We start from the raw sequence: 230,686 nt of genomic DNA, 5'->3' as shown, positions 1-230,686 counted from the left end.
AACGCCTTGTCGACGACGACGTCCTTGCTGCCGGTGCCCGACAGTCCGATCACGTCCCAGGTGCCGTCGACGATCTCGTAGTCCGGGCGGGGCAGCACGACGTGCAGCACCGTGATGGGCCCGGCCGGCCTGCCCTTGCCGTCCCCGAGGAGCGCGCCGAGGAAGTCCCAGCCGCAGTGGTCGCTGCCCGAGGAGAACGGCCACCGCCCGCTGAGGACGTAGCCCCCGTCCACCGGCTCGGCGATGCCGTTGGGCATGTAGGGCGAGGCGATCCAGGTGTCCGGGTCCTCGTCCCACACCTCGTGGGCGAGCCGCGGGTCCATCTGCGCCAGCTCCCACGGGTGGACCCCGACGACGCCGCACACCCAGCCGGCGGCCCCGTCGTGCCGGGCGACGGCCATCACCGCTTCGGCGAAGTCCCGGGGATGGGCGCCGAATCCACCGAACTCCTTGGGCTGCAGGAGCCGTATGACCCCCGCGGAACGGAGCAGTTCGACGGTCCGCTCGCTCAGTTTGCCGAGTGACTCGTTCTCGTCGGCGAGTGCTGCCAGTTCGGCGCCCAGCTCCTCGACACGACCGATCACTTCATGCGTCACGCCGCACACCTCCTGGTGGCTGATCCTTCGCGTGTGCCGCGCGTCGCCGGCGGCTGGACGGCCCCAGTGTCGGCGCCGGGAAGGGGCACCCGCTGCGCGCTTTCCGCTGACCGGGACTGAGCCGTGTCAGCGGATGACGCGGGGCCGCAGCGCGGCGGTGGAACGGCCCTTCAGGGCCGAGAACCACACTCCGGCCCCGTAGGCGAGGTCGTCGAGGCGGCGGGCGAGGCCGTAGCGGAGCGGGTCGAGAGGAGTGCCGTCGCGCCGGTACTCAAGAGCGATATCGGCCAGAGCGGCGACCGCGGCGGCCCTGCGCAGCCGGCGGGAGACCGTACAGCCGACGGCCGTCAGCGGCCACCAGTGGCGGGTCAGCAGCGCGGAGCTCTGCGCCAGGGTGCCGAGCGCGCCGTCGGCGGTGAGCCCCGCGGCCAGCCGGTACGGGTGCTGGGTGCCGTCGAGTCTGCGGGCGATGCGCAGGGTGACGACGCCGAGGACCGCCCCCGCGGCCGGCAGCGACCAGCGCCGCTGGACGAGCAGCGCGGCGGCGAACGCCGCGCTCCAGGGGGCGAACACGGCGGGTGCGATGTACGCGGGGTGGCGCCGGGCGAGCGGCTGCGCGCCGGTTCCGTACACGGCCTTGCGCAGGAGCCAGTCCCCCACGCGTACGCGATGTTCGTGGGCGGCCCGGACCGCGGGTTCGTACCGTACGCGGCGGCCGGCCGCGATCAGCCGCCAGCACAGGTCGACGTCCTCCCCGACCCGCAGCCGCTCGTCGAAGCCCTCCGCCAGCGCGTCGACCCGTGCCACGAGGCAGGCCGAGGACGCCCAGGAGACGGGGGTGCCGGGGCGGACCGGGGCCGGGTGGGCGCCGAGGTCCAGCGAGGACCGGGCGTTCTCGTACCGTTCGATCCAGGTCGTGGCGGGGGCCGGCAGGCCGGTGATGCGGGGCACGGCCAGGGCGACCAGGGGGTCGGCGAAGTGCCTCAGCAGGGTGGGCACGGTCTCGGGGTCCAGCACGATGTCGGAGTCGGCGAAGACCACGTACGGGGTCGTGACCAGACGGAGCCCGGCGTTGCGCGCGCCGGCCGGTCCGGTGTTGGCGGCCAGCGCGACGAGCCGGGCGCCGTGGCCGGCGGCGACCGCCGCCACGTCGGCCGGGCGCCGCGAGGCGTCGTCGACGACGATCACCGAGATGTCCGTGCCGATGCTCCGCAGCAGCCGGTCCAGTTGGCGTGGGCGGTCGCGGACCGGTACGACGACCGTGTACCGGGGGTCGGGCGGCTCCGGGAGCGAGTCGGCGACGGGATGGGCCATGCCGGTGTCGAGCAGGCGGTCCACGAGGAGCGCGCTCGCCGCGTCCCGCACGGTGAGCGTCCGGCCGGCGAGCAGCCGCCGGGCCCTCGGGGTCAGCCTCAGCAGCCGGGCCGGGAACCCGCCGAGGAGGGCCCGGCCGCCGTCGAGCACCCGGGTGTGCCGGTCGAGTTCGACCCGGAAGCCGACGGGGAGCGTCACCGGCGTCCGGCCTTCGGGGGTGCCGGGTCGGCGAGGCGGCCCCTGGCGTCGCAGGTCCACGCGGTGATCCGGCGGACCGTCGCGGACACCATCGCCTCCACGGCCCGGCGGCCCTCCTCGGCACGGGCCCCGGCGGGATCGCCCAGCACGCCGGAGGGCGAGACGGCACGGACACCGCGGGCGGTCAGCTCCGGCAGCAGCACGGCCAGGGGGCGGGTGTCACCGGCGACGGCGACGTCGAGCCGTACGCGTTCCGGGGCCAGGTGCAGCAGTACGGAGGTCTCCGCGCGGCCGGCGTGCGCGTCGCCGCCCGGCACCTCGCAGCCGGTCCAGGCGGCCTCGTGGCCCTCGGCCCGCAGCAGCGCGAGGGCCGTGTCGAGGGTGGCGGTGTTGCCGCCGTGGCCGTTGACGAAGACGACGCGGCCCGCCCACCGGGACAGCGAACGCACCAGTTCCACGAGGACCACGCGCAGCGCGTCGTGCCCGATCGAGACGGTCCCGGGGAAGTCCGCGTGTTCGCCGCTGGCGCCGTAGCCGAGCGGCGGCGCCACCAGCGGTGGGCCGTGCGGGCCCGGCGCGAGGGCGTCGGCCGTCCGCCGGGCGACGGCGTGGGCGACGACGGTGTCGGTGTCGAGGGGCAGATGCGGTCCGTGCTGCTCGGTGGACCCGACCGGAACCAGGACGAGCGCGCCGGGCGGCACGGCCGGCCAGGCGGTGTCGGCCAGGACTCGCGGCATGGCGTCCCCCGCCATGCTCAGCCGACCGGTGACTCGACGTCGGCCGGGACCGCGGGCGCCGTCGGCGGGCGTCCGCCGCCCAGGGTGAGCGGGAAGCCCGGAGGGATCACCAGGTCCTCGGGCCCCAGTTCGTGGACGGAGGAGTGTCCGAGGCCCAGCACGGCCGAGTCGAGCCCGCCGCGCAGGATGTCCAGCACGTTCTCGACACCGGCCTGTCCGTTCGCGGCGAGGCCCCAGAGACAGGCGCGGCCGATCAGGACGGCACGGGCGCCGAGGGCGAGTGCCTTCGCCACGTCGCCGCCGCGGCGGACGCCGCCGTCGAGGAGCACCTCGATCTCGTCCCCGACGGCTTCGGCGACGGAGGGGAGGACCCGGACGGTGGCGGGGGTGGTGTCCAGGTTGTTGCCGCCGTGGTTGGAGACGGACAGGGCCGTCACCCCGGCGTCCACGGCCCGCTTGGCGTCGTCGACCCGGGTCACGCCCTTGAGGAGCAGCGGTCCGCCCCACTCCTCAGCCAGCCACTTGACGTCCTCCCAGGTCGGGGGCGTGGTCCGCATCCACTCGCCGTAGGCGGCGAAGAAGCCGGGCGCCTCGCCGCCGGGAGCGCGCAGGTTGGGCACGGTGAGGTCGGGGAGCCGGCCGGACCTGGCGTACCGCCACAGCCATCCGGGCCGGGGCAGCACCTCGGGGGCGAACCGCAGCACGGTCCTGAGGTCGAGCTTCTCCGGGACGGCGGGGCTGTTCCAGTCGCGGCCGTGGGAGAAGGACCAGTCGAGGGTGACGACGAGCGCCTTCGCCCCGGCGGCCCTGGCCCGGTCCATGCGCTGTGTCATCGTCTCGCGCGTTCCGCTCCAGTAGAGCTGGAAGAAGAGGTCCGGCTGGGCGTCGGCGACCTCCTCGACGGGCTTGCTCGCGAACGAACTCAGCCCCATGATGACGCCCCGGCTCGCGGCGGCCCGGGCCACGGCCACCTCCCCGTCCGGGTGGACGGCCTGCACTCCGGTCGGCGAGATGAGCACGGGCAGCGCGGTGGGCACGCCCAGCACGGTCGTGGTCAGATCGCGTGCGGCGTGGTGGCCGACGACCCGCGGGGCGAAACCCAGTTCGGCGAAGGCCGCCGGATTGGCGTCGAGGGTACGGCCGCCCTCCGAGCCCGCGACGAGCGCGCCGTACACCGGCCTCGGCAGCCGCTTCCGGGCCCTGCGCTGTGCTTCGGCGACCGTCTCGAACCAGGGGTTCCTAGGCATGTGCCGCGTCCTTTCCGGTCGGCGCCACAGCCGTCCCGGCCAGCGGGTTCTCGTCGCAGAGAGCGACCGGTGGCCGGCGGGTGAGGACGAGCGCCACGGCCTTGCGGGAGTGGTCGCCGGACGGCCTGGGCACCGCGGTCGCGTCCCGGCGGGCCAGCAGCGCCTCACCGTGCCCCTGCACGCACTCGGGGTCGGGGCCGTCCAGCGCGAGCCCGGTGAAGAACTTCGCGGCCATGCAGCCGCCCTTGCAGGTGTCGTAGAAGGCGCAGGAGGCGCAGGCTCCGCCGTGCTGCGGGGTGCGCAGCCGCCGCAGCAGCTCGGAGCCGCGCCATACCTCCCGGAAGCCGCCCGGCCCGGTCACGTTCCCGGCGAGGAACTCCTCGTGGATGGCGAACGGGCAGGCGTACACGTCCCCGACCGGGTCGATCAGACAGACGACGCGTCCGGCGCCGCACAGGTTGAGACCGGGCAACGCCTCGCCGTACGCGGAGAGATGGAAGAACGAGTCGCCCGTCAGGACCTGCTCGCCGTGCGCCGACAGCCAGTCGTACAGCTCGCGTTGCTGCGCGGCCGTCGGATGCAGGTCGTCCCAGACGTCGGCGCCACGTCCGGAGGGCCGCAGCCGGGTCAGGCGCAGTCGGGCGCCGAAGCGGTCGGCCAGTGCCTTGAAGGCGTCCAGCTGCGGGATGTTGTGCCGGGTGCAGACCACGGAGATCTTGAAGTCGCGCATTCCGGCGGCCGCGAGGTTCTCCATCGCCCGCAGCGCCGTCGCGTGCGAACCGGCCCCGCGCACCGCGTCGTTGACGTCGGCGGTCGCGCCGTCGAGCGAGATCTGGACGTCCACGTAGTCGTTGCGGGCGAGCCGCTCGGCGGCCTGGGGAGTGATCCGGACGCCGTTGGTGGAGAACTTCACCCCCACGTGGTGTGCCGTGGCGTAGTCCAGGAGTTCCCAGAAGTCGGCGCGGACGGTGGGCTCGCCGCCGCCGATGTTGACGTAGAAGACCTGCATGGCCTCCAGTTCGTCGATGACGGCCTTGGCCTGCGCGGTGCTCAGCTCACGGGGGTCGCGCCGGCCGGAGCTGGACAGGCAGTGGGTGCAGGACAGGTTGCAGGCGTAGGTGAGTTCCCAGGTGAGGCAGATCGGTGCGTCGAGCCCGTGCTCGAACAGGTCGACCAGCCGGGGCGTGGTGGTCATGAGGTCCTTCCGACGACCATCGACGACCGGACGAGGGCGGCGAGGGCCCGGCCGTAGCGGGGCAGCTCGTCCTCTCCGAGGCCCGCCGCCCGGCAGGCGGCACGGGCCGTGGGCGCGTGGGCGAGGCCCTGGACGACGGCCAGGAGCCGGCGGTCCTTGAGGAACGAGAGTCTGCGGGTGCCGAAGTGGTAGAGCAGCGCGCCGAAGGGTTCGGGCCGCACCGAGACCTGCGGATGCAGGTCCCAGGCGCGGTCGAGGTCCATCCCGGGCATCCGGCGGCGCCTAGTAGACGCCGCACATGCCGTCGATGGAGATCTCCTCCAGGAGATCCTCGGCCTCGATCAGCGCCGGCGGGGCGACGGCCTCGCCGGACTCGGCCTCGCTGACGGCCTGGGTGGCGGCCTCGGTGACGGCCGTTTCGGACAGGGCGGTGCGGAGCTCGTCCATGCGACTCTCCCTGGGCGCCCGCGGCGCCCGGTGTCGGAACTGAAGGGTTCGCGCCGCAACCGCTGAGGTCCGCGCCGCCGGCTCGTCGAACGCGTCCGACGCTAGGTCACCGCGGCGCCCGGTACGCGGGCCGGTCCCGGCCACCGGGACGAGCCGCCGCGCGGGCCGGCCACCGCGATTTCAATCACTTGCCCATGAGAGGGACCGAGCACGGGCACAGCCGGGTACGCCGTCCGGACGTCATCGTGGTGGGCGCCGGCGGCAGCGGCGCCGCCCTCGCGGCACGGCTCGGCGAGGACCCCGGCCGCACCGTGCTGGTGCTGGAGCAGGGGCCGGTGCCGCGTCACCCGTCGGCGTTCGCACCCGGGTTGCTGGACGCGCGGCTCGTCCCCGGCGCACAGCCCGGACACCCGGCCGTCCAGCCGTACGCCGTGCACCTGACTCCGGCCCGTCCGTACACGGTCGTCCGGGGGCGCGGCCTCGGCGGCTCCACCACCGTCAACGGCGGGTACTTCGTCCGCGCCCGGCGGGACGACTTCGCCCGCTGGTCGGCCGTGGGGGGCGCGGCCTGGTCCTACGACCGGGTGCTGCCCCTGCTCCGCGCCCTGGAGACCGACCTCGACCACGGTGCCGGCCCGCTGCACGGCGGTCGCGGGCCGGTGCCCGTGCGCCGCACGGGGCTGAGCCACCCCGCCGCCGCCGCGTTCCGGGCGGCCGCACTCCGGCTGGGCTTTCCCGAGGAGCCCGACAAGAACGCCCAGGACCCGCCGGGATTCGGCCCGGTGCCGTCCAACACCGTCGACGGAGTGCGCGTCAACACCGGCATGAGTTACCTGCTGGACGCGTCCGACCGTCCCCGCCTCCGGGTGGAGGGCGACAGTACGGTCCTCAGGGTCCTGGTCACCCGCGGCCGCGCCACCGGCGTGGAGGTCGAGCGGCACGGCCTGCGCAGGGTGGTCCACGGCGGCGAAGTCGTGCTCTGCGCGGGTGCGTTCCGCTCCCCTCACCTGCTGCGGCTGTCGGGGATCGGGCCGCGTCGCGACCTGGAGGCCCTGGGTGTCCCCGTCGTCCGGGACGCTCCCGCCGTCGGGGCCCGCTTCGGCGACCATCCCCAGGTGGCCCTGGAGTGGACGCCGCGACGACCGCTGCCGACCCCCTCCGGCTCCTGGCTCGGCGGGGCCCTGCACCTGTCGTCGACGGACGGGGACCACCCGGGCGACCTGGAGATACTCCAGTCCCTCGTGCCCATGGCCGGGCTCATCGGCGGACGGGTGCCCGTTCCCGGTCCCGACGCGCCCCTCGCCTTCCTCGTCTCCGTCCAGACCCCGCGGCTCAGCGGCCGCATGCGGACGCTGTCCGCCGACCCCACGACACCTCCGCGCCTCGACTACGGCTATCTGTCGACGGCGCCGGACCGGCGGCGCATGCGCGAAGCGGTCCGTGCGACGGCGGAGCTGGCCGCCACGCCCGCCTTCGGCGAGGTCGGCGACGGGCTCGTGGAACCGGGGGCGCGGGTGCTGGACGACGACCGCCTGCTCGACCGGTGGATCCTTGGGCACCTCGGCACGTCCCAGCACACGTGCGGCACGGTTCCCCTGGGCCCGGCCGACGATCCCCGGGCGGCCGTCGACCCCTACGGGCGGGTGCACGGCGTCGACGGTCTGCGGGTCGCGGACACATCGATCCTGCCCACGCCCCCGCTGCGGGGCCCGGCGGCCACCGCCGTCCTCGTCGGCGAACTCGTCGCCGACGCCATGCGGCGCGGCCTGACGTGAGCCGGGCGGGGACCGCGCGGAACGTCGTCGCACGAAACGCCGTCGCACGGAACGCCGTCGCACAGCTCACCGGGGCCCTCGGACCGGGCCGATGAGCCCGACGCGCGGCGCCGACCCGACGTACGGCGACGAGGGACTGATGCTCCGTTCCGACGGACGGGTGGGGAACGCCGTCGTGCGGTGCCTGGTTCTCGACGACTGGCACGACGTGGACGCCGGCCGGGTCGAGGCCGAGGCCGCCCGGCTGGCCGACTCCCTGCCGCTGACCTTCGGCATCGCGACCCGGCAGCCGCCGGACCGGCTACGGCCGCTGCTGGAGGCGGCGACACTGACCCTGGCGGCGCCCCAGGTCGACGCCGGGGCACGGGAGTTGGTGACCGTGGACGATCCGCTGGTCTCGTTCCACGAACTCGCCCGTCTCGTCGGACATCGCCCGCGGGCGAGCCTGGCGCTGGGACAGTTGCTGCGGCAGACGCCACACCTCGGCACCCTGCAGGGCCTGGCGGCCGAGGCGACGGCCTACTCGATGCTGCTCGGCGGGACGGAGTTCGCCTCCTGGCTGGCCGGCCGCGGTGCACGCGGAGCCGCTCCGGACGAGGGCCCGCTGGTCCGCGTCCGGCGGGAGGACGACCGGCTGACCGTCCTGCTCGACCGGCCGCACCGGCGCAACGCGTTCAGCTTCCGGATGCGCGAGGAACTGTTCGAGGCCCTGGAACTCGCCCTTCTCGACGACACCGTCGAGCGGGTCGAGCTGGCCGGCGCCGGGCCGGTGTTCTCCAGCGGCGGCGACCTGTCGGAGTTCGGTACGGCCACGGACCTCGTCGCGGCCTGCCTGGTACGGCTGGACCGGGCGCCCTGGCGGCTGATCGACCGGATGCGGGACCGGGTGACGGTCCGGGTGCAGGGCGCGGCGGTGGGCGCGGGCGTGGAGCTGGCGGCCTTCGCCGGACGTCTGGTCTGCGCACCGGGGGCGTTCTTCCGGCTGCCCGAGGTCGCGATGGGGCTGGTGCCCGGGGCGGGCGGCACGGTGAGCGTGCCGCGGCGGATCGGCCGGTGGCGGGCGGCGTGGCTGATGCTGGGCGGCGCCCGACTCGACGCCGTCACCGCCCGGCGATGGGGGCTGGTCGACGAGATCGCCGGGTTCGACGAGGTCGGCGGGTTCGATGACGTCGGTGAGGTCGGCGGATCCGACGGGTTCGGCAGGTTCGACGAGGTCAGCGAGGACGAAGAGGTCGAAGGCGGCCGTCAGCGGTGCGAGCGAGCGATGAACGATGAGCCATGAGGTGCTCCCGTTCGGCGCCCTGCCGGGCCGGGCCCGCGTCGGCCTCCTGACCCCCGGCCCGGCGGGGCGCCCGGCCCGCACCGCCCTCGCGTCGGCGTGCCCCCGCGGCCCCGGGGGCACGGGGGCACGCCACCCGGCGTCACTCGTCCTGCACCGCCGCGCACAGGCCGCCGTCGACGACGATGTCGACGCCGCTGACGAAGCTCGCCTCGTCCGACAGCAGGAACGCGGCGACGGCGGCGACCTCGTCGTACCGGCCGGTGCGGCCCAGCGGCGTGCGCTCGATGAGCTGCCGTACCGACTCGTGCCGCGCCACCTCCAGCCGGGTCCCCGGGGTGTCGATGGCACCGGGCGACAGGGAGCACACCCGGGCGCCCACCGGTCCGAGCCGCACGGCCTCGGCGCGGGCGAACCGGTGCACACCGTAGGTGGCCCACGGGTACGCCCACGCGAGATCCTCGACTGCCGGGCCGATCGCCTCGCGGATCCGGTCGAGGAACCCCTCGTGGAGCGGATCGTCCAGGACGGCCGCGACCGCCGGGTCGGGGTCGATGTGCGCGATCAGCGGGGACACCGAGGCGCAGTACACGAACGCCGTACCGGCGGTGGCCAACGGGCGGAACGCCTCGGCGACCAGCGCGGTTCCGACGAAGTCGACCTCGAGGATCCGGCGCCACCCGGCCTCCTCCGGCTCGACCCCGTCGGCGTGCGCGACCGCCCGGAGCGTGCCGAGCTCCCCGACCCGACGGGCCAGCCGGGCGAGGGCCTCTGCGTCGGTGACATCCGCTTCGAACGGCTCGACGACGGCCCTCCCGCCCCGGCCGGACACGTCCTTCGCGACCGCGGCCGCGGCCGCCTCGTTCCGGTCGGCGAGCAACAGCACGTCCACCGTCTCGGCAAGACGCCTCGCGCACGCCTCTCCCGTCCCGCTGCCCGCGCCGGTGGCGATACCTACCGTGGTCATGCGTCACTCCTCACTGGGGACACCCGTCACAGGACGAGTGTCTCGCGGCCGACGGCTTCCGGAACCGCCCGGACCCGGTCGCGCCTCCGGGGAGCCGTGACCGGGGCACCCGGGTGCGTCCCTTTGACGTACCGTCTGGTCTAGCAAACCGAGCGATGCCCCGGAGCCCGCTTCCCCCGGATCTGCCGAAAAAGCCGTCCGACGTGGTCCCGGGGGTCGCCCTTGATCGACGTCGTCACGTCAAGCGGGGAGAGAAGCGATGCCACGACCGCCGGGCCATGGACCGGGTTTCGAGGTCAGACGCCAGAAGATCATCGACATCGCGGCGTCGCTGTTCGCCCAGCAGGGTTACGCGGCGACGTCCATCAACGACCTGGGCCGGGCGGTGGGCCTCGCCAAGGGAGCCCTGTACTACTACATCGGCTCCAAGGAGAACCTGCTCGTCGAGATCCAGGCGCGGGTCATGGGTCCGCTGCTCTCCCGCGCCCGCCAGATCGCGGACCTCGACACGGATCCCCTGCTGCGGCTGCGCCTGCTGTCCGAATCGCTGCTCACCATCATCTTCCGCAGGCTCGACCACATCTGGGTCTACGAGCACGACTACCGCAGTCTGAGCGGCGCCGAGCTGAAGACCCTGCTGGGCCAGCGTTCCGACTTCGAGCAGGTGATCTCGGGGCTGCTCGCGGAGGCCGTCGGACAGGGCACCTTCCGTGCGATGCCGCCGCGGCTGGCCACCCTGCAGTTCCTCAATCTGCACAATCACACGTATCAATGGGTGCGCACGGACGGGCAGTGGGACGCGGCGTTCCTGTCCCGCGAGTACTGCGCGACCCTGTTCCGCGGCTTCGGCGCGCCCGACCACGCCCTGCCGAAGCTCGAGAAGCAGGCCGAGGCGTTCAAGCGTGACCACCCGGAACTGCCGCTCGATCCCGAGGCCGGCTGGAATCCCCCGCCCACCACCGAACCCGGAGCCGAACCCGCCACCGAACCCGGAGCCTGAGCCGGATGACTTACGGGTGACGCACGGGCCCGGTACGCCGTCACCGCGCACCGGGCCCTCCGTCGGGTCGAATCCCGGACGCACACGTCCTTCCGCCCCGCACGTCCCGGCGGGCGAAGACGGCAGCCCGGGCCCGCAGCCGATGCCTGCCCGACGGTCCTGTTCAGTCGTCGAACTCGAAGCCCTTGGCCTCCGCCAGGGCGATCAGCTGCCTTACGCGGTCCCCGTCCGCTGCCACGGTGCTCATCCGGCCGGCCAGGTCTTCCAGGGCGCTCCGGTCCGTGCCGTAGGCACAGAACATGCTTCCCTCCGGGTCGTAGGAGAAGCGTCCTTCCAGCGCCGGCGCCTCGGTACTGACGAGCAGCTGAGCGATGCCCTCCCAGAAGTACCCGTTGGGTTCGTGACCGAGTTCCGCCACCACGTCGTCCACGTCCGTGGTGCCTGCGTCCAGCAGGAGCGAGTACTTGCCCGGGTTCGGCTCGATCAGCCGCAACGGATCCATGGGCGGAGCTTGTCAGCCGCTCACGCCGATCCGCAACCAGGGTCGGCGGGCCCGAGTGCGAGGGGCGCCTGGCCACCTGTCCGTCCGTCGGCGTTCAGGTGCGGCCGTCGGGTATCGGACCGCGCCACGGCCACGAGGGTCGCGGCGCTCGGCTGCGTACTCGGCGAAGAGCCACCGATGAGTTCCGCCGACCGGGCCGGTCTACCAGGACGTACGCCATCGAGACACCGACTGGAGACCCGCCATGACGAATCCCGCGCACCCCGGCCGCATGCTGTTCGTGAACATCCCCGTCACCGACCTCGACCGCAGCAAGGCGTTCTTCGCCGATCTCGGGTTCGGTTTCAACCCGAACTTCACCGACGAGACCGCCGCCTGCATGCTGGTCGGCGAGAACGCCTTCGTCATGCTGCTCAGCCGGGAGAAGTTCGCGCAGTTCGCGAAACTGCCGATGGCCGATCCCACCACGCACACGCTGGCGCTGTACTGCTTCAGCGTGTCGTCCCGTGACGAGGTCGATACGGTCAGCGCCGCCGCGCTCGCGGCGGGCGGCTCCGAGGCGGACGGCCCCGAGGACTACGGCTTCATGTACTCACGCAGCTTCTTCGACCTCGACGGCCACGGCTGGCAGGTCATGTGGATGGACCCGGTGGCGGCGGAGCAGGGCCCCGAGGCGTTCACGGCCGCCGCGCAGGACGCCGACGCCCCGGCCTGACGTACCGCCGCGCAAGGCATCTGGCGGGGTGGTGTGCCGTGGCCGGGACGAGCCTGTCACTGTCGGTCGCGGCACCGCCCTCCGAAGCCGACGTCTCGGCCTCGGCGGCCTGCGGATGTCGAGAACGCGTGACCGGCTTCGTCCCAGGGGCATCAGCGGCCACCACCGGCCACATGGGGAAGAAGGAGAAACCAGCATGGCGATTCAGCGGATGGACAACGTCGGCATCGTCGTCGAGGACATGGACGCCTCCATCGCGTTCTTCCTGGAACTCGGTATGGAGCTGGAGGGCAGGGCGGAGGTCAAGGGCCTCTTCGCCGACCGGTGCACCGGACTCGACGGCGTCCACTGTGACATCGCGATGGTCCGGACCCCGGACGGTCACAGCCGGCTCGAGCTGGCGAAGTACCGCAGCCCCGAGGCGATCAGTGCCGGGCCGCGCAACCGGCCGCACAACGTTCTGGGCACGCATCGCGTCATGTTCGCCGTCGACGACATCGAGGACACCGTTGCCCGCCTGCGCCCTCACGGCGCCGAACTTGTCGGCGAGATCGCCCGGTTCGAGGACAGCTACCTGCTCTGCTACCTCCGCGGCCCGGAGGGCATCATCGTCGGCCTGGCCGAGCAACTGCGCTGAAAGAAGATGTGGAGGTCAGGCCGGCCGAGGCGCTATGTTCACGGCGCGGTAGGTGTAGCCGTCCTGCTTGTAGCCAGGGGCTTCCCATCGGAGATCCACCCGTTGTCCCGGCGACAGCGTATGGAAGCCCCTCGTCTGGATGACGGAGTAGTGGCCCCAGCAACCGCCGGGTGTCTCGGGAGAGTCGAGTACCCCCCACCCTTCCTCGTCGTGCCACTCACGGACCGTCGCAGTCACCATGCAGCAACTATACGAGTGCCGACTGCCGACGAATCGGGCACCTCACCTTGGGAAGTAGAGGGCATCCGGGGCCTCCGGGGCTTCGCTGTTCCCGCGACAGCGCCAATCGACACGGCTCGTGATGGCGGGCGATTTCCGGCCGGCCGTCCGCGAGTGCGCGGGAGTGGCCGCCCACGCCGTCGCGGGCGTCGGCTCCTTCTCCGTCTACCCGAGTTCACCGAGACGGAGGGCATTCCTCATCTCGCTGAGCTTCGCGGTCGTGGCCGGGGTCCGCTCCCGCGCTTGTTCAGCGAGTCGGATGGCGTCGTCGATCTCGCTGAGCTTCACGGAGGACAGGACGGCCGCCCGCTCCATCAGGTCGTCCCGGGACACAGTGGTCAGCCACGTGCACGGGGTGAAGCCTGGACTCGGGAACGCGAGCCGCAGCACGCCTTCGAACGGCAGTCCTTCACCGGTGCCGACCGTCACTTCGATACCCAGACCGCTGATGTCGACGCCCGCCGGAGCGACGACCTGCATCACCCGGATCCCGGACGTGTCGTCTCCCGACAGCAGTACGACCAACCTCCGCTCGTCGAACTGGACCCACCAGACTTCGCCACGTTGCACAAGTCCTCCAGCGGCCGATGGGCACATGTACGCCTGGCCGCGTCCCCGCCGGCCTCGGCCACGTTACCGGCTGGGCACAGCCCTTCGCCGTCCTGGTGCGGGAAGTCAACCGTGTTCGTGTACATATCGGCGAGCCGATGCGGAGGGCTGCGCACCGGCAGGCAGAGGAGTCAGTCCGACGTGGCCTGGTCGGCCACGACCGCCGCAGCAGCCCGAGCACGGTCTCGGGCGTTCAATCGGATCAACAGGGTCGCAACGCCGAGAACGACGACGATGAGGATCCAAAAAGCTTTGTTTTCCGACAAATGCCGGTTCATCATCCAGCCCAAGGCCAAATCGATGAGGAACAGGCCGGCGCCAGTGGGCACGAAACTACGCTGGTTCTTCGCCGCCAACCCCCAGACGATCAGGATGACGGGAATCACCAGCAGTCCGATGGTCATGACGGTCGTGTTGGGCCATGGAACGACCGTGGACTCCTGGGGAACCGCGACGGCTACGGCGGCCAGAACCAGCCCCAGGACGATCCGGCCCCATCTGGGTATCTTCGGCCCATGCGGTTGGGGAGACTCCGAGGGCCGCGGAGCGGGTGGGGCCGCGGTGACGGCAACCGAAGTGAGGGGCAGGAGCCGGGGCGGCGTCTGGGGCGTGATGGGGGCCGGTGGTCTGCCAAGACGCCGGGCAACCTTGTTGACGGGGGTCATCGCCCCGTCCAGGGCGTAGACGAACAAAGCGATGTCGTTGGTGTCGGCGTATGCGACGGCGGTGGTGGCATAGCTGCTGCCGGTGAAGAAGAACAGCTGCTTGTGCATGTCGCGGCCCCGGGCGCCGAAGAGGTTCTGCAGTTCCGGGCGGCCGACGGCGGCAGCCTGATACTTGACCTGTCCCAGGGCGCGGCGCGAGCGTACGTCGATACCTCCGTCAGCGCCGCCTGGCTTCGCCTGGGCGTCGCTGAAGCCCCAGTGACGCATCCATGCCGCAGCGTTGTGCTCGGCGTCCTGCCAGGACTGGATCTGTCGCCTGGCCGGCGGGGCAGCTGATGTCACGAGACGGGGATTCTTACTGGTCACAGGCATGAAGTATCACAGGGCAACGACAGCCGGCCTCGGCGGGATGCCCAGTGACGGCGGCCGCCGGCTCGGCAGGTTCGATCCGTCCCTTGCCGCTGCAGGCGTGGAGGGTGGCGTGACGCAGGGCGGCCTCACGGCCCGTCGTCGAACTCGAAGGCGTCGGTCAGGAGTTGTTCGGTCCACAACGTCTTGCCGTGCTCCGTGTAGCGGCTTCCCCAGCGGTGGGAGAGCTGCGCGACGAGGAACAGTCCCCGTCCGCCCTCGTCCGTCAGCCGCGCCCTGCGCAGGCGTGGCTGCGTCTCATTGGTGTCGGACACCTCACACGTCAGCACCGTGTCCAGGACGAGTCGCAGCCGGAACGGCCCCTCCCCTCCGTAGCGGATGGCGTTGGTGACGAGCTCGCTGATGATCAGTTCGGTACTGAACGTCAGGTGGCCCAGGTTCCATCTCTCCAGGTGGCCGTCCGCGAACTTCCGTGCCTGGGCGACGACCGCGGGATCGGCGGGGAAGGCGAAGGAGGCGACCCTGTCCGAGGCCAGACGGCGGGTCCGGGCGACGAGGAAGGACACGTCCTCGTCCGGAGGGACGGGCAGGAGTTCCTCGACCACCCGGCGCGCTGCTTCCGCCGCCGTGTCCTGCTGCTCGACGGCCGTCCGCAGCGTCCCGGTGAACCGGTGCCGGCGCAGGCCGTCTTCGTCCCCGGCGAGGAGGGAGTCGGCAAGGAGGGAGTCGGTGAAGTGGGGGCCGGTGAAGAGGGGGCCGGTGAAGAGGGCGAGCAGGCTGCCCGGCGGCAGCTCGACGGTGACCGACTCGAACGGGTTTCCCCCTACGCCCAGTGCCGGTCCGGGCTTCAGCCCGAGGTCCCGCGCATCCCCGCCCGGCATGACGAGCCGCGGGACAGGGTGCCCGGCGCTGGCCATCTCACACCGGCCCTCGACGGCGTCGTACACGCAGTACAGGCAGGTGGCTCCGGTCGCCAGCGGGCCGGTGGGCACCACCGGCCGTACGAGTCGGACCGACGGTTCGTCGCCCTCCTCTCCCGTCTCCGCCCCCGCCCCCGCCTCGCCGAGCCGGACCGCCAGATCGTCCAGGTGGGTCAGCAGCTCGCTGGGTGGCAGCTCCAGATCTGCGAGCGTCTGCACAGCCGTCCGCAGACGGCCCATCGTCGCCGACGCCCCCAAGCCGTGTCCGGCGACCTGCCCCACGACCATCGCCACCCGGGCCGAGGACAACGGAATCACGTCGAACCAGGTTCCGCCCATGCCCGCCGTCGTGGCGGCAGGGACGTACCGCCCGGCCGTCTGCACCGCGCTGGTCTCGCTGACCGCCGACGGCAGCAGACTGCGCTGAAGGGCTTCGACGGTGCGCTGCTCGCGGGTGTAGCGGCGTGCGTTGTCCAGTCCCAACGCGGCGCGGGAGACGATCACCTGGGCGAATTCGGCGTCGGCCTGCCCGTACGGAGGCTGCCGACGGGTCCGCCACAGGGGCACGGCACCCAGGACATGTCCCCGTGCCGTCAACGGGACGACGATGAAGGACGACGCCGCGTCCGGCAACAACAACCGCGCACGGGCGGGGTCGTCGGCCAGCGTCTCCCGAAGCCGGCTCAGTTCCGAGTCGACGACGGGACGTCCGAGGTTCAGATCGTCGCTCTCGCTCTGCCGTAGCCGGAAGGCCGCGTCACGGGCGTACACCTCGGTCGGCCACTGCCCGTCGTGGGCCGAGACGGCGACGCGCCGCAGAGGGGCACCCGACCGGAAGTCGCTGGGCTCCTCTCCCAGCAGGACGGCCTCCATCAGATCGACGGCGACCAGGTCCGCGAACCCCTTGCTCACCAGGCAGTCCGCCAGTTCCTCCGCGATACGGCGCATGTCCAGATCGCCGCTGATGCGCTCCGCCACCGACTGGAGGAGAGCCATCCGCTGCCGGGCCGCGTACTGGTCGGTCACCTCGGTGAAGATCGCCGCCACGCCGATCGGGCGGGTGCCGACGTCCTCGAGCCGGAAGGCCGACAGTGACACCGCCCGTTCCAGCTCGGGCGCGTCACGACGCCGGGCCCGGTGCACCCAGTCCACCAGCGGTTCACCGGTGTCCGCCACGCGTCGCAGCTGCTCGTTCACCGCGGCGGCGTCCTCCGGCAGCACAGCCTCCTCGGTCCCCTTTCCCAGCGGGTCGACTGGCGTCCCCGAGGCCGACGGCGGGCCGAACAACTCGGGTGTGAGGTTCAGCCGCGTCATGGACAGATCAAGGTCATGGATCGCGACACCGACCTTCGTCTGTTGGAACAGTGCCCGTACCAGTGCGGTGTCCTCCTCGCGGCGCACCGCCACCAGGGCCGGGACGATCTCTACGAGACAGCCCCTTCCCTCCGTCCCCTGGGTACGGTGCGCCTCCCACCACACCCGCGTCGTCGCACCGTCCTGATGCCGCACGTCCGCCCAGCCGCTGCGGTCCTGCGGCGGGAGCGGGGCGGAAACCGGGTCCCAGCCGTCGAAGTCGATCGGCAGCTCACTCACATGCCCACCGCACACGTCCTCGGCCCGGCGGTCGGTCACCGTGCGCAGCTGTCCCTGGCACATCACCACGCGGCCGCCACCGTCCAGGAGCAGCACGACACGGCCCCCGGACACCTGCTCCACGTCAAACAGGTCGGTGCGCCCGCTCACCGGACCCTCCGTCCCTCCATCGGGTAGCCCTATGCGTCAACGATAGGCACGATGCGGTAAGGCCGCTGCTCAGCACGGCTCACGGCGGTCCGGAAGAGTGGAGTCCGGCGCCGCCGTGCGCGGCCTGGCGTGGTGGGGAGCGGTGTGGCGCGTGACTTTGCCGCATGGCTATGCCGCGTCCTCGGTGAAGGCCCCCTCACCCATCATCGCGGCGCCGAACCCGCCCAGGACCTCGTCCATGTTCAGTTCGGTGGCGCCGGCCGGGGCCGTGGGCTTCTGGCCCTCACTCATCCGCACCACCAGGCCCAGCTTCTTCACCTTCGGGTTCTCGGCCAGCTCGGCCAGGTCGACGGAGACCTGGGTCAGCTCGCCGTTCTTCAGCGTGAAGTCCGCCGTGACCTTGGCGTTCGGGGCGTCCTTGAGGTCCTCGTCCGTGGGCAGGTCCATGCCCGGCGGCAAGTTCTTCGCGAGCGGACGGATCTCACCGAGGAACTTCGTGATCAGCGTCTGGAACGGAGCGGTGGCGGTGATGTGCTCGGAACCGTCCTTGTCGTCGGCGGTCTTGAAATCGACCTCGCGGGCGATGGTCTCGCGCAGGGCGTCCAGCAGTTGCTTCTGCGCCTTGGCATCGAGGGTGGGCTCCGGCGCGGGCGTCGCCCCGGGCTCCGCGCCCATCTCCTCGGCGCTCTGCTCCATCTCCTTGGTGTCGACCTTCACCCACTCGCCGTCGAGCACCTTCTTGAGCCCGCTCGCCTCCGGGGGCAGGTCGTTCGTCGACGGCACGGGAAAACCCATCGCCTTGCCGAGGGCGTTCACGTCGGAGCGGATGTAGGTGTAGTCGCCGACGACCCGGTACTCGGTGAGGTCGCCGTCCTCGGTGCTGATCTTCAGCGCCATCCCGACGTAGTCCTTCTCCCCGGACTCCCCGATCGGCTTCTTCGACTGCACGGTGACACTGATCCTGGCGCCACTGAACAGGTCGGCCATCTCGTCGGGCAGCTCCTCGCCGGGCTCCGGATCCATCGAGGCGTCCAGCGCCTTCAGACTCCGGGCGTCCGTGTCGAAATCGAGCTCGAAGGAGATCGACTTCTCGCTCGCGAGCTTCTCGAAGGCCGCGTCGAGCTTCTTACCGGCGGTGAGCTGCTCCACGGTGCCGCAGGCGGCCGAACCCGCCAGGACGGCGCCGACAACTGCGGTGGCAGTCAAGGTCTTTCGTATGGCGGTGATGATGTTCTCCTCGTCAGTGCGATCACGACGTGATCACCGACGAAGACTCGCGACGTCGACAAATAGTTGTCCCCCACGCGAGCCTCGTGGCCCGGGCACGCGAGACCACGCGTTCGGCCTGCCCTGCGTGCACCGGTTCACGCTCCCGGTACGACACGGCGAGCACCGTCACCCCTCTCGTGCCCCTGGCCGAACGAACGCGGAGTCATCTGACGGATTCGGCCCGGGTATACGGCACGGCACGCTGCGAAGAACTCATCGCCGGGGCACGGACCCCGGCAACAACGCTTCAGGAGCGGACCATGTCAGCACCCCTGGTTCCTGTCGTCTTCATCCATGGCCTGTGGCTGCACGCGTCGTCGTGGCAGCCTTGGCAGGAACTGTTCTCCCAGAACGGCTTCGACCCCGTCGCACCCGGGTGGCCTGGCGAGGCGGAGACCGTGGCCGAGTCCAGAACCCGGCCCGAGGCGGTAGCCGGCTTCGGCATCGACGATGTCACCGACCACTACGCCGCCGTCGTGCGCGGCCTTGACCAGCAGCCTTTGCTGATCGGCCACTCCTTCGGCGGGCTGATCGCACAGAAGCTGCTCGGCCAGGGACTCGGCCGCGGTGCGGTCGCCATCGACCCGGCTCAGATCAAGGGCGTCAAGGCCCTGCCCTTCGCCCAACTGCGCTCCGGCTTCCCGGTGCTCGGCAACCCGGCCAACAGGCGCAGGGCCGTGTCGCTGACCGCCGGACAGTTCAGGTACGGCTTCGGCAACGCGTTGCCGCAGGCCGAATCCGACGCGCTGTTCGACCGGTACACGATCCCGTCGCCCGGGCGCCCGCTCTTCGAGGCCGCGTTCGCCAACTTCACGCGGAACTCACCTGCTGAAGTGGCCACGAGCCGGGCGGAGCGCGGTCCGCTGCTGCTGATCTCGGGACAGGCCGATCACACTGTCCCGGATGTGGTGACGCGCTCCACCCACAGGCTGTACCGGGGTTCGTCCGCCGTGACCGAGCTCGAGCAGTTCCCGGACCGCGGTCACTCCCTGACCGTCGATCACGGCTGGCGCGAAGTCGCCGACCACGTTCTCGACTGGTCGAAGCGGCACGGCATTCCCTCCTGATCGCCTTACTGGTGCCCCGACCTGATCGGCCGGCGGACAACCCGGTTCCCCCGGGCCCGCCGGCCTTCCGTCATGCGTGCCCCGGCGGAGGAGAATGAGGAGAATCGGCCCGAGGCACCCCCTCCCCGTCCCACGAACCACGTCCCACGTCCCACAAGCCCACGGCCCGCAGCCCGCAGCCCGCAGCCCGCAGCTGAACGCTGCCGCCCCTCACCTCGTCTACCGAGCAACGCTGCATCTGCGTACGGTGACCTCATCTGCGCACGGTGACCTGCGCCCGGTCACTGCGCCCGGTCACCGGTGAACGTCGCCTCGTCGGCCGTCCATCTTCTCGGCACAGATTGGTCATCCCCGAGTTCCTAAGCTCCTGCTGCTGCACACCGGCCGGGCTTCCACGCTCGGGCAGGAGTGTTCAGCCGACGGACCGAACTCCCCCGCGCCCCGCGGAATTCGTTGCCCGCGACACGCGTTCTCCGGAGGTGCCCCGATGGTGAAGTCCTCTGGAGGTGCCCCGACGGTGACGTCGCGGAGCGGCACGCTGTTCGGCCGCGAAATGGAGACCTCTCTTCTTCACCACCGGATCAGCGACCTCCGCGGCCACGGTGGAGCGGTTCTCGTACGCGGGGAACCAGGGATCGGGAAAACCGCCCTTCTCGACGACTCCGCGCGCCATGCGGCGGACAACGGATTGCGCGTTCTCACGACGGTCGGCGTGGAATCGGAGGCATTTCTTCCTTTCGCCGGCCTGCATCAGCTGATCTATCCGGTCCGCTCATTGATCGAGGATCTGCCCGAGGCTCAGCACACCGCTCTGGAAGCCGCTTTCGGCGTGCGGGACTCCGGAATTCCCGAGCCCTTGCCCGTGGCTCACGCCACCCTGAATCTGCTGGCCCGGGCCGCCGCGCACTCCCCCGTCGTACTGATCGTCGACGACGCCCACCGGCTCGACCCCGCCAGCTCGGAAGTCTTCGCCTTCCTCGCCGGGCGGCTGGAGTCCGAGCCGATCCTGCTGCTGGCGGCCCTGCCCGAGGGCGGCCCCTCGCACCTGGCCACGGTCGGCGTTCCCCGACTGACGCTCGGGCCCCTCTCTCCTGAGGCGTCCGCCGGCCTGGTCGACGCACGGACCCCGGACCTGAACCCGGCGATCCGCGGACGCCTCCTGCGGGAAGCCGCGGGCCATCCCCTCGCGTTGACGGAACTGGCCACCGACGCCACGGACCTGACGGGGACCGCCTGGCCCGAGGGCCCCTGGACGCCCATGTCCCGGCGCCTGCAGGACGCGTTCACCACCGGACTGCACGCCCTTCCCTCCGCGACTCGCCGTCTGCTGCTGATGGCCGCGTGCCACGACAGCTCCGCTCTCCCCGAGATCCTGCTCGCGGCATCGCTGGACGGTCCGGTCGAGGCGCGGGCGTCCGATCTGGAACCCGCGGTGTCCGCGCGCCTGGTGGAGGTGGTCGGGGACACCGTCCGTTTCCGTCACCCCCTGATGCGTTCGGCCGTCCGCCAGGGCACGCCGGCCGACCGGCGCGACGCGGCGCACGCCGCGCTGGCCCGCAGTCTTCCGGCGGGCTCCGATCGGCGGACCCGGCACGAGGCGGCCGCGGCGACCCGGCCCGACGAGCGCTTGGCGGTACGTCTCGACCAGGCCGCCGACCGGGTCCGGCGACGCGGTGGCCCCGCCGACTCCGTCAGGGCACTGAGCCAGGCGGCCCGGCTCAGCGGCGACAGCTCCCAGAGAGTCGAGAGACTTCTCCGGGCCGCGGCCCTGGCCGTGGACACCGGCCGGCACGATCTGGTCACCCGGCTGCTGGAGACAGCGGAGCCCTGGGCCACGGCGCCCCGGCAGCGGGCCCGTCTGCAGTGGATCAGGGGCAGCCTGGAGGACGGCATGCGCGACGCCGGCGAAGGGGCCGCCGCGCTGACGCGGCTGGCCAGGACCGTTCTGGTGGAGGGCGAGGCCGATCTCGCCGGCACCGTGCTGTGGAGCGCCGCACTGCGCTGCTTCTGGTCCGACCCGGGGGAGACGGCTCGACACGACATCGTCGCGCTCGCGAACCGGCTGCCGCTGCGCGACACCGATCCACGTCTGCTCGCGATCCTCGCCCACGCCCAGCCCGTCGCCTGCGGCCCGCGCGTGGTCGCCCGTCTCCGGCCCGCTTCGGCGCTGACGGGGGCGGATCCCCAGGCGAAACGTCTCATCGGCAGCGCGGCCCTCCTGGTCGGCGCCTTCGACGTGGCGGAGGAACTGTCCGCGGCCGCCGTCCCCGGCCTGCGGGCGCAGGGGCGCCTCGGTCTCCTCGCCCGGGCCCTGGGGGCGCAGGCCTGGAGCGGCGCCCACCTGGCGCGGCTCGCGTCGGCCGTTCCGGTCGCCGAGGAGGCGACGCGGCTGGCCCGGGAGACCGGCCAGACGTACCTCTACGGGCTCAACCTCGCGACGCAGGCTCGTACGGCCGCTCTGCAGGGGCGGCACGAACGGGCACTGGAACTCGCGGGAGAGGCGGAGCGCATCGCGCTGCCGGTCGCGGCGCGTCCCGTCCTCGCGACCGCTCAACTGGCCCGCGGACTGGCGGCGATGGGAGCGGGGCGCTTCGGTGAGGCCTTCGGGCACCTGCGGCGGATGCACGACCCGACCGACGCCGCCCACCAGACCGCGCTGCGCTGCTCCGCGCTGATCGAACTGACGGACGCCGCCGTCCACTGCGGGGAGGGCGACTCGGCCCGTGCCGTGATCGCCGGGATGGAACGGGCCGCGCCGCGGTCCTCGTCCCCGGCTCTGCACAGCGGCCTGTCCTACGCACGTGCCGTACTGGCCGACGACGCGGACGCCGAGGCGCGGTTCACGCAGGCGCTGGACGGCACGCTGTGCACCTGGCCCTTCGACCGGGCGCGCCTGCAGTTCGCCTTTGGACAGTGGCTGCGACGGCAGCGGCGGGTCATGGATTCCCGCGTACAGTTGCGCGCCGCCCGGGACACATTCGACGCTTTGGGAACCATTCCCTGGGCGGACCGTGCCCGCCAGGAACTCCTGGCCTCCGGCGACTCCGGAAGACGCCGCGAACCGGATGCGCGGGACCGTCTGACACCACAGGAACTGCAGATCGCGCACATGGCCGCCGAGGGACTGACCAACCGTGAAATCGGGCAGCGCCTCTTTCTGTCCCACCGCACGGTGAGCACTCATCTGCACCGGGTGTTCCCGAAGTTCGGCATCTCCTCGCGGTCCGAACTGGCCACCGTCTTTCCCCGGCAGGGCGAACCGGGTGGCGTGCGACTGCATGAATAGCGTCATCTGACGTACGCGACGGGCGACTTGCCAGGCATAGCGTTTCCCCATGGCGCACATAGGCTTCGGAGTACTGGGAGCATTGCAGGTATGGCGCGACGGCGCGGATCTGGCGGTGGGGCCACCGCAGCAGCGGACCCTCCTGGCGTTGCTGCTCGCTCGCGCCGGTGAGCCCACCGCGTTGCACGAGGTGGTGGACGTGCTGTGGAGCGAGTCTCCCCCGTCCAGTGCGGTCAATCTCGTACGACGGCACGTCGGCGAGCTGCGCAGGGTGCTCGAACCGGGCCTGCCCACGCTCGCGGCCGGACGGTGGCTGCTGGGCCAGGCGGGAACCTATCGGCTGGTCGTGCCGGACGACCGGCTGGATCTGGTGATGTTCCGGCGGCTGCGGGCGCGGGCCCGCGACCACTGCCGGCAGGGAGATCTGCGGCGGGGCGTCGAGGAGTACGTCCGCGGACTCCGGTTGTGGCGAGGTCCCGCGGCGACGGACATACCGGCCGCGGCCCGAAGTCACCCCGTCTTCGGTGCCCTCGACCGGGAACGGCTGGCGGCGGCCAAGGACGCGGCCGACGCGGCGTTGCGGGGAGGCTGCAGCGCCCTGGTGGTGGACGAGCTGCACCGCGTCGCCGACTACTACCCGCTCGACGAGTCGTTGCAGGCCAAACTGATGGCAGCCTTGACAGCCACCGGAAACCGCGCGGAGGCGCTGGCCGTCTACGACGACGTCCGCGACCGGCTGCGCGACGACCTGGGCATCGGTCCTGGGCCGCAGTTGCGCTCCGCTTTCCGGCATGCCGTGGCACCCTGCCCCGAGCCGAAAGCCGTGATCTCCATGGTGCGGGAAGCCGAGCCGGGCGGACGGCGGGTAGCGGGAGGCCTCCCCGTCCCGCCGTAGGATGACCGTCGACAAGGTCACCGGTTCGAGAATCGAGCGCAGTGCCATTCATCGGGCGCGATCCCCAGATCGCTACTGTCAGGGCCGTCGTGGACCGTCTGCGCGCGGGCCGCGGAGGGGCGCTCCTGATCGTGGGGGAACCGGGGATCGGCAAGACCGCTCTGCTCGAACAGGTGCTCACCGGCCTTCCTCGCGAGCACATCGGCGTGCTGACCACCGTCGCCACCGAACAGGGCGCCCATCTGCCCTTCGCCGGCCTGGGCCGGCTGCTCGCGCCGGTACGCTCCCACGTCACGGCGTTGCCGCCCTCCCAGCGCAGGGCGCTCGCCGCGTCCGTCGACGCCACGGCGGACGAGGACAGCACCGATCAGTTCCTGGTGGCGCTGGCGACCCTCAACCTCCTGGCAGAGGCGGCCGCCCGGCGTCCCCTGCTGCTCGTGGTCGAGGATCTGCACTGGCTGGACGCGGCGAGCGCCACCGTGCTGGCGTTCGTGGCGCGCCGGCTCGCCTCGGAGCCCATCGTGCTGCTCGCCGCTCTCCGCGAAGGTCTCGGCTCGCCGCTGGACGACGCGGGCCTCCCCACGGTGACGCTGCCCCCGTTGCAGGGGGCCGACGCCGCGCGGGTCGTCGATTCCCAGGCTCCGGATCTCCCTCCCGTACTGCGGGAACGCGTCCTCGCCGAGTCCGGAGGCAACCCCCTGGCCCTGACAGAACTGACGCACGCCGCGCAGCAGGCCCACGCGACGACCGCGGTGGGCACGGCGTGGCTGCCTCTCTCCACCCGACTGGAGAAAGCTTTCCGCTCAAGGATCACCGCACTCCCCCCGCGGACGAGGACACTTCTGGTCATCGCTGCCGCCAACGACGGCAGCGCCGTCACGGAGGTCCTCGACGCCGCCCGGCTGATCGGCGACACGGCTGCCCGCATCGATGACCTGGCCCCTGCCGTCGACGCCCGTCTGGTCGTCCTGTCCGGCGACGAACTGCGCTTTCGCCACCCGTTGATCCGTGCCGCCGTCCTCTCCGAGACGAGCGCACACCAGCACTACGCGGTGCGAGCTGCGTTGGCGAAGGCGCTGGACCAGCAGACCGAGCGTCAGATCTGGCATCTGGCGGCCTCGCACCCACCGCCGGACGACCATGTCGCCGTCGCTCTGGAGGCGGCGTCCCGGCGCATCGAGCGGCGGGGCGGCGTCATGTCGGCGGTCATCGCGCTGGAACACGCCGCCCGGCTGGACAGTCGTCCCGAACGCCGGGCCGAGCTGTTGCTGCGCGCCGCCGACATCGCCGTGGAGTCGGGGCGACGCGACGAGGTGGTCCGGCTGCTCGAGCAGGCGGCTGTCCACCCGATGTCCGCACAGCAGCAGGCTCGGGCCACCTGGACGTCCGTCCGTTTCCAGGACGGCGTGCACGACGACACGGACGCCTTCACCCTGGCCGCCCTGGCCGAGGAGGTGGCCTCCGACGGCAACGTCGAACTCGCGCTGCGCATCCTGTGGACGGCGGCCCTGCGCTGCTTCTGGGTGGAGGGCGGTGACGGCGCCTCGCGAGCCGTGGCCGACACGGCCGGGCGCCTGCCCCTCGACAACGAACCGCAGGTTCTGGCCATCCTGGCCTACACCTCGCCGGTGGCGCACGGGGCGCACGTCATCACCAGGCTGCGGCACTGGGCGGCCCGTCCCAGCGGCGACGCGCTCACCGACCGGCTCCTCGGCACGTCCGCCGTCCTGGTCGGGGCCTTCGAGCTGGCCGCCGGTTTCTCCGCCGCGTCCCTGTCCGGGCTGCGCGCCCAGGGGCGGCTGGGGCTGCTGGCCCGCGCACTCGCCGCCCGGGCGTGGAGTGCCGCGCTGCTGTGCGACCTGGCGGTGGCCATTCCCTCCGCCTCGGAAGCCGCCCGGCTGTGCCAGGAGACCAGCCAGCCCCTGATGTACGGGACGGCCCGTTCGACACAGGCCCTGATCGCCGCGCTGAAGGGGGAGCTGGACGAGGCGGAGGAACTGGCGCAGGAGTCGCTCCGTCTGGGCGCCGATCTGCAGGCCCGGCCGGTTCTCGCGACGGCCCGGATGGCTCTCGCCCAGGTGGCGGCGGCACGCGAGTCGTACGACGAAGCCATGTGGCACTTGCGGCAGTTGCACGATCCGGCCGCCGCCGCGTACCACCCGACCCTGCGGTGCTACGGACTGATCGACCTCGTCGATGTCGCCCACCGGGCACATCGCGCCGACGAGATCCGGGACATCGTCCGCCGCATGGAGGACATAGCAGCCACCACTCCCTCGACGGCCCTGCATGTGGGGGTGCGCTTCGCACGGGCCGTGCTGGCCCACGAGGACGAGGACGCCGAGCGCTGCTTCGAGGAGGCGCTCGGGGCCGACCTGACCCGCTGGCCCTTCGCCCGTGCCCGTACCCAGCTCGCCCATGGCGAGTGGCTGCGCCGCAGGCGCCTGGACACCCGGGCCCGCGATCCCCTGCGGGCCGCTCGCGACGCGTTCGACGCGCTGGGTGCCGTCGCCTTCGGCGAACGGGCCCGCCGGGAGCTGCGCGCCGCCGGCGAGTCGAGCTCGGAACGCGTGCCGAAGGTGCACGAGCTGCTCAGCCCCCAGGAGCTGCAGATCGCGCTGATGGCGGCGGAAGGCCTCACCAACCGGGAGATAGGCGAGAAGCTGTACCTGTCCCACCGGACCGTCAGCAATCACCTGCACCGCATCTTCCCGAAGCTGGGCGTCACCTCCCGCACGGCTCTCGGACGCCTCCTGCGGTCCGCGGGCTGAGCGCGGCGTGACGCGAAACGGCGAGCGCCCCGGCCCTCCGGCCGAGGGCAATGCCCCCCGGACCGGTGCGCCCGTCCCCGAGGTCCGCTTCGCCGTGCTCGGCACGGTGCGCATGTGGCGGGCCGGAAGCGAACTGCACGCCGGACCCCCGCAGCAGCAGGCCCTGCTCGCCGTCCTGCTGGCGAGCGCCGGCCAGGCGGTGTCGCTGCCCGAACTGATCAGGGTGTTGTGGAACGGCGCCGAACCGGCCAGCGCGACGAACGTCGTACGCCGCTACGTCGGCTCGCTGCGCAGAACGATCGAACCGGCTCTCCCCCGCATGGCGCCGGGGCGGTGGCTGCTACGGAGCGGTGGCGGCTACCGGGTCGACGTGCACCCGGACTCACTGGACCTGCTGCGCTTTCGCGCGCTGTACGCCCGGGCACATGAGGCCTGCGCCCAGGGGCGCGCGGAGGAGGCGGTGGGCCGGTACGTCGAGGCCCTCGCCCTGTGGAGGGGTCCTTCGGCGGCCGGCATCAGCGCCGAGGTACGCGGCCACCCGCTGTTCACCCATCTCGACAACGAGCGGCTGACGGTCGCCAAGGAGGCGGCCGACCTCGCGCTGCGCCACGGGGCCGCCGGGCCCCTCCTGGACGCCTTGCGGACGCTGGCCGACCATCACCCGCTCGACGAGCCCCTGCACGGCCGGCTGATGCTCGCGCTGTCCGCATGCGGACGCCAGGCCGAAGCGCTGGCCGTCTTCCACGGTCTGCGCGACCGCCTCGCCACGGAGCTCGGGCTCAAGCCCTCCACGAGCCTGAGCGAGGCGCACCACCGGGTGCTGGCCGGGGTCGTTCCCGCCCCTCCCGCGCAGAGCACGGACGAGCAGCGGTCCGACCGGGCGCCTCGGGAAACCCACCGGTCGCCGCTGCCCCGCCCGGCTCAACTGCCCGCGGCACCGGCGCACTTCGTCGGCAGGGAGGCGGAGATCGACGGTCTGCTGCGACAACTGGCATCCGGCGAAGGCAGCACGACCACCTCCCCCACGATGGTCATCAGTGCCATCGGTGGAATGGCGGGCGTCGGCAAGACCACACTCGCCATCCATCTCGCGTACCGGGTCGCCGACAGGTACCCGGACGGGCAGCTCTACGTCAACCTCCGCGGCTTCGATCTCAACGGATCGGCCATGACGCCCGCCGAGGCGGTCCGCGGCTTCCTGGAGAGCCTGGGCATCTCTCCTCAGCAGATCCCCGACGGGCTGGATGCCCAAGCCGCCCTGTACCGGAGTCTCCTGGCCACCCGGCGCATGCTGGTTCTGCTCGACAACGCACGCGACGCGGAACAGGTCCGGCCGCTCCTCCCCGGATCGGCCGGCTGCCTGGTGCTCATCACGAGCCGCAACCAGCTGAGCAGCCTCGTGGCAGCACACGGCGCGCACCCGCTGAAGCTCGACGTGATGTCGGCCCGGAGCGCCCGGGAGGCTCTGGTACGACGGCTCGGCGCGGACCGCGTCGACGCCGAGCCCGACGCCACGGAGACGATCATCGCCCTGTGCGGCCGTCTCCCGCTGGCCCTGTCCGTCATCACGGCGCGCGTCCTGATGAACCCTCACCTTCCGCTGAGCGCGACGGCCGGGCAGTTGGTGGAGGCGAAGGGAAGTCTCGACGCCTTCCAGGGAACGGACCTGTTCACCGACGTACGAGCCGTGTTCGGCTGGTCCTACCGCACGCTCTCGGACGACACGGCCCGCCTGTTCCGCATGCTCTCGCTGCACCCGGGAACGACGTTCGACACCCGGTCCGCCGCCGCGCTGAGCGGGCTCACCCCGCGCCGGACCCGACCACTGCTGGCCGAACTGGTGCGAGCGCACCTGGTGGGTGAGGAGCCGCAGGGCCGACACCGTCTGCACGACCTCCTGCGTGCCTACGGACGGGAGGCGGCCGACGCGCAGGACACCGGCGCGGACCGGGACGCGGCGCACGGCCGGCTGTTCCGGCACTATCTGGAGACCGCCCACGCGGCGCTGCGGCTGCTCGACCCGGCCCAGGTCTTTCCCACCCCAGCCGGGGCCGCGACGCCCACCGCGGCCGAACCCGCCGACGTCGCGGCCGCGGTGCGGTGGTTCCAGGAGGAACACCTCACCATGGCGGGACTCGTGCACCGGACCGCCCAGGACGACCGGCCGGCCGACGCGTGGCGGCTCGCCCGTCTCCTGGACCCCCTGTACGAGCGGGTGGGCCACTGGCACGAGTGGGCGGAACTCCAGCTCACCGCGCTGGTCGCCGCCCAGCAGGCAGGCGAGGCGGTCGGGGTGGCCCACGCGCACGCCGGACTGGGACGCGCGCACTCCATGCTGCGACGCTACGAGTCGGGCGAGGAACACCTTCGCCAGGCCCTCGTGTTGTTCGAGGCCCTCGGCGACGACATGGGACAGGCGCACTGCCTGCGGCTGCTCGGCTGGCTGATGACGCGTACGGATCGTGACCCCCTGGCGATCGAGTACACGCGCCATGCCCTCGACCTGTACCGCATCGCCGGACACCTGAGCGCGCAGGCCGACTCCCTCAACGCCCTGGCCTGGTACCAGGCGTCGCTGGGCAACCACGAGGCCGCCGTCACCAGCGCCGTGCGCTCCCTGCTGCTGTACCGCCGGATGCCCGACAGCGGGGGGTCGGGGCAGGCGAACACCTGGGACACACTGGCGTTCGCCCACCATCACCTGGGCGACTTCCGCCGGGCCGGCCGCTGCTACGAACGGGCGATCCGCCTGCTCCGGGCAGGCGGAGACCGTTACAACGAGGCGGGGAGCCTCAACCGGCTCGGTGACACGCTGGCCTCCGCCGGAGCCCACGAGGACGCGCGCGCCCGATGGCGTGAGGCGGTCGACATCCTGACTCCGCTGGATCCCGACTGGGCCGCCGAGATCCGGCGGAAGCGGGACCGGTTCCCGGTCGGCCCTTCGTACGACGAGGCGGCCGCGGACCGCCAGGGCTGACGCTCGCTCAGTTCCTGGCGAACGCCAGCAGGTCCGCGTTGAACGCCTTCTCGAACTCGCCCACCAGACCGTGCGGGGCGCCCGGGTAGATCTTGAGGGTCGCATCGGGCAGCAGCTCGACGGCCCGCTCGGCCGACAGGGACGGGGGAACGATCTGGTCGTCGCCGCCGTGGGCGACCAACGTCGGCACGGTGATCCTGGCCAGGTCCTGGTGGAAGTCGGTCTCCGAGAACTGCCTGACGCAGTCGTGGGCCGCCTTCAGACCGACCTGCATGCTCCACCGCCAGAAGGCGCGGCGAACCCCCTCCGACGCCTTGGCGCCGGGGCGGTTGAACCCGTAGAAGCTCTCGCTCAGGTCCCAGTAGAACTGGGAGCGATCGGCCTCCACTCCGGCCCGGATGCCGTCGAACACCTCGATCGGGAGCCCCTCGGGGTTGGCGTCCGTCCTGAGCATCAGGGGCGGAACGGCGCCGAGCAGGACCACCTTGGCCACCCGGCCGGTGCCGTGCCGGCCGAGGTAGCGGGCGACCTCGCCACCGCCGGTGGAGTGGCCCACCAGAATGACATCGCGCAGGTCGAGGGTCTCCAGGAGCTCGGCGAGGTCGTCGGCGTAGCGGTCCATGTGGTTGCCGCCCCAGGGCTGCCCGGAACGGCCGTGTCCGCGCCGGTCGTGGGCGATGCCCCGCAATCCGTTGTCCGCGACCAGACGCAGCTGTCCGTCCCAGGCGTCGGCGTTCAGCGGCCAGCCGTGACTGAAGACGACGGGCTGTCCGCTGCCCCAGTCCTTGTAGAAGATGTCGACGCGGTCCGATGTGGTGACGGTGGTGGGCATGGCCTGATTTCCCTTCGGGTGTCATCGAGGCGCTGCCGGGCGTGCCGGGACGGTGCGGTGCTCGACGAAGGCCGGCTCGACAGCTCGGCCAAGGTAGTCGGCGCCAGGTGACCAGAACGTGCGGACGAGGGGTCGGCCGGCCCGTCCCGCCTTCCGCCGTCACCGACGGCGTCCGTCAGCCGGTCAGGCGCTTCCGCACCGTCCGCGCGTCAGGGTGCGCCAACCGGTCGAGGATGCTCAGCGCCTGCCGCCAGGACGTATCGGCCTCGGCGGATCGCCCCGCCGCCTGCTGACTGTCGCCGATGTGCACCAGGGTGTCGGCTTCGAGGTAGGCGTCGTGCAGACGGCCGTAGAGCGCCAGCGCGTGGCGGTAGCAGTCGACGGCCCGATCGTGGTCGGCCAGATGGTGGTACGCGTAGCCGAGGCTGTCCCAGGCGGCGGCCTCACCGTTGAGGTCGTCGAGCCGCCGGTGGAGTTCGGTCGCCTTGCGGCACTCCACCAGGGCGTGGGAAGGGTCGCCGCGCAGGATGTGCGTCCACCCGACCTCGTTGTGCACCTGGGCGTGCCCGCTGCGGCCGTCCACGCCGAGGTACAGGGTGTGGGCGAGGTCGTAGTGGGTCAGCGCGTCCTCGTACCGGCCGCCCTTGTTCGCCTGGAAGGCCAGGTAGCGGTGGGTACGGGCCTGGCCGGCCCGATCACCTGCCGCCACGAACAGGTCCAGGGCGGTGGTCAGGTGTTCCAGCGCTCCGCCCGCTTCGCCGAGACGTCCGTGGACGAACCCCAGGGCGCGGTGGGCGTGGGCCCGGCCGGACAGGTCGCCGGAGCGTTCCGCGGCGTCGAGCGCCGCTGTCTGGAGGGCGAACTGCTCGTTCCAGCGGCCGTGCCGGTCGAGGTGCAGCTCCACCGTGGCGGCCAGCTGCCAGCATCGCGATGCCGCGTGCGGGTGCGGGGGCCGGGCGGCGACCGCGGCCAGGATGACGGACCGCTCCGTCTCCAGCCACCGTGCCGCTTGTTCGCGGCTGCCGAACTCGACACACACGGCTCCGGCGAGAGGCTCCGCCAGGGCCGGCCGTTCCCGCTGGAGAGCGAGCGCGGTGCCCGCGCGATGCGCGCTGTGCAGCAGGTGGTCGAGCAGCCGCAACCGGGCCCGGTCCTGCTCCTCCTCGGATTCGTGGATCCTGAGCAGCTCGCTCGCGTAGGCGCGCAGCAGGTCGTGGCAGAGGTACCGGCCGGCGAAGCGCTCGGTGAGCAGGTGGGCGCCGGTCAGTTCGGACAGCGCCCGCCGTGCCTCGGTCTGCGGCAGGCCCAGCAGACTCGAGGCCGCGTCGAGGGAGACGTCGGGCCCCGGATGCAGGGCCAGCCGCCGGAACAGCCGGGCGGCGAGCGGGGTGAGTGCCTGACAGGACCAGGAGAAGACCGTTTCGAGGTCGGTGGACGGATCACCGGCCGACAGACCGGCGAGGCGGTCGTCCTCGTGCCTCAGCTCCGCCGCGAGGACCGCGAGGTCGCCGTGCGGGTTCATGGCCGTGCGGGCACTCACGATCGCCAGGGCGAGGGGCAGGCCGGCGCACGCGCGGATGATGTCCTCGACCGCGTCGGGCTGCGCGGCGAGCCGTTCACGGCCCAGGCGTCGGGCCAGGAAGGCGTGCGAGTCGGTCGCGTCCAGCACGTCGAGCACGAGGGGATGCGCGCCTTGGGCCACCAGGCCGGACAGGAAGTTGCGGCTGGTGACGACGGCGAGGCAGCCGGCCGCGCCCGGCAGCAACGGACGCACCTGTTCGCTGTCCCTGGCGTTGTCCAGAACGACCAGGACGCGCTTGCCGACCAGCAGGCTCCGATAGAGCGAGGCCTGGGCGTCGGTGCTCACCGGCAGGTGTTCCGGGGCGATTCCGAGCGCGTCGAGGAACGTGCGCAGGACCTGGGCGGGGCCGACCGCCGCCGCGCCGGGGTCGAAGCCCCTCAGGTCCGCGTAGAGCTGGCCGTCGGGGTAGCGGGGTGCGATCTCGTGCGCCCAGTGGATGGCCAGGGTGGTCTTGCCCACTCCGGCCATGCCCCCGATGGCGCTGACGACGACGGACCGCCCCGGCAGTCCGTCCGCCGGCAGCAGGCCGCGCACCTGGTCCAGCTCCGTGTGTCTGCCGTTGAAGACTCCCGAATCCGGGGGGAGTTGAGCGGGCCTGGTGCGCTCGACGCCGTCGCTCGGTGCGGGCGGCGGCGGTGCGAGGGGGGCGGTCCGGACGTCCGGCTCCCCAGGGCTCGGCGCGTCCGCGTGCGGGCGCGCCACCTCCTTTCCGGCTCCCGCGAGTTCCGGGCCGGGATCGAGTCCGAGTTCCTCGCTCAGCCGCCCGATGACGTCCTGGTAGCTGCGGCGCGCTTCCCCTCCGTGCCCGGTGCGGACCAGGGCGGTGACGAGCCGGGCATGCAGCGCCTCGTCCAGCGGGTGGGCCAGGGCCGCCTGCCGCAGCGGCTGCAGCACGCGCTCCACATGGACGTCGCCCGCGCTCAGAGCGGCGTCGGCCGCTTCCTTGACGGTGTCGGGGTGTTCACGGTCGACCCGCTGGAACAGCGGGTGTGCGCGCGTCGACGCCGGCAACCCGCCGGCGACCGGCCCCCGCCACAGGCCGAGCGCCTCGATCAGCTGCCTGAGACCCTCGGCGTCGTCCCCTGCCCGCCGGCTCTGCCCGGCGCGTGCACGAAGTGCGCGGAACTGCAGGAGGTCGAGCTGAGCGACGTCGAGGTCCAGCCGGTATCCCCCGGACGCGCGTACCAGAACCGGCCCCAGCACCTTCCGCAGGGCGCCGACATGCCGGTACACGACGTTCATCGCGCTGTCCGGTGCGCTCTCCCCCCACAGGACCTCGACGATGTCGGACGGGAGGACGGGTTGACCGACCTGGGCCAGCAGCAGCGCCAGCAGGGCCTTCCGCCGGGGCGGCCCGAGTTCGAGTTCCACCCCGTCCCGCCGGGCCCTGAGCGGGCCGAGAACCGTTACGCGCACAAGTTCGAAGTCTACGAGGCCCCCGGGCGGACGTCGGGTGCGTGCGGTGACTCACCTTTCGGTCACGTTTCCCTCACCGTGCCCCGCCTACCGTTGCTCCGGCAGAGCTCGGGCGACGGGTCGAGCGGCAGTCGATCTGCGACCGGCTGTTCCTGATGCCCTCGGGCGGTGTTTCTGGAGGCACGATGCACTCGACGACGATCGACGACCCCCGACTGCTGCACGAACGCTTCCTGAGAGCGCGGCGCGCCGTCGGCGGAGCCGTCGCCGTCGTCAGCCACAACACCCTCCTGGTGAACGGTCCCGCGGCGGCGCTGACGCGCGCCGCCGACCGCTCACTGCTGTGGGAGTGGGCGCGCCGGGACGTGGCGTACCGGGTGGCCGACGGTCCGCAGCCGCCGCCCGTGGTGCTGGCGTCCGGGGCGCGGCCGCACCTCTGCGAGGGCATCCGGATCGGCCCGGCTCTGGTGGGAGCGGTCGTCCGGCTGGCAGTGCCCGATGCCGTCCGGCCGCCGCGTGCCGCGGGGCCGGACAGGGGGCGGCATGCCCAATGGGCCGAGCTGACCACGTCGCAGAGACGGGTGGCCGAGCACGTCGCCGGTGGTCTGACCAACCGGGAGACGGCGGTGCTGTTGTCCGTCTCCCCGCATACGGTGGACTACCACCTGCGGCATGTCTTCCGTAAGTTCCGGATCCGCTCACGTGTGGAGCTCGCGCGCCTCGTGGCAGAGGCGGCCTTCAGCCGGACTCCGCCGCCCGGGTGAGCCCCGTGGGGCCCGCTCACGGCGGGCCCTTCCGTGCCGGCCGCCGGTCACACCGTGCCGATCAGCCCGCCGTCGATGACGAAGTCGGAGCCGGTGACGTTCCCGGCCCGGTCGGAGGCGAGCAGCAGCACCAGGTCCGCCACCTCCTCGGGACGGGTGAAGCGACCGGTGGCGGAGCCCTTCGCGGCCTGTGCCACGACGTCGTCCGCGTCCAGCCCGCCCGCCTCTCCGACGCTCGCGGCCACCCCCGACTCGCCCAGCCACAGGTCCGTGGCCACCGGCCCCGGACTCACCGTGTTCACACGGATCCCGTACGGGCCCAGCTCCTTCGACAGCGACTTGCTGAAGCTGAGCAGCGCCGCCTTGGCCGCGCTGTAGTCGATCACGAGCGGATCGGGCAGCCTGGAGTTCACCGAGGCCACGGTGACGACCGAGCCGGAGCCTCGCTCCAGCAGGTACGGCAGCACCTCCCGGGTGGCGCGCACGGCCGACAGGAAGTTGATCTCCAGTGTGGTCGCCCAGTCCAGATCGGTGACGGACGAGAAGCCGGCCGTCCTCGGGCGCACCGCTCCGACGTTGTTCACCAGGATGTCGGGCGGGCCGAAGGCGCGTACGGCCCCCTCCACCAGCGCGGCAGATCCCGCGGGAGTCGCCAGGTCCCCCTCGATGACGTGCACGAGTCCCCGCTCGCTCAGTTCGGCCAGCGGGCCGGACGTGTGGCGGGCCCCTGCGGTGACGCGTACGCCTTCGGCCACCAGGGCCTGGGTGATGGCCAGTCCGATGCCCTTGCCGGCTCCGGTGACCACCGCGCTCCTGCCTCGCAGGTTCAGTTCCATCGTTGGCCTTCCTGGAAGGGCGAGCCCGGCCGCCGTCCGGCCGCCGGGCTCGCGGGGGTGTGCATCAAGAGGTACCGCGGGCGGCGCTGACAATCACGTCGGCGACGGCGCGCGGCCGGGACAGCGTGACGAGGTGGGAGCCGGTGACCTCGACGATGCGGCTGCCCGCACGCCGGGCCATGGACCTCTGCTGCGCCGGGGGCAGGATGTGGTCCTCGGTGCCCAGCACGTACCAGCTCGGCAGCTTCCTCCAGGCCGGCGCCCCCGACGCTTCGAGCAGCGCGGCGAGGGCTATGGGGCGCTGCGAAGCGGCGAGTTGCCTCGCCGTGGCGGGGGCGAGGTCGCCGGCGAAGAGCTCTCCGAACAGCGCCGGCTTGATGTAGAGGTCGACGACCTGCTCGCCCTGCTGTTCGTGCACCACCTGGTCGAACAGCGCGGTGGGGTCTGCGGCGCCGCCTTGCAGGCCGAGTACGGTCTCGCCCTGGTCGGGCACGAACGCGTCCACATAGACCAGAGCCCTGACGTCGGCGTCCGGGGCGACGGCGTTGGTCACCACGGCCCCTCCGTAGGAGTGCCCGACCAGCACCACCGGTCCGGTGACTCGCTGGGCGAGGAAACCGCGCAGATCCGCGGCGTCGTCGGCGAGGCCACGCAGGGCGTTGGGCGGCGCGTACACCGGGTAGCCCAGCCGCTGGAGCCGGCGGGTGACCTCCTGCCAGCTGGACGAGTCCGCCCATGCCCCGTGCACGAGCACGACGGCGGGCTTGGGAGTTCCGGGGTGCCCCGCCTGCGCTGCGGCGGGAACCGATGCGGTCGCCAGGGCGGCGGCCGCGGCACCGAGGCCCCCCACCACCTGTCGACGGGACGGCGTCCTACCTGGGTACGGCATGTGCGCTCTCCTTCTCTGTCCGACTCGGTGCGGTGGGTCGTCTAGTCGAGGAAGTCGAGAAGACGACGGGTCATTTCGGCGGTGTGCTCTTCGTAGATCCAGTGACCGGAGTCGGCGATGACCGCGCCGGTGACGTTGCGGGCGTACGTGCGTGCCTGGTCCCGGACCAGGTCGCCGAGGCTGCCGCTCGCCCCGATGGCCAGCACCGGCATGCGCAGACTGGTCTTCCGGTAGACGCGGTTGTCCGCGACGTCCGTGGGGAAGGCACGGAACCACTCGAGGTTCGCCCGCAGGTGTGCGTCGTCACGGAGGTACCGGGCGAACTCCCCGACCTGGTCCGGGCCGATGGCGTCCTTCTGCACCTCCAGGGCGTCGGTGAATCCGTCGACCCAGATCTCCTCCTTGCCGTCGATCAGCTTCTCCGGCAGGCCGTTCCTCAGTTCGAAGAATCCGAAGTGCCAGGCACCGGGCCCCTGCCGGGTCAGCGACGGGAACCCGTACAGGCTGTCGTCGGGGATCGGGGCCTCGCTCAGCACCAGTTGGTGAACCTGGCGGGGGTGGGCGGCGGCGTAGGCGTAGGCCACCTGTGTACCGATGTCGTGGCCCACCAGACGGATGTCACCGTCCAGCCCGATCTCGCGCAGCAGGCCGTTGACGTCCTTGGCCATCGTCTTCTTGTCGTAGCCGCCCGCCGGGGCGTCGCTCTTGCCCGCGCCCCGCAGATCGGGGGCGATGACGGTGTAGTGCCTGCTCAGCTCGGGCAGCAGGTCGCGCCATTCGTACCAGGTCTGCGGAAACCCGTGCAGGAGCACGAGCGTGGGCCCGTGACCTCCCCGCACGTAGTTGATGCGCACATCTCCCACCGTGGTTCTCTGCTCGGTGAAACCCGCGGGGACGCGCCGCTCACCGCCGACGTACGCCGCCGGCTCGTCCGTGGCCGACGAGTCCTGGACGCCGAGGAACAGTGCGGTGAAGGCCGTGAGCACGGCGAGTGCCAGAAGAGCGGGCCGGGAGCGGGCGAGCGGTCGGAACGGGATCGATTGCATGGGTATTCCTTCTGCGAACCGCACAGTGCGGTGCCAGGTGGTGAAGGCCGGGCCGGCAGGCACGGTCCGTGCTGCGCGAGGCCTGTGACATTCCGTCGGACGACGACGGACAAGACGCTAGGAGCGACAGCACCCGACCGGCCCACGCGAACACGTAGGAGGGATCCGGACAGCGGCGGCCGGCCGCGGCCGCGGCGGCTGCTAGGGACGGATACCGAACGGCCCGAGGAGTCCCTGGTCTATGCGCAGGGACTCGATCATGGCGAACGCGTTGTCCACCGTGAAGACGTCGACCGCGGCGAGCCGGCCGGAGTACTTCGCCACGACCGGCCGGGCTGCCTGGTCGGCCGCCGCGTCGAGGTACGTCTTGAAAATGGCCCAGGAGTTCCCGGTCGCCCCGTACTTGGCGAAGTACGGCGCGGGGTCCAGGGACTCCAGTGTCCGACGGGCGCTGCTCTCCAGATCGTCGATGTAGTTCTGCTGGACGACGGCGTCCGCGCGCTGCCCGAGGCGCCCGAGGTGTCCGCCGACCAGGGTCTGCCACGGGTACCGCATGGCCACCTGATGGGCTTCGACCCAGGCCGGTATGTCCTGGGAGACGGCCAGGTTCCTGAAGGGGACCCAGCCGGGGTAGATGACGTCGACCACCATCAGGGTCCTGTATTCGGGGGCGTGGACGAAGATGTTGTCCGGAGAGTGGTTGGGGCCGTGGTGGGCCAGTTCGAGCGTCTCGCCTCCCACCCTCAGGGTGTAACGGTCCTTGAAGGTGACGTGCGGCAGAGGCCGGTTCGGATCCTTGTCCCGGCGGAGAAAGCGCGCGGTCTCGATGTGCGCGATGCGGCGGACCCCGGTCCCGAAGATGCCGGCGGCGCCGATGTGGTCGGCATGGCTGTGCGAGTAGACGAGGTGCGTGACGTCCGACGGCCTGCCGTTGGCGTCGGTGACCTCGCGGATGGCCCGCAGCAGGTTGTGGCCGATGGTCGGCGGAGCGTCCACCAGCACGACACCGGTGGTGGTACTGAGGAACATGGCCTGGTAGTAGCCGTCCGTGACCCAGTACAGATGCCCCCTGACGCGGTCGACATGGTAGCCGTCGGCGTTGACCGCGGGCCCGACCGAGGCTTCCGGCACGGGCGCGTAGTCGGGCAACTCTGCCGCGGTGTCGGCGGCCGCGGCGGGCCCGGCCAGCGCCAGGTCGGCGAGGGCGGGGGCCAGGGGCAGGACGGTGGCGGCTCCTGCCGCCTTCACGAACGTCCTCCTGGTGGCTCGCGTCGAGAACGAGGGCGTATCGGTGTGCTTCACAGGTGAGCGTTCCTTCCGCTGGTCGTGGGACGGGACCGCTGTACGGGTGCGCGCACCCTGGCCGGGGGCCTTGCCCGCCGGCCGTCGCCCGGGACGGCGACTCCGGCAGGGGCGGCCGGCCGGCTTCGCTTCGGTCGCAGCGGCCGGTTCCCCCTCCGGGCGCCGCCGGGGTGACCGCGACCTTCCGTACCACCGGTGACGGCGAGGAGTGACGGTCCCCGTGCGACCCATGCGACGCTAACGGCCCCCGGCCGGGCACCGCCCCACGTGGTCACGTAGGACGCAGCGGCAGCGGAAGTCGTGTCGTCGCAGCGTCCGGGGTCGTTGCTGACACGGACTCGGCGGCGCGACCCGAGGACCGGCTCCAGCTGTGGGAACCGGCTCACACCGGGCGTTGTCAGAGGCGTCCGGCACACTGCTCCGTATGAATGTGGTGACCGCGCACGACTACGCCTGGATTCGCACCTCACAGCTCTTCCGCCACATGCTGGAGAGTGGATACACCCTGACGCTGATACGGGGGCGGACCCCGCGCGAGGTGCTGCGCGCGATGGAGTCGGAACCACGCGGCACCGGGGAGGGAACGGCCGGTCTGATCGAGGCGGAAGACGCTCACCGCGCCGAGGTGGATCACGACTACTGGGACGAGTCCTACGTCGCGGGCGCCTTCAGCGCTCCGGGCGAGAACGGCGACTGGACAGTCGTCCTCGGCTTCGACGGTGGCCTGGGGATCGCGGCGCCGCACGTGCAGACGCTGTCGAAGGGCGGCCGGGTCGTGGCGCACTCGACCAACGGCGGCAAGCCCATCCACCTCTTCCACTGGTTCGAGGACGGTGAACTCCGTACGACGTTCGAGGAACCCTCGTCGCGCAACGGCAACACCCCCGACGAACTGGTCCCCCTGCTGCGCGAAGTCGGATTCCCGCTGACCCCCGAGGGAGAGCACGACGAGAGCGCCCCGGACGTCGACCGGAAGGCGGCGGTCCTCGCCCTGACCGAGAGACTCACCGGCATACGCGTCACCGAATCCCTCCTCCAGGAGGCCACGTACGAGCTGGGACTCGTCCCCGAACAGCCGGCCGAGGAGTGGACCGGCGTGGTCATCGACATCACCGATGCCCACGGGGAGCGCCTGTACAGGGAATGGACCTACGAGGAGATCGCGACGGCGTCGGACCGCGCACGGGCGCAGGCAGACGCGCCGGTCGTGATCACCTACAACGAGCCGCCGGCCATGGACCGTTCGGAGCGCGAGACATCGGAGCGCGAGACAGACGAGTAGCCGGCGAGCCCGTGGCGGGTGTCGCCCAGGCCGGCCTCGGGTCGCCCGCGTGGACGGCCGGCCCGTCCCGCGACGGGCGGGATGCCGTCGGCCAGGTCGAGGGTTCGGGTCATGTCATTGACGTGGGCAGCAGTTGCTGTCGCCGCTGTCAGGGGTTCAGTCGGGTGCGCAGGGATTCCGCGTCGGTGTGACCCAGGTCGTCCATGATGGTCAGGGCCTCGGTCCAGGCGGCGCGGGCCGCGTCCGGGGCTCCGGCGCTCAGGTGGGTGTCGCCGAGGTGGGTGAGGGCGCCGGCAACGAACCACGGGAGGTCGCCCTGCCGCCGGTAGAGGGCGAGGGCCTGGTGGAAGGCGGTGACCGCTTCTTCGTACTGGCCGAGGTGGTGGTGGGCGTAGCCGACGCTGTCCCAGGTGTGTGCCGCGTTGATGTCGTCGCCGAGTTCGAGGCAGAGGGCCAGAGCCTGTCGGCAGTGGTCGAGTGCTTGCTGGTAGCGGCCGAGCAGGACATGGCCCCAGCCGACGGCGTTGAGCGCCGAAGCGATCGCGGTCCGGCTGCGACGATCGTCCGCGCCGTGGCCCGCACAGGCGCGGAAGAGTGCGGTGTTCTCGGCGGCGACCGTGCCGTCCTGCTTCAGCTTCAGCGCGTCGAGCTCCATCCGCACCACTGAGGGCGCATTGAGAGTGGTGATGTCGACGGACTTCCGGCCGATCCAGTCCAGCGCGGTCACGATCTCGGCCGGTGGTTCATCGACGTCGAGACGTGGCCGCAGCGTTCCGTCGTCGCCGAGGACGAACCGGTGGACCCACGAGTAGAGCGCGATCCGGAGCACCTTCGGAGCTGGGGCCTCGCGGTTGTCGTTGACCAACTTCGGCATGATGGTGGCGAGGATGTCGGCGATGCTCGCCCGGTATTTTGCCGAGGCACCCGGACCACTTCATTTCTGCGTACGTACGGGTGTGGGCGTACCAGGTGACGGAGTTGAGTGCCTGTACCTCCGAGGCGGGAAGACCGGTCTCCGTGTCGAACTGGTCGCGGTTGCGCAGGGCGGCCCTGAGACGCTCTGCCCAGCCCTTTCACAATGACCCTCTCGCCTGGCAGAAGCCGCCTTGCGGCGCCGTGGAACCGTCAGGACCCCGAGTTCAACCACGACACGCAGAGCGACGGCGCCCCGCTCTCAGGGACGGGAGCGCCGTGTCGCACACCATCGCACTCGCCACGAGGCAGTGGTGGAGGAGTGGGTGCACGCGTCAGCCGGTCGGGACAGCGCCGTTTCGAGTCCCTGCACGGATTGCGTGGAGGCCCCGCCGACGCGCAACGCTCCTCCAGCCGCCCTGATCCCCCGGCCGCGCGCCCACCCACCCGTCCCTTCCCGCTTCTCTTCTTTCTGTTCCTGGACTGGGTGATGGGGTGTGCTGAGGGGGATGTCGGGGTGCCAACCACGCTGGAAATGTCGTGGTGACCTGCAGATATCCAGCCACGAGGCCACGGGTCGCGTGCCGCTGTGGGCGGGGTTGTCGGCGGGGATATCAGCCCGGTTGGGGGTGGTGTTGTCGCACTGTGACCGTGGTCGGGTCCTGGTGGTCGGTGGTGTGGTCGGCCCCGGCTGATGCGCTCCGTCGTACACGCGGGGCCGTATCAGGGCGGCACCGCACCGTGCACGTAGGGGAGTTGCCGACGATGACGATGACAAGAACGAGGGGGGGTGTGGATGCCGGCGCGGGGGACCGGCTGGCATTGGCGGTGCTGGTGCAGTACCGGATGGCCACCACCGAGCAGATGCATCTGATCCTTGCTCCGCAGGTGCGGATCGAACAGACGAGGCGCAGGTTGGCCAAGCTCCGTGCCGAGGGTCTGGTCGACCGGATCACCCTGCCGCAAGCGGGGCGCAGCCGGGTGTGGTTCGCCACCAGATACGGGGTGCGAGTGGCTTCGGAGTGGCCGGAGCTGCGCGGACGGCGGCCGCCGAGGCTGGTGTCGGATCCGGTCGCCGCGCGATTGCGGGCGAGTCACACCCTCACGGTCACGGAAACCGGGCTTCAGTTCCTGCTGGATGCGCGCCGTCGGGGTGAGACCTGCCGGCCGCTGGACTTCCTGCCGGAAGTCCACCACCCCATCGGAGGAGGAGAAGCCGTCATCCCTGACGCACTGATCTACTACCACCGAGGCAGCCGGGACGGGGATGAGTGGTCGATGCTGCGGGCGTTCCTCGAGGTCGACCGGGCGACCATGGGCCCCGAACGCCTCGCCGCCAAACTCCGCGCCTACGCACGACTCCACCAATACGTGCCGACGCCCGTCGGCCAACGCCGCACAGTGGAGCCGGTCCAGGAGGAATGGCGGCGGCACTATCCGCTCTTCCCGCGGCTGCTGTTCGTCCTGGACGCCACCGGCCCCGCCGGCATCGACGGCCGTATCCGCGCGCTCCACGCGGCGACCGACGTGGACCTCACGGTGGCCCGGTTCCTGCGGGAGGTAAACGTACTCGCCGCGCCCATGACTGAGCTCCTCCAACACGGACCCGCCGCGGTCGTATGGCACCCCGTGCGCAATCCCGAGCGCCGGGTCAGCTGGATGGATCCACAGACGCCGTAGGCGATTGCGCACCGCGTCGTGGTCTGCGCAATACCCCCGACCACAGGCCCCACCACGAGCGTCGGCACCCCGACCATGGGACCGACCAGCACAGGTCACCACGTTGCGCAGACATCGCGCAGGGCCTGGGCTCGAGTGCACCGCCACTGACCGCCGACTGCGCAGGAGGACCGAATGCGCATGGCCGCCTCCAGCACCCAGCCCTGCGCAGGCGGCGACGGGGCCGCTTGCGCACCGCTTCGTGGTCTGCGCAACACCCCCGACCACAGGCCCCACCACGAGCGTCGGCACCCCGACCATGGGACCGACCAGCACAGGTCACCACGTTGCGCAGACATCGCGCAGGGCCTGGGCTCGAGTGCACCGCCACTGACCGCCGACTGCGCAGGAGGACCGAATGCGCATGGCCGCCTCCAGCACCCAGCCCTGCGCAGGCGGCGACAAGGGCGTTTGCGCAGCCATCGGCCCCGGGCCCTCTCGCCATGAGGCGGCTGCCCGTCAGAATCAGGCGTGCTACCCGACCAGCACTGGGCTGTGCAGTGCCTTCGCCCGCCGCGCTCTCTGCGCAGCACACCACTCACGCCGGCAGCAGGCACGGGCATCGACCGTGCCTGCCCATCATCTCCGAAAGCACCTTTGGGAGATGAGGGGCGTATGCATAGCCTCGCGGTTCCACACGTGCACTGCACGCGTGTATGACGGATAGGGAACGTGACCAGCCAATCCACCACAGGACCGTTAGCCATCGGAGCACTTTGCACTCGCACCCGTCTCACCGCCCTGACAGCCATACTCTGGGCGACAGCGGCCGTGGTCGAGGGCAGCAGCAGGGCCGACACCACTGCGGCGGAGTCGGCCGCCCCACCACCACAGCGTCGACAGCACCCGTGTCATCCGCGCCGACGGACCCAGAAGCGGCGGCGAGGAAGACCACGCTCGAGGTCTACCAGGGCTACTGGCGGGAGATTCAGGCCTACTACGCCGACCGTGACGGCACCACTGCGGGCCCGAAGCCGTACGCCGCCTTCGAAGCCCTGCAAGTCGCGGAGAACGAGCACAGTGGCCTGTTGACTGAACTACTGGTGGAGTTTTTGCAGGTCAGTGACCTTGTGGTGGGGGTGTCGTTGAGTCGGCCATGGAGGTATCGAGAGATTTGGCAGCGCTGTCCGTCCCGCTGGTCGGGGAGTTGGTGGCGGTGGATGATCCGTGGGATCCCTACCGGCTCATCGATCCGGCCGGACAAGCGGTCGAGGGAGCTGCTGCTTTTCTGCGGGATCTGCAAGGGGCTGGCCGTTCGGTGTCGACAGCCCGTTCCTACGGGATGGATCTGCTGCGCTGGTTCCGCTTCTTGTGGGCTGTCGGGGTGCCGTGGGAGCGGGCAAGCCGGCTTGAGGCGAGGGACTTCTCCCGCTGGCTTCAGATCGCCGGCCAGCCGAGGCGTGCGCACTGGCGGCGCACGGGTGAGTCGGGCCGGTGGACCGCGGGCGGGAAGCCGTATGCACCGTCGGTGCGAGCGCACAGCGAGACGGTGCTGCGGTGTTTCTACGACTTCCACCGCGATATCGGTTCTGGGCCGGTCCTCAACCCGTTCCCGCTGGACCGCTCACGTCACGGCCGGCGGGCGCATGCCCGTCGCAACCCCATGGACCTGCCGCGCAACGAACGTGCGGGGCTGTATCGGCCGAGCGTGCCCGGGCGGGTGCCCCGCAGCGTCCCGGACGAGGAGTTCAACGAGATCTTCGCCCGGCTCCCGTCACACCGGGACCGGGCCCTGGTCGCCTTCTACGTCTCCACCGGAGCCCGGGCCGGCGAACTGCTCAGCACACGGCAGGCTGGCGTCGATCCGGGGCGCCAGCTGATCTCGGTGGTCCGCAAGGGCACCGGGGAAGTCCAGGAACTCCCAGCCTCGGCCGACGCGTTCGTCTGGCTGCGGCTCTACCAGGTGGAGATGGACGATGCGATCCCACGTGGGCGGCGCCTCCCGCTGTGGTGGACCTTGCGCTCGCCGGCGAGACCGCTGACCTACCACGCGGTTCATCGCATGTTCGAGCGGGCCGGCGCCAGGGCGGGGACCTCTGCGACGCTGCACGCGCTGCGGCACACCGCGGCCTACCGCATGGCCGAGGACCCCAGCCTGCCTCTCACCGATGTCCAGTTCGTCCTTGGTCACGCTCAGTTGACCACGACACAGCTCTACCTCACGCCCCGCAAGGAGGTGGTGATCCGGCGGCTGCTGGCCCACCACTGCGAGCAGACGCGGCAGGCAGCCGCCCGCATGACGCCTCCTCCCGCAGCCGGCTACCGGCCGGAGAGTCTCGAGGTGCTGTTCGGGGCCGGTGCCCGGTGAGCACCACCTGGCCGGCGCGCGCCGACCACGCACCGGCCCCCGGAGTTTCCCCTGAGCGCGCTCGCGCGCTGGCTGCCCAGCAGCGCTTTCCGCCCCGGCCCGTTCCTGACAGCTGGCCGGGCACCGAGCGCTCGCGCACCGATGCGGCCCGATTGCTGTCCCGTCCGCCCTACACGCTGAACAGCGCCAGCAGCGAACAGCAGCACAAGCACGGCATCGTGATGGTGCTGGACTGGCTGGAAGACCAGCCCGGACAGACCTGGCAGCAACGGTGGCAGGCCAGCGGCATCGAGGGGGCCGGCGCCGCCTGGCGGCCGGTGATCAAGCACTGGCTGCACGAGCGCGGCCTGAAGGCAGCCTGGCGCATGCCGGTGGTGGGCCGGGCCCTGGCGACGGTGATCAGTGCCGAGCTGCTGCGTCCTTCGGTGATCTGGCTGGCCGCGGGAGCCGGCCGCCAAGGAGTGCTGGTGCGCTCCATGGCACGCAGCCGGGACCCCGACGGATTTGAACGCCTTCGAAAGCTCGGCGCGCAGGCCAAGGGCGTGCGGCCAGGTGCTGTCAGCATGACGCTCTGCCGCAGCGCCCTCGTCCTGGCGGCCAAGGGCGGCACGCTGGCCGATATCACCGTCGGTGATGTCCTGGAACTCCTCGAGACGCAGGCCACGGTGCTCAGGCGGACGATGCTGGGGACCGAGGTGTTCTACCGCCTGCTGCACCAGCTCGGAGCCTTCACCCCAGATGCCCCGCACAGTCTGCGCGAGGTCCGCAGCCTGGGACAGCGCACCCCGGAGGAGCTGATCGACCGCTATGCACTGACCTGCCTTCCCATCCGTGACCTGCTGGTGGACTATCTCCGCGAACGGCAGCCCTCGCTGGACTACAGCAGCCTGAAGTCCCTCTCCTACCACCTCGGCAAATGTTTCTGGCAGAACATCGAGCACCACCATCCCGACGCCGACAGCCTCCGCCTTGCACCGGACGTCATCGGGCAGTGGAAACAGAGGATCCGTACTAGGGACAAGACCGTCACCGGTCTTGAGGGCCGGCCCATGAGCACGAAGGTCGAAAAGCTCAACCACCGTGACACGCTCACCCAGGTGCGGGCCTTCTACCTCGATATCGCCCAATGGGCTCTGGAGGAACCCGGCCGCTGGGGCCCGTGGGTGGCACCGAGCCCCGTGAGAGCTGACGAGGTGGAACACCGCAAAGCACAACGACGGCGCAAAGCAAGGATGGACGCCCGCACCCGCGAGCGCCTGCCGGTCCTGCCCGTCCTCGTCCGCTGCGTCGACCAGCAGCGCAGGAACGCAGCCGCGATACTCGAGGCCGCCCGCCGCGCCAGCCCCGGCGAGGCATTCGCCGCTGCCGGCCAGGAACTCATCCGCGCCATGGTCCCGCACGCAACGGCCGGCCGGATCTGGGCCGAGGACCCCCACACCCGCAAACGCCGCGATCTCGGGCTCGAGGACGAGCGGGCCTTTTGGACCTGGGCGGCGGTCGAGGTCCTGCGGACCACCGGCATCCGCATCGAAGAACTACTCGAGCTCAGCCACCACAGCCTGGTCCAATACCGACTGCCCACCACCGCAGAACTCGTCCCCCTCCTCCAGATCGTCCCGTCCAAGACGGACACCGAACGCCTCCTCCTGGTCAGCCCCGAACTCGCCGACGTCCTCAGCGCGATCATCTGCCGGACTCGGGACAGCACCGGCGCAATCCCCCTGGTCAGCTCCTGGGACCGTCGCGAATGCGCGTGGCAGACACCGGCCCCGCTGCTGTTCCAACGGCGCGTCCGCGGCGAGGACCGCGCGTTCACCGACGAAAGCGTCCGCACCATGCTGCACCAGGCCCTCATCGCCACGGGCCTGACCGACACCAGCGGCGAGCCACTGCACTACACACCGCACGACTTCCGCCGGCTGTTCATCACCGACGCCGTCCTCAGCGGACTGCCACCACACATCGCCCAGGTAATCGCAGGCCACCAGGACATCAACGTCACCCTCGGTTACAAGGCCGTCTATCCCGAAGAAGCAATCCAGGCGCACAAGGCCTTCCTCGCCCGTCGCCGGACCCTCCGCCCAAGCGAGGAATACCGCGTCCCCACCAACGATGAATGGCAGGAATTCCTCGGCCACTTCGAACGACGCAAAGTCTCCATCGGCGCCTGCGGCCGCGCATTCGGAACCCCCTGCATCCACGAACACGCCTGCGTTCGCTGCCCCATGCTCTGGCCCGACCCCGCCCAACGTGACCGGCTCCTCGAGATCCGCGACAACCTCCTCGCCCGCATCACCGAAGCCCAACGCGAAGGATGGCCCGGCGAAGTGGAAGGGCTCCAGGTCAGCCTCACCGGAGCGGAAGGCAAACTCGCCCAACTAGACCAACACCCCACCAAACAAAACGTCATCGACCTCGGCATCCCCACCATCACCACCCCCGCCACCCTTCACCCACAGCAGCCAGAGAACGAAACATGATCACGGTGTCCCACCAATACGCAGACACCGAATCCAAGTTCAGAGAAGGGCGCATTGCCCAGAACCGGATCTACACCGGCAAGGTGACCGTCTCGACGGGAGTGGTGCTGTCGAGGGCGTCGGTGTGGCGGTTGCTGACCGGCAGGCTCGGATGGAGTCTGCAAAGACCCGAGCGGCGTGCGGTCGAGCGGGACGAGTCGGAGATCGCCCGTTGGATCGCGCACGAGTGGCTGCGGATCAAAAGGGGGCCGTGAACACACGTGCCTGGATCATGTTCCTCGACGAATCAGGCGTCTCCCTGCTGCCTCAGATCCGCCGCACCTACGCACCCCGAGGTCGGACCCCGCTGCTGCGGCACCGTCTGAACTGGAAGCGGGCGTCGATGGCCGGCGCACTGGGATACCACTCCACCGACCCCGATCGAGGGGCCCGTCTGTGCTTCCATCTCAAGCCCGGCAGCTACGACACCACCGCCCTCATCGAGGTCCTGGAGCAGATGAAGGTGTTCTACCGCGGCGAGCGGGTGGTCCTGGTCTGGGACGGCCTGTCCGCCCATTGGAGCCGCGCGATGCGGGCGTGGGTCGCCGACCAGGACTGGCTCACCCTGGAGCGATTACCCGCCTACGCTCCCGAGCTCAATCCGGTGGAGCTGCTGTGGTCCTCACTCAAGAAGCGCGAACTCGCCAACCTCGCCGGCGACCACCTCGCCGATGTCGCCGAGCAAGGCATCCACCGCATCAACCACCACCCACAACTGCCATGGCCCTTCCTCGCCCACACCGGCCTGACCATCCACCCACCACACCCACCGAACTTACGAAAAGATCAGTAACTGATGGTTTCAGAATGAGATCCGGAGGCAACGAGGCACATGCGGTGCAGCCGGTTGAGGCGAGGGTCTGTCCGGCTTGCCCCATGCGGCTCTGTCTCACAGCCTGACCCACGGCTGCCGGCAGCCGCACAGACTTGCCCGTCCGGCCGGGGCGCCGTGCATAGTGTGCTCATGGATCGATTCGTGGGTCAGGCCCGCCTCGAATGGTGGGCCAATCACGCGACGTGCCTTGAGAAGTACGACATCGACATCACCGTCGCTGTCGACGCGGTCGGCATGTGGCGGGCAACCGGTCGGCATGCCAATGCCCTCGACACGACCCAGCGCGAGGGTTGGGACTACCTCATGGAGATGGACCCCTACTTCTCCATTGTGTTTCCCGGCGAGGACAATGGCGGGATCTTGGTGAGAGTCTTCGAGGCAGAGGCTGGAACTCTCACGCTCACGGAGGCGCCGGACGGGGACGGTTCGGTGAGCATCACCTTCGACCTCCCCTGAGTTCAGCCCCCAAGGGCGGGAATCGACTTTGCCGCCCTGACACCGCCTCCGGCATGTCGCCCCTCGCTGACCTTTCAGAATGAAGTTCGGAGACGGCGAAGGCATATGAGGCTGCAGGCCAGTTCGAGCAGGCCCCTGGCGCAGATCCGCGCGTCGTTCGCAGCGGATGCGGAGCCGCTTGAACTGGTGCAGCCAGGCGAAGGCGCGCTCGACGACCCAGCGCACCCTTCCCAGTCCGGAGCCGTGGGCGACCCCGCGTCGGGCGATCACCGGCTTGATGCCGCGCTTCCACAGCAGACGGCGGTACTTGTCGAAGTCGTAGCCCCGATCGGCATACAGACACCGGTACTTGCGGCGTGGGCGTCCTCGCAGGCCCTGAATCGCTGGGACAGCGTCCAGCAGCGGCAGCAATAGGGTGACGTCATGTCGGTTCCCGCTGGTGAGCGTGACAGCGAGCGGAATGCCCTGGCGGTCGACGATCAGACGGTGTTTGGAGCCGGGACGGGCACGGTCAACGGGCAAGGGGCCGACGTGATCCCCCCTTTCAGAGCCCGGACATGCGACCCGCCCACGGCGCAGTCGTCCAGGTCCAGAAGGTCAGTGCGGCGCAGTGCGGCCAGCAGGGCGGCATGCAGACGCGGCCAGACGCCAGCCTCGGTCCAGTCCCGCAGCCGGCGCCAGGCCGTCACCCCGAAGCAGCCCACGGTCTCGGCCGGAACATCGCGCCAAGCGACACCAGTCCGCAGCACCTACATGACGCCCGCGAGGGCCGCCCGGTCCGGAACCCGAAGTCGACCCGGGTAGCGACGGCGCCGTTCGGGAGCGGACGACAACAGCGGAGCCACCCGCTCCCACAGGTCATCCGGAACAAGATCAGCACGCACTCGGAACACCTTTCCGATCAAGATCACCGAGCACAAGACCCACAGCTCAACTCATTCTGAAACGATCAGTGAGTTCTCATGCTCAGTTCAAGCGCTATCACGTGGCTGGCGAAATTCCCTTACCCGCAGGCTCCTACGGGTTAGAGGGGAACCTGCCGCGTCGGCCCAGTGCGCGGGAAAGCGCTTTGATGCGACCACGTTCGGCGCCTGCGGCAAGCACGATCCGAAGACCGTACAAACGTTCTCCCGGCACGCTGAGTTCTCCGAGACCTAGGACGCCTACGCTCATCCTCCGCTCACGATCGAAAGCTTCACGGTATCCGCGGGCAGCTTCGGCCAGCTGTGCGAGACGGAGGAGCTCCCGACCGGTGCCACGCTCGCCTCCATAAAAGTTACGCTCTGCGCCCTCAATGCAGCAGCCTCCTCGCGATCCCTGCCCCAACTCATATCCCGCAAAGCGGGAGTGCCAGGTTGGCGCAAAGCATCGACGGAAACGCTCAACAAGGTCGCCAGCTCAGCGCACTCCTGACTTCACTCCCATGGATGCTCACCCACCCTGAACAGGTGGTTTCCCGAGCCCCTTCCGTGAGGCGGAAGAGGTATTGCGGCGCCGCGACGCCCTTCCCGATGATGTCGCCACCACCCAACGACGGGAGCCGCAGCCATACCCCACACGACCAGTTTCGCCAGGAACCAGTGGTACAGCTAGCGCATCTTTCTGACCTGCGCTTATGTGGGGGCGATGAGGCTGTGACCTGCTAGGACGGGTTGCAGAGGCGATCGGAGGCAGTCAGAGGAAACCGCTCTGATTCGACCCCGGTTCGACCCGGGTCGCTCGGAGGCAGTGAGAGGCATCAGCCTCTGCAACCGACCTCTGGGGGACCTGAGTTGGCCGGTGTGGATCACGAGTGGACCACTCTGGCGGGGCTCTGATTCGACCTCGGTCGAGCGGACGGCACACTCGCAGCATCGCGCTGCGCTCCGGGCAGGCCCGCGCCCTGGACTACATCCGCCGGGTCTGGAACAGCGCTTGCAAGACGATCAGCACCACCATCGCGCTGAGTTCCCGGCACGACGCGTACGAAGTCCTCGCCGCACTGCGGGACCGGATCGAGACGACACCGTGGCGCGGGGAGCGAGGACGGACCGCACTGCGGGTGCTGCGGGCGCACCTGAACTTCGCCGAGATCGCGGGCGGACCCCTGCACCACGCCAGTGAGCGGCAGACCGCGGAGGAAGCCGGGATCTCCCGGACAACGCTGCGGGTCGTCTACGAGACGCTCCTCAAGCCGTGTGGCTGGCTGCGGCGTCTGCGGGTGGGCCATGGCCGGGAGGGCTCGACCTGGTACCTGAACGCCGGCAGCATCCCCGGTCACGGTGGCCCGGCTCTGTTGTCTCGTTTCCGGTCCACTCAGTTCCCCCCCGACCCGGCACTTGGGGAGTGGACCACCTCTGAGACGGCCGCGACGGCCGACATCGATTCCACCGTCCTCAGCCGACTCATGGGCCACGATGCCTTCGCCCACTACGCCCTCGGCAGCGCCGCCCTCTTGATCATCAGCGCCCTGCATGTGCGCCCGGACCAGACAGTCATTGAGCTCGTTGGCACTACCTCGGTCTCCCGCGCCACCACCTACCGGACCCTGAAACGCCTCGCCGACCACGGCCTCGTCCAGCACACCGGAGAGACCTGGACCCTCGCACCGCATGCCCTGGAGGGATTCGGTATCCGCCTCCCGGACGCCGACAAAGGCCACACGCCAGCACAGGGCTGGACCAAGGTCGCCGAGCAACACGGCACCTGGGGCATCGCAGCCCGGCGCAAGGCCCTGCACACGGCCGAGCGGGCGGCCTACCAGGAGGCACTGGACCGGCTTTCGGAGCATCGCAGCAAGGCTGTAGTGATCATCCGCGACGGCCGTCAGGTCCTGGTCCCAGTGCCGCGCCCCGACGAGATCCCACCGACGTGGCACGCCCCCGACGGGCACGTCCTCGACCCGGGCACCGGTGGTCCGGCCGCCGACTGGCGGGTCGCCACCGACGGCCGATTGATCCTCATCACGCCCGCCGACCAGCGCAGTTACGACGAGCTGGCCGCTGCCCATGCCGAAGCCCTCAGCGAATGGGAGTCCGTCGCATGAACCCAGAACCCCCGGCCACCCCTGACGCGAGCGAGGCGGTGACGCCCCAGGCCCTGCGTAAGCAGTACGAGGCCGGTGCCACGGTCGACGAACTCGTCGCCGCCAGCGGCCTGTCGTACGGCACGGTCCTCAACCGACTGCACGACGCCGGAACCGTCATGCGCACCTCCTGGCAGACCCGCCGGATGCGCCAGGACCCACAAGCCCGCCAGCGCCTCGCGGCCCACCTCCGCACCCTCTACGAGAAGCACGGCGCAACTCTCTCCGAACTCGCCGCGGCGGCGGGAGAGACGCGGCGCGGTGCCCGGCGCCTGCTGATCGAGGCCGGCGGTGCCGTGCGCACCACACAGCAGACCCTGCAAGTGCGCGCGGCAGCCCGGGCCGCCGAACGGTACAAGGTCGCGCTGTCCCTGCGGGCCCGGTACGAGGCCGGCGCAACCGTGCCCGACCTCGCCCGGGAGCACAGCTACTCCATCGCCACCGTCTACCGGCTCCTCCACCAAGCCGGCACCCGCATGCGGCCCCAGCACCACCACGGGCCCACCCACGCCCCAAGGAAGCAGCCATGAGCCCCCACGCCCTCGTGGGCGTTTCCCACCCTGCCCTACAGATCAAGGCCGCGGCCGTGTGCCGCGCCAGCCACCAGAGTCAAGCACGCGCGCCCCCGTCGCCAGCCCGCTCGCCGACGCACGCCCGCACGCACGCACGCACCAAACAACACCCCTTCCTCTTTCAGGAGATCAAGCACACGTGAACGAGAACACCCGTCACAAGACCCTGGCCGCAGCCACAGAACACGTCTGGGACGCGTTCGTGATCGTCGTCGGCATGCTCAAGGGCGGAACCGGCAAGACCACCTCCGCCTGGTTCATCGCCCTCTACTACGCCGTCGTCCTCGGCATCCCGACCCTGCTACTGGACGCCGACGCCACCAGCCAGTCCGCCTACGACTGGTTCAAGGTCGCCCAGGCCGCCGGCTTCGAGATCCCGGCCAACCTGATCGTCGAGCGGTACCCGTTCGACGACATCGCCGAATACATCCGCACCAAGCGCGCCGAGTTCGGCGCGATCGTGGTCGACGCCGGCGGCGGCAGCGCCCGCATCTTCCACGAGGCTGTCACCGAGGCGAACCTGCTCCTCGTGCCGGTCGCCCCCACCAAGATCGAGCGCCGCAAGCTCGTGGCCACCTTCGACGAGGCCGAGCGCGCCGCAGCCCGCAACGACCACGGCGTCACCGCCCACGTCGTCATGGTCAAGGCGGACGACCGCACCAGCCTGCCCAGCCGCGCAAAGGACCAACTGCTCGACCCCGTTCAGGGCGAGGGCATCGGCCCGGACCGCGACGAACCCTTCCCACTCGCCGACACCACCATCCACTCCTGGGTCCACTACATGGAGGCCTTCGGCGAGATCCCCACCGAACTGAGCGAGTACGCCAACCTGATGAAGGAGCTGACCGCAGCGTGAGCGAGAAGAACGAGAGGATGAAGCCCCCGGCCCGCCGCACGGGCGGTCGTCCCTTGGGCGGAGCCAGGAAGACGACCCCTCCGCCCCCTCCTCCAGCCGCCGAGCTCACCCCCGAGCAGTTCGCTGCCGAACGCGCGGCCGGCCAAGACGAAGGCCGTCCCGTTGTCGATCAGTCTCAAGCTCAGCCCGCTCCTTCCACCGTTCCCATCGAGGCATCGGCGCAGGGCCGAACCGAGGCAGTGCCCGAAGCAGCGGAGACGTCCACCCAGCCGACCGACGAGGTAGTACCAAGCAGCGCCGTGCCGGAGCCGGTCACCAGTCGGCCGGTTCGCCCGGACCTCGTCGCCCCCGAGGCAGGGGCCAGTGAGGAGTCGGTGGAGCGGCAGATGCCGCCTGTGGTCCCGGCCTACGAACCTGTAGCTCCTGTGGTGCGTCCGGCGCAGCCGAGCGAGCCCGCTACGCCACACAACCTGTCCCCCATCACGCCCGCGGCTCCTGATGTGGCCCCGGCCGCCGAGGTGGCTGTTCGTCCCGCAGCTGCTCCGGCCGCAGGCGGTTCCGCGTTCCCCGTGAGGACGGATGCTCCAGGGTCTCACCAGGAGCAGTACGTGCAACCGGAGGCATCACCCAGCGAGGGAACACCGTGGGCTCACGGCCCCGGCCGCCCCAAGGACATCCCCGAGACCGCCGTGATCCTCAACCAGCGCATCATCACGCGCGAGAGCCTCGACTCGTCGGTCCCCGCCGCGCTGAAGCTCAAGAAGCGGATCAAGCGCTTCGCCCTCGACAACGAACTCGACCACCTGCCCATCGGCGACATCGTCTCCGTCGCCCTGGACGAATGGCTCACCGCACGCGGCTTCTGACACGGCGTACATCCCCCAGGGTGTCCGCGAACGCTTCTCGCGCTCGCGGACACCCGTCCCACCGACTATTCCACTAGTCGGCTAGGCGGCTAGGCGGCTAGGCGGCTAGGCGGCTAGCTAGTCGACTAGTGAACCAGACTGGAGCAACCCATGCCCGATCTCTCACGCCACACCCGTCAGCTGCGTGAACTTGCTGACGCCCTCGACGCCCAATCCGACCTGACCAACGACCCGTTGGCGCCTCATCCGGACACGCTGGAGGTCATCAGTGGCCGCCACACCAGTCGTGGGCAGATCAACTACGCCGTCCCCGACGCTCTCCAATTCCAGCGGCGGATCCGCCGATACCACGCGGACCACGGTGTCCAGCATGGTGACATCGTCGCCATAGCGCTCGACGCATTCCTTCGTGCCAAGGGCTACCCACCCGACCTCACCCCGCCCAAGACCGAGCAACGATGATCACTCGGCCGACTCCAGTTCCGTGCATTCCGCTTACTAATTGTCCGCGAGCGCCAAGTCGCCCGCCGTGTACTCAACGACGAGCGGGCTCGCCACCACACACCGAGAAGTGGCATGGCTACGAGGGACGAGCCCAGTGACCCGCGCATACCCGGTCATCACAGCGAAGGTGTCGATGCTGTCGTCCGCGTCATCAAGTGCGTGCAGCAGTTCCTGCACGTCTTGGCCATGCAGGCGCGCTGCTGTCGGGCGTGAGATCTGATCGGTCGCCATCGTGTCGCGATGCCTGATGAGCGCGTCGACGACCTGCCCGGCTCTTGCGATGAAAGCGCTGCCCAAGCTGGAGGCCGAGTTCATCGCGTCCGGCGCGAGACCTTCGACCGGCATCGCATTCCAGCCGCGCAGATGCTGGACCGACCCATGCATCAACAGACGGCAGCGCCCGTCGGTGCCCCCTTCAGGTGCTGGCTCCACGAACAGGACGAGATCCTGGTGGGTATCGCTGAACGTCACGCAGCGAAGCGGTGCTTCGAATTGCACCCACTGGCCAGGTCGTAGCTGTGGCTCCGTGTACCAGTCCGCAAGAAGCGCAACGTGTTTCTGCACCTCACGCAGGTGCCGTAGTTGGCCTTGCTCGCTGTCTGCAGTCGGCGGGTCCATGTCGATGCCGCCTAGAGGCGTAGCCAGGCGAAGCGCACCCAAACGCGGGGCACGTCGCGGCTCAGGGACGAACTGTCGCAGTTTACTGTCCGACAAGTAGACGATCTCACGCAAAGGATGCCCCGTCCGGTGAGCTGGCGATGACAGGAGCCATCCTGCCAGCGCCCACTGACAGTGGCCGGCGCCCGCACGTTCGCTCTGCCCATTCCTCCAGCTGACAGCGGCGCGTACGAGCTGACCCGATAATGAGCAGGCATGCACCGTACGCCGCGATGCCTGGGGGGACATCATGGAAGACCGGCTTGAGACGGGTTCGGAACTGCATCGACTCAACGAACAAGTTGAGGCCATAGGTAAGGGTCAGACCCGTCATGAGGGGAGACTGGGAGACTTCGAGGATGAGCTTCTCGGTGTTCGAGCTGACGTCGTCAGGCTCGGCAGCGAGGTCACAGAAGTGCGTCAGGAAATCGAAGGGTTGGAGGATACGGTCTCCGACACTCGCCAGATGCTCGACACGTTTATCGAACAGTACGGCCGTGACAGAGAAGTAGCGAAAGCCCAGGCCGAACTGTCCCGCCTGACGACCCAGTGGCATGCGGACTTCGGACAGCGCAAGCAGACCCGCGCCCTGGCACGCGGACTGGTCCATACCCTCACTGCCCATGCTGTCTACAGGACTGTGGTCAGCTCAGCTGCCGTGCGAGCCTGTACAGAAGAACGGATGCTACTCGAACCGACATACTGGCTGGCTCCGGCTGCGATGGCCGTCGCAGCGAAGTTCCGCGACGAAGGTGAGCGCGGTGAGAGTGCGCAGGCACACGCACGCATGCTGGATGCCGCCAAGGCCGACCTCTTCTTCTCGCTGACTTGCTCACGCTTCGGAGACGAGACACAAGCGGCTGCATGGATGGACCTGTACCTCCAGTCACTCGACCCCGACGAACTCGGCCAGGACTTCTTCGTCGTCCTGGATGCGATTGCCAGCAAGGAACTGGGCGACGAGGCGCTCGGCTATGCCCAGCGGGCGATGGCGGGATGGAACCGGAGCATCCTCCATTTCCCCAGTGAGAAACATGCCATCGCTGACGTGCGTGGTGGTGAGCAGTGGAGGGCTCGCCTGCAGAACATGCGGCGGCGGATGGCCAAGAAGCAATACGCGGCCCTGCGTAGAACGAGCGGAAGCCAGTGGGACGGACTCCGCCATGGGTGGGAACTCGCGACCGTGCCCGACCAGACACTGGCCCATCTCGTACACACGTTCCCTGATGGGCCCGACAGAGCCGACTGGCCGATCAGGGACGGCCGCTATGTGGATAGGGCCCTGGAGCGCCTGATTAACCAGCTTGAACCCGATGAGGCAGACTTGCGGGCGAAGATGCGGCGACTGGAGCAAATCATCGCGCATAACGGAGATCTTGAAGCGGTCGGACAGGCGCCGGAGTCGCCTTTCAGCCCCGATACCGATCCCGTGACGTTCATGACTCTCCTCGATCAGGCCGTGTTCGAGCCGGATGAAGCGCGGCTCGGCCCGCCGGCTCGCCGCATGGCCCTTCGCGCCATTTGGCCAAGCCTCGAAAACGCCGCCAACCGGATCGTCGCAGAGTCCCGGCAGCAACTTCCCCAGCGCATCACGTTGAGCGTTGCGGACTGGTCCTGCATTGTTTCGACGGACCCGGAGCTGTTTCCGGATCCGGACCCGCTGGTTCGTGGCCTCGCTGCACACATTACGCGGCAGACACAGGTCCAGTCAGAGGCAGTCGTACGTAGATGGCCCCGCGTCTGCGGTGCACTAGTGATGGGAGGCGTCAGTGGGTTGTTGGTGGTGCCGTTCGTTGAGGAAGCGTGGCGAGGGTTCTTCACGCTCCTCGCCTTCGGCATGGTCACGTGGGTTGTATGGGAAATCTGCGGTGTTCCTCTACGGAGGAAGCAGGTACACGAACAGGGTGATCGGTTGCGCAACGAGTCCGTCGCGACCTTGGCGAAGGCGCTCGCCCAAGGCAGGGAATTCTTCAAGGAATGGCATGACGCCATGGAAGGACTGCCTGACCTCACCTCATGGGGAGAGCATCCAAACTCGAACTGACACCGGAACACGCGAGCCCATCGAGGGCACAGAAAAGGAACACGAGTGGACACCACCAAGCTGATCGGCGGCCGTTACAGGCCTAAGGAACGGCTCGGCAGCGGCGCAATGAGTGAGGTATGGACAGCCGAAGACCTCAATCTGAGCCGGACTGTGGCTCTCAAGATCCTCGCAGGGCGACGTGTGCCCCGGCCCGGAACCCGCACAGAATTTGCTCAGCCGACAGCGCGAGGGGTCAAACGCGAGGGCGTGGCCATGGCGAGGGCCATGCACGCGAACATCGCACACATCTACGACGCCGGGGAACACGATGGCCGACTCTACATCGCCATGGAGTATGTCAAGGGACAACCACTCGCCGAACACCTGAAGACGAGGCCACCCCTACCCCTTGAACGAACCGTACGGTGGACGCGTCAGATCTGCGAAGGCCTCAGTGCAGCGCACACTGCGCAAGTGATCCACCAGGACATCAAGCCCGGCAACATCATGATCACGCTTCAGGGCGAGGTGAAGATCGTGGACTTCGGACTGGCCTCTCTCGCCGACCTCACTCAGTCCCGCACCAGCGCCGGCACCCCGCTCTACATGGCACCGGAGCGGTGGGGCGGGGAGCCCGGCAGTCGACGCAGCGACCTGTACTCCGCAGGGTGCGTCCTGTACGAGATGCTGACAGGGCGTCCGCCCTTCGGCACTGCTGATGACGACCCCATGACCGTGGGCAGGATGCATCAGGACGATACGCCGGCACCTCCGAGTGCCCACCGTCCTGGCGTGCCCGCTCAGTTGGAGTCTATTGTCCTGACATTGCTGGCCAAGGACCCGGTCCAGCGCCCGAAGAGCGCAGAAGCGGTTGCCCATGCTCTGAGCAAAACCCAGCGCGTTCTGGATATTGCAGCCGCGGACGATGAGATCAGACGGGCAGACCCACCTGATACTCGCGACCTCGATGCTGGTTTCTCCGCGCGAATCCGAGACCTGGACCGCTACATCCTTGACCTGGAGCTCCGGTACGGAGCGGGCGCACAGTTGGTGATCGAAGCACGCGTTGAGCACGCCGAACTCACAGGTCGATCGGGCGATACCCGGGGAGCAGCCGCCCTGTACGACCGGCTCGGCCATGACTGCCAGATCTTCTTCGGACCTTACGACGTGCGGGCACTCAACGCGTTCGAGGGTGTCGCGCGATGGATTACAAGATCGGGCACACGCTACGAGCCATAAAGATCGTGTACAGCCCACTCGGGGTCAGCGGTTTGTCTTTGTCACGCTCACCGGTCGGATGGCCAGGACAGTACCGTCCTGGTGGATGCTGACAGGGCCTCCCCAGCCGCTGTCCCAGCCGGTTCGGGGCCATGACGACCTGCGATGGTGAGTTTGCGTGCGCCACTGCGATACCTGGGGGCTTTGGGCGTCACCTCCATCCGCCAGGTACTCGAAGAGGTTTTTCTGGACGCCGGAGAAGGCCTCCACGTGAGTTCCGTTGAGACGGAAGACGTGGTCTGTTCCAGCGAACTCGTCACCGAGGAGAGTGTGGGCGATGTCCTGCACGCTGCCGGCGGAGGGGTGTTCAAATGTCTTGAAGAACTCGCTGCCCTGCCGCTTCGTGAGCAGTCGCGCGGTGGCGCGCCCTGATCCAGCGAATGCCATCAGGCCCGCAGCGTCGGTGCGGGCCAGCGTCTCCTGGAACCAGGCGAAGTGCTCTGCTCTGACCTGGCAGCCGGGCAGGGGATCGAATATCTGGTCTCCCTGGGTGGGGCGTTCGATGCCGGGGAAGTGATTCTCTTGTCGCGGGGGTTGGTCCAGGTCCACGTCCGCGACATCCGCTCCAGTCGGAAGATCGAGACGAGAACCATCGCCCGGCGCATGCAGAGCATGGACGGTGACCGGCCCTTCCAGAGGGAGCTCGGTGCTGAACAGTAATCCAGGTGTTTGGTTCCACGTCCCGACATGCAGGCCGTCGACGTGTGCCGCGCATGATGCCAGCTGGTCGTGCGAAACACCGGCTCCGCTGTGGTTGCCCTTGCATGCGATCGGGATGATCACGGACGGATGCGACGGCTTCCACACTTCCGCCAGGAAGTGAGGCCGGTAGCGGTAGCCGACACTGGCGCTCTTGTCGTCCTTCGTGTCTCTTTCGGAGGCGGTCAGTGCCCAGCCGGCCCGCAGGGTTGTGTCGGAATGCACGATGGACACGCCGCAACCGGGGAAACGATTGCGCAGGATGTGCTCTGCCAGCACGAGAGCGAACGCCTGGCCCAGCTCCTCGGACTGCAGTGTTTTGTAGTGTCTGGCAATGTGCCGCCCCTCCGAGGACAGCCACAGCAATGATCCCTTCCCTGCTTGCAGCGCCTGGATGTACTTCAGGCTGCCCCAGTGCTCAGCAAGTCCACGTGCCGCACCACGCCGAGTGAGCGCCATGCCCCGCGCGAGACGGTGCAGCAGCCCGATGTACGGCAACCGAACTGTGCTCTGTAACTCGGCATCAGGGAGGGCCTGAAGCCCTTGTTTGCGCCGCAGCAGGGGCGGCATCTCCTTGTGCGCCTTGCCTTCGTTCTCGGCCTCCTCGGCCTTGCGCTCGTGTTCCCTTTGCTTCTTGCTGTCTTCGCTGTGAGCGGCAACATCGACGCTGCCGGCAAGAGCGGTCTTGGAGTCGGTGGCTACCGTGACCGGCTGTAACAGCTGCTTCAGTACCTCGGCTGCACTCGGCGTGCTCTCCATGGCGCCCCCTCCGCTGACACGGTTCCCATGCACCAGGGTGTCCGGGGGACCCTGGCCTGCCCATATGGCAACCGAACATTGGCCTGAATTATCCGACCCCAGCATCTTTTATAGAGTCGGGTCGGGAGCTCCTTCGTCTAGCACGGATGGCCGAAAGCGAAGCTGAACGCGGAGACCGTGACGCTTTCGATCGCGAGCGGAGGATAGGCGTAGGTGTCCCAGGTCTCGGAGAACTCGGCGTGCCGGGAGAGCGCCTTCACGGTTTTCGGATCGTGCTTGCCGCAGGCTCGGTGCCCAGCGGAGCTCGTTGAGGGCGTCCTTGAGCAGGTGGAACCTCACGAGCTCTTGTTCAAGTCGCACGTTGGGGCCGAACTGGCCGTCCACGACGGCTGTCGTAGACATCGACCTCGTCCGGAGTGAGCGTGCCGAGAGGCTGGTGGGTGGGGGTGTCTTCCTTCACCCACTGGCTGCGGTGCTCCAGGAGAATTCCCCGGTTCATCAGGATGGACTGCGTGGACTCTCCTGGTTCTACAGAAAAAGAGTTGCTGGGCTTGCTGGGAGCAAGCCCAGTGATCGCAGAATGCGTCCGGTGTCGGAGCCGTCGATGATCATGTAGGTGCGTGGGTGTCGGGCGTCGTGGGCGTAAGCGGCCATCATGCTGACCACGCTCGGCTTGATCTGGTGGCAGTGCTGCAGAACGAGTAGTTCGGCGGGCTCGGTGAACAGTCGGTCGATCTGGTCGCCGTTCTTGCCCAGGGCTTTGACGTCCATCGCACGTGGGTGGCCTGGGCCCTTGAACAGCCAGGCTGCCGAAACCTGGTGACCGCGGGCGAATATCCGTGAGGTGTAGAGATCGGAACGTTCACCGCCCCAGTCCTTGGGAATGTAGGACTCGCCGATCAGGTCTGCGAAGGCGTGTTTCACCTCCTTCTCGGGGACGCTCAGGACGGCTTCCCTCTCGGCTTCTGAGACGGGTGCCGTGAAGTCAATTTTGCTGAACTGGCCGATGTCGCTGGGGTAGACGCGTGCTCCGGGTGCTGTCTGTCCTGTAGCAGGATGGTCGTCGATGAACGACCTGATGCCGATGAAGACTGGTCTGATCTCGATGTGCGCGGCGCTGAGGCTGGTGACTGTTCCGATCATGTAGGCACGTCGGGTTCCGGCGAGGTTCCCGGCTGCGGATGAGCTGGCTGTTCTTGCCGAGTTGAACGTGCCGGTGACGCGCAGCGGTTCGCCTGCGTCGATGACTGCCGTGAAGTTGGTTGGCTTGATGCCCGGGGCGTCGCTTGCTCGGTCACGCTGGAACGTGAATTCCAGTTCAGTGCCGATGATCTGCCCTGTACGCAGATCTTGTTCCAGGAGGCATTTCGCCAGCTCGCAGACGCCCATCGAGGGCACTGCATCTGATAGTTCTGCTGCGAGTACGTAGGGCAGTGCTGCTTCGGGTTCGCTTCTGCGAGCGGCCCGCGCCTGCGCGGACTGTGTCCGCTGCTCGCCGAGGAGGGACTGGGCCTGCTCCTGGTGGAGGAAGTATGGCTCTAGCACGATGCGCGTCATCGACAACGTGATCCTTTTGCTGGGACGGGCCGGGCTCCAAGAGCTGGCAACGCTGAGAGGACGGGGGAAGAGTCACGGGATGCGTGTGAGGAGGCGGAGGAGTTCGTCCACATCCTGCGGGCGGTCGGTCGGGTGATGGTGGGTTGACTCCTCCACGACGGTTCGCCATGGTCCGTGTGGGGGAATCAGAGGGATGTTCTGTTTGGGACGTTCACCGGTCAGGATGGCTGCGATGAGGCGTCCGATGCTGTAGATGTCGGCACTGGGCGTCACATGATGGGGGTTTCCCGATGCCAGCTCCGGCGCGGCAAATCCCTCGGACCCGAAGCCGGTGCCGGTCTGAGTGAGGTTGGGGACGCTGGTCTCTCCTCTGGGCGAGCGGCCCAACCCCCAGTCCGCCACGACCCACTTGCCGTTGAGGAGAAGGACGTTTGCCGGCTTGATGTCGCGGTGGATCCGGTCATCGGCGTGCGGGCGGCGCAGCCCGTCGCAGAGTGCTGTGACGAGGTCCCGCAGCGCTTCGCTCTCCTGTCGTAGTCGTTCCGCGTGGCTGGCGGCGCTGCCGTTTGCAAGGGGCATGACGAACCATCGACCGTCTGGGTCAGCGTCAAGCACCGGCATGACGTTGGGGTGCTGTCCGTACAGGTGCCCGATGGAGATCTCGCGCCGCATGCGATGTATTGAGTCCTCATCGCCGTACCGGAGCTGTTTCAGGGCGACGGGGATGCGGGTGTGTTTGTGCACGCCTCCGTAGACGGCGCCCTGACCGCCCTCGGCGAGCGGCTCTTGGTCTTTTTCATAGTCGGACTTCGTTCCGCGCTTGAGCCACTGCACAGGAACCCAAGGCTCGATCTCTGCCAGGGCGGTCAGGGTCCTGCCGGTGAGAAAGACACGGGCGACCTCGATGACGTGGTCGCGGTAAGCGCCGTGACGTTGTGCCCGGAGGATGGTTTGCAGTGGCTGGGTGGCGGAATAGGGGGCGAGCTGGTCGGCAAGGCGGCGTGCTTCGGTGTCCTGGGTGGTCTTGTGGGCTGCGCGCTGGCTGGTGCGCTCTTGCTGGGCCGCGAGCAGGTCGGGGTGGGGGGTCCAGCCGCGGGGTGGGAGGACTACGCGGGCGTTGCGGAAGTCGCATTCGAGGACGATGCATCCGTTGCGTGCAAGCTCTGCGGCCAATTCCTCGGCTCGGTCGCCGAACGTGGTGACGGCGGACTGCCAGCGGCGAGGACTGGTGGTGGCGAAGGCCCACTGGCTGTCGTTCAGGCCGGGCGGACGGCGGGGTGCGGGGACGCTGTCGGGCTCCAGTGTGACCCGCGTGATTTTGGGATTGCCGCGGCGGTCGGTGTTGTAGTCGCCATCGGGCAGGGGGACTACGTACGTGGTAAGGCCGGGGTAGACGTTGAGGTGGCGCATGGCGAAGCCGCGAGGGCGGGAGCGAGGGGTCATGCCGGCTCCACGTACTCGTTGCTGGTCAACCAGGCCCGGAGCATTTCGACACGGGGGGTGTGCTCGTCGTAGCCGACGACGACGGGTTGCTCGTTGTACGGGCTGGAGTCTGAGCTGCGGCGTAGCTTGATGTATTCGCCGCAGGCGTCGATGGCGTAGGACTCCATGTCGTCTTGCAGTGCGCCTACGACGGTGATGCCGCTCTCCCTGCCGATCTGGCCGAGCAGGGCGACCGCTTCGCGGCGGTGCTGCTTGCCGAGGTTGCGGCCGAGTTCGTCGAGAACGAGGACGAGGGGCCGGCCCGTGCCGCTCGCCGCTGCAGCGGCGCACACGAGTTTGATCGCCCGATCATCGATCTGTGCGGTGTTGGCGCGCCGGTTGTAGGGGATGTGATGGCGCCCGCGGGCGCGCCGCCACGTCGGTGTGACTTTCCATTCCCAGTTCTCGGTGGGGTGGGCAGGAGGGAGAGGTTCGTCGTATTGGAGTGAGGCTCCGTATCCGCCGTGGGCCATATCGAGCCGGTCGAACGCGGCTTTGACGTCTTCCAGCTTCTGCTTGATGGCAGAGGTGAGCGCGCCTCGGTGAGCTCGGCTGGCCTGGACGGCTTCCCCGTGGCCGATGCGCGCGGCGTCCAGACTCTCGTGGCGCTCCTTGCGCTGATGGGCGATCTGTTGGCGCTCGTACTGGTCGGTGTCTTCGTGCTGGCGCAGGTAGACGTGCAGCGCGTGGCGCAACGCGGGGAAGGCCGCTTGTGCCTTTGTGCTGCTGTCTGGGCCGCGCTGGCTGAACTCGGCCAGCAGGCTGGTGACTTCTTTCGGTCTGGTGTGAGAGGCGGCTGGAGGGAAACAGTTGGATATCGCGGTGTTGATCAGAGTCTTGGCTTCTTCCCACCAGTCTTCAGACGTCCAGGCTTGCTGGGTTTCCGGCAGGGCTAGCAGGTAGTCTCGAGCGGACTCATCCGTACCGTTCCAGCGGGCTCTCAGTCCGGCGAGGTCCAGCTCTACTTGCTCTTTTTCGAGACTTCCCCGTTTTTCTTGCCTCTCTCTGGTGGTTTCGTCGAGGGCAGCCTTCTGTGCGCGCAGAGACTTGATTTCGTTTCCGCGACGCCCCTCAAGACGGAGCACCTCGTCCCGTTCGGCAGCTGCGGCAGTGAGCGCAGGGGCCAGCTTCGCGCGCTCGTCTCGGGCAGCCTGGTCTTCCGCCTGCAGAGTGCTGATCTTTCTCTCCAGCTCAACGGCTTCGGCTGCGGCTCTTACGCCGTTCAGTCTGCGCTCAGCACCGGCGACTTGCTGCTCGGCGGCCTTCTGCATCCGCACGGCTTCCCGGTGACTGTCGGATTCCTGGCGGACGCGCTCTCGTGCGGTGACGATGCGGGCGGCTCGGTCGGTCACGGGCCGGGGAAAACCGCCGATCGTCACAATACCCGCATCATCGTAGACACGGTCAGGGTTGGCTTGGGCTGTGACTCGCGAGTCCAGCGATGCGAGGAACCCGCTCAGGTCGTAGTTCGGGTTGGCGTTACTGGGGAGGTCAGTGTGCCTTGCGTCTGAGGTCAGATTGGCCGCGATCAAGATCGAGCCGGGCAGGTCCGCGAGGAGGTCACTGGCCGTTTCGAGCTGGTGATGGTCCACGACGGCGGCTTCACAGTACGGCCACAGGGCCGGCTCCCACTTTGGCCTCTGCCGATCCGTGAGGACAACGGCGTCAAGGAGGCAGATGGCCTCGATTGTCTCGGTTGCAAGGAGGTCGATCTGCTGCCTGGCCAGGTCCTTGCCGCTTTCCGCGTCCTCCAAGCGTTCCTCAGCATCGGATAGCGCCTTCTCCGCCACTCCGACTGTCTTGACCCTCTTGTCCAACTCGGCGCCCGCTTCGGCACGCTCTCGTTGGACAGTTGGTTCGTCGCGGCCGTCGGCGTCACGGGCCTTAAGCTTCGCCTCACGTAACCGGCTGTCGGCGTCTTCGAACTGCTGTAGCAGAGTTGCCAACTGCTTGCCCAGGTCGCGGTCGGCGTCGTCGAGCCCTTTGAATGTACTCTGCGCGACCTGCTGTCTTTTCGAGAACTCCTCGTCGTCGGCCAGTTCCTTCGCTCGTCTGGCTAGCTCTTGCGCCGTGCGGTTGTCCTGTTCGATCTCAGCGTCGGCCCCGGCTAACTCGGATTGGATGTCGGCATCACGCTGGAGGGCGTTGTACAGCAGCTGTGCTATATGTGACCGCCAGCGGTCAGCAGCGTCGACAACGTCCTTGCGCGCCTGATCGCGGGCGTCGATGCCCTCTTCGGTGATCTGAGTCTGCTCCTCCCACGTGGCGAGGTCGGACTCGGCCTTGCTGGCCTTTTCGAGGCGGTCGTACTCATTGCGGCGCGCCTGGCGTTCCTGCTGGAGTTCGTGCTCGATGCCGGTGAGTACGGCGATTGCCTCGAAGATCCGCCGCTCGGAGATCTCGTTAAGTGGCTGGGCAAGGAGGTTGGGGGCGGCGCTGGCCCTTACCGATGTAGACAGGAACGACACGCAGCGCACGTGGTCCCCGTAGAGGGTGTACGGAAGGTCGCGGGCCGCCACGTCGTATCGTCCGGCTTGTGGAGGCAAGGCGTGCCACACCGAGTCCGCGGACCGTTCGCGTTCGGCTTCGCTTTCTCCAGCGGGTAGAAGCAGTCCTTCCTGCCAGCGTAGTTTCAGCCGGGGGCTGCCTTTTTGGCTGTTTCTGTCGATCCGGATCCACACGGTCAGGGCGTCGGCCTGCAACTGGGCAAGGGTGCCGACAGGGGGTGCGAACACGCCGATGAGGTATCCGTAGTCGGCGTTACCCCAGTGCTCCTCGCCGCCGGCGTCCTCGGAGTTGAACAGCAGGTCGACCGCGGCGGGTGCACCGGAGCTGAATCGCCACTGTTCGTCGGCATGCAGCAAGCTGATCTGGGCCAGGAGTGAGGACTTCCCAGCTCCGTTGGAGTCTTTCGGTCCTTGTCCTGCCACGGCGATAAGGGTGCCGGCTGCCAACGGGATGGGGTGGGTGGAAAGCCTGGAGATTCGCACGCTCTGGAGGCCGACCAGGACACGGTCGCCGACAATGTCTTTCGGCGGCTCTTTCTTTTCCATGCACCGTTCCTTGGGGAATTCGTCATGTCTGGGGGTTGCCGAAGTTCCGGCGGACCGTGATCGCGGTAGCGAGCGCGGTATCCGGGCCCACGGCCAGGATCAGGTTTTCCTGGAGTCGTTGGCGCGCGGCTGGTGTGAGTCGGCGTAGCGCGGGCCCGGGAATGTAGGAGGATCCCACTGTTTCGTGGTCTGGTACGCGCACCATGCGGACCAGCCCTGCTGCGCGCAGCCGTTGCAGGGCATCAGACAGGCGCAGTTGCCCGTGGATCTGCGAGAGCTTCCGAAGTTGGGTCGGTGTCGTGGGGTGGTTGGACTGCCAGTCGTCCCCGCTCAGGCGTCCTTCTGCCCGGGGGATCGCAACTGAGTGGATCAGTACCAGGATCAGCGCGGCTCTTTCCAGCGGCGGCAGTATCCCCCAGCCGTTCGCGACCAGTTCTGTAGCGATGTCGTCCCGGTATCCCGATGTCCAGAGGTGGGCGCCTGCGGGGACCAGTGTGCGGCCGGTCATGTGCAGCATTTGGTCGAGCTGGTGACGCAGCGCCGCGTCTCGGAGGGCGGGCAGGGCCACTTCGCTTGCGGGCTCGCTGCCGTGTTCGAGGGCGGCCCAGGCCGAGACCAGCGCGTCGCGCTGTTTGTCGCCGAGCGGCTGGAGCATGTCGTCGAAGAGGTGACTCATCGGTGCGCCTGCCTGTGAGGTCGAGGGGGCGGTATTTCACGCCACAGGTCACGAAGTAGGGGGATGTCCCGGTCGGGCCAGGTGGCTGTCCGGGGGCCGAGGCGGACCGTTTGCGCCTGGCCATCGATGTACAACCACCGGCTGGCATGCAGGCGGCGGAGTGCTCCCATTGCGAAGCGGTGCAGAACTTCTCTTTCGCGTCCGGGAATGAGCTGGCCCACGACGTCCAGTACCTCGTACATCGTTGCCGGCTGTCCTGGCCAGGGGCTTGCCTGAACATCGGCCCAGCAGCAGCGCAGGGCTGCGGCAAGGACGCGGTTGGTCTCGTTGGGGTACCTCACCGAGAGCGAGGGTATCTGCAATTCCCGGAGCACGGCTGGCGTCACGTCATCGGGTGGGCGGGGTATCAGCCAGAAACTCTCACCATCCTGCTCCACTATGCGCAGCATGCCTGCCGGTGTTCTTGTGGCTGCCGGCATGCGCAGCGGGCCTTCGGCTCGCACCCTTGCCCACCACAGGGCCTCGTCCGGATCACTCACGCGGGTCTCCGTACTCGTTCGAACGCGCCCCAGGTGAGCCAGGAGGGCACACTGCCTGCCCGTACCTGGACCGGGCCGGTCCAGGTCAGTCGGTAGGGCAGTCGGTCGTTGTTGCTCGCGGCGGTCAGGTCGGACAGTAAGCGGCGTGCTGTTACCCAGTCGATGTCCGACAGAAGGTGTTCGACTGCCACAGAGTCTTCGCCGCTGAGCGCTTCTTCGGCGATTGCCGCCAGCCGTTCGGCCTCAGCGTCCTTCCATTCCTGGTAGGGCTGTTCTTTGTTATCAGGAGCCTGGGACCGCGGTGGTGTCGGGCGGTTGGTGGTTGCCTGTGGCGCGCGGGCCACGGCCTCCGTGAGGTCAGCGACGTCGTGCCAGGGGGATGGCGCGTCGAATACTTGATCGGCCAGGACCGCCGCGAGCTCGTCCACCGATGCGCGGTTCGCGAAGCGCTTCCACATCTCGGGGGGTAGGAGATTCAGTGCCCGGGAGGTTCCCGCTGCTGCCATGAGGCGTGCCGAGGCGTTCGTCGAGGCATCTTCGTAGGCGGCGATCGCCGAGCGCAGTTCGCCGCACTTACGTCTGAGTGCGGGCCAGAACTGCAACAGGATCTCGTGCACTGCGGACGCCTGGTCGATCAGCGACTTGGCGTTCCACAACAGCGGCGCGCGTTCCCGCAGGTTTTCCACCGTGCCGCTGACGGTCAACGCGACGAGTTCGGCGACGAGCAGTCGAAGTGCGGTGGTGATACCGACAACGACCTCAAGGGCTTCCTCGGCTGTGCTCTCCCCGCCTTCCAGCCTGATCTTCTCCATCGTCAGAAGCTGGTGCAGTTCCGACTGACCTCCGCGGGCCAGCATGCGCTGGACGAACAGCATGGAGACGTAGCTGGTGAAGGAGGCCCGGTACTCATGCTGGTACGGCTTGTCAAAGGCAGGCTGGATCGCGCCGAGCCCTTTCAGTACGCTCAGGCGGTCCTTGACGAGCTCGTCCGGGAAGGCGGCGCAAGCTGCCTTGATCTGCTCTGTTGTGAGTCCGTCCTCCCCCGCCCTGGCAAACGCGGCGAACAGCGTGTTTGCCAGGTGGAACGGGGCGGCGTCATCGATCGCCGCGTTGGACCGGCTCGCGAGGACAGCAACAATCTGCCTGAACACGGAAACGACCGTCTGCTCGGCCGCTGCTGTATCCAGTCCACTCTGCTCGTCAGTCATTGAATCGTCCTGGTTGTGCCCAGACTCTAGGTTGGGGTTCCAGGTGAGGTTGAACCCCGATGCGCATGCGAGGGTGGATCGTCTGCGCAGGGAAAGTAGTCACCCCCAGCACCACTCTCAGCACGTAAGGTAGCCGATCCGATAGAAGGACTGCGGGCAAATGCGATCACAGGCAGACTTCGGGCCGGGATCAACACGGACGCTTGAGTCCGGATCGCTGGTCGATCTGAATGTTTGAAGAAGTCGGGCCGCTGGTCGGCCCGGAACGGTTCAGCTCGGCCTCGTTCGCCTACAGAGAAGGTTTCAGTCACCCCGGCGGTAGTTCGAACCGCAGACGCATGGCCGTGCCGACGAGGCGGTAGCCAGCGAGGCCGGGAGCGCTGAACGGGTTGGGAAGGGGCGTTATGCGTCGGTGGGTGCTGTCGAGGACGTGGGTGACGTAGACGATGGTGTAGGTCTCGTCCGGGCGTAGGTGACTGGCTCGTTCGACTTCGGACTCGCCGAGTTCGAACTCGCCCCGGTTCCCCGTCGAGGCCTTCACTTCGTACAGGAGGGTGCGATCGCCGTCGTGGATCAGGAAGTCGTAGCCGAGGCTGTCGTCGCCCGAGCCGTCGGCTAGGACGTGCTGGCGTAGCCCGGACTTCCAGGATTCTTCGCGGGGGACGCCGTACTGTCGCTCCAGCCAGGCGGCCACGGCCACCTCTCCGGCGAGTCCCACGGCCCTGTCCCTCCGGGGGTCCCGGGGGACGGCCTGGTATCCCGCGCCACGACCGGCGACCGCGGACGTGGTTCGTTGTCTCGGGAGGGCGGGTGCCGACGGTGTCCCGGGCTTTGGGGAGGCGGCGAGTTGGTCGGGGGTGAGGTCGGCGGCGACCTGTCGGGCAAGGTCGCGCAGGTGGTCGGGGCCGATCGGAAGGGCACGGCCGTTCAGGAGAAGTGACGGGCCCGACGGCGCGGCAGGAAGCGAGGCGCTGCCGACGGGCGGGCTCGGCGGGAGGGGCGCGGGTTCGCGCAGACCGAGGTCGGCCGCCCGGTCCGTGGCGGGCATGCCCGCGGGCCAGTGACCGTGGGTCTGGAGCCAGGCGATGAGCGTACGGGTGCCGATCGGCTCGAAGTCGAGCAGGCCCTCGGCGTCCATCGCCGACGCAACCTCGGTGGCCGACGGCAGGGAGGGGATCTCGCGGCCCTGGCGGTTCAGCCAGGCGTCGATGCGGACACGCAGGCGGGGAAGGCGCGCGTGGATGGTGTCGACGCAGTCCTCGTGGATCTCGGTCACCGGACGCGGGGGGTGCTGCCGGGCCGGTGTCGGGGGCAGGTGCGTGACCGTCCATTCCTCGGCGTGGGCGTCGAGGAGGTCAGCAGGAAGGTCCCAGTGTTCGAGTCCCCACCGGGGGTCCGGCTCCAGTCCGGGGAGCGAGCGCAGCCGAACGTACTCCGTGAGGGGGGCGCCCGCCTTGTGCGTGGCCACGTAGGCGTCACGGACGCGGTCGGCCATTCGGGCCCGGTTCTGCTGCAACCAGGCCTGGAACTGGCGTTGGTGGGTCTCCGCGTTGTCGACGGTCAGCAGACCCAGTGTCTGCCAAGCCTGGTTGGCCTCGGCCAGGGGCACTCCCAGTGCGGACAGCATCCGCTGCCAGTCGGCCTCCTCCACGAGTCCCAGCAACTGGTCAGCGCGGTCGACATCGAGCCGGGCGACCAGCCAGTCGTGGAGTTCGCCGCAGTCGTGCAAGGTCTCCTGTCCGCGTTGCAGTTCCTCGGCGAGGGCGAGGTCAACGCAGGCGAGAAGGGGGACGAGTCGGGCGCTGCCGGAGCGGATCGAGGCACGGTCGGCGAGCACCGCCTCCAGGCGCTGTTGCGGGATGGCGAGCACGGAGGCGATATCCGCCTCGGTGACGTCCGCGACGGTCCGGTCCAGCCGGTTCAGTGCGATGAACGCCAGCTGTACCGCCGTGCTCAGGTAGGGGGCGCCGATCAGGGTACTCAGGGCGGTCGCGGCTACCTCCAGCACATGCCAGTCGGAGCGCTGCTTTGCGCACACCACGACGAGGCGGGGTTCGTCCGGATCGTCGTGGAGGAGGGAGCGGTCATCGCCGGAGGCATCGAGGGCGTGCCCGGCGATATGGGTGACCGCGGTCCGCGCCACGACGACGCCACAGGATCGAAGCCGTTGCCTGACGCGGCGCGCCGCGGGGACCGCGGCGCGGGAGGACCGCTCCTCGTCGAACTCGACCAGGGCGACCATGAGGGTCTCCAGCCAGGGCCCGGCCAGAGCGAGCAGCGGTACTCGGGGTGCGTCGGCGATCGGCAGCTGGTCGACCCAGACGTCGAGTTCTGCTTCGCTCGTCGGCCGGATCACGAAACGGCCCTGCGCCTCCAGGTGCTCGTGGACGCGCTGGCCCAGAGCCCGGTCGTCGACCGGAAGGACGGGCAGGGGTGCCTGGTCGAGCAGCCTTCGCTGTTGGGTGCCGCGGATGTCGGCCACGTAGACCGGCTCGGGCTCGGAGTCAGCTGCCAGGACATCCAGTGTCCCGGCCCGGCTCACAAGGAGCTCGGGGAAGATCCCGGACTGCCACCCCCTGCCGAACCCGTCCGGAGGAAGGAGGTCCGCCCAGGCCTGTTCGTAGGCCCGCCGCAGCAGATGCCCAAGGCTTCCCTGCCGTAGCCGGGGCATACGGCGGAGCAGGGCGGGCAGGTGGCGGAGCCGGTCCGCGGCGGTCTCGGGATCGTCCCAGCGGCGTACGCCGAGCAGCTCCAGGCGTTCGAGTACGCGGTCCGACTGCCGTCTGCGCAGCACGGCGGAAGCGACGGTGAGGAAGTCGGGCGGCGCCTCCGCCGAGGCCCACCACCACGCATGGCCGGCCGTGGTGAAAGCGGGGGTGTCTTCCTCGTCGCCTGTCTGGGGAATCCACGGCACTCGGCTCAGGAAGGCCGCCAGCGGGGTGGGCCACGGTGTGCCCTTCTGATCCGAGCCGCCCGCGAAGCGGAACTCGAGTGCCTCGGGGGCCCAAGTGTCCAGGCCGTGGACAATCAGTTCGGCGTAGAGCCGACGGCTCTCCTCGTCGAACGCGGCGTACTCCCGCTGGCCGGGGAGAACGGCCACCCTCTTGCGGGTCGGGCGGTACTCGACGGTCAGGTAGAGAGCGTCGCGGCGCTTGGGCCAGCGCTGGGCCGTCGACTGCCATTGGGCCCGCTCATCCGGGTCCAGGTTCAGAGCCCACAGTCCGGGAAAGAGGGAGGGGCGGTTGAGATACTGCCCCTTCACCGCCTGGGACGTTGCCACGTAGGTCGGTAGCAGGCCGTGGCGGACGCCCTGCTGTCCGAGGAAGCGCCGCAGGGTCTGCGTGTCGGTGCGAGTGCCGGCACAGATGTCCTGGGCGGGGCGGACGACCCGGTCGGCGGCGGCGACAAGGTCAGGGGAGACAGCTTCGGTACGGTCGAAGAAGCGGACCAGTGCCCCGTCGATCCCACCGTTCCTGCCTGTCCAGCCATCTCCGAACATGGCCTCCGTGGCGGGCACCCAGGTCTTGCGACCCGGCACCAACAACCCCTTGATCACAAGTCCCTTGCCGTGCCGGTCCACGGAGGACGCCCACAGGGCGCAGGCAAACAGGAGGTGCTCGCGCAGGGCTTCGTCGTCCTCACGGACCTTGCGCATGGCGTCGCCCAGCACTTCCAACAGGGCTTTCGGACTGTAGTCCCGTACCAGGCCCTGTTCCTCCAGCCAGGTACGCCCGCGGGAGCGCCGACTGGTCTTCCGTCCCGCCCAGGCGATCTCCGTGTGGACGAAGGAGATGCTCTTCGCGAGTCCAGGTGGTAGTGAGGGCAGCGCGGCCGACGGGCCGTCCGAACGGCGGAAGAACAACCCGGGATCGCCAGCCGGAGCCCGCTTCCCGTCGACCGTGAGGACGATTTTCTTCCCCTTCAGTTCCTCTCCGGTGCGGGCGAAGCAGACCGAGAGGTCGTGGTAGTAGTCCGCCCACTTTCCGGCGTCGAACTCATTCTGGGCGAGGGCCGTGGCTACGCTCTCCGCCCAGCCGGCGAGCACGCTGGCAGGTGGGACGAGACCCAGTCCACGGGCCGTACCCAGCGCGGCCAGCCGCTCGGCGCGCCGGGGATGGAGTTGTGGGTCGATGACGTGCCGGACCCCAGCGGCAGCCACGGCCTGCGGTGTGAGTACGCGAGCCTGTTCGGGGCCGCGCCACAAGTAGCCGTAGCGGTACGCGGTGCGGGTGCCCGCGGGGTGCAGTACCGGCATGAACGGAACGTCGTCGAACTCACGGTCCTGTGCCTTGAAGGCCAGCTCCAGGCGCCGAAGCTGGTCGTGTTCCCAGCACATCAGGTCGATGAGGGTGCCTGCGGGCAGCACGACGCGTCCCTCGTCGACCAATGCGGTCGCCCGTGCGCAGGCCTCGGCCGCGGTGTCGAGTAGCAGGTCATTCCATTGCGTGGACTCCGCCATGGTGCGTCGGCTCACGTCCGTGTGGAATGGCGCGTTGACGAACCCGCGTACCGGGCAAGTCCGTTGTGTCCCCATGGGCAGGAACGTGTAGAGCCTGCCGCGCTCCAGAGGGTCGCCCGCGGGTACCGCCACGCTGACCACGGCCGAGTTTCCTAGTGCCTGCCAGCCGTCCTTCAGCGGTCCGGATCCCAAGCCGGCGGCGATGGCTTCGCGTGCGCGCTCGCTGTCCACTGCGGCCGTCACCATGATCAGGCGGGTGCGACGGCGTAGCATGATCTGCTGGATCTTCAGGTCACGAGAGGTGAAGAGGGTGTCCACCTTGCGTGTGTAGACGCTGGGGCGCCCCCGGCCGCCCACCCGGTGCGTGACGGTCACTTTGCCGAGGCGGTCCAGGAAGAGTTCGAACGGCGCCCCGTCATCGGTCAGTTCCCGCAGCTGACGTACCGCTTCCAGCCTCGCCTCGGCGGACCGCAGCGGGAGCCGGACCACGGTCACCATTCCCCGTCGGCGGAAAGGAGCCACCGCAGCCGGGACGTCGTCCACCGGCACTGGAACCTTCAGCGATGACAGGTTCGCGCGCAGTTGGTCGGCAGCCTCCGGGTGGCCGGGCGCGACCTGGTCCGCCAACCAGTCGAAGTCGTCGTCCCGGGCGAAGCGGCAGCAGAACCCGTCGAAGGCCTTGGACGCGGAGCCCGTGACACTGTACATCTCTGGGGCGGAGGTGAGCTGAAGCACGCTCTTGAAGCCGACCCCCTTGTGGCCGATACCCTCGTCGGGTCGCTTGCTCGACAGGCCGATGCTGCACAACGCCTCGAAGTTCTTGTACCCGAGAGGCCTTCCGCCGTTCGCCACGCAGAGGACGCCGTGTTCGCCCTCGTCCTCGTCGAGGACGATCTCGACGCGGCCATCGCCGTGCCGGGCGCTGTGCGCGTCGTGGGCGTTCTGAAGGAGTTCAACCAGCACGCGCCCCTTGTACTCAGGAGAGAGCATCTGTTCGGTGACTTCTTTGAGTTCGCGAGCGGCACGGCGCCCGCGCTTCAGGTCGGCGAGACACCCCTCGGCCTCCATGACCGCCGTCGCTACAACCCGCTTGCGCCTGGCCAAACCGCCGAGACCCGTGGACCGCCTTGCTCGCTTCTGTCCGTCGGTCACTCTTCCCCCGGAAGCCTTCTGACAACTGCCCTTCCCAACGATAGGGGCGACCACTGACATTCGGACGCACAACCCGAAGCACGGTGGTCGGCGAGGAGTCATCGCCCCACCAACCAGTACGAACGCCGGTGCTGAAGGAGTGGCAGCCGGTTGCCGTGAAGGCGTACAGCACACCCCAGGCGAAGATCTCCGTGCGACCCGCGGTGGCGCCCCGGTAGTACTCGGGGCTCAGCCAGCCCGGAGTCCCGGTCGGCACGCCAGGACGGATGACCGCGGTGCCGTCGGTGAAGTGTGCGATGCCGCAGTCCAGCACCCGCGCCCCGTCCGGGGCCAGGATCACGTTCGGGCTTCAGATAGCGGTGAACCACCGCATCATCAGGCACAACCACCTCCTCCTATCGCGGCAGTTACCACTTTGATCTGCAAATTTGCAATCTCTGCCTTTACACCAGCCGCAACCACCGCGTCCGGCACTCTGAACTCGCCCATTCCACGAACCCTGACTGAAGATCCGGGCCCAATCCGGAAGGTCCGGAACAACAAGCAGTGTCCGAAAGCGGTGAGTGAATCACCGGAGTGAATCTCGTCGTGGTGCACCTCGCAGCGCCCGTGCCTCGTCACCCGACGGCGCGGCATCACTACGATGGGCCAGCGCACCGCCACCGCCGCCAGCCCTGAAGGGTTGTCCGTCCTTCGTCTGGCCTGTTCGTCCGGCCCCGAGGCGTGTCAAGGCGAGCATCAAGCGGGGCTACCCGCTCAGGCCGGTGGGTCGGGCGTGGTGTGTGCGGCACGGAACTCTGCGAGCGACTGCTCGACACCGGAAATGGTCAGCCGCCAGAAGTCCCAGCCGTCGATGTCGTCGCTGCCGGTGGCGGCCCGGGCCGCGGAGTTCGGGGTACCCCAAGGACGCTTCCAGACACTGATGCGGCCGTCCGCTTGCAGAACACCCGGGTGCGACTTGTTGTTGTGACGGCCGATCAGCGGGATGCCGGCGGTCAAGTCGGCCGGATCCAAGTGCTTGAGCAGGTCCCGCACGTCGACGGTCGAACGTCCCGGGTCGACGACCGGGGTGCCGGGATGCTCTGCCGGGGACTGGTCGGGCTCATTCCTCGTCAGAGCACATGCACGGTGCAGGGCCAAGGCAGCGGCGGCGGCTGCGCTCCATTGCGCCGTTGTCGCAGTTTTCCCGGCAATCAATGCCTGGACGCTGGGCAGGTCGCCCGGTATCTGGGCGAGTACCGCGATCTCCTCCATCAGGAAGCGGCGTTGGTCTTTGATCTGGGTGGCGTTGAGCGCCAGGATCCGTATGGTCTCGTCGGCGCGGCAGACCCCGGGGTGCGCCTCGGCCTTGGAGTAGGGAGTGTGACTGCGCCGGGCGTAGCCGGCGGTGTCGAACCCGAGCAGGTCGGGATCGCCGATCCGGGCCGGGTCCAGGAGCATCGGCTGCTCCAGGCCCAGGTCGTCGTGCTGGCGCCAGGCGCGCGGCCCGGCCAGGAGCGGGAACCGGCTGCCTTTGGCACGGCCTTCTCGTGCACCGTTGAACCGGGCCCCGCCGCTGTTGCAGTGCTTGCATGCGATGCGGTAGTTGTCGATCGTGTAGGCGAGCCACCAGTAGCCGTCATGGCCTGGTTCGCCGAGCACTTCGGACTTCGGCCGGAAGTGGTCGACGGTGATATCCGCGCGCTGGATTGTGGTCTCGCAGTACCAGCACTTTTGTCCGACGAGCGCGAGCAGGGGGTCGCGTACCTCGTCATCGGTCCAGTGCTCGGTGAAGGCGCGCTTGGTGTTGCTGGCCATCGCAGCCCGCACGGCGTCCAAGGTGGTCTTGGTCTTGGCCGTCCACGCCGGTGGAGTGGTGAGTCCGCTCATGTCCACGTGTCGCATCAGCGTCAGATCACCGACGAGAAGTGCTCGTTGAAGAGTTCGGCGACCATGGCCTCCAGGACCTGCTGCGGTGGAGGGTTGGTGCTGGTGGCGGCATCGAGGAGAGCACGGCGCCTGCGGTGGAGTTCGGCGAGGAAGGCCGTCACGAGAGGATCACGGTTCGCGGTGGTAAAGCCCAGTGCGTCGAGCTCGTCGGTGACCTCGCGGAGCTCCGTCTGCAGCACCGGGTCATGGGCCGCCGCCGGCAGTAGCGTGTACTGGCGGTCAATCAACTCCTGGGTGTGTTCGTCGAGTTGGCTGGGCAGCCCGAACAGATCGGTGGTCAGCAGGCCGCCGGCGCCCTGTCCCCTTGGGGTGGCCTCGGGAGTTACGGCCGTGGTGTGGCCTTCCTGATCGGTGGCGATGATCCGGATCTGCTGGCGGGTCATGTTGGATACCAGCAGGGGTTCGTGGGTGGCCGTGATGAACTGCGAGTCCTGATGTGCCCCGAGCACGGTGCGCACTGAGCTGTACCAGCGTCGGCTCCATTCGGGGTGGAAGTGTGAGTCGGGCTCGTCCAGGAGGAAGAGCGACTCCTGTGCGCGCTGGAGCCGCAGCAGGCCCAAAATGGTCAGGAGTTGCTGCTCTCCGGAGCTCAGGTCGTCCAGGCCGAGCATCACCGCGCCGGTCTTGCGCAGGCGAACGTCGACGGTGAGGTATCCGGCGTCGAGCAGGGTGGCGAGCAGCCCGAACATCGACAGATCACTGTCGAAGAGGTTGCGGAAGGCCCGGACGTCCTCGGTGGTGCCCAGCATGATCCGGAACCCGTCGGCAGGACTGCCGGCGCCGTCCACTGGGTCGGCGTCGGGAATGGGGCCGAAGCGGCCGGCCTCGGCCACGGCCGCGAACAGCGTGCGGGCGGGCCCGCCCAGGCCCCAGTACGGCAGTTCGGCCAAGGGCGCTCCCCGCACGGTGCGGGGGGCTTTAACGCGCAGGACGGCCGAGGCGACGTGCTGGATGTAGGAGTGCTCCCGGAGGTAGGTACCGAACGAGTCGGCCCAGTGGGTGGTCTGCGCCAGGAGCAGCAGCGGTAGGTGAGCGGGGGTGCACAGGAAGACGGGGGTGTAGAGAGGACAGCGGATGGGCAGGGTGAGCTGTTCCGGCCACGCCTCCTCGGGCGACCGGCTGGCAAGCCACTCGTCAAGGGCCTCTCGCCACTGCCGGCGCCAATCGCTCAGGCGGCGCGTCGCGAAGCGGCGGTGCTGGTCGAACTCCGCGGTCCAGGGGGCATGGGGGTGGGCCTGATAGCCGAAGACGTGATCGGGAAGATGGTGCGGCCACTGTTCTCTCGGCACTCTTGTCGGCTCACGGCCCGCCTGTGCCACGGTCAGTTCGGGGGCGGCTGCTCGGGTGGTCTGCGCAACCCGCACGGTTGTGCCGCGCAGCTCGTAGTGGACGACGAAGGGGAATGCCGTGCGGTGTTTCGGCCGGTACAGGGCACCGAAGATCTCAGCGAGCGCGTGCAGGGCCCGCGACTTGCCGCCGCCGTTGGGGCCGATCAGCGTGGCGATGGCATGGCCGCCGTCCACCGCGTCGGTGAGGTCCAGGTGGAAGTCGCGCAGCCCCCGGTAGTCGGGAAGGCTCAGGTGCAGCAGCCGCATGCGGTCCCCCCAGTCGCAGCAGATTTGATCGCGGTCACGTTGCCGGGCCCAGATCCGGGCCGTCGCCGTGTGCGCTGTAGGGCCGCAGCGCTTCTGTGAGAGCGGTCAACTCCTGCAAGGCCGAGCGGAGTTCACCGGCGATTTCCTGGGCCATGTGGTGCAGGTCGGCTTCGGGCTCGGCAAGGGCGAACGGATCGTCCGGTGGGGCTGCGGCCAGAAGATCGAAGTTGGTGCGGTCCCGGGCTAGCAGGTCCTCCACGCTGAAGGACCTGAACACGTGGGACTCGACCCGCTCGCTACGAGGCCGTCCTGGCCGGTAGGCGGACACGAAGTCGTCGTAGTCGGCGCTGGTCAACGTGCTCGTCTTGGCGGGCGCGGGGCGGTGGGAGCGCAGGTCGTACACCCACAGCTGCTTGGTCGACGGCCTTCCGTCTGGCCGGGGAGCGGCCTTGTCGAAGAACAGGACGTTGGTATTGAGGCCGGTTGTGTAGAAGACGCCCGGCGGAAGCCGGAGCAGGGTGTGCACATCGCACGCGTCAAGGAGCCGGCGCCTGACATACTCGCCTGCTCCGCCTTCGAACAGCACGTTGTCGGATACCACGACGGCGGCGCGGCCGTTGACCTGCAGCAGACTGTGGACGTGCTGGAGGAAATTGAGCTGCCGGTTACCGGTCTCCGCCCAGAAGTCGGGCCGGTAGTACGCGTATGTCTCCCCGGCGATCGTGGATCGCCTGCTGAACGGGGGCGTGGTGAGGACCAGCGTCGCGTGCCGCGTCGGAGGATGGGCGAGCGCATCGCCGACGGCGATCAGGGGCTGGGCGTCGGCCCGCGTCAGTCCGTGCAGGACGAGGTTCATCGTGGCCAGCCGCGCTGTGGCGTCGACGAGTTCGGTGCCGCTGAACGCGCCCGCAGTGAGTCGGGCACGCTCGGCAGGGGTAACGCCGGGGGGAAAGTGGTCGACCAGGTACTCGAATGACTTGGTCAGAAAGCCGCCGGTGCCGCAGGCCGGATCGATGATCGTGTCGCCTACGCCGGGCTGGACACACTGTACGATCGCCTCGATCAGCGGGCGGGGGGTGAAGAACTGTCCGGCGCCGGTCTTGGTATCGGCGGTCATCCGGGCCAGGAGGGCTTCGAAGACCGCGCCGCGGCCGAGGCTGCCGTCTCCTGACCAGGTGTAGCTGTCGACCAAGTCGATCAGTCGGCTGAGCTTAGCGGGGTCCGGGATGCGGTTCTGCGCCTTGCGGAAGAGCAGACCGAGGTTGCCCGGACCGTATGCAAGGCGGTCCAGGGCCTGCTCGTAGCGCTGCTGCTGCTCTTGACCGGCGCTCCAGCGGATCTCTGCCCACGCGTCGTAGCCGGTCATCTCCACGGGGTTGAGTGGACGCCGGCTCTGCTCGTCGGCCAGCTTGAGGAAGATCAGGCAGGCGAGTTGCTCGACGTACTCGATGCCCGAGACCCCGTCTTCTCGCAGCACGTCGGCAAAGGACCACAGGACCTTGGCCAGGTTCTTGTCGGGGCCGGGGTGCGAGGAGGCAGGTGGGTTCACAGCGGGGACTCCTGGTGCCCGAACGGGTGGGCGGCGTGGGACAGCTGGCCGGTGAACGCCTGCTGCAGGAGGTTGCTTCGCAGCCGGTCGGCGACGTCAACCGCTCGTTCGGCTGCGGCGGAGGCGGCTCGCAGGGTGGTGAGGTGCGCGTCGACCCATGTGACCAGTCGTTGCTGCTCGCTGGCTGGTGCGACAGGGATCGGCATCAGCCGGATTTTCCCCAGACCGATGGATGCCAGCCCGGTTCCCTGCGTGGCGTTGCGCTGGCACCATTGGCGGCCGAATCCGTTGGCGTGCCAGGCCAGCAGTTTCGGGTGCAGCTGCCAGTCGGTGATGCGTGCGCGGAACAGGTGGTTTTGGTGGACGCAGTCGGGTACCTGCTCCTCCCAGATCCATCCGCGGCCCAGCTCGCCGCGGTCTCCGCCGCCGGTCAGGAGCACGTCACCGGTGCGGAGGCGGGCGGCCTGAGCCCGCTGCTCGGGCACCCGGATCACCTGGATGTCGTCCAGGGCCAGTCGGCCTCGTTGCACGTTGGCGACGCGAAGGCAGGGCACCTCCACGTCTGCGGGATCCCACTGCCGTCTGCTGTTCTTGGCTACCCCGAGGGTCAGCTGGGCGACGGTCTCCAGACGGGTCCACCGCCAGTCGATGGGCAAGGCAGGCAGGGTGCCGTCGTGGGTGCCGGCGGCTGGCAGGCTTCCTGCTGCACGGTCGCTGCCGGACAGGCGGCCCAAGCCGGCCTGGGCACTCATTGTGTGGACCATTTCGCCGGCCTGGTCCACTGCCCTGCGGGTGCGGGTCGTGGTGGCGTCGATCCGAGCAAGATGGTCCTCCACCAGGCTGGTGATCCGGGCCTGCTCGCCAGGTGCCGGCAGCGGAAGCAGGATCTGCGCCAGATCACGGTGGTTGATCCGGTATAGCGCGGCGCCCCCCTGCCGGGCCCGGTCCGCGATCTGGCGGCGCACGATCGGCGAGTTCCACAGGTGCGCGAGGTATCGCGGGTCGACCAGGGAAGGCTGTACGCGCACACGGATCATGGTGTCGGGGAAGGTCGTCGCACGGGGTGGGACGTCCACCAGGGCGCCCTCGCCGACCAAGGACCGGGAGCCGCTGACCCGGCTGACCAGCAGGTCACCGGGTTCGGCCAGGACGGGCGCGCTGTTGTGGGCTGTCTCGTCGCCGCCCTTGGTCTGGGTGAAGTCCACCGTCACCGGGCGAAGGGCCGTCGCCCGCAGCACGGGAAGGCCGTCCTGGCGGGCGGGCAGGGACCGGCCGTTGACCAACGGCTCGTCCAGGACGTCGGCCAACTTCACCAGGGTCCAACCGGCGGGAAGGTCACGGTTCAAGCGAGCGCCTCACCCAGGTCGTCGAGGAGGTCGATCGCGGCATCGGCGCCGAATGTGCCAAGGAAGCCGTCGGTGCCACCCCGGCCCGAGAACGGGACGCTGTCAAGGCCCCGGGGGTCAAATCGGTCCTCGGCTGCGGCAGCCGCCTCCGCGATGTTCTCGATCCACCACACCTGGGCCGGAGTGAAGGGCCCAGCCTGCTGCAGGAACGCGGCCAGACGCCGTCGCATGTCCTCGGCGGCCGCACTCTGTCCGATGGGCTCCCCCGCATCCGGTGTGGCCGGTCGGTCGTAGAGGCAGAGCAACATCTGCCGCAGCGCTGGCCTGTCGCCCAGCAGCGCACCGGCATCGCGGACTTCCTCCTCGAGAGCCTCCGGCCCCCAGGCTGCGCGGACCTGCGCCACGTGGTCCGGATCGACGGTGCCCAGAAGCCGGGCCACCAACCCTTCCAAGGAAACGCCGGCCAGTTTCCGCACGGCAGCGCCATCGGCGTCGCTCAACACGGGAACGAGCCGGGCAAGCCGCACCCCGAGTTCTGCCGTCTCGTCAGCGGTCATGCCGACGTCCGCCGTGCGGTTCAGCAGGCGCTCCAGGGCACGTCGGCCGGCCCGGCCGGACGCATCAGTGACGTTGACGAGCCGTCGGTGATGGTGACGCGAGGTTCCCACCGCGTCGATCACCACGAACTGAGTCTTGGCGAATGCTCCTGGGGTGACCGCGCGGAGCACCGCCGGTGCGATGCGCTGCGCCCCTTGCGCCAGCAGCCGCTCATAGTAGGCAGCGGAGCGGACATCGCGCAGGAACAGCACGCATTCGACCGCCCGCATGTCGGTGGGGCCGGACATGATGTCCACCACCACGGCAATCCGAAACTGCGCACTTGTCCGGAAGTCCCTCAGCTGCTGGTACGGGTTGTGACTTCGCATGGTGATCTTCTGGCAGAAGTCATCGCCGGCGCCGAACACCTCGTGGATGTGGTGCACGATGTCTTGCGCGTGCGCGTCGTTGAGCGCGAAGACCACGGTCTTGGGGACGCCCAGCCTGCCCTCGGTCGCCCGCTCGGGGAACAAGGCAGGCAGTTCATCACGGAACGCCGTCATCACCGCGGCAAGCTGCTTGGACCCCAAGATCCGTGGGGCGCTGGCCGGTCCGGCGTGAGCCAGGTCCTCGTCCAACTGCTCGTACCAGCTGCGGCGCGGAGCTTTGGCCTCGGCGTCGATGTGCTCGGTCAGCGGCACCAGGGCCGCGCGTCCGGACGGCTCGAACCGTGCCTGGTAGAGAGCGTAGTCCACGACGAGTCCGTCGGCGACGGCCTGTTCGAAGGGGTACTCGCTGACCAGGTTGGCGTTGAAGAAGCCGAACACCGGGGCGACCGGTGTCGCGGTGAATCCGACCACAGGAGCGTCGAAGTACTCGAGGAGAGCACGCCCTCGTCCGTAGACCTCGTGATGGCAGTCGTCGACGACGACGAGGTCAAAGGAGTCAGGCGGAAGCGTCGGGGAGTAGGCCACTTCGAGCGGCACAGTGTCGGACTGCGAGACCTGCTCGGCGATCTCATAGGCCGATACGCGGGCGGATCCGTCCTCCGGCTCGGGCGTGCCTGTCAGCATGCCCTCCAGCCGTTGTGCCATGGCCACGACGATGGATGCCGACGGAGGCACGCCTGCCGACGTCAGCTCGGCGACTTGGTACACATCAGCCAGGCTCCGACCCGTATCCGGGAAAGTGAACTGCCGGCACACGGCCGTCAGCTGATGCGCCATCACCACGCTGTCGACGACGAACAGGATGCGGGCGGCCCTGGCGTCTTTGAGCTGGCGGTAGGCCGCGAAAACCTCGGTATAGATCCGTCCTGTGCCGGTAGCCATCTGGACCAGAGCACGGCGGTCTCCGGCCGCGAGGGCTTGCTCGACTGCCAAAACCGCCTTGAGCTGCGGCGGGCGCAGTTGTCCGGCCGCCTGCGTGCCCGCCTGCAGAAGCGGCAGGGCCGCCATCCTGGCGCGATAGGTTGGGGCCTGACCGTCTGCCTCTGCTTCACGCTGCCAACGAGCCAACGTGGCCGGCCGGTGGAAGCCGCTGACCAGCCGGCCGCGCGGTTCTGGATCATTGGCGTCGTAGAAAAGCAGCCGTCGGCCGTCGCTCACGTACCGATAGGGCAGCGGAGAGCGCCAGACCGGCCACGGCGAGGCGTCCGTCACCGCGGCGGCCAGCCTCCCCGCCTGCTCCATGGCCGTGCTGAGATCCGCGCCGTCCTTCTTGCACTCGATGATCCCCACTACCTGCCCGCCAACCAACAGCAGCAAGTCGGCACGGCTGCCGCCGGGCAGACGGGGCTCGATCAACACGCAACCGAGTGAGTAGTGCCGGTCATCATTCGCATTGGGGCCCAGCACATCCCACCCCGCCTTGGTGAGACCGCGCTGCACCTCCGCCGCGATCGCCTCTTCTGCCAACGGCTCATAGGCAGCGTCGCGAGCGCTGACGATCAAGTGTTCGCGCTCGGAGGCCGGCAAAGAAGTTGGCCCCACCCGACGGTCGAATTCCCGGCGCAACCGGGACAACACCGCGTCAAGCCGGGCTACTAGTTCCGCCACCACACGGAGGTCGGACGGGCTGGTATGGACCAAGGACATCGGCTCCTGGTCGGAGGTCTGAAGACGGAAGAACCAGACCGCCAACTCGAAACAGCGCTGCACCAGATGAGACGCGGCCGCCGCTCCCTGGTCACCCTCTGAGGAACCGCGGAGGTCGGTGAACGCGGCAAGGACTCTTGCCGGCAGCATCCCGGCTCGGGTCAGCACCCGCAGACGGGCCAACTGGTCCGCCGTCGGCGGCCGCACCCCGGCCACGTGCGCAAGCTTGGCTGCGAGAACTTCACCGAACTGACGCGCCGACGTCACCGCCACAGCGGGCGCAGTGGACGCACGCGCCTCGGCCGAGGCTCCATAGAGCACGAGGAGCGGTTCGTAGGGAAGAAGAAAACCGAAATTGGCTGAGGCGAGCGCCAGGTCCGTGAACCGGCCTTCGAGGTCGCTCGACTCCCGAGCCACGCCAGCCCTCCCTGCCTGCCTGACCTGCCTGGTGATGCGGTCGGCGGCGTGGTGCACGCTACAGACCGGTCCCCTACCCTATCGCCCGTCAAGCGTGTGGAACATCGAGGTTTCGCTTGATGCAGATCAGTGCCGCCCCAAGGCGAGCCAGCGGATGGCGAGACCCGTGAGGTACCCACTGCGGGCCGGTGCCGGGTACGGAATCCCCCGCTGAACACCTGCGTTTGGCAGCGAAGACCACGGCGGCTCGCACCGGTCCCGGCTCGGCGTGACGTTCTGGCTCATGGTCCCCCAGGAATGACACTTTGAGGAATGCATCATTCCCAGCAATAAGGGCATGTGGGGGCGTTGTGGCGAAACTGGGCCAACACGGTCGGCCGCAGCGACTTCACGCGCCCACTCCGCGGCGTCGCCCTGCTAATGACCGGCCATTCGTCTGTGAGCCGGGCATGCTCCTGTTGCACGATCACAGACTTTCCCGCGCCACGCTCCCCCAGCACCACGACAACCGGCACCTCACGCAGATCGTCGAGGCACGCCCCACCCGCCGGTTCGCCCTGCACCCCGACGAAGTCGGATTCGTTCGCACCGCCACCACGCATGTCGCATCACATCATTCTCCGCGCTGGGCAGCGTCCGTTCGGCCAGCCGAGAAAAATTCCAGTGGTTCATTCTGCAACCGCGCCCTCTCATAGAGTGTCCACCCCTGTGAGCAATGAGGCACGAAGGGCGGTATGTCATGGATCCGATTTCCGTACCACTACTCGCGGCGTTGGCAGGAGGTGCCGGCGGTGAACTCGGACGGCAGACCTGGGCAGGTCTGACCGCACTCGTGCGCCGCCCCTTCGCACGGGGCGAGAGGGAGGCCAGCCAAACGGTCGGTACAGGGCAGGCAGAACTCGACAGGCTTCAGCAAGAGCCTCACAACGAGGTGCACGCGCAGGCATTGAGCACGGCATTGGCCGTACGAGCAGCGGCGGATGCCATGTTCTCTGCCGACCTGCAGCAGTGGCACGAGCACGCCAGGCTGGTGCGGACCGGTGACGGTGAAGTCCACAACACGGTCAGCGGGGGCACCCAGCACGGACCGGTGATCCAGGGCCGTGACTTCTCAGGGCTGTCGTTCACGACCTCGCCCCCACATCCATCCGGAACCGACCAGGTCGGACAACGTTCCGAAGGATCAACTGAGTGACCGGCGAGGACCAGAGCGTGTCCAACACGATCAACGGCGGTGTCTACTTTCAAGCGGTGATCCAAGGGCGCGACATCACCGTGACGCTGCCTCCTACGATCACTCCGGCATTGTCCGGCCTTCCCGCCCCCTCCTCCACATTCACCGGTCGCGAGACCATCGTGGCGGAACTGCTCGCCGGATTGGCCCCTCGTACGGATTCGGCCGAGCCCGTCCCAGTAGCAGCGCGAACGGCGGTCGCAGGTCTGGCCGGTGTCGGCAAGACGGAACTGGCCGTCCAGGTCGCTACCCAAGCCTTGCGCGAGCCCGGCTGGTTTCCGGGCGGTGTGTTGTTCGTGGACCTGCTGGGCTACGACCCCGAGCATCGCCTTTCCCCGGAACGAGCCCTGGACGGACTGCTGCGCTCTTTGGGCGTTCCCGCCACGCACATCCCTCAAGAACTGCAGGTCTTGGAGCGGCTGTATCGAAGTGTGCTGGCCGCGTTCGCCGAACAGGGGCAGCGGATCCTGGTCGTCGTCGACAACGTGTCCAGCGCGGAGCAGGCACGCCCGCTGCTGCCCAGCGACGGCGTGACCGCATGCCTGGTGACATCGCGTCACACCCTTGACCTTGACGCCCGATTGCGCGACCTGAACGTCCTCGACGGCGAGTCTTCCGTAGCGTTGCTCCGACAAGTGCTGCTGCATTCCCGTGGCAGCACCGACACCCGCGTCGAGGACGCCCCTGAAGCAGCCGCAGCCATCGCCAACCTGTGTGCAGGGCTCCCCCTGGCCCTGCGCATCGCGGCGGCACTGCTCGCCGACACCCCCACACGCCCCTTGGCATCACTTGCCGGTGCCCTTCAGGCAGAGCACTCCCGACTGGACCGACTGCGCCGGGAAGACCGCGCCGTACGCGCCGCGTTCGATCTCTCGTACCAGCACCTACCTGCCGGGGCGGCTCGGCTCTTCCGTCTCTTCTCCGCCAACGCCGGCCCCGACCTCTCGTCGGAGACCACGGCTGCGCTCGCAGACTTGGATGCCCACACCACCGAGGAGATCCTCCAGGACCTGAACCGAGCCCACCTAATCGAGGCATCTGGCGCCCGCTGGGGGGCGCTGGCGCATGCACGATCTGATCAGGCTCTACGCCAAGGACCACAGCTGCAGCACGGACCACCGCGCCGAACGAACTGCCGGTGTGGAGCGGCTGTACCACTGCTATTTGACCACCGCACAGCAGGCCGACTCGCTCCTGGAATGGCGGCAGCCGACGCAGACCTCGAACCGGTTCACCGACCGTGATGCGGCCTTGGCGTGGTTCGACGACGAAATGCTCAATCTGACCACAGCCGTAACCGGTGCCGTCGCGAGTGGCCGCCCCGAAGCGGGGATCGGATTGGCCACGGCACTGAACGAGTACCTCCACCGGTGCCTGGCCTTTCCCATGGCTGTGGCTGTCCACGAAGCGTCCTTCGCCTGCGCCGTACACATTGGCAGTCTCGAAGGGCGAGCGAAGTCCCTCAACAACCTCGGGATCGCATATACAGAAGTCGAACGCTACGAGGACGCCATCACGGCGTTCACCCTGGCCGAGGAAGCGTTTGCCGATCTGGGCGATCGCTTCGAGCGAGGCAAGACACTCAACGGGCTTGGCAACGCACTCCGCCACGCCGAACAGGTCCGCCAGGCGGCGCAGGTGCATCAGGAGGCGCTCCGCATCCAACGGGAAGTGGGTGGCGATTCCGAACAGGCGTCAACACTCAACAACCTCTCTCTCGATCACCAAAGCCTCGATGAGCACCCTCAGGCTCTACGGCACGCGACTGAGGCCGCACTGCTCTACGCACAACTCGACGACAGAGAGAAGGAGAGCAAGGCCCGGTGCACCATGGCAGCAGCACTCAAAGAAATGGGACGCCCTCAGGAAGCCTTGGAGAACTACGACCGTGCCATTGACGCGGTCCACGGCCGGGGCAGCGCCCACCAAGAGGGGGTCGCCCTTGCCGCGAAAGGCGAAGTCCTAGCCCTCGCCCTGGAGCGTACAGAGGATGCGGTCTCCTGCTGGACCGAAGCGGTCAAGGCCTTCGAGCAGACCAACGAGAGGCTTCTACGAGTCCAGGTACTGATGCTCCTCGGCCTGGCACTGGCCCAACTCCAGCGCCATGTGGAGGCAATGACTCATCTGCACCTAGCAGCCGACCTGTGCCGTCATCTCGGCATGACCGAAGAACTGGAGGAGGTCCGAAACTGCCTGACTCTGGTCGGGGGGTAGCGTGCCGGCTCACTTCTTGCCCTCTGCTTTGTGGTACACCGTCGGCCGTGCATCCTTCGATAAGCGCAACGAGCTTGATGGTGCGCTCGCTGGCAAGAACCGGGTGGCCTTGCCGCGCGCCTCAACAGCAAACCGAGCTGGCGCGGGGACACTGCGAGGAAGCTAACTAGCCACGGACAGGCCACCTGGTAAAAGCCCGAGGCTAGCTCTGAGCGGCCAGGACTTCCAGCGTCTGCCACGGTCCCTCGGCCCGCACCGTGTCGTCCTGCACCATCCGCTCGATGGCCGCCCGCACGACAGCGGCCGTCTCGACCGGGACGACCCGGGCACCGAACACCGTCTCCAGTGGCGCTGTCCCCGCCCGGGTTGGCTTCCCGGAGTCCGCGTCGAACCAGCCCTCGGCCAACTCGCCCAGATGCCTCTCTGGCCATCTCGTCGGCTCGGCGGCCGCGCAAGGACACCGTCTACATCGTGGATGGCGCCCTGGTGCCCGCCCACGACCACACCTTCGCGGCCTCGAGCCGGAACTATCGCTACTCGACCAACCTGCAGGTCGTCATCGACGCCAACAGCCGCCTGGTGGTGGCGATCGGCCTGCCGCCCGGCAGCCGCAACGAGACCAGACCGGCCCGTTCCGAAACCATGATCCGCTGGGCAATGAACGGCCCCTCATGGTCCCCCGACTCGCCCGCGGCCGACCGGCGACATGGCAGGGCCCGCTCCCGCGAGAAGTTCCGTGGATACGCCGGTGTGCCCACCGAAGGTCGACATCCTGAGTCAGTGCACTACGGCGTCAGGAACCGCTCAACCATTCCGTTGCAGATCAGGTGGTGGGTCGGCCAACACCGAGACGATCGCACGAGCTCTCGGCCAAGTTCGGACGACTCCGTCCAGACCGCCGGGTTCCTAGTGAGGACCGCGGACAGCAGATCACCTTTGTACATGTCTCCTTCTGCCATCGGATTGTCCCGCAGCACCCTCAGGGCCAGTGTACGAACGCCACCCGCACCGCTCCGAAGCCGTGATCCACCTCGCCATGATCGACCTCATGGTCCGCAGACTCATCGGCGAAGCCGCCCTTAACTGGCACAGAAGCTGACCCGGGACCAAACACGAATCACCGGACCAAATGCTCAGTCAGACGTCTGCGGCCAGTTCCTTGCGGCTTGTCTCAGTCTCTTCTGGGCGGCGCTTCCGTCTGCTGGCAGGCAGAGTTCGGGTCGTTGTCAGGGTTCGCTTCAGTTTCGGAAATGCCGTGTTGAGTTCGGCGTAGCCGGTTGCGCTCAATTGAACCTGCCAGGTCTCGGTGCAGGTCGCATGCCGTGGTGGTTGGTGGCTGAGATTTCCTCGGACCAGAAGCACCGTGCGTGCACGCCAGTGGCCGTCCTCTCCCCTCCATGTGAAGAGTTCACATGGGTCGTGCTTCCATCCAAGTTCGGCACCGACGGCTGGATGGAGCGCGAGCCAGTCTCTGTGTTGGGCGTCCGTCCAGTCTTCGTAACCGTGGACAACCAGCTCCTTGTCCGCCCAGTCAAGACCTCGACCGGCCGGGTACCGGGCGAATTCAGCATGGAATGCTTCCCAGGCCCGACGCTCGGGAAGGTAGAAGGCGGCACCGAGCGCGTTGCCGTGCGTCGTGTGGACTCTGCGTTCCTCTTCCGGCCTTCCCCATTCCAAGCTGCACCATTGACCGCGTTCAGCCAGTACGTACGGTTTGGCCGCAGCGTATGCGCGCGCGTACCCATCCACAGCCGGCCCTGCTTCGGCGCACCAGTTATCCACGTCGTAGGAGGAGGTTCCTTCCGGTCTCCAGATCGGCGGCAGCCATCCCGGGAGAGGCCGGGGTCTAACAGTGATCATTTGCTCATCAATCAAGCCGAAGGAGTACGCAGGAAGTGCCGGAGCGTCCCCCAGCGTGTCGGCATCAAGGAGCTCACCAAGGACGGTTCCAAGAGCTCGGCGGCCGGCCATATACGCCCACGGGCGATAGCTGTGGCGCTGACGGCGTGAGGTGAGACGCTGTGCGAGAGCGTGGTGACCTCCCGCAGTCCAGCAATCGGCGTTGGACCTGGCAATCTGGGCGGCCCGGTGGAGTACCGCCGAGTCTTCCAGCCCGGAGGCCTCGGAGAGCATCTGGAGAGCAAGGTCGAACGGGCCGATCATGTGACGTGGATTGTATGCGTCCAGGTGCGGGGTACCGTGCCGGTCCTCTTCTGGAACTGTGCGTTCGGGAAGAGGAGGAAGGGCCAGGCCGTATGCGGCAGGACGGGCTCGGTGCGGCGGATTCTCCAGCTCAATGTCGTGCTGCCGGGCGAAACGGCGGGCGAGGTCTCGGGAGATGGCGTCGGCCCCAGTGGCAGCGACCTGCAGCGCGGCAACGAGTTCGGCGGGCACATCGTCTGCCCGTTCGTCTTTGGGCGTGGTGATCAAGGTGAGCAGGGCAGCTTCGCATGCCCATCCTCCTCGCGAGATGTTTGCGGCGAGGATGGTCTGGATCAAGTGCTGGTGGCGGGTGCCCAGCAACTGAAGGGCCCGTCGTGCGCCGAAATCGAGAGAGCGGACCGGGTGGCCGAGATACAGCCCGACCCATCGTGCCAGCGCCTCGATGGCTGAGCTGGCTGCTGCTGGAGCAGCGGGGATGTCCGTGGTGTCGGTAGCAGCGGGCGCTACCTCATCGAGGTAGGCCTCAACGTCGGGCCAAGCTCGGGCGACGGTTCCGGGTTCTGTGACCAGTTGGGTGATGTCTCGGATGTCGTCGGGCGACAACTGCGCGGACAGGGAGCCGGTGAGGAAGGCGTTGGCGAGGTCATCTCGGGCGAGTTGCACGAGGGCGGGGTGCCGGTAGCGGAGGGCGGTGTGAAGGACGGCCAACCGGGTCCCCCCGTCGTGGTGGCGCAGCCATCCATACGCCGGGGTACGGCTGAGCGCGTCTTTGAGGGCGTCTGCGGCTGCGCCAGATTCGCCCGATTGTGCAGCCAGTGCCGCGAGTCTGCCCAGGGCTGATCCTGACAGGCGCAGACGCCCGGCCTGTTCCAGCAGAGCACGGGCCTGAGCCGGAGTCGTGGACGTAATGGTGGCGGTCGCATGCTCAACGGCTAGATCCCAACCCTCCGGCGGGGAGGTTGCTGCTGTTGGTGCGGTTCGAAGAACGGTGAGCAGACTGCCCAGGGTTAGGACGGACGGTGGAGCGTCTGCAGTATCTGCAGGCGCCTCTTCGATGGCCTCTTGGCCAACTGTCTGTTCGGCTGCGTCGCGGTTCAATTCCTCGACCGCCCAGAGCTGCTGGGCTCGCTCCAGGGCCGACACAGCGTCGCCTCCAGAGCTCTCCGTCATGCGAGCGTGTACGGCTTTGGCGATTTCCTCAGTCGGCTCGGGCGTGATCGGGAACAGCAGATGGACCGCGACGGCCGTGCCGTCCGGGACGGGAATATCTGGGTGGTGGCACGCGGCCAGCACCACGGCTTGGACGACGTCAGTTTCGGCGAGCGTTCCCACAGTGCACAGCCACTCAGCCAGGTCACAGGCCAGAGAGGGATCACGGGGAAAGGTTGAGGCGATGAGTTTCTCCGCTGCGCCTGAGGCGTGATGGCCTGCGTCGGCAGCGGAGATACGAGAGGCGTATGTGAGGACCGTCGCGGTGAACTGCGTGGGAGACATGTCTCTTTCATCTGCGGCGGTGACCAGCCAGTCGAACCACTCGACCAGTTGCCGGTCGTGATCGCTGGCATCGATGCCGAGCGATGTATCGACAGCGCAGCGAGTCGCGTGGCGGGCTGCCTGTTCATCGCCGGCGAGCGCCCAGACTCGCGCTTGTGCCAGCCACAGTGACACCCGGTCGTGTGGGTCGGATGACCAGTCGTTGATCAGAGCATCGAGCCGTTGGAGTTGTTCCACGGCCCACGAAGTGGCGTCGGCGTGAGCTTTGAGGGCGGCCTCAATGACCGCTTGTTGGCGCTGGGGTGCCCAGTAGCCGGCCCGTTCTTCGCTCGCCCAGGAGGTGTCGAATCGCGAGAGCAGGCGTTGCAGGCCAGCGCTGCCGTGTTGTTTGGCCGCGAGGTCCACCACTCTGCCGAAGAGACCCAGGGCAGCGTCGCGAACGATGTACCAGCCTGTCCAGTCACGGGTGTCCTCGGAGGGGACTTCGAGAAGGCGGATGATGGGATCCGCATGTGCCGGCACATCGGGCGGGTCTCCGAGACCGGCGGAGGCAGCAAGTCGCTGGCCCTCCAACTGGGCCAGGACACGCAGTGCTCGCCGGAAACGCTCGTTGCCAGCTTCCTGCGATGTCCAGTCCGAGGTCGGCATGGGGTCTGGCTGTGTCGAATCGGGGTGGACGTACCGGAGTCTGTTGAGCCCGATCAGCGTCCGGAAGGGTTCGAGGCCTTCTTGCCCGGACACGGTGGACGGCCAGGCAACGGCCGTACCAGGGGGCACGAGTTCATCGATTTCGGGCGCGCTGTTGAAACCGTTTCGGACGAGCAGTTCGGCGGCGGCGATCCGGATGCTGAGGTGTACAGCAGGGGCGGAGCCGTTGGCCGACAGCTCCTCATCGTCCACCTCGTCTGCATCCCCTTCTTCCGCGTTGATGGCGATGATTTCGCGCGCCCATCGCAGGAGATCGGTTTGCGCTTGGTCTTCTGAGGCAGCTTGGGCCCGCATGTAGCGTGCTCGTGCGCGCCAACTGGGTGTTGCTTCGGCATCGATCACGGCCGTCAAGGCGTCGAGAGCCACCTCGTCACGGGTCTCAACGAGGAGATCGAAGCAACGGGCATGAGCGAAGCTGCGACAGCTGATCGTGCTCGCCTCGCGCTCCTGCTGATCGCGGAGCAGCGCCCGCCGTGAGGATTCCGCCTTCTCGACGCCTGCGCGCTCTTCAGGTCGTTCGGTGCTGAGCGCCAGCTCATCCGCGTCGTCTGCAGGGTGGGGAAGTTGGTGGTCGAGGGCGGCCAGCACCGCGTCGAGACCGGAGAGGTTCCATGTCGCTTCGGCCCAATCGGCGACGGCCTCCGGCGACGGGTCTTCCTCGCCTGCGATTCCGGCCAGGCCACCGCAGGCATGCAGGATTCTCTGGACCGCATCCACGTTGCCGCGGTTGGCAAAGGTCACGGCATGGGAAAGGGCTGCCTTCCGCGTGATCCGCAGTCGTCCGCCTCGGGCGACGTGGTCCAGGAGCAGTCGTGAGTCAAAGGTGTGAACCGCTTCCGCAAGCGGCTCCCTCTCCAAGACCATCTCGCGCAGCCGTAGTTCGCTGAGGAACACCAGCGTGCGCACGAAGGCCTGCGAATCGTCCAGCAGGCTGGCGGAGCGCAGCGCCAGCAGTGCGTGATCTCTAACCGTGGCCAGGGGCCTCAAGTCGATCAGGGACTGACGCAGCTTCTGCGGCGCAGCAAGGGCCAGAACGCGGTCGTACTGACCGGCCAGGAAGAGGTGCGCGGCTGCTTCGTCTTGATACAGGCTCCACTCAGGCCCGGAGCTGGCGCACACGTCCGCAAGTTGCCTATGGAAGCCGCGTTCACGCGCTTCCTCGGCCATGCCGGCGACGTGAGCCGTGGCGTCTGCGAGAAAGCGCCGGAAGCTGTTATGGATGAAGCGCCAGTCATCACCGGCCGTGTGGAAAAACGTCGCAGCTTGGTCGGCAAAAACGGAAACGGCACGCTGGTCCGCCCAGGTCAAGAGCCACCGCAGGTTCACCGGTACGCGCAGGCGTGCGGCCATCCCCAGCAAGTCGAGAACTTGCTGATCTTCCTGCACAGCCTGGAAGTATCCGCGATAGCGCGCGGCGACATCGCCACCGTAGCGTGATGCGTCTGCGAGTAGGCCGTCGGCCAGTTGACGTCGCACCCCTTCGTCGGGCTCACTGGCTTCCAGCGCGCTGAGCTCCTGCAAGAGATAGGTGAGGGCAAGGGGATGCCCTTCACTGGCGTCGACGACCTTCGTCATCTGACCGGAATACAGCCAGCTTCCATGGCCGGCAGCCTTGGTCAGGTACTCGATTTCCTCAGCGGCCAGCGGGGGCAGGAGCGCAATACGGTCCTCCTGCTCCAGAGGTGTCCGCACCATGGACGGAAGAATGCTTGTGGTCTGGGTGCCGAGGATAATGAAAACCCCTTCGGGCAGCGCCGCCGGGTTGGGAAGCTCTTCCAGCAGGGAACGTGTCGGGTTCTGCTCTCGCGGGATGTGATCGAGTCCGTCCACCACAACGATGGTCCGCTCGCCGCGTCTCCTCCACCGTTGGCCGGCCTGGTCAAGCTGGTCGCTCAGCACGAGGCGCTGGGTGCGCAGGTCGTTACCGATTCCCCGGCGATACAGACCGCTTTCCTGCAGGGCAAGCGAGACGTCATGCAGGAAGCTGTCCGCTTCTCCCCTGCTGCTGAGCGGGTCGGGTGCGTCGGGCACGAAGGCGTAGTAGCGCGCCACGTGTCCTTGTATCTTCAGGCTGGCCAGCAGTGTTGACTTGCCTGAGCCGGCTGGACCGACGAGGGCCAGGTAGCCGCCCGACAGTTGCTGCAGCCGTCCCTCCAGAGCCTGGCGGGCCACCTCGTTCGTCGTGTACACCGTCGGGACCGGGAACTGGTGGGGGTGGCGGTACCGCAACCGGTCCTGCCAGCCCAGACGCTCCATCAGCTGGTCACGGCTCAACTCCACCGGCTGAGCAGGATCCCGCACGATCTCCTCAAGCGTGTGCGCCAGATGCGCGACCTCACCGTCGACCGGTTCGTGATCAGGACGCAGCAGAGGATCGCCGAGCACGAGACCGAACCTCAGTTCCAGATCGCCGACGAAGGCAACGAAATCGTCGTCGGTCAGCTTCGTGAGGGTTCGAAGTGCCTCCCAGGCCGGCGCCCACTCGACAACTTCCGGGAGGATGGCCAGATCCGCCCACTGCGCCGTTCCTCGCGTGATCTCAAGGCGTACCGGGTCAAAAGAGCGCGCCACAAATGTCGCCAGGCTGCGGGCGCCAGTGGCCCTGGCGCGAGCAATCGGGCCCGCCCCCTTAGCTTGCGCCTTCGACGCAAGATTGTTCGTGCATAGGTGGACGGTCAGGGGCTCCGGCGAGGCCGTCCGCAACCGCACCCATGCGGCCGCGAGTTGCGTCAGCAAGCCCGGCTTTTCGCCTACTCCACTCGTCAGGTCAGCCCATGTGAACGACCCGGCAGGCTGCGACCACTTCACCTGCAATGCGTGGCGTCGCAACCCCGATTTGAATTGGAAATCATCAGCCACACCAGCCTCTGGATCCGCCACCCGGATCCATTCCAGCGTTGGAAGTTTGGCAAGCACCACGCGAGCGGCCAACCCGTATTGCCCGCCGAAGCCCACGACGGCCGCTACCTCACCCCTACTCGGCTGCAACAGAACCCCCTGCCCACATTGCCCTAGGTTCCAAGTATGGCCCGAGGGCCACATCCTTCGCACAGCAGAACAGTCCAGGCAGCCCTAGGCCGCATCCGAGGATAGATACGCCGTTACGGCTTGATGAGCGCCGCCGTACGGATTCGGAGGCCCGGTGCGGATGCACCCGTCTCGCGGCAGTCAGTACTCCACGGCCAGGGATCGGACCACCTCCGTCGTCCCCGTCGACGCGGGGTTACTCCCGCGGACGGCTTTGCGGGAAGTAAGGGCCCTCCTTCTCCTGAGCAAGGATGCCCTCCACGAGGCCTTCAGGTTCGCCACGGGAGCGGTCTCCGGGCCTGCCGTCACCACCCCGCTCGGTGCCTCGTCCGTGTTGTTGACGACTCGGGGGAAGAGGGTGTTCTCAGGGACATCCTTGAAGGTGTACGAGATGGAGCCGGGCAGGTCCACGAGCTCGATCGTGACTCGCTTGCCGCGCTCGTACTCCGCCACCCCCCAGGCGAGTTCCACCGTGCCGTCCGCGGTCCGGGTGAACTCGGTGAACTCATCGCCAGGGAGGAACGGACGGTCGATTGTCCCGGTGACGGACCTGGTCAGCACATAACATTTGGGCCAGAACCGGACCTAGATGATGGTATCGAACACCTGCTGGACGGGGCCGTTGATAGTCGAATCTAACGGGATGGAGGAGGTCATGTTGCCCTCCCGTCCCCGCGCACCTGCCGCTGGCGATCTTCGACAACTGCGTCCTCACCAAGATCCGCCACCTCTCCTCCACCAGCGTCGACATCGGCGCCCGCGAGGTGGGCCGACACGTCACCCGCGCCACGCTCGACTGGATTCCCGCCGAGAACGGCAGTTTGACCGACCCACGCTCTTGCAACGGCATCCAAGTCCGCGACGAACGGGCTTCTCGCCTGCGTCGCAACCTACCTGACATTCCATCACAAACGGCCCCCGGACCGAGCCCAAGCCGGGCCCCTCCTGGCCCAGCAGGTTCAAATAGTCGCTTTACACAGGTCCGCCACCCCTTTGGCCTGCACTTATGTGCTACAGGGACCAAAGGGCGGCGAATTCGACCCGGATTCGACCCCACGGCCTCACTTCACAGCGACGCGCACGCCTGATCAGCGATGACGCAACTTCTGCCGCTGCACCAACGAATTGCGGAAACTTAATTGCCACGAGAGCCACAATTGGGATCAACTTCGTAAGTCGACAGCCCTGGAGCGGACACGCAGCCCAGCGATGCAGACACAGTGCCGCGTGTTGGCCCGAGCCCATCCCGACTCAACCCCACGGGGGACTACATACCCTGAACAGGCCTTTTGCCTATCTGCTTCCGTGAGGCGGAAGTGGTATTGCGGCGCGGTGACGCCCTTCCGGACGATGTCGCCATCACCCAACGACGGGAGCCGCAACGATGCCGCACACCACCACACTCGCCAGGAACCAGTGGTACGTCGCCGCATACAGCACCGAGGTCGGGCGCGAGGAGTTGCTCGGGCGGACCATTCTGGGTGAGCCGCTCGTCTTCTACCGCACCGAGGAGGACGGGACGCCCGTCGCACTGCACGACCGCTGTGTGCACCGCCGCTTCCCGCTGTCGGAGAGCCGGCTCGACGGCGACCGCATCGTGTGCGGCTACCACGGCTTCACGTACGACACCACAGGCGCCTGTGTGTACGTGCCGGGGCAGAAACGCATACCACGGACCGCCCGAGTCACCTCCTACCCGGTGGTCGAGCAGGACTCCCTGGTGTGGGTGTGGATCGGCGACCCCGCGCTCGCCGACCCGCAGACGATCCCGCGGGCCCGCCACCTCGACTCCCCCGGCTGGACCACCGTCCAGGGCATGGAGCCCATCGACGCGGACTACGGGCTGCTCGTCGACAACCTCCTCGACCTCTCCCACGAGACGTATCTGCACGGCGGTTACATCGGCACCCCCGAGGTCGCCGAGACGCCGATCACCACCGAGGTGGACGAGGGGGCGGGGATCGTGCGGGTGAGCCGGCACATGGCCGACGCCGAGTGCCCGCCGTTCTACGCCCGTTCGACCGGCATCGAGGGCCGGATCACCCGCTGGCAGGACATCGAGTACCACGCGCCCTGTCTGTACCTGCTGCACAGCCGGATCGCGCCGGTCGGCGTCCTGCCCGAGGCGGACGGCAGCGACCCGAACGGCTTCCACACCGAGATCACCTATGCGATCACGCCGTCCGCCGACGGCAAGGTGTACGACTTCTGGATGGTCTCGCGGGACTGGGCGACGGACGACGACGAGGTCACCGCGTTCCTGCGGGGCAACAACCACACGGTGGTCATGCAGGACGTCGACGCGCTCAACCTCCTCCAGCGCACGCTCGGTTCGGAACGCACCGGGTACCAAGAGCTGAGCATCAACATCGACACCGGCGGCCTGGCAGCGCGCCGGATCCTCGCCCGGATGGTGGAGGAGGGCGACAAGCCGCCCGCGGAGAAGGTCCTTTGACATCCTCCCCTCCCTAAAGGGAGGGGATTCCTGGCTCAGGCTGCCTCCGGGAGCGGCGCTCCAGGAGGTCTTACGCCCTCGACACCAGCCGGGTTGAGACCAGCCCGGACCAACATTACGCGGGCGGAGTTCTTGTCCCTGGGGGACTCGGCTGCGCACGCGGTGCAGGTGTAGGTACGTTGCGAAAGAGGAAGTGCGTGCTTGGTTCTCGCTCCGCACGATGCGCAGTCCATGGTGGTGTACGCAGGGTGCACGAGGCGGACGTCCCGCCCATGCTTGCGGCCCATCTCGATCAGTGCCTGCTTGGTCGCGCCGATCGCGGCATCCGCCGCTTTGCGCGCCATGGTGGTCCTCGCGAGGAACTTCGGACGGAAGTCCTCGACGGCGATGGCGTCGTGGTCGCGCACGACGCGTTTGGCCCACTTACGGGCGGTGTCCTGCCGCTGCCGGGCCACCTTCTTATGGACCTTCGCGGTCTGCTGTTGCGCCTGGCGGTAGCCCTTGGACGCAGCCTGCCCCCTGACGGGGCGGCGGCGGGCCATCATTCGCTGGTAGCGGGTGAGGCGCTGCGCGGCGACCTCCCCGTGCCGGGCGTGGGCGAGGTCGTAGGCATCGCTGGTGGTGGTAGCGGCTTCCCTGACACCCCAGTCGACACCGAGGACGGCACCGGTCGCGGGGAGCGGCTGCGCCTCGGTCGCAACGACGAACGAGGCGTACCAGCAGCCAATGCTGTCGCGGTAGACGCGCACCGAGGACGGCACAGCGGGCAGTTCGCGGGACCACACCACCGTCAGCACGATCCCGCCCGCGAGGTGCAGGCGGCCGTCCTTCAGTCGGAAGCCACGGACCGTGTAGTTCAGGCTCGGGTCCGTCTCGCGCTTCCTCTTATGGCGTGGCATCCCGGCGCGCTGCCGCACAGGAAGCCGCTTGTCGATGTCCTTCAACGCCTTCGAGCGGGACGTGGCGAAGTCCCGGATGATCTGCTGCTGGGGGACGCTCGCGCCGTCGCGGAGCCAGGGTGTGCGGGCGCGGGCCTCTGTCAGCATCCTGTCCAGTTGCGCCGGGCCGCAGGTCAGCCTGCCGTCGGGATGGGCTCGGTTGTGTGCGTGCACGGCGCGGGACCTGGCCACGCACTCGTTCCAGATCCACCGGCAACGGTCCCATTCGGCGGTCAGCAGCGCGCGGGCGGTCGACGACACGCGCAGCCGGTAGGTGTACCGGGCGTGTCCGGTATCTCCCGAGGCCTTCCATCGCGCCACCATGGTGTCATGGTACCACCATCTGAGTGCCATGCAGCCACTATTCTGGGGTCATGGATGAAGAGAAGCGCATCACCCTCCGCCTGCCCGCCGGCCTCCACGAACGCCTTGCCGAACGAGCCCGCGCCGACCGGCGGTCCCTCAACTCCGAGATCCTCCACCTGCTTGAGGCCGCCATCAGCCGGCCGGATTCAGACACCGCATCGCCCTAACCGCGATTCGGCATTCCCTGCCGCATCCTGCAAGACAGTGACTCCACCCCGGCGTGAAGGTATAGGCATCCACGGAGGAACACGATGAGCACCGGTCCCACCGGCGAGATCTACCGCATCGACTGGCTGCCGGGCACCGACGTGCTGCACGGCACCTGCCACTGCGGCGCCGAGCACACCTCGCAGGACCCGATCGAGATGTGGGAGTGGATGCTCGGCCACCCCGAAGGACACCGGCCGCGAGGGAACGACTCATGAGCGTGTACGAAGCCGAACTGGTCGTCGCGGGCCGCGAGTTCGCCGCCGACGGGGTACTCGCCCTCACCCTGCGCCACCCGCTGGGCGAGCCGCTGCCGGTCTGGGAGCCGGGCGCCCATGTGGACCTCGTCCTCGGCCCGGAGCTGGAGCGCCAGTACTCGCTGTGCGGCGATCCGGCCGACCGGTCCGCGTGGCGGATCGCGGTGCTGCGCGAGCCGGCCGGGCGGGGTGGATCCGCCCTGGTGCACGAGCAGTTGAGGCCGGGCGACAAGGTGCGGGTGCGCGGCCCGCGCAACCACTTCGCGCTGCGCCCGGCAGCCCGCTACCGCTTCGTCGCGGGCGGCATCGGGATCACCCCGATCCTGCCGATGCTCGCGGCGGCCGAGGCGGCGGGCGCCGAGTGGAGCCTTCTCTACGGCGGCCGCACCCGGGCGTCCATGGCGTTCGCCGGGGAGTTGGCGCGGTACGGCGACCGGGTCACCGTCGCCCCGCAGGACGAGACCGGTCTGCTCGACCTCGGTTCCGTGCTCGACGGCCTGCCCGAGGGCGCCCTCGTCTACTGCTGTGGGCCGGGTCCGCTGCTGGACGCCGTGGAGGAGCGGTGTCCGGCCGACGCGCTCCGGGTCGAGCGGTTCCAGGCGAGGGAGCAACCGGCGGGCCAGGACGGTGAGTTCGAGGTCGAGCTCGCGCAGAGCGGCCGGACGCTGGCCGTCGCGGCGGGCGTGTCCGTGCTGGACACCGTGCGCGCGGCGGGGGTCGAGGTCCTCTACTCCTGCACGGAGGGCACCTGCGGCACCTGTGAGACCGACGTGCTCGAGGGCACGCCGGAGCACCGGGACTCCGTCCTCAGTCCGCAGGAGCGGGAGGCGGGGGAGACGATGATGATCTGCGTGTCCCGGTGCCGGGGGCGGAAGCTGGTCCTGGATCTCTGATCCGAGGGGCGGCGGCGCCTCTCGCGGGGTCGGTGATCCGCAGATCGGCCTCGATCCGGGCCACGGCCGCCAGCAACGGCGGCAGCAGATCCCGGCGGACGGCGGCCACCGAGGTGCGGCCGGCGTGGACGGCTATGTTCACGGCGGCCACCACCGCGCCGTCCCGGCCGCGCACCGGGGCGCCCACCGACCGCAGCCCCTCCTCCAGTTCCTGGTCGACCAGGGCGTACCCCTGTCGACGTACCCGTTTCAGTTCCGCCCGCAAATCCTCCGGCGCGACCAGCGTCCGTGCGGTGAGCGGGCGCAGCCGTGCCCGGGACAGGCGGAGTTCGAGCTCGTCGTCCGCGAGGGCCGCGAGCATCACCCGGCCCACCGAGGTGACGTGCGCCGGGAAGCGGGTGCCGACCGTGATGACGGCCGACATGATGCGGGCGGTCGGTACCCGGGCGACGTAGACGATGTCGTCGCCGTCCAGGACGCACAGCGAGGAGGATTCCTTCACCTGTGCGACGAGGTGCTCCAGATGCGGCTCGGCGACCTGCGGCAGCGTGAGGCCGGCCAGGTAGGCGTAGCCGAGTTCCAGCACCCGTGGGGTGAGCCGGAAGAGGCGGCCGTCGTTGTGCACGTATCCGAGATCCGCGAGGGTGAGCAGCAGGCGCCGGGCGGCCGCCCGGGTCAGCCCGCAGGCGCGGGCGACCTCGCTGAGGGTGCGTGCGGGATGCTCGGCGTCGAAGGAGCGGATCACCGCGAGGCCCCGCTCGAACGACCTCACGAAATGCGGTGCTCGGGCCGCGGTGGACATGCCACCCTCCCAACTGTCAACAATTTCGTCAGCTAAACCCATTGACCCCGTCGGACAGCGGGCTCTACGTTCCCTGCACGCCAATTGAGCACTACTGTGCGGTGTGCGCACAGCCTGTCGGAACACCCGTTCTCTGCACAGGAGGAGCCTTGCGTCGTCTGCTCGCCGGTCTCGCGGCCGGCACCTTCCTGCTCGCCACGGCGGCCTGTGGCTCGTCCGACGACTCCGGTACGTCCACCGGGAGTTCGTCGTCCGAAGGCACCACGACCGTCAAACTCGGACTCATCCCCATCGTCGACGTGGCGCCCGTCTATCTGGGCGTGAAGCAGGGCTTCTACGAGAAGCACGGTCTGAAGCTGTCGATCACCACCGCGCAGGGCGGCGCGGCGATCGTGCCCGGCGTCGTCAGCGGCCAGTTCCAGTTCGGCTTCAGCAACATGACCTCCTTGATGGTCGCGCAGTCCAACAACGTTCCCGTGCAGGCCGTTTCGAACGGCATTGCCTCAACGGGCTTGCAGGGCAAGGACTTCGGGGCCATCACGGTGAAGAAGGGCAGCCCGCTCAAGTCCGCGAAGGACCTGGAGGGCAAGAAGGTCGCCATCAACACCCTGAAGAACATCAACGAGACCGCGGTGCGCGAGTCGGTGCGCAAGGCGGGCGGCGACCCGGACCGGGTGAAGTTCGTCGAGCTGGCCTTCGACCAGATGCCCGCCGCCCTGGACAGCGGGCAGATCGACGCGGCGATGGTCGTCGAACCGGCCCTGGCGACCGTCAAGAGCCAGGGAGGTGTGGAGATCGCCTCGCCGCTGGTGGACGTGGCCCCGAACCTCACCGTCGCCATGTACTTCACCTCCACGCAGTACGCGCAGAAGAACCCGGACCTGGTGAAGAAGTTCCAGGAGGCCACCGCGGAGTCGCTCGCCTACGCCGACGCGCACCCGGACGAGGTCCGCCAGATCGTCACCACGTACACCAAGATCCCGACGGCGGTGCTGGCACAGGTGACGTTGCCCAAGTGGCCCGCCGAGGCGAACCGTTCGTCGATCGAGGCGCTGGAGAAGCTCGGCGAGCAGGACAAACTCTTCAAGTCGACCCCGGACCTGGAGAAGCTGCTGCCGTGAGAGGCGAGAACCTCGCACTCGGTACGGCCGGGCTCGCGGCCTTCCTCGCCCTGGGCGAGGCGGTGCCGCGGCTCGGCCTGGTCAAGGAGGCCTACTTCCCGCCGACCAGCCGCGTCGCCGGCGCGCTGGGCGACGAACTCGCCGACTCCGCCTTCTGGACGGCGCTCGGCGACACCCTCACCGGGTGGGCCCTCGGTCTGGCGATCGCGGTGGGAGCCGGGATCGTGGCCGGCGTACTGATCTCCGTCGTCCCCCATCTCCGCGAGGCGACGGCCTCGACCGTCGAGTTCCTGCGCCCGATCCCGTCGGTCGCCCTGATCCCCCTCGCCGTGCTCCTCTACGGCACCGAACTGCGCTCGGTCCTGCTGCTGGTCGTCTACGCCTCCTTCTGGCAGATCCTGATCCAGGTCCTGTACGGCGTCCAGGACGTCGACCCGGTCGCCGAGGAGACCGCCCGCTCCTACGGACTCGGCACCTGGGCACGGGTCCGCCACGTGCTGTGGCCGACCGCGCTGCCGTACGTCATGACCGGCGTGCGGCTCGCCGCGGCCGTCGCGCTGATCCTCGTCATCACCGCCGAACTGGTCATCGGGGCACCGGGGTTGGGCGCACGGATCGCCGTCGCGCAGACCTCCCAGGCGGTCCCCCAGATGTACGCCCTGATCGTCGTCACCGGGGTGCTGGGACTGCTGATCAACGTGGGCGCCCGGACGGTGGAGCGGCGCGCACTGGCCTGGCACCAGTCGGTGCGCGGGGAGGTGGCGGTGTGACCGGGACATCCCCTGTCCGGCCGGCGCCGGGAGCCTGGCGGCGCGTCCTGCTGCGGCTGCTCCTCACGCTCGCCCTGCCGGCCGTGCTGGTCACCGCGTGGTGGATGGCGTCCGACGGCAGCACGAACGTGTACTGGCCGCCGCTGCGCACGATCCTGAAGACCTTCCCCGACGTGTGGACGGCGGAGCGGCTGCGCGCCGATGTGCGGCCGAGCGTGCTGCGGCTCCTCGGCGGCTACGCGACGGCGGCCGTCGTCGGGGTCGCGCTGGGCACGGTCATCGGCTCCTACCGGCGGGTGCGAGCCGTGTGCGAGCCGGTCCTGGAGTTCCTGCGGGCGGTGCCGCCGCCCGTTCTGGTGCCGGTCATCATGCTGTTCGCGGGCATCGGCGACACCATGAAGGTCGTCGTCATCGCGAGCGGCTGTGTGTGGCCGGTCCTGCTGAACACGGTCGAGGGCGTGCGGGCGGTGGACCCGGTGATGGCGGAGACGGCACGGTCGTACGGCATCACGGGCGTCGCCCGTCTGCGCGACGTGGTGCTGCCGTCGGCGAGCCCGCAGATCTTCGCGGGGCTGCGCCAGGCGCTGTCGATCGGCATCATCCTGATGGTCATCAGCGAGATGTTCGCCGCGAGCAACGGTCTCGGCTTCACCATCGTGCAGTTCCAACGGGGTTTCGCCATCCCCGACATGTGGACCGGAATCCTGGTGCTCGGCCTCCTGGGCTTCGTCCTGTCGGTGCTCTTCCAGATCGTCGAGCGCCGGGTGCTCGGCTGGTACCACGGTCTGCGCGCATCCACCCGGCGGTCCCCGTGACCCTCGCGAAAGGGCGTTCCATGCACCCGCGTCTTGCAGTGTCCGGCCTGCGGAAGGTCTACGAGGGGTCCGGGCGCCGGGTCGAGGCGGTGCGCGACCTGACCTTCACCGTCGAGGCGGGTGAACTGGTCTGCCTCGTCGGCCCGTCGGGCTGCGGCAAGACGACCCTGCTGAAGTGCATGGCCGGGCTGCTCGCCCCGACCTCCGGCGAAGTGCTCCTGGAGGGACGGAGGGTGACCGGGCCGCCGCCGGACATGGCGTTCGTCTTCCAGGAGTACGGGCGGAGCCTCTTCCCGTGGATGCGGGTCGGCGCCAACGTCGAACTGCCCCTGAAGCAGAAGGGGTTGCCCAAGACGAGGCGGCGGGAGCTGGTCGCGGACGCCCTTCGCTCGGTCGGCCTGGAGGACGCGCTCTCCGCGTACCCGTGGCAGCTGTCGGGCGGGATGCAGCAGCGGGTGGCGATCGCCCGGGCACTCGCCTACGAGCCCCGGGTGCTGCTGATGGACGAGCCGTTCGCGGCGGTGGACGCGCAGACCCGCGCCGACCTGGAGGACCTGGTCAGGGGACTCTGGCGGGAGCGCGGGATCACCATCCTGTTCGTCACGCACGACATCGACGAGGCCGTCTACCTCGGCGAGCGGGTCATCGTCCTGTCCGCCTCCCCGACGGTCGTCCGGGAGCAGCTGAAGGTCGATCTCCCGCCGGACCGCGACCAGTTGCACACACGGGTGGCCCCGCGCTTCGCGGAACTGCGGACCCATGTGTACGAGCAGATCCAGGCGGCGAAGCGCGGGACTCCGGTGGACCGCCTCACCAAGTCGGACGCGCCTCCCCCGCGCTGACCGTGCGGGTGCCGACCAGGGCGCCGTCGGCGACCTGAACGCCGACGGTGCCCGGTCAGGCCTCGGGGGCCGGGACCACGCTGAGGTGGCTCGCGGTGCGGCGCGCGCCGCGCGTTCTGCGGGGCGCGGGGGCCGGGCGGGTGGCGCGCAGCACCATCGTCAGTCGGGTGTACCCCATGTCCTGCAGGGTCCTCGGGGTGTCGGCGACGATGCGGCACTCCGTGGCGCCCCAGCGGGGGTCGGGGTGCAGCAGGGGCCGGACCGCCCCGTCGTGCTCGACGGCCTCCTCGCCGACCGCGCGGATCCAGTGCGGCAGCCCGTGCCGGTAGGCCGCCTCCATGATCGGATCCAGGGCGATGTCGCGGCGGATCGCCTGGAGCCCGTGGTCGTGACCGTGTCGCTCCATGGCCGCGGCGAAGCGGGCGAGCATCGGCAGGCACCAGCCGGGCTCGTGGTCGCCGAGGACCGAGGGGGCATCGGGATGGAAGAGGACGAAACGCAGGAAGTTGTCGCCGGGCAGGGCCGTCGGATGCGGGCCCACGTCCCGGAAAAGTGACGCGAAAGCGTCGTTGGAGAGAACGACGTCCCAGCGGTGGTCGAGGACGACGGACGGGAAGGGGACGGCCTCCAGGTATGTGGCGTAGTCCTGCAGATACGCCTGGGCCTCGAGACTCTCGGGGACGGGCCGCGGTGCGGACCGCTGCCCTCCTGCCTGATATGCCATCGGGAGGTCACCCCTCTTGCCTATGCGGCCTTCACGCGGCGCCCCGATCCTGCGGCCCGGACGCGAGTGGTGTCAACTATCGTGGCATTCCGTGCTGGTTGACGGCTGAAATTGGCCACAGTTGTGGCGAGACCTGGATGTGAGTTCGAAAAACCCGTTACCCTCCACGCAGTTCACGGCGACCGTCTGTTCTGGTGATCGTGTGCCGGTGAGAGGGACGTGAGAGACCTAGGAGACCTGTCGGTGGCGGAGGATGGCTTCGAGGTTCCGGGCGCCGCGGCGACGGTGCTGATGTCGGCCGTCGTCGCCAGGGTCGCCGCGCTCGCCGACCGGCTCGGCGTGCCGCACGCGGAGGTCTTCGGCACCGGGCGGCTGTCCGTCGCCTCCGGTGTCCCGGAGTCGGTGGTCAAGGCACTGCTGAGCGGCCGGCCCGCCGGCGAACCCGATGTGCAGGCCCGCTTCCTGCAGCGCCTGGACCTGCTGCGCCGCACCCGGCTCAAGCCGAACGGCCGCAAGTACACCCAGCAGGAGATCGCCGACGGCGCCGGCATGTCGCGCCAGCAGGCGGGCGCCCTCATCAACGGCGACCGACGGCCCACGATGGAGCACTGCGACGCCCTCCAGCGCTTCTTCCGCGTGCACGCCGGCTTCCTCACGGCCGAGGACCCCGAAGCGCTCGCGGGAGCCCTGCAGCACATCGAGCAGGAGCTGCTCCAGAAGCTCGCCGCGCGGGAGGCGGCCGCGGCCGCCGCGGACCCGCTGGAGCGGCTGCTGCAGGACCACGGCGTACGCGGGATCGCGTGGCGGGCCGCGCAGCTGCCCACCGACCAGCACCGCGACAAGGTCGCCGAGTGGCTGGACATGCTCCTGGAGAGCGTGAAGCGGCCCGAGTCGTGATCCGGGGGAGATCTGTGAGCATCGCGAGGGAAATGCGCCGTCTCAGCGGCGAGCTGGTCGCGGAACTGACCCTGCCGGCCCCCGCCGTGCCGGCCGACCTGTACACCGCCCTGTGCGACGGGATGAGCAGACGGCGTGGCCGCCCCGTGCACTTCCGCATGGCCTCCTTCCCGGCCGACACGGCCAGCGGGCTGTGGCTCGACATGGCCGACCAGGACCTCGTCGTCATCGAGGAACGCACCGCGCCGGAGCACCAGTTGGTGATCCTGGGGCACGAGCTGTGGCACATGAAGGCGGGCCACTGCGGCCACCACGTCGAGGGCGCCGCGGTCGCGGCCCGTTTACTCCGCGACGGGGCTGATCTGCAGGCGACGGTGCGCAGCGTCGCCGCGCGCACCCGTTTCGACCTGACCGACGAGAAGGAGGCCGAGAGCTTCGGCCTGCTGCTGGCCAGCAAGTGCCGTACCTGGCTGCCGGGTTCGTCGCCGCGGGAACGGGGCCAGCGGGACCATCTGGCCGGCCGGATCGAGGCGTCGCTCGGCTATCTGGGGCCGTAGGACGGCCCGTCCGGGCGGCTGGACCGCGTTCCCGGGCGCCGGACGGCGTTCCCGGGCTCGCCGCCCTCCGGACCCCCTCGTACGGCCGTCAGGTGGCGCTGCGCTCGCTCGCCCCGCGCAGGTCCCGTGCCACGCCGTCCGGCGGACCCGCGGTCCCCGTCCCCTCCCCGGGCCGGCCCTCGCGCAGCAGCCGGCGCCAGTGGTCGCGGCTCCAGTCGGCCGGGGCCGTGGTGCGGGTGAACTCCTCGACGAGGGCGCGGAACCGGGCGGGGTCGCTGTGGAACGGGAAGTGGCCGGCCCCCTCGAAGATCTCCAGCCGGCTGCCGGGCATGGCCTCGTGGGCGCCGTACGCGTGCCGCACGGGCACCACGCTGTCCCGGTCGCCCCACAGCAGCATCGTCGGCATGCCGGCCGTCAGATAGCAGCGGTCGAGCATGGTGACGACCTGGCCGCGCCAGTCGACGACCGCGCGCAGGGTGCGGATGAAGGCGTTGCGCGCGGTCTCGTCCGGCAGGGCGTCGACGAGGTGGAGCAGATCGGGGGCGTCCTGGCCGAGATCGGTGTCCAGCAGCTTCATCAGAGCGACGGCGAGGCCGACCTGCAAGCGCGCGCCCGGCAACCTGAGGGCGGACAGCGCCAGATGGGCGCCCGGCAGGGAGACCAGCCGCAGGGCGGGGTTGACCTCCCGGCCGACTCCGCCCGCGCTGACGAGGATCAGCCGTTCGGTGCGCTCGGGGAACTGGTAGGCGAACTGCATCGCCACTCCCCCGCCGAGCGAGTGCCCGACCAGGGTCGCCGACTCGATGCCGAGCGTGCTGAGCAGATCGCGCAGCCCGTTGGCGTACGCGGCCACCGAGTAGTCGGCGCGGGGCTTGTCGGAGGCGCCGTGGCCGAGGAGGTCGGGGGCGATGACGGTGTGGGTGCGGGCGAGGTCCGGGATCAGCTCGGCCCAGGTCCGCGAGGAGTCGCCGATGCCGTGGACGAGGACCAGCGCCGGGCCCTCGCCCGCCATGCGGAAGGCACGCCGGTAACCGTGCACGACCCGGTACCGCAGCTCCAGTTCGGCGTCGCCCACCGGGCGCAGCCGGGTGCCGCGCGCCGGCCGCCGCTGCGGGACATCGACCACCTGCTCGCCTCCTGATCCCCTGGCCGCCGGCCGTCCGCCGAAAGCCCTTCACCTCAGCGTAGGACCGCTTTCCGCCAGGGGATTTCAAGGAGGTTTCGCCTCCGCTAAGCGGGCGAACCGAGGTCGGGTCAGGCCGGATTGTCAGTGGTGGGCGGCAAGCTGGGGGGTGCGCCGCCGTCTGGGGGCGTACGCGCCGTCGGGCGCGGGGGACACGACGCCGACACGGGGAGAGCCGACCGATGCCCACTGCCGTACTCACCGACCGCGAGCGCACCGCCGTACAGGCCTACCTGCGGCTGCTGCACACCGTACGTGCCGCCTTCGGCGACGAGGGGGACGGCGCGGGCGTCGGCGCCCCCGCTCCGCCGCAGGACCGGCTTCCCCCGGTGGTCCCGCCCGCCGTCCTGGCCGAGGCGGAACAGGCGCTGGCCGCCGCGGGCCTGGCGGGCAACGAGGAGGAGTTCTTCCGGCTGCTGCACAGCTGGTGCCCGGGCCGGTGACCTCGGGGAGCGGTCGCCGCCTCAGCCGTGGTGCACGGTGACCGCCGTGGCCACCAGCCCCCGGCGGACGGTCCAGCGGCCGTCGAAGTGCCCGAGCCGGTGGCCGCCGACCACCGGCCCGGGGACGAGCAGCCGGGCGCGGAAGACGCCGTGCGTGTCCCCGGCGGGGCCGGTGGCGTGGGTGAGGTCGATGTCCGCCTCGCTGAAGTCCAGCCACTTGCGGGTGAGGGGGAACCACGCCTTGTAGACGGACTCCTTGGCGCTGAACAGCAGCCGGTCCCAGTGCACCTCGGGACGCCCCGCCGCCAGCGCTCCGAGCCGCTCCACCTCGGCGGGCAGGGCGACGGCGGACAGGACGCCCTCGGGAAGGGGCTCGTGGGGTTCGGCGTCGATACCGAGGGAGGCCAGGTCGGCGGCCCGGACCAGGGCGGCCGCGCAGTAGCCCTCGCAGTGGGTCATGCTGCCCGTCAGGCCGTCCGGCCACTGCGGGGCGCCGCGCTCGCCGGGCAGCACGGCCTGTGCGGGCACGCCGAGCTTCTCCATGGCGCGCCGGGCGCAGGCGCGTACGACGGTGAACTCGCGGCGGCGCTTGGCGACCGCCCGGGCCACCAGCGCCTCCTCCTGCGGGTACAGCGGCGCGTGCCCGAACTCGCGGACGCCCTCGTCGCCGAAAGCCTCCACCGCCACCACCGACTCCGGCAACAGCTCCTCGATCACTCGGTCCCGGCCTCCCTGGGCAGGATGCGGCGCAGCCGGCCCGGCGGGTGCGTCCGCTTGCGCCATTCACGTGGGTAGCCCACCGACACCTCCTCGAAGCGCACGCCCTCGTGCCAGGTGGTCCGCGGGATGTGGAGGTGGCCGTAGACCATGGTCTCGATCCGGAACCTGCGGTGCCAGTCCGCCGTGAGCCCGGTGCCGCACCACATGGCGAACTCGGGGTGCCACAGCACGTCCATCGGGTGCCGGTGCAGCGGGTAGTGGTTGACGGGGACGACGGGCAGGCCGTCGGGGATCTCGGCGAGCCGCCGCTCGGTCTCGGCGACGCGGGCCCGGCACCAGGCCTCGCGGGTCGGATACGGGTCGGGGTGCAGCAGGTACTCGTCGTTGCAGACGATGCCGGTGCCCTCCGCGTAGGCCAGCCCCTCCTCCTTGGTGGCGCAGCCGGCCGGGAGGAAGGAGTAGTCGTACAGCAGGAAGAACGGCGCGACGACCACCGGGCCGCCGGGGCCCTCCCAGACCGGGTAGGGGTCCTCGGGAGTGGTGACACCCAGGTCGCGGCAGACCTCGACCAGGTGCTCGTAGCGGGCGACCCCGCGCAGGGTGACCGGGTCCGAGGGGTGGGTCCACAGCTCGTGGTTGCCGGGCACCCAGACGACCTTGCGGAAGCGGCCGGCGAGGGTCTTCAGCGCCCAGCGGATGTCGGCCACGTTCTCCGAGACGTCGCCCGCGACCAGCAGCCAGTCCTCGTCCGACTCCGGGGCCATGGCCTCGACCAGAGCGCGGTTCTCCGGATAGCCGATGTGGAGATCGCTGATGGCCAGCAGTTGTCCGGCGCCACCGGCCGTCGACGTCACCTTCCGCCCCCGCTCACTAGCCCACTCTCCGCATCCTCACGAATACACCAGTGCCACCACGAGAACACATTCACGCGTGCGGTACAAGGTCGGATCGGGTCTCCGGCCGGGTCCGGACACGGCCCCACCTGCGCCGCAGCGCGCCCCTACCCGAACACGCGCCTCACGTGAACAAGATCGGAAAATCCGTAACACGCACGTTGCACGCGGCACCCCCGGGAAGCCGTATGATCGCCCCAACACCACCGCCATGGACGTCCCTTCCGCAGGGCGGTTTGGTGACCCACCAATCCCCCTGCCCGGGCCGGGCCCGCTTTGCCCTGCCCGCGAACCGTGAAAGGCGGCCTGCATGGTCTCTCGCGTACGCGTCTGGCTCAACCGCACGTACGCGGAGAACGTGTTCTTCTCGGATCAGCTGCGACGAAATCCCAGTGACCGCGCGGTCGAGATCCACGCCACGCACGGTGACGCCGACTCCCCCGTACTGGCCGCCGCCGACACCGCCGAGCTGGAGCCGGAGGGCCTGTCCCCGGCCGCGTACGTCGAGTACGCCCTCGCGCAGTGCAAGCGCCGCAGCATCGACGTGTTCGTGCCCCGGCTGCACCAGGCGGCCCTCGTGGCCCACCGGGCCGACTTCGACGCGATCGGCACGGCCCTGCTGGCGCCGCCGCCGGAGGCCGTCGCGGTCTTCCACGACAAGGTGATCGCCTACGAGGCCGTGAAGGCGATCGGCGTGCCCGTGCCGCCGTGGTTCCGGGCCCGGACGGCGGACGAACTCGTGGCCGCCGTCGAGGAGTTGGAGGAGGCCGGGCACCGGGCGTGCTTCAAGCCGGCGTCCGGCGCGGGCGGGGTGGGTTTCCGCGTGATCACCCGCACCCCCTTCTCGCTGATGCACCTCAGCGGCTTCCCGAGCCCGTACGTCCAGCTCGACATGGTGGTCGAGGCGCTGCAGCGGGCCGAGGCCGAGGGCGAGGAGCAGATCGACTGGCTGGTCATGCCGCGCCTGGAGCAGCCGGAGGTGTCCGTGGACTGCCTCACCGGCCCGGACAACATCCTGCGGATGGCCATCGGCCGGACGAAGAACGGACGCCGCCGCGGGTTCACCCTGCACGAGCAGTGGCTGGAGCCGGCGCGCCTCATCGCCGAGGGCTTCGGGCTGCACTACCTGTCCAACATCCAGTTCCGGATGTTCGGCGACCACCCGGTCCTGATGGACGTCAACACGCGCCCGGCCGGCGGACTTCACCAGCTCTCGCTGTGCGGCGTCAACGCCCCTTGGGCAGCGGTGCAGTTGGCGCTCGGCGAGGACCCGGGAGAGATCGTGCCGCCGTTCCTGGGGCAGGACTACACGGTGGTGTCGGGGCCGCGTCCGCTGCGCGCGGTCACACTGCCGCACCAGCGGGTGGAGGAGACCGCCGAGCCGCTGCTGCCGGCCGTGCCCGCACCCGCCGACTCCGTCGAGGTGACCACGGCGGGCGCCGCGCAGGCGCTGCCGCTCTAGTCGCTGCCGATCCAGGCACTGCCGCTCCAGGAACGGCCGGCCGGCCGGAGTACCCGAGCAGGAAGACCGAACAGAACATTTCCCTCACCGGTATGGACCAATTCCGTCTCTCTCCTTGACAGGCGGATTGGTCCATACCAACTTTGTTGCGCACCCTCTTGCACTCCCCTGCACTCCCGAACACCCCCATTCCTTCAGGGAGATCGCGTGCGCACCACATCCCTCGGACGCCCATGGCGTCGCTTCCTCGCCCTGCTCGGCACCGCCTGTCTCGCCCTCGCCGGGGCCGTGGCCCTGCCGGGCACCGCTCAGGCGGCCAACATCCTCACCAACCCCGGTCTCGAGTCGGGCGCCCTCTCGCCCTGGTCCTGCACCGGCAACCTCGGCTCCGTCGTCTCCTCGCCCACCCACGGCGGCTCCAAGGCCCTCGCGGGGGCGGTGAGTTCGAGTGACATCGCCAAGTGCAGCCAGACCGTCCCGGTCCAGCCGAGCACCACGTACGCGCTGACCGGCTGGGTGCGCGGCTCCTACGTCTACCTCGGCGTCGACGGCGGTGCCTCCACCTGGGCCTCGTCGCCGTCGGCGTACGGCCGGCTGTCCGTGTCGTTCACCACCGGGGCCTCCCAGACCAGCGCGACGATCTACGTCCACGGCTGGTACGCCCAGGGCACCTACTACGCCGACGACATCAGCCTGGACGGGCCGGGCGGCGGGGGCGGCTCCGACACCCAGGCGCCGACCGCGCCCGGCGGGCTGACCTCGACCGGCAAGACCTCCTCCAGCGTGTCGCTGTCCTGGAACGCCGCCACCGACAACGTGGGCGTCACGGGCTACGACGTGTACAGCGGGTCCGCCAACGTGCTCACCGTCTCCGGCACGTCCGCCACGGTCAGCGGACTGTCCGCGAGCACCGGGTACACCTTCACCGTGAAGGCGCGCGACGCGGCCGGGAACACGTCCGGGGCCTCCAACTCCGTGAGTGTCACGACGAACGCGGGCGGCGGTGGCGGGACCGGGTTCAAGCAGGCCGCGCCCTATCTGTTCGAGGGCTGGGGCGACCCGCCGAGCGTGTCCACGGTGATGAGCTCGACCGGCATCAAGTGGTTCACGATGGCGTTCATGCTGGACGGCGGCGGCTGCAACCCGATGTGGGACAGCAACCGGCCGCTGACCGGCGGTGTCGACCAGAGCGTCATCAACCAGGTGCGCTCTGCGGGCGGTGACATCGTGCCCTCGTTCGGCGGCTGGCAGGGCAGCAAGCTCGGCGCCAACTGCTCCTCGGCGAGCGCGCTGGCGGCCGCGCTCCAGAAGGTGATCGACGCCTACTCCCTCAAGGCGATCGACATGGACATCGAGAACACGGACGAGTTCGAGAACGAGGCCGTACAGGCGCGGATCCTCACCGCCCTGAAGACGGTCAAGGCCAACAACCCGGGCCTGAAGACCATCGTCACCTTCGGGACCTCCACGACCGGCCCGACCTACTACGGCAACCGTCTCATCGAGCAGGCCAAGTCGCTCGGCGCCGACATCGACGTCTTCACCATCATGCCGTTCGACTTCGGCGGCGGTTCCGACATGTACGGCAACACCGTGAACGCCACGGAGGGGCTGAAGAACAAGCTGAAGTCCACCTTCGGCTGGGACGACGCGACCGCCTACGCCCACATCGGCATCTCCGGTATGAACGGCCTGTCGGACCAGCAGGAGAACACCACTCCGGCGATCTGGACCCAGATCCGTGACTGGTCCAACAGCCACCACATCGCCCGGCTCGCCTACTGGGCCGTCAACCGCGACCGGCCGTGCCCGGGCGGTGGCGTCGTGAGCAACTGCTCCGGCATCAGCCAGAGCACCTGGCAGTTCACCTCGATCACGGCCGGCTTCACCGGCTGAGCGTCCTCGGACGAGAGCGGAGAAAGTCCCCCGGACCACGGTCCGGGGGACTTTTTCCGCTAAGGGTGTATCAGGACCCGAGGGACCCGCTCTTAAGAGTGAAGGGCCCCACAGGGGAGCAACCGGGGAAGCACGGGGCTCCAGGGGGAAGCACAGGGATCAACGGGGGAAGTCCGGGAATCGACGGGGGATTCCCGGCGGTACGGGGGATCGGGTCGGTCGGCCGCTGTCACGGGGAGCGGCCGACCGGCCCGAGTCGCTGTGCCCCGCCGGTCGTACGGCCGGCCCCGAGCCCCCTGATGACGCGATCACCGCCGGGCCCGGACGGATCCTCAGAAGCGTCCCGCCCCCCGGTACAGCTCCAGTTCGCCGTCCAGTTCCAGGGCGAGGACCGTGGCGTGCGGGTCCAGGTCGGAACCGGCCGGCGGGTCGATCCACAGCACGCCGACCGCCTCGTGCAGTCCGCCGACGACCCGGTGGCCGAGTTCCGTTCCGGTGCCGAGCACGGTGACCTTGCGGACCGGCGTGACCAGACCCCGGACACCGATCTCGGAACGCGGGAGGTCGAACAGGGTGAGGTAGAGCGTGCGGCGGTCGGCGGAGAGGGTGCTGGGCCCGTAGTGGTGCCCGGCCGGGAGCCCCCGCACCGTCCCGTACACGGCCTCCGCGTGTTTGCGGATCCACTCCCCCAGGCCTTCGAGGCGCTCGACCTGCGGCTGCGGGATGGTGCCGTCCTCCATCGGGCCGACGTCGAGCAGCAGGTTGCCGCCGCCGCCGATGGTCTCGGTGAAGTAGCGGACCAGCCGGGTGAGCGACTTGTGGTGGTGGTCGTGGTGCCGATAGCCCCACGAGTCGTTGATGGTGAGGCACAACTCCCAGGGTCCGGCAGGGGGTTCGATGGGGGCGCCCTGTTCGGGGGTGGCGTAGTCGCCCTCGCTGAGCATGCGGGCGTTGAAGACCACGTCCGGGGAGTACGAGCGGATCAGCGTGGCGAGTTCCTTGATGCGCCACTGCTCCTCGCTGCGGTCCCACTCGCCGTCGAACCACATCAGGTCGGGCCGGTAGCGCGAGGCCAACTCGCGGATCTGACCGTCCCGGTAGGCGATGAACCGTTCCCAGGCCTGGAGGTCCTCGTCCTCGGCGGAGCACTCGGAGTAGCGGTTGTCCTCCATCTCCGGCGGGCGTCCCGGCTTGCGGGTGGTGGCGTAGTCCGGGTGGTTCCAGTCGGAGTGCGAGTAGTACAGACCGACCTTGAGGCCCTTCTCGCGCAGGGCGTCGGCGTAGCCGGTGAGGAAGTCGCGGCCCAGGTTCAGATCGCCGTACGCCGTGTCCCACAGCGCGACGCCGTCGTGGTGGCGACTGGTGAGGACGGCGTATCCGGCGCCGGCGCGGGCGAACAGGTCGGCCCAGGCCCGCGGATCGTAGTGCGCGCCGGTGAAGCGGTCCAGCTGGGACATGTACCGGTCGTGGGGCACGATGTCGTCGTAGAACGACCAGGACTCCTGGACGCCGTCGACGGCGTAGATGCCCCAGTGGACGAAGATCCCCAACTTGGCGTCGGTGAACCAGGGTTGCATGGGCACGGCTGAACTCCTCAGCAGAGCAGAGCACTTCGGGGGCGGGGGGCGGGCGCGCGCCGGGTCGCGCCCGCCCCGGGGGGCCGCTGCTAGCGGCCGGTGGCGGCGCGCTCCAGGCGGAGCGTGAGGATCTGGAACGGCCGCAGCACCACGGCGACCGTGCCGTCCTCACCGACGGCCGCGGACTCCAGCGGCCGTTCGAGCAGGTCGGTCACCTGGGCGCCCGCGAGCGGGAAGCCCGTGCGCAGGGTGCCGGTGGAGCGACCGCCGCGTGACTCGTAGAGCCGGACGACGACGTCCCCGGACTCGTCGTCGGCGAGCTTCACCGCCTCGACGGTGACCCCTTCGCCGTCCACCGAGACGACGGGCTCGGGGGTGGTGTCCGCCGCTTCGGCCACGCGCAGCGGGAGGTTGAGGGAGTAGCCCTCGGCGACCGCGTCCTCGATGCTCGCGCCGGGGAGCAGCGCGTAGCTGAAGCGATGCCGGCCCTGGTCGGCCTCGGGGTCCGGGATCCGCGGGGCGCGGACCAGGCTGAGGCGGACGGTGGTGGTCGTGCCGCCGTCCTCGCGGACCGTGCGGGAGACGTCGTGGCCGTAGGTGGAGTCGTTGATGACCGCGACACCGTAGCCGGGCTCGCCGATGTGCACCCAGCGGTGGCCGGAGACCTCGAACCGGGCCGCCTCCCAGCTGGTGTTGGTGTGGGTGGGGCGCTGGATGTGGCCGAACTGGATCTCGGCGGAGGAGTGCGGCGCCCGGATGTCCACCGGGAAGGCCGCCTTGAGGATCTTCTCCGCCTCGTGCCAGTCGATGTCGGTCTCGAAGTCGACACGGGGGCTGCCGGCCCGGAGCGTGATGGTCTGGGTGATCGTCGAGCCCTTGCCGAAGGAGCGGGTGACCCGGATCGCGCCGACGAGCGGACCCTCCTCGACGACCGTCACCGCGTCCGGCTCCAGCAGGTCGGTGTACCGGTTCTGGTAGTGCTTGTCGATGTCCCAGGCGTCCCAGTAGTTCGGGAGGTCGGTGTGCAGACGCAGCAGGTTGCCCTGGTCGGCGAGGACTTCACGGTCGGCCCGCAGGTCGTGGACGGACGACAGGGTGCCGTCCTCCGCGACCTTTACACGCACCAGCCCGTTGTCGAGGACGCGCCCGGAGACCGTCACCGGCCGCGGGGGCTCCGCGCCGGTCAGCGGCGCGCTGCCGTTCGCGGGCACCTCGACGTAGGCCGGCGCGCCCTCGGGCGTGCGCACCACCTCGGCACGGCCGTACGGGCTGGTGTTGAACACCCGGAGCGAGCCGTCCTGCCGTCCGCCGCCCAGCGCGGCGACCGCCTCGGCCGTCAGCACCTCCAGCTCCTCGGCGACCCGCGCGTACTCGGCCTCCGCCTCGCGGTGCACCCAGGCGATCGAGGAGCCCGGCAGGATGTCGTGGAACTGGTGCAGCAGCACCGTCTTCCAGAGCCGGTCGAGCTTCGCGTACGGGTAGGCGTAGCCCGGCGCGTGCAGTGCGGCCGTCGTCGCCCACAACTCCGCCTCGCGCAGCTTGTGTTCACTGCGGCGGTTGCCCTGCTTGGTGCGGGCCTGGGTGGTGTACGTGGCCCGGTGCAGCTCCAGGTAGAGCTCGCCGACCCAGACGGGGGCGTCCGGGTACTCCTCGCGGGCCTTCGCGAAGAAGGTGTCGGGGTGCTCGACGACGACCTTCGGCGAGCCCTCCAGGTCGGCCAGCCGGCGCGCCCGTTCCATGATCTCGCGGGTGGGACCGCCACCGCCGTCGCCCCAGCCGAAGGGGGCGAGCGAACGCGTACCGCCGCCCTTCTCCGAGTAGTTGCGCACGGCGCGGTCCATCTCCTCGCCGCTGAACCGCGCGTTGTAGGTGTCGACGGGCGGGAAGTGGGTGAAGATGCGGGTGCCGTCGATGCCCTCCCACCAGAAGGTGTGGTGGGGGAACTTGTTCGTCTGGTTCCAGGAGATCTTCTGGGTGAGGAACCAGTCGTTCCCGGCGAGCTTGGCGAGCTGCGGGTAGGCGGCGTTGTAGCCGAAGGAGTCCGGCAGCCAGACGCCCTTGGTCTCGATGCCGAAGTGCTCGATGAAGAACCGCTTGCCGTGGACCAGTTGGCGGGCGATCGCCTCGCCGCCGGGCAGGTTGCCGTCGGATTCGACCCACATGCCGCCGACCGGCGCCCACTGCCCCTTCTTCACCGACTCCTGGATGCGCGCCCACACCTGGGGGTAGTTGTCGCGCACCCACTCGTACTGCTGGGCCTGCGAGCAGGCGAAGATGAAGTCGTCGTACTCCTCGGCGAGCGAGGTGACGTTGGAGAAGGTGCGGGAGGTCTTGCGCTTCGTCTCGCGGATCGGCCACAGCCAGGCGGAGTCGATGTGCGCGTGACCGACGCCGGAGATGGTGTGGGCGCTGGCGTGGGCGGGGCTGGCCAGCACGGGCGCGAGGACCTCGCGGACGGCCGCGGCGCTGCCGGAGACGTCGTCCAGGTCGAGGGCGTCCATGGCGCGGTCCAGGGCGTGCATGATCTCGTGGCGGCGCGGCTCGTGCTCGCCGAGGTGGACCATCAGCTCGCGCAGCACCTGGAGGTCGAGATCGAGGTGCCAGACCTGCTCGTCGAGGACGGCGATGTCGGCACGGCGGAATGTGTACAGTGGCCGGTCGCCCGCTGTCAGTACATCGCCCAGCAGGGTCGGACCCGCGAAGTCGTTCGCCAGGATGTCCGGGTTGGAGGCCGCCTCGACCAGGTAGTCGATGCTCTCCCCGCCCGTCGCCGGGTTGCCGATCGGCACGTACTGGTTGAGCGGGTTGACCGCCTTCAGCGGCGTTCCGTCGGTCAGGTGGACGAGGGCCTCGGCCTGGTTGCCGGGCCAGTCGCCCACGAACCCGAGGTCGATGACGGCCTCGACGCGCCGGCCGGCCCACTCGGCGGGCACCTGCCCGCGCATCCGGAACCAGGTGGTGCCCCACGGCGGGCCCCACGGGGTGCCCATCGCGAAGGGCTCGTAGGCGGCGGCCTCGGCCTCCGCGAAGGGGACGGGCTCCCCCGGCGCCTGCCAGGCCTCGACCTCGAAGGGGACGTGGGCCGCGTAGATCGCGGGCTTGACGCGCTGGTTGTGGACGCGCTCGACGCGCTCCTCGATGCGGCGGCGTTCGTCATGCATGGGGAATCTCCAGAGAGGGACCACGAGGGGCGGGGAGGCCGGAGGGCCGGGGGACGAGCTGCTCGGAGGGAGGCGGGGAAAGCGCTTTCCCTCCGAGACTCACCTAAGGTACGCCAGCCCGGGATGGACGTCGGTGTAGCCCTCGACCAGCTTGCGGGCCACGTTCACCGAGTCGACCAGCGGATGCAGCGCGAACGCCTTCACGGCCGTCGTGCGGGAGCCGGACTCGGCGGCGGCCAGCACCTCGCGCTCGACCCCCTTCACCGCGCAGACCAGCCCGGTGGCATGGTCGGGCAGCGGGGCCACGGCCACCGGGTGCGCGCCGTTGGCGTCGACGAGGCAGGGCACCTCGATGACGGCGTCCGCGTCCAGCACCGAGAGGGTGCCCTGGTTGCGTACGTTGAGGATCAGGGTCGTGCGCTCGTCCCGGGCGATGGCCCGCATCAGGGCGAGGGCCACCTTCTCGTAACCGCCGGAGAGGTCGTCCGCGTCGCGCTCGCCGGCGCCGGCCGTCTCCCGGTTCTCGGCCATGTAGGTGGCCTCGCGTTCGGCGCGGGTGCGGTCCCAGGCGGTCAGGGCCGCGGCGTCGGGGCGCTTCATCTCCTCGTAGAAGCGGGCCTGCTGGTCGGCCAGGAAGGCGCCGCGGGTCTTCTCGACCTGCTGGTAGGCCCGTACGGCTTCCCGGTTGAAGTAGTAGTAGTGCAGATACTCGTTGGGGATGGCGCCGAGCGACTGGAGCCAGTCGACGCCGAAGAGCTTGCCCTCCTCGAAGGAGCCGAGCAGGTCGGGGTCGGCGAGCAGCCGCGGGAGCTCGTCACGGCCGGCGACCCGCAGACCGCGGACCCAGCCGAGGTGGTTGAGACCGACGTAGTCGATCCACGCCTCCTTCGGCTCCGCGCCGAGCACGCGGGCGATCCGGCGGCCGAGCCCGACCGGCGAGTCGCAGATGCCGATCACCCGGTCGCCGAGGTGGCGGGACATGGCCTCGGTGACCAGGCCCGCCGGGTTGGTGAAGTTGATGACCCAGGCGTCGGGGGCCAGGCGGGCCACCCGCCGGGCGATGTCGACGGCGACGGGAACCGTCCGCAGACCGTAGGCGATGCCTCCCGCGCCGACCGTCTCCTGACCCAGGACGCCCTCGGCCAGGGCCACCCGCTCGTCGTTCGCGCGGCCTTCGAGGCCGCCGACGCGGATCGCGGAGAAGACGAAGTCGGCGCCGCGCAGGGCCTCGTCGAGGTCGGTGGTGGCGGTCACCCGGGGCGCGTCGGGGACGACGGCCGCCTGCTCGTTCAGTACACGGGCGACCGCATACAGCCGGCTGTCGTCCAGATCGTGCAGAACCACTTCCGTGACCCGGCCCTCGGCGCGGTCCGTCAGGAGCGCCCCGTACACGAGCGGCACCCGGAACCCGCCGCCGCCCAGAATCGTCAGTTTCACGCTTGCACCTTTCCTGCCACGACCACCTCGACGCCCGCCTCCTCGAAGGAGGACCGGGTCGCCGGATCGACCGGCGTGTTCGTCACCACCACGTCCAGGTCCTCGGGACCGCAGACCTTCGCCATGCCCGTACCCGGGAACTTCGCCGAGTCGGCGAGCAGGACGACCTTGTCACCGGCCTTGATCATGGCCCGTTTCACCGGCACCTCGACGACCGTCGTGTCCATCACCTGCCCGCCGGGGCGCACTCCACTGGTACCGAGGAACAGCCAGTCGGCATGCAGCTGGCGCAGGTTGTCCTCGGTGAGGAAACCGACCAGGGAGCGGTACTCGCGGCGGACCATGCCGCCGAGCAGGACCAGCTCGATGCCCTCGTCGTCGGCGAGCTCCTCGTAGACCACGAGGTTGCTGGTGATGACCGTCAGCCGGCGCCCGTGCAGCTGCCGGGCCAGGCGGTAGGCGGTGGTGCCGATGTCGAGGAGGACCGACTGACCGTCGGCGACCATCGCCGCCGCGTGGGCGGCTATGGCGTCCTTCTCGCCCACCCGCACCTCGGCGACCTCGGCGAAGGGCTGGTCGCCCTCCTCCGCGACGGCGCCGCCGTGCACCCGGGTGAGCAGGCCGTCCTCCTCCAGTTTCACCAGGTCACGCCTGATCGTGGCCGGGCTCACACCCAGCTGTTCGGAGAGATCGGTCACGGCTGCGGGGCCACCGGAGCGCAGGGCCCGCAGGATGAGTTGATGTCGTCGTTCTGCCAGCACGGCGTGAACACTACTCGTCATCTTCAATCAAATCCATGCTCACTTCTGCTGAGGTATTGACCAATCTCGCCGAGGGGCGCACGATTCCGGTCACCGAATTGAAGAGTTCTGACGAGCTCCCCCACGGGACGAGCTCCCCCGACGAGGAGGATGTGCGGTGGACGACGACCGGCCCGAGGTACTGCTCACCGGGCTGCTCTTCTACGACCTCGTCCTCACGGGGCTCGGCGGGCCGCCGACGCCGGGCGAGGAGATCTGGACGGCCGGCATGGGCTGCGGCCCCGGCGGCATCGCCAACCTCGCGGTGGCCGCGTCCCGCTTCGGCCTGCGGACCTCGCTGGCCACGGTCTTCGGCGACGACTTCTACGGCGCCCACTGTCACGAGGTCCTCGCGGGGCAGGAGGGCGTCGACCTCACCCTGTCGCGGGTGGCGGACGGCTGGCACACACCGGTCACCGTAGCCCTCGCGCACGGGCACGACCGGGCCCTGGTCACCCACGGCCAGGAGCCACCGTACTCGCAGGACACGCTGATGGGCGACCCGCCCGAGGCGCGCACGGCCCTCGTGCACCTCGAGGCGGAACCGCGCGCCTGGCTCGCCAAGGCGGCCGCGAACGGCACCCAGATCTACGCCGACGTGGGCTGGGACCCCACCCGGCAGTGGTCCACCGACCTGCTCGACCAGCTCGCCCTGTGCCACGCCTTCCTGCCCAACGAGACCGAGGCGATGGCGTACACCCGCACCGACAGCGCGCTCGCCGCGCTCGGCACGCTCGCGGAACTGGTGCCGGTCGCCGTGGTCACCCGGGGCGCCGACGGCGCGATCGCGGTCGATCAGGCGACCGGGGAGTTTGCCGAGGTCCCCGCCCTTGACATCGATGTCCTGGACGCGACGGGCGCCGGCGACGTGTTCGGCGCGAGCTTCGTGGCCGCTTCGCTCGGCGGCTGGCCGCTGGTGGAACGGCTGCGGTTCGCCGTCCTCGCCGCCGGGCTCTCCGTACAGCACCACGGCGGGGCACTGGCGGCCCCCGGCTGGTACGGCGTCGACCACTGGTGGCGCTCGCTGCGCGACCCCGAGCTCAAAAAGGCGTACGGCTTCCTCGCCGACCGCATCCCGGCGGACGTGGGGCCGCCCGTGCGGTACGCGCCGGTCACCCCGCCCGCCCCGCGGTCCTGACCGCGCCCGCATCCAGAAGACAACCCCACGCATGCCCCTCGAATTGCACCCCGTCTGCGAAGACGCGAACAGATCCGAAAGGCGGTGGGAGCTGTGCGGCTCTCACGTAGAGGCCTGCTCCGTGCGGGCCTGGCCGGTTCGGCCGCCACGGCGCTCGGCGGCCTGGCGTCCGGCTGTGCCGTTCCGACCGGTTCGACCGGCCGGAACATGGTCCTGTGGTACTGGGACGGAGGCCTGGGCGACACGGTCGTCAAGAACGCCAGGGCCCGCTACGACAGCTCGGTCGACCTCCAGGCCATCAAGATCGGCGGCTACTACCGGTCGAAACTGATCACCACGATGGCCGGCCGCGCCCATGTCCCCGACATCGCGGGCCTCAAGGGCGAGGACATGGCGTCCTATCTGCCCAACGCCGACCAGTTCGTGGACCTGCGCACACTCGGCGCGGACACGTACAAGTCGCGGTACCTGCCCTGGAAGTGGGAGCAGGGCATCGCCGACGACGGCACGATGGTCGGCTTCCCGATCGACTGCGGGCCGGTGGCGCACTTCTACCAGTACGCCGTCTTCCGCAAGGCAGGCCTGCCCTACGAACCGGCCGACGTGTCGCAGGAGCTCGACACCTGGGAGAAGTTCTTCGCGGCGGGCGAGCGGCTCCGGCAGCGGATACCGGGGACCTTCCTGCTCACCGACGTCAACAGCGTCTTCGAGAACGTGGTCCAGCAGGGCAGCGCGCGCTACGTCGACAAGGACCGCCACTTCATCGGGGACCAGGAGCATGTGCGCAACGCCTGGGCACTAGCCGTGGAGGCCAAACAGCGCAAGATCGTGTCGAACCTGGTCAACGGCACCCCCGACCAGCTGTCGGCCGTCGAGGACGGCAAGCTGCCGAGTCAGCTCGGCGCCTCCTGGGCCACCAGCGACATCAAGAACGGCGTACCGAAGACCAAGGGCCGGTGGCGGGTGGCCGACATGCCCGTGCGGCCCTCCAACAACGGCGGCTCCTTCCTGTCGGTCACCAAGGCGTGCCGGGAACCCGAGCGCGCGTTCCAGATCATCAGCTGGATGCTCGACGCGGGCAACCAGGCGCAGGGGTTCGTGGACGCGGGGCTCTTCCCCTCCACCCCCGCCTCGTACGACCTGAAGCAGGTGCGCCAGCCGGACGAGTTCTTCGGCGGGCAGGTCACGATGGACATCTTCGGTCCGGCCGCGCAGAAGATCGTGGTCGCCTACAACAGCCCGTTCGACATCGCGCTCGGGCAGCCCATCAAGGACGAGATCAAGAACGTCGGCGTCCTCGGCAAGGACCCGGAGCAGGCCTGGAGTGACGCCATGAGCAAATGCCGGCGCATCGCGAAGCACCTGGGGGTGAGCTACTGATGGCCACCCTCCGCACGCTGGAGAAGCCCCCGGCGGTCGTGGCGGACGTGCCCGTCACCCGGCCCCGGACGGGCTTCAGGAAGTACTGGCACCTCTACGCCGCGATCTCCCCCTTCTATCTGCTCTTCCTCTGCTTCGGTCTGATCCCGGTCGGCTTCTCGCTCTACCTCTCCTTCCACCGCTGGGACGGCCTCGGCTCGATGGAGTGGGCCGGCCTTTCCCAGTACCAGTACCTGCTGAACGACTCCGAGTTCTGGAGCTCGATCGGGACCACGATCGTCATCTGGGCGCTGGCCACCTTCCCCATGATCTTCCTGGCGATGGTGACGGCCGTGATGCTCAACTCGGCGGTCCGTTTCAAGAACCTCTACCGCGTCGCCTACTTCCTGCCGAACGTCACCTCGGTCGTGGCGATCGCGATCATCTTCGGCTCGGTCTTCTCCACCAACTTCGGCCTGGTGAACGCGTTCCTCCAGGCAATCGGTTTCGACCAGATCGCCTGGCTGAACACACCGTGGGGCATCAAGATCGCCATCGCGACGCTGATGACCTGGCAGTGGACCGGTTACAACGCGATCATCTTCCTCGCCGGGCTGCAGACCGTCCCGAGCGAGCTGTACGAGGCGGCGCGCATGGACGGCGCGGGACCGGTGCAGACCTTCTTCCGGATCACGCTGCCGATGATGCGGCCGGTGCTGCTGTTCGTGCTCGTCGTGTCCACGGTCACCGGTCTGCAGAGCTTCTCCGAACCGCAGGTACTGCTCCAGAACACCTCGAACGACTCGACGTTCTCGGGCGGTCCGGGCCACGCCGGCCGGACGATGGTCCTCTACTTCTTCCAGCAGACCTTCGACAACAACGACTTCGGCTACGGCGCCGCCGTGGCATGGGGCATCTTCCTCGTCGTCGTCCTCTTCTCGATCATCAACTGGCGCCTGGTGCAGCGCCGGGGCGAAGAATAGGGAGGCCCGCACACCATGGCATCCACCCAAGAAACACGGCGCACCCAGCGGATCGACGGATCCCGGCGCAGAGGCATCGGGCTGCACGCCGCCCTCGTCGTCGGCGTCCTGCTCTCGGCCTTCCCGTTCTACTGGGCCGTGATCATGTCGACGCACACGTCGTCGGAGATCTTCTCCTACCCGCCCAAGCTGCTGCCCGGCACGCACTTCCTGGAAAACGTGCGCAGCCTTTTCGACAACATCGACTTCTTCGGCTCGATGTTCAACTCGCTGCTGGTGGCGGGATCGGTGACCTTCCTGGTCCTGTTCTTCGACTCGCTGGCCGCCTTCGTCTTCGCCAAATTCGAGTTTCCGGGCAAGCGGTTGCTGTTCGTGTTGCTCATGTTCATCTTCATGGTCCCGGCGCAGCTCCAGGCCATCCCCCAGTTCGTCATCATGGCGAAGCTCGGCTGGATCGGCTCGATGACGGCACTGATCGTGCCGGCGGCCGCCAACGCGTTCGGCATCTTCTGGATGCGCCAGTACATGAAGGGCGCGATCCACGACGAGCTCCTCGACGCCTCCCGCATCGACGGCGCGAACTTCCTGCGCCAGTACTGGCACGTGGCCCTCCCGGTGGTCCGGCCCGGCCTGGCCTTCCTCGGCATCTTCACCTTCATGGGCCAGTGGAACGACTACGCCTGGCCCCTGATCGCCCTCACCAATCCGGACAACGTGACGCTCCAGGTCGCGCTGTCCCAGCTCAACGGCACCCACGGCACGACAGACTACGGAATGGTCATGACGGGCGCGCTGCTCGCCCTCGTCCCCCTGTTGATCGTGTTCGCGATCGGCGCCCGTCAGATGATCGGCGACCTCGCGAAGGGCGCGATCAAGTGAGCGATCCGCTGCTGGCACTGCGCCCCTGGGAGGCACCCGAGGTGACCTCGTGGGGACGGCTGCCCATGAACGCCGTCGACCGGCGCTCCGGAGCAAACTCCCTGGACGGCGACTGGCGGTTTCGGTTGCTGTCCGCTCCGGACGCGCCGGTCGGCGGTCCCTGGTCGACGGCGTACGTGCCCGGCGTATGGACCATGCAGACCGTCCACGGCGCCGACGACCTTCCGCGGTATCTGAACGTCCGTATGCCGTTCGCGGAATTCCCCCCGCTGTCGCCCGCGGACAATCCGACGGGCGTGTACGAGCGGGAGATCGACATCCCCGCCGAGTGGGCCGGGCGCCGCGTCGTCCTCCAGGTCGGGGCGGCCGAGAGCGTGCTGCTGGTCCATGTGGACGGGCGGCCCGTCGGCATCTCCAAGGACTCTCATCTGGCGGCCGAGTTCGATCTGTCGGGCGTCGTACGCCCGGGCGGCCGGTCCGTGGTGCGGCTGACGGTCGTCAAGTGGTCGGACGCCTCGCACCTCGAGGACCAGGACCACTGGTGGCATGCCGGGATCACCCGCTCGGTGCTGCTGTACGCCACCGACCCGCTGCGGCTGGCCGACGTGACCGTGCGGGCCGCGCGGGACGGCGAGCTGCGGGTCGACTGCCAGGTACGGGACTCGGGCGGAGCGCTGCCCGCGGGCTGGTACGTCAGCGGCGAACTGGACGGGCTGCCACTGGCCCAGGACGCGGAGTTCGACCTGGCCAACGCCGAGGAGGAGCGCGTCTCCGCCTTCCTCGGCGAGGCACGGCTGCGCGCGCGGGTGCCCGAGGTGCGCACCTGGACGGCCGAGACGCCCGAGCTGTACGGCCTGACGGTCCGGCTGCACCGCGCCGACGGCACCGTCGCCGACACCTCCCGCCACCGGGTCGGCTTCCGCGACGTGGCGATCGTCGGCCGGGACCTTCTGGTCAACGGCGAGCGGGTCTTCATCCGGGGGGTGAACCGGCACGACTTCCACCCCCTGACCGGACGCACGGTGTCGTACGACGACATGCGCGCGGACCTGGTGCTGCTGAAGCGTTTCGGCTTCAACGCGATCCGCACCGCGCACTACCCGAACGACCCCACGCTGTACGACCTCGCCGACGAACTCGGGTTCTACGTCGTCGACGAGGCGGACATCGAGTCCCACGACCACGCCCACGAGATCGCCGACGACCCGCGCTATCTGAACGCCTTCGTCGACCGGGTCTCGCGGATGGTGCTGCGGGACAAGAACCACCCGTCGGTCATCATCTGGTCGCTGGGCAACGAGTCCGACTACGGCGCCAACCACGACGCCGCCGCGGGCTGGGTGCGCCGGCACGACCCGACCCGGCCGTTGCAGTACGAGGGGGCCGCCAAGCGCGGCTGGGCCGACCCGGAGGTCGCCTCCGACATCGCCTGCCCGATGTACGCGCCCCTGGAGGACTGCGTGGCGCACGCGCTGTCCGGGCAGCAGACCAAGCCGCTCATCCAGTGCGAGTACTCCCACGCGATGGGCAACAGCAACGGCACGCTGGCCGACCACTGGGCCGCCATCGAGGTCACCCCGGGTCTTCAGGGCGGGTTCATCTGGGAGTTCTGGGACCACGGCATCCTCCAGCGTGTGAACGACGGAAGACCGGTCGGGCGTGGGGGCGCCGGACTCTATGACAACGCTGTCGCCGCGCCCGGACACCGCTGGGCGTACGGCGGCGACTTCGGCGAGAAGGACCACGACGGCGCGTTCGTCGCGGACGGTGTCGTCTTTCCCGACCGCACCCCGAAACCGGTGATGTACGAGCACCGGGAACTCTCCGCACCGGTACGGCTGCAGGGCGTCCGGCCGGAGGGGGTGACGGTCTCCAACCACCAGCACTTCCGGGGCCTGGAGTGGCTCGCGGGCGAGTGGGAGCTGTCGCTCGCCGACGGCTCGACGCTCACCGCGCCGGCCGAGCTGCCCGAGCTGCGGCCGGGCGGGACGGCCGTGGTGCCGCTGCCGTTCGCGTTGCCGGACGACGGCGGCGAGGCCTGGCTGACCCTGCGGGTGACGACGGCGCAGGATCTGCCGTGGGCTCCGCGGGGCACTCGGGTCTGCACACCGCAGGTGCGGCTGCGGGCGCCGGCGCCCGTCGAGGACCCGGCGGGTTCCGGCCGCGTCGAGATCGACGCCGACGGACTCCTCGTCCACCCCCTGCTGACCGCCGCGCCCGCGCTGTCGCTGTGGCGGGCGCCCACCGACAACGACGAGCTGGGCGGGACGGCGCTGCGCTGGCGGACGTGGGGCCTGGACGCCCTCGTGCGCAGGCTGGTGTCCGTGCGCCAGGAGGGCGACGGGGTGACCGTGCTCGCCGAGTACGCCGGCACCACCGGCGTCGTCCGGCACCGGCAGGTCTTCACACCGGTCGAGGGCGGCATCCGGATCGACGAACAGGCCGAGCTGCCCATGGAGTTCGACGATGTGGCGCGCGTCGGGTCGGTCTTCGAGACGGTGGCGGGACTCGACCTGCTGGAGTGGTTCGGGCAGGGCCCCTGGGAGTCGTACCCCGACCGGAGCGCAGGCGCGCCGGTGGGCCATCACCACGCCCCGGTGGACGAGTTGTTCACCCCGTACCTGCGTCCGCAGGAGAGCGGCGGCCGGCACGGCGTGCGGCGCTTCACGCTCTCCGCGCCGGACGCCACGGGCCTCGCCGTCACGCTGGACGAGCCGCGCCAGGTCAGCGTCACGCGCTACCGCGCGGAGGATCTGACGGCCGTCACCCACCACGACGAACTCGTCCCGCGCCCCGGCTGCGTGGTGCACCTCGACGCGGCGCACCGCGGCCTCGGCACGGCGTCGTGCGGCCCCGACACCTTCCCCTCCTACCTCGTCGCACCGGGCGTCCACCGCTGGAGCTGGACCCTGCGCGTCCTCTGAACCCCCTTTCCCAGCAACGGAATCACCTACGGAGCACACGTGTGTACTTCGCATGCCCACGATCAGGGCGAGGCCGCGCAGGCCGGTGCCGGAAGACGCGGTTTCCTCCGGGCCACCGCGCTGCTCGGCGCGGCCGCCACGGCCGGCCTCGCGCTGCCGGCCGCCGCGGAGGCGGCCTCCGCCGAGTGGCACCCGGACCCGGAGAGCCGCCGCTTCACGCTCGCCGTCATGCCCGACACGCAGTACCTCTTCGACGGCCCGAGCATCGACAGGGCACCGGTCGAGGCGTCCTTGCGCTACCTGCTGGAGCGCGGCGACGACGGCGGTGCCGAGAACCTGGTGTTCCTGTCCCACCTCGGCGACCTCACCCAGAACGGGGCGAAGGACGAGGTCGGCGCGATCAGCGAGGCGTTCGGGCTGCTCGACCGGCGCGGGGTCGGCTACAGCGTGCTGGCCGGCAATCACGACGTGAAGTCGTCGACGACCGACCAGCGCGGTACGACCCCCTACCTGGACGCCTTCGGTCCGCGCCGTTTCCAGGGGAAGCCCACGTTCGGCGGGGCCTCGCCCGACGGCTACAACACCTTCCACCTGTTCCGGGCGGGCGGCCGGGAGTGGATGGTGCTGGCGCTGGACTGGCGGCTGTCGGACAAGGGGTACGCCTGGGCCGCCGGTGTCCTCGCCCGGCACCCGAGGACACCGGTCGTCCTGACCACGCACGAGCTGGTCGTCGAGGACGACTCCCTGTCGGCGTACGGGCAGCAGTTGTGGGACCGGTTGATCGAGGACCACGACCAGATCTTCCTCACCCTCAACGGGCACTACTGGCCGGCCGGCCGCGCGACGCGCCGGAACGCGGCCGGACACGACGTCCATCTGCATCTGACGAACTATCAGAACCGGTACTTCGGCGGCGCGGCGATGATCCGCCTCTACCGCTTCGACCTCGACCGGAACGTCATCGACGTGGAGACGGTCTCCCCGTGGATCCTCGGCCGGGCCGCGAAGGGGCTCAACGAGCTGGAGCGGCAGGAGATCGAACTCAGCGGCGACGCCGACCGGTTCACGGTCGACATCGACTTCACCGAGCGCTTCGCGGGCTTCGATCCGGTGCCCGCGCGTCCCGCCCGTCCCGTGTCGAAGGTGCTGGTGCGCGACACGGTCGCCTACTGGCGGTTCGACGGCCACGACGACGGTACGGCGGTCGGCGGCACCGTACGCGACCTGTCCGGGCGCGGCAACGACCTCGCCCTCGTGACGGTGGGCGACGGCGCCCTGACCTGGTCGTCCGACCACCACCCCGACCAACCCGGCCACGGCAGCCTGGAGTTCCGGGGATTCAAGTCCCCGCTGAAGGGCGCCTACCTGCGCACGGTCGACGGCGCTCCGCTCAACTCGGCGACCTTCAGGAACGGTTACACCATCGAGGCGTTCTACCGCCTCCCCGCCGACTGGGACCCTTCGCACCACGCCTGGTCGGGACTGGTCGGCCGGACCGGAACGGGCGGCGCGGCGGGCAAGAGCGGCGACGACCCCGACGAGCCGCTCGCCACCCTGTCCCTGTCCAACGACCGGGAGCCGCAGTGGGCCATGCGTCCGCTGAACCAGGAGGGCATCGCCACCAACTGGGGTCAGGAGACCCCGCTGGAGACCTGGTGGCATCTCGCGGTCGTCAACGACGGACGGCACACCACGCTGTACGTCGAGGGCTGCCCGACCGTGCGCAATCCGAAGGCGGCGTCCGTGGGCGTCACCTCCGTCGGGCTGCCGTGGCTGCTCGGCGGCTACGAGTACGGCGGACAGATCGACCAGATCCTGCACGGCCGCCTCGGCGACGTCCGGATCGTCTCGCGGGCGCTGCCCGTCACCTCCTTCATGAACCACTGACCTTCTTCACGAGGATCACCGTGACCGAGCAGCAGCTGCCCGCCTGGGCCGATCCGTCCGTCCCGCCCGCCGTTCTCGACGCCCAGGGCGTGTCGAGGCGCGGACTTCTGCGCCGCGCCGGCCTCTTCGGCGCCGCGTTCGCCCTCGGCGGCGCGGCCACCCCGGCCGCCGCCGCCACCGGCCGGGGCCACGGCGGCGAGGACCCGCGTCTCGCCTACCTGGTGGGCGACCACCACGTCCACTCCGTCTACAGCCATGACGCGAAGTACACCTTCTCCCAGCAGGCCCGGGCCGCCGCCCGGTACGGCCTCGACTGGATGGTGTTCAACGAGCACTCCAACTTCGGGCACGCCTCCTACGGCGCCGCGCTGGAGCACAAGGAGATCCTCGGGGCCCGCGCCGCGAACCCGCGCCAGCTGATCTTCCAGGGCCTGGAGTGGTACATCCCGGCCGCCGAGCACTGCACGGTGTTCGCCGCTCCCGGCCCGCACGAGACCGACCTGCTCACGCGGTTCGAGCTCGCCTACGACGGCAAGCTGCTGGGCTACACCGAGGGCGCCGCCGGCGCGGCCGACACCGCCCGCAACGAGGCGCACGCCGTCAAGGCGGTCAGATGGCTGGCCGAGCAGCGCCGCACCGGTTACGTCGACGACGTCCTCGTCTTCGCCAACCACCCGCTGCGCCTGGGCATCGACTCCCCGCACGAGATGCGCAACTGGCGCGACGCGGCCCCCGAGATCGTGATCGGCATGGAGGGCGCGCCCGGCGCCCAGGGCGCGGCGATCCCCGGCTGGCGCGGTGCCACGTCCATCCGCGGCGAGTACGAGAACAAGCCGTCCGCCCAGTCCTGGGCGGGCTATCCGGCGGACGCCTACCTCACGTACGGCGGGTTCGACTGGGCCACCGCGACCGTGGGCGGCCTGTGGGACTCGATGCTGGCCGAGGGCCGGCTGTTCTCGGTCACCACCAACTCCGACAACCACCGCACCGTCTTCGACACCTGGAAGAACGGCGACTGGCCCGCCGGGCAGAACTTCGACAACACCGGCAGGCTGCCCGATCCGGTGAACACCGACACCCCGCAGCCCGGCAGCGACTTCTGGCCGGGGCAGTTCAGCCGCACCCATGTCGGCGTGACCCGCTACGGCTACCGCGCGGTGATGACGGGCCTGCGCGAGGGCAGGGTCTGGCTGGACCACGGGCATCTGCTCGACGGCCTGGAGGTCCGGCTGCGGCGGGAGCACGGCAGCGGGCGGGGCGTCACACTCGGCGGCCGGCTGCGGGTGCGCAAGGGGGAGAAGCTCACCCTGGAGATCACCGTCACCAGCGCCTCCCGCCCCAACCCCCAGGGGATCCTGCCGCAGTTGGCGCACGTGGACGTGATCCGGGGCGCGGTGCGCGGCGCGGTGTCCGACCGCGACACCTGGCGGGCTCCCGACACGAAGGTCGTCCGCACGACCGACGTGAGCGGCCGCAAGGGGACCTACACCCTGCGGGTCCCGGTCGCGGTGGGCGACGAGTCCTGCTACCTCCGTCTGCGCGGCAGCGACGGCAACCGGAACGGAACCGGTTACCTGGGTGCTTCCGTGGACCCGCACGGCCCGATCCCCCACGAGCCGGGCAACGGCGACCCGTGGGCGGACACCTGGTTCTACTCCAACCCGATCTTCGTCGACGTCGTGAGCTGAGGCGCCCGAAGAGGGCGGGGAACTGCGCGACCGGCCACAGCGGTTCCGCAGTTCCCCACCACGTCGAGCCCTGACGGCGCGACGTTCGCGCAGCCCTACGCGTAGAAGCGCGACAGGCTCTGCAGCACCGCGGCCGGCTTCGCGCCCCCCTCGATCTCGATCGCCCCGTCGACGGTGATCTGCACCCCGCCCGGCACCTCCTCGACCTCGGCCAGCTTCCCGGTCAGCCGGATCCGCGAACCGACCCTGACCGGCGAGGGGAACCGCACCTTGTTCAGCCCGTAGTTGACCTTGGTCGTGACGCCCTGGACGTCCAGCAGTTCGGTGAAGAGCGGGATGAACAGGGAGAGGGTCAGGTACCCGTGGGCGATCGGCGCTCCGAAGGGCCCGGCGGCCGCCCGCTCGGGATCCACATGGATCCACTGGTGGTCCCCGGTCGCGTCCGCGAACGTGTCGATGCGCTCCTGGGTGACCTCGATCCACTCGCTGGTGCCCAGGTCGCTTCCGGCCAGCTTCTTCAGCTCGTCGAGACCGTTGACGGTGATGCTCATATTCCGTTCCTCACAGGAGAGTCGTTCAGGAGTCGGTGCCGAACCGGGAGCGCACCCGGGACTTCAGGAGCTTTCCGGAGGCGGTGCGCGGGAGTTCGTCCGCCACCACCACCGACTTGGGGATCTTGTACTTGGCGAGCCGCCCGGACAGCGAGGCCAGTACCTCGTCGGGATCCAGCGAGACGCCCTCGCGGGGCACGACGACCGCGCGCGGCACCTCGCCCCACTTGTCGTCGGACACGCCGATGACGGCGCACTCCACGATGTCGGGGTGAGCGAGGAGGAGGTCCTCGATCTCGGCGGGGTAGATGTTCTCCCCGCCGGAGATGATCATGTCCTTGATGCGGTCGACGATGTGCACGTACCCGTCCTCGTCGACCCGGGCCGCGTCCCCGCTGCGGAACCAGCCGTCGGCGAAGGAGGCGGCCGTCTCCTCGGGCAGCCCCCAGTAGCCGGGCATGACGTGCGGCCCGCGGACGACGACCTCGCCGGTCTCGCCGACCTCGACGGGGGTGAGGTCGGGGCGCAGGACGCGTACGTCGCTGAAGAAGTGCGGGACGCCGGCCGAGCCCGCCTTGCTGACGGAGTGCTCGGCGTCCAGGAACAGCGTGCCGGGGGACGCCTCCGTCATGCCGTAGCCCTGGAGGAAGGTGAGTCCGCGTTCCTGGTAGGCGGCGATCAGCGGCGTCGAAACGGGCGAGCCGCCGCAGGTCAGGATCCGCAGGCTGGACAGGTCCGCGGCCGCCCAGCGCGGGTGCCGGGCGATCTGCTCGAACATCGTCGGCACCCCGAACATGAAGGTGATCCGGTGCCGCTCGATCAGACCGAAGGTGGCCTCCGGGTCGAAGGCCTCGACCAGGACGCAGCAGCCACCCTTGAGGAGCACCGGCAGGGTCAGCATGTTCAGGCCGGCCGTGTGGAACAACGGCGCGGAGACCAGGGCGCGTTCGTCGGCGGTCAGATCGGTGTCGACGAGGACGTTGACCGCGTTCCAGGTGAGGTTGCCGTGCGTGAGCATGGCGCCCTTGGGTCGGCCGGTCGTGCCCGAGGTGTACATGATGATGCAGGTGTCGTCCGGGGTGACCGGTGTGTCGATCGGCTCGTCGGAGGCCGTGGCGAGCTCCCCCTCGTACTCGGCGCCGACCTCGAGGTAGGTCCGCACGTCCGTGTTCCCGGGCAGTCCGGCGACCAGGCCGGCGTGCGAGGGACCGTAGACGAGCGCCTTGGCGCCGGAGTCGGCGAGCTGATAGGCGATCTCGGGGCCGGCGAGGCGGGTGTTGAGGGGGACGAACACCGCGCCGAGGGTGCCGGCGGCGAACAGGGTCTCCAGGTAGGAGGGGTGGTTCGGGCCCAGGTAGGCGATGCGGTCGCCGCGCCGCACGCCCCGGGCGCGCAGGGCGTGGGCCAGGCGCGTGGTGCGTGCATACAGTGTGCGATAGTCCGTCGACTGCTGACCGTGGACCAGGGCGGTGCGGTGCGGGGTCTTACGGGCCCGGCGTGCGGGCCAGGACCCCAGTCCCTCGTTGCGCATCTTCCACGCCCCTTACGGTGTGGTCAGCCCGAGCAGACGGGCGGCGTTCTCCTTGAGGATCTTCGGCTTCACCTCGTCCTTGATCGTCAGCTTGTCGAAGTCGGCGAGCCAGCGGTCGGGGGTGAGGACGGGGAAGTCGGAGCCGAAGAGGACCTTGTCCTTCAGCAGCGTGTTGGCGTACTGCACGAGCTGCGGCGGGAAGTACTTGGGCGACCAGCCGGACAGGTCGATGTGCACGCCCGGCTTGTGCGTGGCGACGGCGAGAGCCTCGTCCTGCCAGGGGAAGGACGGATGCGCCAGGATGATCTTGAGATGCGGGAAGTCGGCCGCCACGTCGTCCACGTGCAGCGGGTTGGAGTACTTGAGTCTGATCCCGCCGCCGCCCGGGACTCCGGCGCCGATGCCCGTCTGACCGGTGTGGAACAGGGCGATGGTCCCCGTCTCCTCGATCACCTCGTACAGGTCGTACGCCACCGAGCGGTCGTTGGGGAAGAAGCCCTGGATGCTGGGGTGGAACTTGAAGCCCTTCACCCCGTACTCCTCGACCAGGCGCCGGGCCTGCCGCACGCCCGCCTTCCCCCGGAAGGGGTCGATGGAGGCGAAGGGGATGAGGACGTCGGCGTTGGCGGCGGCGGCCTCGGCGACCTCCTCGTTCGGGACGGGCGCCGTGCCGGTCGCGGACTCGGCGTCCACCGTGAAGATCACGGCGGCCATCCTCCGCTCACGGTAGTAGCGGGCCGTCTCCTCCAGGGTGGGCTTCCGCTTCCCCTCGACCTTGAAGTAGGCGGAGGAGGCGTCGTGCAGGTCGTCGTCCAGCGAGGAGTGCCCCTTGGAGGACACCTCGGCGTGGGTGTGGACGTCGATCGCGACCAGCTCGTCGACCTTCATGGAGGGGGTCGCGGCGGGGGTCGTGGAGGGGCTCATCACGCCTCCGGGAAGGTGGGGGCCGGGATGCCGACCGTCTGGAGTTCGGCGCCGACCGAGGCGGGGAAGACGTCGGCCAGCGTCTCGGGCGTCCAGCCGCCGTCGGCGTAGGCCGTGCGGATCTCCTGCGGATGCGACCAGAGTGCCACCTTGTCGCCGCCGATGCCGATGGCCTGGCCGGTGATGCCCCGGGCGGCCTCGGAGGCCAGGAAGGGCACCAGGGCCGCACAGTCCTCGGGGGTGCCGAAGCCCTCGCCCTTGCGCAGGAAGTCCGGGAACGGCTCGCCGTTCTTCAGTGCCTCGACATAGGGGGCGAAGGCGGGGATGGTCTCGGTCATCGCGGTCGCGGCGACCGGGACGATCGCGTTGACGGTGATGCCCGCGCGGCCCAGCTCCATGGACCAGGTGCGGGCGAAGGCCGCGATGCCGGCCTTGGCGGCCGCGTAGTTCGTCTGGCCGAAGTTGCCCCGCTGGCCGGCCGGGGAGCCGACGAGGATCAGCGTGCCGCCCTCGCCCTGCTCGCGCATCCGTACGGCGGCGGCGCGGGCACAGGTGAAGGTGCCCTTGAGATGGGTGGCGATCACCGCGTCGAAGTCGTCGTCGGTCATCTTCCACAGCACCTTGTCGCGCAGGATGCCGGCGTTGGTGACCAGGATGTCGAGCCGGCCGAACTCCTCCACGGCACGGTTCACCAGCCGGTCGGCGGCCTCCGCGGTCCCGACCGGGACCACCTCGGCGACCGCCCTGCCGCCTGCCGCGACGAGGGACTTCACGGCCTGCTCGGCCACGGCCTCGTCGACGTCGTTGACGACCACGGAGGCGCCGCGGGCGGCCAGGGCATGGGCGTAGGCGAGGCCGAGGCCCCGGCCGCTGCCGGTGACGACGGCGACCTTGCCGGTGAGATCGATGCTGGGCACGACGGTGTCCCTTCACATGGGGTGCGCGGGGTGCTGACTACGAGATCGAAGCTAAGAGCAATAATTGTTGTCGTCAATAGTTGTTGTCGTCCTATGGGTACGTCATGCTGGAATCTGTACGTCGAACCACCCCGGAAGGGGACCGAGCCCAGGGAGCCCGCCATCGCCCGCCAGGACAACGCAGTGAACGCCGCCCCGATCGACGCGGACGAGCCCTGGATGCGCGGGCTGCACGCGGACACGGGATACCTGCTGTACCGCCTGGGACTGCGCTCGGGTCAGCTGTTCAACACCTTCCTCCAGGAGTCGGGGGTGCGGCTGCGCCACTACGCGGTGCTGCGCTTCCTCGCCACCTCCGAGGGCGCCCTCCAGCGGGAGCTCAGCGCGCGGCTCGGCTATGACCCCAGCGCGATCGTCGGCCTGGTCGACGACCTGGAGAAGCTGGGCTTCGCCGAGCGCCGCCCGGCACCGGACGACCGCCGCAGCCGGATCGTCGCCCTCACCCAGGACGGCCGCGCGTTCCTGCGCGGCACCGACGAGGCGGGCCTGCGGGTGACGAACGAGCTGCTGGACCCCCTCGACCCGGCCGAACGCGAGACGCTGCACAGCCTGCTGCGGCGGATCGCCGAGGACGGACTCGTCTGATGCCGTGAGGAGGACCCGATGGACCAGGGCGCCCTCGCCGTGACCGCCCGCTCCGCGCCCGCGCGGCTGCTGGCCGTGCTCGCCGCGTTCGACCACACGCACCCCGCGCTGTCCCTGACCGACATCAGCCGCCGCGCCGGCCTGACGCTCACGACCGCGCACCGGCTGGTGAGCGCCCTGACCGAGTGGGGCGCCCTGGAGCGGGACCCGTCCGGCGTCTACCACGTGGGACTGCGGCTGTGGGAGGTCGCGGCGCTGGCCCCGCGCGGTCTGGCGCTGCGACAGGTCGCGCTGCCGTTCCTGGAGGACCTGTACGAAGCCACGCACGAGAACGTGCAGTTGGCGGTGCGGGACGGGTCCGAGGTGGTCTACACCGAATGGCTGTCGGGGCGGTCGGCGGTCGGTGTGCACATCCGGGTGGGCGCCCGCTGGCCGCTGCATGTCACCGGCGTGGGCCTCGCGCTGCTGGCGCACAGCGACGTCGAACTCCAAGAGGCCTACTGCACCGGCCCGTTGGCCTCGTACACCGCCCACACCATCACCGATGCGGCGCGGTTGCGCCGGGTGCTGGCCGAAGTCCGGCGGTCCGGCGTCGCGGTGAGCAGCCGTCAGGTCACCGCGGACGCCCTGTCGGTGGCGGCCCCGGTGCGCGGACCGGGCGGCGCGGTGACGGCCGCCGTGTCGGTCGTCGTCCCGCACGCCGACGCGCAGGTACCGGTGCTCGCACCGGCCGTACGCCTCGCGGCACGCGGGATCTCCCGGGCGCTGGGCTGGCAGCCGGACTGACCGCCGGGAACTCGGATTTCCGGGTGTGGCACGGGTGAGACCCGGTGGCCACGAGTGGCGAACTCCCGGATGACTTCCGGGCTCGTACGAATATGTCCGAGGCCGGCGCATTGAACGGGGGCCGCCGCATTGAAAATGGTAAATACAGGGCGGCCTTCCCGACCGCGATAAAACCTGCCGCCATGCTAATCAGTGATGCGCCCCGACGGCAAGGGCATACTTCCCCAATGCATGTCTCTCGCACACCACTTGACCATAGGTGGACCGACTCCTGATCCGCGGCACCGAGCAGTCCGAACCGACGTCCATCGTCGAATAAATTCGACAACGACAGGGCTCGTGGCTGCTGTTACAGTCTCCGATTGGCATCTGAAATGAGGGGCGGAGCGTGATGGGAACCGGGGAGGCATTGATATCTGCCCAGGGCCTGGTCAAGCGTTATGGCGATTCCCTGGCGGTCGACGACATCCACTTCGAGGTCCGGGCCGGCGAGGTTTTCTCGTTGCTGGGGCCCAACGGCGCCGGAAAAAGTTCCACGATGCGTATGCTCAGCGGCACTTCCACGCCCAGCGGCGGAAGCCTGAGCATCTTCGGTATGAATCCTGTGAAGGACGGGCCCGCGATCCGGGCACGGTTGGGCGTTGTACCGCAGAAAGACAATCTCGACCGCGAACTGACGGTGCTGGAGAACCTGACGACGTATGCCCGACTCTTCGGGATGAACCGGAGAACCGCCCGGAATCGCTCCATGGAACTGCTGGAGTTCGTCCGGCTCACCGACCGGGCGAAAGACCTCATCGACTCGCTGTCGGGCGGGATGATGCGCCGACTGGCCATCGCCCGCGCCCTGGTGAACGAGCCGGACATCATCCTGCTGGACGAGCCCACCACCGGGCTGGACCCCCAGGCCCGCCATCTTCTGTGGGACAGGCTGCGCGAGCTGAAGCGCAACGGCGCGACCGTGGTTCTCACCACCCACTACATGGACGAGGCCGAGCAGTTGAGCGACCGCATCATGATCGTGGACGGGGGACGGATCGTGGCCATCGGCACACCCGGGCAGTTGCTGCTGACCCACGGGACGCCCGAGGTGGTCGAACTGGGCTACGACGACGGCTTCGACACCTCACACCTGCCGGTGCTCCGGTCACTGGCGGAGCGGGTGGAGGTCTTGGGCACCCGGGTGGTTCTCTACGTGCAGAAGGCCGGGGAGACGGTGGCCGCGATCCACCGCGCCGGGCTCCGGCCGAGCGGGACACTCGAGCGCAGGTGCACCCTGGAGGACGTCTTCCTGCGCCTGACCGGGCGCTCCCTCGTGGAGTAGCGGCGATGCCCAGCGGAACACTGCGTGTCACGCGCTTCCACCTCACGCTCTACCGCAAGACCTGGCGGGCGGGCACCTTCACCGGCTTCCTCATGCCGCTGTTGTACCTGGGCGTCGTCGGGATCGGAGCGGGGGGCTATGTGGAGCAGGAGGTCGAGGGCCTCACCTTCGTCCGGTTCCTGGCGCCCGGGCTGCTGGCCGTTGTCGCCTTCCAGACGGCCGCGGAGGAGGCGGGCTTCCCCCTCTACGCCGCGATCCGGCTGACCGACCGCTACCAGCGGATGCTCACTGCTCCCCTCAGCCTGGGCCAAGTGCTGGCGGGCCACCTGCTCTTCGTCGCCGTCCGGGCGGCCCTGTCGGCCGCGGTCTTCTGCGCGGTGGCCGCACTGCTCGGTGTGTTCGACAGCTGGCTGTGCCTGCTTCTGGTGCCGGTGGCCATGCTGCTGGCGCTGTCGGCGGCGACACCCCTCTTCGCCTTCACCGGTCGGCTCACCAGCTCGGCCAACCTCATGGCCGTGTCCCGGCTGGTGGTACTGCCGCTGTCGATGTTCTCCGGGGTGTTCTTCCCGGTGGGGGACCTTCCGGCCGCTCTGCAGCCACTGATATGGATCTCCCCCCTGTGGCACGGAGTCGAGCTCTGCCGCGGCATCACCGGCGAGTTCACCACCGCGTCCGGCCCGGCGCTGCTGTCCCTCGCCGGTCACCTGACGGTCCTGCTGCTGTGGGCGGCGGCCGGCTTCGCCGTGACGCTGCTGGTGTTCGAACGTCACCTTGCCGACTGACCGCATCCGTCCTGAACCAGAGGTTGCCGCCCATGCCCAGCTCCACCACGGCGAGCGCGAAGTTCCACCGCTCCAGCACGTTCGTGTTACGGGGGCTGCTGCTGAACCGCCGCGCCTGGCCCAACTTCGTCTCCACGCTCCTGGAGCCGGTGATCCTGCTCCTCGCCCTCGGCATGGGAATGGGCCGGCTGATCGGCGAGGTCACCGTCGACGGCCGGATCATGAGCTACGAGCAGTTCATCGCCCCGGCCATGCTGGCCACGGCGGCGGTCTCCGGCGTGGTCAACGAGACCACTTACTCCTTCTACGCCAAACTCGCCCAGCGGCTGTACGAGGGCTATCTGGCCACTCCGCTGACGATCGGTGAACTGGCCGCGGGCGAGACCGCCTGGGCGCTGCTGTGCGGAGGGGTCTACTCCTCCGCGTTCCTGGTCACCATGGCGGCCTTCGGCCTGGCACCCTCGTGGTGGATCGTCCTTGCGCTGCCCGGTGCCGCGTTGATCAGCCTCGCCTTCGCGTCCGTCAGCATGGCCGCGACCACGTTCATGCGCCGGTGGGAGGACTTCGAGCAGGTCAGCATCTGGATGTTCCTGATGACCATGTGCTCGGGAACGGTCTTTCCGGTCGAGGCGTACCCGGGCTGGGGACAGGTGATCGTACGGCTCACCCCCCTCTACCAGGGAGTCGAACTGATGCGGGACCTGTCCGTCGGCCGCCTCACCCCGGCGACGGCGGGCCACGTCTGCTATCTGCTGGCCATGTCCGTGGCCGGATTCACGCTCGCCCGGCGCCGGTTGAACCGACTGCTGGCCAACTGATCACCCGCTGGGGCGGGACGGCGAAGAGAACAGGGGATGCGTCATGTCCGTGCTCGAGCGCTCCGGCCCTTTGCAGTCGGGGCTGTGCCAGGTGGAGTGGATGCACTCCGTGTGCGAGGGGTGGGAGCCGTTCCCGGGTCCTCGCATCGACATGGAACTCGCCGGCTCCGTCAGCCGGCGGCAGGCCGAGGAGGCTGTCGGCCTCCTCGTCGCCCGTCACGAGGTTCTGCGCACCACCTTCGCCAGGGACGAGCGGGGCCACGCGGTACAGCACGTGTGGCGACCGGAGCGGGTGCGGCTCCGGGAGCCGGACGACTCACTGCGGGCGCCGTTCCGCATCGAGAAGGAATGGCCTGTCAGAGCCGCTGTCACACAACGGAGCGACGGACGAGCACAGTTGACTGTGGTGGTGGCCCATATCGCGGTCGACGCAGGGGCGATGGACATCCTCCAGCGGGATCTGCGGACGATCCTCGACGCGATCGCGTCCGGTCGCCGGCCGGAGCTTCCTCCCGTGCTCCACCACCCTGTCGACCAGGCACGGCTGGAACGATCGGAGCGCATGCGGGCTGTCCGGGCACGGAATCTGCGCTTCTGGGAAGAGGAGTTCCGGCACCTGCCGAGCGGGTTGTTCGCCGTCCCGGTGATTCCTGCGGACGTCGGCTACCACCACGTCGTCCGGGACTCGGCTGCGCTCGGCCCCGCACTCACCCGCATCAGGCGGCGGCTGCCGGTGCCCTCCGTGTTCCTCGCGGCAGTGGCCCTGGCCGTGTCCGCGGTGTCCGGGCAGGACCGCATCGCGCTCGCCACCTCGTGGTCGTCCCGGGCGAGCAAGCCCACTCAGCAGATGATGGGTTCCGTCATGCGGGACCTTGTTCTGACCGTCGACGTCCCCCGCGACGGCCGGTTCCGGGACGTGGCGGGTTCGTCCGTGCACGCCAGTCTGCGGGCCGCGCGACGCAGCGACTTCGACGTACTGGAGCTGCTGGAGGCCGAGGCGCGGGCGGGACGGGACAGAGGAGCGCGCACCCACCCGGGGGTGTTCGTCAACTTCCACTACGACGCCCGGACACCGGACGCGGACAGCGACGGCGACGCCTCGGCCGCGCTCTCCCCACTGCTCGCCGGTGGCCGTACGGAGTACACGCACATTGCGCCGACGCCTTCCAAAGGCGCCCCGCACGTCCTGTACGTGTCGGCGGCTCCCGGCCCCGGGGGCCGTCCGCGGCTCTTCCTGTCCGCCAACGACGCCGCTCTGGACGCGGAGGCGGCCCGCGACCTACTGCTGCTGATCGAGCGCGTCCTGGTCCGGTTCGCCGACGATCCCGGTCTCGACTGCGCTCAGTTCCTGCCGGACCCCGGCTTCCGGGACAGCCGCTGGGTGACGGTCGACGGATCCCGGACCGATCTCCGGCTGATCGAAAGGACGCTGCGGGAACACCCGGGCGTCACCGGTGCCCGGGCCTTCACCGGTGACGACGGTGCGCTGTGTGCCGCCGTCACCGTCACCGGTTCGGACACCGATGCCTTCGCGCTGCGCAGGTTCCTGCTCAACAGAGTGGGGCCGCGGCACGCCCTGGTCGTGCCGGACCGCTTCCTGATCGACGGCGAGCCCGCCGGAGAGGGCTTCGGATCCGAGCGCCGCATCGCCCGCCCGGCCACGGACCGGGAACAGGCCCTGCACGACGCCGTGGTCCGGGCCAACGGCCTGGAGGAGGCGAGTGTGCACGACGGGTACGTGGAGGCGGGCGGTCGCCTGGCAGGCGTACCCGAGGTGCTGGAACTGCTCGCCCGGCAGGGGCTCACCGGGCTGCGGTTCGACGACTTCCGGCTGCCCTGCGACCTTTCCGCGCTGGCGGCGCGCCTGTCCTCGTAGCGCGCGTCACCGCCCGGACACCGAACGCCCCTGCTCACCGCACCCGTGGCGCCTTGCGGTAGAGCGTCCGGTCCAGGACGAGGAAGTCCAGGTCCATGGAGCGGAAGGCCGCGAGGGCGTCCGCGGCGCTGTTGACGATGGGCTCGCCCTTGTCGTTGAAGGACGTGTTGAGGAGTACCGGGGGCGCTCCGCGGTCGGCGAGCCTCGCCAGCAGCGTCTCGACCACCGGGGCCGCACCGGGAGCCAGGACCTGCGGACGGGTGGTGCCGTCGACGTGCACCACACCGGGAGCGACCCGCCGGGCCTCGTCGGTGACGCGGGCCGCGCCCAGCATGTAGCGGCTGAGGTGCTCCTGGCGTTCCCACAGTCTGCTGCCGTACTCGGGGGTGGTGACGCCGGCGAACGGGCGCCAATGCTCGCGGTGCTTGATCCGGTTGACCCGGGTGGACACCTCCACCGAGTCCGGCACCGCGAGGACGGAACGGTGGCACAGGGCGCGCGGGCCGATCTCGGCCCTCCCCTGGGCGAACGCGCCCACCTGTCCGTCGAGCAGGAGGTCCGTGACCTGATCCGGGTCGAAGTCGGCCCGGATCAGACCGGACGCCTCCGTGTCCGCCACGCCGTGTGCCCGGACGTCCTCGCCCAGATAGGGGCTCATCGCCTCACCCGGCAGCTTCGGGGGACACACCGTCCACGCGGCGCCCAGTGCCACGCCCGCGTCGTGCGGGACGGGCGGGACGAACACGGACCCCGGCAGCATGCCGTTGGCACTGCAGTTGAGTGCCACGCCTCCGGCCAGGCAGAGTTCCTCCACACCCGCCAGTTTTCGGGTCGTGGCGGCGAGGGACGTCACCGCGTCCTCGATCAGGCGCTGCGCGCTGTAGGCGACGAGCACGGCCGCCGGGTCCTCGGTCAGCCTGTGTGCCGGGACGCATGGCCCGTCGGCCCCGGCAAGCTTGGCGTAGAGCTCGCGCCAGGACGCCACCGTGGCACCGTAGTGGCGCCCGATCTCGTCGATCGTCGCGCCGGCCTGGCTCTCCGTCAGCGGGGGGACCGCCGGCCTGAGGTCACCGCCGTCGGTGTCGACCAGTGTCTCCACGGAAAGCCCCAGCGCCCGTCCGTAGGCGGCCAGCCCCATGGTCTTGCCGGCGTTCAGATGGTGGAAGCCGAGCCACTCCGAGGCGCCGTCGTACGCGTACCCCAGGGAGGCGGTGCGCGGCCAGTCGCGCTTGCGTTCGGGCTCACGACCGTAGGAGAACGACCAGATGCTGGTCGACTCGTTCTCGCCGTTTCCGTCGACGACCAGTACGCCCGCCTCGGAGAACGGCGAGGCGTAGAAGGCGGACGCGGCATGCGCCCGGTGATGGGGGACGCGGACGATCTCCGGAAGCCGCCCGGGGAAGTCGAGGCCGGTGGCGTGCGTGGCCAGCTCCCGCTCGTCCGCGAAGAACCCGGGGAACATCTGGTCGATGTTCCAGCCGATGGCGATCACGTCGACGTCGTCGATCGTGATTCCCGCCCGGCCGAGGCAGAACCGCGCGGCCCCGACAGGTTTGTTGAAACCGTCACCGATCGCATGGCGGACCCTGTTGTGGCGTTCCTGTTCGGAGTAGGCGACGACGTTTCCGCTGCCGTCCACGAGGCAGGCGGCCGCGTCGTGCCAGCCGGCGGGTGGGGCGTTCACACCAAGGATCCACATCTCGGTTCTCCCATGGCTCGTCGAAGTGGAACGGGGGTGGTGACGCGGGTGCCGGAACCGTTCACTCATTCCGGGGCGGGCACCGGGCTCTGCGGTCGCAGCAGCGCGAGCGTGCGCAAACTGCACGGACGCAGGAAGTCACCGGCGGCGAAGCCCTCCACACCGTGCCGGCGCAATCGGGCGAGAACGACGGGGACGCGTCTCAGCAGGCCGCCGGCCTCTGCATAGCTGAGGGACATGTCCACGTCGTCGAGGTCGTTGGCCGCCTCCACCGACGCCCGGACGGCTCGTTCCACCGTGTTCTCCACGGCCTCCCGGGCGGTCCGCCCCCGAGACCCGGCGCGCTCCGAGACGACGACGCGCTCGGGCACCATCAATGCATGCCGGAAGTCCAGGTGCGCCAGGAGGAACTCGCGGAGTTCGGCCGACGTCGGCCCCCCGGGACGGGTGTCGACGTAGGCGACCGTCGCCCCGCCCGGCTCCACGCGCGCACTCGCGGCGGCCACTCCCTCATGACTGCGCAGAATGTCCTCGGTGAGCCCGTGGTGGAACCATGATCCCTCGCGGGAGATCCAGCCCTCGCCGACGGACCGTGGCGTCAGGCCGCTCGCCCGACGTGCCTCCGCCATCGACAGCCGGCCGGCCAGCGCGAGTTCCACGAGTATCGCCTCGATACCGCGGGTGATCCCGACGACCTCGGACTCGGCGAGGACCGCCTCGTGCGCCGTGAGGAAGATCTCGGGGCAGTCGTGCTCGCCCCTGGACAGGGACGTGTACAGGTTGAAGTCGTCGTAGGGTTCCTCGGGTCCCGTCTCCACCGTCACCGAACGGTCGCGGAGCAGCCCCCGCAGATCGGCGGCGGCCGGTCCGGGCGCCGTGCGGGACCACGCCGTGTCCGGGTCGGACCCGAGGTTCACGAAGAGGGCGGATCGGCGCCATGTGCCGCGCCGGCGGTTGATCAGGGAATCGGTCTGCAGGAGCGCGTAGACGTCGTACTGGCTGTGCCGCGCGCACCGGCGCATCGCCTCGTCGGTCCTGTGCACGGCCGCTTCGAAGGACGGGGAGTCCGAGAGGTCGATGTTCAGGATGATGTCCCGCATCACCGAGGCGACGAGTCTCCTCGTGCGCTCCGGCTCGCGTGCCGGCCAGGTGCAGGACACCGGGATGACGGGCTGCCGACAGACGGTGGCGAGGCAGACGGCCAGAGCTGTGAGGAATACCGGCTCCAGTGGCAGCCGGTGTCCCCGGTGAATGACGTCGAGGGCCTCCCCGAGCGCCGGCGACAGCAGTCGCGCCCTCGTGTAGCGGACCCGCTCCGGTATGACGGCGGTGGGGAAGACACCCGCCGGCGCGGCGGAGATCACGGTCCGCCAGTGTTCGAGACAACTGCCGTCGTCGGCGTCGGCTTCCGCCAGGGCGTGGTCGAGCGGCTGGCATTCGACGGGCGGAAGCGCCACGGGTCGGCCCTGAGCGGCCGCAAGCAAAGCCTCGGTGAGCTCTTCTCGAAGGACCTCCTGTCCCCGGTAGTCGATCGCGATGTGGGCGATGACCAGCAGGAGCTGGCGACGTCCCTCGTCCCGCAGGATCACAGCGGCCCGCAGCGGCGTCACGGTGAACACGTCGAACGGGGCATCGCAGAAGGCGTCCAGTTCCGCGGTCCGAGGGTGCTCGCCGCAGAGGTCGAACCGCTGCAGGGGGACAGGAGCCGGGGGCCGGACCCACTGCGTCGGATCCCCCTTGGCGTCGGCGGGGAAGGTGGTCCGCAGTACCTCGTGCCGCTCCACCATGAGGTCGACGGCTCCACAGGCGTCCTCGAAGGCCAGACCGGCAGGCAGATCCAGCCACAGGCACTGGCGTGGATGACGTGCCCTTCCGTGCTTGCGGTAGTACAGCCATTCCTGCTGCGCTATGCCGTACTGGAGGGGGCCGTGCCGGACGGGGGTGTCAGTCATCGTGTCCTCCATGCCTCGTCGCGCAGCCCGCGAGGACCGCGCGAGTGGGGTGCGCGGGTCCAAGGCCCCGTGAGGCGTTCGAGCCCCGCGACGGCCACGGGGAGCGACTGCCGCCGGCGGCCCCGCGGTGGGCGGTGGGCGGCCTCCGCCCGGCCGTCCCGCGTCGGATGTGTCCGGGCCCACCGGCCGAGCCGCCACCACGCTCGGGCGGGCGCCGCCGGTCCCCCGCGCGGGCCCTCCGCGAGCGGCACACCTCCGGCGCGGCTCCACCCGGAAGGCCTCTCCCGCTCCTGCGGGGCCTCATCCCTGCACAGGCGGGTGAGGGTGTCCCGGCGTGCTCGCGGGAGGGCACCGGATCGTGCGCTGTCGCCCGGAACCCGCGCGTCCGGACCTGGCACTTCCTTGGACCATGGGCTCCACACCTCAGCGGTTGTCACGGCCGTACAAGATCGGGCGCCACGTAGCCTGACACACTCACGAGAGGCCCACAAGCGCTTTCTATCGCACCTCGCAGGCATCGCGGCGGGTCCGTCCGCCCGGTCGCGCACGCGGGCCCGGTACGTCCACGGCGCTCCCGCCGCACGCGCGCGGCGAGCCGGTCCGCGGGACGTGATCACCGCGGGCCGGCCCGCTGCATCCTCACGAAAATCTCAGCCCGCGCAGCAGCCGTTCAAAGGACCGCCCCAGGTGGGAAGCGCAGGATGCACGCGCAAAGGTGGACAACTCAGGAAGGCGTGCCGTGGGCGTCTCGCACATATCGAACCGGTCCGAACAGCAACCGGGGGGCTGGTCCCGGCGCGGGATCCTGGGCGTGCTCGGGGCCGTCCCGGCCGTCGCGCTGACCGGATGCAGCTCCGGATCGGCGGACGCCTCGGAGAACACGACGACCGGGACCGGGACGTCGGGTTCCGCGTCCACGAAGGCCTCGGCGGCCGCCAAGCAGCCGGTGATCTCGGTCACCCCCGCCGACGGCACCAAGAAGGCGGCCTTCACCAGCCCCGTCGAGGTCACCGTGACCGACGGCACGCTCACCTCCGTGAAGGTGACGGGCAACGACGGCTCGACGCTCGCCGGCTCCCTCGACGAGGCCCGGACCACGTGGAAGTCCACGGCCCACCCGTACTCCGGGACGAAGTACACAGTCACCGCCCAGGCGGAGGGCGCCGACGCGCAGACGGCCACCTTCACCACCAAGTCCCCGGGCGAGACCTTCGTCGGCTACTTCACCCCCGAGGCGAACTCCACCTCCGGCGTGGGCATGCCGGTCTCGATCAACTTCTCGCACGCCGTGTCGGACAAGGCCGCCGTGGAGAAGGCGATCACGGTGACCGCCGAGCCGGCCGTGGAGATCGTCGGACACTGGTTCAGCGACACCCGGCTGGACTTCCGGCCGAAGACGTACTGGGCGGCCGGGACGACCATCACCCTCGGTCTGCGGTTGAAGGACGTCGAGGGAACCCAGGGTGTATACGGCATGCAGTCGAAGGACGTCACGTTCCACATCGGCCGCGCACAGATCAGCACCGTGGATCTGTCGAGCAAGAAGATGGTGGTGAAGCGGGACGGCGCGACCCTGGCCACCTACCCCGTCTCCGGCGGCGACTCCGACCACACCACCTGGTCCGGGATCATGGTGATCAGCGAGCGGTTCAAGCAGACCCGGATGGAGTCCTCCACGGTCGGCCTCGGCGACGAGTACGACATCTCCGACGTCCCGCACGCCCAGCGCCTGACCACCTCCGGCACCTTCATCCACGGCAACTACTGGGCCTCGACCTCGATATTCGGCAGCCAGAACACCAGCCACGGCTGTGTCGGCCTGCACGACGCCAAGGGCGCGGACGACAGCTCCGTCGCGGGCTACGAGTACTACGCGAGCTCGATGCTCGGCGACGTGGTGATCGTCAAGAACTCGGGCGAGAAGACCGTGGCCGCGGCCAACGGCCTCAACGGCTGGAACCTCTCCTGGGCGGACTGGACCGCGGGCAGCGCGCTTTAGCACGTTTGCGTGGTTCAAGCCATGAACTTCCTTGCCCTGAAAGGACTTTCCTTGCTTTAAGTCTTGACGGCCTCCGGGACGGAGAGCACATTGGGCCCACTTTGAGAGCGCTCTCAAGCGTTCTCGAGGACACCCGCGCCCATCACTCCGTACCCGAGAGGCCCACCCCCATGAGTGCAATCTCCGGCATACCCAGACGGCGACGCGCACTCGTCGCCGTGCTCAGCACCCTCGGCCTCGCGGCCGCCGCCGCGGCGGCCGTCACGCTGCCCGCGAACGCCTCCGCGCCCACGCCCCCGACGGGCTGGACGCAGGTCTTCCTCGACGACTTCACCGGCGCCTCGGGCACCGGGGTGAACACCTCCAACTGGCAGTACAGCACCGGGACTTCGTACCCGGGCGGGCCCGCCAACTGGGGCACCGGCGAGGTCGAGACGATGACCAACAGCACCAGCAACGTCTCACTCGACGGCAACGGCAACCTGCGCATCACCCCACTGCGCGACTCCGCGGGCCGCTGGACCTCGGGCCGCATCGAGACCACCCGCACCGACTTCCAGCCCCCGTCCGGCGGCAAACTGCGGGTGGAGGCCCGTATCCAGATGCCGAACGTGACCGGCACCGCCGCCGAGGGCTACTGGCCCGCGTTCTGGGCGCTCGGCGCGCCCTACCGCGGCAACTACCAGAACTGGCCGGGCGTCGGCGAGCTGGACATCATGGAGAACGTCCAGGGCCTCAACAAGGTCTGGTCGACGATGCACTGCGGCACCAACCCGGGCGGCCCGTGCAACGAGACCACCGGCATCGGCAACTCCGTCGCGTGTCCGAACACCACCTGCCAGTCCGGCTTCCACACCTACAGCATGGAGTGGGACCGCTCGGTGAGCCCCGAGGCGATCCGGTTCTACGTCGACGGCGTCAACTACCACACCGTCACGGCGAACCAGGTCGACGCGACGACGTGGACCAACGCGACGAACCACGGCTACTTCGTGATCCTGAACGTCGCGATGGGCGGCGGCTTCCCCGACGCCTTCGGCGGCGGCCTGGACGGCGACACCCAGCCGGGCCACCCGATGGTGGTCGACTACGTGCAGGTGCTCCAGGCCGCGGGCGGCGGGGGCGGCACCACCACTCCCCCGCCGACCGGCAGCCGTGACGCCTACGGCACGATCCAGGCCGAGTCGTACGACAGCCACTCCGGCACGGTCACCGAGACGACCACCGACACCGGCGGCGGCCAGGACATCGGCTCCCTCGCGAACGGCGACTACGCGGTGTACAAGGGCGTCACCTTCGGCTCCTCGGCGGCCACCCAGTTCAGCGCGCGGGTCGCCAGCGGCGCGGCCGGCGGGGTCAGCGGACTGGTCGAGGTACGCCTCGACAGCCGTACCGCCACGCCCGTCGGCAGCTTCGCGCTGGCCAACACCGGCGGCTGGCAGTCGTGGCGGACGGTCCCGGCGAACATCAGCTCCGTCACCGGGACCCACGACGTCTATCTGACCTTCACCAGCGGCCAGCCCGCGGACTTCGTGAACGTCAACTGGTTCACCTTCGGCCACTGACCGAGGGCCGCGCGGCGCCGGACGGCCGGCCTTCACCTACGGGCCGGCCGCCGGCGCCGCGTGCGCGACGCGCGCGCCCGCTTCCGGGGTTCAGCGGCCGGCCTGCTCGCGTGGCGCGACGCCGCCCGTGAGGTGGGTCCGGGCGGCCTTGCGGAAGGCGGTGACCAGGCGGCCGCGGTCGTCGGCGCGGGTCGCCAGGACGACATGGCTCGGCTCGACGCCGACGAGGGGAACACCGGTCAGGTCCGGACGCAGGGCGAATCCGGGGGCGGCCGCGGAGACCAGCACCGTCTGTCCCGCCGCGACGAGTTCGAACTTGTCCTCGACCTCGTCCACGTACGGCCCGTCCGGCACCGGGAGTCCGTCGGGGCGCGGTTCGAGACGCCAGAACCGGCTCCAGGCGGGGTCGGAGTCCCGCACCCGGGGCATGGGTTCGCCGGCCAGGTCGTCGACGGTGACGGACTCCTTGCCGGCCAGCCGATGGTCGAGGGGGACGACCAGCACGCGGGGTTCGTCGTAGAGGACGGTGACGTGCAGCCCGTCCGTCGGGAACGGCAGCCGGGCGACCAGGGCGTCCACCCGTCGGTCGAGCAGGGCCTGGCGCGACTCCTGCCATGTCAGGTGCAGGGTGCGGACGTCGGCCTCCGGGTGCCTGCGGCGCAGCTCGCGGACGGCCGGGGTGACGATGATCGCGGTGAGGTAGCCGACGACGATCCGGCTGGGCTCGGCGGCGGCGCGGGCCCGGGCGGCAGCCTCGGCAGCCGAGCCCAGCAGCGCCCTGGCGCGCGGCAGGAACACCTCCCCCGCCTCCGTCAGCCGCGTGCCCCGCGGGGTGCGGTCCAGCAGGCGTACGCCCAACTGCTGCTCCAGGCGCTGTACTTGGCGGCTCAGGGACGGCTGGGTGAGGTGCAGGGCGTGGGCGGCGCGGCCGAAGTGCCCGTGCTCGGCGACGACGGTGAAGTAGCGCACCAGCCGCAGGTCGAGGTCGGTCACCGGGGCGGAGTCACCGTCGGAGGCGCGGTCTGGGGTGCGGTCGGAGGCACGGTCGGGGGTGCGGTCGGGCATGCGGCAAGGATATCCGCCCGGAGGTCGACCGGCAGGGCGTTCGTGTCGCCTGACCTGGGGTGATGCCCAGAACGTATTGCGCGATGCGAAACAGGCCTTGGACCTGGGCGGCTCCCCCCGCGGACGATGGAGCCCTCGCCCGGCCCCGGCCCGGCGGCCTTGCCGAAACCCCTTGCCGGCACGTCTTGCTGCCGGCCGTTGCTGAAACCCCTGACCGACATCGCTCGAGGAGTGCACTGTGCGCGTTTTCATCACCGGCGCAACCGGTTTCATCGGTTCCGCCGTCGTCCGGGAGCTCGTCGGCGCCGGCCATCAGGTCGTGGGTGTCGCCCGCTCGGACGCGGGCGCCGCGTTCCTCACCTCCGCCGGGGCCGGGGTGTACCGCGGCGATCTCACCGATCCCGACGGGCTGCGGAGCGGAGCGGCCACCGCCGACGGCGTGATCCACCTGGCCTTCCAGCACGACTTCGCGAACTTCGAGGCCTCCGCCCGCACGGAGCGGCGGGCCGTCGAGGCGCTGGGCGAGGAACTCGCGGACTCCGGCCGGCCCTTCGTCGTGACCTCCGGCACCGCGGGCCTGCCGCCGGGCCGGGTGGGCACCGAGGACGACGGGTTCGTCGACGACTCGCCCGCGGCGGCGCGGTTGCCCAACGAGGCGGCGGCCCTCGCGTTCGCCGAGCGCGGTGTGCGGGTCTGCGCGGTCCGCCTCTCGCCCTCGGTGCACGGCGTCGGCGACCACGGCTTCGTGCCGCGGCTGATCGGCCTCGCCCGCGAGCGAGGTGTCTCGGCGTACGTCGGCGACGGCGCCAACCGCTGGCCCGCCGTGCACCGGCTCGACGCGGCCCGCCTCTACCGGCTGGCCCTGGAGTCCGCCCCGGCGGGCAGTCGCCTGCACGGCGTCGACGACGAGGGCGTGCCGTTCCGCGACATCGCCGCCGCCATCGGCCGTCACCTGGACCTGCCCGTCACCGCGGTCCCGGCCGCTGCGGCGGGTGCCCACTTCGGCTGGCTCGGCGGGCTCGTCGGCCGGGACATCCCCGCCTCCAGCGCCGTGACCCGCAAGCTGCTGGACTGGCAGCCCGAACAGCCCGGTCTCCTCGCGGACCTGGACGAGGGCCACTACTTCGCGAAGGGCGCCGCCCAGGTCTGACACCCCCGTCGAATCGCACCCCGGTCGAACCGCACCCCGGTCGCCTCAGCGCAGTTCCGCGCGAAAGGCCACCGGGGTGTTTCCCGTGTGCAGTTGGAAGAACTTGGAGAAGTTCGCCGGGTCGGGGAAGCCGACCGCCGCACCGACCCGGCCGATCGGCAGGTCCGTGTGGGCCAGGAGCCGCTTCGCCTCCAGGACGACGCGCTTGTCGATGAAGCCCTTGGGCGTCTCGCCGGTGGCGGCGCGGACCGCGCGCACGAGGGTACGGCGGGAGTAGCCGAGCGCGTCGGCGTAGGCGCTGACGCTGTGGTTGGTGGCGAAGTCCCGTTCCACGGCGTCCCGGAAGAGCGTGAACGTGGTGTCGGCCCGACTGCGCGCCGCCTCCGCGCTGCTCGCCGCGAGGTGCGCCAGCCGCAGCAGGAACGCGGTGAGGGAGTGCCGCAGCACCGCCGTGTGCAGGCTCAGGGGCAGCGTGCCGTCGGCGCCGCCGTCGTCGTACTCCCCGCGCAGATACGTCAGTGCCGCGCGCAGGCCCGCGAGCTGGGGTCCGTCCGGGTGGAGCAGCGGCGGCAGGTCGTAGCGGTACAGGCCCGCGGCCTCGACGGTGGCGCGCGGCAGAAAGCCGGGCTGCATGGTCAGGACCGTTCCGCGGTACCCGCTCGACCGCGAGAAGCGGTGGACCTGTCCCGGGCGGATCCACAGCACGTCGCCGGCCCTCGCCTCGTGCTCGGCGAAGTCGATCATGTGGCGGACGGGGCCGTCGTCGAAGAGCATCACCACGTGGAAGTCGATGCGGTGCACACGGTCCAGCGGTGCGTCGGTGTGCCAGGTGCGGCCGGTGCCCATCGGGCCCACCTGCATGCCGACGCCGCCGACGCTGAGTTCGACGGGAAAGGGGAAGGTTCTGATGCCCTCACCGGCGCCGTCTTGGGTACTTGTGTCCACCATGTCCTTCTCGTGCCGCCCAGTTGCCGCCCCGGGGCGCTCATGTGTCGCCGGCGGGTGTCCCACTTTCACCACAGGCTGACACAGGGAGACCTTCCTTCGTAAAAGTCAGACTTTTAGGTTTGAACGCAGAAGAGCAGCTGACCCGCTCCTATCGAGGATTTCTTGAAGATGAGCACGCAGACACCGAACAACTTCGAGTGGACCGAACTTGACCGGCGTGCCGTCGACACCGCACGCCTTCTGGCGGCGGATGCCGTGCAGCAGGTGGGCAACGGCCACCCCGGAACGGCCATGAGCCTGGCCCCGGTCGCGTACACGATCTTTCAGAAGGTGATGCGACACGACCCGGCGGACCCCGAGTGGACGGGTCGTGACCGCTTCGTCCTGTCCCCCGGCCACACCTCGCTGACCCTCTACACCCAGCTCTTCCTCTCCGGCTACGAGCTGGAGCTGGCGGACCTGAAGAGCTTCCGTACGCACGGCTCGAAGACGCCCGGCCATCCCGAGTACGGGCACACCGCCGGTGTCGAGACCACCACCGGACCGCTCGGCCAGGGCGTCGCCAACGCCGTCGGCATGGCCATGGCCGCCCGCTACGAGCGCGGTCTGTTCGACCCGGACGCCCCGCAGGGCGAGTCGCCGTTCGACCACACGATCTGGGGCATCGTCTCCGACGGCGACCTGGAGGAGGGCGTCTCCGCCGAGGCCTCCTCGCTCGCCGGCCACCAGAAGCTCGGCAACCTCGTCTTCGTCTACGACGACAACCACATCTCCATCGAGGGCGACACCGCCACCGCCTTCTCCGAGGACGTGCTGAAGCGGTACGAGGCCTACGGCTGGCACACGCAGCGCGTCGAGCCGACCGGGGACGGCGACGTCGACGTCCGCGCCCTGTACACGGCCCTGAAGGCGGCCCGGGCCGAGACCGGGCGCCCCTCGATCATCTCGCTGCGCACGATCATCGCCTGGCCCGCCCCGAACGCCCGCAACACCGAGGCCTCCCACGGCTCGGCCCTCGGCGCCGAGGAGATCGCCGCCACCAAGCGGCTCCTCGGATTCGATCCGGAGCAGAGCTTCGAGGTCCCGGACGAGGTCCTCGCGCACACCCGCGCCGCCCTCGACCGGGGCGCCGAGGCCCACGCGGCCTGGGACAGGCAGCTGGAGAAGTGGCGCGGCACCGACCCCGGGCGCGCCCGGCTGTTCGACCGGGTCCTGGCAGGTCAGCTGCCCGAGGGCTGGGAGGACGCGCTGCCGGTGTTCGAGCCCGGCAAGCCGGTCGCCACCCGCGCCGCCTCCGGCAAGGTGCTCCAGTCGCTGGGAGCGGTCCTGCCCGAGCTGTGGGGCGGCTCCGCCGACCTGGCCGGTTCCAACAACACCACCATCGACAAGACCTCCTCCTTCCTCCCCGAGGGCAACCCGCTGCCCGGGGCGAGCCCGTACGGCCGCACGGTCCACTTCGGTATCCGCGAGCACTCCATGGCCGCGGAGATGAACGGCATCGCGCTGCACGGCAACACCCGCATCTACGGCGGCACCTTCCTGGTGTTCTCCGACTACATGCGCAACGCCGTCCGGATGTCGGCGCTGATGCAACTGCCGGTGACGTACGTGTGGACGCACGACTCCGTCGGTCTCGGCGAGGACGGGCCCACCCACCAGCCGGTCGAGCACCTGGCCTCGCTGCGCGCGATCCCGGGCCTGAACGTCGTCCGCCCGGCCGACGCCAACGAGACGGCGATCGCCTGGGCCGAGATCCTGAAGCGGCACGCCACCCGGCCGGCCCCGCACGGTCTGGCCCTCACCCGTCAGGGGGTGCCGACGTACGCGCCCGACCCGGACGCGGCGAAGGGCGGTTACGTCCTGATGGACTCCTCGACCGCGACCCCCGACGTCGTCCTCGTCGCCACCGGCTCCGAGGTGCAGCTGGCCGTCGCCGCGCGCGAGACGCTCGAGGCCGAGGGCATCGGCGCGCGGGTGGTGTCGATGCCGTCCGTGGAGTGGTTCGAGGAGCAGCCGCGCGAGTACCGCGACCGCGTCCTGCCGCCGTCGGTGAAGGCCCGCGTCGCGGTCGAGGCGGGCATCGGCCTCACCTGGCACCGGTTCGTGGGGGACGCCGGACGCATCGTCTCCCTCGAGCACTTCGGCGCCTCCGCCGACGCCCGCACCCTGTTCGCCGAGTACGGCTTCACCGCCGAGAACGTCGCCGCCGCGGCCCGGGAATCCCTCTCCGCCGCGCGTGGTTGATCAGACCGCCAGAAAGAAGATGATCGAAGTGACCGAAGCAACCGCGACCGCGGGAGCACTGGACCGCCTCTCCGCCGAGGGCGTCTCCATCTGGCTGGACGACCTGTCACGTGAGCGGATCGCCTCCGGCAACCTCGCCGCACTCGTCGCGACGAAGAACGTCGTCGGCGTCACCACCAACCCGTCCATCTTCCAGGCCGCGATCGGCTCCGGCGAAGGCTACGAGGAGCAGCTCGCCGACCTGGCGGTGCGGGGTGTCACGGTCGACGAGGCCGTACGGATGATGACGACGGCCGATGTGCGGGCCGCAGCCGATGTCCTGGATTCTGTATACACGGCTACGGGTGGTCGTGACGGCCGGGTCTCGATCGAGGTCGACCCCCGTCTGGCCCATCACACCGCGGCCACCGTCGCCGAGGCCAAGCAGCTCTCCTGGCTCGTCGACCGCCCCAACGTGATGATCAAGATTCCGGCGACGAGGGCCGGTCTTCCGGCGATCACCGAGGTCGTCGGCCTCGGCATCAGCGTCAACGTCACGCTGATCTTCTCGCTGACGCGCTACCGCGAGGTCGTCGACGCCTACCTGGCGGGCCTGGAGAAGGCCGCCGCCAGGGGCCTTGACCTGTCCACGATCCACTCGGTGGCCTCCTTCTTCGTCTCCCGCGTCGACGCCGAGATCGACAAGCGGCTCACCGCGCTCGGCACCGACGCGGCCCGCACGCTGAAGGGAAGGGCGGCGCTCGCCAACGCGCGGCTGGCCTACGAGGCGTACGAGGAGGTCTTCGCGGGCGACCGCTGGACCGCGCTCGCCGGGGCCGGGGCGAACAGGCAGCGTCCGCTGTGGGCATCCACCGGTGTGAAGGATCCTGCCTACAAGGACACGCTGTACGTGGACGATCTGGTCGCACCGGGCACGGTCAACACCATGCCCGAGGCCACGCTGAACGCCACCGCCGACCACGGCGACATCACCGGTGACACGGTCACCGGCGGCTACGCCCAGGCGCGTGCCGACCTCGCCGCCGTCGAGGCGCTCGGCATCTCCTACGACGAGGTCGTCACCCGGTTGGAGGACGAGGGTGTCGCCAAGTTCGCGGTGGCGTGGCAGGACCTTCTGGACGCGGTCACGAAGTCGCTGATGAGCAAGGGAGTTGACGCGGAATGAGTACCAGCAGTCTCGGCGCGGCCTGGGAGAACCCCCTGCGGGACGCAGGCGACCGGCGCCTGCCCCTCATCGCCGGCCCCTCCGGCCTCGTCATCTTCGGCGTGACCGGCGACCTGTCCCGCAAGAAGCTGATGCCGGCGGTCTACGACCTCGCCAACCGCGGTCTGCTCCCGCCGGGCTTCTCGCTCGTCGGCTTCGCCCGCCGCGACTGGGAGGACCAGGACTTCGCGCAGGTCGTCCACGACGCGGTGCGCGAGCACTCCCGGACGCCGTTCCGCGAGGAGGTCTGGCAGCAGCTCGCCGAGGGCATGCGGTTCGTCCCCGGCGACTTCGACGACGACACGGCGTTCAAGCAGCTGCGTGACGCGGTCGAGGAGCTGGACTCCTCCCGCGGCACGGGCGGCAACTTCGCCTTCTATCTCTCCGTGCCGCCGAAGTTCTTCCCCAAGGTCGTCGAGCAGCTCAAGAAGCACGGGCTGGCCCGGGGGCCGGAGGGGTCCTGGCGGCGGGCGGTCATCGAGAAGCCCTTCGGGCACGACCTGGCCAGCGCGCAGGAGCTGAACGCGGTCGTGCACGACGTGTTCGAGCCGGACCAGGTGTTCCGCATCGACCACTACCTGGGCAAGGAGACCGTCCAGAACATCCTGGCGCTGCGCTTCGCCAACACCATGTTCGAGCCGATCTGGAACCGGTCGTACGTCGACCACGTGCAGATCACGATGGCCGAGGACATCGGCATCGGCGGCCGGGCCGGCTACTACGACGGCATCGGCGCCGCCCGTGACGTCATCCAGAACCACCTGCTCCAGCTCATGGCCCTCACCGCCATGGAGGAGCCCGCCGCCTTCGACGCGAACGCGCTGCTCACCGAGAAGCTCAAGGTGCTCAGGGCCGTGAAACTGCCGGAGGATCTGGGCAGGCACACCGTGCGCGGGCAGTACGCGGGCGCCTGGCAGGGCGGCCAGAAGGTGCTCGGCTATCTGGAGGAGGACGGCATCGACCCGGTCTCCACGACGGACACCTTCGCCGCCGTGAAGCTGAACGTCGACAACCGCCGCTGGGCGGGCGTGCCGTTCTACCTGCGCACCGGCAAGCGCCTCGGCCGCCGGGTCACCGAGATCGCGGTCGTCTTCCAGCGCGCTCCCCACTCCCCCTTCGACTCCACCGCGACCGAGGAGCTCGGCCAGAACGCCATCGTCATCCGCGTCCAGCCGGACGAGGGCATCACGGTCCGCTTCGGCTCCAAGGTGCCCGGCACCTCGATGGAGATCCGGGACGTCACGATGGACTTCGCGTACGGCGAGTCCTTCACCGAGTCCAGCCCGGAGGCGTACGAGCGCCTCATCCTGGACGTGCTGCTCGGCGACGCCAACCTGTTCCCCCGCCACCAGGAAGTGGAAGAGTCCTGGAAGATCCTCGACCCGATCGAGGAGTACTGGGCACGGCACGGCAAGCCCGCGCAGTACGCCTCGGGCAGCTGGGGACCCGAGGAAGCCGACGAGATGCTCGCACGAGACGGACGGAGCTGGCGCAGGCCATGAAGATCGACCTGGACGACACCACGGCAAGCAAGATCAACAAGGCGCTGGTGCAGGGTCGCCGCGCCATCGGCACACCGGCCGTGGGCATGGTCCTGACGATGGTCATCGTCACGGACGAGGAGAACGCCTACGACTCGATCAAGGCGGCCGAGGAGGCCTCGCACGAGCACCCCTCGCGCACCCTGGTCGTCATCAAGCGGCATGCCCGCAGCCCGCGCGACCGCACCAACTCCCACCTCGACGCCGAGGTCCGGGTGGGTGCCGACGCGGGCACCGGCGAGACGGTCATCCTGCGGACGTACGGGGAGGTGTCCGACCACGCCGACTCCGTCGTCCTGCCGCTGCTGCTGCCGGACGCCCCGGTCGTCGTGTGGTGGCCGGTGGACGCGCCGGTGAACCCCGCCAAGGACCCGCTGGGCGCCCTCGCGCAGCGCAGGATCACCGACATGTACGCCGTCGAACGGCCGCTGACGGCCCTGGCGGCGCGCGTGAAGTCGTACGCGCCCGGCGACACCGACCTCGCCTGGACCCGGCTCACCCCGTGGCGCTCGATGCTCGCTGCGGCTCTGGACCAGGCCCAGGTGCCGATCACCTCGGCAGCCGTCGAGAGCGAGGCCGACAACCCCAGCGCCGAGCTGCTCGCGCGCTGGCTGGAGGCCCGGCTGAACGTCACCGTCGACCGGGTCGTCACCCCGGGACCGGTCGTCACGGCCGTCCGGCTCGGCACCGCGAACGGCGAGATCGTCATCGACCGCCCCGAGGGCCCGCTGGCCACGCTGACGCTGCCCGGCCAGCCCTCGCGCACCCTCGCGCTGAAGGTCCGCGCCACCTCCGAACTCATCGCCGAGGAGCTCAGGCGCCTCGACGCGGACGAGATGTACGCCATCGCCCTGCGTGGCGAGGGCACCAAGGAGACCCCCTCCCATGTCTGACACCCCCCGGCTCGACCAGCGGCCCGAGTGGACCGCGCTGAAGGACCACCGCGCCCGGTGGCAGACGCCTCTGCGGGAGCTGTTCGCGGCGGACCCGGAGCGCGCGGAGCGGTACGTGGTGCGCGTCGGCGACCTGCGCATCGACTTCTCCAAGAACCTGGTCACCGACGAGACGCTCGCCCTGCTGCGCGAACTCGCCGCCGCCACCGACGTGTTCGGGCTGCGGGACGCCATGTTCCGCGGCGAGAGGATCAACATCACCGAGGACCGCGCGGTCCTGCACACCGCGCTGCGGGCCCCCGCGGACGCCGTGGTCGAGGTCGACGGCGAGAACGTCGTCCCCCAGGTCCACGCCGTCCTGGACAGGATGAGCGGCTTCGCCGAGCGTGTGCGCTCCGGTGAGTGGACCGGTCACACGGGCCGGCGCATCCGGAACGTCGTCAACATCGGCATCGGCGGCTCCGACCTCGGGCCGGCGATGGCGTACGAGACGCTGCGGGCCTACACGGACCGCTCGCTGACCTTCCGGTTCGTCTCCAACGTCGACGGCGCCGATCTCCACGAGGCGGTCCACGACCTGGATCCCGCCGAGACGCTGTTCATCGTCGCCTCCAAGACCTTCACCACGATCGAGACGATCACCAACGCCACCTCCGCGCGCACCTGGCTCCTGAAGGGGCTGGGCGGCGACGACAAGGCGGTCGCGAAGCACTTCGTGGCGCTGTCCACGAACGCCGAGAAGGTCGCCGACTTCGGCATCGACACGGCCAACATGTTCGAGTTCTGGGACTGGGTCGGCGGTCGTTACTCCTTCGACTCGGCGATCGGCCTGTCGCTGATGATCGCCATCGGCCCGGAGCGCTTCCGGGAGCTGCTCGACGGGTTCAGGACGGTCGACGACCACTTCCGGACCGCGCCCGCAGAGTCCAACGCCCCGCTGATCCTCGGCCTGCTGGGCATCTGGTACGGCAACTTCTTCGACGCCCAGTCGCACGCCGTGCTCCCCTACAGCCACTACCTCTCGAAGTTCACCGCCTACCTCCAGCAGCTCGACATGGAGTCCAACGGCAAGTCGGTGGACCGCGAGGGCCGGCCCGTGCGGTGGCAGACCGGACCCGTGGTGTGGGGCACCCCGGGCACCAACGGGCAGCACGCCTACTACCAGTTGATCCACCAGGGCACGAAGCTGATCCCGGCCGACCTGATCGGCTTCGCCCGTCCGCTCGACGAGCTGAGCGGCGAACTCAAGGCACAGCACGACCTGTTGATGGCCAACCTGTTCGCGCAGGGGCAGGCCCTCGCCTTCGGCAAGACCGCCGAGGAGGTCCGGTCGGAGGGCGTGCCCGAGGAGCAGGTGGCGCACCGCACCTTCCAGGGCAACCACCCCACCACCACGATCCTCAGCCCCGAGCTGACCCCGTCGGTGCTCGGTCAGCTCATCGCCCTCTACGAGCACAAGGTGTTCGTGCAGGGCGCCGTGTGGGACATCGACTCCTTCGACCAGTGGGGCGTGGAGCTCGGCAAGGTGCTCGCCAAGCGCGTCGAACCCGCCCTCACCGAAGGCGCCGAGGTCCCCGGCCTCGATCCCTCCACCGCCGCTCTCGTCGCCGCCTACCGCGAACTCAGGAAGTAGTGAACTGACATGACATCGATCCAGCTGGGCCTGATCGGTCTCGGCAAGATGGGCGGCAACATGCGCGAGCGCATCCGCCGCGCCGGCCACACCGTCATCGGGTACGACCGCAACCCCGAGGTCTCCGACGTCAGCGATCTCGCCGAACTCGTCGACAAGCTCGAAGCGCCGCGCACCGTCTGGGTGATGGTCCCGGCCGGCGCCGCCACCCAGTCCGTCATCGACGAGCTCGGCGGGCTGCTCGAGAGCGGCGACACGGTCGTCGACGGCGGCAACTCCCGCTGGACGGACGACGAGAAGCACGCCGAGGAGCTCGGCGCCAAGGGCATCGGCTTCGTCGACGCCGGTGTGTCCGGCGGCGTCTGGGGCCTCCAGAACGGCTACGCCCTGATGGTCGGCGGCGACGCCGAGCACGTCGCCAGGGTGCAGCCGATCTTCGACGCGCTCAAGCCGGAGGGCCCGTACGGCTACGTCCACGCGGGCAAGGTCGGCGCCGGGCACTTCTCGAAGATGGTCCACAACGGCATCGAGTACGCCATGATGCAGGCGTACGCCGAGGGCTGGGAGCTCCTCGAGAAGGTGGACTCCGTGGAGAACGTGCGCGAGGTCTTCCGGTCCTGGCAGGAGGGGACCGTCATCCGGTCCTGGCTGCTCGACCTGGCCGTCAACGCCCTCGACGAGGACGTGCACCTCGACAAGCTGCGCGGTTACGCGGAGGACTCCGGCGAGGGCCGCTGGACGGTCGAGGCCGCCATCGACAACGCCGTACCGCTGCCCGCCATCACGGCGTCCCTCTTCGCGCGGTTCGCCTCCCGCCAGGAGGACTCGCCGCAGATGAAGATGATCGCCGCGCTGCGCAACCAGTTCGGCGGCCACGCCGTCGAGTCGGCGAAGAAGTAGGCCCGGCCGTGGGGGATCTGCTGCTGGTCCGCCACGGGGAGACGGAGTGGAGCCTGTCGGGACAGCACACCAGCTTCACCGACCTGCCTCTCACCGGACACGGTGAGGAACAGGCCAAGTCGCTCGCTCCGCTCCTCTCCGGCCGGACCCTCTCGCTCGCCCTGACCAGCCCGCTGCACCGCGCGATACGCACCGCCGAACTCGCCGGCATCACCGGCGCCCTGCCCGAACCCGACCTGCACGAATGGGACTACGGCGGCTACGAGGGCGTCACCACCGACGAGATACACCGCACGCGTCCCGCCTGGGACCTGTGGACGGACGGCGTGCCGCCCGGCCCGGACGGCCGGCCCGGCGAGTCGCCCGAGGAGATCGGCCGCCGCGCCGACCGGGTGCTGGCCCGGGTGGACACCGCGCTGGCACGCGACGACGGTGACGTCGTCCTCGTCGCCCACTCGCATTTCCTGCGGGTGCTGACGGCTCGTCGGCTCGGGCTGCCGCCCGCCGAGGGACGGTTGTTCCAGCTGGCCACGGCCACCCTGAGTCGTCTGTCGACGGAGCACGGGCGGCCCGTGATCGCCGAATGGAACGTACGGGCATAGGCGGTTGACACCGCTCGGCGAGGCCCGCCAGAGTCACGGCTGATGGAGATCGACGATCTGACACCGGCCGAACGGCGACTCTGGCGGGCCTTCGCCACAGGGGCGGCCGTGGACTTCCGCGCTCAGGGCGAGGAGTACGGCCCCGAACGCAGCGTGCGCGCGGCCGTGTTGCGGGCTCTGCTGCTCAACGGCCCCCGTGAACCGGGGGAGATAGCCGCCCTCAAGCTCGCCGGCGCACGCGTCACCGGTCTGCTCGACCTGCGGCACGCGGTCGTCGACAGCATGTTCCGCCTGGTCCACTGCCGCTTCGACGAGGCTCCGCGGCTCGTCGGCGCCCAGCTCAACTACGTCAGCCTGCGCGACTCCGAGCTGCCCGGCCTGGACGCGTCGCACGCCCGGATCGACGGGGGGCTACGGCTGACCCGCTGCCGTATCGGCGGCCCCGTGCACCTCAGCAGAGCGCAGATCTCGGGTGCGTTGTACCTCGACGGGGCGGAGGTCACCTCGACGGACCCCGTCCAGCCCGTCCTCCAGCTCAACCAGGTCTCCATCGACGACGACCTCTGCGCCCGCGGTCTGCGCACCCAGGGCCTGATCCGGCTCGACGGCGCCTCCGTCACCGGCTCGATCGACCTGGAGGACGCCGAACTGAACAACCCCGGCGCGCATGTGCTGAGCGCGGAGTCCCTCGACGTGGGGGCCAACCTGCTGGGCCGGCGGCTGCGCGCACACGGCCGGATCGACCTGCGCGGCTCCCGCATCCCCGGCCGGGTGGATCTGCTGCGCACCTCCCTGTCCAACCCGGGCGGCACCGCGCTGCGGGCCAGCAGCTGTGTCATAGGGGAGCTCTGGCTGCGCGAGGGCACCCCGGTCCAGGGCCGGCTCAATCTGCGGCGCGCCGAGGTGGGCCAGCTCCAGCTGGAGCCGGAGATGCTGCCCGACCAGGTGCGGCTGCTGGATCTCACCTACACCTTCCTCACCCCGCACGAGCCCGCCGAACGGCGGCTGCCGATGCTGGAACGCGACGACGGGGCGTTCGACCCGCACGCCTACGAGCAGTTGACCGCCGCCTACCGCCGCACCGGCGACGACCGCGCGGCCCGGGTGGTGCAGCTGGCCAAGCAGCGCCGGCATCGCGGCACCCTGCCCTGGTACGGCCGGGTGTGGGGCCACCTCCAGGACGCGGCCGTCGGCTACGGTTTCCGCCCGCTGCGCGCGGCCGTCTGGCTGCTGTCCCTGCTGGCCGTCGGCTCGATCGCCTACGCGGGACACCACCCGCCCCCGCTCAAGGCCGGCGAGGCACCCGACTTCAACCCGGTCTTCTACACCCTCGACCTGCTCCTGCCCGTCATCTCCTTCGGGCAGGAAAGCGCGTTCGCGCCGAGGGGCTGGTACCAGTCACTGTCGTACGTCCTCATCGTGACCGGCTGGATCCTGGCCACGACGGTCGTCGCCGGTGTGACCAGGACGGTCAGCCGGCAGTAGGTCAGCGCACGGCGCGCTGGGCGGCCAGCCGCACCGGCGCGTTGGCGGCGCCGTACCCCTGGTAGCCGCCGTCGCGCTGGACGAGCTCGAAGAAGACCCGGCCGACGGTGTGCGTGTAGCAGTGCCGGAAGACGCCGTGCGCGTCCCGGTCGTAGAGGATGCCGAGGTCACGATAGGTCTCCAGCTCGCCGTCGGCGAAGTCGAAGCGGGCCGCGAGGTCGTCGTGGTAGTTCGCCGGGATGGGCAGCAGGCGTCCGCCTGCCTCGGTGAACCGGCGGGCCGCGGCGACCACGTCGTCGGTCGCCAACGCGATGTGCCGGGCGTGCGCGGTGTCGTCGCCGGGGGCCGCGCCGACGGTGAGCGGGAACCGGACGCTGCCGTCGGCGTTGGCGACGGCGCGGCTGCGCAGCAGCCCGTAGGGGTCGGCGACGTCGACGCTCTCCTGGGCGTCGAGGCCGAGGACGCCGCGGTGGAAGAGCACCGCCTCGTCGAAGTGGTGCCAGGGCTGGGTGAGCGCCACATGGTCGACACGGACGGCGTCCGAGGCGGCCGCAGCGTGCGGGACGTCCGCGAAGTCGGCACGCCAGTTCGGCAGTTCGGGCCGGTCGGTCGCGCACAGGAAGAGTTCCGTGCCGTCGGGGGCGGCGACCGCGTCGAGCGGGGCGTCCTCGGCGGCTCGACGCCGGGGCAGGACGGGGGCGAGCAGCGCCTCGGCGCGGCGGGCGGCCGCCGCCGGGTCCGGTGACTCCAGGCCGAGCGCGGTGAGGGTGGTGCCGTCACGCCGGGCGGCGGGACCGGTGTTGACCAGGACGCGGGCCTCGCCCTGCTCCCACAGCTCGACCGGCTTGCCGCGGTGGCGGGCGGTGCGGACGAAGCCGAGGCAGGTGAGGAGGGCGGCGACGGGTTCGGCGTCGTGGGTGACCAGCTCGGCGAAGGCGACCCCGGTGGGGGCGGCGGGCGCGGGCAGCGCCCGGACACCGGCCTCCTCCTGGAGGATCAGCAGGGAGCGGCGGGCGTCCACGGCGGTCGGGCCGGCCTCGGCCTGCCGGAAGACGTCGTTGAAGACCTCCAGCGAGAGCGGTCCGTCGTAACCGGTGCGCAGCACGTGTCTCACCAGCCCGGCGACGTCGAAGCCGCCCTGACCGGGGAAGCAGCGGTGGTGGCGGCTCCACTGGAGGACGTCCATGCCGAGCAGCGGGGCGTCGGCCAGCTGGAGGAAGAAGATCTTCTCGCCGGGGATGTCCTCGATGCCTGCGAGGTCCTTCGGACCGGAGCTCCGGGACAGGATGTGGAAGCTGTCCAGGCAGGTGCCGAGCGCGGGGTGGCCGGCCGCCTCGACGATGCGCCAGGCGTGGTCCCAGGTGCTGACGTGCCGCCCCCAGGCGAGCGCCTCATAGGCGATGCGGATGCCGAAGTCCTGGGCCAGGTCGGCGAGTTCGCCCAGCTGCCCGGCGGCGAGCACGTCGTCGTCCACCGCGAGCGGGGAGACGCTGGAGCAGACCAGGACGGTGTCCGCGCCGAGCCTGTCCATCAGCTCGAACTTGTGCCGGGCGCGCCGCAGGTTGCGGGCGAACTCCTCGGCCGGCACCGCCTCGATGTCCCGCATCGGCTGGTAGAGATCGACGGTGAGGCCGAGATCGGCGCAGCGGGCGCGGACCTCCTCCGGGGTGAGGGGGCTCGCGAGCAGGTCGTTCTCGAAGATCTCGACGCCGTCGAAACCGGCCCGGGCGGCGGCCGTGAGCTTCTCGGTGAGGGATCCGCTGAGGGAGACGGTGGCTATCGACGTACGCACGGGCGTGCTCCTTCGGAGGCTGTGCCGCGTCCTGTCGGGGGCGCGGGGGGTGACATCCCGCGGCTTCGCCGCGTGGGCGCCGCGGGCCGTGGACGGCCCGCGGGCGTCATACGGCGTGGCCCGCGGAGTGCTCCGCGCCACGGGCCATCTCCGCGAAGTCGCCCAGCATGCCGACGCTGTCGGGTTCACGGCCGGTGAACAGACGGAAGGCGTCCACGGCCTGGAAGACGGCCATGCCGCCCCCGTCCAGAGTGGCGCAGCCGACCGCGCGCGCGGTGCGCAGCAGCTCGGTCTCCAGCGGACGGTAGACGACCTCGGCGACCCACAGGTCGGGGCGCAGCAGCCCGGCCGGGAAGGGCAGACCGGGGTGGGCGGCCATGCCGGTGGGGGTGGCGTGCACGACGCCGTCGGCCCGCGCGAGCAGTTCGGCCAGCCGGTCCGGGCCCGCCGCCGCGGCCCGGCCGGGTCCGAAGTGACGGTTGAGGGAACCGGCGAGATCCGCGGCCCGGTCGGCCAGCGCGTCCACGACGGTGACCTGCCCGGCGCCCAGGGTGAGGGTGGCGTGCGCGACGGCCGCGCCCGCGCCTCCGGCGCCCAGCTGCACCACCCGCTCCAGCGGCACGTCGGGCAGACCGCGCGCGAAAGAGGCGGCGAAACCGGTTGCGTCGGTGTTGTGGCCGACGGCCCGGCCGTCCTCGAAGACCACGGTGTTGACCGCGCCGAGCGCCTCGGCCTGCGGGGCGAGCGCGTCGAGGTGCGGGATGACCAGCTGCTTGCACGGGTGCGTGATGTTGAGCCCGTCGAAGCCCAGGTCACGGGCGGCGCACACCAGGTCTCCGACCGCCTCGGGCCCGAGCCCCAGCACGTCGATGTCGATGAGCCGGTACACGTACCGCAGGCCCTGCCGGTCGGCCTCCCGCTCGTGCAGCGCCGGGCTGAGGGACGGACCGATGCCGGAGCCGATCAGTCCGACGAGATACGAGTCCTTGAAGACGACGGCCACGGCGGACCTCCTGATCGGCTGGCTAATGTACGAACTGGTGAGTTAGTCATAACACCTGGGCGGACGCCGAGGGAAGCCCTCTCACGTCACGGGACGGGGGCAGGCTTCTAGAATCTCGACACTGCACCCACGCCGCCCGAAGGAACCCGGATGACCAGCGTCGACGAACCGGCACGACCCCACGGCAACGGGCGCATGCGCGACGCCGCCCGGACCCGGGCCGAGATCCTCGACGTGGCGACACTGGAGTTCGCCCGGGTCGGCTACGCCGGAGCCCGGGTCGACGACATCGCCGCCCGCACCAGCACCACGAAGCGGATGATCTACTACTACTTCGGCGGCAAGGAGCAGCTCTTCACCGCCGTCCTGGAGCGGGCCTACGGCGTGATCCGCGAGGCCGAGCAGCAGCTCGACGTCGAACACCTCGACCCGGTGGCGGCCATCCGCCGGCTGGCGGAGCTGACCTTCGACCACCACGAGCAGCACCCCGACTTCATCCGCCTGGTGAGCATCGAGAACATCCACGAGGCCGAGCACATCGCCGCCTCCGAGAAGCTCGGACGGATCGGCTCCCCCGCGCTCGACGTGATCCGCCGCATCCTCGCCTCCGGGCGGGAGTCCGGACTGTTCACGGCCGAGGTGGACGCCGTGGACCTGCACGCGATGATCAGCTCCTTCTGCTTCTTCCGGGTGGCCAACCGGCACACGTTCGGCGCCCTGTTCGGCCGCGACCTGGTCGACCCGGCCCAGCGGGAGCACTACCGCGCCATGCTCGGCGACATGGTGATCGCCTACCTGACGGCGGAACGCGCGACGGACTGATCCGGCGGGCAGCCCCGTCGGGACCCGGTGGGCCGGTGGGCCGGTGGGACCCGGCGACCCGGTGGGCCGACCGCCACGGCCGGTCCCGCACGCCGGTCCGAGGGGCAGGGCCGTCGGGCCGGTCCGAGGGGCCGACCACCGGGCCGACCGGGCGGGCCGACCCGACGGCCGGCACGTGCGGACCCGGCGGGCCGGACCCCGCGGACCGACGCGGCACTTCCTCGGAGATCCTTGGCGCCCCCTATTGACAGCGGAGAAACATCAGCGCAACATCCCTAGCCATCCGCTACTAACTACCCAGTGGGTTAATTAGCCGGGCACGCACCCGGCGCAGCCGCCCCGCACCCCAGGGGACCGGCCCTACTCCCCTTGCCTCACTCCACGTACGTTGGAGTTCCCTCGAAGGAGCACGCCGTGTCCGTCCCCGCCGCACCTCCCGGCCAGCCGAAGAAAGCCGCCATGGCGGCCTGGATCGGCAGCGCTCTGGAGTACTACGACTTCTTCATCTACGGCAGCGCGGCAGCACTGATCTTCCCGAAGGTCTTCTTCGACGAGTCCGACCCGGCCACCGCGACCCTGCTCTCGCTGGCCACATTCGGTGTCGCCTACGCGGCCCGGCCCATCGGCGCGCTCTTCCTCGGCCACTTCGGCGACCGCGTGGGCCGCAAGAAGATCATGGTCTTCACGCTGATCCTGATGGGCGTCTCGACGTTCCTCATCGGCTGCCTGCCCACCCGCGGGCAGGTCGGCACGCTCGCGCCCGTCCTGCTGGTGCTGTGCCGCGTGCTCCAGGGCATCTCGGCGGCCGGGGAGCAGGCCAGCGCCAACTCCATGACGCTGGAGCACGCGCCGTCGGAGCGACGGGGCTTCTTCACCAGCTTCACCCTCAGCGGCACCCAGGGCGGTCAGCTCCTCGCCACGCTCGTCTTCATCCCGATCGCGGCCCTTCCCGAGAAGCAGCTGCTGTCCTGGGGCTGGCGGGTCCCGTTCTGGCTGAGCATCGCGGTCGCCGTCGTCGGCTACGTCATCCGCCGCAAGCTGGAGGAGACCCCGGCCTTCGCCGCCCAGCAGGCCACCGGCGAGGTCGTCAAGCTGCCGCTGGTGGTGCTGCTGCGCGAGCACTGGGCGGACGTCCTCCGGGTGGTCGCGGGCGCGCTCGTCGCCTCGGTCAGCACCATCTTCACGGTGTGGGCGCTGGCGTACGCGACCAGCGACTCGGTCGGGATGAGCCGCACCTCCATGCTGTGGGTGGGCGCGCTGGCCAACCTGGTGGCGCTGGCGGCCATCCCGGCATGGGCCACGCTCTCCGACCGCATCGGCCGCCGTCCGGTGTACCTGATCGGCGCGGCCGGCAGCGCGGTGATGATGTTCGCCTACCTCTGGGCGATCTCCACCGGCTCCTACCCGCTGATCCTGCTGCTGGGCATCGCCACCTTCGGTGTGGTCTACAGCGCCGCGAACGGCGTGTGGCCCTCCTTCTACGGCGAGATGTTCTCCACCCGCGTCCGTCTGTCCGGCATGGCGATCGGTACCCAGATCGGCTTCGCGGTGGCCGGATTCGCGGTCACCTTCGCCGCGCAGATCGCGGGCCCGGACGGCGACGGCTGGTCCTCGGTGGCCCTCTTCACGGCGGCGCTGTGCGTCCCGCCGGTGATCGCGGCCCTGTCGGCCCGGGAGACCGCGAAGATCCCGACGGAGCAGCTGGGCGAGCGGGGCGTGCGGGAGGCGTCGCAGCCGGAAACGGTTGCCGCCTGATTCCCTCACTGCCAGGGTGACTCACCCCGGCGCCCCGGCACTCCGGCACTCCGGCACCCCGGCACTCCGTGACTGGGGCGCTCCGTGACTGCGCAACGCGGTGAAACGGGATTTCCGTGACACCCGGTTCCCCGACCCCCGGCTCCGTCGCTCCCGGTCCCGCGACTCACGAACCCCCGGCCGCCTTCCTGGCGCCGGGGGTTCGGCCGAGCCCACCGGTGGCGGGTGGGGTGACGCTCACCCCTGGGCGACGCCTCTCGCGACGGCCGCGTCCAGCAGGGGAGCCAGCTCCGTCGCGACCGTCGTCAATGCTCGTACGTCCCGTTCCGCCCGGGCGATCAGGATCGCTCCCTCCAGGGCGCCGACCATGAGGGTGGCGAGTGAGCCGGCCCGGGCCACCGGGACGCCCATGCCGGTCAGGGCCTCGGCGACCGGGCCCGTCCAGGCCGCGAACGCGGCGGCCGCGGCCTCCCGGGTGGCGTCGCCGGAGGCAGCGCAGTCGACGGTCGCGGCGGCGACGGGGCAGCCGGTGGCGAAGCCGGACGCCGCGTACTCGTCCGTCCACTGGCGCACCATCGCGGCGAAGAGCCCGGCGGGAGTGGGCTCGCCGGTCTTCGTCAGCTCGTCCAGGAAACGGGCGACGCGCTTGCCGGCGTAGCGGCCCGCCCAGTCCACGGCCTCGTTGACCAGCTGCTGCTTGCCGCCGGGGAAGTAGTGCTGGAGCGAGCCCCGGGGCGCACCCGCATGGACGGCGACCTCGCGCATGCCGGTCGCGACGACTCCGTCGCGGCGGATGAGCTGGGCCGCGCTGAAGACCATCCGCTCACGGGGTCCGCGTTCGGGCACCGGCATGGTGGGCCTCCTCCGAGATCAGGTACTCCCCCGCATCCTATGACCGGCGTCATAGGATCTGCCACGCACCCGCTACTATGACCGCTGTCATAGACATCGGGGTGACGGAAAGGCGGCCGCCGTGCAGGTCGGATTCATCGGTCTCGGCGTGATGGGACGCCCCATGGCGCTGCGGCTGGCCCGCGCCGGGACGCCCCTGGTGGTGTGGAACCGCACGGCGGCCCCCGCCGAGGCTCTGCGCGCGGCCGGTGCCGAGGTCGCGGCGGGCCCCGCCGACGTGTTCGCGCGCGCCGGCGTCGTGATCCTCATGCTGGCCGACGGGACCGCCGTCGACGCCGTCCTCGGACGCGGCACCCCGGACTTCGGCGCGCGGGTGGCCGGTCGGGTGGTCGTCACCATGGGCACGACCTCACCCGAGTACTCGCGCGCGCTGGAGGCGGACGTGCGCGCCGCGGGCGGCCGGTACGTCGAGGCGCCCGTGTCGGGGTCGCGGGTCCCGGCCGAGGAGGGCCGGCTGGTGGCGATGCTCGCCGGCGAGGAGGCGGCCGTGGACACCGTACGGCCGCTGCTCGCCCCGATGTGTCACGAGACGTTCCGCTGCGGTCCGGCGCCCGGCGCGCTGCTGATGAAGCTCGCGGTGAACCTGTTCCTGATCACACAGGTGACCGGCCTCACCGAGGCGTTCCACTTCGCGGAGCGGCAGGGACTGGACCGGCGGCTGTTCCTGGACGTCGTGGCCGCCGGCCCCCTGGCGAGCGGGGTGTCGCGGATGAAGGCGCCCAAGCTGCTGACGGGCGACTTCGCGGTGCAGGCCGCCGCACTGGACGTCCTCAAGAACAACCGCCTGATCGCCGACGCCGCACGGGCGTCCGGTCTGGCCTCCCCGCTCCTCGACACCTGCCACGCCCTGTTCGAGGAGACCGTGGCCCTGGGCCACGCGGGCGCGGACATGGTCGCCGTCCTGCACGCGCTGGAAGCCCGCAGCGACGACCACACCCCGTAGCCGGACGGCCGGGGCCGCCGGCGCGGTGGCCGGAAATCCCCCCGCCCAGGATGCCCGGGACACCCGGAACGCCCGGGACGCACCGCCGGTTCAACGCACGTAGGAGTCACAGAGGGAGGCCGCCCCCGACGGCACGGGAGCCCGATGGGCCCAGCCACACACGGTGCGCAGGTCGTAAGTGGACTGCGGCCGGGCGGTGCGCGGTCGCGCCGGCCGGTGACGGGGCGCCGCCGGCGCGGCGCCGTGACGGCGGGCGCCCGGACCCGCGGGCCGGGCCGGCGCGGGACGCACGGCCCTGTGCGGCTGCTGCGGCGCCGGGACGCGGGGCCGCTCGTGCCCGGCGGAACCCGTGGAACGCCGCCGGGTCGTCACCGGGCGGTCCGCGTGCCGTTTCGCCGCCTTCCTGACGGGAGCGGTGGTGACGAGGGCGGTGCGGGCGGAGGGCTGGGCCGCCGGAGGCAGCGGGGACGGTGTGCGGGCGGCGGCGGCCTCCATGCGAGGGGTCGGCGGCGGGGCACTGGAGGGAACGGAGACACAGCCTCCGGCGAGCAGGACGCAGGCCAGGACGGCGGCGAGGGACAGTGGGCGGCGCATGTCCCCAGGGTGGCGGCGCCGGACGCGGCCGTGGGGACATGCGCCCCGAGGATCACCGGCACGGGTGACGGACGGTCCGGCGCGGCTCACCGGACCCGGAGCAGCCGCGCCGCCGGGACAACCGGAGAGGCACCACGGGAGTACTAGCCGTCGTTGGCGCCCTTGGGGATGCCGTACGCCCGCTCCACCCGCAGGCGCAGCACCAGGCGGCGGTCGCGGACCATGGCGGCGCGGTAGTCGTCCCAGTCGGGATGCTCGCCCAGGATGTCGCGGTAGAGGCGGACGAGTTCCTCGACGGTGGCGTCGTAGGGGTCCTTCGCGACCGGCGAGAGGTCGGCGGTGGCCTCGGCCACCGTGTAGGCGCGGCGGTCCGCGGCGGTGACGTGGTACGACGCCCGGGGGTCGCGGCGCAGGTTGCGGGTCTTGGCGCGGTCGTCCGTGACGGAGATCCGGATGACGCCCTCGTCCGGGTAGTAGCGGTGGCTGACGTTCGACAACTGGGGGCGGCCGTCGTGCTTGAGGGTGACCAGCACCCCACCGCGGCCCTCGGAGAGCAGTGCGAGCAGCGCGTTCTGCGTCGTGTCCTGAGTCATGTCGACACAACCGGCACCACCTCGGACCGCATTCCCGGTCCGCACCTCCGGTGCGCCTTCCCGGCCCGCATTCCCCCGTCCGCATCCCGGCGCTCGCCGCGCACTCAGCGAGTAGACACTGTCTACTCACTCCTGGTAGACAGTGTCTATGAGTCACTCCGAGAAACCGGCCCCCGAATCAGCCCCAGAACCGGACCCCGATCTGCGGACCCGTCTCGTCGACGTCGGTGTGGACCTGGTCGCCCGGGAAGGCGCGGGAGCGCTCACCCTGCGGGAGATCGCGCGCCGGGCCGGCGTCTCGCACGGTGCGCCCCGCCGCCACTTCCCCACCCATCTGGAGCTGCTGTCCGCCATCGCCCACCGCGGCTTCGCCCAGCTGGGCGCCAGGGTCACGGCGACGCCGAGCGACGGCGCGACCGATCCGCGCGTCCGGCTGACCGAACTGGCACGGACCTACCTGGAGTTCGCGCTGGACAACCCGGGCATGTACGAGCTGATGTTCCGTCATGACCTGCTGGAGAGCGGCCACTTGCGACTTCGGGACACCAGCCTTCCGCTGTTCGGCGTCCTGGTGGACCTGGTCGGCCGGATCCGGCCCGGCAGCGACGCCCCGTCGGTCGCGGGCGCGCTGTGGGCGAACCTGCACGGCATCGCCCAGCTCTGGCGCTGGGGAAGCCTCCAACTCGCCACAGGCGCCGAGGACTTCGCACCCCTTCTGCGCACCGCCCTGGACGCGCATCTCGGTCCGGCGGCCGGCCGGTGAAGCGTTCCCGCCTCTCCCCGCCACTCACGCTGGCGAGCAGCGTGGCCGGTGCGATGGTGGTCGCCCTGGACGGCACCGTGCTCACCGTCGCGCAGCCCACCCTGCGCCGCGACCTGGGCGCCTCCCTCACCCAGGTCCAGTGGACCAGCACCGGGTATCTCGTCGCGGTGGCGGGCCTGTTGGTGTTCGCCGGACGGCTCGGAGACCGCTACAGACACCGGCGCACCTTCGCCCTGGGCATGCTCGGCTTCGGCGCCGCCTCGGCGGGCATCGCGCTGGCGCCGGACGTCGGCTGGGTGATCGGGCTGCGCGTCGTGCAGGGAGTGTTCGGAGCGCTGCTGCAGCCGGCCACGCTGGGGATGCTGCGGGCCGCGTACCCGCCCGAGCGGCTGCGGACGCCGATCGCCGTGCGCACCGCGTCCATCGGGGTGGCCGCCGCGGCCGGGCCCGTGGTGGGCGGTGCGCTGGCCACCGGGTTCGGCTGGCGGGCCGTGTTCCTCCTCAACATCGCCCCCGCGCTGGTGTTCGGCCTGCTCGCCCTCGCCTCCCGGGACCGACAGGACCCGCCGCGGACAGCCGCCGACGTCCCGCTCGACCTGCCCGGCGCCCTGCTGCTCGCCGTATCCCTGGCCTGCCTGGTGCACACCCTCGTCACCCTCCCCGGCGTGACATGGTCGGCGCCGGTCGCCCTCCTCGCCGGCGCCGCCTTCGTACGGCACGAGCGCCGGACCGGCTCCCCTCTGCTGCCGCCGGAGGTCGTGCGCTCCCGGGCGGTGGGCGGGGCCCTCGCGGTGCTCGTCATGACGTCCGGGGCTCTCAACGGCTCCTTGCTGACCTGCGTCTACGTACTCCAGGACGAGCTGGGGCTGACCCCGCTGCGCAGCGCGCTGCTCAGCCTCCCGCTGGCCGCCCTGCTGGTGGCCGCCGCGCCCACCTCCGCCGTCCTGCTGCGCCGGTCCGGCGCCCGTCTCACGGTCGCCGCGGCGATGGTCGTCCTCGCCGCCGGCCTGCTCGTCCTCGCCCGGGCCTCGGCGCCGGTCGCTCTGTGCGCCGGGTTCGCGCTGGTGGGCGCGGGGTTCGGCACCGTGATGGTCGCGGCGACCCATGTCGTCGTACGACAGGCCCCCGCCGAGTCGGCCGGGGTGGCCGGCGGGTTGCAGCAGACCGCGATGAACGTCGGGCCGCTGCTGGGCGTGGCTTCGGCGACCGTGCTCATGGATCTCGGCGCGGTGCGCTCGCCCCTGGTCGTGCTGGCGTTCGTGGCCGCGGCGGCGCTCCCGGTCTGCCGGGCGCTGCCGGGCGGTCCGCCTCCCGCCCCGGCCGGCCCCGCGCCCGGCACTCCGGCTGGTGGAAGCGACGCAACGCACACCGATCACGACGTCGAAAGGGGTCCGCACTCGCGTTCCCTACGCGACCATGAGGTCTGAGGTCGTCCGGGCGGGGTAGGCCGGGACCGCACCTTGAACGAGCGCACCGGAGGAGAACGATGGCACTGCTGCGGCAAGAGGTCGACCCGAGCGAGGTCGGGCTGGACGCGAAGGCGCTGGACCGGCTCGACCAGCACGTCGCCCACTTCGTCGACGAGGGGCGCCTGCCCGGGTTCCTCGTGGCCGTCTCCCGCGGCGGCCGGGTCGCCCACGTCACCGCGCACGGCCACCGTGACATCGCCGCCGGACTGCCCGTCGAGGCCGACACGCTCTATCGGATCTACTCGATGACCAAGCCGGTCACCTCGGTCGCCGCCCTGATACTGGTCGAGGAGGGCCTGCTGCGCCTCGACGACCCGGTCGCCGACCACCTCCCGGCCTTCGCGGAGCAGCGGGTGTACACGGGCGGCTCGGGCGCCGGGCTCACCACCCGGCCGGTCGGGCAGCCCCTGCTCGTGAAGCATCTGATGACCCACACCGCGGGTCTGACCTTCGCCTTCTACCACTGCCACCCCGTCGACGCCCTGTACCGCGAGGCCGGGCTGGAGTCGGCGGTGCTGCCGGGCTCGGACCTGGCCGGGACGGTGGAGGCGTACGCGCGGCTGCCGCTCCAGTTCGAGCCGGGCACGCAGTGGAACTACTCGGTGGCCACCAACGTCCTGGGCCGGATCATCGAGGTCGTCTCCGGCCGGCCGCTGGACGAGTTCATCGCCGAGCGGATCTTCCGCCCGCTCGGCATGCCGGACGCCGGCTTCCAGGTCACGGACGAGCAGGCCGGCCGGCTGGCGGAGCTGTACGGCGACGCCGACAGCGGCGGTATCGAGCGGATCCCGGGGCTGCCGCTGTTCGGCCGTCCCCGGTTCCTGTCGGGCAGCGGCGGTATGGTGGCGACCGCGTACGACATCCACCGTTTCAGTGAGCTGCTGCGCCGCCGCGGCGAGCTCGACGGCGTGCGGCTGCTCAAGCCCGAGACGGTCGACCTGATGACCCGCAACCACCTCCCGGGCGGCGCCGACCTGCGCGCCCTGGGCAGCCGCCCCGCCCACGACGAACCCGGCAACGACGGTGTCGGCTTCGGTCTCGGGGTCTCCGTGGTCATCGACCCGAGCCGCACCCAGGCGCCCTCCGGGCTCGGCACCTACGGCTGGAGCGGCGTCGCCACGACGACCTTCTGGGTCGACCCGAGCCGCGATCTCACCGTCCAGTTCCTGACGCAGCTCAGGCCGAAGAAGTCGCTGAAGCTCTACCCCGAGCTCAAGCGACTGGTCCACGAGGCGATCACCGACTGACCGGCCCGTCAGTCCTCGACCCGCAGCGTGAACTCGAGCCCCTGGTCACCGAGTTCACGAAGCCATTCCTCGGAGCGCGGCGCCGTCCCGGCCGCCCTGCTCAGCCCGGCCGGCAGCGAGCCGTCCAGGATGTGCCGGACGCCCAGGGCGAGCGGCCGGGAGACACAGCGCGCCATCGCGCTCTCCTCCTCGTCGCCCCGCAGGTCCAGGAGGTAACTCCCGGACCACGCGGTGCCGTTGCCGACGCCCTCGGTCCGCTGGCCCGAGTCGCCCACGTCACCCGTGCCGGCCCCGGGCACGCGCACCTCCAGTGACACGGCGAGGACCACGCGGTCGCGGTCGGTGTCCGTGGTGGGGTGGGCGGCCGCCAACTCCCGCGCCAGCGCGGCGATCCTGGTGTCGTCGCCCGTCCTCAGCTGCTCGAAGACCGTGTCCCAGGCCCGCAGCCAGCCGTCCAGGCGCAGGGTGCCGCGGACGAAGGTCTGCGGCTTCCAGGCCCGCGGCAGCTCGTACTGTTCGATGAACGGCACGCTGTCGCGGTTGGGATACACCTCGAAGGTCTCGCCGTCGACCAGGTGTTGCCGCGTGGCCTCCCAGGGCCGGTCGACCACGGTCTCGATGCCGTTCTCGACGTGACGCGCGGGTGACCGCAGGGCGTTGAGGACGCCGAAGGGTGCCCAGCTGAAGCGGTACCTGAAGTCGTTGGGGACGGCCGGGACGCCTCCGCAGTACGAGGTGAGGCGGTACGAGGCCGCCGTGTCGTCGCCGACCGCCTCCCGGGCGCGTGCCACGAGGCTGTGCGCGAAGAGGTGGTCGATGCCCGGGTCGAGCCCGGCCTCGGTGAGAACGACGATCCCGGCCTCGGCGGCCGCGGGCACCTGCTCCAGCACCGCGTCGGAGACATAGCTGGAACACGCGAAGTGGGCCCGCCGGGCCACGCAGGCCGCCAGCAGCGCCGCGTGCTCGGACGCGGGCAGCATCGACACCACGACGTCCCCGGGGGCCAGTCGGTCGTCCAGCGCGTCGAGGGTGTAGGCGAGCGACTCGGCGCGTCCGGTCAGCCCCAGCCGGTCGAGGGCCTCGGCCGCCCGCTCCGCCGTGCGGTGCCACAGCCGTACGCCGTCGGTGTGCTCGCACAGGGCGGCCAGGCCGCTGCCCGTGGAGAGGCCGGCGCCGATCCAGTGGACGGTGCCGGTCGCCGGAACCAGGTCAGACACGGCCGGACTCCTCTTCTGCGACGCCGAGTTCGCGGGAGGCTCGACGGAAGCGGTCCAGACAGCGGCCCCACGGTCCGCCCACGCCGAAGTCCAGCAGCCGGGGCGTGAGGTCCGCCGAGAAGTCGACGCTGGACTCGCGCGGCAGCAGGGACGGCAGGTTGTCGATGGCGATCAGGTCGAGCGCGGGTTCCTTGCGCAGCCGGCGCACGGGGTCCGTCCACTCGGTGGTGCGGTCGTAGACGGGCAGGACGTTGAGGGGCGAGCCCACGTCGCAGGTGACGTCGGAGAGGGTGCGCAGCCGGCGGGCCGGGTCGTCGAGGTCCTCCTCGCGGACGAACGGCGGCACCGGGGCCGTGGCGAGCACGCAGTTGACCATCACGTCGTGGGCCAGCAGGGCGGCGCGGTCCAGGTCACCGGTCTCCGCCAGGTCCCAGCAGGTGGGGTCGGATCCGGCCGTGGCGAACGCGGCCCGTGCACCCCGGCCGCTGCGGCCCAGGGCGCCCACGACGAGGGCGGTGAACTCCTCGTCACCGGGCGCCGGACGCAGCGTCTCGTCCAACTCGTCCTTGCCGGTGGGACGCAGGGGGGCGGTCAGCCGGCCCCGGTGCTGCAGGACCGCCAGGGCGGCGCCCAGGTAGCCCGCCCAGAAACCGAACGCGGCGAGACGGCGGCCGTCGTCGTCCACCAGGTACTCCAGGTCCAGGAGCGCCCCTCCCCCGGCGGCGAACCGGCGCAACAGGTCGACGGCACCCGGCTGTTGTTTGTAGGCGTGCCCGAAGAAGACATGACGGTGCCTCAATCGGGCTGGCCGGTCCGGGAGTTCCTTCAGGCCGAGGACGACCGCCTCGGACGGCGCCGACACCCAGGAGCCCGCAGGGGCGGTCCGGGCGCCGACGGCCTCGTACTCCCGGGTCGGGAAGACGCGCTGCGGGGAGTCCTCGACGGTCAGTTCCACGCCGGCTTCCACGAGGCGGCGGGCGTCGTCGGGGACGACCGGGGTGCGCCGTTCGGTGGTGCGGACCTCGTGCCGCAGCCACAGGTGCAGTTCGGTCATACGCGGTTGACCTCCGGACGCGGGGCGTCGGCCGCGAAACGGTCGGCGCTCAGGGGGGTGACGTCCACGAAGGGTACGCGGCCGAGAATCAGGTCGCGGACGACCTCGCCGACGGCCGGCCCCTGGAGGAAACCATGGCCGGAAAACCCGGTCGCATACAGAAAACGGGATACCGAGGACGACTCGCCGATCAGTGCGTTGTGGTCCGGGGTGACCTCGTACAGCCCGGCCCAGCCACCGGTGCGGCGCAGGTCGAGGAGGGCGGGGGCGCGGCGCTCCATGGCCGCGGCGAGGCGGGGGATCCACCGGTCGTGGGTGTCGGTGGCGAAGCCCGGCCGTTCGTCGGGGTCGGACATGCCGACCAGCAGACCGGGGCCCTCGCCGTGGAAGTAGAGGCTGCTGGTGAAGTCGATGGTCATGGGGAGGTCCGGCGGCAGGCCGGGGACCGGTTCGGTGACCGCGATCTGGCGGCGCAGCGGCTGCACCGGCAGCTCCACACCGGCCATCGCGCCGACGGCCCTGGACCAGGCGCCGGCCGCGCAGACCACCGTGTCGGTGGTGACGCGGCCGAGGGTGGTCTGCACGGCGGTGATCGTGGCGCCCTGCCGTTCGATGCCGGTGACCGCGGTGTGCCGCAGGATGCGCGCCCCGTACCGGCGGGCGGCGGCCGCGTACCCGTGGACGACGGCCTCCGGGGTGCAGTGCCCGTCGTCGGGGGAGAACGCGGCCGCGAGTAACCCCTCGGTGCGGATCAGCGGGGAGAGGCGCCGCGCCTCGGCCGGGTCGATCATGCGGCTGGGGACACCCAGCGCGTTCTGGAGCCGTACGCCCGCCTCGAAGGAGGCGACCTCCTCGGGCGTGGACAGCAGGAAGAGATAGCCGACCCGGTGCAGCCCGATGTCGTACCCGGTCTCCTCCTCGAACCGCCCGAAGGTCTCCAGGCTGCGCGCCCCGAGCTGGATGTTCAGCTCGTCGGAGAACTGGGCGCGCACCCCGCCGGCGGCTTTCGAGGTCGAGCCCGCGGCGAGTTCGTCGCGCTCCACCAGCAGGACGTCACGGACGCCGGCGGCGGCGAGGTGACAGGCGATGCTCGTGCCCATCACCCCGCCGCCGATGACGACTACCGAGGCATGCGTGTTCACCCGAGCGGCTCCTTGTCACGGCGGCACCGGCCGGTACGCCGGGACCGGGGCTGTCGTACGCCATGGCCGCCGTGATCCCTACCCGTCGGGACGGCGGTCCCAAGCGCGGGTCAGGACCAGTGCGCCACCGCGTCCAGATGGGGCAGCCGGTGGTCCAGGCGCTCCCGCTTGGTGCGCAGATAGGTGATGTTGTTCTCGCAGGGCTCGATCAGCAGCGGGACCTCCTCGGCGACCCGGATGCCGTTGTCCACCAGCGCCTCGCGCTTGCGCGGGTTGTTCGACATCAGGCGGACGGAGTCGACGCCCAGGTCGCGCAGGATGTCGGCGGCCACCTTGTAGTCGCGGGCGTCGACCGGGAAGCCGAGCGCCACGTTCGCCTCGACGGTGTCCAGGCCCTCCGCCTGCAGGGCCATCGCCCGCAGCTTGCCGAGCAGCCCGATCCCCCGGCCCTCGTGCCCGCGCAGATAGACGACTATGCCGCGGCCCTCGGCGACGACCGCGCGCAGCGCGGACGCCAGCTGGTCGCCGCACTCGCAGTGCTGGGAGCCGAACGCGTCGCCGGTCAGGCACTCCGAGTGCAGCCGGGTCAGCACGTCCTCGGCGCCGATCTCGCCGTAGACCAGGGCGACTTGCTCGTCACCGCGGTCGTGGTCCATGTAACCGACCGCCTGGAATTTCCCGTACACGGTGGGCAGGGGTGCATTCACCACGCGTTCCACACCGGTGCGCTGCGGGGTCTTCGTGCCGAGTACGCCAATTTTTTCTGTCATGATCTGGTTCCTAAGCAGAGACGAAGGGCCGGGAAGAAATGAGTGGTTCGGAAATACGGTCGGCGGCGTACGGACTGGTGCCGACGGACACCACCGAAGACGTACGGACCCGGGGCGCCGGCGTCTCGGCACAGGTGGCGGTCCTGCCCGTCGGAAGCTTCGAACAGCACGGGCCGTACCTGCCGTTGGCCACCGACACACTGGTCGCCTGCGCCATCGCCCGGGAGATCGCCGGGGCGTACCCGGTGCACCTCCTCCCGCCGGTGACCATCGCCTGCTCCCACGAGCACGCGGCCTGGCCGGGAACCGTCAGCATCTCCTCCGTGACCCTTCACGCGGTGGTACGGGACATAGCGGCGTCGCTGCGCCGCTCGGGCGTCGAGGCCTTGGTGCTGGTCAACGGACACGGCGGGAACTACGTCCTGGGCAACGTCGTCCAGGAGTCCACCGCCGCAGGTGAACGGATGGCGCTCTTCCCGGCCCCGGAGGACTGGGAAGCGGCGCTGGAGCGGTCCGGGGTGTCCACCTCGCTGCTCACCGACATGCACGCCGGGGAGATCGAGACCTCGATCCTGCTGCACGCCCACCCCGAACTCGTCCGGCCCGGATACGAGTCGGCCGATTTCGTCGCGGACGACCGCCGTCATCTGCTCACGCTGGGAATGTCCGCCTATACCGATTCGGGCGTCATCGGCCGTCCTTCCCTGGGGTCCGCGGAAAAGGGGAAGGAACTCCTGGCGAGCCTGGCGGATTCCTTCGGCGCGTATTTCTCCTTGCTCACCGCGGGCGCTCCGACGGCTTCGGGAACCGAAACCCCGGCCGCCGCCGCGACGAATGAGTCCGCCGCCGGTGACGGCTTCGGAACGGATACCGCGACGTCGTCGTGACGCCGCTCGTCGAGCCCGGGGCCCGTCTCTCCGGCGGCGGCCCCGGTCCGCAGTCCCGCGTACCAGCGGGCGACCAGCACGACCGCCCCCGGCAGCGCCGCCACGAAGCTGAGCACGCCGTAGACGACGGCGACCGCGAGGCCGGTGCTCGCGCCGAGCCCGGCGGCGCCGAACGCCCAGGCGGTGACGCCCTCACGCGGGCCCCAGCCGCCGACGTTCAGCGGCAGGCCCATGGCGAGCAGGGCGAGGACGGCGATCGGCAGCAGTTCGAGGACGGAGGCGCCGGAGCCGGCGACCCGCGCGGCCACCACGAACATCCCGAGGTGTCCGGCCAGGACGACCGCCGAGGACACGGCGACACCGGGCCCGTTGCGCCGCGACAGCAGTCCCTCGCGCGCCTCGGCCAGTCCCGCCCGCAGCCGACCGCCGCGCCGCGGCGCCGAGGAGTTCATCCGGACGGCGAGGACGACGGCGAGCGCGCCCACGCCGGCCAGCAGGACCAGCGGGGCGATGTGCCGTACGTCCTCCATGACCGGGGAGGGCAGGGTCAGCAGGACCGTTACGCCTGCGACGGCCAGCACGAGCTGTCCCGCGGTGCGCTCCAGGACCACGGCCCGCACGCCGCGACCGACATCACCGGCGCTCTGCCCGTGCCGTACCGCGCGATGCACATCGCCGAGGACGCCGCCGGGCAGGGCCGCGTTGAGGAACAGGGCCCGGTAGTAGTCGGCGACGGCCGGGCCGAGCGGCAGCCGGATGCGCAGCCCGCGGGCCACCAGCGCCCACCGCCAGGCGCTGAACACCGTGGTGACCGCGCCGATCCCGAGCCCCACCAGCAGCGTGGGCACGTCGATCCGGCGCAGTCCGTCCATGAAGACGCCGGTACCCAGCCGCCACAGCAGCACACTGAGGATGGCGACTCCGGCGACCGTCCCGAAGTGGGTGCGGACGGCTCGGCTGCCGAGCAGGGCGCGCAGCCGGGAGGGCCTCCTCGTCCGCGGCTCGGTCACGATGACACCGATACGGGCCTCGGACACGGCGGCGCCGGTGCGGGCCACCGAGGGGCTGCGCGGAGGCCGGCGTGCGACCGCCCTGGCTCCCTCCGCCCACCCGGTGGGCGGCACGGCCGTCACCCGGGGCCCCGCTGTGTCCGCGCTCATCACGCCCCGCCCGTCGGCCGGGCCAGAGCCAGCAGATCGCTGTGGTGGACGGTGACGTGCAGTTCGCCGGCCGCGCAGGCCGCCAGCCGGGCGGCCAGGTAGGCCTCGGCGCGCTCGGCCAGTGCCGGGCGCTCCTCCACGGCCGCGCCGACCCAGCCGCGCAGCCACTGGGCGGTCAGGCCCACGTTCTCGGGGCCGAGCCGCCACGGGCTCGGGTGCACCTTGACGGTCGCGCCGTGGGCGGCGAACGCCTCGCAGGCCACGGTCACCGAGTCGGGGCCGAGGAGGCCGCCGCGCCGCTGATGGTCGTTGAAGGCGGCGGCGATCTCGTCGTCCAGCGGGTCCGGGGCGCTGAGTTCCACCCGCCCGGCGACCGAGAGCGTCAGCAGCGCCGGGCAGCCGGCGCCCGCACAGGCCGCGGCGAGCGTCTCGACCTCCTCGCGGGTGAGGACGTCCAGCAGCGCGGACGCGGTGACCAGCGAGGCGCCGAGCAGGGCGTCCGGGGTGAGGCGGGCGACGTCGCCGCGCCGGGTCTCGACGGTGACCCGGCTGCCGTCGGCGGCCGCCCGGGGGGAGGCGACGGCCGCGAAGTGCAGGAGGTAGGGGTCCCGGTCGTGCAGGATCCAGTGCTGGGCGCCGTCCAGGCGGGGGGCCAGCCAGCGGCCCATCGAGCCGGTGCCGCAGCCCAGGTCGTGGATGGCGAGACCGCCGCGTCCGGGCAGGTTGGCGAGCCGGATCCGCAGCGGGTCCAGCAGCTCCATCGACCGGGCGGCGGCGTCGGCGGGCTCGCGCAGCTCCAGCCATTCGGGGGCGTACCGGGGCTGCTCGTCCGGCCCGACGTCCCGCAGCCGTACGGTCGGCCGCTCACCGGTCCGGGTCACCGGCCCGGCGCCCGCGATCACGCCGGGCACCGCGTCGTCACCGGCGACCGCCGACTGCGGCCCGCCGTCGGGGATCAGGGACTCCGCCATGGAACCAGGCTCCTTCCGGACCGGCTGGGCCGGAATGCCGCCCACGCGTCGTGCCACGTCGGCCGGGGTCGCCGTCGTCTTCCTCATGCCGCCCTCCGGGGTTCGCTGGGAAGCCGGCCCAGGACGCCGGCGAGGCTCTGGGCGGTCGTCGCCCAGCCGTTCAGGGCCGCCCGGCGGCCCCGCGCGGCGGCCTTGAGACGACGTCGTACGTCGGCCTCGCCGAACCAGCCGCGCAGTTCGACCGCGAGGGCGGCCGGGTCCTCCGGCGGGACGAGGATGCCGGGGACGCCGCCGTCGGGGGCGCGGCCGACCGCCTCGGGCAGCCCGCCGACGTCCGTCGCGAGGACGGGGATGCCGCGGGCGAGAGCCTCGGTGACGGCCATGCCGTAGGTCTCCGCGTAGGAGGTGAGGACCATCAGATCGGCGGAGGCGTAGGCGGCGTCGAGCTCGGCGCCGGCCTTCGGGCCCGCCAGTTCCAGCCGGTCCTGGAGGCCGTACTTGGCGATCAGGCCGCGCAGATGGGTGACGTACTCCGGGTCCTGCCCGAGTCCGCCCACGCACACGCAGCTCCACGGCAGGTCTCTCGCCGCGGCCAGCGCCTCCACCAGCCGGTGCTGGCCCTTGCGCGGGGTGACGGCGGCCACGCACAGCAGCCGCGACACACCGTCGGTGCCGGAGGCGAGGGGGGCGATGTCGGCGCCGGGGGCGGCGACATGCACCCGTTCGGGGGCGAGCCCGTGGTGGGAGACGAGACGGCGGACCGCCCAGTCGCTGGTGGCGATCACCGCGGGGACGGCCCGCAGCACGGCCCGCTCCTTGGCGTCCAGCTCGGCCGCCACCTCCGGCGCGAGGCCCCGCTCGTCGCCCAGCGGAAGGTGGACGAGGACGACGAGCCGCAGCCGCTCCGCCTCGGGGGCGATGATCTCCGGCACCCCGCAGGCCACGAGCCCGTCGAGGAGGACGATCGTGCCGTCGGGGAACTCGCGCAGCGTCCGCGCCAGTTCCGCGCGGGCGGCCGCCTCCGGGCGGGGCCAGGAACCGGACACCTGGTGCTTGTGCACCTGCCAGCCGAAGCCGGGCAGGTCCAGGCAGAGGCGCCGGTCGTAGGCGTTGCCGCCGCTCGGGTTGGCCGGGTCGTCGACCCCGCCCGGCATCACGAACTGAACGGAGCGCAGGGACATGGGGATGATCCCGCCGATCTTGGGAAGCGCGGCCTGCGCGGGCACGTACGCGAGCGGGGTCTTGTGCACGGCGGCCTTCTCCACGGTCACGTCGGTCACAGCGCACGCTCGTAACTCGCCCAGGCGACGTGCGACTCGTGCAGGCTGACCGCGATGGCGGCGATGCCCCGGGCGCCCTCGCCGAGCGCGCCCTTGTGGATCCGCTCCGCGAGCCGGTCCGCGATGACCTTGGCCAGGAACTCGGTCGAGGTGTTGACCCCGGCGAAGTCGGGCTCGTTGTCGAGGTTGCGATAGTTCAGCTCGCTGACCACGGCACCGAGCTCCTGTGTGACGAGCCCGATGTCGACGACGATGTTGTCGTCGTCCAGCTGCTCGCGGCGGAAAGTGGCGTCCACGAGGAACGTCGCTCCGTGCAGGCGCTGCGCGGGTCCGAAGACCTCGCCGCGGAAGCTGTGGGCGATCATGATGTGATCGCGGACGGTGACACTGAACAACGGACGACCCTCCAGGTGCGGCGCCTCTGCTCCCCCCGGCCGTTGGCCGCCCGGGGGATGCCGTGTAGTACGGACCTTCGCTTCCCCTTGTTCAGCCCGATCTCACTCTTTTCTCAGGTCAGGCGCTCTTGTTCGTACCTGACGCGGTGACAGAGGGCCGGAATCTCGCCCGTCGCGAGCTTCGGCATCACCTCCGGGAGCTCCTCGAAAGCGCTGTCTCCGGTGACGAGGGCGTCGAGCGCCGGGTCGGCGAGCAGCTCCAGGGCGAGCGCGAGCCGGTCGGCGTACGTGCGGCCGGCGCGGCCCGCCGGGGAGACGGTGCCGACCTGGCTGCTGCGGATGACCAGCCGCCGGGAGTGGAAGTCCTCGCCGAGCGGGAGGGAGACCTTCCGGTCGCCGTACCAGCTCAGTTCGAGGACGGTGCCCTCGGCGGACAGCAGCTCCAGGGAACGGGTGAGTCCCTGTTCGGTGGCGCTGGCGTGCACGACGAGGTCGAGGCCGTCGCGGGCGTGCTCGGGAAGGGCGAAGTCGACGCCGAGCGCCTCCGCGACCTTCGCCCGCGCCGGGTCGGCGTCCACCAACTGCACGCGGACGCCGGGGAAGCGGGCGAGCAGCGCGGCCACCGAGCAGCCGACCATGCCGCCGCCGACCACCGCGATCCGGTCGCCGACCAGCGGCGCCGCGTCCCACAGGGCGTTGACGGCCGTCTCGACGGTGCCGGCGAGGACGGCTCGCGGCGCGGGCACCGAGTCCGGTACGACCGTCACGGCGGCCGCCGGGACGACGTACCGCGTCTGGTGCGGGTGGAGACAGAAGACCGTGCGCCCGGCCAGCGCGGCCGGCCCCTTCTCCACCACCCCGACGCTGAGGTAGCCGTACTTGACGGGTGCCGGGAAGTCGCCCTGCTGGAACGGCGCCCGCATCGCCGCGTGCTGGCTCTCGGGCACCCCGCCGTTGAAGACGAGGGTCTCGGTGCCACGGCTGACGCCGGACCACAGCGAGCGGACCAGCACCTCGTCCTCGGCCGGGTCGGGAACGACGACCTCGCGGATCTCTCCTTCACCCGGAGAGCTGACCCAGAACGCACGAGCGGTGACAGACATCGGCATCCTCCTGAACGATCGGCAACCGGCCCACGTACCGAGGTGTGCACAGTCCGCGCACAGTACGCGGCACTGATCATCTTTGTCATCTGGCCGGAGGAATGTGCGGTGGCCCTGAACAACACTTACGACGCAAGGCTGGTCCAGCAGGAGACCGCTGTGGGAGCGGGCGTTCAGATCCTGTTGCTGGCTCTGCTCGGCTCGGCGATCGGCCTGGGGCCGGCAGGCTGGGTGACCGGTCTCGTCTTCGCCATCGCCACCTGGGGGGTGCTCTCCCGGGCGCTGCACCGCTCCAGCCTGCGCTCGTTCGGCCCGGCCAACCGGGTCACGCTCGGCCGGGCGACGCTGGTCGGCGGGGTGACCGCGCTGGTCGCGGACTCCTTCGAGAGCACGCCGCCGGTGACGCTGCTGGTCGGCCTGACGGCCGTGGCCCTGATCCTCGACGGCGTCGACGGCAAGGTCGCCCGCCGTACCGGCACCTCGACGGCGCTGGGCGCGCGCTTCGACATGGAGGTCGACGCGTTCCTGATCCTGGTGCTCAGCGTGTACGTCTCGATGGCTCTGGGACCGTGGGTCCTCCTGATCGGCGGCATGCGCTACGTGTTCGTCGCCGCGGCCCGGGTCGCCCCCTGGCTCAACGCCCCGCTCCCGCCGAGCACCGCCCGCAAGACGGTCGCCGCGCTCCAGGGCGTCCTGCTGCTGCTGGCGGGCGCGAACCTGCTGCCGTACGCGGCCAACTTCGCCGTCGTGCTGCTGGCGCTGGGCTCGCTGGTGTGGTCCTTCGGCCGGGACGTGCTGTGGCTGCGGCGGACCTCGCGGATCGCCGCGCAGGCTCCGGCGCCGAAGGTCCTGGAGCTCGTGTAGCTCCCCTCTCCCATGGGGCAGGGCCCGGACCGGGTGCACGGTCCGGGCCCTGCCCCATGGGCTTCCCGCGTGGTTACGACCGTGCCGACCGCGTCCGTACGACGGCGAAGGCGGCCGCCGCGAGGCCCAGCACGCCGACGACCAGCCCCGCGACGCCCAGCCCGCGGGCGGTGGAGTCACTGGCGTCGGCGGCGGTGACCTGGACCGTGCCGCTCTTGGAACCGGCCGTGCCGCTCGCGCCGTCCGTGGTCTTCGAGGCGCCGTCGGAGGTGCCGGCGCCGTCGTCCGCCGCCGCTGTCAGCTTCAGCACCGGCGCCGGGTTCTCCGGTTCGTCCGCGCCCTCCTCGGCCTCCTCGATCCAGCGGACCGTCTTGCCGTCGGAGTAGGTCTGGAGGGTCTTGAAAGCGAGCGAGCCGGTGTCGTCGGGGAGCTGACCGAAGGCGACGTCGAAGTCCTCGTACTGGCCGGCGCCGATCTTCCCGCCGGTCCAGGTGATCTCGGAGACGGCCTCGGTGATCGTGCCGTCGTCGGTCTTGACGGGCGTCTTGAGCTTCGTGGTCGTCACCTTCGCGGTCCAGCCGTCCTGCGGGTGGACCAGCACGCCGAGCACCGGGTGGTCGGTGGGCAGGAAGACCTGGACCTCGGTGGTGCTCGCGGTGTCCTCCTCGTTGGGGACGCGGAAACTCAGGACGCCGTCGGTGGCGCCCTCGGCGTAGCTCTCGGGGTGCACGGTGACGTGCGCGGAGGCGACACCGGCGGCGGCGAGGACCGCGGCGGCGGCCAGTACGGTGCCGAGACCGGCGCGGCGCAGGGCGGGGTGTGTCGTGGACATGAGTGGGTGATCTCCGTACAGGAAGAAGGGGGTCCGGCTCGGGTCCGGCTCGGGGTCAGATCGCGTACGGGATCGGGGCGGGGGGTCCGCGGCGGCTCACCGCGTGGCGCAGCAGCCGCTGCCGGGGCGGGACGGGAGCCGGGGCGGCGGGGTGGACCGACGGCACGGGCAGCGGGACGGGGGTCCCTCGCCACCAGGCGGCGAGGCCCGGCAGGAAGGCGACCGCCCAGCGCAGCAGCGACCACAGGGCGGCCTCTCCGCGCCGCAGCCACCAGGAGGCGGCCAGGGCGGCGAGGACGTGGGCCGCCGTCGCGTGCGGGGTCATGGCCGCGACGGTGTGGGCGTGCGCGTGCATGCCGTGCGCGTGCATGCCGTGCGCGGACGCCATGGGCATCGCGGGCATGGACCGCGCGGCCGTACGGGAGCGGGCCGCGTCGAAGGCGACGTGCAGGCCTGCCTGGGTGGCCAGCATGGTCGCGCCGATCCCGGGCAGTGCGCGTTCCCGGGCGCCGAGCAGCCACCCGGCGGCGAAGACGGCCAGGAATCCGGCGCCGTCCGCCCACAGTGGCGGCGTGTCACCCGTGGCGAGCCCGTGCCCGGCGGCGGCCAGCAGCACGCACACCGCGGCGAACACCGCGGCGCGCAGACTCCGGACGGCCGGGGACGCACTCATGGTGAGGGATCCTCCCACGTTCGACTGATACGTCGGCCGCCGCTGCCGCGTTCACGTGCGCCCGCGTTCCCGCTCCCCCGCGCGCGCGTCGGCCGCGGGCAGGAGCGCGACGGCGGCCGCCGGTACGGCGGCCAGGAGGAGCCAGGGGACGGCCGGCGGGAGCCCGGCGTCCAGGAGGGCGCCGGTGGCCGCGCTGCCGAGCAGCACGATCAGCCCGGAGACCGAGGACAGTGCCCCGGTGTACAGGCCGAGCCGGCCCTCCGCGGCGAGGTCGGGCACCCAGGCGCGGGCGGCGGGCACGACGAGCATCTGACCGAGCGTGAGCAGCAGGACGAAGCCGGCCGCGGGCAGCAGCCCGGCCGTCCCGGTCCGTCCGGCGGGCAGGGCGGCGGCCACCACGGCGAATCCCGCGGCGATCAGCGCGAGCCCGGCCGCCATGGAGCGGCGCAGGCTCAGCCGCTCCCCCGCCCACCGGGTGACCGGCAGCTGGGTGGTCACCACCAGCAGCGACGACAGCGCGAACAGCCAGGCCAGCGGCGCCTGTGAAGCGGCCGCCCGCTCCACCTCGGCGGGCAGGGCGAGGTAGAGCTGGTTGTAGGCGAGGAGATAGGTGCCGTACGCGCAGCACAGGGCGAGGAAGCGGCGGTTGCGGAGCAACGGGACGGCACCGCCTCGTACTCGGACCCGGGAGCGGCCGGGGATGCGCTGCGGCAGCAGCCAGGCGTGACCGGCGAGGACGAGGACGAAGATACCGGCCCCGGCCAGACACACCGCGCGGAAGTCGACGGCGAGGAGCAGCGCGCCGAGCAGCGGCCCGACGAACGCCCCGGCCTGCCCGGCGACGGTGAACAGCGCGAGCACCCGGGTCCGCGGCCCACCGCCCGACTCCTCGTGCACGACGGCCTGCCGCGCCACCTCGGACTCGACGGCGGGTGAGAACAGCGCGGCCGCGAACCCGGTCAGCAGCACCGCGCCGACGACCATCCAGGTCCGCTCGGCGTACCCGAGCCAGCCGAACCCGGCGATGCGCAGCGCGCACCCGGCGAGGACGACGGGCCGGACGCCGTAGCGGTCGGCCAGCGCCCCGCCGACCACGAACAGCCCCTGCTGGCTGAAGGTCCGCAGCCCCAGCACGAACCCGACCAGCCAGCCCGCCATGCCGACCGCGTCGCCCAAGTGCTCGGCGAGGAAGGGCAATACGGCGAAAAAGCCTACGTTGAAGGCGAGTTGAGTGAGGATCAGCAGGCGCAGAAGAGGGGAGAGCGGCGGCGACCCCTTCGTGCTCCGGCGCGGTGAAAGGCGCGTCGTCGTCATCGCGCGACCGCCAACTCCGTTTTACGGGACGGCTGTTCGTCGGCGATCGGGTCTGCTGTACGAGGTCGCCGTGGACGCGGTCGCCGCAGTCCGCCGGCCGCGGTCACCGCCAGTGCGCCGAGGAGGGCGAGGACGGTGGCGGGGGCGAGGACGGCCCAGGGGGCGCGTTCGGCGTAGGGCTGGTTCTCGGCGAGCAGCAGGCCCCATTCGGGGGACGGCGGCTGGGCGCCGAGACCGAGGAACCCGAGGGAGGCCAGCGCGAGGGCGATACCGGGCAGCCGCAGGAGGGCGTGGCGGGCCACGGGCGGGAGGACGGCGGGCAGGAGCTCACTCCTCAGCAGATGTCCGGGGCCGGCGCCGAGGGAGCGGGTGGCGGTCAGATGGAGGGTGGCCCGCTCCTGCCGCAGCAGCGCGGAGGTGTGGGCGGCGAGGGGCGCCCAGGCCACGACGGCCACGGCGAGAACGGGCGTCGTGGGCCCGCTGCCCCAGACCGCGGCGACGAGGAGCGCGGCGAGCACCGGCGGTACGGCGTTCACGGTGTCGACGAGCGGCCCGGACAGCCGGGGCAGCAGCCCGAGCAGCACTCCGGCCGTCAGCGCGACGGCGCTGACGGCGAGGGCGAGCAGCAGGGTGTCGAGGGCGCCGTGCGCGACCCGGGCGAGGACGTCGCGGCCCAGCGCGTCGGTGCCGAACGGGTGGGCGGCGGAGGGGGGCCGGAGGCGGGCCACGGTGTCGAGGGCGAGCGGATCGCGCGGCAGCCCGAGGGAGATGACGACGGACAGCACAAGACCGTATGCAACGGGCAGGATCCTGCGGACCGGTGGCGGGGGCCGGTGGAGTGTGTGCAGTGCGCCGTCGCGCAGCGCGGGGCCGATGAGGAGCCGGGCCGCGAGCCGGGCGCCGCCGGTGGTGACGGCCGCGAGAGCGACGAGGACGAGAGTGCCGGCCTGGAGGACCGGCAGATCCTGCGCGATCGCGGCCTGGAGGGTGGTCCGGCCGAGCCCGGGGATGTCGAAGATCTGCTCCACGGCGACGGCTCCGCCGGTCAGACCCACGACGAACAGCCCGAGGTTGGGCAGCAGTCCGGGCACACAGCGGCGCAGCGCCTTGCGGGCGATGCTCCGGCCGGGCAGTCCGCGCGCCGCGGCGGCCAGGGCCCAGGGCTCGACGAAGGCGGCCGGCAACTGGTCGTCGAGGAGACGCCCGAGCACCGCGCCGGCGGGCAGGCCCAGGGCGAGCGCGGGCAGTACGGTCCACTGCGGGCCGTACCAGCCGAGAGCGGGCAGCCAACCCCACTGCACCCCGACGACGGTGGCGAGCACGGAAGCGGTCAGGAACTCGGGCAGCGCGGCGAGCACGGCGGAACCGGAGCCACCGGCGGGCCGGCCCTCCAGCCGCCGCCGCGCACCGAGGAAGAGGGTGCGGGCGCACACGCCTGCGGCGGTGACCAGGGCGACCGCCAACGCCACCGCCATCAGCAGCAGCGACGCGCCGAGCGCCTCGAGGACGGCGGGCAGAACGTCGGCTCCGGAGATCCACGAACGTCCGGCGTCGCCGTGCGGCAGCCCCGCCAGCCACTGCCCGAGCAGCCGCAACGGCCCCTCCTCCACACCCAGTTGGGCGCGGATGTCGGCGAGCACCTCGGGGGTGGCGTCACGGTCGGCCGAGCGCGCCTTCAGCACGGTCAGCGCCGGGTCGGTGTGCGACAGCCAGGGCAGCAGCCCGATGCCGCACACCAGCAGCGCGGCCAGCACGGCGCGCCACAGCAGCGCGCCCATCCTGCTCCTCATGCCGTCAGCGCCGGGTCCCGGTGCCGACGAGGGTGCGCTCGTAGGGATCGAGGAGCACACCGCTGACCTCGGCGCCGACACCGGTGATGACGCGCTGGTGGACGAGCGGGACGACGGCGTCCGTGCCGAGGATCGCGGCCTCGGCGGCCAGGGCGGCGCCCTGCCGGTCGTCGGTGTCGGCCACCGTCTGCGCGTGGGCGACGGCCCGGTCGACGCCCTTGTCGCACAGCAGGGCGAGGTTGTAGCCGCCGTCACAGGTGAAGTCGCCGGCCAGGAGGGACACGGGGTCGCCCGTGTCGAGCAGGCTGTTGCGGGCGCCGAGGAAGGCGTCGAACTTCCCCGCGAGCGCGTCACTCTCCAACCTCGAGTACTCCCGCACCTCCAGCTTCACCTTGAAGCCGGCCTTCTCCAGCTGCTGCTTCAACACCTGTGCGGCTTCCGGCAGTTCGGGCCGGTTGTCGTAGGTGGCGAGGGTCAGGGAGGCGCCGTCGGGGCTAGCGGCCTGCGCCCGCCCTGCGGGCGGGACGCGCTTGCCCTCGGCCCAGGTGACGGCCGGCCCGTAGATGCCGGCACCGGCGTCCGCGTGTCCCTCGTAGACGCCCTTGGCGAGCGCCGAGGTGTCGACGGCCGCGCGGGCGGCGGCGCGCAGTGCCGGGTCCTCGAAGACGCCCGACTTCACGTTGAGAAGCAGGCTGGTGGTACGGGTCGTGGCGGTCTCGCGGCGGGTGTCCGCGTCGAGGGTGGCGGCCTGGGAGACGGGTATCGCCTCGGCGACGTCGACCTGACCGGTGCGCAGGGCGTTGGCACGGGCGGTGCCGTCGGCGATGAAGCGCACCTGGACGCCGGAGGCCTGGGCCCGGCCGCCCCAGTAGTCGTCGAAGCGGTCGAGCTCGGCGGCCGTGGCGCCGGTGACCCCGGTGATTTCGAAGGGTCCGGTGGCGGTGCCGGCCGGGTCGACGGCGCCCTTCTTCCCGTAGGCCTTCGCGGCGAGGACGGGGAGGCCGGGGCTGGACAGGCGCAGGGGCAGGACCGGGTCGGGGGCGGCGGTCGTGACGCGTACGCCGGTGCTGCCCTGCGCCTTCGCCGTGAGGGTGACACCGGAGAGCGCGGCCGGGGCCGGCTCGGCCTCGGTGGCGTGCGTGAGGGAGGCGGCGACGGCAGCGGGCGTGACCTCCGTACCGTCCTGGAAGGCGGCCTCGCGCAGGGTGAACAGCCAGTTGCGGTCGTCCTCGCGGCGCCAGGACGCGGCGAGCGCGGGGGCGGCGGCGCCGTTGGCGTCGAGGGCGGTCAGCCCCTCGGTGACGCCGAGACGGCTGAGGATCGTGGCGTCGGCGCCGTAGGGGGAGAGGTTCTCGGCGGGCGGGAAGGCGAGGGCGACGCGCAGCCGGGAGCCGTCGTCGGCGCCGGAGGCCGCACCGCCGCCGCCACCGGAGGAGGCGAAGCAGCCGGCGAGCAGCGGCGTGAGGAAGAACGCGGCGAGAAGCCGCGGAGGACGGGCGCCGCGGGGACGGCGGGGACGGCGATGGAAGCGCATGGAGTTACCGGCCTGTGGGACGAGGGCGAGAGGAGGAAGGAGCGCCAGGAGCGCCAGAAGCGGCAGGAGCGGCAGGAGCGGCAGGAGTGTCAGGAGCGGCGGCGACAGAGGGGACCGAGGGAGCCGAGGGAGCGAAAGGGGAGGGGGAGGCGGGGAGGAGGACGTCGAGGGGAACGTCGAAATGCACGATGCCCTGACCGCCGGTCACCCCTTCCCGCTCGTCGTGCACGACCGTGCCGAGCGACCGCCAGAACCCCTCGGCGCCCTCCACGGCGGGGTCCGTGTGCAGATAGGCGGACCGATAGCCGCCGTCCGCGACCGCGAAGGCGAGGAGTTCGGCGACCAACCGCCTGGCGAGGCCGCGCCGACGGTGTTCCCTGCGGACGTAGACACGGCGCAGTTGCGCGGTCGTGCCGCAGGGGTAGCGCTCGGCGACATGACGTGGGTTCGGCGGGTGCGCGGGCCCCCGGGAGTCCAGTGCCGCCGTGGCGACGACCTCACCGTCCGCGCCGTCGCGCGCGACCAGCAGGGTGTGGCGGGCCGGGACGAGGTAGGCGGCGACGGGGTCGATGATGTCGGCGTGCCAGCGAGGCACGTAACCGGTACCGAAATCGCGGTAGACGGTGTCGAGCATGACGGCTCGGGCACCGTCGAGGTCCTCGGGGCCCGCGGGCCTGATGCAGTAGTCACGCACTTGCGCATCATATGCATTAAGCGCAGAAGGTTGATCACTTAACCACCACTCCCGGATTTGACAGAGATCACGGCCCGCCCCTAAATCTAGCCACATGACTTTCATTTTCAACAAGGGGGTGCTGTGATGCGCGTCGCGTTCGTGGGGAAGGGCGGCAGCGGCAAGACGACCCTGTCGGCCCTGTTCGCCCGGCAGTTGGCGCGATCCGGCGCAGCGGTGCTGGCCGTGGACGGCGACATCAACCAGCATCTGTCCGAGGCACTGGACCCCACGGCGGGCACGGCGCGCTTCACGGCCCCGCCGCTGGCGGCGCATCTGGGCGACATCAAGGACCTGCTGCGCGGCACCAACGCGCGGATCACCTCCCGCGAGGCGATGGTCAAGACGACCCCGCCGGGCCGCGGCTCACGGCTGCTGCGCCTGCTGGGTGACGACGAACTGCACGGGCGGCACGTCCGGAAGGTCGGTGGCGTGCCGTTGATGGTGACGGGCGAGTTCGACGAGAGCGACCTGGGGGTGGCCTGCTACCACTCCAAACTGGGCGCAGTGGAGCTCTATCTGAGCCACCTGGTGGACGGCCCCGGCGAGTACCTCGTGATGGACATGACGGCCGGCGCCGACGCCTTCGCCTCCGGCCTCTTCACCCGTTTCGACATGACGTTCCTGGTGGCCGAGCCCACCCGCAAGGGCGTCTCCGTCTACCGCCAGTACCGCGACCACGCCCGCGAGTTCGGCATCCCCCTCGCCGTGGTCGGCAACAAGGTGACCGGCGAGGACGACCTGCTCTTCCTCAAGGAGGAGGTGGGCGACGACCTCCTCACCCACCTCGTCCTCTCCCCCTGGGTCCGCTCGGCCGAACGGGGTTCTCCTCAAGGCGAGTTGGAGGGAGCCAACCGCCATGCCCTCAACCTCCTGCGCGAGACGGTCGACGCCCGCGAGAAGAACTGGCCGGTCCTCCACCGCCACGCCGTGGAGTTCCACCTCCGCAACGCCCGCGCCTGGGCGGACGCGGCGACCGGTCAGGACCTGGCCGCCCAGGTGGACCCGGAGTTCGTCCCGGGCCCGGCATCACTTCACTGACCTGCCCTCCCCCTCCACCTCCCGCAGGCGGGCCGACCGGATCCCCGCACGGTCGGCCCGTTCACGGGCGGCAGCCGGGAGAAGGCGCCCTCGGCCGTGTGCACGCGGCTACCCCTTCTGCTCCACCCGCACCCAGTCCACCTCCGCCTGCACTCCCCCGCCGGCGATCCGGTCCACGCTCGACTGCGGCAGGCCCCAGTACGGGGTCGTGACCTGGTTCCAGCCTGCCGGGTACGCGCCGCCGAGGGCGAGGTTGAGGATCACGTACTGGTTGTGGCCGTAGACCCACTGGCCCCGGGTGGACTCGAGCTTGTTGCGGGTCGTCTCCTGGACGAGGCGGTCGTCGACGGAGAAGCGCATGCCGGTCGGCGTCCACTCCACGGCGTACGTGTGCCAGGCGTCGGCCCGGCCACCGTTCGGGTAGGTCTGGCGGGCGCCGATGTTGCCGTCCGCGGAGTAGCCGGGGCCGTGCAGGGCGGAGCTGGTCCAGTCGGCGTAGCCGATGTTCTCCATGATGTCGGTCTCGCCGGAGGCGGGCCAGGACACGGAGGGGTCGTCGACGTTGCTGCCCAGCAGCCAGAAGGCGGGCCAGAATCCGTCGCCGACGGGCAGCTTCATCCGGGCGCTGACCCGGCCGTACGTGAAGTCGAACCGGGTGTTGGTGTCCACGCGGCCGGAGGTGAAGTCGTAGGTGCCGCCGCCCGCCGGGGTGCAGCCCTTGCAGTACTTGGCCCGCAGGACCAGAGCGCCGTTCTCGGTGCGGATGTTCTCGGTCGAGTCGACGTACGCCTGCGCCTCTCCGTTGACGGATCCCATCTCCGTTCCGGTGCGTACGACACGCCACTTGGAGCGGTCGAGGGACGCGGTGGTGAAGTCGTCGAAGAACGTCGTCCGGTACGTGCCCTGCTGCTCGCCGGGGAGGGCCGGGTAGGCGGCCGATGCGCTGCCGCCGGTGCCCCAGACCTCGAACTCGTAGAGGGAGTAGCCGAACTGGGCGGTGGCGGGGGCCGGGTTGTAGAAGGAACGGCGTTCCTTGCCGAGCATCCGGACGTAGCGACCGGTCTCGGGCCGGCTCAGTCGCACGCTGTCGCGCACGCCGACCGCCTCGGACGGGGATTTCACATTCGCCCGCCGCGTGGCGACCTCGGCGGCGGACGGCTGGTACACGGTGCGCCAGGTGCGGTTGTCGTCGGAGACCTGGAGCCGGTAGTCGACGGCGTAGGCCGCCTCCCAGTACAGCTCGACCGTGTCGATCGTCGAGGTCGCGCCGAGGTCGACGGTGACCCAGCGGTCCGCGTTCCAGTCGCTCGACCAACGGGTGGCGTCGTCCTTCAGATTTGCCGGGTGGCCGCCGTCGGTGACGAACGCCGGTGAGTTTCCGGCGTGTTGGTAGTAGTCGGCAGTGGCGGGGTGGTGGAGGGCGAGGTTGGTGCGCAGGGTGGAGGCGGGGGCGGGCTCACCGCCGTAGACCTTGAAGGAGTAGAGCGAGTAGCCGTACGGCGTGGCGCGTTCCAGACCGCGCAGACGGACGTAGCGGCCCGTCACCTCCTGGGGGTAGGTGTGCGCGGTGACCGACCCTCCGGTGCCGGCGGTCTCCGTGTAGAAGGGGGTCCAGTCGGTGCCGTTCTTCGACACCTCCAGGACGTAGCGCTTGCCGTAGGCGGCCTCCCAGTCCAGGACGACCCGGTCGACGCGGACGGTGGTGCCGAGGTCGAGACGGATCCAGGCGTCGTCGGCGAAGTTGCTGGACCAGCGGGTGGCGCCGTCGCCGTCGAAGGCGAGGCCGGGAGCGGTGCCGCCGTTCTCGCTGCCGGAGGCGGTGACCGCGGCCGGGTTCGCGGCGTACGCGGCGGCGGCGCGGTCGGCGTCCCAGGCGGGGGCGTCGGCGGTGGGCGCCGCGGCCGCGACCGGCGCCATGAGGGCCGGACCCGCGCTCAGCAGGGCCAGGGCGGCGACAGCGGTCAGGAGGGTGCGGGGAGTGCGAGCGGTGCGTGGGGACATGCGGCTCTCCTCGGTCGGGACGGGCAATTAATGTCGTGCTCATGACATGGCAGGTGCTCATGGCTCATCGCGCACGGGCATCCAGGGAAGTGGGGCGCGGCGGGCGCGCGCTCCCGCACCCGCGCCCGCCGCGCCCCGTGGCCTCAGGCCGCCTTGGCCACCCCTTCCCGGTGGCGACGGATGATCTCCGCGTAGTGGCGTCCGGTGCCCTTGATCGTGCGGGCCTGGGTGCGGTAGTCGACATGGACGAGGCCGAAGCGCTTGTCGTAGCCGTACGCCCACTCGAAGTTGTCCAGCAGGGACCAGGCGAAGTAGCCGGCCAGCGGGGCGCCCTTGCGGGCGGCGGAGGCGCAGGCCGCGAGATGGCCGGTCAGGTAGGCCTGGCGCTCGGGGTCGTCGACGGTGCCGTCGGGGCGGACGACGTCCGGGTACGCGGAACCGTTCTCCGTGACGTACAGCCGACGGGCGCCGTACTCCTCGGTCAGACGCAGCAACAGGGTCTCGATACCGCTCGGGTCGACCTCCCAGTCCATTCCGGTGCGCGGGACACCGGCATGGCGTACGGAACGAGCGTGCGGAGCGGGACCGTCGGGGTCGTCACTCACCCTCGCGGGGAAGTAGTAGTTCAGGCCCAGCCAGTCCAGCGGAGCGGCGATCGTCGCCAGGTCGCCCGGCTGTTCCGGGAGTTCCACGCCGTACACCTCCCGCATGTCGGCCGGGAAGCCCCGTCCGTGAACCGGGTCGAGCCACCAGCGGTTGGTGTGGCCGTCCATGCGGTGGGCGGCGGCGATGTCCTCGGGGCGGTCGGTGGCCGCGTGGACGGTGGAGAGGTTGTTGACGATGCCGATCTCGGCGCGCGGGACGGCCGCCCGGATGGCCTGGACGGCGAGTCCGTGCCCGAGGAGCAGATGGTAGGAGGCGCGGACGGCCGCCGTCAGGTCCGTGAGGCCGGGGGCCATCTTGCCCTCGAGGTGACCGATCCAGGCCGAGCACAGGGGTTCGTTCAGGGTGGCCCAGTGGCTGACGCGGTCGCCCAGCCGCTCGGCGACGACCGCCGCGTACGCGGCGAAGTGCTCGGCGGTGTGCCGCTCGGGCCAGCCGCCGCGGTCCTGGAGAACCTGTGGCAGATCCCAGTGGTAGAGGGTGACGGACGGGGTGATGCCCGCCTCCAGCAGGCCGTCGATCAACTTGTCGTAGAAGTCGAGGCCCTTGGGGTTCGGCGGCCCGTCGCCGCCCGGCAGCACCCGGGGCCACGAGATCGACAACCGGTACGCGTTGGAGCCGAGTTGGCGCATCAGACCGATGTCCTCGCGCCAGCGGTGGTAGTGGTCGCAGGCGACGTCACCGTGGTCGTCGTCCGCGATCTTTCCGGGAGTGTGCGAGAAGGTGTCCCAGATCGACGGCGAACGGCCGTCCTCCGCCACGGCTCCCTCGATCTGGTACGCCGAGGTGGCGGTCCCCCACAAGAAGTCCTGGGGCAGGGCGGCAAAGTCGATGGTCACTGAAGTCCCTTCGGAATCGGGCGGGTTGCTCACTTCACGGCTCCGGCCGTCAGTCCGGCGACGAGATAGCGCTGGAGCAGCAGGAAGCCGGCCACCACGGGCACGCTCACGACCAGCGAGGCGGCCATGATCTGGTTCCAGTAGACGTCGTTGAGGGTGGAGTAGCCCTGGAGTCCGACGGCCAGCGTGCGGGTGGTGTCGTTGGTCATGACGGAGGCGAACAGCACCTCACCCCAGGCGGTCATGAAGGCGTAGACGGCGACCGCCACGATGCCGGGTATGGCGGCCGGCACGACGATCCGGAAGAGCGCGCCGAGCGGACCGCAGCCGTCCACCAGCGCCGCCTCGTCGAGGTCGCGCGGCACCGAGTCGAAGTAGCCGATCAGCATCCAGATGGAGAAGGGGAGGGAGAAGGTCAGATACGTCAGGATCAGGCCCCCGCGCGATCCGAACAGCGCGATGCCGGTGGCGTTGCCGATGTTGACGTAGAGCAGGAACAGCGGGAGGAGGAAGAGGATGCCCGGGAACATCTGCGTCGACAGCACGGTGACCGTGAAGGCCCGTTTCCCACGGAAGTCGTAACGGCTTACCGCGTAGGCGCTGAACACGGCGATCACCACGGAGCAGACCGTCGCCGCGCCCGCCACGACCAGCGAGTTCACGAAGTACCTGGCGAGCGGGACCGTCGACCAGATGTCGATGTACGGGCGGATCGTCAGGCCGCTGGGCAGCCAGTGGAACTCGCCCGTGACGTCGGCGAGGGGTTTCAGGGAGCTGGAGATCATCACGTACACCGGCAGCAGCACGAAGCCGGTGAGCAGGGTGAGGAAGATCCGCCGGGACCAGAGGAACGAACTCGGCGGAGTCAGCGGGGAGTTACGACGCACGGGAGGTCCTCCGTCCGCGCGAGGTGACGGCGAGGTAGACGCCCGTCACGGCCAGCAGGAAGAGCAGCAGCAGGACCGACATCGCCGAACCCGTGCCGAAGTTCCAGGTCACGAAGGAGGCCTGGTAGATGTGGACCGAGATGAGATCCGCGGCCTCGGGGGCGGCCCTGCCGAAGAGGACGAACGGCGTGTTGAAGTCGTTGAACGTCCACAGGAACAGCACCAGGATCAGGACCTGGTTGACCGGGCCCAAGGACGGCAGGGTGATGCGGCGGATCTGCTGCCACATGCCCGCGCCGTCCAGTGCGGCCGCCTCGTACAGCTCGCCGGGGATGTTCTGCAGGCCGGCCATGACGATGAGGAAGGCGAACGGCCAGCCCTTCCACACCGACACGGTGAGCAACGCGTAGAAACTGTTGTCGCCGATCAGCCAGAAGGACGGCTTGTCGGTGAGGTGCAGCTGATCGTGCAGGACATGGTTCACCAGGCCGTTGTCGTGCTGGAACATGAAGACCCAGGTGATCACGGCCGCGTAGACCGGCAGGGCGTACGGCACCAGGAAGAGCGCCCTCAGCAGACCCCGGCCGCGGAAGGTGTCCTGCATGAAGATCGCCGCCGCGGTGCCGATGAGCCAGCACAGGCCCACCGACAGCAGGGTGAAGCCGACGGTGACGAGGAAGGAGTGCAGCAGGGCCTCGCCGACGGGGGCGTCGAAGTCCACCGACACCTTGTAGTTGTCGAGGCCGGACCAGGGCGCCGTGCCCCAGTCGCGGATGTAGAACTGGGTGAGCTCCTTGAAGCTCATCACGATGCCGATCACCATCGGCACCAGATGGACGAGGAGTTCGAGGACCAGGGCGGGCAGAAGCAGCAGGTAGGGCAGTCCGATACGGCGGATCCGGCCGGGGCGCGGGCGCGGGGCCCGGCCGGGGCCAGGGTCCACCCGAGGCTTTTCGACCTCGGCTGTGGTGGTCATCCGGCTCACTTCGCCGGCATCTGCTGCTGGGCCTTGGCGAGCTTGGCCTTGACCGACTCGGCGGTCACCGGACGGCCGGCGGCCGCGTCGGCGAACAGTTCCTTGACGGCCGTACCGATCACCGTCTCGAACTGGGACTCGTCGGCGACCTGCGGCAGCGCGGCGGCGCTCTTGGCGAGGGTGTCCTTCAGGACCGCGTTCGCGGGCGAGTTGAACCCGGCGTCCGACTGGGCGGAGGCGACGGGCGGGATGGTGCTGTAGGCCTTGTTGAGGATCTTCTGCTCCTCGTCGCCGGTCATGAACTTCACGAACTCGGTGGCGCCGTCGAGGTTGTCGGTGTTCTTGAAGACCGCCAGGTTGATGCCCGCGACCATCGAGTTGACCTGGGCGCCGGTTCCGGGGGTGCCGGACTGCACGGGCACCGGGGCGATGCCGTACTTGTCCTCGCTCATGCCCTGGGACTTGAGGTTGGCGGACGCGGACTGCCACAGCAGCATCGCCGTCTTGCCCTTGGCGAAGTCGCTCACGGACTGGTTCTGCGCGTACTCGGCGTTGCCCGGCGGGATGGCCTTGTCCTTCGCCATCAGGTCGACGTACTGCTTGACCGCCGAGACCGCGCCGTCGGACGTGAAGTCGGGCTTCCCGTCGGCGGTGAAGAAGTCGGCGCCGTGCTGCTTGGCGAAGACGAAGACGTGATGGACGTTCTCCGAGACGTTCGCGCCCTCGGCGCCCAGGACCTGCTTGCCCTTCGCCTGGATCTTCTTGCCGTCGGCCACCACCTCGGCCCAGGTGGCGGGCGGTTGGGCGATGCCGGCGTCGGCGAAGATCTGCTTGTTGTAGTAGAGGGCGTAGGCCATCGAGTACAGCGGCACCGCGGCCGGGTCCTTGCCCTCCGCTCCGGTCGAGCCGAGGGCGGAGTCGACGAAACGGTTTCTGCCGCCGATCTTCGCGAAGTTCGCCTCGTCCCAGGGCAGCAGCGCGCCCGTGGCCTGGAGCGAGGCCGACCAGGTGTTGCCGATGTTGAGGACGTCGGGGCCCTGGCCGGACGTGGTCGCCGTGAGGATCCGGTTGAGCAGGTCCGACCAGGGGACGACCTCCAGCTTCACCTTGATCCCGGTCTGCTTCTCGAACTTGTCGAGCTCCGGCTGGAGGACCTTCTTGTCCACCTCGATGCTCGCGCCCTGGTTCGAGGCCCAGTACGTCAGGGTCTTCGGCGAGTCGTTGGAACCTTCGCCGTCCGTCGAGGTGCCGCCTCCACAGGCCGTGGCCGCGAGGGCGAGTGACATGAAGACGGCGCCTGTGGCCGCGGCTCGGATCGTGCGCATGGGTCGGCTCCCGGTGTCATCAGGACTTAATTTAGGACGTGAGTTAAACCTCGGAAGAGGGCTGCGTCAAGAGTTCCGGCACAGTCCGGGGAACTCCGGTCGCACCACTTGACGCGCACGTTCAGGTAGTTGAAGCATTCAACGCTGAGAGAGCGCTCTCAAGACAGCGATCGTTCACTTCCTTAAATCAGCCGTTCACTTCGAGCGGCCTGGACCGAGGAGAGCCGCCCATGCCCCACACTCCGTCGTCGAAGACGCCCGCCGTGCGCCGCAGAGCGGTCCTCGCCGCCGCCGCCACCGCCGCGGCAGCCCCCGCCCTGGCCGGACTGGCCTCCGCGCCGGCCTCCGCCGCCCCGCGCGGAAAGCGTGTGCGCGCCCTCCCGGGCGGTGGTGACCTCGGCCCGAACGTCCTTGTCTTCGACCCGTCGACACCGGACATCCAGGCCCGGCTGGACGCGGTGTTCCGACAGCAGGAGTCGGCCCAGTTCGGCACCGGACGCTACGCGTTGCTCTTCCGCCCCGGCGCCTACCACGGCCTCAACGCCCAACTCGGCTTCTACACCTCGATCGCGGGCCTCGGGCTCTCCCCCGACGACACGACCATCAACGGCGACGTGACCGTCGACGCGGGCTGGTTCGGCGGCAACGCCACGCAGAACTTCTGGCGTTCGGCGGAGAACCTCGCGCTCGTCCCGGTCAGCGGCACCAACCGGTGGGCGGTCGCCCAGGCGGCCCCCTTCCGCCGGATGCACATACGCGGCGGCCTCAACCTCGCCCCGTCCGGCTATGGTTGGGCCAGTGGCGGCTACATCGCCGACAGCCGTATCGAGGGCGAGATCGGCCCGTACTCCCAGCAGCAGTGGTACACCCGGGACAGCGCGATCGGCAGCTGGCTCAACGGCGTGTGGAACATGGTGTTCTCGGGGGTGGAGGGCGCCCCCGCGCAGAGCTTCCCCAACCCGCCGTACACCACGCTCGACACGACGCCGGTCTCCAGGGAGAAGCCCTTCCTGTACGTCGACGGCGCCGGCGCGTTCCGCGTCTTCCTGCCCGCCAAGCGCACCAATGCGCGCGGGGTCACCTGGGGCAACGGCACCCCGCGCGGCAGCTCACTGTCCCTGTCGCGGTTCTACGTCGCCAAGCCGGGCGTCTCCGCCGCCACGCTCAACCAGGCGCTCGCACAGGGGCTGAACCTGCTGCTGACCCCGGGGATCTACCACCTCGACCGGCCGATCCAGGTGAACCGCGCCGACACCGTCGTGCTCGGCCTGGGTTACGCCACCCTGATCCCGGACAACGGCGTCACCGCGGTGAAGGTGGCCGACGTCGACGGCGTCCGGCTGGCGGGCTTCCTCGTCGACGCCGGACCCGTCAACTCCCCCACCCTGCTGGAAGTCGGTCCGCCCGGAGCCTCGCGCGACCACTCCGCCAACCCCACCACCGTCCAGGACGTGTTCGTCCGGATCGGCGGGGCGGGCGCCGGCAAGGCCACCACCAGCCTGGTGATCAACAACCGGCACACGATCGTCGACCACACCTGGATCTGGCGCGCCGACCACGGCGAGGGCGTCGGCTGGCAGACCAACCGGGCCGACTACGGCCTCGTCGTCAACGGCCACGACGTGCTGGCCACGGGCCTGTTCGTGGAACACTTCAACAAGTACGACGTGCAGTGGAACGGTCAGCGCGGCCGCACGATCTTCTTCCAGAACGAGAAGGCCTACGACGCGCCGAACCAGGCGGCGATCCAGAACGGCTCGGTGAAGGGATACGCCGCCTACAAGGTCGGCAACCACGTCACCGCGCACGAGGGCTGGGGGCTGGGCAGCTACTGCTTCTACAACGTCGATCCGACGATCGTCCAGCACCACGGCTTCGCCGCCCCGAACGTACCGGGGGTGAAGTTCCACGACCTGCTGGTGGTCTCGCTGGGCGGCCAGGGCCAGTACGAGCACGTCATCAACGACCTCGGGGCGCCGACCTCCGGCACGTCGACGGTGCCGTCGACGGTGGTGTCGTATCCCTGATCCGCCTGCGCGGTGACGACCCTGATGCGGCGCGGGCCCCGCCCCGTGGACGAGCGGGGTGGCACGCGCCTGTGGTTCGTGCCACGAACACCAGGTGTTCGTGGCACGAACCGACAAGGCGGCGTGCGACCTGCGCCCTCACGGGGCGAGGCTTGGGCTCCTACCGCGTCATCGCCGTCGCCGGCGCCGGGGCGTACCCCGTCGGCCGGGCCGAGAAGGTGCCTCGGCCCTGGGTCCGGCTGCGCAGGCGGGTCGCGTAACCGAACAGTTCGGCCAGCGGCACGGTGGCGGTGACCACCGCCGAACCGCCGCGCACGGCCGAGTCGGTGACCCGCCCGCGCCGCGCGGCCAGATCGCCGAGGACGCCGCCGACGGCGTCCTCGGGAACGGTGACCGTGACCTCGACGACCGGTTCCAGCACGACCATCGCACAGCCGCGCAGGGCTTCCCGCAGCCCGAGTCGGCCTGCCGTGCGGAAGGCCATCTCGGAGGAGTCCTTCACATGGGTCGCCCCGTCCGTCAGGGTGACCCGGAGCCCGGTGACCGGGTGACCGCCCACGGGCCCCTCGGCGAGGGCGTCCCGGCAGCCGGCCTCGACCGCGCGGACGTACTCCTGCGGCACCCGTCCGCCGACGACGGTCGATCGGAACGTGAAACCGGTTTCAGCAGCGCCTCCCGGTTCGTCCGTCTCCGCGCCGAGCGGCTCGACATCGAGCACGATCTGCGCGAACTGGCCCGCTCCACCGTCCTGTTTGACATGCCGGAAGACCAGACCGGACACCCCGCGGGCGACCGTCTCGCGGTAGGTCACCCTCGGGCGCCCCACGCCGACCTCCAGACCGAGGCTGCGGCGGATCTTCTCCACCGCCACCTCCAGATGCAGTTCACCCATGCCCGAGAGCACGGTCTGACCGGTCTCCGGATCGGTCCGGACTACCAGCGAGGGGTCCTCCTCGGCCAGCCGCGCAAGTGCCGAGGCCAGCCGGTCGGCGTCGGTGCTCGTGCGCGCCTCGACCGCCACGGAGACGACCGGGTCGGCGACCCCGGGCGGTTCGAGAACGACCCGTGCCCCCGGCGCGCTCAGCGTCGAACCCGCACGGGCCGACTTCAGCCCGATCACGGCCACGATGTCCCCGGCGACCGCGCGCTCCAGCTGCGCGTGCCGGTCGGCCTGCACACGCAGGATCCGGCCGATCCGCTCGACACGCCGCGCGCCCGAGTCCCATACCGCGTCTCCCTTCTCGATCGTGCCCGAGTACACCCGCAGATAGGTGAGCCGGCCCGTGGGGGTCGCGGCGACCTTGAACGCGAGCGCCGCGAACGGTGCGCCGGGGTCGGCGGGTCGCTGTTCGCCCCCGGCATCCTGCGTACGGTCGGCACTCGCGCGCGCGGGGTCGGCACCTTCGTCCGTACCGCCCTTGGTGTTTCGCATACCGTCGACGCCACCAGGCATACCGCATACCGGCGGCACGTCCAACGGCGACGGCAGGTAGGCGACGACGGCGTCGAGCAGCGGTTCGATCCCGCGATTGCGGTAGGCGGAGCCGCACAGGACGACCACGCCGTCGCCGGTGCGGGTCAACTCGCGCAGAGCGCCGGAGAGGGTCTCGACGGAGAGTGTCTCCCGGTCGCAGAACTCCTCCAGGGCGGCCGGGTGCCGCTCCGCCACAGCTTCCTCCAGCAGCCGGCGCCGGCGCAGCGCCTCCTCGCGGAGACCGTCCGGCACGACGTCCTCGACGGCCGTCTCGCCGCCGTCGGTCCAGGTCAGCGCACGCATGCGCAGCAGGTCGACGACGCCGGTGAAGCCGTCTTCGGTGCCGATCGGCAGTTGTACGACCAGGGGGAGCGGATGGAGCCGCTCCCTGATCGACGCCACCGCGGCGTCGAGGTCGGCGCCCACCCGGTCCAGCTTGTTGACGAACGCGATCCTCGGTACGCCGTGCCGGTCGGCCTGCCGCCACACGGACTCGCTCTGCGGTTCCACGCCCGCGACGGCGTCGAACACCGCCACCGCCCCGTCGAGCACCCGCAGGGATCGTTCGACCTCGTCGGCGAAGTCGACGTGCCCCGGGGTGTCGATCAGGTTGATGCGGTGACCGTCCCAGTCGCAGCTGACGGCCGCGGCGAAGATGGTGATTCCACGGTCGCGCTCCTGGGGGTCGAAGTCGGTGATGGTCGTGCCGTCGTGGACCTCGCCGCGCTTGTGCGTGGTCCCGGTGGCGTACAGGATCCGCTCCGTGACGGTGGTCTTGCCGGCGTCGACGTGGGCGAGGATGCCCAGGTTGCGCACGGCGGAGAGATGACGGTCGAGGTGGTTGCGCACGGCCCTTGGCCTTTCGGGGTGTTTCCGGGAACGGGCAGCGCGATTTTCCGGACGTACGCCGAGGCACGTGGTCACGTGCCGATACGTGCTGATGCGTGCTAATGCGTTGACACGTCGTCAGATACGGGACCTCAGTGAGGCGTTGCTGTACTCAGGCGTCCGTCAGGACGTCCGGTGCCGGCCGCGCAGCGAGCACCGGACGGACGGAGACACGAGGATCACCTCGTAGCGGGATCGGGGAGCGACGACAGCGGTGTGGTCACGCATGGCCGGGCCCCCCTCGTTCGTCTCGGTACCGCGCCGCCCGTGTCGTGGGCCGCGCTCGGTTCTGGCGAGTGTAGGGGCGAACGGGCCCGCCCCGCACTTGATTTGACGCACGCGCCACGTGGCCGTGCCGGCACCGTTCCCTCTCCCGGCGCAGACCGCGAGCGCGCCCGTCGGTCACCCGCTCGTGGTCTGCGCCGCCGTGTAGAACTGCCTTCGCACCCGGCGCAGCCAGGCGTCGGCGGCCGTGTCGTCGGGCTGTTCGGGGAGCACGCTGCGCGTCTCGGCGAACGCCTCCTCGAAGCCGCTCAGCAGCGGCAGCGCCGCCTCGGGATCGGCCGCGACCTGCTCACCGAACCTGTGGTAGCTCTCGGGATCGTCGACGCGGATCGTCAACCGTCCCGTGGCATACAGCTCGTAGCCCTGGGTGCACAGTCGCTTGAGGTGACGGGCGTGTTTGGCGGTCCGTTTACGGGTGTCGGCGACGACAGGGCCTTCGCTGCGGTTGCGCAGCCTGCGGAACTGCTGCGTGGCGTAGCCGAGATAGGCGTCCCGGACCCGACGGGCGCCGAGCAACGTCCCACGGATGGCGATGAGCTCCTCGCCGAGCGGTGTCCGCACCTCGTACAGCTCGTCCGGCAGCCAGACGAGTTCCATCACGGTGGGGTTGCCGCCGAGGGCGAGTCGGCACCACTTGCCCGCCTCGTGCAGGGTGCGGTCGGGTGCCGTGCTGACGTGCGACTCCTTGGGCGGGTGCAGACCGTGCAGGTCGTCGGTGGAGGCGGCGAACATGCCGAGCCGGTCCACGTCGGAGCCTTGGTGGGCGAGCCCGTAGGCGGTCGAGCCGACGATGCCGGACAGCAGGATGTTGGTGACGGTCACAGGTGCCCCCGGTCGTTCCCCTGATGGTGATCACCTGCCCCCTCGGCCGGGCGGCAGGACCGCCATGATGCCCCGGCTCCGGCCCGTACCACCTCGCATTTTCCGGCCGGACGGCCTGCTCCGCCCTCGGTCGGGCCCGTGCCCGGCCCCGCCCGCCGCTTCACCCGTACGGATCAGTGCGCTGGTCGAGCGGCCCGGCCGGTGGTGCCGTGTAGGGGCAGAGGTAGCAGCAGCAGAGCCCACAGGGTGCCCGGCAAGCACCCAGGTCGACGAGAGGAATCCCTCGGGAGCCCGCCCGGGGCGCGCCCACGCGGGGACCGGCCCCGCCCGCCCCGTCCCCGAACCGTCCTCAGGAGGTATTCGTGACCAGCCCTCGCCTGTCGTCCCGCCCGTCCGCTCCACCCCGTCCCGTCGGACCGCCCGGTCCGGCCGGTCCGACGCGTCCCGGCCGTCCGACCCGTGCGCTGGCCGTCGCCCTGGCCGTCGGCACACTGCTGGCCACGGCGGCCTGCTCCGACGACGGGGGCGACAGCGCGTCGACCGACGCGAGCACCACGACCGCGACCGCCACCGCCGGCAAGCGGACCGCCACCGCGTCCCCCACCATCACGCCGCTCACCTCGGCCGGCGCACAGACGGCGCTGATCACCGCGGGAGACCTCGAGGACAACTGGACGCAGGTGAAGACCGCGGCCAGCTGGGGGAACCGGCTGCTCATCGGCACGGTCGACGCCGCCCAGTTCCTCACCGGCAAGACGCAGGCGGCGGACTGCCAGCGCCTGCTCGACGGGCTCTACGACGAAGACCTGCTGGGGACCCCGCCCGGCCCGTCGGCGCTCACCGGCTTCACCCAGGGCGACTCGCGGCTGCTCTACCAGGTCGCCGCCTACCAGCCGGCCAGCCTCGACCAGTCGTTCGACTGGCTGAAGTCGCTGCCGACCGCGTGCGACCAGTTCAACGCGGTCGCCTCCGACGGCACCACCCGCACCGTGCAGGTCGTCGAGGCCTCGCTGCCCAAGGAGGGCGACGCCCGGCAGGGCCTCACCGTGACGGTGGCGGGCCCCTCCGGCGGCACCCCGGTCACCCTCACCCTGGACGTCGCCGTCGTACGGGTCGGGGACGACGCGATCACGGTCACCAACGGCGGTACCGACGGGGCGGACCACGACAGCACCGAGGCCGCGGTCAGCCACGGCACCACGCGGCTCAAGGACGTACGGGAAGGCCGTACGCCGGCGCCGGAGCCCAGCGAGTTCGACTGAGCGCACCCGGTCCGGAGGGAGCGCCCTCCCCCGCTTCGGCCTTCTTCCTCCCGCCAGAACCATGTGACATATTACTGTGGTGACCAAGCGACCGAGCGGTGACGTCGTGGTCGTCGGCGCCGGCATGGTGGGCGCCGCCTGCGCGCTGTACGCGGCCCGTGCCGGACTCGACGTGATCGTGGTCGACCGGGGCCCGGTGGCCGGCGGCACGACCGGCGCGGGCGAGGGAAACCTCCTCGTCTCCGACAAGGAGCCCGGACCCGAGCTGCGACTGGCGCTGCTGTCGGCCCGGTTGTGGGAGGAATTGGCTCAGGAGCTGGGCACGGCCGTCGAGTACGAGCCCAAGGGCGGCCTCGTCGTCGCCTCCACGCCCGAATCGCTCACCGCCCTGACGGACCTGGCGGCCGGGCAGCGCACGGCCGGTGTCCTGGCGGCCCCGGTTGAGGCGGACCGACTCCACGAACTGGAACCGCACTTGGCGCACGGGATGGCGGGTGGCGTGCTCTACCCGCAGGACGCCCAGGTGATGCCCACCCTGGCCGCGGCCCACCTCGTACGGGCCTCGGGTGCGCGTCTGGAGACCGGCCGCACGGTGACAGGGGTACTGCGCGACACCACCGGTGCCGTGCGGGGCGTACGTACCGACCGGGGCGACATCCTGGCGCCGGCCGTGGTGAACGCGGCCGGGACCTGGGGGGCCGAGGTCGCCGCGCTGGCGGGCGTCCGGCTGCCCGTACTCCCCCGCCGCGGCTTCGTCCTGGTCACCGAGCCGCTGCCGCGCCGCGTACGGCACAAGGTGTACGCCGCCGACTACGTGGCCGACGTGGCGAGCGACTCGGCCGCCCTGCAGACCTCACCGGTCGTCGAGGGGACCGCCGCCGGGCCCTTGCTGATCGGCGCGAGCCGTGAGCGGGTCGGCTTCGACCGGTCCTTCTCACTGCCGGTCGTCCGCGCCCTGGCGGCGGGCGCGACGCGCCTGTTCCCGTTCCTGGCACACGTACGGGCGATGCGCGCCTACCTCGGCTTCCGCCCCTACCTGCCCGACCATCTGCCCGCCGTCGGGCCCGACCCACGCGTGCCCGGGCTGTTCCACGCCTGCGGGCACGAGGGCGCGGGCATCGGGCTCGCCACCGGCACCGGTCACCTCCTCGCACAGACGCTCACCGGCCGACGCCCGGACCTGGATCCGACGCCGTTCCGCCCCGACCGCTTCGACCGCCCCGACCACCTTGCCCGCTTCGCCGAGGAGGCCACGCCGTGAACCCCCTGAAGCTGGTCCGGGCCCGCCCCGGCGCCCCGTTCACCGTCACCTTCGACGGCCGGGAGATCGAGGCGTTGCCCGGGCAGACGATCGCCGCCGCGCTGTGGGCGTCCGGCGTCACGGCGTGGCGCACCACACGGGGCGAGGGGCGTGCGCGCGGGGTCTTCTGCGGGATCGGCGTGTGCTTCGACTGTCTGGTGACCGTCGACGGTCACCCCGGCCGACGGGCCTGTCTGGTGACGGCCGTGCCCGGCGCGGACGTCCGTACGCAGGTGGGGACAGGTCACGAGGCGGCGGATCGCGAAGGGCCGGGTCACCATGACTGAGCACCGCCCGGTACTGGCGGTGATCGGCGCGGGTCCCGCCGGCCTCGCCGCGACCCTGGCAGCCGCTTCCCGCGGCGTGCGCGTGGTCCTGATCGACTCCGCCGCCGAGGCGGGCGGGCAGTTCTACCGGCAGCCCGCACCGGGACTCGGCGCCCGGCGCCCCCAGGCACTCCATCACCGGTGGCGTACCTGGGAACGACTGCGCGCCGGGCTCGACTCCCATCTCGCCGCAGACCGCGTCACGCACCTGAGTGATCGTCATGTGTGGTGTGTCGAGAAGGAGTCGGACGGTTTCTCCGTGCACGCGCTGATCGGTCCCGAGCAGGAGGAGTCCGTCAGGATCCGCGCCGACGGGGTGCTGCTGGCGACCGGCGGCTACGAGAAGGTCCTGCCGTTCCCCGGCTGGACACTGCCCGGTGTGGTCACCGCGGGCGGCGCCCAGGCACTGCTGAAGGGCGGCCTCGTACTGCCCGGCCGTACGGCGGTCGTGGCCGGCACGGGTCCTCTGCTGCTTCCCGTCGCCACCGGCCTCGCGGCTGCGGGCGCCCGGGTCGTCGCCCTGGTGGAGTCGGCCGGTCCGGGAGATTTCGTCCGTCGCGCCCCGGCCTGGGCCGCGGCGCCCGCGAAGCTCGTCGAGGGGGCCGCCTACGCGACGCGACTGCTGCTCCGCGGAACGCCGGTGATGGCCCGTCATACGGTGGTAGAGGCGCACGGTACCGAGCGACTGGAGTCCGTGACCGTCGCCGCACTGGACGCGGAGGGCCGACCGGCGCCGGGCACGCAACGACGTCTCGCCTGCGACGCCCTGGCCGTCGGCCACGGCCTGCTGCCGCACACCGACCTCGCGGAGGGGCTCGGCTGCCGTCTCGACGGGCCGGGCGTGGGTGTGGACGACGAACAGCGCACCGACGTCCCCCGCGTGTGGGCCGCCGGTGAGACCACCGGAGTCGGCGGCGCGACCCTGTCGCTCGCCGAGGGGCACATCGCCGGACGGTCGGCGGCGGCAGGACTGACGGGCACGGTTCCCGACCCGCGGGAGTGGGCCCCGTCCGCACGCACCCGTGCGCGGCTGCGGTCGTTCATCGCCACTCTGGACACCGCGTATGCCGCCCGGCCCGTCCGGTGGGCGGAGCAGCTGACCGACGAGACGGTCGTGTGCCGCTGCGAGGAGGTCACCGCCGGGGCTGTCCGCGAAGCCGTGGGCGCGCTCGGCGCGGGTGACCTGCGCACCGTGAAGCTGCTGACCCGAGCCGGAATGGGCTGGTGCCAGGGCCGTGTCTGCGAGCCGGGCGTGGCCGGCGTCGCGGGCTGCGAACTCACTCCGGCACGACGACTGCTGGCCCGCCCCGTGCCACTGGGGGTGCTGGCCGCGCCACCTGATCCCACGGCCGCACAGTGATATGTCACATGCCACAGATGGAAGAAGGGACTCGCCGTATGGCCGCCTCCACCGCGCCCACTGATCCTGCCGCCCCCGCCGCCTCCCCACACCGCCCCTGGCGTGGCGTCCTCGTCGCCACGGCGCTCCCGCTCCACGACGATCTCTCCGTCGATCACGACCGGTACGCGGAGCACTGCGCCTGGCTGGTGGCGAACGGCTGTGACGGCGTCGTACCCAACGGCTCCCTGGGCGAGTACCAGGTGCTCACGCCCGAGGAACGCGCCCGAGTGGTCGAGACCGCCGTGGCCGCGATCGGCGGGGAGCGGGTGATGCCCGGCGTCGCCGCGTACGGCTCTGCAGAGGCCCGCCGTTGGACCGAGCAGGCGGCAGAGGCGGGCTGCGCGGCGGTGATGCTGCTCCCTCCCAACGCCTACCGCGCCGACGAGCGTGCCGTCGTGGCCCACTACGCGGAGGTCGCGGGAGCCGGCCTGCCGGTGGTGGCGTACAACAACCCGATCGACACCAAGGTCGACCTCGTGCCCGAACTGCTGGCCCGGCTGCACGGCGAGGGGCACATCCACGGCGTCAAGGAGTTCTCGGGCGACGTCCGCCGCGCCTACCGGATCGCCGAACTCGTTCCGGATCTCGATCTGTTGATCGGTGCGGACGATGTGCTGCTGGAACTGGCCGTGGCGGGCGCCAAGGGCTGGGTGGCCGGCTACCCCAACGCGTTGCCGAGGTCCTCGGTGGAGCTCTACCGGGCAGCCGTCGCCGGTGATCTCACCACCGCACTGCCCCTCTACCGCCGGCTTCATCCGCTGCTGCGCTGGGACTCGCGCGTCGAGTTCGTCCAGGCGATCAAACTCTCGATGGACATCGTGGGGCGCCACGGCGGCAGCTGCCGCCCACCACGCGTCCCGCTGTCGCCGGACCAGGAAGCCACCGTCCGCGCGGCCACCGAGAAGGCCGTCGCGGCGGGTCTGGCGTGACCATCGGAAAAACTCAACTCTGGTGACCGGAAGGGCAGTTCATGCGCAGCAAGCTCGTCCTGCACGCCGTCGACTCGCACACCGAGGGCATGCCCACCCGTGTGATCACCGGCGGGATCGGCACCGTCCCCGGCGCGACGATGAACGAGCGGCGACTGTACTTCCGTGAACACCGCGACGACATCAAACAGTTGCTGATGAACGAGCCGCGGGGGCACTCCGCCATGAGCGGCGCGATCCTCCAGCCGCCCACGCGACCGGACTGCGACTGGGGTGTCGTCTACATCGAGGTCTCGGGCTATCTGCCGATGTGCGGGCACGGCACGATCGGGGTGGCGACCGTACTCGTCGAGACGGGCATGGTCGAGGTCGTCGAACCGGTCACCACCATCCGTCTGGACACCCCGGCCGGGCCGGTCGTCGCCGAAGTGACGGTCGAGGACGGCGCGGCAACGTCCGTGACCCTGCGCAACGTTCCCTCCTTCGCGGTCGCGCTGGACCGCACGGCGACACTGCCCGACGGCCGTACGGTGACGTACGACCTGGCGTACGGCGGCAACTTCTACGCGATCCTGCCGCTGGAGCAGTTCGGGCTGCCCTTCGACCGCGCACGCAAGGACGACATCCTGCGAGCCGGCCTGTCACTGATGGAGGTGATCAACTCCGAGGGGGAGCCGGTCCACCCCGAAGACCCGTCCATCCATGGCTGTCATCATGTCCACCTGTACGCGCCCGGCGCCACCGCCCGCCACTCCCGGCACGCGATGGTCATCCACCCGGGCTGGTTCGACCGCTCGCCCTGCGGTACGGGGACGAGCGCGCGCATGGCGCAACTGCACGCACGGGGCGAACTGCCTTTGCACACCGAGTTCGTGAACGAGTCGTTCATCGGCACCAGGTTCGAGGGCCGGCTGCTCGCCACGACCGAAGTGGCGGGCCTTCCGGCAGTGTTGCCCAGCTTCACCGGCCGCGCCTGGATCACCGGCACGGCCCAGTACCTGCTCGACCCGAAGGACCCGTTCCCGGCGGGCTTCGTGCTGTGACGCCCACCGCGGCGGCCGCGGCTCGGGTGGATACTGAGTGTGCACAGTGATACGTGACATGGCACCTCATTTCCATGCATCTGTTTCCAGGAGAATCCCATGGCCGCCCCGCACGACAGCAGCCCGGCAGCCGCCGTGCCCTCCCTCCCTTCGCTGGGCGGCCGGCGGAGCAGCTACCGCGAGCGGGTGGCCGATGCCCTGCGGGCCGCGCTGATCGCGGGTGAACTGCTGCCCGGCGAGGTGTACTCGGCGCCGGCCCTGGCCGCGCGCTTCGGTGTGTCGGCGACCCCGGTGCGCGAGGCGATGCTGGACCTCGCCAAGGAGGGCCTGGTGGACGCGGTGCCCAACAAGGGGTTCCGGGTCACCGAGGTCTCCGACCGGCAGCTCGACGAGTACACGCACGTCCGCGCGCTCATCGAGATCCCCACCGTGGCGGCGCTGGCGACGACGGCCGACCCGGTATCGCTGGAGGCGCTGCGCCCGGCCGCCCGGGAGATCGTCACGGCGGCGGTCGCGGGCGATCTCATCGCCTACGTCGAGGCCGACACCCGCTTCCACCTGGGCCTGCTCGCGCTCGCCGGCAACTCCCACCTCGTCGAGGTGGTGCGCGGGCTGCGCGGCCGGGCCCGTCTCTACGGCCTGACCGCACTGGCCACCTCGGGCCGCCTGCTGGCCTCCGCCGAGGAACACCTGGAGCTCCTGGACGCCCTGCTCGGACGCGACGAGCGGGCCGTGCGCGAGGTCATGACACGGCATCTCGGACATGTGCGGGGGCTGTGGGCATCCGCCCAGGAGTGAACGACCGTCTCCCCCGCTGCTCCCCTTCTCCCCCGGCGCCCGGCCGGCCTCCATGGCTCGCTGTGATCCTCGTCGCGGGCGGGTGAAGAGTGAGAGGAACGCCGGATGGGCAGTCACCTGCCCGTGCGCGAAAAGATGCTGTCTCACCTGTGGGGGAATCCGTGCGTCTGTGTCTGATCGGTGCGGGTCTGTCGGGGCTGGCGACGGCACACGCCCTGAAGACGGCCGGTGTCGACTTCGTCTGTCTGGAGCAGGCGGGCGATGTCGGCGGGATCTGGCGTCGGCCGCAGGCGGGCGAGCGCGGTCCCGGCTATCTGTCACTGCATCTCAACACCGCCAAGCAGCTCACGGGTTACGCCGCCTACCCCATGCCCGACTCCTACCCGCTCTATCCCCGGCACAGCCAGATCGCCGCCTATCTGAGATCGTTCGCCGAGTGGGCCGGTGTGCTCGACCACATCGAGCTGGGGACGACGGTGGAGTCCGTGGACCAGGAGGCCGACGGCGGGTGGACGGTCGTCGGCCGGGATGCCGACGGCACGCTCTCGTCCCGGCGCTTCACACACGTGATCGTCGCCTCCGGGCACAACTCGGAGCCGTCGATGCCCGCTCTGCCGAAGGGCGCCGAAACGTTCACAGGAACGATTCGGCATTCCTTCGACTACCGCGACGGCAGCGACTACACCGGACAGCACGTCGTCGTGGTGGGGCTCGGCGCCTCGGCGGTGGACATCGCCGCGGACCTCTCCAGATACGCGGAACAGACGGTCCTCTCGGTGCGTCGAGGGCTGCACATCGTCCCCAAGCAGTTGTTCGGCATGGCCCTCGACACGATCGCCGACGCGCCGTGGTGGATCAGCATGTCCCTGCCCGAGCAGCGCCGTTTCGTCGAACAGGCTCTGCTGGTGGCCCGCGGCAAGCTCGGCGACTACGGTCTGCCCGAGCCGGACCACCCGATCTTCGCGTCGGCGATCACCATCTCCGACGAGATCCTCAGCCGTATCCGCCACGGCGCGGTCACGCCGCGACCCGCGATCGACACGCTCGACGGCGACCGGGTCTCCTTCACCGACGGCACGTCGGTGAAGGCCGACGCGATCGTCTACTGCACCGGTTTCCAGATGAGTTTCCCCTTCCTGCAGCCCGGCAGCCCGGTCGGCGCGCAGGGCACGGTCGAGCTCTACAAGCGGGTCGTCGCCACCGACCGTCCCGGGCTGTTCTTCGTCGGTCTGGTCCGCCCGGTCGGTTCGATCACCCGGATGGTGGAGGCCCAGGCGCAGTGGGTGGCACGGATCGTCACCGGCGAGGCGGTGCTGCCGGAGGCGGAGGTCATGCGCAAGGAGATCGCGACGTATCTGAGCGGGATCGCAGGTCAGTACGGGCAGCGGGAGGGCGCGTCGATCCAGGTCGACGTGGCGCCGTATCTGGAGCAACTGCGCGGGGAGTGAGGTGCGGCAGGCAGCGGACGCCGGTCCCGGGCGCGGAGGTCGACGGTGTCGGCCGCCGCATGGGGGAAGCGGTGCCACGGCATCGGCGTACGGGCCCGAAACAAGCAGATACCCGCCCTGGAGGGCGGGTATCCGGTGCTTCTGCTGTGAACTCCGCCGCTGAACTCCGTCTCTGAGAGCTCGGGTTCGGGTCCTCGGCGGGAGGGCGTCCGGCGGAAGCAGCGTCGAGGGCGCCGAGGTCCACGACCTCGCCGTTGCGGGTGAGCGACACGGAGGCCGCGTGCTCACCACGCATACGACGGAAAGGTTCACACAGTTGACGTGAAGGCTTCGAGAAGCGGGCGGATCACTTGGTCAGCCAGTTGAGGAACTTGCTCCACACACCCGTCTGTTCGGCCTGGCGGGGCGCTGCGCCACTCTCGCGCGCCGGGGCTTGGGCGGGGGTCTGCCGGGCCGGTCGGCTCACCGGCTTGATCGGGGTGAATCGCGCGGGGAGCGTGACGAGACCACGGCTGAAGGGTCCCGGACGCCAGGTCAGGCTGTCCTCGGGGACGCTGAGCTGGACGTCGGGCAGCCGGTTGAGGAGGTTCTCGATGGCCGACACGGCGATCTGCCGGGCGGGTTCCTTCGAGGGGCAGGCGTGCGGGCCTGCGCTCCAGGCGAGATGCGCCCGGTTGCTGCCGGCCTTGCGGGCCGCCGACAGCGCGGGACCGGTGTTGGCGGCGGCGATGCTGACCAGCATCAGGTCACCGGCGGTGAGCTTCTGGCCGGCGAACTCCATGTCGGCGACCGGGTAGTGGGCGGCGAAGTTCGTCATGGGCGGGTTCTCCCACAGCGTGTCGTCCATCGCCTCGTCGATCAGACCGCCCTCGTGGGCGTACCGGTCGTCGGTGAGCAGCCGGTGCAGGGTGTTGCCGATCAGGTTGACCAGCGCCTCGGCGCCCGCGCCCAGCAGCAGCGCGACCTGGTGCAGCATCTCCTCGTCGCTCAGGCCCGTGTGATGCTGCATCAGCCACGAGGTGACGTCCTCGCCGGGCTTGCGCCGCTTGAGGGCGACCAGCTCGCCGACGGCCTGGAACAGCACCTCGATGGCTTTGTCGGCGTTGACTCCGTCGAACATGCCGGAGATGCCGAAGAAGACGCGGTCGCCGATGTCGGCGGTGCAGCCGAAGAGCTCGTTGAACACGAACAGCGGGAGCTGCTTGGCGTAGGAGCCGATCAGGTCGGCCGAACCCCGCTCGGAGAACTGGGAGATGAGGAAGTCGGAGATCCGCTCGACGCTCTGGCTCAGCTGCATCGGATCGACGCGCGCCATGCTGTCCGTGATGGACTGACGGAGCCTCAGGTGCTCGGCGCCGTCGGTGTACATGCAGTTGGGCCGGTGGGCGAGCACGGGCAGGACGGGACTGTCGGGGGCGATCCGGCCCTCGTTGAAGTCCCGCCAGCGGCGCGCGTCCTTGCGGAAGGAGCCGGAGTCCTGCAGGAGTTGGAGGGCGCTGGCGTAGTCGGTGACGAGGGTGGCCTCGACTCCGGGGGTGATCTCCACGGGTGCGGTGGGCCCGTAGTGCCGCAGGTACGTGTAGTAGGCCTGCGGGTCGGCTGCGAACTCCGGTCCGTACAGCGGCACTCGGCCGCCGGCCTGATGCGCCGGGCACCCGGGCGGGGGCACGGGTGCGGTGGGTTGGTCCATGTCTGCTCCTAGTGTGCACGGTCCTGCAGGTGGCGGACGAGGGTGATCAGCGCGTCGGCCGACGACCGCTCGTCTCGCGCGTCGCAGGTGACGACGGGGGTGTCGTCGAGCAGGTCCAGTGCGTCGCGCAGGGCCATCTCGTCCCGCAGGGGGGCGCCGTCGAAGTGGTTGACGGCGATGGCGTAGTCGAGTCCGTACTGCTCGATCAGGTCGATCACGGCGAAGGAGTCCGCGAGCCGCTCCGGGTCCACGAGCACCAGCGCGCCGAGGGCACCGCGCGCCATGTCCTCCCACATCTGTACGAAACGCTGCTGGCCCGGCGTTCCGAACAGATAGAGCACGACACGATCGCTGATGGTCAGACGACCGAAGTCCATGGCGACCGTGGTGGTGGTCTTGCCCTGGACTCCCTTGAGGTCGTCGACCGACTCGGCTGCCCGCGTCATCGTCTCTTCGGTGGTCAGCGGCTCGATCTCGGAGATCGCTCCGATGAACGTGGTCTTGCCGACCGCGAAGTGACCCACGACGAGGATCTTGACCGCCGTCTGCGTGGCCCCTTCTCGGACGTAGGCCTGCTCATCCAAACTTGGCCCTGAGACCATTCAGCACCTCCTCCAGGATGTCCCGGTCGGCGAGCGGGGCCCGCTGCACCGGCGGGCGGGTGACGAGGTAGCCGCCTTCGGTGAGGGCGGCGAGGAGGATCTTCACCACACCCAGGGGCAGTTGGGTGTGCCCGGCGATCTCGGCGACCGACAGGTAACCGGCCGAGCACAGGTCCAGGAGGCTCTGTTCCTCGGGCGACAGGCGGGTCGGCCGCTGCTCGTGATCGGCGGCCGCCGTGACCAGGGTGATCAGGGAGAGCTGCCCCTCGTCGGGCAGCCTGCGTCCCTTGGTGATGACGTACGGACGCACTAACTCCGGCGTCTGCGGCTCCAGTTCGTCGAAACCGTTCATGACCGCGCGCCGAGGTTCTCGCGCGGCGGAGTCGTCAGCGCCTTGCCGAGCTGGCCGACGAGCTGCTGCATCCGGAAGGTGATGTCCGCCATGTCGACGTCCGGCGAGGCGGAGACGCCGAGGTAGGCGCCCTCGCCGGCGGAGATCAGGAAGACCCAGCCCCCGTCGAACTCGACCAGCGTCTGCCGCCACCCCATCTGCGGGTCCTCGCAGAAGAACGCGAGCGAACGGCTGAGTGACTGCACACCGCTCATCGCGGCGGCCACCCGGTCCGCGTCGTCCTTGTCGAAGTCCTGCGTCCGCGCCATCAGCAGGCCGTCGGCGGAGATGAGGACTGCGTGCAGGGCCCCGGGTATCTCCAAGGCACTGTCAAGCATCCATGACAGATCGTCGTTCACGAGACCTCATGCCCTTCGCTGCCAGCACCACGGGTGCTGCTCGACTTTTCCGCGGGACTCGCAGGCGTGGCCCGGCCCGACTGGGTGCCTCGCTGGAAGGCGCCCATGATCGCCGCCGTCTCGGCGCCCGAGCGGGCGGGAGTGGCCGCGGACGCGCTGCCGGGCACGATGGCCATGGGCCGCTTGCGACGCCGCTTCGGCAGGCCGTCGGCGGTGGTACTGGTGGCAAGCCCGCCTTCGGGTCCGCTGCGGGCCGTGGTGGCGGCGGCGGGAACGACCGGAGCCGGCTCTCTCTGCTCGGGCGCGTTGGTGAGCAGGTCGTGCGGCAGGAGAAGGACCGCGCGGACGCCTCCGTAGGGGGAGGTGGAGTCCACCGACACCTCGAAGCCGAAGCGCTCGCTGAGCACGCCGATCACCGCGAAGCCGAACTGCGGCGGGTTGCCGAGTGCGGAAACGCCCGAGACCCGCTGGCTCGACAGGAGTTTGTCGGCACGGGCGCGCTCTTCGTCGTTCATACCGACACCGGCGTCGTCGACGACGATGCAAATACCCTTGGGCACTGTACGAATGTTGATTTCGACGACGGTGTCCGGGCTGGAATAGCTCGTCGCGTTGTCGAGGAGTTCGGCGAGAGCGAGTGCGACGGGTTCGACCGCACGACTCGTGATGCCGAAGTCGACCTGCGAGAGAATTTCCACCCGCCGGTAGTGGCGGACCCTGCCCTGCGCGCTGCGTACCACGTCGTACACGGACGCGACATCACGCGCGCGACCCAGCCAGCCGTCGCAGAGAACGGCGATGGACTGGGCTCGTCGACCGAACTGCGAGTTCGTGTGGTCGATCTCCAGGAGGTCCTGGAGAATAACCGACTCGCCATATTTGTTCTGCAGCCGCGAAACAATCAACTGCTGTTCCGCGGCAAGGCCCTGAAGGGTCCGCATGGCGGACTTGAGGACCGTTTTCGTAGCCTCTTCGGCTCGTTCCTGAGCTGCCTCGACGGATTGCGCGTACTCGTTTTCCAACGCGGAGTAGTGAGACCTGAGCCCCGCGATCTCCTGCCTTAAGGCACGCGCCGCCCTGCGCTGGCGAACAATGAGGGCGACTGCGACGAGTACGGCCACGAGGAGAGCCCAGAGTACCGGGTTCTGTATGTAATGCGTCATAAGACTCTCTTCAGGCGACTGACGGCCAGTTGCTGAATTCCCGTCAACGCGGGTGGACCGGCGGACCGCCCGCATTGACGGGTGACCGCCCGGACTGTCCCCGTAGTCGGAGATGTCGTCTTGCACCCATCCGCCCGCTCTACAAGCGAGCGTGATCGTATCACCACAAGATGGAGTCACAGACCGTCAATATGCGGACTGAGGTGAACATTGACGGATCGTCAGTGAAGATGGTGAGCAACGGCGGAGTGACCGGGAAGTGCCCCCGCGAGCGGGCCGGCACACAGCCCGACACGACAACCGATAAACGGGCTTCCGCGACATTCCGGAGGCAATGGATACGGAAACAACAAAACCCGCACCCGGCGGGACGCCGAATACGGGTAATTGATTACTCACCGAACGAAACCGCTCGATACGGAGAGTGAGAGTGTCCGAGGGGGGACTTGAACCCCCACGCCCGATAAAGGGCACTAGCACCTCAAGCTAGCGCGTCTGCCATTCCGCCACCCGGACCAGGTGTTGCCGCTGCGCGAGATCTCCCCGCGGCGACAGGCACAACAATACCAAGCTTTCGGAGTGCGTCTCACCTGCATATCCGCTGGCCGCGCGGGTGCCGGGGCCGCCGCGCGAGCGCCGCACAGCGGGTGACGGCCCGATCACTTCGCCGTCGGCTCCGCTGCGGCGAGCATCCGCAGCGCCCGCAGCAACGCGGCCGCCGCCTGCTCGTCCAGCGGGGCCAGGAACCGGCGCTCCGCGGCCCTGCGCGCCGCCTCGGCCCGCTCCAGACAGAGCAGGCCGGCGTCCGTGAGCCGGACGATGTTCCTGCGGCGGTCTCGCGGACTGCGCCGCCGCTCCACCAGGCCGTGGTCCTCCAGTCCGTCGACGAGGGCCATCATCGTGGTGCGATCGACGCCGAGCCGCCCCGCCGCCTCGGCCTGCGACAACGTTTCTTCATCGGCGAGCACGACCAGGACCGCCAGCTCGCGGCCGTCCACTCCGCACGGGACGAGCGCCTCCGCGGACTTCCTGGCCAGTGTGGCCTGTGCGTGCTGGAGGAGGTCGCCGAGCCGGTACTCCACAGGCCCGGACTGCTCTTCTCGATCACTCACCATGCCCCGAGCGTATCGGTCCGTACCAATCGCCGATCGTTGCCCACCGCTGATCGTTTGCCGCACCGGAGATCGATCCGAGAGGGACGGTGACCCCCTGGTGGACCCGGCCGGCCACCGTCACAGCCTCGGTCAGGTCTCGGTGCCGGTCACGGCTCGGTACCGGTCACGGTCGCGGTCACGATCACGGCCCGGTTCCGGTCTCGGTGTCGGTGTCGGTGTCGGTCACGGCCGTCCGACCGAGGCGCCGTCACGGCCTCGGCCGGCGGTCCGTCCAGCAAGGGGTCAGGGCATCAGCCGGTAGTCCGGGAAGTTTCCGGGCAGCCTCTCCCCCGTCGGCCCCCGGGTCACCGCGCGCACCAGCAGCTCACCGCCGACGAACGCGCCCCGCCAGGACGCGCCGAAACCGCCGAAGAGCTCGTCGCGGTCGCCGCGGGAGCGGGCGGTGCCGTGGCCGACCTTGAACGCGCTGATCTGCGGGGCCAGTCGGTCGTAGGTGCTCCGGTCGTCCGTCGACAGCGTGGCGACGAGTGCGCCGTTGGACGCGTTCATGGCGGCCAGCAGCTCCGCCTCGGTGTCGACCAGGACGATGGTGTCGACCGGGCCGAACGGCTCCGCGTAGTGCAGCGGAGAGGACGGCGGTGGTCCGAGGAGCGTGACGGGCTGCACGTACGCCGAGGTGTCCTGGCCGGGCAGGAAGCGGGCGTCGGCCGGCCTGCCGCGGTGCAGCGGGACCGCGCCGCGGTCGATTGCCTCGGCGATCTGGTCGTGCAGCTCCTTGGCCTTGGCCGCGTTGATCACCGGCCCGAGGTCCGGCCGGGGATACGGATCGTCCCGCTTCTCCACGGCCAGCGGGTGCCCGAGGGTCAGCGTGCGCACCGCCGGGAGGTACGCCGCCAGGAACTCGTCGAACAGGGTGCGCTGGACGACGAATCGCGGGTACGCCGTGCACCGTTGCTTGCCGTAGTCGAAGAGTCCGGGCACGACCGCGGAGAAGGTGTCCCAGTCCGAGTAGTTCCAGATGCCCCAGGCGTTGAGTCCTTCCTGTTCGAGTACGTGTCGCTTGCCGAGGTCGGCGACGGCCGTGGCCACCGCGGCGCCGGTGTCGCGACCGCCGACGAAGGAGACACAGCCGATCTCGGGCGCCCGGACCAGCGCCTCGGACAGCTCGCCCCCGCTGCCGCTGACGAGGGTGATCGGGAGACCCTCGCGGGCGGCGAGCGCACAGGCCAGCGTCAGACAGGCGACACCGCCGTCGGTCGGGGTCTTGGCGATGACCGCGTTGCCTGCCAGTGCCTGTACCAGCAATGCGTGAACGAGCACGCTCATCGGGTAGTTCCAGCTCGCGATGTTGGACACCGGGCCGTCCAGCGGCACGCGCCCGGCCAGCATGGGTTCGATGCCGTCGACGTACCAGCGCACGCCGTCGACGGCCCGGTCGACGTCGGCCTGCGCCAGGCGCCAGGGCTTCCCGATCTCCCAGACGAGGAGGAGGGCGAGGAGTTCGCGGTGTTCGGCGAGGGCGTCGAGGGTGGCCGCGACGCGGGCGCGGCGCTCCTCGAGCGGGACGTGCCGCCAGGCGCGGTGCTGGTCCAGACCGGCACGGACGGCCTGGTGGGCGGTGGCCCCGTCCAGTCGGGGCGGACCGGCGATCGGACCGCCGTCGACCGGGCTGGTGGCCGGCAGCGTCCGGCCGTCGGCCTGCCAGGAGGCGTTCCAGAGGTTCAGGACACGGTCGTCGCGGAAGGCCTCGGGGGCGACGGTGAGGCATCGTCGCCAGGCGTCGGGCCAGGACGTGCCGGATTTGAGGGTGAGGGTGGTTGCCATCGGGCTGCTCCGCTCTCGGTGCACGGTCGGGGGCGGGGTGGTGCGCGGTGGTGGAGAACGCCGGGCGCGGCGGCTCCGTGAGCTGATGGGACGTCACCCTTCAGCGGCGTAGCGCCTCTTCGTCGAGTGCGGCGAGCACGAGACGCGCGGTCTCGGTCGGCGTGGCGCCCACCTTGACCCCCGCCGCTTCCAGCGCCTCCTTCTTCGCCCGCGCGGTTCCCGAGGAACCGGAGACGATCGCGCCCGCGTGTCCCATGGTCCTGCCCTCGGGCGCGGTGAAGCCGGCGATATAGCCGACGACGGGTTTGGTGACGTGCTCGCGGATGTAGGCGGCCGCTCGCTCCTCCGCGTCGCCGCCGATCTCGCCGATGAGGACGACGAGGTCGGTGTCGGGGTCCTCCTCGAAGGCGGCGAGGCAGTCGATGTGGCTGGTGCCGACGACCGGGTCGCCGCCGATGCCGACGCAGGTCGAGAAGCCGATGTCGCGGAGCTCGTACATGAGTTGGTAGGTGAGCGTGCCGGACTTGGAGACCAGGCCGATACGGCCCGGTTTGGTGATGTCGGCCGGGATGATGCCCGCGTTGGACTGGCCGGGGGCGATCAGACCGGGGCAGTTGGGGCCGATGACGCGCGTTCCGCGTGCGGCGGCGTGGGTGGTGAAGGCGACGGAGTCGTGGACCGGGACGCCCTCGGTGATGACGACGGCGAGGCCGATCCCGGCGTCGGCCGCCTCGATGACGGCGGCCTTGGTGAAGGCGGGCGGCACGAAGACGACGGTGACGTCGGCGCCGGTCGACTGCATACCGTCGACGACCGACCCGAAGACGGGCACCGCGCGGTCGTCGAAGTCGACGGCCCGGCCGGCCTTGCGCGGATTGACGCCGCCGACGATGTTGGTGCCGGCCGCGAGCATGCGCCGGGTGTGCTTCATGCCCTCGGCGCCGGTCATGCCCTGGACGAGGACTCTGCTCTCCTTGGTGAGGTAAATGGCCATGGCGTCGTCTCCTCAGACTGCGGTGGCGAGTTCGGCGGCGCGGCGGGCGGCGCCGTCCATGGTGGTGACCTGCTGGACCAGCGGATGCCGGTGCGCGTCGAGGATCGCCCGCCCCCGGGCCGCGTTGTTCCCGTCGAGGCGGACGACGAGCGGCTTGGTCAGCCGTACGGTGTCCAGCGCGCGCACGATGCCCTCGGCGACCGCGTCGCACGCGGTGATGCCGCCGAAGACGTTGACGAGGACCGACTTCACGGCCGGGTCGGAGAGGACGACCGACAGCGCGGCGGCCATGATCTCGGCGGACGCGCCGCCACCGATGTCGAGGAAGTCGGCGGGCCGGGCGCCGCAGCCCGCGACGACGTCGAGGGTCGACATGACGAGTCCGGCGCCGTTGCCGATGATGCCGACCTCGCCGTCCAGTTTCACGTAGTGGAGACCCTTGGCCGCGGCGGCCGCCTCCAGCGGGTCCGTGCGCTCCGGGGCCTCCGCACCCCAACGTGACTGCCGGAAGGACGCGTTGTCGTCGAGGGTGACCTTGCCGTCGAGGGCGAGGATCCGGCCCTGCCGGGTGCGGACGAGTGGATTGACCTCGACGAGGAGGGCGTCCTCCCTGATCAGTACCTGCCAGAGCCGGACGAGCACGTCCGCGGTCTGCGCGGGCAGTCCGGCCGCCGCGGCGATCTCCCCGGCCTTCGCCGAGGTGACGCCCTCCGCCGGGTCGACGGGGATCCGGGCGACCGCCGTGGGCCGGGTCGCGGCGACCTCCTCGATCTCCGTGCCCCCCTCGGCGGAGGCGATGGCGAGGAAACGTCCGGCCGCGCGGTCCAGCACGTAGGAGACGTAGAACTCCGCCTCGATGTCGACGGGTTGGGCGAGCATCACCGTGCCGACCGTGTGCCCCTTGATGTCCATGCCGAGGATCTGGCGTGCCGTCAGTTCCGCCGCGGCCGGGTCGGCGGCGAGCCTGACGCCGCCCGCCTTGCCCCGCCCTCCCGTCTTGACCTGGGCCTTCACCACCACTCGCCCACCGAGCCGTCGAGCGATCTCGCGCGCCTCCTTGGGCGAGCCGGTCACCTCGGCCCTGGGGACCGGGATGCCGTGTTCCGCGAAGAGTTCCCTTGCCTGGTGTTCGTACAGGTCCATCTCGGCTCCTGCCTGTGAAGTCGGATCCGAAGTCCGCCGGGCCGTCGCGAGGCCGAACTCCGATGACCGAAAGTGCCGCACGCCCCCTGGACACCACCCATCGGATGCGGGATAACAAGCTTCATACAGTATTCGTCGACTGTATGCAATGTACCGCGAGAGCCTTCCACCCCCTACGAAGGGACGGAACTTCGCCATGCCCGACGACACCCAGGACCTGATTTCCGGTGGCCATCTCGTTGCCAAGGCGCTCAAGGCAGAGGGCGTCGACCGCATCTACACCTTGTGCGGCGGCCACATCATCGACATCTACGACGGCTGCGTCGACGAGGGCATAGAAGTCGTCGACGTACGCCACGAACAGGTCGCCGCCCACGCCGCCGACGGCTACGCGCGCATCACCGGCAAGCCCGGCTGCGCCGTCGTCACCGCGGGACCCGGCACCACCGACGCCGTCACCGGTGTCGCCAACGCCTTCCGCGCGGAGTCCCCGATGCTGCTGATCGGCGGCCAGGGGGCGCTCACCCAGCACAAGATGGGCTCGCTCCAGGACCTGCCGCACGTCGACATGATGACGCCGATCACCAAGTTCGCCGCGGCCGTGCCGGACACGGCACGCGCGGCGGACATGGTGTCGATGGCGTTCCGCGAGTGCTACCACGGCGCGCCCGGCCCCGCCTTCCTGGAGATCCCGCGCGACGTCCTCGACGCCAAGGTGCCGGCGGCGAAGGCCCGGGTGCCGCGGCCCGGCGCCTATCGCGCCTCGACCCGCTCGGCCGGCGACCCCGAGGCGATCGAGAAACTCGCCGACCTGCTCGTGCACGCCGAGAAGCCCGCGATCCTGCTGGGCAGCCAGGTGTGGACGACCCGGGGCACCGCAGCCGCCATCGAGCTGGTGCGCGCCCTGAACATCCCGGCCTACATGAACGGCGCCGGCCGCGGCACCCTGCCTCCGGGCGACCCGCACCACTTCCAGCTGTCCCGCCGCTACGCCTTCTCCAACGCCGACGTCATCGTGATCGTCGGCACGCCCTTCGACTTCCGCATGGGGTACGGCAAGCGGCTGTCGCCGGACGCGACGGTCGTCCAGATCGACCTCGACTACCGCACCGTCGGCAAGAACCGCGACATCGACCTCGGGATCGTCGGCGACGCCGGGCTGGTGCTGAAGTCGGTGACCGAGGCCGCCTCCGGACGCGTCAACGGCGGTGCGTCCAAGCGCAAGGAGTGGCTCGACGAGCTGCGCGCGGCCGAGCAGAGCGCCCTCGACAAGCGGCTGCCGCACCTGCGGTCGGACGCCTCCCCCATCCACCCCTACCGCCTGGTCAGCGAGATCAACGATTTCCTCACCGAGGACTCGATCTACATCGGCGACGGCGGCGACATCGTCACCTTCTCCGGTCAGGTCGTGCAGCCCAAGTCGCCCGGCCACTGGATGGACCCGGGACCGCTGGGCACCCTCGGCGTCGGTGTGCCCTTCGTGCTGGCGGCCAAGCAGGCGCGGCCCGACAAGGAGGTCGTCGCCCTCTTCGGCGACGGCGCGTTCTCGCTCACCGGCTGGGACTTCGAGACCCTCGTCCGCTACGACCTCCCCTTCGTCGGCATCGTCGGCAACAACTCCTCCATGAACCAGATCCGTTACGGCCAGGCCGCCAAGTACGGCCTGGAGCGCGAGCGGGTCGGCAACACCCTCGGCGACGTCCACTACGACAAGTTCGCGCAGATGCTCGGCGGTCACGGCGAGGAGGTGCGCGACCCCGCCGACATCGGACCCGCTCTGCGACGCGCCCGCGAGTCCGGGAAGCCCTCGCTGATCAACGTCTGGGTCGACCCGGACGCCTACGCCCCCGGAACGATGAACCAGACGATGTACAAGTGAGGTGCCCCCGATGACCCCCATGACCTCCACGACCTCCATGACAGGAACAGCGGCCAAGGCTCTCGAAGGCATCCGCGTCCTCGACATGACGCACGTCCAGTCGGGCCCGTCCGCGACCCAGCTGCTCGCCTGGCTCGGCGCGGACGTCGTCAAGCTGGAAGCGCCGTCGGGCGACATCACGCGCAAACAGTTGCGCGACCTCCCGGACGTCGACTCCCTCTACTTCACGATGCTCAACTGCAACAAGCGGAGCATCACCCTCAACACCAAGACCGAACGCGGCAAGGAGATCCTCACCGAGCTGATCCGGCGCTCCGACGTCATGGTCGAGAACTTCGGCCCGGGCGCGGTCGACCGCATGGGGTTCACCTGGGACCGCATCCGTGAGATCAATCCGCGGATCGTCTATGCCTCCATCAAGGGGTTCGGGGACGGCCCGTACACCGACTTCAAGGCGTACGAGGTCGTCGCGCAGGCCATGGGCGGGTCGATGTCGACCACCGGTTTCGAGGACGGGCCGCCGCTGGCGACGGGGGCCCAGATCGGGGACTCGGGGACGGGTGTGCACGCCGTGGCGGGGATTCTCGCGGCGCTGTACCAGCGGGAGAACACCGGGCGCGGGCAGCGGGTCAACGTGGCCATGCAGCACGCCGTACTCAACCTGTGCCGGGTGAAACTGCGGGACCAGCAACGCCTGGCACACGGACCGCTCGCCGAATATCCCAACGACGACTTCGGCGACGAGGTTCCCCGGTCCGGAAACGCGTCCGGCGGCGGCCAGCCCGGCTGGGCGGTCAGATGCGCGCCGGGCGGCCCCAACGACTACGTGTACGTCATCGTGCAGCCCGTCGGCTGGCAGCCGCTCAGCGAGCTGATCGGCCGGCCCGAGCTGGCCGGCGACCCCGAGTGGGCGACGCCCGAGGCCCGGCTGCCCAAGCTCGGCAAGATGTTCCAGCTGATCGAGGAGTGGTCCTCGACACTGCCCAAGTGGGAAGTGCTGGAGAGGCTCAACGCCCACAACATCCCGTGCGGGCCGATCCTGTCCACCAAGGAGATCATCGAGGACGAGTCGCTGGCCGCCAACGAGATGGTGGTCCGCGTACCGCACCCGAGGCGCGGCGAGTTCGTGACCGTGGGCAGCCCCCTCAAGCTCTCCGACTCCCCCGTCGAGGTGACCGGCTCACCGCTGCTCGGCGAGCACAACGAAGAGGTGTACGTCGGCGAACTCGGCCTCGGGGACGAGGAGCTGCGCCTGCTCAAGTCGAACGGGGTGATCTGACGTGATGGCCGAGGACCGGATGCACAGGGTGCGTGCGCTGCTCGACGCGGTGCGGGCCGACGGGCGGACCGCGCTGACCGCGCCCGAGGGCAAGGTGGTCGCCGACGCGTACGGGATCGCCGTACCCGGCGAGGATCTGGCGAAGGACGTCGAGGAGGCCGTCGCGTACGCGGCGCGCTTCGGTGGCCCCGTCGTGATGAAGATCGTCTCGCCGGACATCCTGCACAAGACCGACGCCGGCGGAGTGGTCGTCGGGGTGGAGGGCGCGCCGGACGTACGGGCGGCGTTCCACCGGATCGTCGAGAACGCGCGCGCGTACGACGCCGACGCCCGGGTCGAGGGCGTACAGATCCAGGAACTGCTGCCGAAGGGCCAGGAGGTCATCGTCGGGGCGGTCACCGATCCGACGTTCGGCAAGGTCGTGGCGTTCGGGCTCGGCGGGGTGCTCGTCGAGGTGCTGGGGGACGTCACCTTCCGGCTGGCTCCGGTGGACGCCGACGAGGCGCTGTCCATGCTGGACTCGATCCGTGCGGCGGAGATCCTGCGCGGGGTGCGCGGGCAGGCCGGGGTGGACCGGTGGGCGGTCGCCGAACAGATCCGCCGGGTGTCCCGGCTGGTGACGGACTTCCCGGAGATCGCCGAGGTGGACCTCAACCCGGTGATCGCCACGGCCGAGGGCGCGATCGCCGCGGACATCCGCGTCATCCTGTCCGACACGCCGGTCAAGGAGCGCCGGCGCTACACGCGCGCGGAGATCCTCATCTCGATGCGCCGTCTGATGCAGCCGAGCTCCGTCGCCGTGATCGGTGCCTCCAACGAACGGGGCAAGATCGGCAACTCGGTGATGCGCAACCTCGTCGACGGGGGATTCGCCGGGGACATCCATCCGGTGAATCCCCGGGCCGATGACATCTTGGGCCGCAAGGCGTACAAGAGTGTCACCGACGTTCCCGGAGAGGTGGATGTGGCGGTCTTCGCGATACCCGCCAAGTTCGTGGCCTCGGCCCTGGAGGAGGTGGGACGCAAGAACATCCCGAACGCCGTGCTGATCCCCTCCGGGTTCGCGGAGACCGGTGAACACGCGCTCCAGGACGAGATCGTGGCGATCGCCGAGCGGTACGGCGTCCGGCTGCTCGGGCCGAACATCTACGGCTACTACTCGACCTGGCAGGACCTGTGCGCCACGTTCTGCACGCCGTACGACGTCAAGGGCGGGGTCGCGCTGACCTCGCAGTCCGGTGGCATCGGGATGGCCATCCTGGGTTTCGCGCGCACCACGAAGACGGGCGTTTCGGCGATCGTCGGGCTCGGCAACAAGTCGGACCTGGACGAGGACGACCTGCTGACCTGGTTCGGCGAGGATCCGCACACCGACTGCATCGCGATGCACCTGGAGGACCTCAAGGACGGCCGCGCCTTCGTCGAGGCCGCGCGGGAGACCGTACCGAAGAAGCCGGTCGTCGTCCTGAAGGCGGGCCGCACTGCCGCGGGGGCCAGGGCGGCCGGCTCGCACACCGGGGCGCTCGCGGGCGACGACGCCGTCTACGACGACATCCTGCGACAGGCGGGCGTCATCAGGGCACCGGGGCTGAAGGACATGCTGGAGTACGCGCGCGCGTTGCCGGTGCTCCCCACCCCCAAGGGCGACAACATCGTGATCATCACGGGCGCGGGCGGCAGCGGTGTGCTGCTGTCGGACGCCGTGACCGACAACGGCCTCACCCTGATGGACATCCCGCCGGACCTGGACACCGCCTTCCGCGCGTTCATCCCGCCCTTCGGGGCGGCGGGCAACCCGGTCGACATCACCGGGGGCGAGCCGCCGTCGACGTACGAGGCGACGATCCGGCTGGGGCTCGAGGATCCGCGCATCCACGCACTGGTGCTCGGCTACTGGCACACGATCGTCACTCCCCCGATGGTCTTCGCGGAGCTCACCGCGCGCGTGGTGGGCGAGTTCCGCGAACGCGGCGTGGCGAAGCCCGTCGTGGCGTCGCTCGCGGGTGACGTGGAGGTCGAGGAGGCCTGCCAGTACCTCTACGAACGGGGCGTCGTGGCCTACCCGTACACGACCGAGCAGCCGGTGGCGGTGCTCGGCGCCAAGTACCGGTGGGCGCGTGCGGCAGGACTGTTGGGGGGCGGTTCATGAGGTGAACCAGGCACGGGGCCGGCCGACGGTGCGCGTCGGCCGGCCCGGGACCCGAGCGCACACGAAAGGCATTGGACAGGGGGCGCTGGCCAGAACTTTCGACGCAAGGGGTGCTGAGCGACATGACAACCACCGACTACTCGACGTCCCTCCCCTACCGGGAGGTGACGGACCGCAACGGCCGTGTGTACCGGATCGGCGAGAGCGACCGGGACATCATGGGACGACCACGCTGGACCATGGTGCTCTTCCCCTGGATGGGCATGCTGGGCATCAGCTCCTCGGAGTACGCGTTCACGTCGGCCGAGGACACACTGCACGACGCCCACCTGTGGAGCAGTGGGCACATCTTCTGGCTGATGGGCGTCTGGGTGTTCTTCCAGGCGGCCGTGGCCTTCCCGGCCGGGCAGCTGCGGGAGAGCGGCAGGCTGCCCGCGCGGTACGCGATGATGCTCGGCGCGCTGGGCACCGTCCTCGGCTATCTGTCCCTCGCGTACGCGCCGCACGTCGTCGTCGCCTACCTCGGCTTCGGCATGTGCAGCGGCATCGGCGCCGGCCTCGTCTACGCGACCTGCGTGAACATGGTCGGCAAGTGGTACCCGGAGCGCAAGGGCGGCAAGACCGGCATGGTCAACGGCGGTTTCGCCTACGGCTCGGTGCCCTTCGTGTTCCTCTTCACGTCGTACATGGACCTGAGCAACTACAAGGGCGTGCTGGTCGCGGTGGGCCTCGTCTGCTGCAGCGTCGTGGCGTTCGCCGGGTGGTTCTTCAAGGACCCGCCGAAGAACTGGTGGCCGGCCCACGTCGACCCGCTCAGGCTCACCGACGACCCGAAGATCCGCCGGGCGCTGCAGAAGAACCCGCCGGCCGTGAAGCAGTACACCCCCAAGGAGGCAGCCCGTACCCCTGTCCTGTGGATGATGTGGTTCTGTCTGCTGTGCACGGCCGGGATCAACATCTTCGGTATCGCCTTCCAGGTGCCGTTCGGCAAGGACATGGGCTTCGCCGGGGGGATCGTGGCCACGGCCATGTCCCTGAAGGCGATCGTCAACGGCACCGGGCGCGGCATCATCGGCTGGATCTCCGACCGCTACGGACGCCGGCACACCCTGATCATCGTCTGTCTCGTGCTCGGTACCGCGCAGTTCGGTGTGCTGGTCTCCGGCCAGATGGGCAGCATGCCGTTCTTCCTGTTCTGCTCCATGGTCTCCGGCTTCGGCGGCGGCGCGATCTTCCCGCTGTTCGCGGCGATGACCGCGGACTACTTCGGTGAGAACAACAACGCCAGCAACTACGGCATGGTCTACAGCTCCAAGCTCATCTCGGGCCTCGTGGGCTCCGGAGTCGGCTCGATCGTGGTCGGCGTCTGGGACTACGAGGGCGCCTTCGTCCTGGCGGGCTGCATCGGTCTCGCCTCCGCGGTACTGGCGGTCTTCCTGAAGGCACCCGGCAGGCCGACGGCCGGTCGCCGCATCGTCCCCAACCCGCAACCGCTCGGCGAGGAAACGGCCTGACATGACGGCGGGCCCCCTCGCGACCAGCAGCTCTTCGACCGTCGCCGCACACCGTCCCCACCGCGAGGTGACCGACCGCATCGTGCTGCCGCGGCAGCCCGGACCGAGCGGAAGGATCACGTCGGCCGCTCGGCCTCGGCCCACGGGCTGACGACGCACACGCGTGTGGAGGCCCCACCCCGCTGCCTGCCGGGGGTGGGGCCTCCACGCGCGTGTGCCCGCTCAGCGTGTGCGGAGCCGCGCGCTCAGCACTTCTCTCGCAACGAGTGCAGGTGCGCGCTCGACTTCCGTGCGAACGCGAACGACTCGACCGGGTTGTCGTGCTCGGCCTGCCAGTGGTGCGCGAGCCGTTCGCCGCGCAGCCGGGTGACGGCGGAGATGAAGCGCTGGTAGTCGATGTCGCCGTCACCGACGTCGGTCATCCGGTACCCGAACTCGTTCGAGGGGTCGCTGACGCCGTCCTTCACATGGAAGAGCGGATAGCGATGCGGCTGCCGCAGTACGTAGTCCAGCGGCTCGAAGGGCGCGGGCGTACCGTCGGCCCGCTTCGAGAAACGGAACTGGCCCGCGTACGCCCAGAAGATGTCCATCTCCAGGAAGACCAGGTCGGGGTCGGTCTCGGCGAGCAGCACGTCGTAGAGCCGGACCTTGGGGTTGTCGCTCGCGAAGCCGAACTCGTCGGAGTGGTTGTGCTGGTAGAACTTCATGCCGCGGGCCCTCGCGGCCGCTCCGTACGTGTTGAACTCCTCGGCCGCGCGCTTCCACGCGTCGACGGTGGAGCCGTAGCGGAACGGGCCGGAGGCGGTGCCGATGTGCTTGAGGCCGAGGGCCTGGGCGTCGTCGAGGACCTTGGTGAGGTTCTGGGCGAAGGTGTAGGCGTTCGGGTCACTGGCGTAGTAGCCGACGTGGCTGCCGATGGGCGTCAGGCCGTGGTCGCGTGCCAGCCGCTTGAGCTGGGCAAGGGTGAGGGGGCCCGCGGAGCCCTGGGTGTAGCCGGCGAACTCGACCTCGTCGTACCCGTACTTCTTCAACTCGGCGAAGACCGGGGCGAAACCGAGCGTGGAGACCTTGTCGCGCAGGCTGTAGAGCTGGATGCCGAGGCGGCCGGGGGGCAGGACGGGACGGCCGCGGCCGGCGGCCGAGGCGCCGGTGGCGGGCGCCGCGCCGGCGGGCGAGGCGGCGGCCCCGAGCAGCGCGGCCGCGGTGGCTCCCGCGGCGACGCCGAGCATGCCTCGTCTGGTCAGCCGGTGGGTGAGTTCGGGGTCGATGTCGGAGATGCGGCTCATGTCTGGAACTCCTCGGGATCGGAGGGCGTTGTCAGTGGTGAGTGCTTCACTTGTGATCAGTCGGCAACCGGTCGGCAAGACCAACCAGTCGGAGCAGCAGTGCTTTCACGTCGGTGGCCGCGACGCGGTCGCCGAGCGAACGGGGGGTGGAGCAGATGAGGAGCGGACCGTCGTCGTCGCTCGCGGGAAGGCGCCCGTGGCTGCCGCGAACAGGCGACGGATCGAGAGGCACCACGGCCATGCGGTAGCGCAGGCCGAGCTTCTTGCGGGCGAGCGCTCCTGCCGCCTTGACCTTCACGTAGTGGTCGAGGGGATCCATGAACAGTTCGGCCGGGTCGTAGCCGGGCTTGCGGTGGATCTCGACCAGCTGCGCGAAGTCGGGTGCGCGGGCGTCGTCGAGCCAGTAGTAGTACGTGAACCAGGCGTCGGGCTCCGCCACGGCCACGAGTTCGCCCGAGCGCGGGTGGTCGAGGCCGTGCCGCTTCTTCCCCTCGTCACCGAGGAGTTCGGCGACGCCGGGCAGGTCCTCCAGCACCTCCCGCACACCGGGCAGGTCCTCGGGACGGTGTACGTAGACGTGGGCGAGTTGGTGGTCGGCGACCGCGAAGGCACGGGACGCCATCGGGTCGAGGTACTCCATACCGTCCTGGGTGTGCACCTCGAGCAGGCCCGCGCGGCGCAGCGCACGGTTGATGTCGACAGGCCTGCTCACCCGGGTGATGCCGTACTCGGACAGGGCGACGACCGTACGGCCCTGGGCCCGGGCGTCGGCCAGAAGGGGAGCCATGGCCGCGTCGAGGGCGGCGGCGGCACGAAGGGAGCGCGGGTCGTCGGGGCCAAAGCGCTGGAGGTCGTAGTCGAGATGAGGGAGGTAGCACAGGGTCAGGTCGGGGTTGCGGGTGCGCAGGATGTGGCGGGTCGCGTCGATGATCCAGCGGCTGGAGACCAGGTCCGCGCCCGGTCCCC

General features: G+C 70.2%; 180 protein-coding genes, 1 tRNA gene and 6 pseudogenes (1 of these 187 cut by a window edge). 90 read left to right on the top strand and 97 right to left on the bottom strand.

All coding sequences use genetic code 11. The annotated features are described in order from the left end of the window. From ABT070_RS15640 to mftA, 7 genes are all read right to left on the bottom strand, one after another. A protein-coding gene (locus ABT070_RS15640) for an acyl-CoA dehydrogenase family protein (protein ID WP_351760103.1) crosses the window boundary here: on the bottom strand, nt 1-596 show its 5' portion. It extends 586 nt beyond the left edge of the window; 596 of the gene's 1,182 nt are visible here — the first part of the coding sequence; it begins with the start codon at nt 594-596; the stop codon falls past the left edge of the window. A gap of 126 nt (nt 597-722) precedes the next feature. Beyond that, nucleotides 723-2,108, bottom strand: a complete 1,386-nt coding sequence (gene mftF / locus ABT070_RS15635; protein WP_351760100.1) for a mycofactocin biosynthesis glycosyltransferase MftF — start codon at nt 2,106-2,108, stop codon at nt 723-725. Then, on the bottom strand, nt 2,105-2,845 hold the full coding sequence (gene mftE / locus ABT070_RS15630) for a mycofactocin biosynthesis peptidyl-dipeptidase MftE (RefSeq protein ID WP_351760097.1): 741 nt from the start codon (nt 2,843-2,845) through the stop codon (nt 2,105-2,107). Before mftE ends, mftF begins: the two co-directional genes overlap by 4 nt. 17 nt (nt 2,846-2,862) lie before the next feature. Further along, nucleotides 2,863-4,092 carry a pre-mycofactocin synthase MftD gene (gene mftD, locus ABT070_RS15625; protein WP_351760094.1) on the bottom strand — a complete coding sequence of 410 codons (1,230 nt, stop codon included), beginning with the start codon at nt 4,090-4,092 and terminating at the stop codon, nt 2,863-2,865. Next, nucleotides 4,085-5,287 carry a mycofactocin radical SAM maturase gene (gene mftC, locus ABT070_RS15620; protein ID WP_351760091.1) on the bottom strand — a complete coding sequence of 401 codons (1,203 nt, stop codon included), beginning with the start codon at nt 5,285-5,287 and terminating at the stop codon, nt 4,085-4,087. Before mftC ends, mftD begins: the two co-directional genes overlap by 8 nt. After that, complete coding sequence (gene mftB / locus ABT070_RS15615) at nt 5,284-5,559, bottom strand: mycofactocin biosynthesis chaperone MftB (RefSeq protein ID WP_351760089.1); 276 nt, start codon at nt 5,557-5,559, stop codon at nt 5,284-5,286. Before mftB ends, mftC begins: the two co-directional genes overlap by 4 nt. Before the next feature lie 10 nt (nt 5,560-5,569). After that, nucleotides 5,570-5,734 carry a mycofactocin precursor MftA gene (gene mftA / locus ABT070_RS15610; RefSeq protein WP_351760086.1) on the bottom strand — a complete coding sequence of 55 codons (165 nt, stop codon included), beginning with the start codon at nt 5,732-5,734 and terminating at the stop codon, nt 5,570-5,572. A 194-nt stretch (nt 5,735-5,928) separates the two neighbouring features. Between mftA and mftG the strand changes: the two genes are divergently transcribed. After that, a complete protein-coding gene (mftG, locus tag ABT070_RS15605) occupies nt 5,929-7,509 on the top strand; it encodes a mycofactocin dehydrogenase MftG (RefSeq protein WP_351760083.1) in 1,581 nt (526 codons plus the stop codon). A gap of 91 nt (nt 7,510-7,600) precedes the next feature. Then, nucleotides 7,601-8,791, top strand: coding sequence for an enoyl-CoA hydratase/isomerase family protein (locus ABT070_RS15600; RefSeq protein ID WP_351760081.1), 1,191 nt, complete (start codon nt 7,601-7,603; stop codon nt 8,789-8,791). Nucleotides 8,792-8,930: 139 nt separating this feature from the next. Here ABT070_RS15600 and ABT070_RS15595 read toward each other — a convergent pair whose 3' ends face one another. After that, nucleotides 8,931-9,755, bottom strand: a complete 825-nt coding sequence (locus tag ABT070_RS15595) for an SDR family oxidoreductase (protein WP_351760078.1) — start codon at nt 9,753-9,755, stop codon at nt 8,931-8,933. A 259-nt stretch (nt 9,756-10,014) separates the two neighbouring features. Between ABT070_RS15595 and ABT070_RS15590 the strand changes: the two genes are divergently transcribed. Further along, the gene (locus ABT070_RS15590; protein ID WP_351760075.1) at nt 10,015-10,755 is read left to right on the top strand and encodes a TetR/AcrR family transcriptional regulator; all 741 of its coding nucleotides are present in this window, start codon (nt 10,015-10,017) and stop codon (nt 10,753-10,755) included. Between the two features lie 163 nt (nt 10,756-10,918). On the opposite strand, the gene ABT070_RS15585 is transcribed toward ABT070_RS15590, so the two are convergent. After that, nucleotides 10,919-11,257, bottom strand: a complete 339-nt coding sequence (locus ABT070_RS15585) for an Imm51 family immunity protein (RefSeq protein ID WP_351760073.1) — start codon at nt 11,255-11,257, stop codon at nt 10,919-10,921. A gap of 244 nt (nt 11,258-11,501) precedes the next feature. Between ABT070_RS15585 and ABT070_RS15580 the strand changes: the two genes are divergently transcribed. Then, nucleotides 11,502-11,972: a VOC family protein gene (locus ABT070_RS15580; RefSeq protein ID WP_351760070.1), complete on the top strand. Its 471-nt coding sequence runs from the start codon at nt 11,502-11,504 to the stop codon at nt 11,970-11,972. Nucleotides 11,973-12,168: 196 nt separating this feature from the next. After that, nucleotides 12,169-12,609: a VOC family protein gene (locus tag ABT070_RS15575; protein ID WP_351760067.1), complete on the top strand. Its 441-nt coding sequence runs from the start codon at nt 12,169-12,171 to the stop codon at nt 12,607-12,609. Between the two features lie 15 nt (nt 12,610-12,624). Here the strand turns inward: ABT070_RS15575 and ABT070_RS15570 are convergent, their stop codons facing one another. The 5 genes from ABT070_RS15570 to ABT070_RS15550 form a co-directional block, all read right to left on the bottom strand. Beyond that, on the bottom strand, nt 12,625-12,849 hold the full coding sequence (locus ABT070_RS15570; RefSeq protein WP_351760064.1) for a cold-shock protein: 225 nt from the start codon (nt 12,847-12,849) through the stop codon (nt 12,625-12,627). Nucleotides 12,850-13,053: 204 nt separating this feature from the next. Further along, nucleotides 13,054-13,458, bottom strand: a complete 405-nt coding sequence (locus ABT070_RS15565; protein WP_351760061.1) for a type II toxin-antitoxin system PemK/MazF family toxin — start codon at nt 13,456-13,458, stop codon at nt 13,054-13,056. A gap of 170 nt (nt 13,459-13,628) precedes the next feature. Then, nucleotides 13,629-14,534: a restriction endonuclease gene (locus ABT070_RS15560; protein WP_451099460.1), complete on the bottom strand. Its 906-nt coding sequence runs from the start codon at nt 14,532-14,534 to the stop codon at nt 13,629-13,631. 125 nt (nt 14,535-14,659) lie between these two features. After that, complete coding sequence (locus ABT070_RS15555; RefSeq protein ID WP_351760056.1) at nt 14,660-17,194, bottom strand: SpoIIE family protein phosphatase; 2,535 nt, start codon at nt 17,192-17,194, stop codon at nt 14,660-14,662. Nucleotides 17,195-17,362: 168 nt separating this feature from the next. Beyond that, nucleotides 17,363-18,400: a hypothetical protein gene (locus tag ABT070_RS15550; protein WP_351760053.1), complete on the bottom strand. Its 1,038-nt coding sequence runs from the start codon at nt 18,398-18,400 to the stop codon at nt 17,363-17,365. A 323-nt stretch (nt 18,401-18,723) separates the two neighbouring features. Here ABT070_RS15550 and ABT070_RS15545 point away from each other — a divergent pair, with 323 nt between their 5' ends. The 5 genes from ABT070_RS15545 to ABT070_RS15525 all read left to right on the top strand — a co-directional run bounded on the left by ABT070_RS15545 (nt 18,724) and on the right by ABT070_RS15525 (nt 29,459). Further along, nucleotides 18,724-19,530 (top strand): alpha/beta hydrolase, encoded by an 807-nt coding sequence (locus ABT070_RS15545; RefSeq protein ID WP_351760050.1) that lies wholly within the window; start codon nt 18,724-18,726, stop codon nt 19,528-19,530. Nucleotides 19,531-20,017: 487 nt separating this feature from the next. Further along, entirely contained in the window at nt 20,018-22,816 is a 2,799-nt protein-coding gene (locus tag ABT070_RS15540) for an ATP-binding protein (RefSeq protein ID WP_351760047.1), read from the top strand. Nucleotides 22,817-22,865: 49 nt separating this feature from the next. Continuing rightward, entirely contained in the window at nt 22,866-23,711 is an 846-nt protein-coding gene (locus ABT070_RS15535) for an AfsR/SARP family transcriptional regulator (protein WP_351760044.1), read from the top strand. 41 nt (nt 23,712-23,752) lie between these two features. Then, complete coding sequence (locus ABT070_RS15530) at nt 23,753-26,482, top strand: ATP-binding protein (protein WP_351760041.1); 2,730 nt, start codon at nt 23,753-23,755, stop codon at nt 26,480-26,482. 7 nt (nt 26,483-26,489) lie between these two features. Next, a complete protein-coding gene (locus ABT070_RS15525; RefSeq protein ID WP_351760038.1) occupies nt 26,490-29,459 on the top strand; it encodes an AfsR/SARP family transcriptional regulator in 2,970 nt (989 codons plus the stop codon). A gap of 7 nt (nt 29,460-29,466) precedes the next feature. On the opposite strand, the gene ABT070_RS15520 is transcribed toward ABT070_RS15525, so the two are convergent. Continuing rightward, complete coding sequence (locus ABT070_RS15520; protein ID WP_351760035.1) at nt 29,467-30,291, bottom strand: alpha/beta fold hydrolase; 825 nt, start codon at nt 30,289-30,291, stop codon at nt 29,467-29,469. A 175-nt stretch (nt 30,292-30,466) separates the two neighbouring features. Further along, nucleotides 30,467-33,289: an AfsR/SARP family transcriptional regulator gene (locus ABT070_RS15515; RefSeq protein WP_351760033.1), complete on the bottom strand. Its 2,823-nt coding sequence runs from the start codon at nt 33,287-33,289 to the stop codon at nt 30,467-30,469. A 185-nt stretch (nt 33,290-33,474) separates the two neighbouring features. Between ABT070_RS15515 and ABT070_RS46265 the strand changes: the two genes are divergently transcribed. Beyond that, complete coding sequence (locus ABT070_RS46265; protein ID WP_451099455.1) at nt 33,475-34,053, top strand: helix-turn-helix transcriptional regulator; 579 nt, start codon at nt 33,475-33,477, stop codon at nt 34,051-34,053. Between the two features lie 47 nt (nt 34,054-34,100). On the opposite strand, the gene ABT070_RS15505 is transcribed toward ABT070_RS46265, so the two are convergent. The 4 genes from ABT070_RS15505 to ABT070_RS15490 all read right to left on the bottom strand — a co-directional run bounded on the left by ABT070_RS15505 (nt 34,101) and on the right by ABT070_RS15490 (nt 38,126). Continuing rightward, a complete protein-coding gene (locus ABT070_RS15505) occupies nt 34,101-34,889 on the bottom strand; it encodes an oxidoreductase (RefSeq protein ID WP_351760030.1) in 789 nt (262 codons plus the stop codon). Between the two features lie 64 nt (nt 34,890-34,953). Then, nucleotides 34,954-35,778 (bottom strand): alpha/beta fold hydrolase, encoded by an 825-nt coding sequence (locus tag ABT070_RS15500; protein ID WP_351760027.1) that lies wholly within the window; start codon nt 35,776-35,778, stop codon nt 34,954-34,956. Between the two features lie 41 nt (nt 35,779-35,819). After that, the gene (locus tag ABT070_RS15495) at nt 35,820-36,824 is read right to left on the bottom strand and encodes an alpha/beta fold hydrolase (protein WP_351760024.1); all 1,005 of its coding nucleotides are present in this window, start codon (nt 36,822-36,824) and stop codon (nt 35,820-35,822) included. Nucleotides 36,825-37,025: 201 nt separating this feature from the next. Next, the gene (locus ABT070_RS15490) at nt 37,026-38,126 is read right to left on the bottom strand and encodes an MBL fold metallo-hydrolase (protein WP_351760021.1); all 1,101 of its coding nucleotides are present in this window, start codon (nt 38,124-38,126) and stop codon (nt 37,026-37,028) included. Between the two features lie 424 nt (nt 38,127-38,550). On the opposite strand from ABT070_RS15490, the gene ABT070_RS15485 reads away from it, so the two are divergent. Further along, complete coding sequence (locus tag ABT070_RS15485; protein WP_351760019.1) at nt 38,551-39,408, top strand: DUF6461 domain-containing protein; 858 nt, start codon at nt 38,551-38,553, stop codon at nt 39,406-39,408. Between the two features lie 148 nt (nt 39,409-39,556). Here the strand turns inward: ABT070_RS15485 and ABT070_RS15480 are convergent, their stop codons facing one another. Beyond that, on the bottom strand, nt 39,557-40,282 hold the full coding sequence (locus ABT070_RS15480; protein WP_351760016.1) for a tetratricopeptide repeat protein: 726 nt from the start codon (nt 40,280-40,282) through the stop codon (nt 39,557-39,559). 830 nt (nt 40,283-41,112) lie between these two features. On the opposite strand from ABT070_RS15480, the gene ABT070_RS15475 reads away from it, so the two are divergent. From ABT070_RS15475 to ABT070_RS15445, 7 genes and pseudogenes are all read left to right on the top strand, one after another. After that, nucleotides 41,113-42,000 (top strand): replication-relaxation family protein, encoded by an 888-nt coding sequence (locus ABT070_RS15475; protein WP_351760013.1) that lies wholly within the window; start codon nt 41,113-41,115, stop codon nt 41,998-42,000. Between the two features lie 1,135 nt (nt 42,001-43,135). Beyond that, nucleotides 43,136-43,432 (top strand): annotated as a pseudogene (locus tag ABT070_RS15470) (site-specific integrase); the annotation flags it as partial. A gap of 75 nt (nt 43,433-43,507) precedes the next feature. Beyond that, a complete protein-coding gene (locus ABT070_RS15465; RefSeq protein ID WP_351760576.1) occupies nt 43,508-44,347 on the top strand; it encodes a tyrosine-type recombinase/integrase in 840 nt (279 codons plus the stop codon). Beyond that, nucleotides 44,344-46,827, top strand: a complete 2,484-nt coding sequence (locus ABT070_RS15460) for a tyrosine-type recombinase/integrase (RefSeq protein ID WP_351760010.1) — start codon at nt 44,344-44,346, stop codon at nt 46,825-46,827. The genes ABT070_RS15465 and ABT070_RS15460 overlap by 4 nt, the downstream gene beginning before the upstream one ends. Further along, nucleotides 46,824-47,081 carry a helix-turn-helix domain-containing protein gene (locus ABT070_RS15455; RefSeq protein WP_351760007.1) on the top strand — a complete coding sequence of 86 codons (258 nt, stop codon included), beginning with the start codon at nt 46,824-46,826 and terminating at the stop codon, nt 47,079-47,081. Before ABT070_RS15460 ends, ABT070_RS15455 begins: the two co-directional genes overlap by 4 nt. Next, on the top strand, nt 47,078-47,659 hold the full coding sequence (locus ABT070_RS15450; RefSeq protein WP_351760005.1) for a transposase: 582 nt from the start codon (nt 47,078-47,080) through the stop codon (nt 47,657-47,659). Before ABT070_RS15455 ends, ABT070_RS15450 begins: the two co-directional genes overlap by 4 nt. A 171-nt stretch (nt 47,660-47,830) precedes the next feature. Next, a complete protein-coding gene (locus tag ABT070_RS15445; RefSeq protein WP_351760002.1) occupies nt 47,831-48,157 on the top strand; it encodes a hypothetical protein in 327 nt (108 codons plus the stop codon). Nucleotides 48,158-48,231: 74 nt separating this feature from the next. Here ABT070_RS15445 and ABT070_RS15440 read toward each other — a convergent pair. After that, a pseudogene (locus ABT070_RS15440) lies at nt 48,232-49,041 on the bottom strand (IS5 family transposase). A gap of 908 nt (nt 49,042-49,949) precedes the next feature. Here ABT070_RS15440 and ABT070_RS15435 point away from each other — a divergent pair. The 5 genes from ABT070_RS15435 (at nt 49,950) to ABT070_RS15415 (ending at nt 53,977) form a co-directional block, all read left to right on the top strand. Beyond that, a complete protein-coding gene (locus ABT070_RS15435; protein WP_351760000.1) occupies nt 49,950-51,182 on the top strand; it encodes a MarR family winged helix-turn-helix transcriptional regulator in 1,233 nt (410 codons plus the stop codon). Further along, nucleotides 51,179-51,751, top strand: coding sequence for a helix-turn-helix domain-containing protein (locus tag ABT070_RS15430; RefSeq protein ID WP_351759998.1), 573 nt, complete (start codon nt 51,179-51,181; stop codon nt 51,749-51,751). The genes ABT070_RS15435 and ABT070_RS15430 overlap by 4 nt, the downstream gene beginning before the upstream one ends. 181 nt (nt 51,752-51,932) lie before the next feature. Further along, nucleotides 51,933-52,649: a ParA family protein gene (locus tag ABT070_RS15425; RefSeq protein ID WP_351759995.1), complete on the top strand. Its 717-nt coding sequence runs from the start codon at nt 51,933-51,935 to the stop codon at nt 52,647-52,649. 608 nt (nt 52,650-53,257) lie between these two features. Beyond that, the gene (locus ABT070_RS15420) at nt 53,258-53,515 is read left to right on the top strand and encodes a hypothetical protein (protein ID WP_351759993.1); all 258 of its coding nucleotides are present in this window, start codon (nt 53,258-53,260) and stop codon (nt 53,513-53,515) included. A 150-nt stretch (nt 53,516-53,665) separates the two neighbouring features. After that, complete coding sequence (locus tag ABT070_RS15415; RefSeq protein ID WP_351759991.1) at nt 53,666-53,977, top strand: hypothetical protein; 312 nt, start codon at nt 53,666-53,668, stop codon at nt 53,975-53,977. A gap of 36 nt (nt 53,978-54,013) precedes the next feature. On the opposite strand, the gene ABT070_RS15410 is transcribed toward ABT070_RS15415, so the two are convergent. Further along, nucleotides 54,014-54,925 (bottom strand): SAVMC3_10250 family protein, encoded by a 912-nt coding sequence (locus ABT070_RS15410; protein WP_351760574.1) that lies wholly within the window; start codon nt 54,923-54,925, stop codon nt 54,014-54,016. A gap of 1 nt (nt 54,926) precedes the next feature. Between ABT070_RS15410 and ABT070_RS15405 the strand changes: the two genes are divergently transcribed. Further along, nucleotides 54,927-56,720: a hypothetical protein gene (locus ABT070_RS15405; protein WP_351759990.1), complete on the top strand. Its 1,794-nt coding sequence runs from the start codon at nt 54,927-54,929 to the stop codon at nt 56,718-56,720. A gap of 45 nt (nt 56,721-56,765) precedes the next feature. Then, complete coding sequence (locus ABT070_RS15400; RefSeq protein WP_351759987.1) at nt 56,766-57,944, top strand: serine/threonine-protein kinase; 1,179 nt, start codon at nt 56,766-56,768, stop codon at nt 57,942-57,944. Nucleotides 57,945-57,968: 24 nt separating this feature from the next. Here the strand turns inward: ABT070_RS15400 and ABT070_RS15395 are convergent, their stop codons facing one another. From ABT070_RS15395 to ABT070_RS15335, 13 genes are all read right to left on the bottom strand, one after another. Then, a complete protein-coding gene (locus tag ABT070_RS15395; RefSeq protein ID WP_351759985.1) occupies nt 57,969-59,441 on the bottom strand; it encodes a hypothetical protein in 1,473 nt (490 codons plus the stop codon). 137 nt (nt 59,442-59,578) lie between these two features. Further along, nucleotides 59,579-59,701, bottom strand: coding sequence for a hypothetical protein (locus ABT070_RS15390; protein ID WP_351759982.1), 123 nt, complete (start codon nt 59,699-59,701; stop codon nt 59,579-59,581). Nucleotides 59,702-59,969: 268 nt separating this feature from the next. After that, the gene (locus ABT070_RS15385; RefSeq protein ID WP_351759979.1) at nt 59,970-60,998 is read right to left on the bottom strand and encodes a hypothetical protein; all 1,029 of its coding nucleotides are present in this window, start codon (nt 60,996-60,998) and stop codon (nt 59,970-59,972) included. Nucleotides 60,999-61,070: 72 nt separating this feature from the next. Beyond that, nucleotides 61,071-62,441, bottom strand: coding sequence for a serine/threonine-protein kinase (locus ABT070_RS15380; protein ID WP_351759976.1), 1,371 nt, complete (start codon nt 62,439-62,441; stop codon nt 61,071-61,073). Further along, nucleotides 62,438-65,533, bottom strand: a complete 3,096-nt coding sequence (locus ABT070_RS15375) for a coiled-coil domain-containing protein (RefSeq protein WP_351759974.1) — start codon at nt 65,531-65,533, stop codon at nt 62,438-62,440. The genes ABT070_RS15380 and ABT070_RS15375 overlap by 4 nt, the downstream gene beginning before the upstream one ends. A 22-nt stretch (nt 65,534-65,555) precedes the next feature. After that, nucleotides 65,556-66,209: a hypothetical protein gene (locus ABT070_RS15370; protein WP_351759971.1), complete on the bottom strand. Its 654-nt coding sequence runs from the start codon at nt 66,207-66,209 to the stop codon at nt 65,556-65,558. A gap of 535 nt (nt 66,210-66,744) precedes the next feature. Beyond that, entirely contained in the window at nt 66,745-67,956 is a 1,212-nt protein-coding gene (locus tag ABT070_RS15365) for a hypothetical protein (RefSeq protein ID WP_351759969.1), read from the bottom strand. 307 nt (nt 67,957-68,263) lie between these two features. Continuing rightward, a complete protein-coding gene (locus ABT070_RS15360; protein ID WP_351759966.1) occupies nt 68,264-73,483 on the bottom strand; it encodes a sacsin N-terminal ATP-binding-like domain-containing protein in 5,220 nt (1,739 codons plus the stop codon). 840 nt (nt 73,484-74,323) lie between these two features. Continuing rightward, entirely contained in the window at nt 74,324-75,436 is a 1,113-nt protein-coding gene (locus ABT070_RS15355; RefSeq protein WP_351759963.1) for an HNH endonuclease, read from the bottom strand. Between the two features lie 20 nt (nt 75,437-75,456). Further along, entirely contained in the window at nt 75,457-77,091 is a 1,635-nt protein-coding gene (locus ABT070_RS15350) for an AAA family ATPase (RefSeq protein ID WP_351759960.1), read from the bottom strand. A gap of 34 nt (nt 77,092-77,125) precedes the next feature. After that, the gene (locus ABT070_RS15345; protein ID WP_351759957.1) at nt 77,126-78,640 is read right to left on the bottom strand and encodes a class I SAM-dependent DNA methyltransferase; all 1,515 of its coding nucleotides are present in this window, start codon (nt 78,638-78,640) and stop codon (nt 77,126-77,128) included. Further along, nucleotides 78,637-79,986 (bottom strand): restriction endonuclease subunit S, encoded by a 1,350-nt coding sequence (locus tag ABT070_RS15340; RefSeq protein ID WP_351759954.1) that lies wholly within the window; start codon nt 79,984-79,986, stop codon nt 78,637-78,639. Before ABT070_RS15340 ends, ABT070_RS15345 begins: the two co-directional genes overlap by 4 nt. Continuing rightward, nucleotides 79,983-83,036, bottom strand: coding sequence for a DEAD/DEAH box helicase family protein (locus tag ABT070_RS15335; RefSeq protein WP_351759951.1), 3,054 nt, complete (start codon nt 83,034-83,036; stop codon nt 79,983-79,985). The genes ABT070_RS15340 and ABT070_RS15335 overlap by 4 nt, the downstream gene beginning before the upstream one ends. 739 nt (nt 83,037-83,775) lie before the next feature. Here ABT070_RS15335 and ABT070_RS15330 point away from each other — a divergent pair. Genes ABT070_RS15330 through ABT070_RS15320 form a run of 3 tightly spaced genes read left to right on the top strand, consistent with a single transcriptional unit; the run spans nt 83,776 to nt 86,484 of the window. Beyond that, a complete protein-coding gene (locus ABT070_RS15330) occupies nt 83,776-84,231 on the top strand; it encodes a hypothetical protein (RefSeq protein ID WP_351759949.1) in 456 nt (151 codons plus the stop codon). After that, on the top strand, nt 84,228-85,514 hold the full coding sequence (locus ABT070_RS15325) for an NB-ARC domain-containing protein (RefSeq protein ID WP_351759946.1): 1,287 nt from the start codon (nt 84,228-84,230) through the stop codon (nt 85,512-85,514). Before ABT070_RS15330 ends, ABT070_RS15325 begins: the two co-directional genes overlap by 4 nt. Beyond that, the gene (locus tag ABT070_RS15320; protein ID WP_351759944.1) at nt 85,435-86,484 is read left to right on the top strand and encodes a tetratricopeptide repeat protein; all 1,050 of its coding nucleotides are present in this window, start codon (nt 85,435-85,437) and stop codon (nt 86,482-86,484) included. Before ABT070_RS15325 ends, ABT070_RS15320 begins: the two co-directional genes overlap by 80 nt. Before the next feature lie 202 nt (nt 86,485-86,686). Here ABT070_RS15320 and ABT070_RS15315 read toward each other — a convergent pair whose 3' ends face one another. After that, nucleotides 86,687-86,821, bottom strand: coding sequence for a hypothetical protein (locus tag ABT070_RS15315; RefSeq protein ID WP_351759942.1), 135 nt, complete (start codon nt 86,819-86,821; stop codon nt 86,687-86,689). Between the two features lie 107 nt (nt 86,822-86,928). On the opposite strand from ABT070_RS15315, the pseudogene ABT070_RS15310 reads away from it, so the two are divergent. Then, nucleotides 86,929-87,108: pseudogene (locus ABT070_RS15310) on the top strand (transposase); the annotation flags it as partial. 161 nt (nt 87,109-87,269) lie between these two features. Here ABT070_RS15310 and ABT070_RS15305 read toward each other — a convergent pair. Further along, on the bottom strand, nt 87,270-87,428 hold the full coding sequence (locus ABT070_RS15305) for a hypothetical protein (protein WP_351760571.1): 159 nt from the start codon (nt 87,426-87,428) through the stop codon (nt 87,270-87,272). Nucleotides 87,429-87,475: 47 nt separating this feature from the next. Between ABT070_RS15305 and ABT070_RS15300 the strand changes: the two are divergent. Continuing rightward, nucleotides 87,476-87,583: pseudogene (locus ABT070_RS15300) on the top strand (IS5 family transposase); the annotation flags it as partial. 38 nt (nt 87,584-87,621) lie between these two features. On the opposite strand, the gene ABT070_RS15295 reads toward ABT070_RS15300, so the two are convergent. Both ABT070_RS15295 and ABT070_RS15290 read right to left on the bottom strand, forming a co-directional pair. Further along, on the bottom strand, nt 87,622-93,804 hold the full coding sequence (locus tag ABT070_RS15295) for an ATP-binding protein (protein WP_351759939.1): 6,183 nt from the start codon (nt 93,802-93,804) through the stop codon (nt 87,622-87,624). Nucleotides 93,805-94,017: 213 nt separating this feature from the next. Further along, a complete protein-coding gene (locus tag ABT070_RS15290) occupies nt 94,018-94,437 on the bottom strand; it encodes a hypothetical protein (protein WP_351759937.1) in 420 nt (139 codons plus the stop codon). Nucleotides 94,438-95,260: 823 nt separating this feature from the next. Here ABT070_RS15290 and ABT070_RS15285 point away from each other — a divergent pair. Beyond that, entirely contained in the window at nt 95,261-96,331 is a 1,071-nt protein-coding gene (locus ABT070_RS15285) for an aromatic ring-hydroxylating dioxygenase subunit alpha (protein WP_351759934.1), read from the top strand. Between the two features lie 35 nt (nt 96,332-96,366). On the opposite strand, the gene ABT070_RS15280 is transcribed toward ABT070_RS15285, so the two are convergent. Beyond that, the gene (locus ABT070_RS15280) at nt 96,367-97,593 is read right to left on the bottom strand and encodes an RNA-guided endonuclease InsQ/TnpB family protein (RefSeq protein ID WP_351759932.1); all 1,227 of its coding nucleotides are present in this window, start codon (nt 97,591-97,593) and stop codon (nt 96,367-96,369) included. A gap of 50 nt (nt 97,594-97,643) precedes the next feature. Between ABT070_RS15280 and ABT070_RS15275 the strand changes: the two genes are divergently transcribed. From ABT070_RS15275 to ABT070_RS15265, 3 genes are all read left to right on the top strand, one after another. Beyond that, entirely contained in the window at nt 97,644-97,802 is a 159-nt protein-coding gene (locus ABT070_RS15275; RefSeq protein ID WP_451099439.1) for an Arc family DNA-binding protein, read from the top strand. A gap of 84 nt (nt 97,803-97,886) precedes the next feature. Continuing rightward, a complete protein-coding gene (locus tag ABT070_RS15270) occupies nt 97,887-98,060 on the top strand; it encodes a hypothetical protein (RefSeq protein ID WP_020129371.1) in 174 nt (57 codons plus the stop codon). Then, complete coding sequence (locus ABT070_RS15265) at nt 98,057-98,992, top strand: PDR/VanB family oxidoreductase (protein ID WP_351759927.1); 936 nt, start codon at nt 98,057-98,059, stop codon at nt 98,990-98,992. Before ABT070_RS15270 ends, ABT070_RS15265 begins: the two co-directional genes overlap by 4 nt. Here the strand turns inward: ABT070_RS15265 and ABT070_RS15260 are convergent. Then, the gene (locus ABT070_RS15260; RefSeq protein ID WP_351759925.1) at nt 98,907-99,794 is read right to left on the bottom strand and encodes an IclR family transcriptional regulator domain-containing protein; all 888 of its coding nucleotides are present in this window, start codon (nt 99,792-99,794) and stop codon (nt 98,907-98,909) included. The genes ABT070_RS15265 and ABT070_RS15260 overlap by 86 nt on opposite strands. Nucleotides 99,795-99,943: 149 nt before the next feature. Here ABT070_RS15260 and ABT070_RS15255 point away from each other — a divergent pair, with 149 nt between their 5' ends. The 4 genes from ABT070_RS15255 to ABT070_RS15240 are packed head-to-tail and all read left to right on the top strand — an operon-like array spanning nt 99,944 to nt 103,342. Next, a complete protein-coding gene (locus tag ABT070_RS15255) occupies nt 99,944-100,915 on the top strand; it encodes an ABC transporter substrate-binding protein (protein WP_351759922.1) in 972 nt (323 codons plus the stop codon). After that, nucleotides 100,912-101,685, top strand: coding sequence for an ABC transporter permease (locus tag ABT070_RS15250; protein WP_351759919.1), 774 nt, complete (start codon nt 100,912-100,914; stop codon nt 101,683-101,685). The genes ABT070_RS15255 and ABT070_RS15250 overlap by 4 nt, the downstream gene beginning before the upstream one ends. Next, nucleotides 101,682-102,500, top strand: coding sequence for an ABC transporter permease (locus tag ABT070_RS15245; RefSeq protein WP_351759917.1), 819 nt, complete (start codon nt 101,682-101,684; stop codon nt 102,498-102,500). The genes ABT070_RS15250 and ABT070_RS15245 overlap by 4 nt, the downstream gene beginning before the upstream one ends. A gap of 20 nt (nt 102,501-102,520) precedes the next feature. Then, nucleotides 102,521-103,342 (top strand): ABC transporter ATP-binding protein, encoded by an 822-nt coding sequence (locus tag ABT070_RS15240; protein WP_351759914.1) that lies wholly within the window; start codon nt 102,521-102,523, stop codon nt 103,340-103,342. Nucleotides 103,343-103,397: 55 nt separating this feature from the next. Here the strand turns inward: ABT070_RS15240 and ABT070_RS15235 are convergent, their stop codons facing one another. After that, nucleotides 103,398-104,066: an MmyB family transcriptional regulator gene (locus ABT070_RS15235; RefSeq protein WP_351759911.1), complete on the bottom strand. Its 669-nt coding sequence runs from the start codon at nt 104,064-104,066 to the stop codon at nt 103,398-103,400. 291 nt (nt 104,067-104,357) lie between these two features. Between ABT070_RS15235 and ABT070_RS15230 the strand changes: the two genes are divergently transcribed. Both ABT070_RS15230 and ABT070_RS15225 read left to right on the top strand, forming a co-directional pair. Continuing rightward, a complete protein-coding gene (locus tag ABT070_RS15230) occupies nt 104,358-104,963 on the top strand; it encodes a helix-turn-helix domain-containing protein (protein WP_351760568.1) in 606 nt (201 codons plus the stop codon). A 32-nt stretch (nt 104,964-104,995) separates the two neighbouring features. Then, entirely contained in the window at nt 104,996-105,520 is a 525-nt protein-coding gene (locus tag ABT070_RS15225) for a toxin-antitoxin system, toxin component (RefSeq protein WP_351759909.1), read from the top strand. A gap of 88 nt (nt 105,521-105,608) precedes the next feature. On the opposite strand, the gene ABT070_RS15220 is transcribed toward ABT070_RS15225, so the two are convergent. After that, entirely contained in the window at nt 105,609-106,646 is a 1,038-nt protein-coding gene (locus ABT070_RS15220; protein WP_351759906.1) for an alpha/beta fold hydrolase, read from the bottom strand. Nucleotides 106,647-106,885: 239 nt separating this feature from the next. On the opposite strand from ABT070_RS15220, the gene ABT070_RS15215 reads away from it, so the two are divergent. Continuing rightward, nucleotides 106,886-107,146: a hypothetical protein gene (locus tag ABT070_RS15215; RefSeq protein WP_351759904.1), complete on the top strand. Its 261-nt coding sequence runs from the start codon at nt 106,886-106,888 to the stop codon at nt 107,144-107,146. A gap of 21 nt (nt 107,147-107,167) precedes the next feature. On the opposite strand, the gene ABT070_RS15210 is transcribed toward ABT070_RS15215, so the two are convergent. Continuing rightward, on the bottom strand, nt 107,168-107,863 hold the full coding sequence (locus tag ABT070_RS15210; RefSeq protein ID WP_351759902.1) for a 4'-phosphopantetheinyl transferase family protein: 696 nt from the start codon (nt 107,861-107,863) through the stop codon (nt 107,168-107,170). Further along, nucleotides 107,860-108,720, bottom strand: coding sequence for a metallophosphoesterase family protein (locus ABT070_RS15205; RefSeq protein WP_351759900.1), 861 nt, complete (start codon nt 108,718-108,720; stop codon nt 107,860-107,862). Before ABT070_RS15205 ends, ABT070_RS15210 begins: the two co-directional genes overlap by 4 nt. 349 nt (nt 108,721-109,069) lie before the next feature. Here ABT070_RS15205 and ABT070_RS15200 point away from each other — a divergent pair, with 349 nt between their 5' ends. Both ABT070_RS15200 and ABT070_RS15195 read left to right on the top strand, forming a co-directional pair. Continuing rightward, nucleotides 109,070-110,221, top strand: coding sequence for an ATP-grasp domain-containing protein (locus ABT070_RS15200; protein WP_351759897.1), 1,152 nt, complete (start codon nt 109,070-109,072; stop codon nt 110,219-110,221). Nucleotides 110,222-110,428: 207 nt separating this feature from the next. Continuing rightward, complete coding sequence (locus ABT070_RS15195; RefSeq protein WP_351759894.1) at nt 110,429-112,117, top strand: fibronectin type III domain-containing protein; 1,689 nt, start codon at nt 110,429-110,431, stop codon at nt 112,115-112,117. 332 nt (nt 112,118-112,449) lie between these two features. Here the strand turns inward: ABT070_RS15195 and ABT070_RS15190 are convergent, their stop codons facing one another. The 4 genes from ABT070_RS15190 to ABT070_RS15175 all read right to left on the bottom strand — a co-directional run bounded on the left by ABT070_RS15190 (nt 112,450) and on the right by ABT070_RS15175 (nt 119,053). Further along, the gene (locus ABT070_RS15190; protein WP_351759892.1) at nt 112,450-113,700 is read right to left on the bottom strand and encodes an alpha-L-fucosidase; all 1,251 of its coding nucleotides are present in this window, start codon (nt 113,698-113,700) and stop codon (nt 112,450-112,452) included. An 83-nt stretch (nt 113,701-113,783) separates the two neighbouring features. Beyond that, complete coding sequence (locus ABT070_RS15185) at nt 113,784-116,855, bottom strand: alpha-mannosidase (RefSeq protein WP_351759889.1); 3,072 nt, start codon at nt 116,853-116,855, stop codon at nt 113,784-113,786. A 99-nt stretch (nt 116,856-116,954) separates the two neighbouring features. Then, the gene (locus tag ABT070_RS15180) at nt 116,955-118,292 is read right to left on the bottom strand and encodes a 6-phospho-beta-glucosidase (RefSeq protein ID WP_351759886.1); all 1,338 of its coding nucleotides are present in this window, start codon (nt 118,290-118,292) and stop codon (nt 116,955-116,957) included. Beyond that, a complete protein-coding gene (locus tag ABT070_RS15175; protein WP_020129352.1) occupies nt 118,289-119,053 on the bottom strand; it encodes a DeoR/GlpR family DNA-binding transcription regulator in 765 nt (254 codons plus the stop codon). The genes ABT070_RS15180 and ABT070_RS15175 overlap by 4 nt, the downstream gene beginning before the upstream one ends. A 157-nt stretch (nt 119,054-119,210) precedes the next feature. Here ABT070_RS15175 and ABT070_RS15170 point away from each other — a divergent pair, with 157 nt between their 5' ends. The 7 genes from ABT070_RS15170 (at nt 119,211) to ABT070_RS15140 (ending at nt 129,950) form a co-directional block, all read left to right on the top strand. Then, on the top strand, nt 119,211-120,230 hold the full coding sequence (locus ABT070_RS15170; RefSeq protein ID WP_351759883.1) for a carbohydrate kinase family protein: 1,020 nt from the start codon (nt 119,211-119,213) through the stop codon (nt 120,228-120,230). Nucleotides 120,231-120,323: 93 nt separating this feature from the next. Beyond that, nucleotides 120,324-121,610 (top strand): ABC transporter substrate-binding protein, encoded by a 1,287-nt coding sequence (locus ABT070_RS15165; protein WP_351759881.1) that lies wholly within the window; start codon nt 120,324-120,326, stop codon nt 121,608-121,610. Continuing rightward, nucleotides 121,610-122,572, top strand: coding sequence for a carbohydrate ABC transporter permease (locus tag ABT070_RS15160; protein ID WP_351759878.1), 963 nt, complete (start codon nt 121,610-121,612; stop codon nt 122,570-122,572). Before ABT070_RS15165 ends, ABT070_RS15160 begins: the two co-directional genes overlap by 1 nt. Nucleotides 122,573-122,587: 15 nt before the next feature. Then, nucleotides 122,588-123,451, top strand: a complete 864-nt coding sequence (locus ABT070_RS15155; RefSeq protein ID WP_351759875.1) for a carbohydrate ABC transporter permease — start codon at nt 122,588-122,590, stop codon at nt 123,449-123,451. Next, complete coding sequence (locus tag ABT070_RS15150; protein WP_351759872.1) at nt 123,448-126,375, top strand: glycoside hydrolase family 2 TIM barrel-domain containing protein; 2,928 nt, start codon at nt 123,448-123,450, stop codon at nt 126,373-126,375. Before ABT070_RS15155 ends, ABT070_RS15150 begins: the two co-directional genes overlap by 4 nt. A 39-nt stretch (nt 126,376-126,414) precedes the next feature. Then, entirely contained in the window at nt 126,415-128,262 is a 1,848-nt protein-coding gene (locus ABT070_RS15145) for a LamG-like jellyroll fold domain-containing protein (RefSeq protein WP_351759870.1), read from the top strand. 20 nt (nt 128,263-128,282) lie between these two features. Further along, entirely contained in the window at nt 128,283-129,950 is a 1,668-nt protein-coding gene (locus ABT070_RS15140; protein ID WP_351759867.1) for a PHP domain-containing protein, read from the top strand. A 95-nt stretch (nt 129,951-130,045) separates the two neighbouring features. On the opposite strand, the gene ABT070_RS15135 is transcribed toward ABT070_RS15140, so the two are convergent. Genes ABT070_RS15135 through ABT070_RS15120 form a run of 4 tightly spaced genes read right to left on the bottom strand, consistent with a single transcriptional unit; the run spans nt 130,046 to nt 133,873 of the window. After that, entirely contained in the window at nt 130,046-130,501 is a 456-nt protein-coding gene (locus ABT070_RS15135; protein ID WP_351759865.1) for a MaoC family dehydratase, read from the bottom strand. Nucleotides 130,502-130,526: 25 nt separating this feature from the next. Further along, complete coding sequence (locus ABT070_RS15130; RefSeq protein WP_351759862.1) at nt 130,527-132,032, bottom strand: acyl-CoA synthetase; 1,506 nt, start codon at nt 132,030-132,032, stop codon at nt 130,527-130,529. Nucleotides 132,033-132,044: 12 nt separating this feature from the next. Beyond that, on the bottom strand, nt 132,045-132,920 hold the full coding sequence (locus tag ABT070_RS15125; RefSeq protein ID WP_351760566.1) for an amidohydrolase family protein: 876 nt from the start codon (nt 132,918-132,920) through the stop codon (nt 132,045-132,047). Nucleotides 132,921-132,955: 35 nt separating this feature from the next. After that, nucleotides 132,956-133,873 (bottom strand): SDR family NAD(P)-dependent oxidoreductase, encoded by a 918-nt coding sequence (locus tag ABT070_RS15120; RefSeq protein ID WP_351759859.1) that lies wholly within the window; start codon nt 133,871-133,873, stop codon nt 132,956-132,958. 219 nt (nt 133,874-134,092) lie between these two features. Here ABT070_RS15120 and ABT070_RS15115 point away from each other — a divergent pair, with 219 nt between their 5' ends. The 6 genes from ABT070_RS15115 to ABT070_RS15090 all read left to right on the top strand — a co-directional run bounded on the left by ABT070_RS15115 (nt 134,093) and on the right by ABT070_RS15090 (nt 140,104). After that, nucleotides 134,093-134,518, top strand: coding sequence for a MarR family winged helix-turn-helix transcriptional regulator (locus tag ABT070_RS15115; RefSeq protein ID WP_351760563.1), 426 nt, complete (start codon nt 134,093-134,095; stop codon nt 134,516-134,518). A gap of 18 nt (nt 134,519-134,536) precedes the next feature. Continuing rightward, nucleotides 134,537-135,304, top strand: a complete 768-nt coding sequence (locus ABT070_RS15110) for an IclR family transcriptional regulator (protein WP_351759857.1) — start codon at nt 134,537-134,539, stop codon at nt 135,302-135,304. A gap of 391 nt (nt 135,305-135,695) precedes the next feature. Further along, complete coding sequence (locus ABT070_RS15105) at nt 135,696-136,628, top strand: ABC transporter ATP-binding protein (protein WP_351759855.1); 933 nt, start codon at nt 135,696-135,698, stop codon at nt 136,626-136,628. Nucleotides 136,629-136,633: 5 nt separating this feature from the next. Continuing rightward, nucleotides 136,634-137,410 (top strand): ABC transporter permease, encoded by a 777-nt coding sequence (locus tag ABT070_RS15100; protein ID WP_351759852.1) that lies wholly within the window; start codon nt 136,634-136,636, stop codon nt 137,408-137,410. Nucleotides 137,411-137,442: 32 nt separating this feature from the next. Next, nucleotides 137,443-138,228 carry an ABC transporter permease gene (locus tag ABT070_RS15095; protein WP_351759849.1) on the top strand — a complete coding sequence of 262 codons (786 nt, stop codon included), beginning with the start codon at nt 137,443-137,445 and terminating at the stop codon, nt 138,226-138,228. 43 nt (nt 138,229-138,271) lie between these two features. Then, the gene (locus tag ABT070_RS15090; protein WP_351759847.1) at nt 138,272-140,104 is read left to right on the top strand and encodes a condensation domain-containing protein; all 1,833 of its coding nucleotides are present in this window, start codon (nt 138,272-138,274) and stop codon (nt 140,102-140,104) included. A 34-nt stretch (nt 140,105-140,138) separates the two neighbouring features. Here ABT070_RS15090 and ABT070_RS15085 read toward each other — a convergent pair whose 3' ends face one another. Beyond that, nucleotides 140,139-141,788 carry a carbamoyltransferase C-terminal domain-containing protein gene (locus ABT070_RS15085; RefSeq protein WP_351759844.1) on the bottom strand — a complete coding sequence of 550 codons (1,650 nt, stop codon included), beginning with the start codon at nt 141,786-141,788 and terminating at the stop codon, nt 140,139-140,141. An 80-nt stretch (nt 141,789-141,868) separates the two neighbouring features. After that, nucleotides 141,869-143,755 (bottom strand): condensation domain-containing protein, encoded by a 1,887-nt coding sequence (locus ABT070_RS15080; protein ID WP_351759842.1) that lies wholly within the window; start codon nt 143,753-143,755, stop codon nt 141,869-141,871. Between the two features lie 739 nt (nt 143,756-144,494). On the opposite strand from ABT070_RS15080, the gene ABT070_RS15075 reads away from it, so the two are divergent. Further along, nucleotides 144,495-145,754, top strand: coding sequence for a L,D-transpeptidase (locus tag ABT070_RS15075; RefSeq protein WP_351759839.1), 1,260 nt, complete (start codon nt 144,495-144,497; stop codon nt 145,752-145,754). 170 nt (nt 145,755-145,924) lie between these two features. Then, complete coding sequence (locus ABT070_RS15070; RefSeq protein ID WP_351759837.1) at nt 145,925-147,319, top strand: glycoside hydrolase family 16 protein; 1,395 nt, start codon at nt 145,925-145,927, stop codon at nt 147,317-147,319. A gap of 90 nt (nt 147,320-147,409) precedes the next feature. Here ABT070_RS15070 and ABT070_RS15065 read toward each other — a convergent pair whose 3' ends face one another. Further along, complete coding sequence (locus ABT070_RS15065; protein ID WP_351759834.1) at nt 147,410-148,384, bottom strand: LysR family transcriptional regulator; 975 nt, start codon at nt 148,382-148,384, stop codon at nt 147,410-147,412. Nucleotides 148,385-148,622: 238 nt separating this feature from the next. Here ABT070_RS15065 and ABT070_RS15060 point away from each other — a divergent pair, with 238 nt between their 5' ends. Continuing rightward, nucleotides 148,623-149,534, top strand: coding sequence for an SDR family oxidoreductase (locus ABT070_RS15060; protein WP_351759831.1), 912 nt, complete (start codon nt 148,623-148,625; stop codon nt 149,532-149,534). 45 nt (nt 149,535-149,579) lie between these two features. Here the strand turns inward: ABT070_RS15060 and ABT070_RS15055 are convergent, their stop codons facing one another. After that, nucleotides 149,580-150,482: a helix-turn-helix domain-containing protein gene (locus ABT070_RS15055; RefSeq protein ID WP_351759828.1), complete on the bottom strand. Its 903-nt coding sequence runs from the start codon at nt 150,480-150,482 to the stop codon at nt 149,580-149,582. Between the two features lie 168 nt (nt 150,483-150,650). Between ABT070_RS15055 and tkt the strand changes: the two genes are divergently transcribed. From tkt to ABT070_RS15015, 8 genes are read left to right on the top strand one after another with little or no spacing between them, the layout of a single operon-like run. Beyond that, the gene (gene tkt / locus ABT070_RS15050; protein ID WP_351759825.1) at nt 150,651-152,726 is read left to right on the top strand and encodes a transketolase; all 2,076 of its coding nucleotides are present in this window, start codon (nt 150,651-150,653) and stop codon (nt 152,724-152,726) included. A 19-nt stretch (nt 152,727-152,745) separates the two neighbouring features. Continuing rightward, nucleotides 152,746-153,891 (top strand): transaldolase, encoded by a 1,146-nt coding sequence (gene tal / locus ABT070_RS15045; protein WP_351759823.1) that lies wholly within the window; start codon nt 152,746-152,748, stop codon nt 153,889-153,891. Next, nucleotides 153,888-155,432, top strand: coding sequence for a glucose-6-phosphate dehydrogenase (gene zwf / locus ABT070_RS15040; protein WP_351759820.1), 1,545 nt, complete (start codon nt 153,888-153,890; stop codon nt 155,430-155,432). The genes tal and zwf overlap by 4 nt, the downstream gene beginning before the upstream one ends. Then, nucleotides 155,429-156,364, top strand: coding sequence for a glucose-6-phosphate dehydrogenase assembly protein OpcA (opcA, locus tag ABT070_RS15035; RefSeq protein ID WP_351759817.1), 936 nt, complete (start codon nt 155,429-155,431; stop codon nt 156,362-156,364). The genes zwf and opcA overlap by 4 nt, the downstream gene beginning before the upstream one ends. Further along, a complete protein-coding gene (gene pgi / locus ABT070_RS15030; protein ID WP_351759815.1) occupies nt 156,357-157,997 on the top strand; it encodes a glucose-6-phosphate isomerase in 1,641 nt (546 codons plus the stop codon). Before opcA ends, pgi begins: the two co-directional genes overlap by 8 nt. A gap of 18 nt (nt 157,998-158,015) precedes the next feature. After that, nucleotides 158,016-158,897: a phosphogluconate dehydrogenase (NAD(+)-dependent, decarboxylating) gene (gnd, locus tag ABT070_RS15025; RefSeq protein WP_351760561.1), complete on the top strand. Its 882-nt coding sequence runs from the start codon at nt 158,016-158,018 to the stop codon at nt 158,895-158,897. Between the two features lie 8 nt (nt 158,898-158,905). Further along, nucleotides 158,906-159,499: a histidine phosphatase family protein gene (locus ABT070_RS15020; RefSeq protein WP_351759812.1), complete on the top strand. Its 594-nt coding sequence runs from the start codon at nt 158,906-158,908 to the stop codon at nt 159,497-159,499. Between the two features lie 42 nt (nt 159,500-159,541). Beyond that, complete coding sequence (locus tag ABT070_RS15015; RefSeq protein WP_351759810.1) at nt 159,542-160,984, top strand: membrane-associated oxidoreductase; 1,443 nt, start codon at nt 159,542-159,544, stop codon at nt 160,982-160,984. A gap of 1 nt (nt 160,985) precedes the next feature. Here the strand turns inward: ABT070_RS15015 and ABT070_RS15010 are convergent, their stop codons facing one another. Continuing rightward, a complete protein-coding gene (locus ABT070_RS15010; protein ID WP_351759807.1) occupies nt 160,986-162,776 on the bottom strand; it encodes a bifunctional sugar phosphate isomerase/epimerase/4-hydroxyphenylpyruvate dioxygenase family protein in 1,791 nt (596 codons plus the stop codon). A gap of 106 nt (nt 162,777-162,882) precedes the next feature. After that, nucleotides 162,883-163,779, bottom strand: a complete 897-nt coding sequence (locus ABT070_RS15005) for a shikimate dehydrogenase (protein WP_351759805.1) — start codon at nt 163,777-163,779, stop codon at nt 162,883-162,885. A 150-nt stretch (nt 163,780-163,929) separates the two neighbouring features. Between ABT070_RS15005 and ABT070_RS15000 the strand changes: the two genes are divergently transcribed. Together ABT070_RS15000 and ABT070_RS14995 are read left to right on the top strand one after the other, a co-directional pair. Then, nucleotides 163,930-164,601, top strand: coding sequence for a TetR family transcriptional regulator (locus tag ABT070_RS15000; RefSeq protein ID WP_351759802.1), 672 nt, complete (start codon nt 163,930-163,932; stop codon nt 164,599-164,601). Between the two features lie 414 nt (nt 164,602-165,015). After that, nucleotides 165,016-166,356 carry an MFS transporter gene (locus ABT070_RS14995; RefSeq protein WP_351759799.1) on the top strand — a complete coding sequence of 447 codons (1,341 nt, stop codon included), beginning with the start codon at nt 165,016-165,018 and terminating at the stop codon, nt 166,354-166,356. Nucleotides 166,357-166,593: 237 nt separating this feature from the next. On the opposite strand, the gene ABT070_RS14990 is transcribed toward ABT070_RS14995, so the two are convergent. Next, nucleotides 166,594-167,208: a TetR/AcrR family transcriptional regulator gene (locus tag ABT070_RS14990; protein ID WP_351759797.1), complete on the bottom strand. Its 615-nt coding sequence runs from the start codon at nt 167,206-167,208 to the stop codon at nt 166,594-166,596. A 121-nt stretch (nt 167,209-167,329) separates the two neighbouring features. Between ABT070_RS14990 and ABT070_RS14985 the strand changes: the two genes are divergently transcribed. Continuing rightward, nucleotides 167,330-168,211: an NAD(P)-dependent oxidoreductase gene (locus ABT070_RS14985; protein WP_351759795.1), complete on the top strand. Its 882-nt coding sequence runs from the start codon at nt 167,330-167,332 to the stop codon at nt 168,209-168,211. A 90-nt stretch (nt 168,212-168,301) separates the two neighbouring features. Here the strand turns inward: ABT070_RS14985 and ABT070_RS14980 are convergent, their stop codons facing one another. Both ABT070_RS14980 and ABT070_RS14975 read right to left on the bottom strand, forming a co-directional pair. Beyond that, a complete protein-coding gene (locus ABT070_RS14980) occupies nt 168,302-168,805 on the bottom strand; it encodes a hypothetical protein (RefSeq protein ID WP_351759793.1) in 504 nt (167 codons plus the stop codon). Between the two features lie 143 nt (nt 168,806-168,948). Next, on the bottom strand, nt 168,949-169,398 hold the full coding sequence (locus ABT070_RS14975; RefSeq protein ID WP_351759790.1) for a TIGR03618 family F420-dependent PPOX class oxidoreductase: 450 nt from the start codon (nt 169,396-169,398) through the stop codon (nt 168,949-168,951). A 148-nt stretch (nt 169,399-169,546) separates the two neighbouring features. On the opposite strand from ABT070_RS14975, the gene ABT070_RS14970 reads away from it, so the two are divergent. The 3 genes from ABT070_RS14970 to ABT070_RS14960 are packed head-to-tail and all read left to right on the top strand — an operon-like array spanning nt 169,547 to nt 172,877. After that, nucleotides 169,547-170,161, top strand: a complete 615-nt coding sequence (locus ABT070_RS14970) for a TetR/AcrR family transcriptional regulator (RefSeq protein ID WP_351759787.1) — start codon at nt 169,547-169,549, stop codon at nt 170,159-170,161. Between the two features lie 53 nt (nt 170,162-170,214). Continuing rightward, nucleotides 170,215-171,588, top strand: a complete 1,374-nt coding sequence (locus tag ABT070_RS14965) for an MFS transporter (protein ID WP_351760558.1) — start codon at nt 170,215-170,217, stop codon at nt 171,586-171,588. Between the two features lie 59 nt (nt 171,589-171,647). Then, entirely contained in the window at nt 171,648-172,877 is a 1,230-nt protein-coding gene (locus tag ABT070_RS14960) for a serine hydrolase domain-containing protein (protein WP_351759785.1), read from the top strand. An 8-nt stretch (nt 172,878-172,885) separates the two neighbouring features. Here ABT070_RS14960 and ABT070_RS14955 read toward each other — a convergent pair whose 3' ends face one another. The 4 genes from ABT070_RS14955 to ribA form a co-directional block, all read right to left on the bottom strand. Beyond that, a complete protein-coding gene (locus ABT070_RS14955; protein WP_351759783.1) occupies nt 172,886-174,094 on the bottom strand; it encodes a saccharopine dehydrogenase family protein in 1,209 nt (402 codons plus the stop codon). Then, nucleotides 174,087-175,148: a saccharopine dehydrogenase gene (locus ABT070_RS14950; RefSeq protein ID WP_351759780.1), complete on the bottom strand. Its 1,062-nt coding sequence runs from the start codon at nt 175,146-175,148 to the stop codon at nt 174,087-174,089. The genes ABT070_RS14955 and ABT070_RS14950 overlap by 8 nt, the downstream gene beginning before the upstream one ends. Continuing rightward, on the bottom strand, nt 175,145-176,290 hold the full coding sequence (locus tag ABT070_RS14945) for an NAD(P)/FAD-dependent oxidoreductase (RefSeq protein WP_351759777.1): 1,146 nt from the start codon (nt 176,288-176,290) through the stop codon (nt 175,145-175,147). Before ABT070_RS14945 ends, ABT070_RS14950 begins: the two co-directional genes overlap by 4 nt. 110 nt (nt 176,291-176,400) lie before the next feature. Further along, nucleotides 176,401-177,060 carry a GTP cyclohydrolase II gene (gene ribA / locus ABT070_RS14940; protein ID WP_310432915.1) on the bottom strand — a complete coding sequence of 220 codons (660 nt, stop codon included), beginning with the start codon at nt 177,058-177,060 and terminating at the stop codon, nt 176,401-176,403. A 38-nt stretch (nt 177,061-177,098) separates the two neighbouring features. Here ribA and ABT070_RS14935 point away from each other — a divergent pair, with 38 nt between their 5' ends. Then, the gene (locus ABT070_RS14935) at nt 177,099-177,947 is read left to right on the top strand and encodes a creatininase family protein (RefSeq protein ID WP_351759775.1); all 849 of its coding nucleotides are present in this window, start codon (nt 177,099-177,101) and stop codon (nt 177,945-177,947) included. Between the two features lie 101 nt (nt 177,948-178,048). On the opposite strand, the pseudogene ABT070_RS14930 reads toward ABT070_RS14935, so the two are convergent. From ABT070_RS14930 to ABT070_RS14910, 5 genes and pseudogenes are all read right to left on the bottom strand, one after another. Then, nucleotides 178,049-179,107 (bottom strand): annotated as a pseudogene (locus tag ABT070_RS14930) (lysylphosphatidylglycerol synthase transmembrane domain-containing protein); the annotation flags it as partial. Continuing rightward, on the bottom strand, nt 179,107-180,165 hold the full coding sequence (locus ABT070_RS14925) for a trans-aconitate methyltransferase (RefSeq protein WP_351759773.1): 1,059 nt from the start codon (nt 180,163-180,165) through the stop codon (nt 179,107-179,109). The pseudogene ABT070_RS14930 and the gene ABT070_RS14925, both read right to left, overlap by 1 nt. Further along, complete coding sequence (locus tag ABT070_RS14920; RefSeq protein WP_351759770.1) at nt 180,162-181,358, bottom strand: glycosyltransferase family 4 protein; 1,197 nt, start codon at nt 181,356-181,358, stop codon at nt 180,162-180,164. The genes ABT070_RS14925 and ABT070_RS14920 overlap by 4 nt, the downstream gene beginning before the upstream one ends. Next, nucleotides 181,355-181,753 (bottom strand): 6-pyruvoyl trahydropterin synthase family protein, encoded by a 399-nt coding sequence (locus ABT070_RS14915; RefSeq protein WP_351759767.1) that lies wholly within the window; start codon nt 181,751-181,753, stop codon nt 181,355-181,357. The genes ABT070_RS14920 and ABT070_RS14915 overlap by 4 nt, the downstream gene beginning before the upstream one ends. A gap of 113 nt (nt 181,754-181,866) precedes the next feature. Then, nucleotides 181,867-182,856: a zinc-dependent alcohol dehydrogenase gene (locus tag ABT070_RS14910; RefSeq protein ID WP_351759764.1), complete on the bottom strand. Its 990-nt coding sequence runs from the start codon at nt 182,854-182,856 to the stop codon at nt 181,867-181,869. Between the two features lie 108 nt (nt 182,857-182,964). Here ABT070_RS14910 and ABT070_RS14905 point away from each other — a divergent pair, with 108 nt between their 5' ends. Beyond that, complete coding sequence (locus ABT070_RS14905; protein WP_314220925.1) at nt 182,965-183,720, top strand: CDP-alcohol phosphatidyltransferase family protein; 756 nt, start codon at nt 182,965-182,967, stop codon at nt 183,718-183,720. Between the two features lie 73 nt (nt 183,721-183,793). Here ABT070_RS14905 and ABT070_RS14900 read toward each other — a convergent pair whose 3' ends face one another. The 6 genes and pseudogenes from ABT070_RS14900 to ABT070_RS14875 all read right to left on the bottom strand — a co-directional run. Continuing rightward, nucleotides 183,794-184,552: a YcnI family protein gene (locus ABT070_RS14900; RefSeq protein ID WP_351759760.1), complete on the bottom strand. Its 759-nt coding sequence runs from the start codon at nt 184,550-184,552 to the stop codon at nt 183,794-183,796. 55 nt (nt 184,553-184,607) lie between these two features. After that, complete coding sequence (locus ABT070_RS14895; RefSeq protein WP_351759757.1) at nt 184,608-185,225, bottom strand: hypothetical protein; 618 nt, start codon at nt 185,223-185,225, stop codon at nt 184,608-184,610. 51 nt (nt 185,226-185,276) lie between these two features. Continuing rightward, on the bottom strand, nt 185,277-186,539 hold the full coding sequence (locus ABT070_RS14890) for an MDR family MFS transporter (protein ID WP_351759755.1): 1,263 nt from the start codon (nt 186,537-186,539) through the stop codon (nt 185,277-185,279). Further along, the gene (locus ABT070_RS14885; RefSeq protein WP_351759752.1) at nt 186,536-188,329 is read right to left on the bottom strand and encodes an ABC transporter permease subunit; all 1,794 of its coding nucleotides are present in this window, start codon (nt 188,327-188,329) and stop codon (nt 186,536-186,538) included. Before ABT070_RS14885 ends, ABT070_RS14890 begins: the two co-directional genes overlap by 4 nt. Before the next feature lie 4 nt (nt 188,330-188,333). Next, nucleotides 188,334-189,863 carry an ABC transporter substrate-binding protein gene (locus ABT070_RS14880; RefSeq protein WP_351759749.1) on the bottom strand — a complete coding sequence of 510 codons (1,530 nt, stop codon included), beginning with the start codon at nt 189,861-189,863 and terminating at the stop codon, nt 188,334-188,336. A gap of 166 nt (nt 189,864-190,029) precedes the next feature. Further along, nucleotides 190,030-190,557: pseudogene (locus ABT070_RS14875) on the bottom strand (GNAT family N-acetyltransferase); the annotation flags it as partial. A 126-nt stretch (nt 190,558-190,683) separates the two neighbouring features. Here ABT070_RS14875 and ABT070_RS14870 point away from each other — a divergent pair. Beyond that, on the top strand, nt 190,684-191,637 hold the full coding sequence (locus ABT070_RS14870; RefSeq protein WP_351759746.1) for an ATP-binding protein: 954 nt from the start codon (nt 190,684-190,686) through the stop codon (nt 191,635-191,637). Between the two features lie 108 nt (nt 191,638-191,745). On the opposite strand, the gene ABT070_RS14865 is transcribed toward ABT070_RS14870, so the two are convergent. The 5 genes from ABT070_RS14865 to ABT070_RS14845 all read right to left on the bottom strand — a co-directional run bounded on the left by ABT070_RS14865 (nt 191,746) and on the right by ABT070_RS14845 (nt 198,328). Beyond that, a complete protein-coding gene (locus ABT070_RS14865; protein ID WP_351759744.1) occupies nt 191,746-193,638 on the bottom strand; it encodes a discoidin domain-containing protein in 1,893 nt (630 codons plus the stop codon). A 143-nt stretch (nt 193,639-193,781) separates the two neighbouring features. After that, entirely contained in the window at nt 193,782-195,140 is a 1,359-nt protein-coding gene (locus ABT070_RS14860) for a GH1 family beta-glucosidase (protein WP_351759741.1), read from the bottom strand. 29 nt (nt 195,141-195,169) lie between these two features. Then, the gene (locus ABT070_RS14855; RefSeq protein WP_351760556.1) at nt 195,170-196,009 is read right to left on the bottom strand and encodes a carbohydrate ABC transporter permease; all 840 of its coding nucleotides are present in this window, start codon (nt 196,007-196,009) and stop codon (nt 195,170-195,172) included. A 7-nt stretch (nt 196,010-196,016) separates the two neighbouring features. Then, on the bottom strand, nt 196,017-197,003 hold the full coding sequence (locus ABT070_RS14850; protein WP_351759738.1) for a carbohydrate ABC transporter permease: 987 nt from the start codon (nt 197,001-197,003) through the stop codon (nt 196,017-196,019). A 5-nt stretch (nt 197,004-197,008) separates the two neighbouring features. Then, on the bottom strand, nt 197,009-198,328 hold the full coding sequence (locus ABT070_RS14845; protein ID WP_351759735.1) for an ABC transporter substrate-binding protein: 1,320 nt from the start codon (nt 198,326-198,328) through the stop codon (nt 197,009-197,011). Between the two features lie 230 nt (nt 198,329-198,558). Between ABT070_RS14845 and ABT070_RS14840 the strand changes: the two genes are divergently transcribed. Then, entirely contained in the window at nt 198,559-200,355 is a 1,797-nt protein-coding gene (locus ABT070_RS14840) for a pectate lyase-like domain-containing protein (protein WP_351759732.1), read from the top strand. A gap of 160 nt (nt 200,356-200,515) precedes the next feature. Here ABT070_RS14840 and fusA read toward each other — a convergent pair whose 3' ends face one another. Together fusA and ABT070_RS14830 are read right to left on the bottom strand one after the other, a co-directional pair. Next, nucleotides 200,516-202,678, bottom strand: coding sequence for an elongation factor G (fusA, locus tag ABT070_RS14835; RefSeq protein ID WP_351759729.1), 2,163 nt, complete (start codon nt 202,676-202,678; stop codon nt 200,516-200,518). A 441-nt stretch (nt 202,679-203,119) separates the two neighbouring features. Further along, the gene (locus tag ABT070_RS14830) at nt 203,120-203,824 is read right to left on the bottom strand and encodes a nucleotidyltransferase domain-containing protein (RefSeq protein WP_351759726.1); all 705 of its coding nucleotides are present in this window, start codon (nt 203,822-203,824) and stop codon (nt 203,120-203,122) included. A 464-nt stretch (nt 203,825-204,288) separates the two neighbouring features. Between ABT070_RS14830 and ABT070_RS14825 the strand changes: the two genes are divergently transcribed. From ABT070_RS14825 to ABT070_RS14790, 8 genes are all read left to right on the top strand, one after another. Next, complete coding sequence (locus tag ABT070_RS14825) at nt 204,289-205,086, top strand: hypothetical protein (protein ID WP_351760553.1); 798 nt, start codon at nt 204,289-204,291, stop codon at nt 205,084-205,086. 79 nt (nt 205,087-205,165) lie between these two features. Then, nucleotides 205,166-206,347 (top strand): NAD(P)/FAD-dependent oxidoreductase, encoded by a 1,182-nt coding sequence (locus ABT070_RS14820; protein ID WP_351759723.1) that lies wholly within the window; start codon nt 205,166-205,168, stop codon nt 206,345-206,347. Beyond that, a complete protein-coding gene (locus ABT070_RS14815; protein ID WP_351759720.1) occupies nt 206,344-206,673 on the top strand; it encodes a (2Fe-2S)-binding protein in 330 nt (109 codons plus the stop codon). Before ABT070_RS14820 ends, ABT070_RS14815 begins: the two co-directional genes overlap by 4 nt. Then, nucleotides 206,666-208,072 (top strand): FAD-dependent oxidoreductase, encoded by a 1,407-nt coding sequence (locus ABT070_RS14810; RefSeq protein WP_351759717.1) that lies wholly within the window; start codon nt 206,666-206,668, stop codon nt 208,070-208,072. The genes ABT070_RS14815 and ABT070_RS14810 overlap by 8 nt, the downstream gene beginning before the upstream one ends. 38 nt (nt 208,073-208,110) lie before the next feature. Continuing rightward, complete coding sequence (locus tag ABT070_RS14805) at nt 208,111-209,043, top strand: dihydrodipicolinate synthase family protein (RefSeq protein WP_351760551.1); 933 nt, start codon at nt 208,111-208,113, stop codon at nt 209,041-209,043. Nucleotides 209,044-209,084: 41 nt separating this feature from the next. After that, nucleotides 209,085-210,086, top strand: coding sequence for a proline racemase family protein (locus tag ABT070_RS14800; protein ID WP_351759715.1), 1,002 nt, complete (start codon nt 209,085-209,087; stop codon nt 210,084-210,086). 99 nt (nt 210,087-210,185) lie between these two features. Further along, on the top strand, nt 210,186-210,884 hold the full coding sequence (locus tag ABT070_RS14795) for a GntR family transcriptional regulator (RefSeq protein WP_351759712.1): 699 nt from the start codon (nt 210,186-210,188) through the stop codon (nt 210,882-210,884). Nucleotides 210,885-211,045: 161 nt separating this feature from the next. Next, nucleotides 211,046-212,332 carry a flavin-containing monooxygenase gene (locus ABT070_RS14790; protein ID WP_351759710.1) on the top strand — a complete coding sequence of 429 codons (1,287 nt, stop codon included), beginning with the start codon at nt 211,046-211,048 and terminating at the stop codon, nt 212,330-212,332. 346 nt (nt 212,333-212,678) lie between these two features. Here ABT070_RS14790 and ABT070_RS14785 read toward each other — a convergent pair whose 3' ends face one another. The 10 genes from ABT070_RS14785 to sucC all read right to left on the bottom strand — a co-directional run bounded on the left by ABT070_RS14785 (nt 212,679) and on the right by sucC (nt 221,613). Further along, nucleotides 212,679-214,022 (bottom strand): cytochrome P450, encoded by a 1,344-nt coding sequence (locus ABT070_RS14785; protein ID WP_351759707.1) that lies wholly within the window; start codon nt 214,020-214,022, stop codon nt 212,679-212,681. Nucleotides 214,023-214,030: 8 nt separating this feature from the next. After that, nucleotides 214,031-214,624, bottom strand: coding sequence for a GTP-binding protein (locus ABT070_RS14780; protein ID WP_351759704.1), 594 nt, complete (start codon nt 214,622-214,624; stop codon nt 214,031-214,033). Continuing rightward, entirely contained in the window at nt 214,599-214,976 is a 378-nt protein-coding gene (locus ABT070_RS14775; protein ID WP_351759701.1) for a DUF742 domain-containing protein, read from the bottom strand. Before ABT070_RS14775 ends, ABT070_RS14780 begins: the two co-directional genes overlap by 26 nt. Next, entirely contained in the window at nt 214,973-215,374 is a 402-nt protein-coding gene (locus ABT070_RS14770; RefSeq protein ID WP_020125671.1) for a roadblock/LC7 domain-containing protein, read from the bottom strand. Before ABT070_RS14770 ends, ABT070_RS14775 begins: the two co-directional genes overlap by 4 nt. After that, a complete protein-coding gene (locus ABT070_RS14765) occupies nt 215,371-216,537 on the bottom strand; it encodes an ATP-binding protein (RefSeq protein WP_351759699.1) in 1,167 nt (388 codons plus the stop codon). Before ABT070_RS14765 ends, ABT070_RS14770 begins: the two co-directional genes overlap by 4 nt. A gap of 431 nt (nt 216,538-216,968) precedes the next feature. Further along, nucleotides 216,969-217,053 (bottom strand) — tRNA-Leu (locus ABT070_RS14760). Between the two features lie 143 nt (nt 217,054-217,196). Further along, the gene (locus ABT070_RS14755) at nt 217,197-217,652 is read right to left on the bottom strand and encodes a MarR family winged helix-turn-helix transcriptional regulator (protein WP_351759698.1); all 456 of its coding nucleotides are present in this window, start codon (nt 217,650-217,652) and stop codon (nt 217,197-217,199) included. A 282-nt stretch (nt 217,653-217,934) separates the two neighbouring features. Next, the gene (locus tag ABT070_RS14750; protein WP_351759696.1) at nt 217,935-219,476 is read right to left on the bottom strand and encodes an aldehyde dehydrogenase family protein; all 1,542 of its coding nucleotides are present in this window, start codon (nt 219,474-219,476) and stop codon (nt 217,935-217,937) included. Between the two features lie 100 nt (nt 219,477-219,576). Then, complete coding sequence (sucD, locus tag ABT070_RS14745; protein ID WP_351759694.1) at nt 219,577-220,470, bottom strand: succinate--CoA ligase subunit alpha; 894 nt, start codon at nt 220,468-220,470, stop codon at nt 219,577-219,579. Between the two features lie 12 nt (nt 220,471-220,482). Continuing rightward, nucleotides 220,483-221,613, bottom strand: a complete 1,131-nt coding sequence (sucC, locus tag ABT070_RS14740; protein WP_351759692.1) for an ADP-forming succinate--CoA ligase subunit beta — start codon at nt 221,611-221,613, stop codon at nt 220,483-220,485. A 196-nt stretch (nt 221,614-221,809) separates the two neighbouring features. Here sucC and ABT070_RS14735 point away from each other — a divergent pair, with 196 nt between their 5' ends. From ABT070_RS14735 to ABT070_RS14720, 4 genes are all read left to right on the top strand, one after another. Further along, nucleotides 221,810-223,492 carry a thiamine pyrophosphate-binding protein gene (locus ABT070_RS14735; protein ID WP_351759690.1) on the top strand — a complete coding sequence of 561 codons (1,683 nt, stop codon included), beginning with the start codon at nt 221,810-221,812 and terminating at the stop codon, nt 223,490-223,492. A 37-nt stretch (nt 223,493-223,529) separates the two neighbouring features. Then, nucleotides 223,530-224,771, top strand: a complete 1,242-nt coding sequence (gene frc, locus ABT070_RS14730; protein WP_351760549.1) for a formyl-CoA transferase — start codon at nt 223,530-223,532, stop codon at nt 224,769-224,771. A gap of 4 nt (nt 224,772-224,775) precedes the next feature. After that, entirely contained in the window at nt 224,776-226,920 is a 2,145-nt protein-coding gene (locus ABT070_RS14725; protein ID WP_351759688.1) for an acetate--CoA ligase family protein, read from the top strand. Between the two features lie 122 nt (nt 226,921-227,042). After that, complete coding sequence (locus tag ABT070_RS14720) at nt 227,043-228,434, top strand: OFA family MFS transporter (RefSeq protein WP_351759686.1); 1,392 nt, start codon at nt 227,043-227,045, stop codon at nt 228,432-228,434. A 245-nt stretch (nt 228,435-228,679) separates the two neighbouring features. Here ABT070_RS14720 and ABT070_RS14715 read toward each other — a convergent pair whose 3' ends face one another. Together ABT070_RS14715 and ABT070_RS14710 are read right to left on the bottom strand one after the other, a co-directional pair. Next, nucleotides 228,680-229,720 carry a sugar phosphate isomerase/epimerase family protein gene (locus ABT070_RS14715; RefSeq protein ID WP_351759683.1) on the bottom strand — a complete coding sequence of 347 codons (1,041 nt, stop codon included), beginning with the start codon at nt 229,718-229,720 and terminating at the stop codon, nt 228,680-228,682. A 46-nt stretch (nt 229,721-229,766) separates the two neighbouring features. Beyond that, nucleotides 229,767-230,686: alkaline phosphatase family protein (locus ABT070_RS14710; RefSeq protein WP_351759681.1), on the bottom strand; the 920-nt coding region annotated here is incomplete at its 5' end.

This window comes from Streptomyces sp. NPDC002884 (assembly GCF_040295245.1).
Classification (GTDB): domain Bacteria; phylum Actinomycetota; class Actinomycetes; order Streptomycetales; family Streptomycetaceae; genus Streptomyces.
Note: the sequence above shows the minus strand (reverse complement) of the source record. Positions and strands in the feature narration are given on the sequence as shown.

Bases quoted from the DNA above. Each gene is read 5' to 3' on its own strand.
- ABT070_RS14925 (WP_351759773.1), bottom strand. From the start codon at position 180,165: ATGAGGAAGACGACGGCGACCCCGGCCGACGTGGCACGACGCGTGGGC.
- ABT070_RS14765 (WP_351759699.1), bottom strand. From the start codon at position 216,537: ATGACGCATTACATACAGAACCCGGTACTCTGGGCTCTCCTCGTGGCC.
- ABT070_RS15365 (WP_351759969.1), bottom strand. From the start codon at position 67,956: ATGACTGACGAGCAGAGTGGACTGGATACAGCAGCGGCCGAGCAGACG.
- frc (WP_351760549.1), top strand. From the start codon at position 223,530: ATGACAGGAACAGCGGCCAAGGCTCTCGAAGGCATCCGCGTCCTCGAC.
- opcA (WP_351759817.1), top strand. From the start codon at position 155,429: ATGAAGATCGACCTGGACGACACCACGGCAAGCAAGATCAACAAGGCG.
- ABT070_RS15070 (WP_351759837.1), top strand. From the start codon at position 145,925: ATGAGTGCAATCTCCGGCATACCCAGACGGCGACGCGCACTCGTCGCC.
- ABT070_RS15115 (WP_351760563.1), top strand. From the start codon at position 134,093: ATGCGCGGGCTGCACGCGGACACGGGATACCTGCTGTACCGCCTGGGA.
- ABT070_RS14800 (WP_351759715.1), top strand. From the start codon at position 209,085: ATGCGCAGCAAGCTCGTCCTGCACGCCGTCGACTCGCACACCGAGGGC.
- ABT070_RS15570 (WP_351760064.1), bottom strand. From the start codon at position 12,849: ATGGTGACTGCGACGGTCCGTGAGTGGCACGACGAGGAAGGGTGGGGG.
- ABT070_RS14890 (WP_351759755.1), bottom strand. From the start codon at position 186,539: ATGACGACGACGCGCCTTTCACCGCGCCGGAGCACGAAGGGGTCGCCG.
- ABT070_RS15485 (WP_351760019.1), top strand. From the start codon at position 38,551: ATGAATGTGGTGACCGCGCACGACTACGCCTGGATTCGCACCTCACAG.
- ABT070_RS15585 (WP_351760073.1), bottom strand. From the start codon at position 11,257: ATGGATCCGTTGCGGCTGATCGAGCCGAACCCGGGCAAGTACTCGCTC.
- pgi (WP_351759815.1), top strand. From the start codon at position 156,357: ATGTCTGACACCCCCCGGCTCGACCAGCGGCCCGAGTGGACCGCGCTG.
- ABT070_RS14750 (WP_351759696.1), bottom strand. From the start codon at position 219,476: ATGGCAACCACCCTCACCCTCAAATCCGGCACGTCCTGGCCCGACGCC.
- ABT070_RS15375 (WP_351759974.1), bottom strand. From the start codon at position 65,533: ATGGAAAAGAAAGAGCCGCCGAAAGACATTGTCGGCGACCGTGTCCTG.
- ABT070_RS15055 (WP_351759828.1), bottom strand. From the start codon at position 150,482: ATGGTGGACACAAGTACCCAAGACGGCGCCGGTGAGGGCATCAGAACC.
- ABT070_RS15215 (WP_351759904.1), top strand. From the start codon at position 106,886: ATGCCCACTGCCGTACTCACCGACCGCGAGCGCACCGCCGTACAGGCC.
- ABT070_RS15355 (WP_351759963.1), bottom strand. From the start codon at position 75,436: ATGAGCGGACTCACCACTCCACCGGCGTGGACGGCCAAGACCAAGACC.
- ABT070_RS15540 (WP_351760047.1), top strand. From the start codon at position 20,018: ATGGTGAAGTCCTCTGGAGGTGCCCCGACGGTGACGTCGCGGAGCGGC.
- ABT070_RS15415 (WP_351759991.1), top strand. From the start codon at position 53,666: ATGCCCGATCTCTCACGCCACACCCGTCAGCTGCGTGAACTTGCTGAC.
- ABT070_RS14755 (WP_351759698.1), bottom strand. From the start codon at position 217,652: ATGGTGAGTGATCGAGAAGAGCAGTCCGGGCCTGTGGAGTACCGGCTC.
- ABT070_RS15015 (WP_351759810.1), top strand. From the start codon at position 159,542: ATGGAGATCGACGATCTGACACCGGCCGAACGGCGACTCTGGCGGGCC.
- ABT070_RS15545 (WP_351760050.1), top strand. From the start codon at position 18,724: ATGTCAGCACCCCTGGTTCCTGTCGTCTTCATCCATGGCCTGTGGCTG.
- ABT070_RS15370 (WP_351759971.1), bottom strand. From the start codon at position 66,209: ATGAGTCACCTCTTCGACGACATGCTCCAGCCGCTCGGCGACAAACAG.
- zwf (WP_351759820.1), top strand. From the start codon at position 153,888: ATGAGTACCAGCAGTCTCGGCGCGGCCTGGGAGAACCCCCTGCGGGAC.
- ABT070_RS14900 (WP_351759760.1), bottom strand. From the start codon at position 184,552: ATGTCCACGACACACCCCGCCCTGCGCCGCGCCGGTCTCGGCACCGTA.
- ABT070_RS14965 (WP_351760558.1), top strand. From the start codon at position 170,215: ATGGTGGTCGCCCTGGACGGCACCGTGCTCACCGTCGCGCAGCCCACC.
- ABT070_RS14810 (WP_351759717.1), top strand. From the start codon at position 206,666: ATGACTGAGCACCGCCCGGTACTGGCGGTGATCGGCGCGGGTCCCGCC.
- ABT070_RS14980 (WP_351759793.1), bottom strand. From the start codon at position 168,805: ATGCGCCGCCCACTGTCCCTCGCCGCCGTCCTGGCCTGCGTCCTGCTC.
- ABT070_RS15520 (WP_351760035.1), bottom strand. From the start codon at position 30,291: ATGCCCACCACCGTCACCACATCGGACCGCGTCGACATCTTCTACAAG.
- ABT070_RS15350 (WP_351759960.1), bottom strand. From the start codon at position 77,091: ATGCGGCTGCTGCACCTGAGCCTTCCCGACTACCGGGGGCTGCGCGAC.
- ABT070_RS15480 (WP_351760016.1), bottom strand. From the start codon at position 40,282: ATGCCGAAGTTGGTCAACGACAACCGCGAGGCCCCAGCTCCGAAGGTG.
- ABT070_RS15280 (WP_351759932.1), bottom strand. From the start codon at position 97,593: ATGGTGGCGCGATGGAAGGCCTCGGGAGATACCGGACACGCCCGGTAC.
- ABT070_RS15395 (WP_351759985.1), bottom strand. From the start codon at position 59,441: ATGGAGAGCACGCCGAGTGCAGCCGAGGTACTGAAGCAGCTGTTACAG.
- ABT070_RS15155 (WP_351759875.1), top strand. From the start codon at position 122,588: ATGGCATCCACCCAAGAAACACGGCGCACCCAGCGGATCGACGGATCC.
- ABT070_RS15500 (WP_351760027.1), bottom strand. From the start codon at position 35,778: ATGCCGTACCCAGGTAGGACGCCGTCCCGTCGACAGGTGGTGGGGGGC.
- ABT070_RS15000 (WP_351759802.1), top strand. From the start codon at position 163,930: ATGACCAGCGTCGACGAACCGGCACGACCCCACGGCAACGGGCGCATG.
- sucC (WP_351759692.1), bottom strand. From the start codon at position 221,613: ATGGACCTGTACGAACACCAGGCAAGGGAACTCTTCGCGGAACACGGC.
- ABT070_RS15305 (WP_351760571.1), bottom strand. From the start codon at position 87,428: ATGTACAAAGGTGATCTGCTGTCCGCGGTCCTCACTAGGAACCCGGCG.
- ABT070_RS15160 (WP_351759878.1), top strand. From the start codon at position 121,610: ATGGCCACCCTCCGCACGCTGGAGAAGCCCCCGGCGGTCGTGGCGGAC.
- mftE (WP_351760097.1), bottom strand. From the start codon at position 2,845: ATGCCGCGAGTCCTGGCCGACACCGCCTGGCCGGCCGTGCCGCCCGGC.
- ribA (WP_310432915.1), bottom strand. From the start codon at position 177,060: ATGACAGAAAAAATTGGCGTACTCGGCACGAAGACCCCGCAGCGCACC.
- ABT070_RS15380 (WP_351759976.1), bottom strand. From the start codon at position 62,441: ATGACCCCTCGCTCCCGCCCTCGCGGCTTCGCCATGCGCCACCTCAAC.
- tal (WP_351759823.1), top strand. From the start codon at position 152,746: ATGATCGAAGTGACCGAAGCAACCGCGACCGCGGGAGCACTGGACCGC.
- mftD (WP_351760094.1), bottom strand. From the start codon at position 4,092: ATGCCTAGGAACCCCTGGTTCGAGACGGTCGCCGAAGCACAGCGCAGG.
- ABT070_RS15130 (WP_351759862.1), bottom strand. From the start codon at position 132,032: ATGCGCAACGAGGGACTGGGGTCCTGGCCCGCACGCCGGGCCCGTAAG.
- ABT070_RS15410 (WP_351760574.1), bottom strand. From the start codon at position 54,925: ATGTCCCCCCAGGCATCGCGGCGTACGGTGCATGCCTGCTCATTATCG.
- ABT070_RS15230 (WP_351760568.1), top strand. From the start codon at position 104,358: ATGTCGGCCGTCGTCGCCAGGGTCGCCGCGCTCGCCGACCGGCTCGGC.
- mftA (WP_351760086.1), bottom strand. From the start codon at position 5,734: ATGGACGAGCTCCGCACCGCCCTGTCCGAAACGGCCGTCACCGAGGCC.
- mftB (WP_351760089.1), bottom strand. From the start codon at position 5,559: ATGCCCGGGATGGACCTCGACCGCGCCTGGGACCTGCATCCGCAGGTC.
- ABT070_RS15100 (WP_351759852.1), top strand. From the start codon at position 136,634: ATGCCCAGCGGAACACTGCGTGTCACGCGCTTCCACCTCACGCTCTAC.
- ABT070_RS15385 (WP_351759979.1), bottom strand. From the start codon at position 60,998: ATGACGCGCATCGTGCTAGAGCCATACTTCCTCCACCAGGAGCAGGCC.
- ABT070_RS14795 (WP_351759712.1), top strand. From the start codon at position 210,186: ATGGCCGCCCCGCACGACAGCAGCCCGGCAGCCGCCGTGCCCTCCCTC.
- ABT070_RS14990 (WP_351759797.1), bottom strand. From the start codon at position 167,208: ATGCCGGTGCCCGAACGCGGACCCCGTGAGCGGATGGTCTTCAGCGCG.
- ABT070_RS14880 (WP_351759749.1), bottom strand. From the start codon at position 189,863: ATGCGCTTCCATCGCCGTCCCCGCCGTCCCCGCGGCGCCCGTCCTCCG.
- ABT070_RS15430 (WP_351759998.1), top strand. From the start codon at position 51,179: ATGAACCCAGAACCCCCGGCCACCCCTGACGCGAGCGAGGCGGTGACG.
- ABT070_RS14840 (WP_351759732.1), top strand. From the start codon at position 198,559: ATGCCCCACACTCCGTCGTCGAAGACGCCCGCCGTGCGCCGCAGAGCG.
- ABT070_RS15185 (WP_351759889.1), bottom strand. From the start codon at position 116,855: ATGCATGACGAACGCCGCCGCATCGAGGAGCGCGTCGAGCGCGTCCAC.
- ABT070_RS15505 (WP_351760030.1), bottom strand. From the start codon at position 34,889: ATGGAACTGAACCTGCGAGGCAGGAGCGCGGTGGTCACCGGAGCCGGC.
- ABT070_RS15590 (WP_351760075.1), top strand. From the start codon at position 10,015: ATGCCACGACCGCCGGGCCATGGACCGGGTTTCGAGGTCAGACGCCAG.
- ABT070_RS15560 (WP_451099460.1), bottom strand. From the start codon at position 14,534: ATGCCTGTGACCAGTAAGAATCCCCGTCTCGTGACATCAGCTGCCCCG.
- ABT070_RS14845 (WP_351759735.1), bottom strand. From the start codon at position 198,328: ATGCGCACGATCCGAGCCGCGGCCACAGGCGCCGTCTTCATGTCACTC.
- ABT070_RS15135 (WP_351759865.1), bottom strand. From the start codon at position 130,501: ATGAGCATCACCGTCAACGGTCTCGACGAGCTGAAGAAGCTGGCCGGA.
- ABT070_RS14780 (WP_351759704.1), bottom strand. From the start codon at position 214,624: ATGGTCTCAGGGCCAAGTTTGGATGAGCAGGCCTACGTCCGAGAAGGG.
- ABT070_RS14975 (WP_351759790.1), bottom strand. From the start codon at position 169,398: ATGACTCAGGACACGACGCAGAACGCGCTGCTCGCACTGCTCTCCGAG.
- ABT070_RS14785 (WP_351759707.1), bottom strand. From the start codon at position 214,022: ATGGACCAACCCACCGCACCCGTGCCCCCGCCCGGGTGCCCGGCGCAT.
- mftG (WP_351760083.1), top strand. From the start codon at position 5,929: ATGAGAGGGACCGAGCACGGGCACAGCCGGGTACGCCGTCCGGACGTC.
- ABT070_RS14885 (WP_351759752.1), bottom strand. From the start codon at position 188,329: ATGAGGAGCAGGATGGGCGCGCTGCTGTGGCGCGCCGTGCTGGCCGCG.
- ABT070_RS15260 (WP_351759925.1), bottom strand. From the start codon at position 99,794: ATGTCCACCGCGGCCCGAGCACCGCATTTCGTGAGGTCGTTCGAGCGG.
- ABT070_RS15225 (WP_351759909.1), top strand. From the start codon at position 104,996: ATGCGCCGTCTCAGCGGCGAGCTGGTCGCGGAACTGACCCTGCCGGCC.
- ABT070_RS15090 (WP_351759847.1), top strand. From the start codon at position 138,272: ATGTCCGTGCTCGAGCGCTCCGGCCCTTTGCAGTCGGGGCTGTGCCAG.
- ABT070_RS15495 (WP_351760024.1), bottom strand. From the start codon at position 36,824: ATGCAATCGATCCCGTTCCGACCGCTCGCCCGCTCCCGGCCCGCTCTT.
- ABT070_RS14960 (WP_351759785.1), top strand. From the start codon at position 171,648: ATGGCACTGCTGCGGCAAGAGGTCGACCCGAGCGAGGTCGGGCTGGAC.
- ABT070_RS46265 (WP_451099455.1), top strand. From the start codon at position 33,475: ATGCACTCGACGACGATCGACGACCCCCGACTGCTGCACGAACGCTTC.
- ABT070_RS15405 (WP_351759990.1), top strand. From the start codon at position 54,927: ATGGAAGACCGGCTTGAGACGGGTTCGGAACTGCATCGACTCAACGAA.
- mftC (WP_351760091.1), bottom strand. From the start codon at position 5,287: ATGACCACCACGCCCCGGCTGGTCGACCTGTTCGAGCACGGGCTCGAC.
- ABT070_RS14805 (WP_351760551.1), top strand. From the start codon at position 208,111: ATGGCCGCCTCCACCGCGCCCACTGATCCTGCCGCCCCCGCCGCCTCC.
- ABT070_RS15445 (WP_351760002.1), top strand. From the start codon at position 47,831: ATGGATCGATTCGTGGGTCAGGCCCGCCTCGAATGGTGGGCCAATCAC.
- ABT070_RS15110 (WP_351759857.1), top strand. From the start codon at position 134,537: ATGGACCAGGGCGCCCTCGCCGTGACCGCCCGCTCCGCGCCCGCGCGG.
- ABT070_RS14720 (WP_351759686.1), top strand. From the start codon at position 227,043: ATGACAACCACCGACTACTCGACGTCCCTCCCCTACCGGGAGGTGACG.
- ABT070_RS15105 (WP_351759855.1), top strand. From the start codon at position 135,696: ATGGGAACCGGGGAGGCATTGATATCTGCCCAGGGCCTGGTCAAGCGT.
- ABT070_RS15285 (WP_351759934.1), top strand. From the start codon at position 95,261: ATGCCGCACACCACCACACTCGCCAGGAACCAGTGGTACGTCGCCGCA.
- ABT070_RS15200 (WP_351759897.1), top strand. From the start codon at position 109,070: ATGGTCTCTCGCGTACGCGTCTGGCTCAACCGCACGTACGCGGAGAAC.
- ABT070_RS15600 (WP_351760081.1), top strand. From the start codon at position 7,601: ATGAGCCCGACGCGCGGCGCCGACCCGACGTACGGCGACGAGGGACTG.
- ABT070_RS14735 (WP_351759690.1), top strand. From the start codon at position 221,810: ATGCCCGACGACACCCAGGACCTGATTTCCGGTGGCCATCTCGTTGCC.
- ABT070_RS14970 (WP_351759787.1), top strand. From the start codon at position 169,547: ATGAGTCACTCCGAGAAACCGGCCCCCGAATCAGCCCCAGAACCGGAC.
- ABT070_RS14910 (WP_351759764.1), bottom strand. From the start codon at position 182,856: ATGTCTGTCACCGCTCGTGCGTTCTGGGTCAGCTCTCCGGGTGAAGGA.
- ABT070_RS15360 (WP_351759966.1), bottom strand. From the start codon at position 73,483: ATGGAGGCCGAGGGGTGTCTCGCCGACCTGAAGCGCGGGCGCCGTGCC.
- ABT070_RS14775 (WP_351759701.1), bottom strand. From the start codon at position 214,976: ATGAACGGTTTCGACGAACTGGAGCCGCAGACGCCGGAGTTAGTGCGT.
- ABT070_RS14725 (WP_351759688.1), top strand. From the start codon at position 224,776: ATGGCCGAGGACCGGATGCACAGGGTGCGTGCGCTGCTCGACGCGGTG.
- ABT070_RS15235 (WP_351759911.1), bottom strand. From the start codon at position 104,066: ATGGCATATCAGGCAGGAGGGCAGCGGTCCGCACCGCGGCCCGTCCCC.
- ABT070_RS15575 (WP_351760067.1), top strand. From the start codon at position 12,169: ATGGCGATTCAGCGGATGGACAACGTCGGCATCGTCGTCGAGGACATG.
- ABT070_RS15330 (WP_351759949.1), top strand. From the start codon at position 83,776: ATGGATCCGATTTCCGTACCACTACTCGCGGCGTTGGCAGGAGGTGCC.
- ABT070_RS15095 (WP_351759849.1), top strand. From the start codon at position 137,443: ATGCCCAGCTCCACCACGGCGAGCGCGAAGTTCCACCGCTCCAGCACG.
- ABT070_RS15065 (WP_351759834.1), bottom strand. From the start codon at position 148,384: ATGCCCGACCGCACCCCCGACCGTGCCTCCGACCGCACCCCAGACCGC.
- ABT070_RS14935 (WP_351759775.1), top strand. From the start codon at position 177,099: ATGAGTGGTTCGGAAATACGGTCGGCGGCGTACGGACTGGTGCCGACG.
- ABT070_RS15455 (WP_351760007.1), top strand. From the start codon at position 46,824: ATGATCACGGTGTCCCACCAATACGCAGACACCGAATCCAAGTTCAGA.
- ABT070_RS14865 (WP_351759744.1), bottom strand. From the start codon at position 193,638: ATGTCCCCACGCACCGCTCGCACTCCCCGCACCCTCCTGACCGCTGTC.
- ABT070_RS14715 (WP_351759683.1), bottom strand. From the start codon at position 229,720: ATGAGCCGCATCTCCGACATCGACCCCGAACTCACCCACCGGCTGACC.
- ABT070_RS15240 (WP_351759914.1), top strand. From the start codon at position 102,521: ATGCACCCGCGTCTTGCAGTGTCCGGCCTGCGGAAGGTCTACGAGGGG.
- ABT070_RS15580 (WP_351760070.1), top strand. From the start codon at position 11,502: ATGACGAATCCCGCGCACCCCGGCCGCATGCTGTTCGTGAACATCCCC.
- ABT070_RS15080 (WP_351759842.1), bottom strand. From the start codon at position 143,755: ATGACTGACACCCCCGTCCGGCACGGCCCCCTCCAGTACGGCATAGCG.
- ABT070_RS15265 (WP_351759927.1), top strand. From the start codon at position 98,057: ATGAGCGTGTACGAAGCCGAACTGGTCGTCGCGGGCCGCGAGTTCGCC.
- ABT070_RS14870 (WP_351759746.1), top strand. From the start codon at position 190,684: ATGCGCGTCGCGTTCGTGGGGAAGGGCGGCAGCGGCAAGACGACCCTG.
- ABT070_RS15275 (WP_451099439.1), top strand. From the start codon at position 97,644: ATGGATGAAGAGAAGCGCATCACCCTCCGCCTGCCCGCCGGCCTCCAC.
- sucD (WP_351759694.1), bottom strand. From the start codon at position 220,470: ATGGCCATTTACCTCACCAAGGAGAGCAGAGTCCTCGTCCAGGGCATG.
- ABT070_RS15535 (WP_351760044.1), top strand. From the start codon at position 22,866: ATGGCGCACATAGGCTTCGGAGTACTGGGAGCATTGCAGGTATGGCGC.
- ABT070_RS15125 (WP_351760566.1), bottom strand. From the start codon at position 132,920: ATGAAGGTCGACGAGCTGGTCGCGATCGACGTCCACACCCACGCCGAG.
- ABT070_RS15595 (WP_351760078.1), bottom strand. From the start codon at position 9,755: ATGACCACGGTAGGTATCGCCACCGGCGCGGGCAGCGGGACGGGAGAG.
- ABT070_RS14895 (WP_351759757.1), bottom strand. From the start codon at position 185,225: ATGAGTGCGTCCCCGGCCGTCCGGAGTCTGCGCGCCGCGGTGTTCGCC.
- tkt (WP_351759825.1), top strand. From the start codon at position 150,651: ATGAGCACGCAGACACCGAACAACTTCGAGTGGACCGAACTTGACCGG.
- ABT070_RS15270 (WP_020129371.1), top strand. From the start codon at position 97,887: ATGAGCACCGGTCCCACCGGCGAGATCTACCGCATCGACTGGCTGCCG.
- ABT070_RS14850 (WP_351759738.1), bottom strand. From the start codon at position 197,003: ATGACCACCACAGCCGAGGTCGAAAAGCCTCGGGTGGACCCTGGCCCC.
- ABT070_RS14950 (WP_351759780.1), bottom strand. From the start codon at position 175,148: ATGACCGAACTGCACCTGTGGCTGCGGCACGAGGTCCGCACCACCGAA.